We start from the raw sequence: 229,019 nt of genomic DNA, 5'->3' as shown, positions 1-229,019 counted from the left end.
CCTTGCTCGGCCTGGGCGGCGCCGTTGGTAACTTGCTCGGTCATGACGAAGTCTTCTTGTTTACGGGTTTCGGAAAGGGTTCAGGCCTTGAGCAGCGCATCCAGCTTGCCGGCGCGCTCCAGGGCATATAGATCGTCGCAGCCACCGATGTGGGCACTGCCAATCCAGATCTGCGGTACCGAGGTGCGCCCGGCCTTGCGCGTCATTTCGGCGCGCGCCTCGGGCTTGCCATCGACACTGATTTCCTGGAAAGCCACACCCTTGCTGCTCAGCAACTGCTTGGCACGGATGCAGTAAGGGCACCAGGCGCTGGAGTACACGACGATCTCGGGCATATCACTTGACCACTGGCAGGTTGTCGCCGCGCCAGCTGGCGATACCGCCACCCAGTTTGGCGGCGGTGAAGCCAGCTTTCTTCAGCTCGCGGGCAACGCTGCCGGCATGCTGACCCATGGCATCGACCACGATCACGGTCTTGGCCTTGTGCTTGTCCAGCTCGACCATGCGGCTGGCCAGCTTGTCGAAGGGGATGTTGATGGCGCCAACGATATGGCCGCTGGCGAAATCCTTGTTGTTGCGCACATCCAGCACTACACCCTGCTCGCTGTTGACCAGCGCGGTCAGCTCACGGCTGGACAGGCTTTTGCCACCCTTGCGCAGCTCGGTGACGATCAGCAGCACCAGCAGGAAGACGAAGCAGGCGGTCAGTACATAGTGGTTAGTGGCAAATTCAATCAGGTGGGCCAACATTGCGCGGTTCCAGGGCGTTAAAATGCCGGCCAGTATACACAGCATGCCTTATCGGCCAAGCCCCGCCGGGCGGTGACGCGGCGGGCTTATGGCCGTAAAATGCGCGACCTTTTTGCTCACCATGCACAGCGAGCCAGCCCCCATGAGCGCCACGCCCAAACCTCTGGTCCTGATCATCCTCGACGGCTTCGGTCACAGCGACAACCCCGAGTACAACGCCATCCATGCGGCCAACACGCCGGTCTACGACCGTCTGCGCGCCACCCAGCCGCATGGCCTGATCTCGGGCAGCGGCATGGATGTCGGCCTGCCGGACGGGCAGATGGGCAACTCGGAAGTCGGTCACATGAACCTCGGCGCCGGCCGCGTGGTGTACCAGGACTTCACCCGGGTGACCAAGGCGATCCGCGACGGCGAGTTCTTCGAGAACGCCGTGATCAACAGCGCCGTGGATAAGGCCGTAAGTGCCGGCAAGGCCGTGCATATCCTCGGCCTGCTCTCCGATGGCGGTGTACACAGCCACCAGGATCACCTGGTGGCCATGGCCGAGCTGGCCGCCCAACGCGGCGCCGAGAAGATCTACCTGCACGCCTTCCTCGACGGCCGCGACACCCCGCCGAAGAGCGCCCAACCGTCCATCGAGCTGCTCGACGCCACCTTCGCCAAACTCGGTAAGGGCCGCATCGCCAGCCTCACCGGCCGCTACTTCGCCATGGACCGCGACAACCGCTGGGACCGTGTCGAGCAGGCCTATCACCTGATCGTCGAAGGCCGCGGCCAGTTCAACGCCGCCAGCGCCGTGGAAGGCCTGGCCGCCGCCTACGAGCGCGGCGAGAGCGACGAATTCGTCAAGGCCACCACCATCGGTGAGCCGGTAAAAGTGGAAGACGGCGACGCCATCGTCTTCATGAACTTCCGCGCCGACCGCGCTCGCGAGCTGACCCGCGCCTTCGTCGAACCCGGCTTCAACGAGTTCGAGCGCACGCGCGTGCCGCAACTGGCCGGCTTCGTCATGCTCACACAGTACGCGGCGAGCATCCCGGCACCCAGCGCCTACAAACCGGAACCGCTGACCAACGTGCTCGGCGAATACCTGGCGAAAAACGGCAAGACCCAGCTGCGCATCGCCGAGACCGAGAAGTACGCCCACGTCACCTTCTTCTTCTCCGGCGGCCGCGAAGAGCCGTTCGCCGGCGAAGAGCGCATCCTCATCCCCTCGCCGAACGTCGCCACCTATGACCTGCAGCCGCAGATGAGCGCGCCGGAAGTCACCGATCGTATCGTCGAGGCCATCGAGAACCAGCGTTATGACGTGATCATCGTCAACTACGCCAACGGCGACATGGTCGGCCACACCGGCGTCTTCGAAGCCGCCGTGGCCGCCGTGGAATGCCTGGACACCTGCGTCGGCCGCATCGTCGCGGCGCTGGACAAGGTCGGCGGCGAAGCACTGATCACCGCCGACCACGGCAACGTCGAGCAGATGGAAGACGAGTGCACCGGCCAGGCGCACACCGCGCACACCTGCGAGCCGGTGCCGTTCATCTATGTCGGTAAGCGCCCGGCCACCATTCGCGAAGGTGGCGTGCTGGCCGACGTGGCACCGACCCTGCTGACCCTGATGGGCCTGCCGATCCCGGCGGAAATGACCGGTACCAGCATCATCAGCCTGAAATAAAGCGCCCCGCGTCGCGAAACGCCTGCCGGCCAGCACCGGCGGGCGTTTTTTTTGCGCGACGCGACGGGCATACTAGGCCGTCCCCTGTCCCAGGTGCTGCTCAGCCCATGTTTCGCGCCCTCGCCCTGATAGTCCTGACCAGCCTGCTCGCCCCGGCCGCTTTTGCCGACGAGAAAGCCGACGCCCAAAAACAGCTGGAAGCCGCCCGCGCCGATGTCGCCGAGCTGAAGAAGCTGCTGGAAAAACTGCAGAAAGAAAAATCCGGCGTACAGAAGGACCTCAAGCGCACCGAAAGCGAGATGGGCCAGCTGGAGAAACAGGTCAAGGGCCTGCAGCAGGAGATGAACAAGAGCGAGGAGGAGCTGCAGCGCCTCGATCAGGAGAAAAAAAAACTCCAGCAATCGCGCCTTGAACAGCAACGACTGATCGGCATCCAGGCCCGGGCGGCCTACCAGGGTGGCCAGCAGGAGCCGCTGCGCCTGCTGCTAAACCAGCAGCAGCCGGAAAAGTTCTCGCGCACCCTCACCTATTACGACTATCTCGGCAAGGCACGCCTGGAGCAACTGGCCGCCTTCAACGAAACCCTGCGCCAGCTGGCCAATATCGAAACCGATATCACCACCCAGCAGGCCCGCCTGGCCGAACAGCAGAGCGCCCTGGTCAGCCAGCGCGAACAGCTCGCCAGCGTGCGCAAGGAGCGCCAGCTCGCCCTGGCCAAGCTGAACAAGGAATACAGTGCGCGCGACAGCAAGCTCAAGGCGCGACAGCAGGAACAGGCCGAGCTGACCCGCGTCCTCAAGACCATCGAGGAAACCCTGGCCCGTCAAGCGCGCGAGGCCGCCGAGGCTCAGCGCCTGGCCCTGCTCGAACAGCAGCAGGCACGCGACCCAGCTAGCAAACCACTGCCTCTCGGCCCCAGCGTCACCAGCTCCGGCGCCAGCTATGGCGGCCCCTTTGCCAGCGCCAAAGGCAAGCTGCCGTGGCCGGTCAACGGGCGCCTGGTGGCCCGCTACGGCTCGCCGCGCGGCGGTGACTCACGGACCAAGTGGGACGGCGTGCTGATCGGCGCCAGTGCCGGCAGCCAGGTGCATGCCGTGCATGGCGGTCGCGTGGTGTTCGCCGACTGGTTGCGCGGCGCCGGGCTTCTGGTCATTCTCGACCATGGCAATGGTTATCTGAGCCTCTATGGCCATAACCAGAGCCTGCTGAAAGAGGCCGGTGATATCGTCAAGGCTGGCGAGTCGATCGCCACCGTCGGCACCAGTGGCGGGCAGGACACGCCCGCACTGTATTTCGCCATTCGCCAGCAGGGCCGCCCGAGCGACCCGGCGCAATGGTGTCGCGGATGACAGCCCGCGGCTGGCATTGGCAATTATTTCTGGGAGTTCACATGTCGCATTTCCACCGCCTCACCCCTCTCGCCCTGGCCCTTGGCCTGCTGGTCGGCAGCCCTGCCCTGCAGGCCGCCCCCGAGCCGGTGGCGGCGCCCGTGGAAAACGCCAAGGCTCCGTTGCCGCTGGATGAACTGCGCACCTTCGCCGAGGTAATGGACCGCATCAAGTCGGCCTATGTCGAGCCGGTGGACGACAAGACCCTGCTGGAGAATGCGATCAAGGGCATGCTCAGCAACCTGGACCCGCACTCCGCCTACCTGGAGCCGGAAGACTTTGCCGAACTGCAGGAAAGCACCAGCGGCGAGTTTGGCGGCCTAGGTATTGAAGTCGGCATGGAAGACAGCTTCCTCAAAGTGGTCTCGCCGATCGACGACACCCCGGCCTCGCGCGCCGGTATCCAGCCCGGCGACCTGATCGTCAAGATCGACGGCCAGCCGACCAAGGGCCTGTCGCTGATGGAAGCGGTGGACAAGATGCGCGGCAAGGCCGGCAGCAAGATCAACCTGACCCTGCTGCGCGAAGGCGGCCAGCCGTTCGACGTTGAGCTGACCCGCGCGGTGATCAAGGTCAAGAGCGTGAAGAGCCAACTGCTCGACGACGGTTACGGCCTGGTGCGCATCTCGCAGTTCCAGATCAACACCGGCGAAGAAGTCGGCAAGGCCCTGGCCAAGCTGCGCAAGGACAACAACGGCAAGCTGCGCGGCATCGTCCTCGATCTGCGCAACAACCCCGGCGGCGTGCTGCAAGCGGCGGTTGAAGTCACCGACCACTTCCTCAAGAAGGGCCTGATCGTCTACACCGAGGGACGCATCGCCAACTCCGAGCTGCGCTTCAATGCCGACCCGGCCGACGCCAGCGAAGGCGTGCCGCTGGTGGTGCTGATCAACGGTGGCAGCGCCTCGGCCTCGGAGATCGTCGCCGGCGCCCTGCAGGATCACAAGCGCGGCGTGCTGATGGGCACCGACAGCTTCGGCAAGGGCTCGGTGCAGACCGTGCTGCCGTTGAACAACGACCGCGCACTAAAACTGACCACGGCTCTGTACTACACGCCGAAAGGCCGCTCAATCCAGGCCCAGGGCATCGTCCCGGACATCGAAGTGGCGCGCGCCAAACTGACCCGCGAGCAGGATGGCGAGAGCATCAAGGAAGCCGATCTGGCGGGCCACCTGGGTAACGGCAATGGTGGTGCAGACAAGCCCAGCGGCAAGAAGAGCGAGAAACCGGCTCGCCCGCAGGATGACGACTACCAGCTCAGCCAGGCGCTCAACCTGCTCAAGGGCCTGAGCGTGACACGCGGCGACTGAGCAGCACCCGCACAATAAAAAGCCCGGCTCCAGGCCGGGCTTTTTATTGCCTGCGCATGACTTACAGGTAGCTGTTGGTCATATCGTCGACAAAACCTTCCGTACGCAGCTCGTCGAGCGCTTTCTGCAAACGCTCCACCACCTCATCCGGCGTGTCCTTGTTCAGGGCCAGATAGAGCTCCGCCTCATTGAAACGCAGCACGGTGGTCAAGCCACTGACGCCCTGCTGCTTGGCCAGGTAGCGCCCAACCGGGTCCGTGGTCGCCCACAGATCGATCTTGCCCTTGACCAGCTTGTCGACGTTTTCCTGGTCGCGCAGTGCATTGACCGGCTTGAGCCCCTGTCCTTCCAAATGCTGGCTGACCGCATCGTTCTTGTAGGCGCCGACGTTGTACTGCGCGGCATCCTTGAGGGTAGCGACAGTGATCGTACTGCCAGGCGCGGCGAGCAATACCCAGCCACTTTTAGCCAGTGGACCGACCCACTTGAACTGCGGCTTGCGCTCATCCGTGAAAGTGGTCGAAAACAGACCATAGTTGGCCTTGTCCAGCGTCAGCCGGTAGAGGCGATCCCAGGGAAAGCGCAGGCTCATGGTGTAACCGATCCCCGCACGCTTGAACATCTCACGCACGATATCGGCGCTGATGCCGTCGATACCGTCCTCACGGGCAAAGTTCTTGTCATCCACAGCCATGTTGAACGGCGGGAAGTTCTCCGTGAGCAGAACCACCTTGTAATCCTCGGGCAACTCAGCCCGGGCACCAAAGGCAGTCAGTAGCAGCCCACCCAAAAGAACTTTCTGCAAAATCTTCAGCATTCTTCTAACACTCGCCTGGTAGGTGAATAAAAACGCCACCCCGTTGTACAGGGCACGCTCAGTTAGCAAATAGCGGCAGACGCATAACAAATGACCGGCGAGCGCCGGTCATTAAGGGGGTCACAGGTAACTGTTGAGTACCTTGTCGACGAAGCCTTCCTGGCGCATTTTGTCGAGTTCCTGCTGCAATTTTTGCACCACCTCATCCGGGGTCTCCGGGTTAAGGGCCAGGAACAGCTCGGCAGTCTCGAAGCGCAGCACCGTCTTCAGGCCGGTCACCCCTTCCTGCTTGGCCAGATAGCGACCAGCCGGATCGCCAGTGGCCCACAGGTCGATCTTGCCCTCCTGCAGTTTGCGGGCGTTCTCCTGATCGCGGAAGGAGGTCAGCGGCTCGAGCCCCTGGGCCAGCAGATGCTCGGCAATCGCATCGCCTTTATAGGCACCGATGCGGTACTGCTTGGCCTGCTCGAGGCTGTTGATAGTGATCGGGCTATCGGCCTTGGCCAGCATCACCCAGTCATCCGGACCAATCGGACCGACCCACTTGAACAGCTTCTCGCGCTCCGGCAGCCGGGCGGCGACGAACACACCGTGGTTGGGCTTCTCCAGCGCCAGCTTGTAGATCCGCGCCCAAGGGAAGCGCAGGGTCATGTGGTAGTTGATCCCGGCGCGCTTGAACATCTCGCGCACCACTTCCACGGCGATGCCCTTGAGGTTTTCCTCGCGGGCGTAGTTCTTGTCGTTGGTCGCCATGTTGTAAGGCGGGAAGTTCTCGGTCATCAGAATCACCGAGTAGTTCTCGTCCAATTCGGCGCGAGCAGCACCGACGTACAACAGGCTTACCCCTAATAGCGCTACCAGCAGACGCTTCAACGACATAGCCACTTCCTTATAAATATACGAAGCCGGAGTATAACTTAAGCAACATCAGCCCCAGCTGAATGCAGTACATCTTCACCACGAAGACTGTCGAATCGCCAAGTGCAGAATGACCATAGCTCTGACGCAAACCAGCAATAAACGTCACGCAAAGCTAGCATGCCAAGAGCAATCGATAGTGGCATCATGCTGCGATTAGTAGAGAGACCTGTATTCATCCATGCGCCTACGCCTCGACCCTACCCGTGATATCGATGCCGCGTTACTGCGCTACCGCAGCCTGTTCTGGGTCATCGCCCTGTTCAGTGGCGTGATCAACCTGCTGACCATCGTGCCGGCCATCTACATGATGCAGGTGTTCGACCGGGTGATGGCCAGCCGCAACGAAACCACCCTGCTGCTGCTGACCATACTCGCCCTCGGCCTGTTCCTGCTCAGCTCACTGGTGGAGTGGATACGTGGCCAGGTGATGATCAAGATGAGCGCCGGCATCGACCTCGACCTCGGTGAGCGTCTGTTTGGCGTGGCCTTCCAGAAGAGCCTCAAGGAGCACAACGCCAACCCGGCGCAGGTGCTCAGCGATCTCAACGCGCTGCGCCAGTTCCTCACCGGCTCGGCCCTGATCTCGCTGCTCGATCTACCCTGGATGCCGATCTTTCTCATCGTCACCGGCCTGCTGCATCCCTGGCTAGGGCTGTTCACCCTGCTCGGTGCACTGATCCTGTTCGCCCTGGCCATCTGGAACGAGCATGCCACCCGCAAGGGCCTGGACGAAGCCAACCAGATTTCCGTGCACTCGGCAAAGTACGTCAACAGCACCCTGCAAAATGCCGAAGTGATCCAGGCCATGGGTATGCTGAGCAACCTGCAGAAGCGCTGGGCAGCCATGCAGCAACGGCTGATCGGCGCCCAGTCCACCGCCAGCGACAAGGCCGCCGGCATCTCCACCATTACCCGCCTGGTGCGTACCGCCTGGCAGTCGTTGGCCATGGGCCTGGCCATGCTGCTGATTCTCGATGGGCAAATCTCCGGCGGAGTGATGATGGCAGCGGGCTTCCTGATCAGCAAAGCCATGCTGCCGGCCGAACAGGCCATCAGCTCATGGAAGCAACTGGACAACGCCAAAGCCAGCTACAAACGCCTGTGCGACTTACTCGAAGAGTTTCCGCGCAAACTTGAGCGCATGAGCTTGCCGGAACCAACTGGGGCAATCCGTATAGAACGCCTGGTGGTAACGCCGCCGGGCAGCAAGCGCCCGGCCGTCAACGGCATCGACCTGGCCCTGGCCAAGGGCGAGGTACTGGCCATCATCGGCCCGAGCGCCTCTGGCAAGTCGTCCCTGGCGCGCGCCATGGTCGGGGTCTGGCCACCCAGCTACGGCTCGGTGCGCCTGGACGGTGCCGAGATAGGTCAGTGGGCCAGCGAAGCGCTGGGCCCCCATCTGGGCTACCTGCCGCAGGACATCGAGCTGTTTGACGGCACGGTGGCCGAGAACATCGCTCGCTTCGGCGAGACCGACTCCAGCAAGATTATCGAAGCCGCCACCCTGGCAGGCATCCACCAGATGGTGCTGCGCTTCCCGCAGGGCTACGACACCCTGCTCGGGCCTGGCGGTCTCGGCCTGTCCGGTGGGCAGAAGCAGCGCATCGGCCTAGCCCGTGCGCTATACGGTAAACCGGCGCTGGTGGTGCTGGACGAACCCAACTCCAACCTCGACGATGCCGGCGAAGCCGCGCTGGTCGCCGCTATCGATGCCCTGCGCAAACATGGCTCGACCGTGGTACTGGTTACCCACCGCCCCAACGTGCTGGCGGTAGTCGACAAGTTGCTGGTGCTGCAGGAAGGTACACAGAAGATGTTTGGCCCGCGTGACCAGGTGCTCAAGGCCTTGTTTCCGAGCAATGCCCCTGCCAGCACCGACCCCAGCACCCAGACGAGCTGATCATGTCCGCCTCCCTCGCCAAGCCTGCCCTGCCCGCCGATATCAGTGCCGCCGCCAAGACCGCCCGGCTCGGCCTGTGGATTATCGCCCTGGGCCTCGGCGGCTTCATTCTCTGGGCCAGCCTGGCGCCGCTAGCCCAGGGCGTAGCCGGTAACGGCACGGTGGTGGTGGCCGGTGAGCGCAAGACGGTTCAAGCCCTGACCGGCGGTGCGGTGGACGATATCCTGGTGCGCGAAGGTGACCATGTGCAGGCCGGCCAGTTGCTGATCCAGCTCAACACGGTACAGGCCCAGGCGCAGCTGGAGGTTGCCCTCGGCCAGTGGTTCAGCGCACGCAGCAGCGAGGCGCGCCTGAGCTCCGAGCGCCACAGTCTGTCCGCCATCGACTGGCCGCCAGACCTGCTGGCGCGGCAGGATGACCCACGCGCCAAACGCAACATGGAACTGCAGAAGAATCTGTTCGAGACCCGCCGTGACGAGCTGAGCAGCCGCCAGCAGATTCTCGAGAACCAGGCCGCCTCGCTGCAGGAGCAACTGCGCTCCTATGAACAGATCAGAAACCATCTGGAAACCCAGCTGGACTACCAGCGCAAGGAGTTGGCCGGCCTGCGCCAACTGGCGGCCGAAGGTTATGTGCCACGTAACCGCCTGTTCGAGGCCGAGCGCAACTCTGCCCAGCTCAGCGCCCAACTGACCTCCGGCATCGCGGATATCGGCAAGACCCGGCAAAGTATCGCCGAGAGCAAGCTGCAAGCCCTGCAACTGCAACAGAGCTTCCGCATCGAGGCCGAATCCGAGCTGGCCAGTATCGCCGCCGAAGCCTCCAGCCTGGAGGAGCGGATCAAGGCCCTGGAGTTCGAGGTGAGCAACGCCGCCATCCGCGCCCCGGTGGCCGGCCAGGTGATCGGCCTGGCGGTACATACCGAAGGCGGGGTGATACCTGCCGCGCAGAAGCTGATGGACATCGTGCCACGCGGCTCGGCGTGGATCATCAAGGCCAAGTTCGAGCCCCTGGTCGCCGATCGCTTGAAGATCGGCCTGCCGGTGAACCTGCGCTTCTCCTCGCTGAACAGCGCCACGCTGCCCGTGGTGGAAGGTAAGGTGCTGACGGTCTCCGGCGATCAGCTGCTGGATGAGCAGACCGGCTTGCCCTACTTCGCCGTCGAGGTCGAAGTGGGTGCCAAAGCAGTGACCACGCTGCAGACTCACGGCCTGGAGGTGAAACCGGGCATGCAGGCCGAGGTCATGGTGCAGACCGGCGAACGCACTTTCCTTAAGTACCTGCTCAGCCCGCTGGAAAAGCGCATCCGCGGCGCACTCAAGGAAGAATGAGCATGCGCCTGAATCTTGCCCTGCTCACCGCCTTGCTGCTGCCATTCGCCCAGGCGGCAGAGCCGGCGCCTCTGTCACTGCTGGATGCCTACGACAACGCGCTGTACCACGACCCGACATTCCAGGCCGCCACCTTCGACTACCAGGCCAGCCAGCAGGAAGAAGACATCGGTCTGGCGCCACTGCTGCCACAGGTCAACGCCAGCGGCCGCTACGGCAGCACCCGCCAGCTCCGCGGCCGCGATCTCGACGGCAACAACGAAGATCCGCAGTCAATCAGTAGCGGCCTTAACCTGAGCGCCCGCCAGGTACTCTACGACCGCGCCAAAGCCGCCTACTACGCCCAGACCAAGGCGCGCGGCAGACTGGGTGAGTCGATCTATGACGATGCCTTCCAGGAACTCTTCCCGCGCGTGGTCGAGGCCTATTTCGAGGTGGCTCGCCAGGAGAATGAACTGAGCCTGATCGCGCAGCAAAAGATCGCCATCGAAGGCTTGGTCAAACAGACTCGTCGTCTCTATGAAGTGGGCGACGGTACCATTACCGACACCGAAGAGGCCCAGGCCCGCCTCGACCTGGTCATGGCCCAGGAGATCGAGGCCCAGGCCCGCCTGCAGGCCGCCCGCCATGCACTGTCCGGACGCACCGGGGTCGCCATCGACGAGATCGTGAGCATGCGTGATGAGCTGCCGGCAGCGCCGCCGCTGAAGACCGGCGAAGACCTGGTCTTCTGGCAGCAACAGGCGCACCTGGCCGCTCCACGACTGGACGCTCGGCGCGACTCGGTGGCTGTGGCCGAGGCGGAACTGCGCGCACAGAAAGCCGGGCACTACCCGCAGCTGGCGCTGGTCGGTGAACTCAATCACTCGGATCGCGACAACCTGGCCGACGACTTCCGCCGCCAGGCCACCTCCTACCTCGGCCTGTCTCTGGATGTACCGCTGTACGCCGGTGGCGGCGTCAATGCCGCTTCGCGCAAGTCACAGTTCGCCTTGTCCAGCGCCCAGGCCCAACTCGATGACGAGGCGCGTCAGCTGTCCGAGGATATCGAGCGCAACTACCTGGGCGTGGTCAGCGGTTATGCCAAGAGCAAGGCCCTGCAGACCGCCGTGAACTCCAGCCAGCGTGCTCTGGAATCGGCCGAGAAAGGCTACCAGGCCGGGGTACGCTCGACGGTGGACATACTCAACGCCCAACAGACCCTGTTCTTGGCCCGCCGTGACCTGCTCAATAGCAAGCTGCTGATGCTGCAGAGCCTGGTGACCCTGCACGCGCGCAGCGGGCTGATGCACCGCGGCCTGCTGCAGCAGGTCGAAGCGCTGTTCTGAAAGCTAAGGCCTGCTAAAAAACTCAGACGCCCGGTACGTAGCTGCGCTCGCCAGACTTGACCAGCAGGTTGAGCTGGCCGGTATGGCGACTCAGCCAGTCGCCGTTGGCGCTCGGCAGGCTACGCAGCTGGCGTAGCAGGTAGTAGCTGCCCAGACGTTCGGCACAGAAGGCCCAGACCCGTGCCTGCACGTCCGGGCGCTGGGTCGGGTGTAGTTCCACGCAGCGCCGCACCACCGCTTCGATGGCGGTGATATGGCGAACCCAGAACTCCGCCGGCAGCACTCCCAGCTCGATGCCGCCGGGGAAGAAGATCTTCTCGTCGAAGAACGGACAGACCTCCTGACGATCCAGCACACCCAGCTCCACGGCCGCAGCGGTAAAGCGCAGGAAATCCTCGACGTGGTGCACGTCCTTGTACTGATACAGGTAGCCGTGATTGACGCCGTTGAGGGTGAACTGTCCGGGTTTGCCGATCAGAAAGTCCGAATCCTTGGGCAACATCTGCTCGGTGAGTACGTCACGGTCGATCTGCTCGGTCGAGAGCACGTCCATCACCTGGTAATTGTCAGCCTGCACGCCCAGGCGCTCGCGGGTCATGAACTTGCGGTACTGGCAGATGCCCACATGGCTGATACCGGGGCGTTGCAGCAGCAGATTCTTCAGGGCGAACGCCCCGGCGATCGAGCCCAGCACCGGATGGTAGGGCTCCCATTCCGGGGCCAGGTCACGCAGATTGAGACGCCCGTCCCCCTGCGCCTCGCCCATGTAGATGGGCGTGACATAGTGCGGATAGTCCACCTCCAGCGGCACATGGGTCAGGCAGGCGTAGACGAGGTTCTCGGGGGCCATCGGTAGCTTCCGCGGTAAGGGGTCAGTCACGCGCCGCCGAGGCGTTTCGGGCGGCCAGCAGGCCTTCCTCGAAACTGCGTACGAAGCGCGGCATATCGAACAACAGTGAAGTCTCGCGTTCCTCGGCCAGGCGTTGGCGTAGGTCGCGCAGCTGAGCGGGATCACGCGCCAGTTCGATGGCACGCCGTTCGTAGTCGGCCAGATTGTCGGTGATCAGCTCGGGCAGCTCCAGGGCGGTGAGCAGGCTGCCGGCCATACGCGAGGCGAAGGTGCGCCCGGAACGGGTCAGCACCGGCAGGCCCATCCACAGGGCATCGTTGACGGTGGTGCCACCATTGAACGGATAAGCATCGAGGAACAGATCGGCCACCGTGTAGCGCGCCAGGTACAGCTCGGGCGCCACGCGCGGGGCGAAGATCAGCCGCTCGGCCGCTACACCGTGGCGTTCGGCACAGGCCAGCAGGTTGGCCTGCGACCACTGATTGTCGGCCAGCAGCCAGAACACGCTGTCCGGCACAGCGGCGAGGATGCGCATCCAGCAGGAGAAGGTTTCTTCGTTGAACTTGTAGTTGTTGTTGAAACAGCAGAACACCACCTTATCTTCCGGCAGCCCGCAGTCGGCACGGCTGGGCAGCGGGGCCACCGGGCGCCGACGGTCACTGCACTGGAACACCGGCAGGTACAGCGGCTTCTCGCTGTAGAACGGCTTTTCCGCATCGGGAATCAGGTAGCGGTCGGCGATCACGTAATCCACGCAAGGCAGGCCGGTCGGCCCCGGGAAACCCAGGTAGGTAATCTGCAGCGGCGCCGGGCGATAGGCCAGGATATTCGGCCGCGCCCCCGAAGTCAGGCCCTGCAGATCGATCAGGATGTCGATCTCGTGCTGCTGGATCAGTTGCGCTGCGCTGGCGTCATCCATGCCACCAATGAGAATGAAGTGGTCCATGGCCGCCTTCACCCGCGCACGCAGGGCCGAACCATCCTCGCGGCTCCAGCAGAAGCCGTAGACCTCGAAACGCTCGCGATCGAGCAATTCGAACAGCTCCACCGTCAGCAGCGACACCGCATGCAGACAGAAGTCCGACGAGAGAAAGGCAATGCGCACACGCGGATGGTCGTAGCCTTGCGGCGGTGCCAACAGCGCCACACGCTGGTTGACCCGCTCGACCACGAAGCGCATGGCGGTGGCCAACTGCAGGCCCGGATCGTCGCTGGCGGAAAGCATGGCCAGGGGCGAGGTAGCCTTGAGCATATCACCGCAAGACAGGCCATCCAGCGGAGTCAGCACCGGCCACTCGCACTGTTTCTGGCGCAGATGCACCCAGTGCTGGATCACCTTGGGCTGCAGCGGATTGGCCTGCAGGCTGGCCAGCAGCTTCTGTTCGGCCGACTGCAGCTGGCGAGTCTCTTCCATCAACCGGCCCATGCTGTTGAGCACCATGATGTACAGCTCAGGGTTGAGCTCGGGACCCACCAGCGGGTGGTCGAGCATCGACTGCCAGATGATCAGGGCATTCTCCGCACGCCCCTGACGCTCGATCACCGCCCCCAGGTTGAACCAGGCCTGGACGAAATCAGGCTTGCGTTGAATTGCCGCCCGGTAAGCCTGCTCTGCCGCCGGCAATTGTTCCAGCTGCGACAGGGTCACCCCCAGGTTGAACTGCACGATGTAGTCGGCAGTCGAGCTGCAGTGCCCCAGCCAGGTCTGATACAGCCGAACCACATCGGTGGCACGGCGGGCCTGACCCAGCCGCTCGGCTACGGCGATCAGGTGCATGGGTTCAAGAGCAGCCTGTTCGGCCAGCTGCAGGGCGCTCAGCAGGGCAACGTCCAGGTTCGGACTTTCTAGTGGATTGGCGGGCATGCGAACGCCTTGTCAGGGGATGGATTGCACACGTGCCTCCCCGGCAGCGCCAGGCGCCACCGGGGAAGAGTTACCAGCGCCTACTCAGGAGAAGAAGCTGGTGTTCACGTTGCTGGCCACCAGCAGCTGGATTTCGCCATCGTTGTACACGTCGTAGCTGGTGCCGTCGACCTGTACGCTGCCTACCGCTTGCCATTCACCCGCCGGATCAGCGATCTGCACGCTGTCATTGGCATCGCCATTGATCAGCAGCTGCACCGGCTGCGAGGCACCCAGAGCACTGGTATCGACCAGGCCAGCCTGACCGAACAGACTAATGCTCTCGGCATCCAGCTTCAGCGTGCTGGCCACACCGCCGTCGTGACCGAGGTCGATGCGGCTGAGACTGTGCTCACTGATCGACTCGGCGTTCAGCGCGGTCAGGTCGATAGTCTGACCGGCTTCGCCACTACGGAACCAGACGTCGGCCATGCTGTGCACCTGGCCATCGACTGTCTCGTAGCTACCGTTCAGGCCGACCCAGTTGCCGTTGTTCAGCTCGCTGGTCTGCTGCGCCTGCAGGTTGATGCTAGCGATACCCAGGCTCGACAAGCTGTACAGCTCGCCACTCTGGCTGAGGCCATCCTTGTTGCCATCCATCCACACTCGCAGCGAGGCGAAGGCCTCGTCGTTGGCGTCGATGCGGCCATCGCCATTGCTGTCCAGCTCGGCCAGGGCGGCGAAACCGTCCTGGGCCTTGCTGCCGTCTTCCAGGGTGGTGGCGGTGCCGAACAGCTCGCTACCGTCATTGATGCTGCCGTCGCCGTTGCGATCCAGCGCCAGCAGGCCATCGCCTTCGCCAACCCAGCCGGTCTGGTCGACATCGCCGTCGCCGTCGATGTCGAACAGGGTGTTGGCCGCCCAGTGCTGGGTCTGCACGCCATCGCCATTGAGGTCGAGAATCAGCGGCGAGGTGGTCAGTACCGACAGCTGTTCGGTGCTCATGGCCGCCAGCTGGGACGCGGTGAAGGCATCGGCCTGGGTCATGTTCAGCCCGCCCAGCTGATCGGTGGTCAGTGCGGCGATGTCCGCCACATCGATCGCCACCAGTTGAGCCGTGTTGAACGCGGCGAAGTCACCCGCCTCGATGGCAGCGATCTGCGCCGAGGTCAGAGCCACCACATCGACGGTTTCCAGCGCGGCGACCTGATCACTGGTCAACGCGGCGACCTGTGCAACAGTCAGCGCCTTGATCTGCGAGGTGGTCAGCGCCTGAATCTGATCGGTGGTCAGCGCCGGGATCTGATCAGTGGTCAGCGCCGCCAGGTCACTGTTCTGCATGGCCTGGATCTGGGCGGTAGTCAGCGCCGCCAGATCCTCGGTTTCCAGAGCAGCCACCTGGGCGGTGGTCAGGCCATAGATCTGCGAGGCAGTCAGCGCCTGTACCTGAGCGGTGGTCAGTGCCTCGATCTGCGCCGCTGTCAGAGACGCCAGATCGGAGATCTGCATGGCCGCGATCTGCGCCGTGGTCAACCCGGCCACCTGGGCCAGGGTCAGATGCTCCATCTGCGCGGTGGTCAGCGAGACGATCTGCGAGGTCGTCAGCGCCTGCACCTGGGCTACGGTCAGGCCGGCAATCTGATCGGAACTAAGCGCCGCCAGGTCGGAGCCCTGGATAGCCTGGATCTGGGCACTGTCCAGAGCGGCCAGGTCACCAACTTCCATGGCGGCGAACTGGTCGCTGGTCAGCGCAACGATCTGCGCGGTGGTCAACGCCTGCACCTGGGCAACGCTCAGCGCCACGATCTGCGCGGTGGTCAGTACCGCCACGTCGGCGCCCTGCATGGCCGCCACTTGCTCGGTAGTCAGCGCCACCAACTGATCGGTAGTCAGCGCCTGCACCTGCGCAGTAGTCAGCTTGACCACCTGCTCGGTAGTCAACGCCTCAATCTGCGCCACGGTCAGCTCGACCAACTGATCGGTGCTGAGCAGGGCCAGATCGGTGGCGTCCAGCGCACGGATCTGATCGGTGCCCAGCGCAGCCAGGTCCTCGATTTCCAGCGCCTCGACCTGGGCACTGGTCAGCGCCTTGATCTGCGCAGTGGTCAGCGCCTGGAACTGATCGCTGGTGAGATCCTGAATCTGCGCCGTGGTCAGCGCCGCGATGTCGCGGGTTTCCATGGCCGGCAGTTGGTCGCTGGTCAGTGCCTGGATCTGCGCACTGGTCAGTGCCGCGGCCTGGGCCGTGGTCAGACCGACAATCGCGGCGACCGACAGCGCGGCCAAGTCGGCCACTTCCATCTGCACCAGCTGCGCCGTACTCAACGCAGCCAGCTGCGACGAGGTCAGGAAACTGGCCTGTTCAGTGGTCAGGGCGACGATCTGCGCGGTGGTCAGCGCAGCGATATCGGCGGTCTCCATCACCGCAATCTGGTCAGAGGTCAGATTGGCGAAATCGGCCACTTGCATGGCGGCGACTTGCGCGGTGGTCAGCGCCTGGATCTGCGCGGTGGTCAGCACTGCAACCTGATCACTACCCAGCGCGACGATCTGTGCCGTGGTCAGCGCAGCCACATCGTCGGTGCCGAGAGACACCAGCTGCGCGGTGGTCAGCGCGGCAACCTGATCGGTGGTCAGCGCAGCCGCCTGCTCGGCGGAGAGACCTTGCAGGGTAGCCGTGGTCATGACCTCCAGATCCTCGACCTCAATGCGTACTAACTGGGCAGTAGTCAGCGCCGCCAGCTGGGCAGACGTCAGTGCCTCGGCCTGCTCGGTGGTCAGTGCGACGATCTGGTCGGACGTCAGCACCGCCACGTCTCGGGTCTGCAGGGCGACGATCTGCGCCGTGCTGAGCAGGGCGAAGTCGGCGGCCTCCAGTGCCGGTACCTGATCGGTGGTCAACGCAACGATCTGGGCGGTAGTCAACGCCTGCACCTGATCGCTGGTCAGGGCGGCGATCTGGGCCGTGGTCAGCACGGCGATGTCGCGGGTCTCCATGGCCTGGATCTGCGCCGTGGTCAGCGCTGCCAGATCGGCAACCTGCATGGCCTGGAACTGGGCAGTGGTCAGCGCCTGAATCTGCGCAGTGGTCAGAGCAGCCGCCTGCTCGGTGGTCAGGGCGACGATCTGCGCAGTGGTCAGGCCACTGATGTCGGCCGTCTCGATCGCGCGGATCTGCACCGTGTTGAGCAAGGCCAGGTCGGCGGTCTCCAGCTGCGACAGCTGGGTCTTGCTCATGGCCTGGATCTGCTCGACGGTCAGCACCTGCACCTGGTCGCTGGTCAGCGCGACCAGTTGCGCACTGGTCAGCGCGGCAACATCGTTCGCCTCCATACCGGCCACCTGGGCGGTGGTCAGGGCCTGGATCTGTGCCGTGGTCAGCGCAGCGGTCTGGGCCTCGGTCAACGCCTGGATCTGGTCGTTGCTGAGATCCTGGATCTGTGCGGTGGTCAGGGCAGCTACCTGCGCCGTGGTCAGCGCCGATACCTGAGCCAGCTGCAAGCCTTCCAACTGGGCACTGTTGAGCAGCGCCAGGTCAGCGGTTTCCAGGGCACGGATCTGCGCAGTAGTCAGCGAGCCTATCTGATCCTGGGTAATGGCCTGCACCTGCGCCGAGGTCAGCAGCGGAATCACGCTGGTGGACAGCGCCGCGATGTCCTGAGGCTCCAGGGCGGCAATCTGCGCAGTGGTCAGGCCAATGACCTGAGCCGAAGTCAACGCAGCCACCTGTGTAGCGAGCAGCAGCTGGATCTGGTCGGCGGTCAGCGCGGCGATATCCGCGGTCTCCATCAGCACGATCTGATCGGTGGTCAGCGCAGCCAGTTGCTCGAACACCAGAGCCTGCACCTGGGCAGTGGTCAGCGCCACTAGCTGAGCGGCGCTCAGGGCCTGGATGTTGGCAGTGGTGAGAGCAGCAATCTGTTGTGCCGACAGACTGGCGAATTGAGCAGTGCTCAGTGCTGTGGTCTGCAGGGTGGTCAGCGCTCCGACCTGTTCTTCGGTCAGTGCCGCGATATCAGCCGTACCCAGCACCTCGATCTGGGTGGTGGTGAGCTTGCTGACTTGCGCCGTAGTGAACTCGGCATACTGCGCCGGGGTCAGCGCGACGATCTGCGCGGTAGTCAGTGCCTGTACCTGAGCGGTAGTCAGTGCACCGACCTGATCCAGGGTCAGGGCGGCCACGTCCTCGGTGCTCAGCGCCTTGATCTGCGCCGTACTCAACGCAGCGAGCTGAGTGTTGTTCAACGCGGCAACCTGAACGCTGGTGAGCGCCGTGATCTGCTCATTGGTCAGCGCCAACAGATCCTCCGTCTCGATGGCGCCCACCTGATCGGCCGTCAGCGCGGCCAGATCGGCAGTTTCCATGGAGCGAATCTGCGCCGTGCTCAGCACGGCGATCTGCTCACCACTTAGCGCCGCAACCTGGGCCGTGGTCAGGCCCTGGATCTGCGCACCAGTGAGGGCGGCGATCTGATCGGTGCTCAGGTTGGTAATGCGACCCGCACTAAGCGCCGCGAGATCGGCGACCTCAAGCACGCGGATCTGCGCGGTACTCAGGGCATCGAGCTGAGCATCCGTCAGGGCCGCCGCCTGCGCAGTGGTCAACGCCACCAGCTGGGTGTTGCTCAGCGCGGCGACGTCCTGGCTTTCCAGCGCGGCGACCTGGCTGGTGGTCAGCGCCTGAATCTGGGTGGTGGTCAGCGCCTGCATCTGCTCGGTGGTCAGCGCCTGCACCTGGGCGGTAGTCAGCGCAGCAAGGTCTTCGGTTTCCAGAATGCGGATCTGCCGAGTAGTAAAGCCAGCCACCTGTTCGGTAGTCAGCCCCGGCACACTGTCGGTGGTCAACGACTCGATGAACTCGATCTCCGCTGCGGTCAGCGCCTCTGGATCTAGCGCCGCCAACTGGTCGGCGTCGAGGGCTGCCAGTTGCGCACTGCTCAGCGCAGATGCTTGCTCGGTAGTTAGTTCGGCCAACTGCTCCGGCGTCATCGCGGCCAAGTCGGCCACTTCCATGGCACCGATCTGACTGCTGGTCAGCGCAGCGATCTGCGCCAGGGTAAGGTTGGCTACCTGGGCGGTGGTCAGGCCTACGATGGCGGCGGTGGACAGCGCGGCGAAGTCCACAGCTTGCAGGGCGGCGATCTGATCGACGCTAAGCGCGGCAATCTGCGCACCAGTCAGAGCTGCCGCCTGGGCAGTGGTCAGGGCAGCCAGCTGGACATCGGACAGCGCAGCCACATCTGCGGTCTGCAGAGCCGCTACCTGAGCGGTGGTCAACGCAGCCACCTGAGCCACGGAGAGCAGTTCGATCTGCGCCGTGGTCAGCGCCACCACCTGGGCGGTGGTCAAAGCAGCAACCTGAGCGGTGCTCAGGGCAACCACCTGATCCTCACTCAACACGGCGATGTCGGCCGTTTCCAGGGCACGGATCTGGGCCGTGGTCAGCGCGGCCAGATCGGCCGCTTCCAGGGCAGCAACCTGAGCGGTGGTCAGGGCGAGGATCTGGGCCGTGGTCAGAGCAGCCGCCTGAGCAGTAGTCAGGGCGATGATCTGGTCGGTACTCAGGCCGGCGATATCGGCGGTTTCCAGGGCACGCAACTGGGTGGTACTCAGGGCAGCCACCTGCTCGCCACTGAGCGCACGCACCTGGGCGGTGCTCAGCGCGACAATCTGCGCAGTGCTCAAGGCCTGCAGGTCGACGCTTTGCAGCGCCGCCACCTGGGCGGTAGTCAGCGCAGTCACCTGGGCGGTGCTCAGGGCAGCCACCTGGGCGCTGGTCAGACCCGCCACCTGCTGTTGGCTCAGAGCCACCAGATCAGCGGTTTCCAGAGCACGAATCTGCGCAGTGTTCATGGCAGCCAAATCGACGGTCTGCAACGCGGCGACCTGGTCACTGGTCAGGCTGACGACCTGGGCGGTACCCAGCGCGGCGACCTGGTCGCTGGTCAGGGCGACGATCTGCGCACTGCTCAAGGCCTGGATGCTGGCGGTCGACAGCGCGGCAACCTGGGCAACGCTGAGGGCGGCGATCTGCTCGGCATTCAGTGCGCGTACCTGAGCGGTGCTCAACACTTGCAGCTGGGCATTGGTCATGCTCGACAGGTCGGCACTTTCGATGGCCGCCACCTGAGCAGTGGTCAGAGCCTGTACCTGCAGGGTGGTCAGCTTGGACAGCTGGGCAGCACTCATCGCCGCGATCTGCTCGACCGTGAGGGCGGCCAGGTCAGCCGTCTGCAGGGCCACGACCTGAGCGGTGGTCAGAGCCGCCACATCGGCGGTTTCCAGCGCGGCGACCTGGGCCGTGGTCAGCGCCACAATCTGCGTGGTGCTCAGCGCCTGGATCTGCGCCGTGGTCAGGGCCGCCAACTGGTCGCTGGTCAGGACGGCCACATCGGCAGTTTCCAGGGCACGTACCTGAGCGGTGCTCAGGGCAGCGACCTGGGCCTGGGTCAGGGCACGGATCTGCGCGGTGCTCAGGGCGGCGATCTGCGCGGTGCTCAGCACCTGCAGATCAGCCACTTCGAGCGCCTCGATCTGCACGGTGGTCAGGCTGGACAGCTGCGCAGTGGTCAGCGCGGCGACCTGGGCACTGGTCAGGGCAACCACCTGATCGGCGCTCAGAGCGGCCAGATCGGCAGTCTGCAGAGCGGCAATCTGCGCGGTAGTCAGCGCCGCAACCTGAGCCTCGCTGAGCGCGGCAATCTGGCCGACGGTCAGACTGGGGATGATGAGGGTGCCAATCGCCGCCAAATCAGCGGTTTGCAGCGCCGCGATCTGGTCGACGGTCAGTGCCGCCACCTGGGCGCCAGTCAGTGCAGCGGCCTGGGCAGTGGTCAAGGCAACGATCTGCGCTGGCGTCAGAGCCGCCATATCGTCGGTCTGCAGCGCCTGGATTTGCGCCGTAGTCAACGCGGCGACCTGAACAGTGGTCAGCGATTCGACCTGGGCGGTGGTCAGGCCAATCACCTGGGCGCTGGTCAAGGCCTGCACCTGCGCGGTGGTCAGCTTGTTCACCAGGTTGGCGCTTAGTGCAGCCAGATCAGCGACCTCGATGGCCTTGACCTGGGCAACGGTCAGCGCCTGCAGCTGGACGCTGCTCAGCGCAGCCAACTGGGCCGAACTCATAGCCTGAATCTGCGCGGTGCCCAGGGCTGCCAGGTCGGCAGCCTCCAGAACAGCGACCTGGCTCGGCGCCAGAGCAGCCACCTGGGCAGTGGTCAACGCCGCCGCCTGGGCGGTGGTCAGCGCCTGAAGCTGGGCACTGTTGAGCGCTGCCAGATCGGCAGCATCGATGGCACGGATCTGCGCGGTGCTCAGCACGGCCAGGTCGGCCGCTTCCAGAGCACCCACCTGATCACTGGTTAGCGCAGCAATCTGCACGGTGGTCAGCGCAGCTGCCTGGGCGGTGGTCAGCGCAGCAATCTGCGCGCCCTGCAGGGCGGCGATATCGGCGGTTTCCAGTTTGCTGATCTGGCTGGCGCTGAGCGCCACCAGGTCGACGGTTTCGATAGCCGCAATCTGCTCGGTGGTCAGGGCCAGCAGTTGGCTGCTGGTCAGTGCCACGAACTGCGCGGTGGTCAGGGCCTCGATTTGATCAGTACGCAGAGCTGCCAGGTCGGCGGTTTGCATGGCCACCAACTGGGCGGTAGTCAGGGCCTGCAGGTCTGCCTGCTCCAGCGCCTGGATCTGCTCGGTGGTCAGGGCAACAATCTGCGCAGTGCTCAACGCCTGGATCTGCACGGTGGTGAAGGCCGCAATCTGCTCGGCAGTCAACACCGCCACATCGGCGGTTTCCAGCGCACGCACCTGGGCGGTGGTCAGCGCGGCAATCTGCGCAGCGCCGAGGGCCTGGATCTGTGCGCTGGTCAGCGCGACGATCTGCGCGGTACTCAGCGCGGCCAGATCGGCGGTCTCCAGCGCAGCGATCTGACCGGCGGTCAGCTTGTTGATCTGCGCCGTGGTCAATGCCGCCACTTGGGCGGTGGTCAGCGCGGCGATCTGGGTATCGGTAAGAGCAGCCAGATCGGCGCTCTCCAGAGCGCGAATCTGCGCAGTACCGAGCGCGCGCAGGTCGGCAGTCTCCAGCGCCGCCACCTGAGCGGTGGTCAACGCCTGGATTTGCTCAGTGGTCAGCGCAGCCACCTGTAGGGTTGTCAGATTGACCACCTGCTCGGCGGTCAGCGCAGCCAAGTCGGCAGTTTCCAGCGCACGGATCTGCAGAGTGGTCAGGGCCGGAACCTGCTCCAGGGTCAGGGCCTGCATCTGGGCAGTGGTCAGCGCCTGAATCTGCTCAGTCGTGAGGTTGGCCAGGTCAGCAGTCTGCCAAGCAGCAATCTGCGCGGTCGGCAGGCTGGCGATCTGGGCAGTGGTCAGCGCGGTAGGTTGCGAGCCGCTGAGGGCAAATACCTGCTCTTGACTGAGGGCCGCCAGGTCAGCGGTTTCCAGCGCGGCGATCTGGGTACTGGTCAGCTGAGTAATCTGAGTCGTGGTCAGCGCCTGAATCTGCGCAGTAGTTAGGGCAACTATCTGCGCCGTGGTCAGGGCACGCAGGTCGCTGCTTTCCAGCACGGCAACCTGGGTCTGGGTCAGGCTGGCCACCTGAGCGGTGCTCAGTGCTACTACTTGGGCGGTGGTCAGCGCCTGTACCTGAGCAGTCGTCAGTGCAGCCAGGTCGGCGGTTTCCAGTGCACGCACCTGGGCAGTAGACAGGGCAGCGACCTGGCTATTGGTCAGGGCAGCCACTTGAGCGCTGGTCAGTGCGACGATCTGTGCCGTGCTCAGGGCGGCCAGTTGCGCATTGCTCAGACCGGCGATCTGCGCGGTGGTCAGCGCGGCCAGATCATCGGTCTGCAGGGCCTGTACTTGGCCCGTGGTCAGGCCAGCCAGATCTGCCACTTCGATGGCGGCAGCCTGAGCGGTGGTCAGCGCGACCACCTGGGCATTGCTCAGCGCGGTGATCTGATCGGAGGTCAGCGCAGCGATCTGATCGCTGGTCAACACGGCCAGATCATCGGTAGCCAGTGCACGCACCTGTGTGGTGGTCAACGCGGCAACCTGATCAGCCGTCAGAGCACGCGCCTGGTCGGTGGTCAGGGCAACCACCTGCGCGGTGGTCAGGGCCTCCAGCTGCACGGTACTCAGGGCAGCGATGCGATCGGTCGGCAAGACCGCCAGGTCGGCGGTTTCCAGTGCGCGAACCTGTGCTGTGCTCAGCGCGGCGATCTGCTCGACAGTCAGCACGGCGGCCTGCGCGGTAGTCAGTGCCACCAGCTGGGCGGCGCTCAAGCCAGAGATATCACCGGCTTCCAGGGCCACGACCTGCGCCGTGGTAAGGGCAGCGATTTGTGCGGTCTTCAGTGCAGCAATCTGCTCGGTGGAGAGCGCCTGCAGTTGATCGGTGGTCAGGGCGACCAGGTCTTCGGTTTCCAGGGCGGCAACCTGCGTACCGCTGAGCGCTTCAAGCTGCTCGATGGTCAGCGCGCGCACCTGGGCCGTGGTCAGCGCGGCGATCTGCGCGGTAGTCAGTGCAGCAACCTGAGCGACATCGAGGCTGGCGACTTGCTCAGTGGTCAGCGCAGCAACATCTTCAGTTTCCAGAGCACGCACCTGAGAGGTACTCAAGGCCTCGAGCTGACCAAGGGTCAGGGCAGCCACCTGGGCGGTGGTCAGGGCAACGATGCGGGTATTGCTCAGCGCAGCGACATCAACGGCATCCAAAGCGGCGATCTGGGCAGTACTGAGCACGGCCACCTGTTCGACGCCCAGAGCAGCCACCTGAGTGGACGACAGCGCAGCTACCTGGGCGGTGCTGAGACCGGCCAGGCTGGCGGTAGCCAGATTGCCCATTTGCGAGGCAGTCAGCGCCGCAACCTGATCCAGGGTCAGGGCTGCCAACTGCGCCGAAGACAGGGCGCCAACGGCAGCGGTGGTGAGCTTGGCCAGATCGGCCGTTTCCAGAGCAGCCAGCTGCTCGGTGCTGAAGGCGGCGACCTGCGCGGAAGTCAGGCCACGCGCCTGATTCTCGGTCAGCGCGACGATCTGTTCGGTGGTCAGTGCGGACAGGTCGGAGGCATCCAGCGCGGCGATCTGATCGGAGGTCAGTGCCGCAATCTGCGCCGTGCTGAGAGCGGCCATCTGCGCGGAGCTGAAGCCGGAGATGGTGCTCGGCGCCAGGGCGGCCAGATCGAAGGGTTCGAACGCGGCGACCTGTTCGGTGCTGAGCACCGCCATCTGCGCGCTGGTCAGCGCCGGAACCTGATCCTCGGTCAGCGCGGCGATCTGCGCGGTGGTCAGCGCGGCAGCCTGGGCCGTGCTCAGGCCGGCAATCGCCGTGCTGCTCAGCGCGGCCAGATCCTGCACTTCCAAGGCGCGGATCTGATCGGTGGTGAGTGCGGCAAATTGCGCAGAAGTCAGAACAACCACTTGCTCCTCAGTCAGCGCGACGATCTGCGCCGTGCCGAGGGCACGGATGTCCGCCGTATCGAAGGCACCCAGTTGCAGCGAGCCAAGGTTGGCAATCTGTTCTACGGTCAGAGCGGCCACCTGGGCGGTGGTCAGGGCGGCAACTTGCGCCGTGCTCAGCAGCGAGAGGTCCTCGGCATCCAGGGCAACAATCTGCTCGGTGCTCAACTTGCTCAGTTGCGCAGTCGTCAGGGCCACCACCTGCGAACCAGTGAGGGCTTGTACCTGATCGGTGCTCAGGGCCTGCACCTGGTCAGTGCTCAGGTTGCGAATGACGGCAGTGGACAGTTGCTGCAGGTCATCGATTTCGATGGCAGCAATCTGATCGCTGCCGAGTGCGGCAAACTGGCTGGAACTCAGGGCCGCCATCTGCTCGTTGGTCAGCGCGACGATCTGCGCGGTGCCGAGCGCGGCGACATCCTGGCTGTCCAGCGCCGCCACCTGGGCGGTACTCAGGGCAGCAACCTGATCGGTGCTCAGGGCCGCGACCTGGTCGCTACCAAGCGCCTTGATGCTGGCCGTGGACAGGACATTGAGGTCGTCGATTTCCAGCGCCGCCACCTGATCGGAGGTCAGGGATGCCACTTGGACAGTGGTCAATGCGGCGACCTGGGCGGTGGTCAGGGTTTGGATCTGTTCAACACTTAGGGCTTGCAGATCAGCGGTTTGCAGGGCACGTACCTGAGCGGTGGTCAGTGCCTCGATTTGATCGGTGCTCAGTGCGGCGACCTGATCGGAACCCAGGGCGACAATCTGCGCCGTGCTCAGCGCCTGCAACTGGGCGCTGCTCAGGACGACCAGCTGCTCCGGCACCAAGGCCGCCACATCCGCCGTATCCAGGGCGCGGATCTGCGCGGTACTGAGAATCGCGACCTGATCACTGGTCAGCGCCGCAACCTGAGCCGAACTCAGAGCCTGGATGGCGGAGCTGGTCAATTGCTGCAGGTCTTCGGTTTCGATGGCCGCGACCTGCTCCTCGCTCAGCAAGGCAATCTGGGTGGTGGTCAGGGCCTTGATTTGGGCCGTCGTGAGCGCGGCGACCTGCTCGCTGGTCAGCCCCTGCACTTGGGCACTGAGCAGCGCAGCAATGTTGGCAGTGGCCAGCGCGGCCAGATCGGCGGTTTCCAGGGCGGCCAGCTGGCCGACTGTCAGTGCGCGAATCTGCACGGTGGTCAGTGCCGCCGCCTGAGCGGTAGTCAGCGCCGCCAGTTGTTCCTCGCCCAGGGCACGCAGCTGGGCAGTGGTCAGCGCTCTGAATGCCGGCAGCCCCAGTGCCGCAATGTCCTCGGTGGACAGTACGGAAACCTGGGCAGTGGTCAGCGCGGCAATCTGAGCGGTGGTCAGCGCAGCCACCTGGACGCTGGTCAGCGCGGTGATCTGCTCATTGCTGAGCACGCGAATATCGGCTGTTTCCAAGGCCGCCAACTGGGCGGTCGACAGCCCTGCCAGTTGTTCGGTGGTGAGTTCCGCTACCTGAGTAGTGGTCAGCGCCTTGATCACTGCGGTCGACAGCACAGCAAGGTCTTCAGCCTGCAGGGCAGCGAGCTGCTCCGGGGTCATGGCGGCGATTTGCGCACTGGTCAGCGCAGCAACCTGGGCCGTGGTCAGAGCTTCGATTTGTTCGTCGTCGAGGACGGCAAGATCGTTGGTCTCTATGGCGCGAATCTGTGCAGTAGTCAGTGCCGCGACCTGCGCGGTACTCAACGCAGCTACCTGGTTGTTGGTCAGGCTGACAATGGCAGCCGTGCTGAGAGCGACCAGATCCTGGGTCTCCAGGGCGGCCACCTGTGCGGTCAGTAGCTTGGCGATTTGCGCGGTGGTCAGCGCAGCTACCTGGCTGGAGCTGAGGCTGGCGATCTGCAGGGTACTCAGCTGACGCAGATCAGCCGTCTCGATGGCGCGGATCTGCGCCGTGGTCAGGGCGGCCAGCTGGGCGGTACTCAACGCGGCGAATTGTGCGGTGGTCAGGGCAACAATATCCGCCGTCTGCAGGGCACGGATCTGCGCACTATCGAGTGCGGCGATCTGCTCGATGCTCAGCGCCTTGAAGTCTTCGGTATCCATGGCGACGATCTGCGCCGTCTTCAGCGCGGCAATCTGATCGGTTTCCAGCGCCATGATCTGCTTGCTGGTCAGCGCGGTGATCTGCGCAGAACTCAACTGACCAATCTGCTGGGTACTCAGCGCGACCAACTGATCGGTAGTCAGCGCTAGGATATCCGCGGTTTCCAGTGCGGAAAGCTGGGCGGAACTCAGCACAGCGATCTGTTCGGTGTCCAGTGCCTTGACCTGGGCAGTACCCAGCGCCTTGATCTGAGCAACGCTGAGGGCCTCAACCTGATCGGAGGTGAGCGCGGCAACCTGGGCGGTAGTCAGTGCTGCGATCTGTGCCGCGGTTAGCTTGCTCACCGCAAACGTGCTGAGCGCAGCCAGATCGGCAGTCTGCAGCGCACGCAGCTGGGCGGTGCTCAGGCCAACGGCCTGCGCAGTACTCAGAGCAGCGGCCTGGGCAGTAGTCAGAGCCACGATCTGCGAAGTGCTGAGAGCACCCAGATCGATTACTTCCAAAGCGGTGATCTGCTCGGTGGTCAGCGCCGCGACCTGGGCATTGGTCAGCTTGGCGACCTGGGCCGTACTCAAGCCCTGGATCACACTGGCAGACAGCGCCTGGAAGTCCACGGTTTCGAATGCGCGCACCTGTGCCGTGCTCATCGCCGCGACCTGCGTCGAGACCAAGGCTGCCGCGTGGGCGGTAGTCCAGGCAGCAATCTGCGCGGTGGTCAGCGCACCGATATTGGCTGTGGTCAAGGCACCGATCTCACGGGCTACCAGTTGCTCGGCAGTGAGCGGCGTGTTCAGTGCATCAATCTGCGCAGTGGTCATGGCCACCAGCTGCGGGATGGTCAGGGACGACACCTGAGGTGCGGTGAGCGCAGCCATCTGGTCGGTGGTCATGGCCTTGATGTCGACCGTCTGTATGGCCTGGATCTGCAGCGTGGTCAGGTCATCGACCTGGGTAGCCTGCAAGCTGGCGATCTGCGCCGTGCTCATGCCGGCAATGGCCGCAGTGGACAGTGCCGCCAGGTCCGTTTCTTCAAGTGCGGCAATCTGCGAGGTTTTCAGGCCGACGATCTGCGCCGAGCTGAGGGCCGCAGCCTGGGCAGTGGTCAGGGCAACGATCTGATCGGTGGTCAACGCGCCGATCTGAGCGCTGGTCAGCCCCCTCACGGCCAGTGTGCTCAGAGCAGCCAGATCGGTTTCTTCCAGCGCTGCCAGTTTGGCAGGCGAAAGTGCAGCGATCTGCGCCGAAGTCAGCGCGGCGGCTTGGGCCTGGCTGAGGGCAACCAGCTGAGCGGTTCCCAACGCAGCAAAATCAGCCGGATCGAGGCCGGCGACCTGAGCAGAAGTCAAAGCAACTATCTGATCGGTGGTCAAGGCAGCAACCTGCGCCGTGGACAGCGCCTTGATAGCGGCGATCGACAGCGAGGGGATATCCCCCACCTCAATGGCGCGCACCTGTGCGGTGCTTAGCGCAACCACCTGAGTGGCGGTCAGAGCGCCAATCTGCCCAGCACTCAGCAGCCCGATATCGGCGGTACTCAGGCCGGCGAGATCAGCTGCATCAATCTTGGATATCTGCGCGGTAGTCAGCGCCTGCAACTGAGCATCGGTCAGCGCGCTCACTTGTGCACTGCTCAGCCCGACAATAGCGGACGTGGAGAGCTTGGCGACATCCGCCACTTCCAGAGCAGCGACCTGCGCGGTGCTCAAAGCAGCAACCTGGGTGATGGTCAGCGCAGCAGCCTGCGCCGTAGTCAGCGCCACCAACTGATCGCTGGTCAGGGCGCGAATCTGCGCAGTGGTCAAGCCCGCAATGGTCGCCGGGGACAATACCGCCAGGCTGGCGTCATCAATGGCGGCAATCTGCACGGTGGTCAGCGCGGCAATCTGCCCAGCGGTCAGGGCGCTGATCTGCAAAGTGCTCAGGGCGGCAATGCTGTCGGAGCTAAGAGCAGCTACGTCGACGGCATCCATGGAGCGAATCTGTGCGGAGGTCAGGGCGGCGACCTGATCGCTGGTAAGGGCGCGCACCTGCGCAGTGGTCAGCCCCTTGATCGCAGCGGTACTGATGACGGCCAGGTCCGCGACCTCGATGGCCTCGATGCTGGTGGTGCTCAGAGCAGCTACTTGAGTGGCAGTAAGTGCAGCAGCCTGGGCGGTAGTCAGCGCTTCGATCTGAGCGATATCTAGCGCACGGATCTGTGCCGTGTTCATGGCCGCCAGGGTAGCGGGGGAAATGCCGACAATATCCAAATCAATGGCGGCGACCTGGGCGGTGGTCAACGCGCTGATCTGGACACTGGTCAAGCCAGCAATCTGCACCGAGTCCAGTGCATCAATCTGCGCCGTGGTCAGCGCCTTGACGTCGGCGGTATCCAGCTGGGCGATCTGAGCACTGGTCAGTGCTTCGATCTGATCGGTGGTCATAGCCGCGATCTGCACAGTGCTCAGACCGGCGATGCTGGCAGTGGAGATCGCCGCTACATCTTCAGCCTCCAGAGCACGTACCTGGGCAGTGGTCATGGCAGCCAGCTGGGTCGATTTCAGAGAGCGAACCTGCAGGGTGGTCAGCGCTTCGATCTGCTCGGTGGTCAGCTTGTTGATCTGGGTCGTGGTCAAAGCACCAATGGCAGCCGTACTCATTGCCGCAAGATCAGCCGCTTCGATGGCCTGCAGCTGGGTAGTGGTCAGGGCCAGCACCTGGGTTGCCGTGAGTGCGCCAATCTGCGCGCTCTCCATGGCTTCCAGCTGAGCAGCAGTCAGCGCGCGCACATCGGCAGTGTCCAGCCTTGCGACCTGGGCACTGGTCAGCGCCTGTATCTGGTCAGTGGTCAGTGCGACGACCTGCGCAGTGGTAAGCCCCGGTATGGCAGCCGTGGAGAGCACGGCGATATCCGCCACCTCCATAGCCTGAATCTGTGCGGTGGTGAGCGCAGCCAGCTGCGCGGAGGACAGCTTGCTGACCTGCAAGGTGGTCAGCGCTTCTACCTGATCGGTCGTCAGCCCGGCAATCTGATTGGTCTTCAGCGCTGCGACCACGGCAGTGGTCAGGTAAGCGATATCGGCCGCTTCCAGGGCCGCCAGCTTGGTCGGCGACAGCGCGCCAACCTGCACGGAGTTCAGCGCGGCAACCTGATGCGACTCAAGGGCCACAATCTGGGCGTTGGTCAAAGAGCCGACATCGGTATCCAGGGCAGCAATCTGCAGGGTACTGAGCGACTGGATCTGGTCAGTGGTCAGAGCAGCCACCTGACCGGCGGTCATGGCCTTGATCGCCGCAGCGTTCATCACTGCCAGATCCTGAATTTCCAGAGCCGCCACCTGGGCATTGGTCAGGCTGGCCACCTGCGCGGTGGTGAGATTGAACACCTGAGCGGTGGAAAGTGCCTCGATCGCATCGGTGCCCAGGGCCGCCAGGTCGGCGTTTTCCATTTTCTGCAACTGAGCGGTGGTCAGGGCGGCGGCCTGGGTGGCAGTCAGCGCGGCGGCCTGGGCGGTGGTCAGGGCAACAATCTGGGCAGTGGTAAGCGCTGCGGTCTGGGTGGCATCGAGCGCGGGGACCTGATCACTGGTCAGGGCAGCAAAATCCACTGTCTGCATGGCCCGAAGCTGGGCGGTAGACAGCGCCTGAACGCTCTCGGTAGACAGCACCTGGATCTGTGCAGTGGTAAAGGCCACCATCTGCGCCGTACTCATGCCAGCAATGTCTTCGGTGGTCAAAGCGGCGATTTGGTCGGTGGTCAACGCGGCTACTTGGGCGGTAGTCAGGCCAGTAAAGATGCTGCTCATTATTTTTGTACCTGCACAGAGTAAACCGCCTTAGCTCTGCCACCCAGGCATGCCACCGCGGAGAGGGAATCCCGTTTGCGAATTGACGGCAGAAGTCTTGGAACCTTTAGCGAGCGTCAGAAAATAATTTTCTACGCCACACTGACAAGCGCCGACAATTTATTGACAACTGTTTTCTGCCATTAAGCCTAGCATGCTGGCAGAAAGCCATTTTGCCTAGAGCCGTTTAGCCGACAGAATGCTTAGCGCGGGGGATGAAATACGGAAATCAGGAAAAGGCTGAGGCAGCACTAAGTAATAGCACCGAGCGAGCCTGCCGGGGAGGTGACGGAGCGCCTTGCACGCTCCGCCCGACAGCAGGTCAGCGAACGACGATACCGCGACTGGCCAGGTAGGCCTTAGCCTCAGGCACGGTGTATTCGCCGAAGTGGAAGATGCTCGCCGCCAGCACCGCGTCGGCCTTGCCTTCGAGGATGCCAGCGGCCAGATGTTCGAGGTTGCCGACACCGCCGGAGGCGATCACCGGGATGCCCACGCTCTCGCTGATGGCGCGGGTGACGCCGAGGTCGTAGCCGCTTTTCACGCCGTCCTGATCCATGCTGGTCAGGAGGATTTCACCGGCACCGAGGTCTTCCATCTTCTTCGCCCACAACACGGCGTCCAGGCCGGTCGGCTTGCGCCCGCCGTGGGTGAAGATCTCCCAGCGCGGGGTTTCGCCGGGCAGCGAGACTTTCTTGGCATCGATCGCCACAACAATGCACTGCGAACCGAAGCGCGCCGCCGCCTCGCCAACAAATTCGGGCGTAAAGACCGCAGCAGTGTTGATCGACACTTTATCGGCGCCAGCATTGAGCAGATTGCGGATGTCCTGCACGGTACGCACACCGCCGCCCACGGTCAGCGGGATAAACACCTGGCTGGCCATGCGCTCGACCGTATGCAGGGTGGTGTCGCGGCCATCGACGCTGGCGGTAATGTCGAGAAAGGTGATCTCGTCGGCGCCCTGCTCATCGTAGCGGCGGGCGATTTCCACCGGGTCGCCGGCGTCGCGGATGTTCTCGAACTGCACGCCCTTGACCACACGGCCGTTATCCACGTCCAGGCAAGGGATGATGCGTTTAGCCAGCGCCATGTCGGAATCCTCAGCCTTTATAGGCGTCGCAGAAGGCTTGCGCCTCGGCGACATCCAGGGTGCCTTCGTAGATCGCCCGGCCGGTGATGGCGCCGATGATGCCCGGCGAGCGGGCCAGCAGCAGCTTCTCGATATCACCGAGGTTGTGAATGCCGCCGGAGGCGATCACCGGGATCTTGCTGGCCGCCGCCAGGGCCGCGGTGGCCTCGACGTTGCAACCCTGCATCATGCCGTCTTTGGCGATGTCGGTATAAACGATGGCGGACACGCCATCCGCCTCGAAACGCTTGGCCAGGTCAGTGGCCTGCACGGTCGACACTTCGGCCCAGCCGTCGGTGGCGACGAAGCCGTCTTTCGCATCCAGACCAACGATGACCTTGCCCGGGAAGGCCTTGCAAGCATCGGTGACGAACTGCGGATCTTTCACCGCCTTGGTGCCGATGATCACGTAGCTGACACCGGCCTTGACGTAGTGCTCGATGGTTTCCAGCGAGCGAATACCGCCGCCGATTTGGATCGGCAAATTCGGGTAGCGCTTGGCGATGGCGGTGACCACCTCGCCGTTGACCGGCCGGCCTTCGAAGGCACCGTTCAGGTCGACCAGGTGCAGTCGGCGGCAGCCGCCCTCGACCCATTTGGCGGCCATGCTCACCGGGTCATCGGAGAACACCGTGGAGTCTTCCATGCGGCCCTGGCGCAGACGCACGCAGGCGCCGTCCTTGAGATCGATAGCGGGGATAATCAGCATCGGTTGAACCTGCTCAAGTCATGAATTCGGTGAAAGGTCAGCTCTTCTCGAGCGCCCACAAGTCGCTCTCCAGGCTGGCGAAGCGGTCGGATAGGACCGCCTGCACATCGGAGATCGCCTTGTTGTAATAATGCGGAGCAATGTCGCGGCTGATCAGGTCGAGCACTTCCTGCACCTCGAACGAGCCCAGCTCGAGCTCGAAGCGATCCTCCAGAAAACGCCCCAGTACCTGCAACGCGGTCTGCTGCTGGGGCCCTTCGAGCTCCAGCTGCGGGATTTTCTTGCCCCGGCTCATTTAAGCGCGGCCATTCCAGCCAACGAAGTTCTGCAACAGCTGCAGGCCATGGGTATGGCTCTTCTCCGGGTGGAACTGCACGGCGAACTTCGAACCCTCGGCCAATGCCGCGGCGAAGTCCTTGCCGTAGTGGCCACCACCGACCACCTGGGCCGGGTTGCCAGCCTCGATGTAGTAGCTGTGCACGAAGTAGAAGCGCGCCTGGTCGGGAATCTCGTGCCACAGCGGGTGTTCGACCACCTGTTGCACCTGATTCCAGCCCATGTGCGGCACCTTCAGGTGCTCGCCGCCTTCATACAGATCCTTGCCGAAAAAACGCACCTGGCCGGGGAACAGGCCGATGCAGTCGACCCCGTCGTTCTCCTCGCTACGCTCCAGCAAGGCCTGCATGCCGACGCAGATACCGAGGAACGGCCGGTCCTGGCTGACCTCGCGCACCAGGCTGTCGAAACCCAGACGCTTGATCTCGGCCATGCAGTCGCGGATCGCACCGACGCCGGGGAACACCACGCGGTCGGCTTCGCGAATCACCGCGGCATCGCTGGTCACCAGCACCTTGCCGGCGCCAACGTGCTCGAGGGCCTTGGCCACCGAGTGCAGGTTGCCCATGCCGTAGTCGATTACTGCAACCGTCTGCATTTACAGGCAGCCCTTGGTCGACGGCATCTGCCCGGCCATGCGCGGGTCCAGCTCGACGGCCATGCGCAGGGCGCGGCCGAAGGCCTTGAACACCGTCTCGATCTGGTGGTGGGTGTTGGTGCCGCGCAGGTTGTCGATATGCAGGGACACCAAGGCATGATTGACGAAGCCCTGGAAGAACTCCTGGAACAGGTCCACGTCGAAGCCGCCGACCACCGCGCGGGTGAACGGCACGTGCATCTGCAGGCCCGGGCGACCGGAGAAGTCGATCACCACACGCGACAGCGCCTCGTCCAGCGGCACATAGGAATGGCCGTAACGGGTCATGCCCTTCTTGTCGCCAATGGCCTTGGTGAAGGCCTGGCCGAGGGTGATACCGACGTCTTCCACGGTGTGGTGGTCGTCGATATGCAGGTCGCCCTTGCACTGGATGTCCAGGTCGATCAGCCCGTGGCGGGCGATCTGATCGAGCATGTGCTCGAGGAACGGCACGCCAATATCGAACTTGGCCTTGCCAGTACCATCCAGGTTGATCGAGACCTTGATCTGAGTCTCCAGGGTGTTGCGCTCGACGGATGCCGTACGTTCGGCCATCACCAGCTCCCGAAAATGCTTGCGGAAAAGGCGGGCATTATAGGCGGGGCGCGGCCTGCACGGCTACCGCGTTGCTATCGCGCCAGGGCTATCGGCGCGATAGCGCTGACTTTACACTGCGCCACCTGCCTGCGAGGAAGCCGCGATGCCCGTGTTTGTCGAGATAGTCACCCGTCCATCGGCTCAGGATCACACTGACCTGACCAAGGTCTATGCCGACGCCCCGGACTGGCTGCTGACGCCCTACGCCAGCGCCGACGCGCTGATCGCTGGCGGGATTGGCGAGGGCCGACTGATCGCCGGGCGCTTCAACGACCGCCTGCTCGGCGCCGCCCTGCTGAGCCGCGGCGACGACTGCTGGCGCCTCTCGCACCTCTGCGTGCGCAAGGTCACACGCAAGCGCGGCGTGGCCCGGCGCATCCTCGACGAAGCCCAGCGCATGGCCCGCGAAGCCGGCAAGCCGCTGCGCCTGGCCGCACCGAAGGATCACCTGGAAAGCCAGGCTCTGGCCGCCCGCACCAGCCTGCCACTGGATAGCCTGTAGGCTGGGTGAGGCACGAAGCCCGTAGCCCGGATGTAATCCGGGAAAGCCCCGCCCCGGATTGCATCCGGGCTACGACGACGCCACCACCTGCGGCCGCGCCGCCAGCCACATCAGCCATAGCAGGCTGGCAAGACACAACCCCGCCAGCAGCACGCCGAGCCGCCACTGCGCCGGCACCAGCCACAAGCCCCAGCCCAGCGCCAAACCGGCCAGTGCCAACAGCCGCACAACCTCCAGCGACCACAGCCGGCGCTTGCCCTCGAATAGCAGGCCGAGGCTGATGCAACCACCGAGGATCGCCAGCACCAGCAGCCAGGGCTCCCACACGGCGGCGCGCTTGACGCTGGCCAGGAAGCACAGGGCCATGGCATTGATCGCCACGAACTGCAGAAAGGCATACCACTTCAGGCTGGCCGGATAGGGCCGCTCGAACTTGTCCGCCCCCATCTTCGGCCAAGGCCGCGCCTGTACATCCGCCGGGCGCCAGCCGGTGGGCATCCACCACAGGCGCAGCTTGTCCCACCACGAGCGGGTCGCGCGGGCATCGGCCCAGAGCAGGCGCCACCAGGAGAACTGCAGGCGGATCGGGTCGAAGGTACGCACCGGAGTGGTCACCCCGTAGCGCACTGGCTCGCGCTCGTCGGCGAAGGTGCCGAACAGGCGATCCCAAATGATGAACACGCCGCCATGGTTCCTGTCGATGTAGCAGTCGTTCTGCCCGTGGTGCACGCGGTGGTTGCTCGGCGTGACCATGAACCACTCCAGCACGCCGAGCCGGCCGACATGCTGGCTATGAATCCAGAACTGGTAGACCAGCTGCGCGCCGAGCAGGACCAGGAACAGCGGCAACGGAATCCCCAACAACGCCAGCGGCAGGTAGAACGGCCAGTCGAAAGCCGTCTGGAAGGCGCCCTTGCGCAGCGCGGTGGACAGATTGAAGTCTTCGCTGGAGTGATGCGGCTGGTGCGCACCCCACAGCAGGTTGTAACGGTGCAGGCTGCGATGCGCCCAATAGAAGCAGAAGTCCACGGCGATAAAGCCGAGCAACCAGGTCCAGGGCGAGCTCGCGTCCAGCTCCAGCAGCCGCGCATGTTCGTACAACCAGGCGTAGGGAATGATCAGCAGCAGGCGCAGCGGCCCTTCGAGCAATACGCGCAGCACGGCGGTATTGATGCTGGTGGTCGCATCCGCCAGGCGATAGGTGTGGCGCCCGCTGTAACGCTCATAGGCCAGTTCCAGCAGGATCAGGGCGATATACAGCGGCACGGCCATCACGACGACATTCATGGGCGCCTCCGGGTTGTTGTTATGCTGCCAGCCTAACCGTACCTGCCGGGGACGACACCACCCAAGCCGCCAATTGCATCCACCATTGGCGCCAGCACCCGCCCCCTGCGGGGAACCGCATGGCCCGAGCGCCCTCCAAGCACTCACAGCGCACTATTGCCTTATAAGCTGGCGCTATACTCGCCACCCAGAAAAGTCATCCAAACAAGGACGCGTTCATGAAATCTATCGGCAAAATCCTGGGCCTGGTCTTCCTCGGACTGTTGCTGATCATCGTCGGCCTCGGTTTCGCCCTGACCCACCTGTTCGACCCCAACGACTACAAGGACGAAATCCAGCAACTGGCCCGCGACAAGGCCAACCTGGAACTCAAGCTCAATGGCGATATCGGCTGGAGCCTGTTCCCCTGGCTCGGCCTGGAACTGACCGACGCCACCCTGGCCAGCGCCGAGACCCCGGACAAACCCTTCGCCGACCTGCGCCTGCTCGGCCTCTCCGTGCGCGTGCTGCCGCTGCTGCGCAAGGAAGTGCAGATGAGCGACATCCGCGTCGACGGCCTCAACCTGACCCTGCAACGCGACGCCAAGGGCCGCGGCAACTGGGAAGGCGTGGGCAAGCCGGCGCAGGCCGCCGCCACCCCGCCAACCACCGCCAGCGATAACACAGCGCCCACAGGCAGCGAAGCGGCACCCGCAGAAGCAACAGAGAGCCAACCGATCAAGCTGGATATCGACAGCCTGACCATCAGCAGCTCGCGCATCGATTACCAGGACGCAGCCAGCGGCCGCCAGTTCAGCGCCGAAGGCATCGAGCTGAGCACCGGGGCGATCCGCGAAGGCGCCAGCATCCCGCTCAAACTGACCGCCTTCTTCGGCACCAATAAGCCAGTGCTACGCGCCAAGACCGAGCTGCAGACCGCACTGCGCTTCGACCGCGCCCTCAAGCGCTACCAGCTGGAAGACTTCAAACTGGCCGGCGAGGCCTCCGGCGAACCGTTCAAGGGCAAGACCCTGACCTTCGCCACCCAGGGCCAGCTGCTTCTCGACCAGGCCGCCCAGGTCGCCGAGTGGAACAGCCTCAAACTCACCGCCAACCAGCTGCGCGCCATCGGCGAGCTGAAACTGCGTGACCTGGACAAGACCGTCCAGCTGCAAGGTGGCCTGTCCATCGCCCAGGTCAACCTGCGCGAATTCCTCAGCGGCCTCGGCGTCGAGCTGCCGGCCATGCGTGACGCCAACACCCTGCAGCAGTTCGAACTGTCGACCCGCCTGGCCGGCACGCCGACCAGCATCAACCTCAACGAACTGAGCCTGAAACTGGACGACAGCAGCTTCAACGGCAACCTGGCCGTCAGCGACTTAGCCAAGCAGGCCCTGCGCCTGCAGCTCAAGGGCGACAAGCTCGACCTCGACCGCTACCTGCCGCCCAAGGATCAGGACGCCAGCGCCGGTGTCGCGCGTAAGAACGAGATCAAGGGCGCCGTGGCCGCTGCCGGCAAGAGCGGCACCACACCGCTGCCAAACTCGCCGACCCAGCAGGCCTGGAGCAACGAACAGCTGCTGCCCCTCGAACAACTGCGCAAGCTCGATCTGCAGGCCGACATCAGCCTCGGCCAGCTGACCCTGAACAAGCTGCCGATCGAAAGCGTCCTGCTCAAGGCCAAGGCCCAGGGCGGCGTGCTCAATTTGCAAGAAATGCGTGGCGACCTGTATGGCGGCAACTTCGCGGTCACCTCGCAACTCGACGTGCGCCCGGCCGTGCCGCTGCTCACCGCACAGAAACAGTTGACGCGCATCCCGGTGGAAAAACTCATCGAAGCCCAGGGCGAGAAGGCCCCGATCAAGGGCCTGCTCGACCTGAATGCCGATGTGCGCACCCAGGGCAATAGCCAGAAGGCCTGGATCGACGCGCTAAACGGCAAGGCCGGCTTCAGCCTCAGCGACGGCGTGCTGATCGAAGCTAACCTGGAGCAGCAGCTGTGCCAGGGCATCGCCACCCTCAATCGCAAGTCGCTCTCCGGTGAGCCGCGCGGCAAGGACACCCCTTTCGAAGAGCTCGACGGCAACCTGACCTTCCGCAATGGCGTGGCCAGCAATCCCGATCTCAAAGCCCGCCTGCCCGGCCTCACGGTCAAAGGCAAAGGCGATGTCGACCTGCGCGTACTCGGCCTCGACTACCGCATTGGCATCGTCATCGAAGGCGACAAGAGCGCCATGCCGGACCCGGCCTGCCAGGTCAATCAGCGTTACGCCGACATCGAATGGCCCCTGCTCTGCCGCGGCCCGCTGGAACTGGGCGCCAAGGCCTGCCGCCTGGACAAGGACGGCATGGGCAAGGTCGCCGCCAAGCTGGCTGGCAACAAGCTCGAAGAGAAGATCGAAGAAAAGCTCGGCGACAAGGTCAGCCCGGAACTCAAGGACGCGCTCAAAGGCCTGTTCAACCGATGACGCCTGCGCAATTCAACGGCGCCGTGCTGGCCTGGTATGACCAGCACGGGCGCAAGGACCTGCCCTGGCAGCAAGACATCAACCCGTACCGGGTGTGGGTCTCGGAAATCATGCTGCAGCAGACCCAGGTCAGCACCGTACTCGGCTACTTCGACCGCTTCATGCACGCCCTGCCGACCGTGCAAGCCCTGGCCGAAGCGGCGGAAGACGAAGTGCTGCACCTGTGGACCGGCCTCGGCTACTACACCCGCGCGCGCAATCTGCAGAAGACCGCGCAGATCGTCATGCGCGAGCACGGCGGTGAATTCCCCCGCGACGTCGAGGCGCTCACCGAACTGCCCGGCATCGGCCGCTCCACCGCCGGCGCCATCGCCAGCCTGAGCATGGGCCTGCGCGCACCGATCCTCGACGGCAACGTCAAGCGCGTGCTGGCCCGCTACGTCGCCCAGGAAGGCTATCCGGGCGAACCCAAGGTGGCCAAACAGCTGTGGGAAGTAGCCGAGCGCTTCCTGCCTGACGAACGGGTCAACCACTACACCCAGGCGATGATGGACCTGGGCGCCACGCTCTGCACCCGGAGCAAGCCCAGCTGCCTGATCTGCCCGCTGCAGAGCGGCTGCCAGGCGCACCTGCTGGGCCTGGAGATCCGCTACCCGATCGCCAAGCCGCGCAAGGAGCTGCCGCAGAAGCGCACGTTGATGCCGCTCCTGGCCAATCGCGACGGCGCCATCCTGCTCTATCGCCGCCCGTCGACCGGCCTGTGGGGCGGCCTGTGGAGTCTGCCCGAGCTGGACGACCTGAACGCCCTCGAACCACTCGCCAGCCAGCACGCCCTGCAGCTGGGCGAGCGCCACGAACTGGCCGGCCTGACCCATACTTTCAGTCACTTCCAGCTGAGCATCGAACCCTGGCTGATCCAGGTCGAGGCCGCCACCCCTGGCGTGGCCGAGGGCGACTGGCTCTGGTATAACCTCGCCACCCCGCCACGCCTGGGCCTGGCCGCACCGGTGAAGAAGCTCCTCAAGCGAGCCGCGCAAGAACTGAATGCAGGAGAAAAGTCATGAGCCGCACCGTCCACTGCCGCAAGCACAAGCAAGACCTCCCCGGCCTCGACCGCCAGCCCTACCCAGGTCCGAAAGGCGAAGACATCTTCAACAACGTGTCCAAGCAGGCCTGGGACGAATGGCAGGCGCACCAGACCATGCTGATCAACGAACGCCGCCTGAACATGATGAACGCCGAAGACCGCAAGTTCCTCCAGGCCGAGATGGACAAGTTCCTCTCCGGCGAGGAATACGCCCAGGCCGAAGGCTACGTACCACCGAGCGCATAAACCCTGTAGCCCGGATGCAATCCGGGAACCTCACTCACCGAGGAATACCCCAGATTGCATCCGGGCTACAGAAGCAAGCGCAGCACGCAGCGCCCCCCCGCAAGACCCGTAAATTTCGTAAGCGCCCGTCTTTACTGAAATTTTTTCTTTCTCTGGCTTGACACTGCAACGCCAAATCCGTTTAATAGCGCCCCGTTGCCCAGGTAGCTCAGTCGGTAGAGCAGGGGATTGAAAATCCCCGTGTCGGCGGTTCGATTCCGTCCCTGGGCACCAAGATACCGAGACCCCTGATCCCGTAAGGCTTCAGGGGTTTTTTGTTTATGGCCCTCCTAGCTGCGCCCCCGGATTCGTACAAAGGAGGCGTACAAAGTGGGTGCCATGCCGCAGCCGTTCCAGTGCCCGAAGACCGGGACTTACTACTATCGAAAGGTCATCCCGAAGGAGCTTCGCTCCCTGGTAGGACGTGGCTCGGAGTGGAAGGTGTCCCTGGGCACCAAGAGTCTGACCGAGGCCCGCATCCCGTTCGCGGAGGAGTCCGCCCGCTGCGAAGCGGCTATCAAGCTGGCCCGCGCCTCCCTGCGGAGTGAGTCGTCCCTTCTACCCGCCGACGCCCCTAAGCTGGCCGACCGCTGGGTAGCTGCCGAGCTGGCTGCTTGGGAGCGCGAGAACGACCTGATTCACCAGTTCCTGGCCCGCTCCGGCGGCGACGTCGTGACACCCCTGGAAGTGATGGACGAAGAGTGCCCTTCCCTTCAGGTCCTCTTGGCTGATGCCACGCGAAAGACCCTAGCCGCAGCCGGGCATCCAGTGCCCCCGCCGACCTCCCCGACCCATTCCGCACTCCATCGGGAGTTCTTCCTGGCCTGGCAAACCTTGTGCAAAACCGCCCTGCAACGCCACCACGGCGACTGGCGCACGACACCCGCCCTCCCCGCAGCCTCGCTTCCGCTGACGCAGGAAGCCCCCTCCCTCGGGCGTACAGGCAAGGGGCTCAGGTTGTCCGAAGTGGCGTCCAAGTGGGTCGAGTCGAAACGCCAGGACAGCGCCGGCCTGGGCGACCTATCGAAGACCATCGCCGAATACACGGACTGCATGCAGCGCCTGATCTTCGTGGTCGGTGACATTCCCGCATCGCAGGTAACCAAGGCCACCATCCACCACTTCCGCGTCACCCTGGGCCAACTCCCCAAAGGCCGTTGGAAGCCCGGCCTGACCTTGGACGCATTGCGCGCTCAAGTTGACCAGGGCGCCGCTACCATGGAGCTGGCGACGATACGCAAGAAGCTGGCCGCACTGGCGACCATCTTCAAGTTCGCCTGTGAGCGCCTGGAGGCCATGAAGGAGGAGCCAGTGGCCACTTCTGGAGTGCTGCGCGACCTTCGTAACGCAATCAACAAAGCCGCCCTTCACAATGAATCCCCTGACAAGGGATACAGCCGCAAGGAACTGGCAGCCATCTTCTGCAGCCCGTTATTTCATGGCCAGTGGAAGCCTCAGATTGCCGACTATGGTCAGGCGCTTTACTGGCTCCCGCTACTCATGGCCTACACAGGCGCACGTCGCGAGGAGGTCGCACAGCTCTTGGTATCCGACGTGGAGCAAGAGGCAGAGTCAGGCATCTGGTGCCTCGCCATACGCCCCGGCGACGGGAAGTCGCTGAAGACAGCCAGCAGTCGTCGCAAGGTACCGCTGCACGCCGACCTCCTGGCCCTGGGCTTCCTCGCCTACAAGGACAGCGTCCCGGCTGACGGGCGCCTATTCCCGAAGCTGAAGCCCCACAAGGACGGCCTCGGCCATGCCGTGGGCAAGGCCTGGAGTGACTATCTCGATGACATTGTGAAGCTTCAAAGTGCGGCCAAGCCCGCCCATGGGTTCCGCCACGCCTTCAAGACGCTCTGCCGCGAAGCGGGCATTCCCAAGGAAGTGCATGACTGGTTGACTGGCCACGCAGCATCCAACGTGGGGGACAGCTATGGCAGCGCCCCGATTTGTCGCATGGCGGAGGAGCTGAAGAAGTACCCGAGCATCGCCCGCATAGCTGGACTGCTGCCCAGTTAAAACGCCAGGGGCGCGGACACGCGGGCGCCCATTAGCCCCACTGGGAGCGTGATAGGCACCTCGAAGAACGCAGCCGCAGCCATCCATGGCCTATTGGCGTCATCCCTGCCGCAATCAACCCACTGACTTACGACTCAGTCGTCCTACAGCGGTCGTAAGTGGAGCCCCATCAGAAATCGGATTCCTCGTCGATGGGGTCAAGCACGTTGTGCAGCATCGACTCCACCTCCTGGCTCCTGATGTAGCGCTCCAGGTTGCTGCTGGAGCTGTCCAGGAAGCGGACGTCGGCCAGGTCGCAGGCTTCGTAGTAGGTCTTGGCCTTGGCCAGTATCGCGTCAGCGGCACGCAATGCCGAACGCATGGACTCGATTTTCTCCAGACCAAAGCTGTTCAGTCCTTGGACGATGGCGGGGACGGTACGTGCAATCAACTGACGCTCCTCCATAGCAGCCTCCGTGGTGCCCCGACCCAGCTCTCGCTTTAGGCCGCCGTAGTCGCACGAGAACAACCCCATGGCATTCTGGCTGCAGTAATCGTCCAGGGACTGATTGAAGGCCCGGATACCCCGCTGTCCGTCCTCCTTGGCCTTGCTGCGCTCTGCTTCGTAGTCAATGTCCTGCTCCCGTGCGGCCCAGCGCCTACGCAGCTCACGCAGGCGGTCGACCGTCCGTGAATTGATGTTGAAGGTTTCGGCCAGCTCCTTGTTTGTCTTGTCCCTGAAGGTGCTGAAGCTGGGGTCGTTGATAGCCCGCCAGGCGTTGTCGATGCGCTGGTCGTCTTCCAACTGGCGAAACAGCTCGGCGTTCTGTCGATAGCTGTGCTGCCTGGCGGCGTGGAGTCCCCGACCCTCCAGGAGCGTGATAGCGACCTCATGATGCCCCAGGAGCTTGATGGCCTCCAGACGGTGATGGCCACCGACCAGCCAAAAGCGTCTCCCGGTATGGGCCGCCTCATGGTCCGCCATGGCAACTACTTCCAAGGGGTTCTCCAGGCCGTTGGCGGCGATGCTCTGTTGCAGCCTGGCGATGTGGTCAACCCGCTGCTCGGCCTCACGACGCTGGCGCCGCATGGAAGCTGTAGTGTTCCGATTCTGCAGTGTTGTGTGAGTGTGGATGGCGTCCAGAGGAACAGATCGAAGTCCTTCCATCATGGTTACCTCAACGTGGCCGAACGATGGGGCCGAGGGCGAGCCAGCGGGGCTCCTCCCGGTCGCTTCGAGTCAGGCTCAGGAGGTCGTCATCCTCCCAGGACAGCCCAGCCGTCAGAGCCAGCTCCATGGCTTCAGCCAGGCGCGTCTCGCGGCATTTCTTCCTGCCCAGCGCGCAGGCCAGTGTTGTCAGGCGGTCAAGGTGGTCAGGGCGTAGGTGCAGGTTCAAGCGCACCAACTTGCGGGGGTGGTTCATTGGATTGAAGTCCTTCTTGTTAGGCGAGCGCCGGCGCCCCGCCAGGAGGACTCCGGGCAGGGGCAAGTAGAGATTTGGGAAAGTCTTAGGTTACGCGGCAGCCTGCGAGCTTGCAGTGATGCGCCGCGACTTGAGAATCGAGATGTAGGGCAGACGGAGAGAGTGCAGTAAACGTAGCGCATCAATCATGGCGCCTTGAACATCCGGCGAAGTGTCCGGGCTCAGCACAGGCCAATCATGAATCAAGCAGTCGCACAGCGCGTCGAGTTCGGGAGTAGGTACGCCTACATCAGCAGCCAGATCGCTGGCTATCTGAGCGGCGTCTAACACCGCATTCTGGAGCGCATTGGGCAAGACGCTTCCATAGACCTCGGCGACCATGAGGGGGCGGGATACGCCATTCTCGTCAGTGGTAATTTCGCATTGGCGGATTGGGTGCTTCGTCATAAACGGGGTTCCTTGAGTACAGCCATCGCCGCGCGCCGGATTCGCGGACTGCACGGGTGGCCTAGAGAAGTAGAGGGAGACCAGCCAAACAAAACGGTGGATGACTAATCTCAGAATGGCCGTAAAGTTTCAGTGATTATTCGCCAGCCACTTAATCACTCGGGTGAATAGCCATCCCGCCTCTTGTCGCCTTCTCCTTACTCAAGGATGGGCCCTATTGCGCCCTGCGCCGCCTCTACTCCGCGAGGTACTTGTAGAGGGTCGATAGCCCCATATTTAACTGCTTCGCCACAGCCGGCTTCGCCATGCCCTCGGCGACCAACTTTTTCGCCGTACTGACCAGCGCCGGGTTCAGCGCTTTGCGCCCGGTATATTTGCCTTCTCGTTTGGCCTTCTCGATGCCGATGCGCTGACGCTCCAGCATCAACTCCCGCTCCATCTTGGCCATGCCTGCCATCATCGTGAAGACCATCTCCCCGGCTGGGGTGGTTACATCGATGCCCAGGTTGTCGATCTGCAGGCGAACCTTTCGCTTCTTCAAATCCTCAGCCAAGGACAAGACCTCCACGCTGCTTCGCCCAAGGCGGGAGACTTCCCGAACAATCAGCGTGTCGCCCTCCTTCAGCTCCGCAAGCAGCTTCTTGAACCTGGGGCGGTCGGTGGTCGTCCCGCTGAAGACGTCCTCCACAACATGGTCGTAGGCGTACTTAGCCTTGAGAAAGGCTGCCTGCGCCTCAGGGTCCTGGTCGTTGGTGGAGACGCGGGCGTAGATGTAGGTCGCCATACCTGAATTTCCATTTGGAATCTTAGATGGAAATAGACTTCCATTTTTCTACGCCAAAAACAATCCCAAATAGAAAACTCTTAACGTCTCGTTAGGGGGTGGTTCAAATAGAAAATTGGGGGGGGGAGAGGAGAAGGTCGCAGTTGGCCATTAGGGCACCGCTGCGGGGGTGAAGCGCTGTTGCGTACTACATGAAGTGGATCATCGCCTGGGTAATGGTAACCCCATGCTCCTTGGCGTATGCCTCAATCAGGGCCATCTTCTTGCCCCTCTCCATAGCCGCCATAGAAGCATTCGACTCCGCTACCTTCAGGCGTAGACCTGCCTTCTTATCGGCGGACTTCCTGACTCCCTTGACCGCGTAGATACTGCTTTTGAACATCGCTTTGTCAGGGTTGTACTTCGCTTTCTTCTTTCTCTTGGCCATCGGCGTCTCCTTGAGCCGCTGGTTCCAGTGCCGCCCGATGCAAGCACCGGCCCCCGGCGGAGGGGGGAAAGTCAGCAAAGCACATTCACTAAAAGCCGAACAGATTTTTGCTCCGGTTTGAGGCCCATGACGCAGACACATGGGCATCACATACAGAACCATCCAGCCTGCGGAACAAAATATCAAATTGAGGTTGCACAATTAACCAAACACGGTTAACTTATAGATAGAGATTGGTCATAGAGCCATCTAGAGGGGACGCACAGCATGTTTACTGAATTTGGAAAGCTCCTCAGAAAAGCCCGCATCGACCACGGGCTGCTTCTGAAGGACATGGCTGAAGGATTAGGTGTCAGCTCCGCTTACCTATCGGCAGTAGAGACAGGGAAAAAGACTGTATCGGATGAGCTGATTCGTAAGGTGGCTGCATACCTCGGAATCCTTCCTAACACCCCGGAGTATAGGGAAATAGAGGACGCGGCACAGATAAGCAAGGGCCAAATCTCCCTTGAGGTTAGAGGACTCTCGCAACGGCACCAAGAGACCGCTCTGGCGTTCGCACGTCAGTTTGGCGAAATGCAGCCCAATGAACTGGACAGGCTTCTTGCCCTGCTGCAGAAGCCCAAGAAATAGGAGGTTGAGCGGATGAGCGGCCCTTCATGTGAAGTGCCACCTCGTAAGCAGAGCGAAATTTTCGAGGTGGCAATGGAAGTCCGGCGCGGACTCGGCATCCGAGTAGACGCCTTTCCAATTGCAGAAGTATTGGAGTTTGTAATGCCTGCAGCGTTTCCAGGGTTCGCACTGGAAGTCGCTGAGCTACATGAGATGGGCCCCAACCATGGCCTGACAATCCCTGCAGATAACATCATTAGGCTTCGCCAAGATGTCTATGACGGGATGGTAGACGGCCGAGGTAGAGATCGGTTCACCGCCGCTCACGAACTCGGTCACTACCTGATTCACCGTAATGTGCCCATTCGGTTCCACAGGGCAGAGAACGGGCGCCTACCGGCTTACCGGGACAGTGAATGGCAGGCGAACACTTTTGCCGGGGCTCTCTTGATGCCACCTGACCTGGTCAGGCACTGCGAGAGCCTTGGAGAAATTGTGGAGCGTTTTCAGGTGTCTAGGGACGCTGCCCAAGTACACAACAAGATCCTTGCGAAGAAGGGTCTCATGAGAATTTTGAGCTGAGTCTGGAGCGCCAACTCCAGCCAGCCCTGCGAGTTGAAGGGGAGGAACTCGCACTTGCGGACGTCAATCTGCGAACGGAAGGTTAGTCATTTCGAAGCAGAATGCAAGAAAAAAATCCCCTCCCTTAAGGAGGTGAAGATGGCCAATGCCCAAAAAACCGGCCCCTAAAGGCTTTCGCTGGGTGTGCTGCCGCTACCGTCGAGTGAAGAACTCCGACCGGATGCTGGACGCCCACGAGTACGGTCATGAAGCATGGTGCTTCTTGGTCCGGGCCTGACCTGCAGTACCCCCACTTACGGACTAACCGTGGGTGGGTTCTACCTAGCGTGATAGTCCATCAATCCTTCCAGGAGAAGAGATATGAGCAATAAGCGCGGTCGTGACTCGGGTAGTGGGCGCTTCATCCCCGTTGAGGAGGCGAAACGCCGCCCGAAGACCACCACAGTAGAAACCATCCCGAAGCCATCTCCGAAAAAGAAATGACTTTGTGATGTGGACGGGCCTGGCATCCGCCGGGCCTTTCCTTTTCTGCACGACGCATCTGAGAGCCCCCTCGGGTGCTTTCATTTTTAGGGGCATTTATTGGGGCATTTCGTACAAGAAGGTCGTACAATACTGGCCCTCACGCGCAGCTAGAGCCTTGATGGCGCGGGGGCTGTGGTTTTAATGGGTGTCTCGGCGGTTCGATTCCGTCCCTGGCACCACTAATACCGAGAAACCCCAAGCGAAGTTAAATTCCTTGGGGTTTTTTATTGCCTGTGAATCCTGCAACGACCGCCCCTCATCAACAGCCATTCCCAGCACGCAATTTCCCTTGAACCGATCCACCAGCGCATCTGCCCAGGCAATCTGGAAGGGACACGGAGCAGGTGCAATACTCAAGCGTGCGCAACTCCCGTCCGAGTCGGCACACCGCCGAGGGTAATCAGTGATGACAGCCAGCTTCACGGTTGGGCACAGCCCACTCCTTGTCGACTCCAGCCTGCTCAGCCGCCTGGCTAGCGAGGGCGTCGCGCTGCGCAGCGTGGAGCAGCCGGGCGATTTCGCCGCAAACAGCCTGGAAGTGTTGCTGCTCGACAGCCTGTTGCTGGCCAGCCAGCCGCTGCCGGCCTGGTTGGGCACGGGCGCCAGCTTGGTAGCCTTCGATGCCCCCTCTGGAGTCCTGCCGCTGCCCGCTGGTGCCAGCGAAGACGAACTGCTGGCCCTGCTCGGCTTCGCCGCCGAGCAGTTCCGCCTGAAGCAGAAAACCACGCAACTGGCCAACGCCCTGCAGAGCAAGGATGGCGATCTACAGAAGCTCGTCGATGTCGGCCTGGCGCTGTCTGCCGAGAAGGACCTGGAGCGCCTGCTGAGCAAGATCCTCACCGAGGGCCGGCGGCTGTCCAACAGCGACGCGGCCTCGCTGTTTCTGGTCGACAAGAAGGGCGAACAGCCCCAGCTGATTTTCAAGCTGACGCAGAACAGCTCGATGCCAACGCGCTTCCAGGAACAACGCATGCCGCTGACCAAGGCCTCGATTGCCGGCTACGTGGCGCTGACCAGTACCGAGCTGGATATTGCCGACGCCTACGCCATCCCCGCCGAGGCGCCGTACCGCTTCAACCGCTCGTTCGACATGCAGGTGGGCTACCGCACCATGTCGCTGCTGGCGATCCCCATGCTCAACCACCGTCATGAGGTGGTTGGCGTGCTGGAGTTTATCAATTGCCAGAACGCCGCCGGCGAGGCGATTCCCTTCGATGCGGTGATGGCTACCTCGTTGCGCGCCCTGGCCAGCCAGGCGGCGGTGGCGATCGAGAACCGTCAGTTGCTGGACGACATCAGCCAGCTGTTCGACGGCTTCGTGCAGGCCTCGGTGTTTGCCATCGAGCAGCGCGACCCCACCTCTAGCGGCCACTCGTTCCGCGTCGCCGACCTGTGCATCGCCCTCGCCCGCCAGCTGCCGCAGGCGCCGCAAGCGCATATCCGCCAGCAGGCATTCAACGACGAGGGCCTGCGCGAGCTGCGCTACGCCGCGCTGCTGCATGACTTTGGCAAGGTTGGCGTGCGCGAGCATGTGCTGACCAAGGCCAAGAAACTGCCCGAGTCGGCAGTCGACAACCTGCGCTACCGGGTGGCGCTGGCCAAGGAGAGCCTGCAGAACCAGATGCTCAAGCGCATGCTGCACGCCTACCGTAACCACGGCGGCCTGGCCGAGGAGCAGCGCTTGCAGTGGGAAAGCGAGCTGGCCTTGGAGTGCGAGCGCCTCGATCATTACCTGCGCGACATTCTCAAGGCCAACGAGCCGAGCGTGCTGACCGAGGGCGACTTCCAGCACCTGCAGGAGATCCAGGGCCAGGTGGTGAAGAACCACGACGACAGCCTGATCGGCCTACTCTCGGACAGCGAATTCTGCGCGCTGGCCATCCGCCGCGGCAGTCTGACCCAGGAGGAACGCGCCGAGATCGAACGCCACGTGGTGCACACCCGCGACTTCCTCCAACTGATTCCCTGGACCCCCGCCCTGCAGCGCATCCCGGAAATCGCCGCAGCGCACCACGAAAAGCTCGACGGCAGCGGCTACCCCAAAGGTCTGGCCGGTGATGCCATCCCCTGTGCCTCGCGGATCATGACCATCTGCGACATTTACGACGCGCTGACCGCCGCCGACCGCCCGTACAAGCCGGCGGTACCCACCGACCACGCCCTCGATATCCTCCAGTCGGAGGTCAAGAGTGGCCTACTGGATGGCGACCTGGTACGGGTATTCATCGAGTCGCGCTGCTACATCAACCCAGGCCAGAGCATGCCGCTACCGGCACCAAGCACGGCCCTGACCACGCCGGGCGCGCCACCCTACGCCCACCATGTCTGCGACTTCGAGCCGGGCAGCAAGCACAGCCATTGAACGGGTTTGCTCTAGCTCCCCTCTCCCACTTGTGGGAGAGGGGCTGGGGAAGAGGGAACTGGCACACTCAACCTCCCCCGTGCTTCAACGCCTGCCGACGTGTCCGTCAACACCTCGCCGTAGCCCGGATTCAACCCGGGAAACAGGCAGCTCCGCTCCCGGATTGCATCCGGGCTACCACGCTGCACTGGGCAACTCCCCCTCTCCCGTAAACAGGAGAGGGGGCAAAAGCAGTTTGTGCCTGCCCATCACCCAAACAAAACCCGCCGACTTGGCGGGTTTTGTTGTTACAGGCTCGTCCTTATCTACCGGATAGCACCTGCTGATAGCGCTGCTCCAGGGTCAGCTGACTGCCATTGCCGCTGAAGCGCTCCAGGTACAGGTAGGTCGGCTCCAGGCGGGTCAAGCGGTCGCCGATATTCGGGTGCACCTTGAGGAAGGTCACCAGGGCGGCATCATCCTGCCTCATGGTCGCCATGCCTTGCAGCACAGTGGCCAGGCCGTAGGGGTCATATCCGGCGCGGGCGGCGATCACCGCGCCCATGGCATCGGCCTCGTACTCGTCACCGCGATCGAGGCCACGGGTATAGAGGTTAGTCACCACCTGATCGAACTTGGTGTTGGCCAGCGCATCGCCGCCACTGGAGCCACCCGAACTGGCCTGGTGTGCCTGCACCGCAAGGCGCGTGACATTGGCCAGCAAGCCGGCGCCGGCCTGCTGCTTGATTGCATCGAGGTGATGCTGGCGCACCACGTGGGCAACTTCATGGGCCAGTACGCCGGCTAACTCGGCCTCGCTGTCCATCCGCGCGAGCAGGCCACTGGTGATGAATACATAGCCGCCAGGCGCGGCGTAGGCGCCCACCGCCGAGTTGTTCAATACGCCGAAGCGCCAGGGCAGATCGGGACGCTCGCTGTTCAGCGCCACCCAGCGACCCACCCGGTTGACGTAGGCCTGCAGCGCCGGGTTATCCAGCAGCGCTGCCTGCTGGAGCAACAGGGCAGCGGTATTGCTGCCGATAACCTGTTCTTCGTCATCGGTCTTATCGGCCATGGCGCTGATATTTTTGCTGGCGCTGGACAGCACGCCCAGGTCAACACCCTGGATATTCACGCCCTCGAGAGACTCCAGGCCCTGACAGGCCGTGAGGCTGGCGAACAGGGCGAGTAGTACGGCACGGCATAGAAGGGCTTTCATGCTCTCGGCTCCTGCTCAGTTGGGGTAGGCGATGGTCTGGCTACGCAGCCCGCCGGATTGGGCGAAGGCGCGAGCGCTGCCGGGGGTCACCGCGTAGCGATCAAGCTCTTGCAGCGACTGGCTGCCCGCACCGCCCGCCTCCAGCTGGTCATCGCTGACCCCACGCACACCGGTGGCCACGCCGGTCGCCGGCGCCACGGCCGTACTGCTTTCCAGCAGCGCGCCAAGGTTGCCGCCCTTGGCTGCAGCACTTTTGTCGAAGCGCACCGCCAGCAACGCCACCCAACCCTGCTGGCCGGCACTGGTCTGCACCTGATACCAGCCGCCCTGGCGCGTGAGAATGCTCAACCGGCTCTGTGCAGGCAGTTGCTGCAGCACCGGCGCCGCGGCACCGGCCGCTTCACGCAGGGCGGTGGCCGCCACAGTAATACCGCTGCGCACTTCGGCCTGCACGACGGTACTGATTAGCCAGCCCGTCAGCAGCAGAACAGCAGTAAACGCTCTGATCATGATGGTTTTCTCCTAGGTTCGAAGAGGGTCACCGGCTCGTTACGGCCCTTGACCTGGAAATCGCCGTGAGGCAAGAAATCGAATGCATCGCCACAGGCCTGCATGGTCGCGGCCGATACCAGCAGGCGCGCGCGGCCCTTGGTCAGGCCCTCGATGCGGCTGGCCAGGTTCACCGTGTCACCAATGGCAGTGTAGTCATAGCGCTTGCTGGTACCGACCATGCCGACCACCGCCGGACCGGTGTGCAGGCCGATGCCGATGTCGAAATCCGGGTGATTGAAGTCGCGGCGGTAACGCTCGACGTTGTCGATCATCTCCAGCGCCGCATTCACCGCATCCACGGCCTGATTGGGGTTGTCTTGCGGGGCACCCCAGAAGGCCATGATCGCGTCGCCGATGAACTTGTCGAGGGTCGCGCGGTGCTTGAACAGCACATCCACCTGGCCGGCAAAATAGTTCTCCAGGATCTGCATGATTTCCTGGGCACTGTGCCGCTCGGACATGGTGGTGAAGTTACGGATATCGGAAAACAGCACGGTCAGCTGGCAGTCGCGACTGGCCAGCAGGGCCTGTGGGTCTTCGCGCGCCACCAACTGGGCCACCACCTGCGGGTCGAGGAAGCGGCTGAACATGCTGATGGTGGTATTCAACTGCTGCCGGCGGCGCCGGTAGAACACCGCCAGGGCCAGGGCCAGCAGCAACCACAGCGCCAGCAGGCTGGGTAGCACACTGACCAGCAGGCCGTTGCGTGCCAGCAAATAGGCGCCGCCGAACAGGCCCAGGCTCAGCCCGACGGTCAGCAGGCTGACCAGCAGCAGTCGCTCACGCAGCAGCAACAACTGGAGCAGCAGCACTAGTGCCACACAGAGCAGCGGCATCAGCCAGCCGGGGGCAGCGTGCAACTGTTCGCCGTTGAGCAGGTTGTCGATGGCGGTGGCGAGGATGAACACCGCCGGGTACAGGTCATCCAGCGGTGTGCGGCGCAGGTCGTAGAGCCCGGCCGCGGTGGTGCCGATGACGATGATCTTGCCGCTGAAGTAGTCGGCCGGCAGCTTGCCCGCCTCACCACGGGCCTGGGCCAGGGCCTCGGCAAAAGGAATGCGCGGATAGGGCACGCGACTGGCGCCCTGCCAATCGAGCAGGAAGCTGTCCTGCGCCGGCAACTGCACGGACCGATCCTGCGCCAGGCGCGCCGGCAGCGAGGGCATGCGCCAGTCGCCGAAACGCCGGTAGAGGTCATAGCGGCGACCGACGCCGTCGCCATCGGGGGTGAAATTGATGGTGCCGGTCTTCCACAGCGTCGCCGGCAACGCCTGCGGCAACAGCAGCAGGCCGCGCTGCTGTGGATCGCCGACGCGCAGACCGGCCTGCGGCGGGTAACTGCTTAATAGCGGAGCTTTGCCGGGGTCGACCGCCTGCTGCTGCAAGGCGGCCAGATAGACCCTGTCGGTTTGCGCCAGGACTTCGGCGAAATAGGCATCGGCGTCCGGATGGAAGCGATCCGCTTCGCTGAACAGCACATCGAACACCACCGCCTCGGCCTGTTGCGCCAGCAGGTGTTCGAGCAGTTCGGCATGCAGCGAGCGCGGCCAGGGCCACTTGCCCGCCTCGCCGGCCAGCACCTGCAAACTGGTGTCGTCGATATCGATCACCACCAGGCGCGGGTCCGGCACCTGCTGGGCGGCACGCTGGCGAATCAGCCAGTCGCCGTGGCTGTTGCTCCAGCGCTGCAGCGGTGCCCACAGGTGCAGCACGGGCACCAGCAGCACCACCAGGGCGCACACCAGCCACAAAGCCGAACGAAAGGATCGTGATGACTGCTGCGCCTGCTGCATGACTTCCCCCGGCAGTTACGCGCCAATGCCCGCTTCTCTGGACGGGCTGGACACACTTTAGCAGAGCGCCAAGCCCCGTGACCCGCGGGTTCCCGACTTCACCCTGGCGAGCGCCTGCCGTAAACTGCGCGACCTTTGCGCAAGCTGCAGGCAGTGCGCTGCACGCGCCGCGCCCGCCAGCGAAATCGCGCAATAGCAGACCTTCGCAGCGGCCTCTTTTGTTCCTGCGCGACAAGCAACTGCGGCGATGCGACACCAATGCCAATCCGCGCGGCACTAGCCGCCTCTACCCGCTTGGCGCCCCAGTTGGCGCTATGCTAGCTTGGCGCCACGCCAGGATGGCGGCCAGCCGCCGGAGCGCACTCCGTACCCAAGAGGACCCCCCATGGCCGAGGCAACGCCCGCGCTGGAAATTCGCAATCTGCACAAACGCTACGGCGACCTTGAAGTACTCAAGGGCATCTCGCTGACGGCCCGCGACGGCGATGTGATCTCCATCCTCGGCTCATCCGGCTCAGGCAAGTCGACCTTCCTGCGCTGCATCAACCTGCTGGAAAACCCGCATCAGGGCCAGATTCTGGTCGCCGGCGAAGAGCTCAAGCTCAAGCCTGCGAAGAACGGCGATCTGGTCGCCGCCGACAGCAAGCAGATCAACCGCCTGCGCAGCGAGATCGGCTTCGTCTTCCAGAACTTCAACCTGTGGCCGCACATGAGCGTGCTCGACAACATCATCGAGGCGCCGCGCCGCGTGCTGGGCAAAAGCCGCGCCGAAGCCACCGAGATTGCCGAAGCCCTGCTGGCCAAGGTTGGTATCGCCGACAAGCGCCACGCCTACCCCAACCAGTTGTCCGGTGGTCAGCAGCAACGTGCCGCGATTGCACGCACCCTGGCCATGCAGCCTAAAGTGATACTGTTCGACGAGCCGACTTCGGCCCTCGACCCGGAAATGGTACAGGAAGTGCTTAACGTCATCCGCGCGCTGGCCGATGAAGGTCGCACCATGCTGCTGGTGACCCACGAGATGAACTTCGCCCGCCAGGTTTCCAGTGAAGTGGTATTCCTCCACCAGGGCCTGGTAGAAGAACAGGGGCCGCCCGACCAGGTGTTTGACAACCCGCAATCGGCACGCTGTAAACAATTCATGTCCAGCAATCGCTAACACGGAGCAATACGATGCAGAACTATAAGAAGATCCTGTTTGCCGCAGTCGCCACCCTGGCCTTCGGCACCAGTGCAATCGCCGCGGACAAACTGAAAATCGGCACCGAAGGCGCCTACCCACCCTTCAACCTGATCGACGCCAGCGGCCAAGTCGGCGGCTTCGACGTGGAAATCGCCAAGGCTCTGTGCGCCAAGATGGCGGCCGAGTGCGAAGTGGTCACCTCCGACTGGGACGGCATCATCCCGGCCCTGAACGCGAAGAAGTTCGACTTCCTCGCCGCCTCCATGTCGATCACCGAAGAGCGCAAAGCCGCGGTCGACTTCACCGACGCCTACTACACCAACAAACTGCAATTCATCGCCCCGAAGGCTTCCGACCTGAAAGCTGACAAAGTCAGCCTGAAAGGCAAGGTCATCGGTGCCCAGCGCGCCACCATTGCCGGCACCTGGCTGGAAGACAACCTGGACGGCGTGGTCGAGATCAAACTCTACGACACCCAGGAAAACGCCTACCTCGACCTGTCCTCGGGCCGCCTCGACGGCGTGCTGGCTGACAAGTTCGTCAACTGGGAATGGCTGAAGAGCGACGCCGGCAAGGACTTCGAGTTCAAGGGCGAGCCGGTCTTCGACAACGACAAGATCGCCATTGCCGTACGCAAGGGTGACCCGCTGCGTGAGAAGCTGAACGCTGCCCTGAAGGAAATCGTCGCCGACGGTACCTACAAGCAGATCAACGACAAGTACTTCCCGTTCAGCATCTATTGATGCCGCCTGACCGCCGCCCTAGCGGGCGGCGGTCATTCCTCGCAGTAGTCCTCAGATGATCTTCGACCTCCACGGATTCGGCCCGGCCCTGCTGGCTGGCGCGCTGATGACCATCCAGTTGGCGCTTTCCGCATTGTGCCTGGGCCTTGTGCTCGGCCTGCTCGGCGCCCTGGCCAAGACTTCGCCGCACAAGCCGCTGCAATGGCTTGGTGGCAGCTACTCGACCATCGTTCGCGGCGTGCCCGAACTGCTCTGGGTCCTGCTGATCTACTTCGGCACGGTCAACCTGATGCGCAGCATCGGTGAAGCACTGGGCAAACCCGACCTCGAACTGAACGCCTTCGCGGCCGGCACCATCGCCCTCGGTCTGTGTTTCGGCGCTTACGCCACCGAAGTGTTCCGCGGCGCCATCCTGGCCATCCCCAAGGGCCACCGCGAAGCCGGCCAGGCCCTTGGCCTGTCCAGCCCGCGCATCTTCTGGCGGCTGATCCTGCCGCAGATGTGGCGCATCGCCCTGCCGGGCCTGGGCAACCTGTTCATGATCCTGATGAAGGACACCGCCCTGGTCTCGGTCATCGGCCTGGAAGAAATCATGCGCCGCGCGCAGATCGCCGTGACCGCCAGCAAGGAACCCTTCACCTTCTTCTTGGTCGCCGCCTTCATCTATCTGGGGCTGACCGTCCTCGCCATGATCGGCATGCATTTCCTCGAGAAACGCTCCAGTCGTGGTTTTGTCAGGAGCGCGTCGTGAACTGGGAAGTCATCGTCAAATACCTGCCCAAACTGCTCGAAGGCGCCTGGCTGACCCTCGAACTGGTCGGCATCGCCGTTATCGCCGGACTGATCCTCGCCCTGCCCATGGGCATCGCCCGCGCCTCACGGCACTGGTACGTGCGCGCCCTGCCCTACGGCTACATCTTCTTCTTCCGCGGCACGCCGTTGCTGGTGCAGCTGTTCCTCGTCTACTACGGCGTGGCGCAGTTCGACATCGTGCGTAACGGCCCACTCTGGCCCTATCTGCGCGATCCGTACTGGTGCGCGATCCTGACCATGACCATGCACACCGCCGCCTATATCGCCGAGATCCTGCGCGGCGCAATCCAGGCCGTGCCACCGGGCGAGATCGAAGCAGCACGCGCCCTGGGCATGTCACGGGCGCAGGCGATGGTCTACATCATCCTGCCGCGTGCGGCGCGTATCGGTCTGCCGGCGTACAGCAACGAAGTGATACTGATGCTCAAGGCCAGCGCCCTGGCCAGCACCGTGACCCTGCTCGAGCTGACCGGCATGGCGCGCACCATCATCGCCCGCACCTACCTGCCGGTGGAGATATTCTTCGCCGCTGGGCTGTTCTACCTGGTCATCGCCTACGTCCTGGTGCGCGGCTTCAAGCTGCTGGAGCGCTGGCTACGGGTAGATGCCTGCCAGGGCCGCTGACCCCTCCTGCGGGCAGGGGTTGGCCGCGACAGAGCTGAACCGCAGATGATTCTCAGCGGTCCCGCCTTGCTCGAACGCTTCCTGGCCCTGGACGATTTTCTAGTCGCCCACCAAGCGCTGTGGCGGCCGAAACCCTTCACCGAGCTGCAGCTGGCCTGGGAAACTCAGCACCCACAGCTGGCACACTGGCTGCGCGCGCGCAGCCTGGAGCAGGCCGAAGCCAGCCACAATCAGCCACACCTGCTCGACGCCCCCGCGCCCTTCCCACAACTGGCGCGCACAGCACAGCAGTTGAGCGAACTCGGCGAATTACCGGGCACAACCCTGGCAAGCCTGCCGGCGCGCTACTCGGTGGATGTGCCGGGACGCAAATGGCTGCAGATCGAAGCCTTCGCCAGCCGCCTGCAATTTCGCCAAGCGCCCAGCCACTGGCTCGACTGGTGCGCCGGCAAAGGCCACCTCGGTCGCCTGCTGGCCCACGACGGCAGCGCACTGACCTGCCTGGAATACGACCCGCAACTGGTCGCCGCCGGCCAGCAACTGAGCGCACGCCTGCACCTGCCAGCCCTGCACCAGCAGCAGGATGTGCTGGCCGCCGATGCCACAGACAAACTGCTCAGCGAACACACCCCAGTGGCCCTGCACGCCTGCGGCGACCTCCATGTGCGCCTGCTGCAACTGGCCAGCGCCAAGGGCTGCAAGCAACTGGCGGTAGCCCCTTGCTGCTACAACCGTATCCAGGCCGCGCACTACCAGCCGCTTTCCAGCCCGGCGCAAAGCTCGACCTTGCAGCTGTCGCGTGACGACCTGGGCCTGCCACTCAGCGAAACCGTCACGGCCGGCCAACGCGTCCGTCGCCAACGCGACCAGTCGATGGCCTGGCGCCTGGCATTCGACCTGCTGCAGCGACAACTGCGCGGCAGCGACCAGTACCTGCCAACCCCCTCTCTGCCGGTCAGCTGGCTGGCCAAGGACTTCGCCAACTACTGCCGCGACCTGTCCGCGCTCAAGGAGTTGCCAGCACCCACGCCGCGTGACTGGCAGCATCTCGAAGCCCAGGGCTGGCAACGCCTGGCCCAGGTTCGCAACCTCGAACTGCTGCGCAACCTGTTCCGCCGCCCCCTGGAACTCTGGCTGCTGCTCGATCTTGCCCTGTATCTGGAAGCACAGGGCTACCGCGTCAAGCTGGGCAGCTTCTGTAGCTACCAGCTCAGCCCACGCAATCTGCTGCTGCTCGCCGAACACGCCTGACAAGCTACCCACAAAAGCTGTGGATAACTCTGTGAGTAGATTCTGCAGAACTCGCCCCAGAGCCCACGCTCCCAGCCCCTCAGGAAGCTGTCGCTTTCTTGATCAAAATTAAAAGTCGATAAAAAACAGCGCGTTATAGCCATCTGCGATCTGCCGCACAAAATTCGCCCAAACGCAGCAAGCACGCCTCGTCATTGTGCATAAGCAAATTGCTGCTGATACCCAGCCCCATTTCTTCTGCATCGCAACGGGTTTACTCCGCGCCACCAATGGCTATAATGGCCGCCCTTGCCGGTATAGCTCAGCTGGTAGAGCAACTGACTTGTAATCAGTAGGTCCCGGGTTCGATTCCTGGTGCCGGCACCACACAAACGAAAAAGGCTCACCTTACGGTGGGCCTTTTTCGTTTGTGTCCAGCATCACGTTGAGCAATAGCGCGAAGGGGAGGCTAGATGAGTAAGGGCTCAGTCAAACGCACAGAAACCGTCGGCCTGACCTGCTTCCAGTCACACGCTCTCGGGGGCAGATAGCGCCAGCACATCTTTAGCCATCGCCTGCATGATGCGCTGCCTAGAGAAGCGCTGAACAAACTCATCGCGCAAAGTAGGCTGCAAGCTAAGTTGCTTAAAAGCGCCCAACGCCGACTCTATGTCACAGGGAGCAAAAACCGCTGCGTTCGGCACCTCTTGACGAATAAAGTCCGCAGCATAACCTGCGACTCCAGCCCAAATAGGCTTGCTTGATGCAGCATACTCAAAGAGTTTAGAGGGCAGGACTCGACGGAAAGCTTTGAAATCATTCAAGTGCAGGAAAAGAATATCCGCATCACGATAAATATTCAGTAAGACACTTCGCTTGACCGGCTTAAGTAACTCAACATTATCAACGCCCGCCGAAGAGAGCGCCATTTCCAGCTCGGCGATTCGACCGCCGTCGCCGACCACCAAAAAATGAGCCTGCTCCCGCAGTCGGGCTGCCAGCGCGGGGATGACATAGTGCAGGCCCTGCCCATCGCCTATATTCCCTGCATAGACAATACGCAACGGACGCGGCGGACTCTCATTGATTCCTGCGAGTGGCTTGTTGAACTCAGCATCTACGCCATTAGGGAACAGACTGAATACCTTGTCTGGGTATCGCGGCTGAAAGTAAGGCAAGAATCCTGGAGAGACCAGATTCACTTTATTTGCCCGGCGCAGACAGAACTTCTCCAGCCCAGAAAATACCCAATGCAGCGGCCTGAACAGACGAGAGGGAAATGCCTCCGCCAGTGTCTCGACAAAAATGTCGCGGATATCCACATAAAACTGGGCACGCTTGTCCAGCGCAAGTAATGCCCCTAGAACCGCCGTCATAAGGCGGGATGAGGTAGCCACCACCACGTCGTACTGCTGGCCACGAGAGAGCCGCCAAGCCCCCCACGCAAAATGAATGAACAGCAAGACCTGCCCCAGAATCCCCCGCCGAACCTTAGGTAGGATCACCCTCCTGATAGTCAGCCCCTCTCGAGCCTCGGCGCCCAGAGCTGCAGGTGAGTAGGTGCCATAGCGAGAAGGCTGGGTGGTGATCACATCGATCCTCAGCCTGCCAACTCGCTCTGCGAGTAGAGCATCAACTAGCGCCGAGGCCCGGAAAGATCCGGCACTAAGATCTGGTGGATAATAAAAACTGAGCAGCAGGATTTTCGGAGTTTTCAACTAGATGTCTCTCTTACGGGAGTCATCGACCTGCCCCCTTTTCAGTACTCGACTTCAAATACGCTTCAATTTTAGCTCCAAGGCCGGACAAATCGAAGGCCAAGGCTTTTCCTTTAGCGACAGAGAGATACCCAGCTATATTTTCCTGGTTAAGCACATGACGGCCGACACGCATGTCTTCGAGAAACATGCGATTAAATTTCTCATGGTAATGCCGGGGATCTTTGTAATTCGATATGTCGTCAAGAAAGTCTTGATCCTCATAGCCCAAGACACGTACGTTATGCATATTCTTCGACTGACTAACGATGTACTGAACGACATCCTCATGCAGGCGCGCACGCTCTGGCTGAGTCTGATACAAAATAGAAAAGTGTATCCTCGAGTACGGAGGAAACACATAGTAAAAGTTAGTCTTTGGATTACCCCTTGCATGCGCAAGCACATGATCATCGACGTATGCAAGAATCTCAGATTTACGAGACAAATACCTTGACTCATCGACAAGTACCGGCACTCCTACCCTTTTTGCGGAGTCGGCAATAGTTTTAAACGCACTCTTAATTTGCCCATTATTTACCGCCGACAACCACTTATCTAACCCTCCGAACCGACTGGCATGGTCCGGATGCATAAACCAGGCATTGGGACGATCCAGCGACTTTGCCTTACCAACGCAACGTGGATCCACAGACCAACGCAGCAGGCACAGAAAATACTTATCGTTGTAATACGCCTTGAAATCATTCAGACGATTATTATCATACAGATAACTCCAAGTTTCCTTGGGGTAATTCGGATGATCGTACCCAGGTGAAAGATACGTATAATCCAATGAATAGACCACATTGCGCAGGGATTTCTTGCCAAGCACATAGGACAAAACCAGAGAACGCTCATAATGCAACGAGCTAGACATAGAAATGTTTACAAACTCTCCTCCCAGCACTCGCCCCGCCTCAGCAGCTGACGAATTCTCCAGCATGCTTGTACCTAGAATTATCGAATCAAAATCGTAATTACGGACAATCCCTGCAACCTGTTGCCGCATGTCCTTATCAAAAGTCGGCGACCGCCCCCATGCCGCATGAAACAACTGCAGCGGATCATAAAAATAAAGCGCGACGGGCAAGACAGAAAAAAGACCCGCGGCGAAAAAAAAGAACAGATAGATCGCTAATTTATAATTAATTTTATTCATGGTTAGAAATTAAAATATATAAATTCTGAGTAGGTCGAAAACAGCGAAGCGGTTAACGCGAATGCCGCCAGAAACGAATAAGCAAGCGGCTGGAAAAGAGCCACCCCTCTCGCCGGAGCCGTATACTGACTCGTATTCCGGAAGAATAAAACCAGCGCAAAAGCCCCTAGCAACCATAGATAAACCGTGAGCTGCCCCGCTGCCAAACCCGGGATAAGCAGGCTGGCCAACGAATCAAATTTATAGTTCTGAAGACTTGCAGCGGCCCTGACCAGAGCGTCTGAATCGAAGAGGAACATGCCTTCGAGCACCTTGAAGGCGGACTCAAGATCCTTGGCCCGAAAGAAGACCCAGGCAAAATTTACGAAGTTGAACGTGAGAAACCATCCTAGCAAGGCAGGCATGCGCAGACCGAACTGCTGCCATGCTCGATGAATCACCAAAGCCCCACCATGCAGCGCCCCCCAAATGACAAACATCCAGCTCGCACCATGCCACAAGCCCCCCAGCAAAAAGGTAGTGAACAGGTTGAGGTAGGTGAGTGCCGCGCCATTTCTATTACCGCCCATCGGTATATACAGATAATCCCGCAGGAAATTGCTAAGGGTAATGTGCCAACGTCGCCAAAAGTCTTGAATACTGAGTGCCTTGTAGGGCGAGTTGAAATTTATCGGCAGGCGAATATTGAAGAGTAGCGATGCACCTATTGCCATATCGGTATAGCCGCTAAAGTCAAAATACAGCTGGAAAGTATAGGACAAACTGGTTACCCAGGCCTCAGTAAAGTCGAGCACTTCCTTTTCGTCGAATCCTGGGGTTGCCCAGCCGGCAAAGGTATCCGCCAAGACAACTTTCTTGAAAAAACCGACACTGAATATGAAGAGCCCCAGGCAGATATTCCGATAGCGTCTGAGCATATTCCAGCGAGACGCAAACTGCGGCATCAACTGGTAATGATGGACAATCGGCCCGGCAATCAGGTGCGGAAAGAATGTCACGAACAGCGCATAGTTCAGGAAGTCATACTCACCGGTTTTCCCCCGGTAGCTATCAACTAAATACGTAATCTGGGTAAATGTGAAGAAGCTTATCGCCAACGGTAGGACGACCTTGGGCAAGGTCAAATCTTCATCGAGCACCCAGTTAAGGTTCTCAATGAAGAAGTCCACATATTTAAAGTAACCTAGCAGTACTAAGTTAAGAGTGATGCCGAAAGTCAGAATAGTTTTCTTAGAAAACCCAACACGTAAGTCGCCTTGACGTGCTAGCCCGCTACCCACGGCAAAGTTGAAGAGCATGGATATGACGATCAACGGCAGATAGGCCACATCCCACCAACCGTAGAAGAACAGGCTGGCAAGAACCAACCAGCACTTCCCTGCCACGACCAAACGCCGGTGGTTCAGGAAGAAATAGACCAGCACCGTGACTGGCAAAAAGAAGAAAATAAATTCATACGAACTGAACAGCATGTGGCGATCCTTTTATATCTTCAGCCCTAGAGGCTCAACCCACGATAAAGGGCCAACAATTCACTTTCTTGCGCTTCCCAGCTCAGATCAGCAGCGGCTGCCAAACAGTTCTGCGAATATTTCTGGCGGGCGGACGCATCCGCAACGAGAGACCTTAGAGCATGTGCCATGGACGCCCAATCGCTCGGAGCAACAAGAACCCCCACTTGCCAAGTGCGTACAACCCGGCGGATCTCCGGAAGATCCGAGGTGACAATCGGCAACCCCGCCTGAACATACTCAAACAGCTTGTTGGAGTCGGTTGTGTAATGGTTCAGGCAAGTATTCTCGATCGGCTGAACACCTATGTCAGCGGAAGCGGTATAGCTTGGGAGATCAGCCAGGGATACAGTCGGGATAAAACGAACCCTGTCACTCACACCGAGGCTTTCCGCCAGCTCTCTTAAAGAGTCGGCCAGGCTCCCGCCGCCGATGAAGACGAAGTAAGCATCCGGTACATCCCCAGCAAGCCGCACCAGCTCGGCCAAACCTCTACCAGGCTGTAGTCCGCCCTGATACAGAATCACAGGCCAGCTCTCGACCAGCTGCAACTCATCTCGGATACGCTGGCTGCGCTCGACGCGCTGCAAGCGTGGACGATTCTGCAGCACCAGCGGCCGGGCCACACCATAAGCCCGGGCAAAAAACTTGGCGCGCAGAGTAGTGGTGGTAATAGTAGCTTCAGCGCGGGGCATCAAGCTGCGCTCAACCAACGCGACTATTTTCCTGAAGCTCGAGTAACCCTCACGGCTGGTGCTGATCTCATGGGCATCATAAACAAGGCGGGCACGGCAGAGACGAGCAGCCAGCCAAGCCGTAGGCAGGGTGTTGACATCATGAGCATGAACCACATCGGGCCGCTGCAATAGAACATTACGTAACAGAAGGAAATGCCCCCAAGCACGCCCCATGATTTTCCAGAGTGCCGCCAAAGCACCAGCCTTCGCCTGATTGGCGGGCCTTGGCGCAGCGGTAAAGACGCCCAGCAAGGAATAGATCACCGAAGTAGATACCCGGCGAACCCATATGTCATTACCAAGCGGTTCTTCCACCATGGTTTTGCCTGGTACATGAAGCGCATTCACAACAACGCAATATCCAGCCATAGCCAGACTTTCCGCTTCTTTAAGCACACGAGCATCATTAAGGAAGTCGTTCCAGACAATCATTGCAATACGTGCCACAAGCCCCCCCCCCTTTATGCCATGTCCACTGACCACAGCCGAAACCCACAAAATAAAACCGCTCGGTTAGCACTCCAACGCATCGAGGGTGTCACGGAGCTCCCCGAGCAAAGCGAATGCACTGAGGTAGGCCCACTGAGCGCAGCGCTCTTCAAAGGCGAAAGCCAGCGCCGCCAGCCGTACCTGCAATGCAGATAAAGCGTGCAGTTCCTCGCTGCTCTCGCGAGCATGGGCAAAGACCTGATCTAGTCGCTCCAGCCCGAGCTCAAGAGGCCAGCCGCTGCCGATTGGCTCGAGTGTCCAACTCTCCCACCTGAGTGCCTTCAGGGAGTCTTTCAGTACATATGTGTTACCAAGCGTGATGTCCGGGTTATACAGCCGCAGGGGGAGCTCTCCGAGCGCACTCTGCAGGCGGAAAGGCACCGCCGCAAAGGCATCCACTGATTCTCGGATGTCGGCATCCAGCCAGCGCGAAAAAACCTGACAACGCGCCCACAACGCAGGACTGCAGCGCTCGACCAGGCTCCCCGGCTGACATGTGACAACAAGTGCTTCGGGAACCTGCCAGGCGCAGGACTCGATAAATGCCTGCTCCCTGCATGCGTAAACGACTTGAACATTGTCCAACGGACTCGCCTGCTCTGCCCAATCGTATAGGTGTGCCGCGAAGCCATCGCGCTCGATAACCGCCCGCAGTCTTACCGCTGCCTGCCCCGGATACAGAGTCAGCAAAGTCGCAGCGCGGTTCACCCGTTTCGTTTCCTGTCGGTTAAATGCCTTGAACAGAAAATGTTCGGCGCTCTGCCCTGCTCCAGCGCATGCCAAGTGCAGCGTCAGTTCGCCTTTGCGCCCCCCATCCAACTGTTCGATGTGCATCTCGCGGGTAGTCACGCCTGCCGCACTCAGGACCTCCCTTACCCAGGTCACACAGTGCTCGGGGGCAACCACGCCCCAGAAGTCAGGCTGCCCCTGCTCACGTCGACGAAGAAGCGCCTCACCTCCGCCACCATCGAGAAGCCCTACCGGCCCAGCAGCAAATTCGTCAGTTCGCTCAAGCGGATCACGGAAGGACTCGTCCCCATCCTCCTCCTCATCGAATACCCCTATCTGTTGCCCACCGAGAACCAGTAGAGCCCGCTCACGCTGACCATACAGGCGTTCGATGCTCTTCAGCGCCATCGCCAGACGGCTGAACATCTGTCTGCACAGCAACAGGATCAGGATACCCATCAGCAGCCCTTTGGCTTCGCCATAGAGAAAACTCCTGACCAGAAAACCGAATACCAGCAAAAAGCCGCAGGCAGACAGCACATCGATCAAACGGGGGAACTGGGCAATAGCCTTTTCGAGCAGGGCTGGCCTCCATGTAAACACCAGCTCAGCTAGCAAGAAACATGAAGCGAAATAGCCCAGCACCACGGCCAGCAACTGGCCGTTGCTCCAGCCCAGAAAGCTCAACACGCCGAGAGCAAATATCGAGCCGCCAGCTATCGTGATAACCCCTCGATAACAGCTCAGGGCGATCTTCTGCTGTTTTGTAAGTGCCTCACCCTCTTGGCGCTGCACGATAAGCCGGTCGCTCCCCGCTCGAGCGAAAGTAGCCCCGATGAAGTCCATCAGCAGATGCATCATGTACAACAGCGCTGCAGCTACTGACAGCAGTAGAATCAGCCGCTCTCGCTCGATACCCTCCAGGAATCGGGGAAAGTAGCCCGGTACGCCATGTGAGCCAAGCAGGATCATTACCTTTAGCGGCAATAGAAAAGCCACGATCTGAAAGACCTGCGAACACAGCGAAGCCAGAATCGAAGCAGGCACCTGCAGGGGAGCTACCCGTACAAGGCGGCCGATAAAGCTCGACAGCCAAGCCAGAACGGCAGAGCAGTTCGCGATCAAGACGGCCACCGCGAGGGGAAAACCTTGCTGAGCAACTGCGCCACAAGCGCGTCGACGTCATGGGCTGCAGTATCCAGCCTCACCTCCGGGCTTACAGGCTCTTCATAAGGGCTGTCGATACCTGTGAAGTCGACGATCTTGCCGCTACGCGCCATGTGGTACAGGCCCTTCGGGTCGCGCGCCTCACAAACCGCCAGCGATGTCTGTAGATGGACTTCAAAAAACTGCCCAGGCTCAAGCAGCTCGCGAGCCCTGGCTCGATCTTCGCGAAAGGGCGATATGAACGCAGCGATCACCACCAGGCCGGCATCAACCATGAGCTTGGCCGTCTCGGCTACCCGGCGGATGTTCTCGTGACGATCAACGGCGCTCATTCCAAGATCCTTGCACAGACCATGGCGCACATTGTCGCCATCCAGCAGCATGGTATGCAGCCCCGCACGTTGCAATGCCACCTCTAGCGCATTGGCCAGAGTCGACTTGCCTGAACCTGATAAGCCGGTAAACCAAATACAGACAGGTTGTTGCCCCAAACTCTGAGCCCGTACTGCAGGCGTAACACTACTGTGACTCCAAACTACAAACGACGCATTGTCGCTCTGCTTCTCGTACGGTGTATCAGCCATGCTCAGACCCAAGAAAAAATCGATACATAAATTTTAAGTGCAAGAAACCAGAAAGCCCTAAGCCTGCTGGCACTGCGCCCTGAAGGCGCATATCTTAAAAACTTACGAAACGCCCAAAAACACGAGCACAGCCTGTGTAGAAATTAATAAGCCGCCCATAGTGCATAAATCAAAATTAAACTGAAATTTCATTAACCAGCAAACAAACAGGATCACAAGTGGCCAGATAACAACACAACAGTCAAATCAAAAACCCAAGCAAAAAAACCTACTGTGCTTAAAATTTCTTCGGACAGTTATAGAGAAACTCATGAATGCTGATTAAAAATCACATTGCCACATGAAAATATCCCTCACAACTCAATAGCCAGAAAAATATTGAGCCAACTATTGAAAGCCTCATTAATTGCACACACCGCTATCTCATCTCCCAAAGCAATCGAGCTGCGTCTTCAGCGCCATTACGCCCTTGATAGCATGGCCGAACACACTCACCGAGAAAGGAGTCTATCGCCGAATCCAACTGCCTCTCACTGATATCGGTAAGCACCTTATAGGGACCAAAGTGAGCCGCCATCTCGACACGACGTAACTGATCATCGGCACCAGTCGACATATTGGGGACGAATAAGGTAGGCAACCCAAGCATAACGGCCTCACAGACCGAGTTATAACCACCTGCCAGAATGGAGAAATCAAATGCAGAGAAGTACCGGCTATTTGGGTAGTCCACTATCACACTATCAGCATCTAGATTAGGCTCTGGCTTCAACGCGATAGGCGACTGTCCCAATACAACCTCAATACCTCGCCGCTGCAAATGCTTGATCACGCGATCCTGTAGGTCGGCAATGCCGTTGATATTACCGGCACCTAGCTGCACATAAGCACAGGTGCAGTCTTCGGAAAGACGCAGCATCTTCCGGGCAGTTGCTCGGTCCAAGAGATCAGCTCGGTCGAGCAGGGCAATTGGGTCTACCCGACAAACCTTCTTATCAGCTTCTTCATTGACAGACCCCAACTCGGAGAGCTCACCTGGCGCGATGATGTTATCGAAGAGCTCGATATAGCCCTTAATCTTCTCCTGATCGACACCCGCCTTATACAGGCCACGTTTAACCCAGACATAGCGGATGCGGGTGTACAAACGCATGATCCGCTGCAACCCCAGATAGGGTGCCGTACCGTCAAACACCAGCGTACCGGGCCGATGAAGCGCCAGAACAGCCTCGATACTCTTAAAAAACAATTGGTTCCAGGCAGCTGGACTTTCATTAAGAAGTGCTGCCGGTGTTACATGGTGGCAAACGAAGCCAGCACGGTGCACCAAGGTAACGCCTATACTTGTGGTAAGAAACACAATCTTTGCATCCGGCTTCTGCTGCTGAAGACGGCGAGCGACCGCCAGAGTGCGGGTCAGATGCCCTAGCCCTGCACCATTGATAGGAAGAAAAAGATAAGTATTAGAGCACCCGATATATTTGAGTGAGCGCCAAGATGGAACCCTCAACCAAGCTGACTTTATTAAGCCTCGCGCTAAACCCCTAACATTAATCACGAAGCAAAGCTCCTATTTTATCTTGCGCCTCAAGCAACACCGCGCGCCACTCTTCGTCAACTGCCGGCGAATAAACTTTAAATTTAGACAGCCAGTCTTTGCTGTAAAAATCATCATTCCAAAAGCTAGTACACAAGTCACCTGCCGTTAGCTCACGAGTAATGCCATCTCTTACAAACCCATAGTAATCAGGCGACACACTATCAAGGGCAAAGTACTGATAGACCCTCACACCTGCCTCTAACAACTCAACAGCCACTGAGGAGTTAGGAACCACCGCAACATGCTCATGACCCGGAACAACATCAAAAACCTCGACACCCACCACCGAATGGATCTTTTCGACAGGCACGCGAGGGTGACGTTTAATGGAAACAGAGATAATATTTGGGTTATTTTTTAACGCTTCAATGCATATACGAACCTGCACCGCATCAAACACCGAACTCAGATACACCACAACATGAATGTTAGCAGGAAGCGAATTTGATAGATTAGCGATGCCCGGCAACTCAAAAACTCTAGGGATAACAAATACAGAGCCTTTTACAGGAGCAATCCCTTCATAAACTCTACGCGAGCGTACGTTCCTCAATATCGAATAATCGAAATCCAAAGCAGGGAATTTCTCAGTCACCTCTGCATGCTGAAGATAGAGCATCCGAACACCAAAAAGCTGCATGACCATGCTGAACGCGACTGGAAGGTCCGTATGATCGTTAGCAACCACCGCCAACTTAGTGGCATCAACACGATCAATCGCGCTCAGATAGACCCACCCAAACAACCGAGCGTAAGAAACCAGGTACTTATACGACGTAGGGCATATTTTAATTCGCACGGTATAAATCAGCGAAAGAATAAATATCAATATAAAAACAGACCGCGTTTTTGGGCTGTGCCTCGAGCGGGTCTGCTCGAAAAATGAAACATTATTAACTCTCGAGTACTTGACACTCTCCCCCAAAGAAGAGAAAGCCTCTGCAAAATACCGAAACTCTCGCTCATTATTTTCCGAGGCACCACAAAAAAGCACTTGAGCATCAGGAAAGTCAAAATTTCTTACCGCACCCGCGAAAAGCTCGCGCTTTAAATTCTTCACGACAGCGCCAATGCTGCGAAAGCCTTTAGCAAAGGCATATTTCTCCGTGACCTTCTCCGTAATATAAATCTCAGGAACTCGCCCATAACCTATAATCTTGAAATTTCGCTCCAAACCCTTATAGAATAAAAAGACAAACTTGATCGCTGCTAGGACTTTCACGATGTAACCTCAGAGCCCGACACATACGAAACCAAATACTGCCCAACGTCCAATGCCACAGCACCATTCTTTGCCGCTTGAGCTATAAATATCTTACCAATAAAGCCAGCAGAAATTAAAAATACAACTCCTGGGCCGGCAAGGGCCGCTATCTCTTGCTCATACCGACGATACACAAAGGGCAAAGCCCCCTCTTTCGAGCTAGCAAAATCTTCACCACGAAGCAGTCGATGAGTTGGAATATCGATAAATGAGTACTTGGCACAAGAAAAATAGTCTGCCATTTTATCCGAACTCAACCCCGAGACGACAACGACTTTATCGGCCTGCTCACAGATTTTATCCAAAAATTCTGCATTAAAAATAAAGAGATTACTTTGATCCTCAACAACCAATCGCGAACTTAGCAATGGCGCACTTCCTTTCATCACCGCCAAAATTCGGCACATCAGAGAGTTCACTGGATAGGCATCAGCCTTTATCAAGTTAAAATCTCTAATCAGTCGACTTACCGTCGGCACCCCAAGGATAGAGGCAACGCCAATACTGTCTCTGAAGCGCGAGACAAGTTCGGCTCTCAACGCATCATCAAGACCGCTCCCCCACCAGTGCAGCTCTTGGCGAAGCAAACCCTCCTCAGTTACAAACTCTCCATCGCTGTCAAAACCATAACACTCGCCATCGCCAAGCCTGATATATGCACATGCCTCACGCGATCGGATCCTCTCTAAAATATATGAACGGATTTCTTCCTGCCTACTTGGAGCATAACGCGCATCGGTATAGTTTTGTGCCGCAGGAACCCCATCAAAAATCGGCTTTAAAAACTGAGAGTAATAGCGAGAGATATAAAATGGAAGCGCGCAAAATGCACGCTCAAGTGAAAGGATGTCGCCTTGGCCGCCCAACTCACGCTCATACATATTGAGCTTCACAAGCGCTGGAGCCGAAAATTCAGCGAAGTATATATCTCGCCACTTCAGAAGTAAGTCTTCTCGCGAATCCCGGACAATCCGAGCAATCATCTTCAACTTCAAATGCTCAGATATATCCCCACTTCTCACGTTTGCGGACTCCAAGACCCCAAAAGTATCAGCAGCGCTATATCTCCCCACAACAAATTTGATCAGCAGCCCCTTAAGCTTACGCACCTGACGTTCAGGCCCGCCATACGTACAAATTTTATTGATCACGCCTGAAATATCCTCCCTCGCCAAATCCCTAAAGTCTTGAGCAAAGTAGGATCTAATTCGAATGTAAGAACGCAGCTCCTCACAAACAATGCCACTGCACTCTTCAAGAAGTAGCCGCCCAACTACACTAGCACTGTCAATCTCTCGATCAAAAAACCTATAGCAATATACCGGCACATGATCTTTCTTACTCAGCCATACATTTACCTCTTTCACAGGCTCAGTACTAGAAAGAAGCTTCCTTTCTCGATGCTTACTCAACAGTAAGAGGTAGGCATTAATAATCGCGTGTTTTGAAAGACGATAAAGGCGCCGGACCTGCCCATACCCAAGGCGATAAAGGCGCCGACTCAGTCCATACCACTGCTTAGCAAGCGAATAGAGAAAACCTTCCTTAGAGTCAAATTTATATTTCACGCCTCTATCCCTACTTTCGCTAAGTCTCAAGCAGCCCCGCTGACACAGCAGGTAAGCCCCTAAACTGACGGCACAAGAATTATGCTATCTAATATTCAGCTCATTCATTTACCGAGAGAGGCCCACGTGACCGGAGTCCCACGAGAAATATCTCTGACAACTTTTACACCCACCAATTGGTCAAAATACTTCGGCTCCAAACCCAACCCCGGCCTAATGCGTCGGATATCCTTCTCGGTAATCACATCACCGGCCTTGAGGTCCCGAACATAATAGATAGACCGGCGGAACTGCTTGTTACCGCTCTCCGCCTGCTGTCGCTCAAAGCCGGGCTTGCCCAATGCCAACCAAGCGTCCTGGGTATCCTGACAGAGGCGCTGTAACTCGTGCGGCTCTAGCGAAAATTCGCTGTCCGGCCCCTTGTCTTCCCGGCTGATGGTGAAGTGCTTTTCGATCACGCAGGCTCCCAGCGCAACCGCAGCCACCGAGACGGTAGTGCCGAGGGTGTGGTCAGACAGGCCGGGGATGGTGCCGAAGCGCTCAGCCAATACCGGCATCTGCATGAGATTGGCCTGGTCGACCGGTGCCGGGTAACTGCTGATGCAGTGCAGCAGCACTAACTGCTGACAACCTGCTTCGCGCGCAGTGGCTACAGCCTCTGCGATCTCCTCTTCGGAGCACATACCCGTGGACATGATCATTGGCTTGCCCGTACGTGCCACATACCGAATCAATGGTAGGTCAGTCGCCTCGAACGAGGCGATCTTGTAAGCGGGCGCCCCAAGCTCTTCCAGCAGGTCAACGGCGCTCTCATCGAATGGGGTGGAGAAGATGGTGATACCCAAGCGCCCAGCATAATCGAATATCTGTTTATGCCACTCGAAAGGTGTTTCCGCCCACTTGTACAGGTCATACAACTTGTAGCCGTCCCACAATCCACCGCGGATCATGAAGTCTTCACGGTCGCAATCGATGGTCATGGTGTCCGCGGTATAGGTCTGCATCTTAATGGCATGAGCGCCACTCTCATATGCGGACTTTATTGTCTCGAGTGCTCGCTCCAGAGAACCATTATGGTTCGCAGACAGCTCCGCAATCACGTAGGGAGGAAAGCCTTTGCCGATCTTTCTACCGTTGATTTCACAGATCATGGGATACACCAGTATTGATTATATGAGGCCCAAAAAAACATTAATATAAAAATTTACGAAGACTTTACCACTCCCAATTCGCCAGCCAATAATCCGGCGAATCAGGAATCTATTCAGGCGCTCGACTCCACAGCCACTCGCCCCTAAAAACTACAAACATCCGCCTGACCGCAAAATAAGCAAAAAACTCAAAGAATAATAAACTGATATATCAAATATAAAAAATCAGAGCCAGTAAGCTTTTAAAGTATCAGACTCCATTCCCGCAGATGAAATAAATTCAGAAAAATACCTTATATAAAGCTCACGATTACCTTCTGCATTTGCTTTCTTTATCAACGCTCTTGTGAAACCATCGAAAAACGATGCCTTTCCAAGCTTGGAGCTATTAAACTCAGCAAAAATTAATTTCTTCATAGCCCTTAGGTTTTTTTCACTTATATAAGGCAAGATCTCTCTAGAAATGTCCACTCCGCGAGCAGACAACCCACTATTGGCATTTTCTATTAGGGCGACCTCCTCCATGTCTATTTTTTCCCCCATAAGAAAATTAAAAAATGAGCCTAGAAACAACTTAGCCCCAAGAATAGTAATGGACTCAAACGGAACGACTCCGAAGTCTTCGCCAAAATCCGACTCCAACGTGTCGGCTATATTGCACCAAGAGATTCTATGTATATCGATACTCTCGATAAACTCTTGGAATGACAATGTTCTGCCTTCCTTGATTTGCTGCAAATAGCAAGACTCTATAAAGCTATCTTGCTTTCTAACAATTAAGACTACACGGCAATCTTGATTTTTAAAAATAGCCTTGAGCGATTCAGAAACGGCCTTCACATGAGTATATATTCCTTGGTAGCGATCAAGTGCTGAGTGCCCCAGAATACCCTCCCATGAGATAAGAATTTTTCCGCATGGCGAAAGCCTTATAGCTTCATCTATGTATTCTCTCGTTTTCTCTACACTGTCAAAAAAGCTATGTTCGCTCATCGCCTTTTCAGTATTTGCAATTGCTCTGAAATGCCTGATGAAAGGTGTATCAACTAGATCCTCCACCAGCAAATAATCTAAATCATATCTCTCTCTAAAAAGCGCTCTATTTTCCCTCATGTTTTGTTGTATCAGCGTTGATGCTGACTTATGGGCACCAATATGGATATATACTTTTTTTTTCATGGCTGCCACATCAAAGTATTCATTATATTATCTGGAATAAACGCCTATAAGCGCTCTATATTAAATAATCTTCTACAGCAACTTTGGAAGTTTGCCATTCTCGCTGCAGTAGACCAAAACAGTAAACCGACTGATAGCCAGAGCCATCGCTGTGTTGCTCACGAAGACAACCTTCCTCCATGAAGCCCAGCTTACGATGCAGCGCCAGCGAGCGGGGATTGCCCTGCAGCACCTGCGCGGAGACCTTGTGTAACCCCAAATGGGTGAACCCATAGCTCAAGGCCAAGCCGAGCATGTGCTTACCCGTGCCCTTGGGAGCATCCGGAGTTGCGTGAAAGCCCCACTCGGCAATGCCACCAACGGCTGACTCGCTAAAGTTGATGAAGCCCAGTAACGCTCCGCCCGACTCGAACACCAGTAGATGCTTGCGCGGATTGGTAGACGCAGCAGCAAACCATGCCACATGCTCACTCCAGGAAATCTCTCCGGAGTTGAACATGTAGCGACGCACCTCAGGATGGTTTCGCCATGAGAGAACGGACTGGAGATCCCTTTCCTCCATGACCCGCAAAAGTCCTTCGCTGCCTTTGCTCATGCTGACTCCAACATGTATGAAGCGACTCGACCTGCACCGTCTCCATCACAAACGGCCGCGGCACTTAGATTGAACGCTCCCAGGGTCGTAGAAACCTCGGTAAGTGCCGGGGCAAGCTTCTGCGAAATATCCGCAACGCCGCCAAGCCAGCGAGCAGCCTTGGCCTCATGCAGGGCTTGCGCTCCCGGCAGCTGATTGTCCGCGAGGGTCACTAGCAGCGTGGGGAGCCCGAGACTGCAGCGCTCCCATGACGAGCCACCGGCGGCACCGATGGCAAGGTCACTATTAGCCATCAGCTGCGCCATGTCTCGGACGTTGACCAGAACCTCGCCGGAAAAAGGCAGCTCTTGCAGCAACGCCTTCACCCGCTCAATCCACGGTGCGGTCGAACCCATGATCACGCTAACATGACTATCCGCTGACAGGCCGCAGTCGCGAAGGGCCCTAAGTACCTGAGCCGTGGCATTCGGTAGATCCACGCCGCCCATGCTGACGAGTATCTGCCGGACGCCAGCAAGCCGGCTACGGCGCTGCAGGCTGTAGCTGCGCAGCTGCGCAAACTCAGGACGCAACAGGGCGTACTGAGCCCCCGCCAGGACCACGCAGTGGTCAGGAACCAAGCCCTGATAAGCCTGGGCTGTACGGCCAAGATTCTGGTCGAGAAGGAGGTCGCTCAGATGCGTGCGGTCAGCCAGATCATCGATCACCAGCAGGTTGCCGCAATGTGCCCGCAGGACACCCTCCCAGTGGGCATCCAGCGCATAGTGATCCACCACCAGCCAGTCGGGGCAAAGTTGCTGCACAAGCGGCGCACAGTCCCTGGCGTCTTGCTCCTGGGTAACCCCTAGCCATTGGGCGTGAGCCAAAACGTCGCCAACAGGTGCGTCCGCTGGCACTGCGAACGAATGCACGGGATAGCCGCGCTCTCTTATCAGCGTCAGTAGGTTGCCTGGATGCTCACGGCAGATGAAATGACACTCGCCGCCCCGGCTACGCAAGGTGTCGGCAAGCGTCAGACAGCGGTAAATATGCCCAGTACCGATAGCGAGGGAGGCATCGGCTCGGAAGACAACCTTCATCACCGTCAACCCAGCTGCGCTTGCATGGCCTTGAACAGCCATTCCGCCCGCACCCAGTCTTCCTGGGTGTCGATATCCTGGACACGATGACGGGGCAGCATAATAGGGGCGGAGCCCGACCCAAAGATCGGATCACCGCGCAACCAGGCAGAGGCACACCCCCAGTAGAACTGGCCGGCATCGTGAAATGCCTCCTCCAAGTCCTGGGAGCGCGTGTTGAAATGCTCGGGATTGAACATGGCGACCCGCCCAGCCTCTGTCAGGCGAATGGCCCGCTGGATGGGGAAGGCATAACTGGTGACCGTAAAGGCGTAGTCGCTGCCCGTCTGTAGCAAGACCTCCAAGCCACGCCGAATATCCTCAGCCTGCACGAAAGGGGCCGTCGCGTAGAGGCAGCAGGCCAGTTCAACAGCATGCCCTTCATCGTTGAACCACTCGATGGCGTGCTGGATGACCGGGATGGTTCCGGTGTGGTCGTCCGCCAGCTGTTGTGGCCTGATAAAAGGCACTGTGGCACCGTACTGCCGGGCCACTGCGGCGATTTCCTGGTCGTCGGTGGAGACAATCACTTGATCGAAAGAGCCGCTCTGCAGAGCGGCTTCGATCGACCAGGCCAGCATCGGCTTGCCGCAGAACAGTTTGATGTTCTTGCGCGGAATACGCTTGCTGCCGCCCCGCGCCGGGATGACTGCCAGTCTCATGGTTGCAGCGCTTTCTTCAGCGCCGAAACCACCACATCCTGCTGTTCCTCACTCATGGTCTGGAACATTGGCAGGCTGATGGCCTCTGCGTAGTAGCGTTCAGCCTCAGGGAAATCGCCAGCCTGGAAGCCCATGCGCTGGTAGTGCGGCTGGGTATGCACGGGGATGTAATGGAGATTCACACCAATGCCCTGCTCGCGTAGCGCGGCGAAGACCTGGGCATGGGTTGTACGCAGCTCATCCAACTGCAAACGCACCACATACAAGTGCAGGCCGGAGTATGAGTCCGGGTGCTGCCAGGGCGTGACCACAGGCAGATCTGCAAGCAGCTTGTCATAACGCTCGGCCAACTGATGCCGGCGCGCAACATACTGATCAAGCCGCTCCATCTGGCTTACGCCCAGCGCAGCCTGCAGCTCGGTCATGCGGTAGTTGAAGCCCAGCCCTATCTGTTGGTAGTACCAAGGGCCATCAGCCTCGTGGGTCATCTGCTGCGGGTCGCGGGTAATGCCATGACTACGCAACAGCGCCATGCTCTCAGCCAGCGCGGAATCGTTGGTCAAGGCCATCCCACCTTCCGCCGTGGTGATGATCTTCACCGGGTGGAAGCTGAATACCGTTATATCGCTGTAGCGACAATTGCCGATGAACTCGCCCTGATACTTGCCGCCGATGGCATGTGAAGCATCCTCGATGACCTTGAAGCCATAGCGCCGAGCCAGCTCGTCGATGGCCTGCATGTCACACGGCTGCCCACAGAGGTGAACGGCAACGACAACTTTCGGCAGTTTACCTTCGCGCTCTGCCACCTCGAGCTTGGCGGCAAGGGCTGCCGGGCTGAGGTTGTAGGTGTGCGGATCGATGTCGACAAAATCCACCTGAGCGCCGCAGTAAAGCGCGCAGTTGGCGGACGCCACGAAGGTTATCGGACTGGTCCACAGCCAATCTCCCTGCCCCAGCCCCAGTGCCAGGCAGGCAATATGCAAGGCTGAGGTGGCGCTGTTGACCGCCAGGGCATGCCCGGCGCCCACATGCCTAGCCACGGACTGCTCGAAACGCGGCACCATCGGTCCCTGCGTGAGGAAGTCCGAGCGCAGCACTTCGATCACCGCATCGATATCAGCCTGAGTGATGTCTTGCCGGCCATAGGGGATCATGACTTAGATGCTCCCGATCTTTTCGCGGTTCACATCAATCCATGCCTGCAGATCAGCATCGCTCATCCACTCCGAGTTGTTATCACTCGCGTAGACGAAGCCTTCTGGCACTTTGCTGCCGTCCTTGATGCGCTTCTCACAGGTAGCCCAGTTGTTGATGGTGGGCAGAATCTTGAAGTGCTCCGGATACTCATAGGTGTAGTAAGCGTCTTCGGCACTGATCATCTGCTCATGCAGCTTCTCGCCAGGGCGAATACCGATGATCTCCTGACGTGCCTCGGGGGAAACAACGCGGGCCAGATCGGTCACCTTCATCGAAGGGATCTTCTTGACGTAGATCTCGCCGCCTTCCATATCCTCGAAGGCATGCCAGACCAGCTCGACGCCCTCTTCGAGGGAGATCATGAAACGCGTCATGCGGGCATCGGTGATGGGCAGAACCCCCTGGTCCTTGATCGACATGAAGAACGGAATGACCGAGCCACGCGAGCCCATGACATTGCCGTAACGAACCACGGCAAAACGGGTGTCGTGTCCGCCAGAGTACGAGTTGCCGGCGACGAACAGTTTGTCGGACGCCAGCTTGGTGGCGCCATACAGGTTTATCGGGCTGCTGGCCTTGTCGGTGGAGAGCGCCACAACGCGCTTGACCCCTTTATCGATGCACGCATCGATCAGGTTCATGGCGCCGTTGATGTTGGTCTTGACGCACTCGAAGGGGTTGTATTCGGCGGTCGGCACGATCTTGGTGGCGGCGGCATGTACCACATAGTCCACGCCATCCAGAGCGCGGTAGAGGCGGTCCTTGTCACGCACATCGCCGATGAAAAAACGTACGCGTGGGTCGCCCTGGAACTTCTTGGCCATGTCCCACTGCTTCATCTCATCACGCGAGAAGATGATGATTTTCTTGGGGTTGTACTTGGCCAGTGTCATCGGCACGAAGGTGTTGCCGAATGACCCGGTACCGCCGGTAACCAGAATTGTTTGGTTGGTAAGCATCAGATAATCCTCTGGTCGCACTCAGGCTTTGACGATGTTGTCAGCAGGACTGAGATACCTGCCACGGGAGTCGACAATCAGGCTGGCGCAGCGGCGGATCATGTCGAAATCAAATTTGTCGTGGTCGGTCGCAACCAGGATGCAGTCATAGCTGCGAACGACCTCCTCACTGAGTGCCACGCTGGACAGGTCGAAGTGGTGCTCGCGCATCTTCGGGAACACCGGGACATGGGGGTCGCTGTAATGAACCTCGGCGCCCAGGTCACGCAGTTTCTCCATCATGAATACGGAGGGCGACTCGCGCATGTCGTCCACATTCTTCTTGTAGGCGATACCCAGCACCAGAACCCGACTGCCATTGACCGACTTCTTGCGCTCGTTCAGCGCACCGCTGACCTTGGCAATCACATAGTCCGGCATGGCCGAGTTGACCTCGCCCGCCAGCTCGATGAAGCGCGTATGCAGACCATATTCGCGCGCTTTCCAGGTCAGGTAGAACGGGTCGATCGGAATGCAGTGGCCACCAAGTCCAGGCCCCGGGTAGTAGGGCACGAAACCAAAAGGCTTGGTAGCCGCAGCACGGATCACTTCATGAATATCGATGCCCATTTTGTCAGCGACGATCTTCATCTCGTTGACCAGGCCAATATTCACGGCACGGTGGATGTTTTCCAGCAGCTTGGTCATTTCTGCGGCACGCGTGCTGGAAACCGGAACAACGCGGTCAATCACCTGGCCATACAGCGCCATACCGATTTCCTGACAGGCCGGGGTGTGACCGCCACAAACCTTGGGAATGGTACGCGTCGTGAAATTAGGGTTGCCCGGGTCTTCACGCTCTGGCGAATACACGAGGAAGATCTCGTTACCCACTGCCAGGCCACGCGACTCGATACGCGGCAGCAGCTCTTCATCCGTGGTGCCAGGGTAGGTGGTGCTCTCCAGCGAAACCACCTGCCCAGGGCGCAGATAGGGCACCAGCGAGTCCGTGGTGTCGAGTACGAAGCTCAGGTCAGGCTCACGATACTTGTTCAGCGGAGTCGGCACGCAAAGGATCAGCGCATCAACCTCGCTGGCCCGCGAGAAGTCGGTTGTTGCCTCGAACCCACGTTCCACGGCCTGGGTAATGGCGGCACCCGGAATATGCTCAATGTAGCTCTTGCCCTGGGCAATGCAGTCGATCTTGGATTGGTCGATATCGAAGCCAACTACTTTGTAGCCCACTTCTGCATAGCGCAAAACCAATGGCAGGCCAACATATCCCAGACCAACAATACCAATACTGGCAGAACGATCACTCAACCGATCAAGAAGCTGCTGCTTCATCTCAAAACTCCTATCTAAAACAAATATGCAGGGGCGCGCCTCTTAGCGAGAGGCAACCGCCATACTTCCGCGCGTATCCAGGAGCCGTTGACGCCCCTGTAGCAGCAGTGACTCTTCGTTGAAAATCCGGTGGTCGACCAGGAAAACCAGAACGTCAGCGGTCGCCGCAATGGAGAAGTCGACCAGTTCCACCCCGGCATCCTGCAAGGACTGCGGAGGCTCCTGGATATGGGGTTCGACGGCAACTACTTGAGCCGGGTAACGCCTGGCGATATCGAGCGTAATCGCCAGCGCCGGGCTTTCCCGCAAGTCATCGATATTGGCCTTGAAGGCCAGGCCGAAGCAGGCAATCTTGAGCTCGCGCCGCGACTTTCCGGAAGCCAGCACGACATCCTCAACCAGTTGGTCGACTTTATTGCACACCCACTGCGGCTTGCTGTCATTCACCTCTCTGGCCGTGCGGATCAAACGCGCTTCCTGCGGAGCCTGGCTGACGATGAACCATGGGTCCACAGCAATGCAGTGCCCACCGACGCCGGGACCTGGCTGCAGGATGTCGACACGCGGATGGCGGTTGGCCAGACGAATGAGCTCCCAGACATCCACTCCCAAGGTGTCGCAGATCACCGAAAGCTCATTGGCGAAAGCAATGTTCACATCCCGGAAGCTATTTTCTGTCAGCTTGCAAAGCTCCGCCGTACGTACGTCGGTAGTGATGCAATCACCCTCCACAAACGCTTTGTAGAGCTGAACCGCCCGCTCGGCGCACTTGCCGGTCATGCCACCGATCACGCGATCGTTCTGCACCAGCTCGCGGAGCACATGTCCCGGCAACACCCGCTCCGGGCAATGTGCAATACGGATGTCAGAGTCCTCGCCCACCTGCTGCGGGAAGCTCAAGTCAGGGCGCTCTTGCGCAAGCCAAGCCGCCATGCTTTCCGTCGCACCAACCGGAGAAGTGGACTCGAGAATGACTAGGTCACCCTTTTTGAGCACAGGAGCAATAGAGCGAGATGCCGCTTCTATATAGGACAGGTCAGGCTGGTGTCCGTCCTTGAATGGGGTAGGAACCGCAATCAGAAAAGCATCAGCCGGCTCAGGAGTGGTCACAGCCCGCAAATACCCCTCGGTTACTGCAGCATGAACCAGCATATCCAGATCCGGCTCGACAATATGGACGCCCCCTCGATTGATGGTTTCAACCGCAGAAGGGCTAACGTCAACACCAATGACCTGGATCTTGCGCGATGCAAATACGGCGGCTGTTGGCAGACCGATATAGCCCAGTCCAATCACGGATACAGCTTTGAACTTCATGTATTTTTCTCTGCCCATGTCGCAAGGGCCGTGAGTATTCGCATACAGGCCTGGCCGTCACCGTAGGGGTTATGCGCCTTGCTCATGGCTTCATAGGCTTGTTGGTTGCCGATTAACTGATCAATGTTCGTGCAGATGCCATCCACCGAGGTACCAACAAGTCGCACGGTACCCTCATCGACAGCCTCTGGCCGCTCGGTGTTTTCCCGCATCACCAGTACCGGCTTACCCAAGGAAGGCGCCTCCTCCTGGATGCCACCGGAGTCGGTGAGAATCAGATACGCCCGGCTCATCAGGAAAACGAATGGGAGGTAGTCCAACGGCTCCAGCAAGTGGATGTTGTCAACACCACTCAGCAGTTGCTGAACAGGCTCGCGCACCTGCGGATTTAGATGCACAGGATAGACCAGGTCTATATCCGGATAGCGCTCGGCGGTACGCCGCAGCGCAGCACATATTCTTTCGAAGCCGCCACCAAAGCTTTCCCGGCGATGCCCGGTGACCAGAATCAACCTGCGCTTTTCTTTCAGAAAGTCAAACTGACTCGACAGTTCCTGATGCAGCGCCTGGTCTGCTTGCGACTTGCCGACGGCCAACTGCAGCGCATCGATCACGGTATTACCGGTGACCTGAATACGCTCAGGTGCGACGCCTTCTCGCAGCAGATTCTCGCGTGACGCCACGGTGGGCGCGAAGTGCAGCTCAGCAAGCCCTCCGACCAGTCGTCGGTTCGCTTCTTCTGGCCATGGCGAGTAAAGATCACCCGTGCGCAACCCGGCCTCGACGTGACCAATGGGAATCTGCTGATAGTAGGCGGCCAGGCTGGCGGCCAGCGCCGTGGAAGTATCGCCATGCACCAGCACGATATCCGGACTGAACTCCGAGAGTACACGGCGCATACCCTGCATCACGGCGGTAGTGATGTCGGTAAGGTCCTGGCCAGGCTTCATTATTTGCAGGTCAAAGTGCGGCTGGATATCGAACAGCTCCAGCACCTGATCCAGCATCTGACGATGCTGGCCGGTCACGCAGACTCCGACCTCGAAGCGCACATCGCCCCTCAGCGCCAGCACGAGGGGCGCCATCTTTATGGCCTCCGGCCTCGTACCGAAGACACACAACACTCTGAGAGACATCAAAAAATCCTTTTCGCGGTCACACCGAAACCAGTCGGGACCACACGGCTGCCATCGCTCAGCCCTAGATAAAATAAAAAATGAGAAGAACTCGCTCTGACGCGAGTCACTGGGCAGTGGGCTTAGCCACCCCACAGGAAGCGCGAGCACGTCACTGAAACGGATGGCAAATCGCCATTATACGCCCAGAAACTGGCGCCACAAAACCACCAGCCATCGCGAAGACCAATCGAACGCCTGTTCGCTAAAGGCCACACATTGTACAAAATTTGGAGCAAAACCCATACTTACCCCAAGGGAAAGTGCGGAGTCAGCTCCCCCTCCCATATCCCATTGCCATCAGTCGTGGATACAGCCAATCTAGCGGGCCTTTTTACCGCCGGAGCTGTGACTTCTTCTATGCGAATTCTGATCACTGGCGGTGCCGGCTTTATCGGCTCCGCATTGGTTCGTCACCTACTGGTCGGCACGGATCACGAAGTACTCAACCTCGACAAACTCACCTATGCCGGCAACCTTGAGTCACTCGCCTCCGTCGAGAACCACCCGCACTACCAGTTCGTCCAGGCCGACATCGGCGACCGCGAGACCGTCGGTCGGGCACTGCGCGAGTTCCAGCCAGACGCCATCATGCACCTGGCTGCCGAATCCCACGTCGACCGTTCCATCGACGGACCTGGTGAGTTCATCCAGACCAACATCGTCGGTACCTATCAGTTGCTGGAAGCCACTCGCACCTATTGGTCGAGCCTGCCGGATGAGCGCAAACAGGCGTTCCGCTTCCACCATATTTCCACCGACGAGGTTTACGGCGATCTGCATGGCGCGGACGACCTGTTCACTGAAACCACGCCCTACGCCCCCAGCTCGCCCTACTCGGCCAGCAAGGCAGCCTCCGACCACTTGGTACGTGCCTGGCAGCGCACATACGGCCTGCCGGTATTGCTGACCAACTGCTCAAACAACTACGGGCCGTTCCACTTCCCGGAAAAGCTGATCCCGCTGGTGATTCTCAACGCCCTGGATGGCAAGCCACTGCCCGTCTACGGCGACGGTTTGCAGGTGCGCGACTGGCTGTTCGTCGAAGACCATGCCCGCGCGCTGATCAAGGTGGTCAGCGAAGGCCAGGTTGGCGAGACCTATAACATCGGCGGGCATAACGAGCAAAAGAACATCGACGTGGTGCGCGCCATCTGCGCCCTGCTGGAAGAGCTGGCGCCGGGCAAACCAGCAGGCCTGGGCCGTTACGAAGACCTGATTACTTTCGTCAAGGATCGCCCTGGCCACGACCAGCGCTACGCCATTGATGCCGGCAAGATCGAGCGCGAGCTCGGCTGGGTGCCGCAGGAAACCTTTGCCAGCGGCCTGCGCAAGACCGTGCAGTGGTACCTGGATAATCTCGAATGGTGCCGCCACGTACAGGACGGCAGCTATCAACGTGAACGCCTTGGAGCCTCAGCATGAAAGGAATCATCCTCGCCGGTGGTTCCGGCACTCGCCTACACCCCATCACTCTGGGCGTGTCCAAGCAACTGCTGCCGATCTACGATAAACCGATGATCTATTACCCGATCTCGGTGCTGATGCTGGCCGGTATCCGCGAAATCCTGATCATCTCCACCCCGCACGATCTGCCGCAGTTCGAGAAGATGCTCGGCGACGGCAGCCAGTTCGGCGTGCGTTTCAGCTACGCCGCGCAGCCCTCACCAGATGGCCTGGCCCAGGCTTTCCTGATCGGTGAAGAATTCATTGGCAAGGATCCGGTGTGCCTGATCCTGGGTGACAACATCTTCCACGGCCAGCACTTCAGCGAAATGCTCCTGCGTGCAGCAGCCGAGCCCAGTGGCGCTTCCGTGTTCGGCTACTGGGTCAGCGACCCGGAGCGCTTCGGCGTGGTCGAGTTCGACGCCCAGGGCAGAGCCATCTCCATCGAGGAGAAGCCCAAGCAGCCCAAGTCCAGCTATGCGGTGACCGGCCTGTATTTCTACGACAACGACGTCATCGAGATTGCCAAGGCGGTCAAGCCGTCGCCACGCGGCGAGCTGGAAATCACCGACGTAAACAACGCCTACCTGCAGCGCGGTGACTTGCGCGTGGAGCGCTTTGGTCGCGGCTTCGCCTGGCTCGACACCGGCACCCATGACAGCCTGTTGGAAGCCTCGCAATATGTGCAGACCATCGAGCACCGCCAGGGCCTGAAAGTCGCCTGCCTGGAAGAGATCGCCTTCCAGCATGGCTGGATCGACCGTGAGCAGCTGCTCAGCCAGGCCAAGGCCTTCGGCAAGACCGGCTATGGCCAGTACCTCTACCAACTGGCCGGAGAGCATCCATGAAGGTGATAGCGACCGAACTGCCGGAAGTGCTGATCCTTGAGCCCAAGGTGTTCGGCGACGAGCGTGGCTTCTTCTACGAAAGCTTCAACGCCAAGGCCTTTGCCGAAGCCACCGGCCTGCAGCGCGAGTTCGTTCAGGACAACCACTCGCGCTCGCAGCGCGGCGTGTTGCGCGGCCTGCACTATCAAGTCGAGCAGTCCCAAGGCAAGCTGGTGCGCGTCACCGTCGGTGAAGTGCTGGATGTGGCGGTGGATATCCGCCGCAGCTCGGCCAACTTCGGCAAGTGGGTTGGCGTGCGCCTATCGGCAGAGAACAAGCGCCAGCTCTGGGTGCCGGAAGGCTTTGCCCACGGTTTCGTGGTACTCAGCGAGCATGCCGAATTTCTCTACAAGACCACCGACTACTACGCCCCGGCCCACGAACGCTCGATTCGCTGGGACGATCCGACCCTGGCCATCGACTGGCAGCTCGACGGCACACCACAACTGTCGGCCAAGGACCTGGCCGGCAAGAGCCTGCAAGACGCCGAGCTATTTCCATGAAAGTGCTGATCACCGGCCGCCACGGCCAGGTTTCCCGCGAGCTGCAGCTGAGCCTGGCCGATAAAGCCGAGCTGCTGGTACTCGGCCAGGAACAGCTGAACCTGGCCGACAGCGAGGCGATCCGCCGTCAGGTGCGCGCACTGCGCCCGGACCTGATCATCAACGCTGCAGCGCACACCGCGGTGGATCAGGCCGAGAGCGAGCCGGACCTGGCCTTCGCCATCAACGCCCAGGCGCCCGGCGTGCTGGCCGAGGAAGCAGCAGCGCTGGATGTGCCACTGATCCACTACTCCACCGACTATGTGTTCGATGGCAGCAAGGATGGAGCCTACCGCGAAGACGATGTCACCGGCCCGCTGGGCGTCTACGGACGCAGCAAGCTGGCGGGCGAAGAAGCTATCCGCAAGGTCGGCGGCCAGCACCTGATCCTGCGCACCAGCTGGGTCTACTCGCTGCATGGCAAGAACTTCCTGCTGACCATGCAGCGCCTGCTGCAGGAGCGCGAGGAGCTGCGCGTGGTTGCCGACCAGATCGGCGCACCGACCTGGGCCGGCAGCATTGCCCGCGCCACTGGCGAGCTGATCCAGCACTGGCAGAACGGTCAGGCCGGCCCCTGGGGCACCTATCACCTCAGCGGCCTGGGCGAAACTTCCTGGTTCGCTTTTGCCAGTGCCATCGGCGAGCAACTGCGCCTGCAGGGCAAACCCTGCGCACGCCTGCAACCGATCCCCTCGAGCGCTTACCCGACGCCAGCGCAGCGCCCGCTCAATTCGCGCCTGGACTGTTCGCGACTGCAACGCGAATGGCACATCCGCCTACCCAACTGGCATGACGCACTGCTGGAGTGCCTGGCCAATCCGCGCTGAGATTCTGCAGTGCATAATGCGTCTGTCCCTCAAGCGCAGTGCGACATGACCCCGACTCCGACACCCCGCCGCCCCCGTTGGCGCAGCCTGGCCCTGCTGGCGTTGCTGCTCGCGCCATTACTGTGGCCGCTGCAGCAACTGGCCGAGCGCTACTACCGCGACGAGCTGATCGAGCAGAACCGCCAGACCCTCGATCTGTATGTCGCCAACCTGCTCGGCACGCTACGGCGCTTCGAGGTCCTGCCGAATATCCTCGCCGACCTGCCACCCCTGCGCGCGCTGCTCGCCACGCCAGACGACCGTGCCCAGCAGGACCGGGCCAACCGCCTGCTGACCCGGGTACGCGAGGAAACCGGCGCGGATGTGATCTACCTGATGAGCCCTCAGGGCATAACCCTGACCTCGTCCAACTGGGACCAGCAGGACAGCTTCGTCGGCCGCGACTTCACCTATCGCCCGTATTTCCGCGAGGCGCTGGCCGGCAAGCAGGGCCGCTTCTTCGGCCTCGGCACCACCTCGCGCAAGCGTGGCTACTTCTTCTCCAGTCCCGTGCGCGACGGCGAGCGGGTAATTGGCATCCTGGTGGTCAAGGTCGACCTGGACGACGCCGAGTCGCTGTGGGGCAATACCCCGGAACAGCTGATGGTCACCGACAGCAACGGCGTCGTGATCATCTCCTCGCACCGCGACTGGCGCTTCCGTGCCACCCGGCCGCTGGATAACGCCGAGCGCGCCGCCATCGCCGCCAACCAACCCTACCCGACCCAGGCGCCTACGCCACTGCAACTGGACGACAGTGCCTGGCTGATCCAGAGCCGCGCGCTGCAAGAGACCGGGCTGACCGCCAGCATCCTTGCCCCGCGCCAGCTGGTCGAGCGCCCGGTGCGCACCGCCGTGGCCATTGGCGCCGCCAGCCTACTGGCGCTGCTCGCCTTGCTCGGTCTGCTGCTGCAACGCCGCCGTCACTATATAGAGCGCATCGCTCTGGATGCGCGGGCCAAGCGCGAACTGGAGATCCGCGTGCTGGAGCGCACCCACGATCTGGAAACCCTGAACGACCGCCTCAAGGATGAAGTGCTGGAGCGCGAACAGGCTCAACAGGAGCTGCTACGCACCCAGGACGAGCTGGTCCAGGCCGGCAAGCTGAGCGCGCTGGGCACCATGAGCGCGAGCATCAGCCACGAGCTCAACCAGCCGCTAGCGGCGATCCGCAGTTATGCCGACAACGCCGGCGTGCTGCTCGACCACCAGCGCACTGATGAGGCGCGCGGTAACCTCAAGCAGATCAGTGAGCTGACCGGGCGCATGGCCTCGATCATCGCCCATCTGCGCGCTTTCGCCCGGCGCGACCGCCATGCGCCGGAAAGCGTGGCCCTGCAACCAGCGCTGGATGATGCCCTGGCCCTGCTGGCCAAGCGTCGCCGGGCGCTGGACGTGGAGCTGATCCGCGACCTGCCTGAGGCCACCCTGTGGGTCCAGGCCGGCGAAACGCGACTGCGCCAGGTACTCGGCAATCTGCTGGCCAATGCCTGCGATGCGCTCAGCGAGAAGGCGCCACCGCGACGCATGTGGCTGAGTGCCGAAAGCACGCCGACTGGCGTCAACCTGATCCTGCGTGACAATGGCCCGGGGTTCTCCGCCCAGGCTCTGGAGCATGCGCGCGAGCCGTTCTTCACCACCAAGACTAGCACCCAGGGCCTCGGCCTCGGCCTGGCCATCTGCGAGACACTGATGCGCGCCCTGGGCGGCGAGTTACTGCTGGCCAACCACCCCGACGGCGGCGCGCAGATCACCCTGCAGCTGCGCCATGCCACTCCGGGCGCCAACCTGGCTGCAACCGAGGAGTTTTCATGAGCAGTGTCATCGACAGCCGCATCCAGATCCTGCTGATCGACGACGATGCCCACCTGCGTCAGGCGCTGGCGCAGACCCTCGACCTCGCCGGCTTCCGCGTCGAGGCCCTGGCCGATGCCCAGGGCGTGGCCCAGCGCATCCCGGCCGACTGGCCGGGCGTGGTGGTCAGCGATATCCGCATGCCCGGCATCGACGGCCTGCAATTGCTGCAGCAGCTGCACGAACAGGACAGCGAGCTGCCGGTGCTGCTGATCACCGGCCACGGCGACGTGCCGCTGGCGGTGCAGGCCATGCGCGCCGGTGCCTACGACTTTCTGGAGAAGCCCTTCGCCAGCGACGCGCTGCTCGACAGCGTGCGCCGCGCCCTGGAACTGCGCCGCCTGGTGCTGGACAACCGCAGCCTGCGCCTGGCCCTAGCCGACCGTAACCAGCTCGCTACGCGCCTGCTCGGCCAGTCGCCGGCCATGCAGCGCCTGCGCGAACAGGTTGGCGCCCTGGCGGCGATCAACAGCGATGTGCTGATACTCGGCGAGACCGGCGCCGGCAAGGAAGTGGTGGCGCGCGCCCTGCACGACCTCTCCGCGCGCAAGAATGGGCCGTTCGTTGCCATCAACGCCGGCGCCCTCGCCGAGTCGGTGGTCGAGAGCGAATTGTTCGGTCATGAGCCAGGCGCCTTCACCGGCGCACAAAAACGGCGCATCGGTAAGTTCGAATTCGCCAATGGCGGCACCCTGTTCCTCGACGAGATCGAGAGCATGAGCGCCGATGTACAGGTCAAACTGCTGCGCCTGCTGCAGGAGCGGGTGGTCGAACGCCTCGGTGGCAACCAGCTGATCCCCCTGGATATCCGCGTGATTGCCGCGACCAAGGAAGACCTGCGCCAGGCGGCCGACCAGGGCCGCTTCCGCGCCGACCTGTATTACCGCCTGAACGTCGCACCACTGCGCATCCCGCCGCTGCGCGAGCGCGGCGAGGACATCCTGCAGCTGTTCCAGCACTATGCCGACAGCGCCAGCAGCCGCCACGGCCTGCCCAGCCGCAGCCTGCCGGTCGCCCAGCGCGCCCAGTTGCTGGGCCATGCCTGGCCGGGCAATGTGCGCGAGCTGCAGAACGCTGCCGAGCGCTTCGCCATCGGCCTGGAGCTGGGCCTCGACCGGCCGTCGGGCATGCAGGCCAGTGCCGCCAGCGGACAGAACCTCGGCGAACAGGTGGAGGCCTACGAGCGCGCGCTGATCAGTGCCGAGATGGCCAATGCGCATACCTCCCTGCGTAGCCTGGCCGAAGCCCTGGGCATCGCGCGCAAGACCCTGCACGACAAGTTGCGCAAGCATGGCCTGGATTTCGCAGGCAATAGTCCTGACGACGGGGACTGAATACCTGCAAGACCGCGAGTGACTCATCAGTCATAAACCTCGTCACCCTGGTATCCCGATTCATTTGAGTCGCCACCCGGCATTGCCGTATGGCTTGTGGAGCCTGTTGCTGTCGGATATCTCCCGACACCCCCTGCGCCCACCAGCCCTGCGTGCTACAGGTCGATTGCAGGAGTTCCATGTAATGTCCCGACTACCCGTCATCGTGGGTTTCGGCGGTTATAACGCCGCAGGCCGCAGTTCCTTCCACCACGGCTTCCGCCGCACCGTGCTGGAAACCCTGGACAACGCCGCACGCCAGCAGACCCTGGCCGGTCTGGCCGTGATGATGCAGCTGGTGCAGGTCATCGATGGCCGCTACCACAGCCTGGCCGGCGCCCCCCTGAGCCTGGCCGAGATCGAGGCGCAGCACGCCGAGGCGATCCTCGCCGGCACCCTGGTACGGCGCATCGAGAAGCGCTACCTGGATGTGGATGCCGCCCACTGGCAGAAGAGCCTGACCACCAGCAATGCCCAGTTCACCACCACGCGCAAGCAACTGCCCGAACCACTGCCGGCCAACTGGAGCGTCGAGTCCATCGACGAGCAACTGGTGCGGGTTACCCTGCATGACAGCTGCGAATTCAAGGTCGACAGCTATCGCGCCCTGCCGGTGAAGTCGGCCGGCCAGCTGCCCAGCGGCTTCGATCCCGCCGCGCTGTACCACTCGCACTTCCACCCGCGCGGCCTGCAGATGGCCGTGGTCGGCGCCACCGACGCCCTGCGCTCCATCGGCCTGCCGTGGAGCGACATCATGGCCCAGGTGCAACCGGATGAAGTGGCGGTGTTCGCTGGCAGCGGCATGAGCCAGATGGACGACAACGGTTTCGGCGGCATGCTGCAGGCGCGCCTCAAGGGCGGCCGGGTTACCGCCAAGCAGTGCCCGCTGGGCCTCAACAGCATGCCGGCGGACTTCATCAACGCCTATGTGCTGGGCAGTGTCGGCACCACCGGTAGCGTCACCGGCGCCTGCGCAACCTTCCTCTACAACCTGCAGAAAGGCATCGAACAGATCGCCAGCGGCCAGGCACGCGTGGTGCTGGTGGGCAACAGCGAGGCACCGATCACCCAGGAGTTCATCGACGGCTACGGCGCCATGGGCGCGCTGGCCACCGAGGAAGGCCTGCGCAAGATCGAGGGACGCGATGACGTCGACTTCCGCCGCGCCAGCCGCCCGTTCGGCGACAACTGCGGCTTCACCCTGTCCGAATCGGCGCAGTTCATCGTGCTGATGGACGATGAGCTGGCCCTGCAGCTGGGCGCCGATATCCACGGTGCGGTGACCGACGTGTTCATCAATGCCGATGGCTTCAAGAAGTCGATTTCCGCCCCCGGCCCCGGCAACTACCTGACCCTGGCCAAGGCTGTGGCCAGCGCCACCCAACTGCTCGGCAGCGAAGCCGTGCGCCAACGCAGCTTCGTCCACGCCCACGGCTCGAGCACCCCGGCCAACCGGGTCAGCGAATCGGAACTGCTCGACCGCGTGGCCGCCGCCTTCGGCATTGAGGCCTGGCCGGTGACCGCGGTGAAGGCCTTCGTCGGTCATTCCCTGGCACCGGCCAGCGGCGACCAGCTGATCTCGGCTCTCGGCACCTTTCACCACGGCCTGCTGCCAGGGCTGAAAACCATCGACAAGGTCGCCGACGACGTCCATCGCCAGCACATCAGCCTGGACGTGCGCGACCGCCGCATGGACGGCATGGAAGTGTGCTTCCTCAACTCCAAGGGCTTCGGTGGCAACAACGCCACCGGCGTCCTGCTGGCACCGCAGGTGGCCGAGCGCATGCTGCGCAAACGCCATGGCGAGGCAGCCTTCGCCGCCTGGCAGACCAAGCGCGAACACACCCGCGCCGCCGCCAGCCAGTATGACCAGCAGGCCCTGCTCGGCCAGTTCGACATCCTCTACAACTTCGGCCATGACCTGATCGATGACCAGCAGCTGCAGTTCAGCGCCGAAGGCATTCAGGTGCCGGGCTTTGCCCAGCCGCTGCGGTACAAGAAGGATGAGCGCTACGCCGATATGCTGTGAGTGAACATCGGCAGGCGCTAGGAGTTCTCGGTGCAGCTCCCTCTCCCTCCGGGAGAGGGGTGATTCAGCGGTGCAGCACGTACTGACCACTGAAACGCACTGCCTCGGCCTCGTCGGCCAGAATGCGACTATGTAGGCTGATGCGCGCCAGGCCACGGCGCCGGTAGAGGGCGAGGAACTTGTCCCACTGCGCAGCGGGCGGGGCGGTGCAGACTGCTAGGGCATCGCCGAGTACCGGTTGCAGGTAGTCGATCTGCCCTTGCTGGATGACGATATGGCCATCCGTCACACCTGCCTCGCGCAAGCGCAGGTGCAACCAGCCCCAGCCGGCCAGCACGGCACCGCAATACAGGCTGCCGCCGAACATGCTGCTCTTGTGATTGAGGTTGGCCGCCAGCGGCAGGCTCAGGTGCAGCTCGCTACCATCCCAACTGGACACCCCCAGACCGAGGGCCTGGGTCAGCGGAATGTCCTGGTGCAGCAGCTGCTCCAGGTAGCGGCAGGTGCCGTCCATCTCAGTCCAGCGCGCGGGCCAGCTGGACCAGCTCGGCACGCCAGGCGGCCGCCTGCGGTAGGCCGAGGAAGGACGGGTTGAGGTAGGACTCGCGCGCCTCGTAGGTCAGCGCCTCGCCCTTGAGGTCGAGCACTTCGCCACCGGCGCCTTCCAGCACGCCCTGGGCAGCCGCGGTGTCCCACTGCGAGGTCGGCGCCAGGCGCGGATAGCAGTCGGCATTGCCTTCGGCGAGCAGGCAGAACTTCAGCGAGCTGCCGACACTGGCCAACTGCAGATCGCCGAAACGCTCGGACAGGCCTTCGAGCAGACGCTCCTGGGCCGGACTGGAGTGGCGCTTGCTGGCCACCAGGGTGAAGGCCTCGGCCGGAGCCAGGCGCACGCTGATCGCCTGCGGCTCGCCGCCGGCTTCCATGCGCCAGGCACCCAGCCCGGTACCACCGTAGTAGCAGCGGCCATTGGCCGGGATGCCGACCACGCCGAACACCACCTGGCCGCGCTCGATCAGCGCCACGTTTACGGTGAATTCCTCGCTGCCGGATATGAATTCCTTGGTGCCATCCAGCGGGTCGACCAACCACCAGCGCTGCCAGGTCGCACGCTCGCTTAACGGAATCTCGCTGTCTTCTTCGGACAGCACCGGCACATCCGGCGCCAGCGCCAGCAAGCCGGCTTCGAGGATGTGGTGGGCGGCCAGGTCGGCAGCTGTCACCGGCGAGGCATCGGCCTTCTCGTTGACTACCACATCGTTGCGCCAATGCGGCAGGGTAGCCTGGCCGGCACGTTGCACCAGGGCGATGACCGCCGACAGATAGGGATGACTCACAGGTGAAACTCTCCGCGTTGGCTTAACAGGTCTCGGACCAGATAGAGGGCGGCCAGGGCGCGCCCCTCGGTGAATTGGGGGTGCTGCACCAGGCTGCTCAGCTCGCGCAGACTGACCTGATCAACCCGCAGCGGCTCGGGTTCGTCACCCGGCAGGCTTTCTTCATAGAGTTCACGGGCCAGGACCACCTGGATCTTCTGGCTCATGTAGCCGGGCGACAGACTCAGCTCGGCGATCCACTCCAGCTGACGGGCGCCGAAACCGGCCTCCTCCTTGAGTTCGCGATTGGCCGCATCGAGCACATCCTCGCCGGGCTCGACCAGGCCCTTGGGCAGCGACAGCTGGTAGTCGTCGGTACCGCCGCAGTATTCCTCGACCAGTACCGCATGCTCGGCATCGAGCATCGCCACCACCATCACCGCGCCATAACCGGAACCCTTGCCGACCAGACGTTCGTAGGTGCGTTCGACGCCGTTGGCGAAGCGCAGCTGCAGTTCCTCGACGCGGAACAGGCGGCTGCTCGCAACGATCTCGCGGGCCAGCACGACAGGTTTCTCACGCATGGGATCACTCCTTGAAACGAACGAGTATCATACCCTGCTGATCCGGATTGTCCGTGGCGGATATTGCATCCGTACACCTCTGTTAACCATTTCACGCAAGAACTCATCATGCCACTGCTGCCTTGGGCCGATATCGATACCGTCCTGCTGGATATGGACGGCACCCTGCTCGACCTGCACTTCGACAACCACTTCTGGCTGGAACACCTGCCGCAGCGCTATGCCGAATTGCATGGCACCAGCCGCGCCGCCGCCGAGGCCGAACTGCTGCCGTTGTTCCGTGAGCATGCCGGCCAGCTGTCCTGGTACTGCACCGATTTCTGGAGTCGCGAACTGAACCTCTCGGTACGCGAGCTGAAGCGTGAAGTGGCCCACCTGATCGCCCTGCGCCCGGATGCCGACACCTTTCTCAAGACCCTGCGCGACGCCGGCAAGCGTGTGGCACTGATCACCAACGCCCACCGCGACTCGCTGTCGCTGAAGCTGGAGCGGGTCGAGCTGGCGCCCTACTTCGACCGCCTGATCAGCTCCCACGACTATGGCTTTCCCAAGGAAGACCAGCAGTTCTGGTTCGCCCTGCAACAGGACTTCCCCTTCGATCCGGCGCGCAGCCTGTTCATCGACGACAGCCTGCCGATCCTGCGCAGCGCCGGGCGCTTCGGCGTTGCCCAGCTGCTGGCCGTGCGCCAACCGGACAGCCGCAAGGACGCCAAGGACACCGAGGAATTCGCCGCAGTGGAGGACTACCGGCTGCTCTGCGCGGATCTGCAGGCGTCCGGCTAACTTGGCCTGACTCGCTGACGGGCCGCGAGTTCGCCAAGCCGCAGCAATTTTTCCGAGGCCGTGAAGTGCCTCGCAAGCCCCGCACTTAGCACTTGTCTGCCCGCCGCGCGCTGGCAGGATGCGCGCGTTACCCACCCAGAGGTTTTGTATCCATGAAGTATTCCTCTCTGCTCCTGCTTTCCCTGAGCCTGGCCAGCGCCGGCGCATTGGCCGGCAACACCGAAGCCGGCGTCGGTGGCGCCCTCGGTGGCGTACTGGGCTCGGTGGTCGGCCAACAAGTCGGCGGCGATACCGGCGCCGCGATTGGTGCCGGGCTCGGCGGCGCAGCCGGCAGCGCGGTCGGCGCGGACAAGCGCAACCGTACCGAAGCAGCCATCGGCGGCGGCCTGGGCGCAGCGGGCGGCAATGTGATCGGGCAGAAGGTCGGCGGTGATACTGGCGGCCTGATCGGCGCCGCCGTCGGCGGTGGCGCTGGCGGCGCGCTGGGCAACGCCTATGGCGACAGCGACGACGGGCACGACAGTGATCGCCGCCGCTATTACAGCGACGACCATCACGACCACCACTACGGCAAGAAACACAAGAAGCACAAGAAACATCACCGTCACGATCACGACGACTGATCGGCAGACACAAAAAAGCCCGCGATTGCGGGCTTTTTCTTGGGCGTTGGAATCAGATCCCTTCGCGGCGCAGGGCCGACGCAGTGAAGTCGCCCTTGTTCAGCTTGACGTTGAAGTCATACATCGGCTCGTTGTTGTCGAGACCGTCGACGAAATAACGGTCACCCTTGAAGTCATAGATGGTTTCCAGGGTGCTACCGAACATCGGTACGTCGTAGTAGCTGATCGGATGGGCTTCTTGCAGGCCAACCAGGGCGCCGGTCTTGTCGTAAAGGTCGACGGCGAGGATCTGCCAGCTGTCTTCATCCAAGTAGAAACGACGCTTGGCATAAGGGTGGCTGTGGCCCTTGCGCAAGTCGGCCTCGACCACCCAGACGCGGTGCAGCTCGTAGCGCAGCAGCTCGGGGTTGACGCTCTTGGCCTGGAGAATCTTCTCGTAGGGGATGCCTTTCTGGTGTACGGCGTAGCTGTTGTACGGCATCAGCATTTCCTGCTTGCCGACCAGCTTCCACTCGTAACGATCCGGGGCGCCGTTATAGGCGTCGACCACGTCGGCAGTGGCCATGCCGTTGGTGTCTGGCTGCATGGCCTCATAGGCCAGCATCGGCAGACGACGTACGCGCCGCTCGCCACGGCTGAAGCGCCAGGCCTTGCGGATCGCCAGAACCTGGTCGAGGGTTTCCTGGACCACCAGCGAAGAGCCGGACAACTTGCTCGGTGCGGTCACCACGTACTTGTAGAAGAACAGGGTGTTGTCCAGATCGGCCGGGGTCACCCCTTCACGGCCATAGACGAAGAGAATGTCACGGTCGCGCTTGAGCAGGGTGTAGTCGCCGTTGGCCAGCACCGCTGCCTGATTGGTGATCATGCGGATCTGGTCACCGCGGTAACGCATGATGTGGTTCCAGATCGCCTCGGTGCCATTCTGCGGGAACGGGAACGGGATGCCGGCCGCGGTGCCCTCGACCCCGTTGCCACCGGAAATCATGCTGGCATTGCTGGCGTTGTAGCGCGTGGCGTCATAGATACGCTGGGGCGCGGCAGCACTGCGGTGCGTCGGGTAGATGCTGAGGAAGTAGTCCGGATGCTTTTCCAGCAGTTTTTGAAAGCCCGGAGCCAACTGGGCCTTGTACTGCGCCTGGTTGCTGGCGTCGACACGATAGAGGGGCTTATCGGCCGCATACGGATCGGGGTGGTGCATGCCCGGCTGAAAACTGGCCGGCGGCGTACTCAGGCCACCTTCCCAGGACGGGATGGTGCCGGCAGCGTTACCGGCACGCTCGCCGCCCAACGGCATCAGGTCTTGTCCCAGGCGGGCAGCCTGGGCGGCATCAACGCGCGCCTGGACAGGCAGCGCGGCGGCTGCCAACAGCAGAATTGCAATGGTTCTCAACACAGCGATCTCCTCGCAGCACGTCGTACGTGCCGCTGTTCTTTTTCTATAGCCAGTGTAGGCCGCACTTGCAGATAGCTATCGGGGTGAGGTGCAACGCCATCCTGGCGCCGGGTGGACCCGGTCGGTTCTACCCTGCTCCGCAGGGGCTGTTGATTCAGTCTATACGCTGGAACTTGAGATCCCAGACACCGTGACCGAGACGTTCGCCACGGCGCTCGAACTTGGTCACCGGGCGTTCGCTCGGGCGCTCCACGCAGCGCCCACCGGCCGCCAGGTTGCGGTAGCCGGGAGCCACGTTCATCACTTCGAGCATGTGCTCGGCATACTGCTCCCAATCAGTCGCCATGTGCAGCACGCCACCGATCTTCAGTTTCTGCCGCACCAGTTCGGCGAAAGCCGGTTGGACGATACGGCGCTTGTGATGACGCGATTTGTGCCAGGGATCTGGAAAGAACAGTAGCAGGCGATCGAGGCTGGCATCGGCCACGCAATCGCGCAGCACTTCCAGAGCATCGCAGCTGTACACGCGAATGTTGCTCAGATTCTGCGTGAGCATGCCGTTGAGCAGCGCGCCGACGCCCGGCTTGTGCACTTCCACGCCGATGAAGTCCTGCTCCGGCGCGGCAGCGGCCATCTCCAGGGTCGCATGGCCCATGCCGAAACCGATCTCGAAGGTGCGTGGCGCACTGCGGCCGAATACCTGGTCGAAATCGCGCAGGCCATCTTCCAGCTGCAGGCCGAATTTCGGCCAGCCCAGATCGAGGCTACGTTGCTGGCCTTCGGTCATGCGCCCGGAGCGCATGACGAAACTCTTGATCGCGCGGTGTGGGCGCTCGGCAGCGCCGTCTTCGCACGGCTCGACTACTTCACTCATGGGGCTCTCTTAGCCTGTTTAGGGGGCTTACTTGATCAGGCCATCCAGCGGCGACGACGCGCTGGCGTACAACTTCTTCGGCATACGCCCGGCCAGATAGGCCATGCGCCCAGCGATGATCGCGTGCCTCATTGCCTCGCCCATCAGGATCGGGTTCTGCGCATGGGCGATGGCGCTGTTCATCAGCACCGCCTCGCAACCCAGTTCCATGGCGATGGTGGCGTCGGAAGCAGTGCCTACACCGGCATCCACCAGCACCGGCACCTTGGCCTCTTCGAGGATGATGCGCAGGTTGTAGGGGTTGCAGATGCCCAGACCGGTGCCGATCAGGCCGGCCAGCGGCATCACCGCGATGCAGCCCATGTCGGCCAGCTGACGGGCAATGATCGGGTCGTCACTGGTGTACACCATCACGTCAAAACCTTCCTTGACCAGCACTTCGACGGCCTTGAGGGTTTCGATCACATTGGGGAACAGGGTCTTCTGGTCGGCCAGCACTTCCAGCTTGACCAGTTTGTGGCCGTCGAGCAGTTCACGGGCCAGGCGGCAGGTGCGCACCGCTTCGGTTGCGTCATAGCAACCGGCGGTATTCGGCAGGATGGTGTACTTGTCCGGCGAGATCACATCGAGCAGGTTCGGCTCGCCTGGGTTCTGTCCGATATTGGTCCGGCGCACGGCCACGGTGACGATCTCGGCACCCGACGCCTCGATGGCCAGACGGGTTTCCTCGAGGTCCTTGTACTTGCCGGTGCCCACCAGCAGGCGCGACGCATAGGTGCGACCGGCCAGGGTAAAAGGCTTATCGATGATGGCGCTCATGGCAACTCCTCGCGGGCGGACTAGCCGCCGCCGATGGCGTGGACGACTTCCAGCTGGTCGCCGTCGCGCAGAACCGTGGTGGCGTGCTGGCTGCGCGGCACGATATCCAGATTGAGTTCGACCGCCACCCGCTTGCCGAGCGCATCCAGGCGTTCGAGCAGGTCTGCGACGGTGACGCCGTCCGGCAGCTCGAAGGATTCGCCGTTCAGTTGGATGTGCATGGCTGGGCAGTCAGAACATGAAAGGGTCGGCATTCTAGCCCGATCATGGGCAGCGACCAAGGTATATGGCCACCATTCATCTGCATGATAGTGACCCTGAGTCGTAACTGTTCCATCGCAACTCAGGCAGCGCGCCAGGCCGCCAATCCCAGACATAGCCAGCCACCGAGAAAGGCCAACCCGCCCAGCGGCGTGATCATGCCGAGCTTGCCGATGCCGCTGAGGGTCAAGGCATACAGGCTGCCGGAGAACAACAGAATGCCCAGGACGAACAGGCTGCCTGCCGCCGCCAGCAGGCGGCCCGGCAGATGCGCGGCCAGCAAGGCCACGCCGAATAGCGCCAGGGCATGCACCAGCTGGTACTGCACGCCCGTCTGGAACACCGCCAAGTACTCGGCACTCAGGCGCGCCTTGAGTCCGTGGGCAGCAAAAGCGCCCAGGGCCACCCCGGTGAAACCGGCACAGGCCGCCAGCAACAGAAAGATGCGAAGCATGAATCACTCCCGGACAGAGCCAATGTGGCCGCTATAATGGCCTGCCCCCAGCCTTCGGCCAAGCCAGTCCATGCTCCGTCGCCTATTTCGTCGCCTGTTCAAACTGCTGCTTTGGTTCGTCGTTGGCTCGGCGCTGTTGGTGCTCGCCTTGCGCTGGATAGACCCGCCAGGCACGGCATTGATGGTCGAGCGCAAGATCGAGTCCTGGCTGGATAGCAAACCCATCGACCTGCAGCGCAGCTGGCGCCCCTGGCAGGAGCTGCCGGACGACCTGAAGATCGCGGTGATCGCCGCCGAAGACCAGAAGTTCGCCGAGCACTGGGGCTTCGACCTCGCGGCCATTCAGCAAGCCCTGGCGCACAACGGCAAAGGCGGCAATCTGCGCGGCGCCAGCACCATCAGCCAGCAGGTGGCGAAGAACCTGTTCCTCTGGTCTGGCCGCAGTTGGCCACGCAAAGCCCTAGAAGCCTGGTTCACCGGTCTGATCGAGCTGTTCTGGCCGAAACAGCGGATTCTCGAGGTGTACCTCAACAGCGTCGAGTGGGGCGACGGCGTGTTCGGCGCCGAAGCTGCCGGGCGCCATCACTTTGGTGTCGGCGCGCCCTACCTGTCGCGCCAGCAGGCCAGCCTGCTGGCCGCCGTCCTACCCAACCCGCGTGCCTGGAACCCTCGCCGACCGGGGCCGCATGTGAGCCGGCGGGCCAACTGGATTCGCCAGCAGAGCTATCAGCTGGGCGGCAGCCACTACCTCAAGCAGCTGGCCCGGCCGCTGCCGGACTGGTGGCCGCAGTGGCTGCCGCGCCCCTGAGCTTTAACAGACCCCAGGCGATCAACGCCTGGCCGGTGAAGTAGCAGCTGACAATCACCAGCACTGCATGGGGAAACGGCTGGATGAACTTGTTCACCCCGATCAGCGAATCGGCGATGACGAACAGCATGGCGCCCAGCCACAGCGGCCCCGGCCGTTCCTCGACGCGCGCCGCGCTCAGCGCCATGGCCAGCAGACAGGCGAAGTAGAACGCCACCGGCACCTGCAGCGCACCGGTGCTCGGCAGCATCCATAGGGTCATACCGACGGCATAGGCGATCGCCGGCAGGCTCCACAACCAGCGCCTGGAGCGCCCGCGCCCCAGCAGTAAAAAGCCGGCGACGAAAGCCACTTGGTTGACCAGGAAGGCCAGCAGCGCCTGGATGAACAGGCCATCCCGGTTGCCGTAGTCGAGGAAGAAATCACCCGCAGCGGCCGCCACGAAGCCCAACCCCAGCCAGCGCCCGGCAGCCCCCGGATGAGCCCGCCAGACCAGCCAGGCGAACAGCAGCATCGGCAGCGGCTTGAGCAGCCAGCTCAGCGGGTAGGGTTGCAGCGGAATCAGGGCGGTGTACAGATAGCCGAGCAGCAGGGCGAGGAAATACGGCCAGCGGGACGTGATGGGCATGTCAGGCTCCGGTTCTTGTTATCTGCCGCGATCCTGCACCGACACGCCCGCGATCTCCAACCGCGACGCGCCAATCACCCCTGCCGCAGGCGTCAGAAAACCCAGGCAGAAAAAAGCCGCACCTGGGTGCGGCTTTCTCGAAGCGTGGCGCTTACGCCTGGATCGAGCCTTTCAGCTTATTCATGGCGTTCTTCTCCAGCTGGCGGATACGCTCGGCGGAGACGTTGTACTTAGCCGCCAGGTCATGCAGCGTGGACTTCTCCTCGGCCAGCCAGCGCTGGTAGAGGATGTCGCGACTGCGCTCATCCAGGCCTTCCAGAGCTTCGTGCAGGCCGGCAGTGGAACTGTCACTCCAGTCCGCCTCTTCCAGCTGACGGGCCGGGTCGTAGCGATGGTCTTCCAAGTAATGCGCCGGCGAGTGGAAGGCGCTGTCGTCATCGTCATCGGCGGCCGGATCGAAAGCCATGTCATGGCCTGACAGGCGGCTTTCCATCTCGCGCACTTCACGGACTTCGACACCCAGGCTGTCGGCCACGGCGTGCACTTCATCGTTGCTCAGCCAGGCCAGACGCTTCTTCTGGCTGCGCAGGTTGAAGAACAGCTTGCGCTGCGCCTTGGTGGTGGCGACCTTGACGATGCGCCAGTTGCGCAGGATGAACTCGTGAATCTCGGCCTTGATCCAGTGCACCGCGAAGGACACCAGACGTACGCCCATCTCCGGATTGAAGCGTTTGACCGCCTTCATCAGACCGACGTTGCCTTCCTGGATCAGGTCGGCCTGGGCCAGGCCGTAACCGGAGTAACTGCGAGCGATATGCACGACGAAGCGCAGGTGCGCCAACACCATCTGCCGGGCAGCCTCGAGATCCTGATGATAGAAGAGGCTGCCGGCCAGCTCGCGCTCCTGCTCGGGGGTCAGCAAGGGAATGCTGTTCACCGCGTGCACGTAGGCCTCCAGGTTTGCACCGGGGACTAGGGCATGGACAGGTTGCAGGGCTGTGGTCATGAAAAACCTCCAACTTTCAAAGCGGCCAGCAGTTTAGCACTGCGACCTACGACTGCAAGGGCCAGGAAAAGTTCCCTTACAGTCTAAAAAATACAAGTAAAACAGGCACTTACTATCTTGGCGCGAGTTCACTCAAGTGTCGAGCCACTGCCAGCCAGGCGCCAATATAGCCCAACAGCACCGCGCCGAGCAGCAGCGACAGCGCGTCATCGGTCGGCACACCGGCCAGGGCGAAGTCGCTGCCATACAGGCCAGCCAGGCGCACCACCGCGTCATTCAACCAGTCCAGGCCAAAGGCCAGCACGGCCCAGGCCAGCAGGCCGGCGCCGACACCATACAGCGCACCCATATAGAGGAAGGGCCGGCGTACGTAACCATCGGTGCCGCCGACCAGCTTGATCACTTCGATCTCGCTGCGGCGGTTCTCGATATGCAGACGAATGGTATTGCCGATCACCAGCAGCAGGGCCAGCACCAGCAGCAGGGTCAGGCCGAAGACGAAGTGCTCGCCGAGTTTGAGGATCGCCGACAGGCGCTCGACCCACAGCAGATCGAGCTGCGCCTGCTCCACTCCGGGCATTTCCGAAAGGTTCTGGCGTAGCGCTTCCAGGGTCGGCTTGTCGACTTCCTTGGGCGTCACCACCACTACGCCGGGCAGCGGATTGTCCGGCAGCTCGCGCAGGGCCTCGCCGAGGCCGGACTGTTGCTGGAAGTCGGCCAGGGCCTGTTCGCGGCTGATCCACTCGGCGCTGGCCACATCGCCCATACCGGCGATCTCGTCGCGCAGCTGCTGGCCGGCGGCATCGCTGGTTTCCAGCTTGAGGTACAGGGAAATCTGCGCCGCACGCTGCCAGGAGCCGCCGAGGCGCTCGACGTTGTCCAGCAGCAGCGACAGGCCCATCGGCAGGGACAGGGCAATCGCCATCACCAGACAGGTAAAGAAGCTGCCGATCGGCTGGCGGGCCAGGCGGCGCAGGCTGTCGAGCAGGCTGCTGCGGTGACTTTCCAGCCAGGCGTGCAGCAGGGTGGCGAAGTCCGGACCGTGATCGACCGGCTTGTCGGCCTTGGCCTTGACCACGCCGACCCGTTCGGCGGCCTTGGGGTTGCGTTGTTCGCTCATCAGCTGGCCTCTCCGTCGCCGATCAGGCGGCCGCGTTGCAGGGTCAGCATACGGTGGCGCATGCGCGCGATCAGCGACAGGTCGTGACTGGCGATCAGCACCGTGGTGCCCAGGCGGTTGATGTCTTCGAACACGCCCATGATCTCGGCCGCCAAGCGCGGGTCGAGGTTACCGGTGGGTTCGTCTGCCAGCAGCAGGGCCGGGCGATGCACCACGGCGCGGGCGATGCCGACACGCTGCTGCTGACCAGTGGACAGGTCGGCCGGCGACTGCTCGGCCTTGTCGCTCAGGCTGACGCGCTCCAGCGCCGCACCGACACGCTTGCTGATCTCTTCCTTGGACAGGCCGAGGATCTGCAGCGGCAGGGCGACGTTGTTGAACACGCTGCGGTCGAACAGCAGCTGGTGGTTCTGGAACACCACGCCGATCTGCCGACGCAGGAAGGGGATCTGCGCATTGGTGATGCTCGACAGATCCTGCCCGGCCAGCAGCAGCTTGCCGGTGGTCGGCCGTTCCATCGCCAGCAGCAGACGCAGCAGGGTCGACTTGCCGGCGCCGGAGTGGCCGGTGACGAAGAGAAACTCGCCGCGACGCACACGGAAACTCAGTTCGTGCAACCCGACATGGCCATTGGCATAGCGCTTGCCGACCTGTTCAAAGCGAATCATGCGCGCTCCTTCTCCGCAAACAGGGCCTGGACGAAGTCCTGCGCGACGAAGGTGCGCAGATCGTCGATGCCCTCACCGACGCCGATGTAGCGGATCGGCAGGCCGAATTGCTTGGCCAGGGCGAAGATCACCCCGCCCTTGGCGGTGCCGTCCAGCTTGGTCAGGGCCAGGCCGGTAAGTGGCACGGTCTGGTGAAACTGCTTGGTCTGGTTGATGGCGTTCTGTCCGGTGCCGGCGTCCAGCACCAGCAGCACTTCGTGCGGCGCCGTGTCGTCGAGCTTGCCGATCACCCGGCCGACCTTCTTCAGTTCTTCCATCAGGTTGTCTTTGGTGTGCAGGCGACCGGCCGTGTCGGCGATCAGTACGTCAATGTTGCGGGCCTTGGCCGCCTGCACTGCGTCGAAGATCACCGAGGCGGAGTCGGCGCCGGTGTGCTGGGCGATCACCGCAATCTGGTTGCGCTCACCCCACACCTGCAGCTGCTCGACGGCGGCGGCACGGAAGGTGTCGCCGGCGGCGAGCATGACCTTCTTGCCCTCGCCCTGCAGCTTCTTGGCCAGCTTGCCGATGGTGGTGGTCTTGCCCACGCCGTTCACGCCGACCACCAGGATCACATAGGGCTGCTTGCTGCTATCGACCTGCAGCGGCTGCTCCACCGGTGCCAGCAGAGTGGCCAGTTCTTCCTGCAGCGCCTTGTACAGCGCATCGCTGTCGGCAAGTTCCTTGCGCGCCACGCGTTTGGTCAGGCTCTGCACGATGGCGGTGGTCGCCTCGACGCCGACGTCGGCCATCAGCAGACGGGTTTCCAACTCGTCGAGCAGATCGTCGTCGATCGCCTTCTTGCCGAGGAACAGGCTGGCCATGCCCTCGCCGAGGCTGGCACTGGTCTTCGACAGGCCTTGCTTGAGCCGGGCAAACCAGCCGCCCTGGTTGTCACCGGGTTTGTTCTGCTCCAGCTGCGGCGCCGGCTCGGGCTCGACCGGCACAACGATGACTTCGGCCACCGGCTCGTGCACGGCATGGGTCACTTCGGCGCCGGCATTGATACGGAAACGCGAGAAGGCTGGTTTGGCCGGCTCACCTGCAGACGAAGCAGCGGCTGGCGCAGAGGCCGGCGCACTAGATGCGACTGCGACATCTGATTCAACTGCCACGCTGGCCGACACGTCGACAATCGGCGCGGGCGCGGCTTCGACCGGACTCGACGCGGCAACAGGCTCAACCAGAGGGGGCGCCGCCGGCAATTCGACTGGCGCCACAGGCGAGGTGGCGACCACCGCTTCCGGTGCAGCCACAGGCTCAATCGGCACGGCGCTAACCGATGGTTCGACGGGCGCAACGGAGACGGGCGCAGCGACGGCCTCGGCCGACACAGCCGGAGCCAAAGGCTCGACGACAGGCCCCGCAACAGCCGGCGACTCGGCGGGCGCCGACGTTTCCGCTGCAGTCGCGGTGGGCGCCGCCGGCGTCAGCTCGTCCTGCGGCTTCTTGCGCAGCCAGCCGAACAGCGATTTCTTTTCCCCGGCCTCGGCCGGCGCCTTACCAGCCGCAGCTGGCGACTGTTTGTCGTCGTTGGAACCAAACATGGGTCATCTCAAAGGGGGCCGCAGGTAGCGCAGAAGGTCGAATGCTCGCCCCGCAGCAGCTAGCCACGAGCCTTACCAGGCTCATTCTTGGGCACCGTGCCTGGCGCACCCGCTCATTCCGAGCAAACACCCGTACCAGCGCAAAGATAGAGCCGGCACGACACGAATTTGTGCGCGTGACTTTATCACTTTAGGCAGCACCCGCGCAGCGTTGACTGAGCCGACGCCCAACCAGTCAGTGACAAGGCATTTAAAGGGCTGCACAAACAACAGGGATCTGGGCGACGGGAAAACCCATCCGTGATATTTGCACGATAAAGCTGTACAAAACCTATACAATAAAATCTTGGATATCACACCCTTCACACTGCGAGGTCATCCCATGCTCGTCCGCCTTACTTATGCCAGCCGCGCCTTAAATGGCGTTTCCTCGCAGCTTATTCGCGAAATCCTTGAGGCTTCGCAGCGTAACAACCCGCGTAAAGGCCTGACCGGAATCCTCTGCTGCAATGCCGATATCTTCCTGCAGGTATTGGAAGGACCGCGAGCAGCGGTGAACGAGCTGTACAACTTTCTAGCCGACGACCAACGCCACAAAGGCCTCACCGTACTCGACTACGAAGAGATCAGCGTGCGTCGCTATGCCAACTGGAGCATGGGCTGGGCCGGCGCAAAACAAGCCAACCGCGAGCTTTTCCTCAAATACTCCTGCAGCGACCGCTTCGATCCGTTCAGCATGAGCGCCGCACAAATCAGCGGCATGCTGCAGGAACTGGAAGCGAGCATCAGCCCCCTCACGACTCCGGTGATCAGCTAACAGCATGGTGCGCAGGCTGCGATGACGGTCGCGGCCTTGGTGCGAGGATGGGGTATCCTGACGCCCCATCGTCAACGGGCGAACGTGTCGCCTGGGCTATCCAACAGGACTTATCGTCAATGAATGTCACTGTCCGCCGCGTCCTCGGCGTATTTCTGGGCATGCTTTGCGTGCCCCTTACGGCCATCGCCGCCGAAAGCCAACCGACCCACGAATTCAAACTGGCCAACGGTCTCAAGGTCATCGTCCGCGAGGATCACCGTGCCCCCGTGGTGGTCTCCCAGCTCTGGTACAAGGTCGGCTCCAGCTACGAAACGCCCGGCCAGACCGGTCTTTCCCATGCCCTCGAACACATGATGTTCAAGGGCAGCCGCAAGCTCGGCCCCGGCGAGGCCTCTCGTATCCTGCGTGAGCTCGGCGCAGAGGAAAACGCCTTCACCAGTGACGACTACACCGCCTACTACCAGGTGCTGTCGCGTGATCGCCTGGCCGTGGCCTTCGAGCTGGAGGCCGACCGCCTGGCCAGCCTCAAGCTGCCGGCTGACGAGTTCGCCCGCGAGATCGAGGTGATCAAGGAAGAGCGCCGCCTGCGCACAGACGACAAGCCCAGCGCTCTGGCCTACGAGCGCTTCAAGGCCATGGCCTACCCCGCCAGCGGCTACCACACGCCGACCATCGGCTGGATGGCCGACCTCGAGCGCATGAGCGTCGAGGAGCTGCGCGCCTGGTACCAGACCTGGTACGTGCCGAACAACGCCACCCTGGTGGTGGTCGGTGATGTCGGCAAGGAAGAAGTACAACAGTTGGCCGAACGCTATTTCGGCGCCATCCCGCAGCGCCCCGTGCCGGCAGCCAAGCCCCCGCGCGAGCTGGCCGAACCCGGCGAGCGCCGCATCAAGCTGCACGTGAAGACCCAGCTGCCGAGCCTGCTCTACGGCTTCAACGTGCCCGGCCTGGCCACCGCCAAGGACGTGCGCGAGGTGCACGCCCTGCGCATGATCAGCGCCCTGCTCGACGGCGGCTACAGCGGCCGCCTGCCGACCCGACTGGAGCGCGGCGAGGAACTGGTGTCCGGTGCATCGTCCTGGTACGACGCCTTCGTCCGTGGCGACAGCCTGTTCATCCTCAGCGCCACCCCCAACGTGCAGAAGGGCAAGACCCTGGAGCAGGTGGAAGCCGGCCTGTGGCGCCAGCTCGACGACCTCAAGCACAACCCGCCGAGCGCCGAGGAACTGCAACGGGTGCGCGCCCAGGTAATCGCCGGACTGGTCTACGAGCGCGACTCGATCACCAGCCAGGCCACCACCATCGGCGAACTGGAAACCGTCGGCCTGTCCTGGACCCTGATGGACCAGGACCTCGCCGCCCTGGAGGCAGTGACCGCCGCCGATATCCAGAAAGCCGCGCAGACCTACTTCACCCGCAGCCGCCTGAGCGTGGCCCATGTACTGCCCGAGGAAACCACCCGTGAAGGAGCCCAGCCATGAGTGAGCGCAACGGTATGCGTTATGCCATCGTCGGCCTCATCACCCTGCTGCTGGTCGGTCTGCTGACTTTTATTGCCAGCCGCAGCGCCCCGGCACCGACCACGACAGCCGAGAGCACTCAGCTGGAATCCCTCGCCAGCCTCAACGGTCAGGCCCTCAGCCGTCGCCAACTGGATATCCAGGCCTGGCAGACCGCCGAAGGCGCCAAGGTGCTGTTCGTCGAGGCGCGCCAGCTGCCGATGTTCGACCTGCGCCTGACCTTCGCCGCTGGCAGCAGCCAGGACAACGGCGTACCCGGCCTGGCCGCGCTGACCAACGGCATGCTCAACGAGGGCATACCGGGCCAGGACGTCACCGCCATCGCCGAAGGCTTCGAGAGCCTGGGCGCCCAGTTCGGCAACGGCGCCTTCCGCGACATGGCCATCGCCAGCCTGCGCAGCCTGAGCGCCAAAGAACAACGCGAGCCCGCGCTCAAACTGTTCGAACAGGTGATCGGCCAGCCGACCTTCCCCGAAGACTCGCTGGCGCGGATCAAGAACCAGCTGCTGGCCGGCTTCGAGTACCAGAAGCAGAACCCGGGCAAGCTCGCCGGCCTGCAACTGTTCGAGCGCCTGTATGGCAACCACCCCTACGCCCACCCGAGCGAAGGCACCGAGCAGTCCGTCCCGGCCATCAGCACCGCCCAGCTGCGCGCCTTCCACCAGCAGGCCTACGCTGCCGGCAACGTGGTGATTGCCCTGGTCGGCGACCTCTCCCGCAGCGAAGCCGAGGCCATCGCCGGCGAAGTCTCCGCCGCCCTGCCGAAAGGCCCGGCGCTGGCCAAGATCGCCCAGCCCGAGACACCCAAGCCCGGCCTCAGCCATATCGAGTTCCCGTCGCAGCAGACCCACCTGATGATCGCCCAGCTCGGCATCGACCGCCGCGAGCCGGACTACGCCGCGCTGACCCTGGGCAACCAGATCCTCGGCGGCGGTGGCTTCGGCACCCGCCTGATGGAAGAGGTGCGCGAGAAACGCGGGCTGACCTACGGCGTGTATTCCGGTTTCAGCGCCATGCAGGCGCGCGGGCCGTTCATGATCAACCTGCAGACCCGCGCCGAACTCAGCGCCGGCACCCTCAAGCTGGTGCAGGACCTGATCGCCGACTACCTGGCCAGCGGCCCGACGCAAAAGGAACTGGACGACGCCAAACGCGAAATGGCCGGCAGCTTCCCGCTGTCCACCGCGAGCAACGCCGATATCGTCGGCCAGCTCGGCGCCATGGGTTTCTACGACCTGCCGCTGACCTACCTAGAAGACTTCATGGCCCAGGTGCAGAGCCTCAGCGTCGAGCAGGTGAAAACCGCCATGGCCAAGCACCTCGACCCGCAGGCCCTGGTGATCGTCACCGCCGGCCCGACCGTGGCGCAGCAAGACCTGCCGCCGCCCACCGACAAACCTGCCGCGCCAGCCGCCGGCATTCCGGAGCACTGATGCGCAAGCCCAGCCCCAAACCCGAAGAAGCCGGCAGCGGCCAACTGCGCATCATTGGCGGTGAGTGGCGCAGCCGCCAGTTCAGCTTCCCCATGGCCCACGGCCTGCGCCCGACGCCGAACCGGGTACGCGAAACGCTGTTCAACTGGCTGGCGCCCTATGTCGCCGGCGCCCATGTGCTGGACTGCTTCACCGGCAGCGGCGCGCTGTACCTGGAAGCACTGTCACGCGGGGCCAGCAGCGCCCTGGCTCTGGACAGCAACCACAGCGCCATCGCCAGCCTGCGCCAGACCCTGGCCACTCTGAAATGCACGAACGGCCAACTGCTGCAGACCAACGCCCTGCTGCACCTGGAGAACCAGGCAGCCACGCCCTACGACCTGGTCTTCCTCGACCCGCCGTTCGGCCAGAACCTGCTGGAACCGGCCTGCACACTGCTGGAAGAGAAAGGCTGGCTGGCCAAGGACGCCTGGGTCTACACCGAAAGCGAAGCAGCGCCCTCGACCCTGGCCCTGCCCGGCAACTGGCGTCTGCACCGCGAACAGAAGGCCGGCCAGGTGTATTACGCGCTGTGGCAGCGCCAGGCCAACGACTGAGCCCTGTAGGAGCCAGCTTGCTGGCGATCAATGTGCCGATCACGGATCGCCAGCAAGCTGGCTCCTACAGAAGCTACCCCATCGTCCATCGACGCCAGCCCACAAACCGAGAAGCAAGATGCGGAGCAAGGCATGAAGTCTTTTATTTACGACAACCTGCCCTACCTGCTGTTGGCGCCTCTGGCTCTGGCCCTGCTGCTGGCCGAGCAGGAAATCGGCTTTGCCGTCTCCCGCAGATTCTGGGAGCCATCAGAAGGCCTGACTCTGGGTCTGACGGCGCAGCGGATGATCGCCGCCCTGCTCCTCGTCTTCGCCATCCGCAAGATATGGCGCAATACCCGCTGCTGAGTCAGCAGGGTGGATGACGCCTTTTTCATCCACCAAGGCGCCACTCGGTGGATCGATGGAGCGCGATCCACCCACGGGTGCCCTGCCCCATTCGCCCGGCCAATGGTGCTTCTGTTTTACCCTGCCACGCTCTAGCCTGAAGCTTTAAGCCCGTATAACCGCCGATGAACAACGACTTCCAACCCGCCTGGTGGCTAGGCAACCCGCACCTGCAGACCCTCTGGGGCTCGCTGTGCCGTCACGCGCCGCAGCTGCAGCGCCAGCGCGAACGGCTGTGGCTGGACGATGGCGACTTTCTTGACCTCGACTGGCATGGCCCGCATGAGGCCAGTGCGCCGCTGGTACTGGTTCTACACGGCCTGACCGGCTCCTCCAGTTCGCACTACGTGCTCGGCCTGCAACAGCAGCTGGCGGCCCAGGGCTGGGCCAGCGCGGCGCTGAACTGGCGTGGCTGCTCTGGCGAACCGAATCTGCTGCCACGCGGCTACCACTCCGGCGTCAGCGAAGACGTGGCGCGGGTGATTCAGCACCTGCAGGCCCAGCGCCCATTGGCGCCGCTGTATGCGGTGGGCTATTCGCTGGGCGGCAATGTGCTGCTCAAGTACCTCGGCGAAAGCGGCGAAGACTCCGGTCTGCAGGCCGCCGTGGCGGTCTCCGTGCCATTTCGCCTGGACCACTGCGCCGAGCGCATCGACCGCGGCTTTTCCAAGGTCTACCAGGCGCACTTCATGCGCGCCCTGGTCGCCTATGTGCGCGACAAGCAGCAACGCTTCGTCGATGAAGGCCACCACGAGCGCCTGGCCGCGCTGGAGGCCCTCGGCCCGCTGGATGGCATGCGCACCTTCTGGGACTTCGACGGCCGCTTCACCGCACCACTGCACGGTTACGCCGATGCCGACGACTACTACCTGCGCGCCTCCAGCCGCTACTACCTGGACCGGATTCGTACGCGCGCGCTGATCATCCAATCCAGCGATGACCCCTTCGTCTTCCCTCACAGCGTGCCGCAGGCCCACGAACTGTCAGCCAGCACCCAGCTGGAACTGCATGCGCGCGGCGGTCATGTCGGCTTTATCGGCGGCTCATTGCGCCAGCCTGACTACTACCTGGAGCGGCGCATTCCCCGCTGGCTAACCGGCCGCACCTGACTCCCCGCCAACCGCCAGAACGCAGAAGGATGCACCCCTAACCGCGCGCCAGCACCTGCTGGAAATAGCGGATGGTTTCCTGCAGTCCCTCCTCGAGGGCCACGCTGGGCTGCCAGTTCAAGCGCTCTCGCGCCAGACTGATATCGGGCTGACGCTGGCGCGGATCATCCTCGGGCAGGGGCATGTACGACAACCGCGACGCGGAGCCACACAGGCTGATTATGGTCTCGGCTATCTCGGCAATGCTGTATTCGACCGGATTACCCAGGTTCACCGGGCCGGTGAAATCGGCCGGACTGTCCATCATTGCAACCACGCCGTCGACCAAGTCCGAAACAAAGCAGAACGAGCGGGTCTGGGCGCCGTCACCATAAATCGTTATATCTTCACCGCGCAGAGCCTGAACAATGAAGTTACTCACCACGCGGCCATCCTGCAGCTGCATACCCGGCCCATAAGTATTGAATATGCGCACCACTTTTATATCCAGTGCGTGCTGCCGGTAATAATCGAAGAATAAAGTCTCCGCACAACGCTTGCCTTCGTCATAGCAACTTCGGATACCAATCGGATTAACCCTTCCCCAATAACTTTCCGTTTGTGGGTGACACTCCGGATCGCCATACACTTCCGATGTCGAGGCCTGCAGAATTCTCGCCCCCGTGCGCTTGGCCAGGCCCAGCATGTTTATCGCCCCGTGCACACTGGTCTTGGTTGTTTGCACCGGATCGCGCTGATAGTGTATCGGCGAAGCCGGGCAGGCAAAGTTGAAGATGCGGTCCACCTCCACATACAGCGGGAAGGTCACATCATGGCGCATTGCTTCAAATCGGGGATTGGCCAGCAAGTCTTGAATATTCTGCCGACTGCCGGTGAAGTAGTTGTCCACCGAAAGCACTTCATGGCCATCCGCCAGCAAACGCCGGCACAAATGCGAGCCGATGAATCCCGCACCACCTGTCACCAGAACTCGCATATTCATTCCTGAGAAATTTATGTATCCGATCGCCTTCGTGACCACCTGCAAAGGCCGCTTGCATCATATAAAGCAGACATTGCCGAGTCTTGTTGCACAATCGCCGGCGGAAATAATTCTGGTTGATTATGGCTGCCCTGACAATACAGGGGACTGGGTCGAAGAAAACTTCCCCAACGTTAAAGTTATCCGCGTCAATGACGATCCCGGCTTTTGCCTGCCGCGTGCGCGCAATATAGGCGCAGCCAATACTTCATCGCCCTGGCTGTGTTTTATCGATGCCGATATAAAAATAAAAGAAGACTGGCTGGTCTGGATGCAGGAAAACCTGCAAAACCATCATTTCTATCGCGCCAGCCGCGAGAACGGCAAACAACTACAGGAAATAGCCGGCACCTTCATCTGCACACGCGAAGACTTCAATACCATTGGCGGCTATGACGAAGCGTTCCGCGGCTGGGGTGGTGAAGACATTGACCTCTACGCCAGGCTGCCCCTGCAAAGCCAGGCACAAGCCGACTATTACCCGCACGCGTTTGTTGAGCCGATCAATCACGCCGACACCGAGCGCACCACCTTTCACGCCATCAAGAACATCCAGATCCAGAGTCTGATCAACAGCTGCTATGTGAAAGCCAAGACCCACCTGCTGCGCAATGGCGTGCGCGATATCCCGTTTGCCACCCGCCAGTTCATGCTGAGCACCATCAGCGAACAGCTGAAACAGCACAAGGCGCGCCCCCAGACCTTTGTCATCCGCTTGCAAACAAATGACCTCAGCATGCTCGACGGACAACGGCGCAACCTGTCGATCGAGATCGCCAAGCGCCGCCGATACGCCCTGTTCGGCGCCAGGAAGACCTGCGTACGGGTTCTGCCTGAAACGCCGAGGGGCTTGCTGACCGGTCTGTTCGGACGGTTGCGTGACTGAGGTGCGTGCCTGATGAAGATTGCGATTGCCGGTCTCGGCTACGTCGGCCTGTCCAACGCCGTATTGCTCGCCCAGCAGCATGAAGTGGTCGCCCTGGATATCGACGCACGCAAGGTCGCGATGCTCAATCGCCGGGAGTCACCGATTGCCGACGCCGAGCTGGAACGCTACCTGCGCGACAAACCGCTCAACTTCCGCGCCACCCTGGACAAGCAGGACGCCTATGCCGGGGCAGATTACGTGGTCATCGCCACGCCATCGGACTATGACCCGCAGACCGGCTGTTTCAACACCCAGTCCATCGAAACGGTGATCGACGATGTCATGGCCATCAACCCGGACGCGGTGATGGTCATCAAGTCGACGGTGCCGGTGGGCTACACCCTGAAAACCAGCCAGCGCCTGGGCTGTGACCAGCTCATTTTCTCACCGGAGTTTCTCCGTGAAGGACGCGCCCTGCATGACACCCTGCACCCGTCACGCATCGTGGTCGGCGAGCGCTCCAACCGCGCCCAGCTATTCGCCGAGCTGCTGCAACAGGGCGCAATCACCCAGAACGTACCGGTTCTGTTGACCGACGCCACGGAAGCCGAGGCTATCAAGCTGTTCGCCAATGCCTACCTGGCCATGCGCGTTTCCTACTTCAACGAGCTGGACACCTATGCCGCCACCCATGGCCTGGACAGCCGGCAGATCATCGAGGGCGTCGGCCTCGACCCGCGCATCGGCAATCACTACAACAACCCTTCCTTTGGCTATGGCGGCTACTGCCTACCGAAGGACACCAAGCAGCTGCTGGCCAACTACTGCGACATCCCGCAGAACCTGATCCACGCGATTGTCGAGTCGAACAGCACGCGCAAGGCGTTCATCACCGAGGACATCCTCAGGCGCCAGCCACGTACCGTCGGCGTCTTCCGCCTGATCATGAAAAGTGGCTCGGACAACTTCCGCGACTCCAGCATCCAATGCGTCATGCAACGCTTGAAGAGCCGCGGCATCGAGATCCTTATCTACGAACCGACGCTGGAGCAGGCCGAGTACGACGGCTCGCTGGTCATCCACGATCTCGAGCAGTTCAAGCGCCAGGCCGATGTGATTCTCAGCAATCGCATGAGCGCGGCCCTGCAGGATGTTGCCGAGAAGATCTATAGCCGCGACCTGTTTGGCTGCGACTAGCAGGCCTTAGCCACCCAACACCTGCTCCAGCGGCACATGCAGGCGCTGCAGCAGGGCCGTCACCGCCGGGCGCGCGGCCGGGCTGACGTGGCCGCTTTCCAGCGCCAGCACCTGATAGATACCGCGCCGCATCAGCTCTTCGCTGAGGTCGCCAGGGTTGCTGCGGATCGAGCAGAGAAAGCGCACCCAGGAGGTGAGGATGATCCAGCTGTTGAAGGTCAGCGCCTCGACCTGCTCGTCATTCATGTCCAGGATGCCGCTTTCGACGAAGCCCTGGTAAACCGAGGTGGCGCTGGCCATGCAGCGGCGGGCGAACTCCCGATAGCGTGCGGCCAGCTCGGGGTCGGTTTCCAGCAGGTGTTCCAGGTCGCGGTGGAGGAAGCGGTAGTGCCACATCGCCGCCAGCAGCGCCTCCAGGTAGAAGGTTTTGTCCTCCACCGTCAATGCGCGCCCGTCGGGGCGGCGCAGGAACATGTCGACGCGGCTTTCGTACTGGGCGAACAGCTCAGCGATGATCGCCTGTTTGTTGCGGAAGTGGTAATACAGGTTGCCCGGCGAAATCCCCAGGTGCGCGGCGAGGTGATTGGTGGTCACGCTGCGCTCACCCTGGGCGTTGAACAGCTCCAGGCTGGCTTCGATGATGCGCTCGCGGGTTTTGTTCTTCGGGGCCATGGTTCGGTTCGACAGGCGGAAAGAAACTAAAAGTACAGAACTGTGGGTCATCTGACGACCGGACAGCAGACTATTTGACACTTTAGAGCAATTACTCTAAAAATGGCATCTGTCTTTTCACTCCACCTCGTGAGGATGCCGTCATGGTTGCCGATATCGCCTACCTTCAGCAGAGCCAGCAACAGATCAACCAGCTGGAACCCCTGCTGGGTGCCCAGCGCGCCGCCTATCGCAGCAACCCGATGCCCGCCGCCGAGCAGCGCCGTGCCTGGCTTAAGGCCCTGCGGGCGATGATCCTCGACGAGAAACAGGCGCTGATCGATGCCGTCTCCAGTGATTTCAGCAACCGCGCAGCCAACGAAACCCTGCTGGCCGAGATCATGCCCAGCCTGCACGGCATCGACTACGCCAGCAAACGCCTGGGCAAATGGATGAAACCCTCGCGGCGCAGCGTCGGCGTGGCCTTCCAGCCGGCCAGCGCCAAGGTGGTCTACCAGCCGCTGGGCGTGGTCGGCGTGATCGTGCCGTGGAACTACCCGCTGTACCTGGCCTTCGGCCCGCTGATCGGCGCCCTCGCCGCCGGCAACCGGGTGATGATCAAGATGAGCGAGTCGACCCCGGCCACCTCGCAGCTGGTCAAGGATCTGTTGGCCAAGGTCTTCCCCGCCGACCTGGTCAGTGTCGTACTGGGTGAGGCCGACGTCGGCCAGGCGTTCTCCCGCCTGCCCTTCGACCACTTGGTATTCACTGGCGCCACCAGCATCGGCAAGCACGTGATGCGCGCCGCCGCCGACAACCTGGTGCCGGTGACCCTGGAACTGGGCGGCAAGTCGCCGGCCATCGTCAGTGCCGACGTGCCGCTGCAGGACGCAGCCGAACGCATCGCCTTCGGCAAGACCATGAACGCCGGGCAGACCTGCGTGGCGCCCGACTACGTGCTGGTGCCGCAGGAGCGCGTGGAAGGCTTTATCGCCGCCTACCGCAGCGTGGTGCAGCGTTTCTACCCGCAACTGGCGAACAATCCGGACTACACCGCGATCATCAACGAGCGCCAACTGAGCCGCCTCAAGGGCTATATCAGCGACGCTCAAAGCAAGGGCGCGCAGGTCATCCCGCTGCTCGGCGACGATCAGGGCCGGCGTATGAGCCACAGCCTGGTGCTGAATGTCAGCGACGACATGAAGCTGATGCAGGACGAGATCTTCGGCCCGCTGCTGCCTATCGTGCCGTACCAACGCATCGAGGATGCCTTCGCCTACGTCAACGACCGCCCGCGCCCGCTGGCGCTGTACTACTTCGGGTATGACAAGGCCGAGCAGCAGCGCGTGTTGCACGAGACTCACTCCGGCGGTGTGTGCCTCAACGACACCCTGCTGCACGTTGCCCAGGACGACATGCCGTTCGGCGGCATCGGCCCCTCCGGTATGGGTCACTACCACGGCCACGAAGGCTTCCTGACCTTCAGCAAGGCCAAGGGCGTGTTCATCAAGCAGCGCTTCAACGCCGCCAAATTCATCTACCCGCCCTATGGCACCGGCATCCAGAAGCTGATCAACAAGCTGTTCGTGCGCTAAGCCAGCGAGGTGAAAACAACAATGAACGACACCTCCCTCGCCGCGCCACAGTTGTCGCGCCGCGGCCTGCTCAAGATCGGCCTGTTCGGCACGGCCGTCCTCGCCACGACCGGCGTCACAGCCACCCTTAGCGGTTGCTCGGCCAGCGTGCCGGCCACTGGCTTTCAGGTACTGCGCGCGAGCGACATGCCATTCCTGCGCGCGCTGATTCCGGTGGTGCTGGAGGGCGCGGTGCCCGCTGAAGGCATGCCGGCCGCCATCGAAGGCACCCTGAAAAGCATCGACCTGAGCCTCAGCTACCTGTCGCCGGAGCTGCTCAAGCTGACCGTGCAGCTGTTCGACGTGCAGGCCATGGCGGTGACCCGCGGCCCGCTGACCGGCATCTGGGGCAGTTGGGAAAATGCCAGCGCGGCCGATATCCGCACCTTCCTCGAGCGCTGGCAGAACAGCTCGCTGGACCTGCTGCGCATGGGCCACGCCTCGCTGCTGCAACTGGTGCAGATGGCCTGGTACTCGCGCGCCGAGTCCTGGGGCCATTGCGGCTATCCCGGCCCGCCGCCGTATGCCCTGTAAGCCTGCGCACGCCCTAATAAGAAGAGAATCGACATGCCCGTACCTGACATCTTCCGTGAAGGCCTGGCCAAAGGCTGGATCACCTACGACGGCTCGCGCCTGGAAAAAGACCTGCTGCTGGAAGCCGACGTGGCCATCGTCGGCAGCGGCGCGGGCGGCGGCACCACCGCCGAAATCCTCAGCGCCGCCGGACTCAAGGTGCTGCTGATCGAGGAAGGCCCGCTGAAGACCAGCAGCGACTTCAAGATGCAGGAAGCCGACGCCTACCCGCAGCTGTACCAGGAAGGCATCGGCCGCATGAGCAAGGACGGCGCCATCACCATCATGCAGGGTCGCGCGGTGGGCGGCACCACATTGGTCAACTGGACCTCCAGCTTCCGTACTCCGGAACCGACCCTGCAGCACTGGGCCGAGGCACACAACGTCAAGGGCCATAGCGCCGAAGAGATGGCACCCTGGTTCGCGCAGATGGAGCAGCGCCTGGGTGTCGCGCCCTGGGCGATGCCACCGAACGCCAACAACGCGGTGATCAGCGCCGGTTGCGACAAACTCGGCTACAGCTGGAAGATCATCCCGCGCAATGTGCGCGGCTGCTGGAACCTCGGCTATTGCGGCATGGGCTGCCCGACCAACGCCAAGCAATCGATGCTGGTCACCACTATCCCGGCAGCCCTGGAGAAGGGCGGCAGCCTGCTCTACCTGGCGCGCGCCGAACGCCTGCTGCTGGACGGCGATCACGTCGCCGGCCTGGAGTGCCTGGGCATGGATGCACGCAGCGTGGCGCCCAATGGCCGGCGTATCATGATCAAGGCACGCCACTACGTGCTGGCCGGCGGCGGCATCAACACCCCAGCCCTGCTGCTGCGCTCGCAGGCGCCGGACCCGCATGAGCGTGCGGGCAAGCGCACCTTCCTGCACGTGGTGAACTTCTCCGCGGCGCAGTTCGAACAGGTCATCAATCCCTTCTACGGCGCCCCGCAATCGGTGTACTCCGACCACTTCCAGTGGACAGACGGCGCCACCGGGCAGATGTCCTACAAGCTCGAAGTACCACCGCTGCAACCGGCGATTACCGCCACCATGCTCGGCCGCTTCGGCGTCGACAACGCTCTGCGCATGGAGCAGCTGCCGCACACCAACGTGATGCTGGCGCTTATGCGCGACGGCTTCCATCCGGACAGCGCCGAGGGCACGGTGGAACTGCGCGGCGACGGCACGCCGGTGCTCGACTACCGCATGACCAACTACACCTGGGACGGCATCCGCCGGGCCTTCCACAGCATGGCCGAAATCCAGTTCGCCGCCGGCGCCAAGGCCGTGCTGCCGCTGCATGCCGATGCCGACTACGTGAACAGTCTGGGCGAAGCCAAGGCCCTGATCGACCGCCTGGACCTGGCACTGTTCCGCACCCGCCTGGGCAGTGCCCACGTGATGGGCGGCTGCGCCATGGGTGAAGACCCGCGCATGGCCGTCACCGACAGCCTGGGCCGGCATCACCAGCTGGAGAACCTGTCGATCCACGACGGCTCGCTGTTCCCCACCAGCATCGGCGCCAACCCGCAGCTGTCGATTTACGGCCTCACCGCCAAGCTCGCCACATTGCTGGCTGAACGCCTCAAGGCATGAGGCACGTCCATGAACAAGCTGATCGCCGCCCTGCTGCTGGTCGCAGCCGTCATCCACCTGCTGCCGCTGGCCGGCGTGCTGGGTGGCGAGCGGCTCAACAGCCTGTATGGCCTGACACTGAATGAGCCCAACCTGCAACTGCTGATGCGCCACCGCGCCGTGCTGTTCGGCCTTCTCGGCGCTCTGCTGGCGGCCGCCGCGCTCCTGCCGGGGCTGCGGTCAGTGGCCCTGGGTGCAGGTCTGATCAGCGTACTGAGCTTTATCCTGCTGGCATGGGGCGAGCCGGGCTACAACGCAGCCGTGCGCCGCGTGCTGCTGGCCGACTGGATCGCTCTGGCCTGCCTGTTGCCGGCACTCGCCCTGCACCTCTGGCAAGGCCGCGGCATGCCGGGCTGAGCCCGCCGGCTTGGCCCTGAGGACCTGCTGCGCTACCATCCGCGACTCCTACCGCTCCGAACAGGACGATGCGATGAATCGAGTGTTGTACCCGGGCACCTTCGACCCCATCACCAAGGGCCATGGCGACCTGGTGGAGCGAGCCTCGCGCCTGTTCGACCAAGTGGTCATCGCCGTTGCCGCCAGCCCGAAAAAGAGCCCACTGTTCCCCCTGGAGCAACGCGTCGAACTGGCCCACGAAGTCACCAAGCACCTGCCCAACGTCGAAGTCGTAGGGTTTTCCACCCTCCTCGCACACTTCGTTAAAGAGCAGAATGCCAATGTGCTGTTGCGCGGCCTGCGTGCGGTTTCCGACTTCGAGTACGAGTTCCAGCTGGCCAACATGAACCGTCAGCTGGCGCCGGACGTAGAAAGCATGTTCCTCACGCCTTCGGAAAAATACTCTTTCATCTCTTCGACCCTGGTGCGCGAAATCGCCGCACTCGGTGGCGACATCAGCAAGTTCGTCCACCCGGCCGTGGCCGAGGCACTGGCTCAGCGCTTCCCGCGCTGATTCCAGCACGGCGTGGGGCGGCCACAGGTCGCTCCGCGCATGGCGTACAACCCGCCAATCCGGCACAATTCCCCATCATTTGTTAAGCATGTCGCGGCCATGGCCACGGCAGGAGTTGTTCCATGTCCCTGAAGATCACCGACGACTGCATCAACTGCGATGTCTGCGAACCCGAGTGCCCCAACGCCGCCATTTCCCAGGGTGAGGAGATCTACGTGATCGACCCCAACCTGTGCACCGAGTGCGTTGGCCACTACGACGAACCGCAATGCCAGCAGGTCTGCCCGGTGGACTGCATCCCCCTCGACGAAGCCCATGTCGAGAGCAAGGACGAGCTGATGCAGAAGTACCTGATCATTACCGGCAAGGCCTAAACCCGGTTTGAGCGTCCATACTGAGTGACCGAGGGCCCGCGTGATGCGGGCAGACTGCAATCCCACTCAAGACTTGCCTGCCATGACTCTGCCGATCCGCCTGCTGGCTAGCCTGCTGCTGGTCTGTGCGCTGGGCGCCCAGGCCACCACTGCACCGCAACAAGCCGCCGTCGCTACTGCCCACCCGTCTGCCACCGTCGCCGGCCTGGAAACCCTGGCCCTGGGTGGCAATGCCTTCGATGCAGCCGTAGCCATCAGTGCCGCACTAGCGGTGGTCGAACCCTATGGATCAGGTCTGGGCGGTGGGGGCTTCTTCCTCTTGCGCCAGGCCGGCGAGCAGCCAACCTACCGCTTCCTCGATGCCCGTGAGCGCGCCCCACTGGCGGCCCACCCCGATCTCTACCGACGCGATGGCCAGGTGCAGCGCGAACTGTCGCTGAACGGCGCGCTGGCCGCTGCCATTCCGGGGCTACCCGCCGCGCTGGTGGTGCTGGCGGAGCGCTACGGCAAGTTGCCCCTGCGCGACTCGTTGGCACCGGCCATTCGCCTGGCCCGTGATGGGGTCGGCATCGACCGGGTCTATCGCGAGCGCGCCGAGTGGCGTTTGCAAGCTCTACAGGCTGACGCAGAGAGCGCGCGGATATTCCTTGAGCAAGGGCGTATTCCCGCCGAGTTCGGTCTGCTGCGCCAGGCCGATCTGGTGCGCACCCTGGAGCGTCTGGCTCGTGATGGACATGCCGGTTTCTACGGCGGAGAAACCGCAGAGAAACTGGTCACCGCAGTCCGCGCTGCCGGCGGCATCTGGAGCGCCCGCGACCTGGCCAAGTACCAGGTCGTCGAGCGCCTGCCACTGCGCTATCCGCTGGCTGATGGCCGCGAGCTGATCAGCGCACCGCCACCTTCCGCCGGTGGCGTGGCCCTGGCGCAGAGTTTGGTCATGCTGCAGCAACTGCCGTGGCGCAAGGCCGGCGAGATCCAGCGCAGCCACTACGTGGTCGAGGTATTGCGCCGCGCCTATCGCGATCGCAGCCAGCTCGGCGACCCCGATTTCGTGCACAACCCACTGCCCCAGTTGCTGGCTCCCGACTACCTGCAGCGTCTGGCCAAAGGCATCGAACTGCAGAACGCCACGCCCAGCAGCAACCTGCCAGCGACGCCAAGCTGGCGCGAAGGCGACCACACCACCCACTTCAACGTACTGGATCGCGACGGCAATGCGGTGACCGCCACCCTGTCGATCAACCTGCCATTCGGCGCGGCCTTCACCGTGCCCGGCACCGGCATCCTGCTCAACAACGAGATGGACGACTTCGCCGCCGACCCGCAAGGCAGCAACACCTACGGCCTCAGCGGCAGCCAGGCGAACGTCGTGGCCGCCGGCAAGCGTCCGCTGTCGAGCATGAGCCCGACCTTTATCGAGAGTTCAGACGAACTGGCAGCCTTCGGTACGCCAGGCGGTAGCCGCATCCCCAGCATGGTGCTGCTGGCCATCCTCGATTATCTGGACGAGCGCCCGGTGAGCGAGTGGCCGGCCAGCCCGCGCTACCACCACCAGTTCCAGCCGGATGTCATCGAGCATGAGCCGGACACCTTCAGCGCCAGCCAGATACGCACCTTGGAAATGCGCGGCTACCAGCTGAAGAAGCTGGAGCGCCGCTACGGCAACCAGCAGGTGCTGCTCTGGCACAAGACCGACGGCAAGGTCGAAGCGGCGAGCGACCCGCGCGGCATCGGCCAGGCACAGTTGTGGGAATAAGCGGGCAGACACAAAAAAGCCGGTCGAATGACCGGCTTTTTTCTGCTGCGAAGAAGGATCAGTCCTTCTTGTAGCCGCTCTCGGTGCAGCCCAGGCAACGCACGAAAGCCGCCATGCCCGGTTCGACCACCAGCGCCTGGCCGGCTTCGCCGATATTGCCACCAGCCGCGGTGAACGGCAGGCTGACCAGGAACAGGCCAGCACCGATCACGGTGGCGCCGATCAGCAGCGGACGTGCGACGAGCAGGTCACCGGCCATGGCATAGCCTTTGGGTGCTTCGAGGGTGTAGGTAGGGTCACCGCTGGTATTCTGCTGGACCACTTCCGCCTGGGCCGGCAGTGCCAGCAGGCCAGTGGTCAAAGCCAACACAGCGGCGGAGGTGCGAAACAGATTCATGATTGCGGTCCTTCATTATGTAGTTATGCAGAACGATGCTGGTAACTATAACAGCGCTTGCGCAAATGTCAGCGTGAACGCCGTCAATCGCCGTGGAATGCGTATTCCGGCTTTTTCGGCTCATAGGGGCGGAAAAAGGCTAACAAGGCCTTGATATCCGCCTCGGCATCGCCGGTCGGCTGAAACGGCGCGCCGATCACCACCCGCCGATTACGGTAGTCCAGCGCACCAGGAATGATGGGGACGCCGGCCCCGCAGGCAATATGGTAGAAGCCCATGCGCCAGCGCTCCACTTTCTTGCGCGTACCCTCCGGCGACAGTACCAGGATGAACTCGCGGTGGTCGCGGAAGTTCTGGATCGCCTGCTCGACCATGTTCAGGCGCAGATGGCGGAGGATCGGGATGCCGCCCCAGGCTTTCAGCAGCCCGGTAAAAGGCCAGATAAAGATGCTGTGCTTGCCGAACCAGCGCGCATTCAGGCGCAGGACGAACTTCACGGCGATGAAAATCACGAAATCCCAGTTCGAGGTGTGATGCGCACCAATCACCACGAACTTGTCCAACGCTGGCATCTGCCCTTCGATCCGCCAGCCCATCAGCTTCAACACACTACGCCCCAGCCACTCCGCGAACGGATTGGCCGGCAGATAATTGCCGTCCATCATGTTTCCTACTGCTTGTTCTTATTCTGAATATGGCGCCTGCCAAGAGAGGGGAGAGCCATCTAGCGCTGGCATTTCGGGCAATAGACGCTGGCCCGCTGACCCAGCTTGACCTCGCGCAACGTGCTGCCGCAGGCCTTGCAGAACTCGCCGCCACGGCCGTAGACGAACAGCTCCTGCTGGAAATAGCCCGGCTGGCCATCGCCACCGACGAAGTCGCGCAGAGTCGTACCTCCACGCTCGATGGCATAGGCGAGGATGCGTTTGATCTCTTCGGCCAACTTCACATAACGCGCTCGGGAAAGCGTCCCGGCCTCGCGGCGCGGGTCGATGCCGGCGGCGAACAGCGCCTCGGAGGCGTAGATGTTGCCGACGCCTACCACCACCGCGTTATCCATGATGAACGGCTTGACCGCCATCGAACGACCGCGTGACAGCTGGTACAGACGTTCACCATCGAACAAACCGGTCAGCGGCTCCGGCCCCAGCTTGCGCAGCAGCTCATGATTCAGCGGATCACTGCTCCACAGCAGCGCACCGAAGCGCCGCGGGTCGGTGTAGCGCAGTGCCAGGCCCGACTCCAGCTCGATATCAACATGCTCGTGCTTGGCCGCCGGGGTGCCCACCGGTACCAGACGCAGGTTGCCGGACATGCCCAGGTGACCGATCAGGGTGCCGCTCTCGGCCTGGATCAGCAGGTACTTGGCGCGCCGTTCGACGCACTCGATGCGCTGGCCGGACAGGCGCACATCGAGGTCTTCGGGGATCGGCCAGCGCAGACGGCGCTCGCGCACGACCACACGGCTGACGCGCTGCCCCTCGAGAAAGGGCGCGATACCGCGGCGGGTGGTTTCGACTTCAGGGAGTTCAGGCATGACGAACGACGGATACTGCAGAGAGAAGCAGCCACCTTAGCAGGAAGCTGCCGACGAACGAACCGACTCAGCAGGCGCCCAGGTCGTGGATGCTTTCCTTGAGGGTCTGGAAGTCGTACTCGGTGAGGCCGACATACTCCAGCACCTGTTGCTGGATACTGTTCCACTCGTGGTCTTCTTCCTGATTGCCCAGCACCCGGTAGCTGCCACAGATGTGCTCGGCCATCTTCAGAATGGCCATCAGGGTCTTCAGCTGCGCGTCGCGACCGGTGTCGTCCTCGAAGAACGACAGCGCGTTGTGGTGGTTGGCAATCGCCTCGCACAGGTGCAGCGGCAGGTTCCACGACTTGGCGGTGAAGTAGCCAACCACCGCGTGGTTGGTGTTGAGCAGGCGGTTCTCAGTATCGACCACACGCCGCTCACTGCTGGCATTGAAGTACGCCTCCTCCAGCACCGTCATGTAATCAGGGAATCGCTTGAGCATCAGCGGAATGCCGCAATTGTGGAACAGACCGAGGGTATAGGCCTCGTCCGGCGCCTGGTAGCCGATGCGCTTGGCCAGGGTCAGGCAGGTCATCGCCACATCCTGGGCGGTGTCCCAGAAGCGGTTGAGGGTGACGATAGTCTCGTCGCTCATCTCGCCCTTGATCGACTGGGCGTTGATCAGGTTGATCACCGAGTTGCAGCCAAGCAGGTTGACCGCCTGCTGGATCGAGGCAATGCGGTTGGCCAGGCCGAAGAACGGCGAATTGACGATTTTCAGCAGCGCGCCGGACAGGCCCGGGTCCTGGCTGATCAATCGGGCGATCGTCTTCAGATCCGGATTGGGCAGAAACTGCTCCATCTGCAGATCGACCATGATCTGCGGCTGCGGCGGCACGCTGATGCCCTGCAGCACTTGCTGGATCTGTTCGGCGGAAAGGTCTTGGGCCATGAGCGCGGCAACTGAAATGAGAAAGTCGCCACAGTTTAGTCAAAGCGTTCCCGACTCCGCAGCCAACTTTTGTATGAGTTTTGCTGCCGGGCCGCAAACGGCTGGCGCCAGTGGGTTTTGCCCATACGAGCGCCGACCAGTGGTCGTACATGCACTCTTTTTCATGGCCCGCGACTGCCATCACTGCAGCCGCCAGGAACCCTCTGCAGCTATAATTCCGCTCTTTTTCGTGGAGTACCCCCCGATGTCCCTGCCCAGCCTGCGCCTCAAAGCCAATGCCGATCGCCGCCTGCGCGCCGGCCATCTGTGGGTCTACAGCAACGAGATCGACGTCACCGCCACCCCGCTGAACGGCTTCCAGGCCGGTGACCAGGCCATCCTCGAAGCCGCCGGCGGCAAGGCCCTGGGCATCGTGGCGATGAGCCCGAACAACCTGATCTGCGCGCGCCTGCTGTCGCGCGACGTCAAGCACATCCTCGACAAGTCGCTGCTGGTGCACCGCCTCAACGTCTGCCTGTCGCTGCGCGATCGCCTGTTCGACCAGCCGTTCTACCGCCTGGTGTACGGCGACTCCGACCTGCTGCCGGGCCTGGTGGTCGACCGTTTCGGCGACTACCTGGTGGTGCAGCTGGCTTCCGCCACCATGGAACACCACAAGCACGACCTGATCGAAGCCCTGGTACAGGTACTCAAGCCGCGCGGCATCCTGTTCAAGAACGACTCCAAGGCGCGCGATGCCGAAGGCCTGCCGCGCTACGTCGACGCCGTGTTCGGCCAGGTGCCGGAATGGGTCGCCCTGGAAGAGAACGGCGTGAAGTTCGAAGCCCCGGTGATCGCCGGGCAGAAGACCGGTTGGTTCTACGACCACCGCATGAACCGCGCGCGCCTGGCGCCCTACGTCAAGGGCAAGCGGGTGCTCGACCTGTTCAGCTACATCGGCGGCTGGGGCGTGCAGGCCGCGGCGTTCGGCGCCAGCGAAGTGTTCTGCGTGGACGCCTCGGCCTTCGCCCTCGACGGTGTCGAGCGCAACGCCGCGCTGAACGGCGTGGCCGAGAAGCTCACCTGTGTCGAAGGCGATGTGTTCGAGGCGCTCAAGGAGCTGAAAGCCGCCGAAGAGCGCTTCGACGTGGTGATCTGCGACCCGCCCGCCTTCATCAAGCGCAAGAAAGACATCAAGAACGGCGAGGCCGCCTACCGCCGCCTCAACGAAACCACCATGCGCCTGCTCGGCAAGGACGGCATCCTGGTCAGCGCCAGCTGCTCCATGCACCTGGAGGAGGATCACCTGCAGAACATCCTGCTGACCAGCGCGCGCCACCTGGACCGCAATATCCAGCTGCTCGAACGCGGCAGCCAGGGCCCGGATCACCCGGTGCACCCGGCCATCGCCGAAACCCGCTACATCAAGAGCCTGACCTGCCGCCTGTTGCCCAACAGCTGATCGCGACACGCTCCACTACCCGCCCGACCGTCAGCCTTTCCCCGGCAGGCACGGGCGGCGTAGAATCGGTTCATCTCTCGCCAACCATCCCCGGCGGGCCAGTGAGCCCAGGCCCTGCAAGCGGCGACCCCGCTTCACCAGACGGCCCCTCCGAACGCACGGCCACCTGCCGTTTGCATCCGGTTCAGCGCACGCTCACCCTACGAAGATAACCCTGACCAGCCCCAGGAACCGTCATGCCTGACTATCGTTCGAAGACCTCCACCCACGGCCGCAACATGGCCGGCGCCCGCGCCCTGTGGCGCGCCACCGGGATGAAGGACGAAGACTTCAAGAAACCGATCATCGCCATCGCCAACTCCTTCACCCAGTTCGTGCCCGGCCACGTGCACCTGAAGGACCTCGGCCAGCTGGTCGCCCGCGAGATCGAAAAAGCCGGCGGCGTGGCTAAAGAGTTCAACACCATCGCCGTCGACGACGGCATCGCCATGGGCCACGACGGCATGCTCTATTCGCTGCCGAGCCGCGAGATCATCGCCGACGCCGTCGAGTACATGGTCAACGCCCACTGCGCCGACGCCATCGTCTGCATATCCAACTGCGACAAGATCACCCCCGGCATGCTGATGGCTGCCCTGCGCCTGAACATCCCGGTGATCTTCGTTTCCGGCGGGCCGATGGAAGCCGGCAAGACCAAACTGGCCAGCCACGGCCTGGATCTGGTCGACGCCATGGTCATCGCCGCCGACAGCACGGCCTCCGACGAGAAAGTCGCCGAGTACGAGCGCAGCGCCTGCCCGACCTGCGGCAGCTGCTCCGGCATGTTCACCGCCAACTCGATGAACTGCCTGACCGAAGCCCTGGGCCTGGCCCTGCCGGGCAACGGTTCGACCCTGGCCACTCACAGCGACCGCGAGCAGCTGTTCCTGCAGGCCGGGCGCACCATCGTCGAGCTGTGCAAGCGCTACTACGGCGACAACGACGCGTCGGTGCTGCCGCGCAACATCGCCAACTTCAAGGCGTTCGAGAACGCCATGATGCTCGACATCGCCATGGGCGGTTCGACCAACACCATCCTGCACCTGCTGGCCGCTGCCCAGGAAGCCGAGATCGATTTCGACCTGCGCGACATCGACCGCCTGTCCCGCGTCGTGCCGCAGCTGTGCAAAGTGGCGCCGAACATCCAGAAGTACCACATGGAAGACGTGCACCGCGCTGGCGGGGTCTTTGGCATCCTCGGCTCACTGGCCCGTGGCGGCCTGCTGCACACCGATCTGCCGACCGTGCACAGCAAATCCATGGCCGAAGCCATCGCCAAATGGGATATCACCCAGACTAACGACGAAGCCGTGCACACCTTCTTCAAGGCCGGCCCGGCCGGTATTCCAACCCAGACCGCGTTCAGCCAGTCGACCCGTTGGGACACCCTGGATGACGACCGCGAGAACGGCTGCATCCGCAGCGTCGAGCACGCCTACTCGAAAGAAGGCGGCCTGGCCGTGCTGTACGGCAACATCGCCCTCGACGGCTGCGTGGTGAAAACCGCCGGCGTGGATGAGTCCATCCATATCTTCGAAGGCAGCGCGAAGATCTACGAAAGCCAGGACAGCGCCGTGCGCGGCATCCTCGCCGACGAAGTGAAGGAAGGCGATATCGTCATCATTCGCTACGAAGGCCCGAAAGGCGGCCCGGGCATGCAGGAAATGCTTTATCCGACTTCTTACCTGAAGTCCAAGGGCCTCGGCAAAGCCTGCGCCCTGCTCACCGACGGTCGCTTCTCCGGCGGCACCTCGGGCCTGTCGATCGGTCACGCGTCCCCGGAAGCGGCTGCCGGCGGCGCCATCGGCCTGGTGCGCGAAGGCGACAAGATCCTGATCAACATCCACGAGCGCACCATCAACCTGCTGGTCAGCGACGAGGAAATTTCCCATCGCCGCCATGAGCAGGACAAGAAGGGCTGGAAGCCGGTGGAAGTGCGTCCGCGCAAAGTCACCACCGCACTGAAGGCCTATGCCCTGCTCGCCACCAGCGCCGACAAGGGCGCGGTACGCGACAAGGCGCTGCTGGAAAAGCTGGTGCAGTAAGCCGCATCCGGCACCATGAAAAAGCCCGGCAAACGCCGGGCTTTTTCTTTGCTAGAACCTGTAGATCCCCGTAGCGGAGAAATCCATGAAGATCGGCCTGATCTCCGACACCCACGGCCTGTTGCGCCCAGAGGCACTGGCCGCTTTGCAGGGCTGCGAGCAGCTGATCCATGCCGGCGATATCGGCAAGCCGGAGATCCTCGCCGCCCTGCGCACGCTGGCGCCGCTCACCGTGGTGCGCGGCAACAACGACGAGGACGACAGCTGGGCCACCACTCTTCCCACCCATGCCGTGCTGCGCATCGAGGAAGTAGGCATCTACGTCAGCCATACGCTGGCCGATGTGCCGGAACCATTGCCCACTGATATCCAGGTGGTGGTCACCGGCCACTCGCACAGGCCGCTGCAGCAGTGGCGCGACGGCGTGCTCTACATCAACCCAGGCAGTGCCGGGCCACGACGCTTCAAGCTGCCGATCAGCGTCGGCCTGCTGCATGTCGAGACGGGCACAGTGCGCGGCGAGCTGATCGAGCTGAGCTGATCAGCTCACGCCCATATAGCGGTCGGCGCGGTGATTGATCGCCAGCACCATGTTCAGCGCCACCGCACCGAGCACCGAGAGGGCGACCTTGTCTGGCGCCACGACGAAGATCGAGGCCAGCACGATGGCCGCATCGACGCCCATCTGCACGGCGCCGGCGCGCAGGCCGAAGCGCTCCTGCAGGTACAGCGCGAGGATATTCACCCCACCCAGGCTGGCGCGGTGGCGAAACAGCATGAGCAGGCCAAGGCCCATGGCGAAACCGCCGAATACCGCAGCGTAGAGCTGGTTCAGCTCGGCAAACACCACCCAGCGCGGGGTCAGCTCGGCGAGCAGCGAAACCAGCGCCACGGCGCAGGCGGTGCGCAGGGTGAACTGCCAGCCCATGCGCCACAGCGCCAGGGCATAGAACGGCAGGTTGAGCAGGAAGAACACCAGGCCAAACGGCCAGCCGGCCAGGTACTTGAGCAGGAAGGCCAGACCCACCGTGCCACCGGTGAGCAGCCCGGCATGACTGTAGAAGGCGATGCCCAGGGCGACCATGGCGGTGCCGAACAGCAGCGCCAGGGCATCTTCCCAGAGCGGATGGCGAACGAAGATCTCGGCGACCGCCTCGGCGTCCGCGCGATCCGGGATGTGTTCAGTCATGGCTAACCTCGGCGCCCAGCGTACCGGCACCAGCATAGGACGGCGCTCCCGCGCGGGAGCGACGCAGATCAGTAAACGGGTGGATTCAGCGGCGCTGCCAGGTCTCGAAGCAGTGCGCCGGCGCCGGCTCGACGGCAGCCTGCGGCTCACGCTCGACGCAGTCCCAGGCCGCTTCGTCGAATGCCGGGAACCAGGCATCGCCGTCCGGCTGCAGCGCCACGCGAGTCAGGTACAGGCGCTCGGCCTGCGCCAGGCCCTGCTCGTAGAGCTGCGCGCCGCCAATCAGCATCAGCTCGTCGACACCCTGTTCGCGCGCCCACTGATCGGCACGCACGATGGCAGCGCCCAGCGAGGGGAAGACTTCCGCGCCCTCCAGCACCAGCCCGGCCTGCCGGCTAACCACCAGGTTGAGCCGACCGGGCAGCGGGCGACCCAGCGAGTCCCAGGTCTTGCGGCCCATGATGATCGGCTTGCCGAGGGTCTTGGCCTTGAAATGCTTGAGGTCCGCTGGCAGGTGCCAGGGCAGTTGGTTGTCGCGGCCGATCACGCGGTTGGCGGCGAGGGCGGCGATCAGGCAGAGGGGCAGAGTCGTTTTCATCCGCGCAGGATAACGGCTCGCCCGGCGCGAATGAAGCGCCGCCTCACGCCGGACCGCCCGGCCGCTTGCTCACCACCCGGTTACGGCCCTGCTCCTTGGCCAGGTACAGCGCCACATCGGCCAGGCGCAGGGCATCTTCCAAGCTCTGGTGCGGTTGCGGTCGCAGATAGGCCAGACCAATACTCAGGGTCACCACCTCGGCCGCCTCTGATTGCATATGGGGCAGGCCCAGCGCCTCGATCTCGCTGCGGATGCCTTCAAGGATCGGCAAGATCTGTGCTTCTTCGATGCCGTACCAGAGGCCGACGAATTCCTCGCCGCCGTAACGCGCCGTCATCTCGAGCGGGCGCCGCGCCTGCCGGCCGATCACCTGAGCCACCGCACGCAAGGCCTCGTCACCAGCGGCATGGCCATAGTGATCGTTGTAGCGCTTGAAGTAGTCGACATCCATCATCACCAGGGCCAGCGACTGCCGCTCACGCTGAGCCTGACGCCAGCTGCGCTCGGCGCGCTCGCTGAAGGCGCGGCGATTGAGCAGGCCGGTGAGAAAATCCTTCTCCGCCAGGTCCTGCAGCAGGCCCTGGGCGAGGAAATTCTGCCGGCTGGCGTATTCAAGGAAGTAGCAACCGAAGCAGCCGATCAGGTTGGCGCTGGCGAGGAATACCGCGTTGTAGAGCAATTGTTCACCGGGTAGCTCGCTGATGACCTCGACCAGCAGGTAAGCGCAGAAGGTCAGCCAGCCGCATAACGCGGCGGTAACGAAGCGCAACCCGGTGAGGAAGTAGAAGAACACCGTGACCAGGATGATGCCCTCATAGGGCAAGGGGAAATCATGGACGCGGGCGACCCAGATGATGCCGGCCACACCCAGGCCACCGGCCAGCGCCGCAATGGCAGCGATTATCTGCAGATAGGGACGCAAGCGCCGCTGGTAGGTGGCCAGCCAGGCCAGCAGCAGTGTCGGCACAATCACGCCAAGGCGTATGGCCAGGGTCCGGTTGCGCACGCTCTCGGGCAGGCTGACGGCATCTACTACCACGAACAGCGCCATCATCAGCATGGCCACCAGCAGCGCCCAGCGCATACGCACGAGAAACACGGTGATGTGGTAACGGCTGAAGGCCTGCTCCAACTCATCGTCAAAACTGAGCAAGCGGAAACCGGCACGGTGCTGGCGCAGGTAGGGGGAATCCTGGTTGACCAAATCCAGGTTGGGCAACTTCATGGGCGCATGCTCTTCTAGTTCTTTTGCCCTCAGCCTAGTCTGCCCGTTGCGCATGCCACAAGCCCGGCTTGCCCAGCTGTGGCGCGCAGGGGTTATCCTTGGCCTTCGACTCGTCAACGGAATGCCGCGTGACAGATACCCCACTCAAGCGCCTGCAACACCTCTGGCTGTGCGAAACCCTGCGCCTGCGCGAAGAGCATGCCGGCCCACTGGAAGATGGCGAAGCTAACCGCCTGGCCCGCCTGACCGGTGGCGACCTGGCCAGCCGCATCGAGGCCCGCGCACTGTTCCTCGCCCAGCGTGACGGCCAGCTACAGGCCCAGCAGCACTGGCTACAAGGCGCGCGCCTGGCCCTTGGCCTGCTGCTGGGGCTGGCCTTGCTCAGCGGGGCCGGCCTGGCCCTGGCCGCACTGGGCGATGGCAGCCGCCCGGTGAATGTGTTCTGGGCCCTGGGCAGCCTGCTCGGTTTACACCTGCTTCTGCTACTCGGCTGGGCCATCGGCCTACTGCTGGCCGGCGACCACAGCGCCAGCCTCGGCCGCTTGTGGCTGTGGCTCAGCGAAAAGCTGGCGCGCGATGCCAACGCCGCCCAGCTCGGCCCGGCGCTGGTGTTGCTGCTGCAACGCCGACGTCTCAACCGCTGGCTGCTCGGCCTGCTGGTGCATGGTCTGTGGCTGGTCGCGCTGCTCAGTGCCGGGCTGATGCTGCTGATCCTGCTCAGCACCCGCCGTTACGGCTTCGTCTGGGAAACCACCCTGCTCGGCAGCGATACCTTCGTCGCCCTGACTCAGTTGCTCGGCAGCCTGCCGGCGCTGCTCGGCTTGCCCATCCCGGATGCCGAGACCATCCGCGCCAGTGGCGACAGCGCCCTGACCAGCGAGGCCGCACGACATGCCTGGGCCGGCTGGTTGCTTGGTGTGCTGCTGGCGTTCGGCCTGCTGCCACGCGCCCTGCTCCTGCTGCTGTGCCTGTGGCGCTGGCAACACGGCAGCGCGCGCCTCGCACTCGATCTCAACCTACCCGGCTACCGCCTGCTCGGCGAACGCCTGCAACCAACCAGCGAACGCCTCGGCGTGCTGGATGCCGCACCAGCCACACTAGATGAGGCCCGCGCCGGCAACACGCGCCTGGACAGCAGCGGTGCGGTGCTGGTGGCCGTCGAGCTGGACCCGCAACGCGCCTGGCCGCCGGCCCTGCCCAAGAGCGTCGCCGATGCCGGCGTGCTGGACAGTCGTGAACAGCGCCAGCAGCTGCTCGACCAGCTCGGCCGCTTCCCGCCGGCGCGCCTGGCCATCGCCCTCGACCCGCGTCGCTCGCCTGACCGCGGCACCCTGGCGCTGCTCGGCGAGCTGGCACGCACAGCGGCGGCCACCCGCATCTGGCTGCTGCAGCCGCCCCCTGGCGAAGCCCTCGACAGCCAGCGCCTGGGTGACTGGCACGGCGCGCTGCAACGCCTGCAACTGCCGTTCGCCGATAGCGCACCGATGGTCTGGCTGGAGACGGGACATGATTGATCGCGTAGCCCGGATGCAATCCGGGAAGCAGGCAGCTCCGTCCCGGATTGCATCCGGGCTACGAACTGACAGCACCCTCTCCCCAGCCCTCTCCCATAAATGGGAGAGAGGGCAGTCCGTGCACGCGGCGACTGGCGCGAGTCACCCCACGCCCGTTTACGGGAGAGGGGCCGGGGGAGAGGGTCGAGCATGACCAAGCCACTCAAACTGGCCGTGGTCGGCCACACCAATGTCGGCAAGACCTCGCTGCTGCGCACCCTGACCCGCGACGTCGGCTTCGGCGAGGTGTCCCATCGCCCCAGCACCACCCGCCATGTCGAAGGTGCGCGCCTGTCAGTGGCCGGCGAGGCGCTGCTGGAGCTGTACGACACCCCTGGCCTGGAAGACGCCATCGCCCTGCTCGACTACCTGGAACGCCTGCAGCGCCCCGGTGAGCGCCTGGATGGCCCGGCGCGGCTGGCGCGCTTTCTCGACAGCAGCGAGGCGCGCCAACGTTTCGAGCAGGAGGCCAAGGTGCTGCGCCAGCTGCTGGCCAGCGATGCCGGGCTGTACGTGATCGACGTCCGCGAGCCGGTGCTGGCCAAGTACAAGGACGAGCTGGCCGTATTGGCCGGCGCCGGCAAGCCGCTACTGCCGGTGCTCAACTTCAGCGCCAGCACCCAGCAGCGCGAGCCGCAGTGGCGCGAAGCCCTGGCTCGCCTCGGCCTGCATGCGCTGGTGTGTTTCGACACGGTGGCGCCGCCACTGGATGGCGAACGGCGCCTGTACGAGAGTCTGGCCCTGCTGCTGGAGCGCTCGCGCCCACAACTGCAGCGGCTGATCGACGATCACCAGGCACAAGCCACGGCGCGCCACAAGGCCGGTGCGCAGCTGATCGCCGAACTGCTGCTGGATTGCGCCGCCTGCCGGCGTAGCGTGGCCAACCAGACGACCATCGAACAGGGCGAGATCCGCGCCCTGCACCAGGCCATCCGTCAGCGCGAGCAGGCCTGTGTCGACGCACTGCTGCGTCTGTATGCCTTCCGCGCCGAGGATGCCCGCGCCGGCGACCTGCCGCTGCTGGAGGGGCGCTGGGGCGACGATCTGTTCAACCCGGAAACCCTGCGCCAACTCGGCGTTAATATCGGTGGCGGCATGGCCGCCGGTGCAGCCGCAGGGGCCGGTATCGACCTGCTGGTCGGCGGCCTCACCCTCGGCGCCGCGGCGCTGGTCGGCGCACTGGCCGGCGGCGGCCTGCAGACCGCACGCAACTACGGCAAACGCCTGCTCGGCAAACTCAAGGGCCAGCGTGAACTGACAGTGGATGACAACGTGCTGCGCCTGCTCGCCCTGCGCCAGCGTCAACTGCTGGCCGCTCTAGATGCCCGCGGCCATGCGGCGACCACGGCGATCCAGCTGGATCAGCCGCAGGACAAGGGCTGGCGCGAAGGCCCGTTACCCGAGGCCCTGCGCAAGGCGCGCGCCCATCCCGAATGGTCGTCGCTGAATCCCGGTGCGCATCTGGAGCAGGCCGAACGCCAGGCCCAGGTCATGCAACTGGCAGCGGAGCTGACGTAGCCCGGATGCAATCCGGGAGGCCCGCCGCCGAACTGACCCGGATTGCATCCGGGCTACGCATCCACGCACCGGGCCTTAAACGGCGACCGGCGCGGCGATATGCGGATGGGCCTGGTAGTTCTGCAGCTCGAAGTCCTCGAACTTGAAGGCGAAGATATCCTTCACCGCCGGGTTGAGCTTCATCACCGGCAGCGGCAGCGGCTCACGGGTCAGCTGCAGGTCGGTCTGCTCGATATGGTTGGCGTACAGGTGGCAGTCGCCGCCGGTCCAGATGAAGTCGCCGAGCTGCAGGTCGCAGACCTGGGCGATCATCATTGTCAGCAGGGCGTAGCTGGCGATATTGAAGGGCACGCCGAGGAAGATATCCGCCGAGCGCTGGTACAGCTGGCAGCTCAGCTTGCCGTCGGCCACGTAGAACTGGAACAGTGCGTGGCACGGCGGCAGGGCCATCTGCTCGACCAGGGCCGGGTTCCAGGCCGAAACGATCAGGCGGCGCGAGTCCGGGTTCTTTTTGATCATCTCGATCAGCTTGCTGATCTGGTCGATCGACTCGCCGTTCGGCGCCGGCCAGCTGCGCCACTGGTAGCCGTAGACCGGGCCGAGGTCGCCGTTCTCGTCGGCCCACTCGTCCCAGATACGCACGCCGTTGTCCTTCAGGTACTTGATGTTGGTGTCGCCCTGGAGGAACCACAGCAGCTCGTGGATGATCGATTTCAGGTGGCACTTCTTGGTGGTCACCAGCGGGAAGCCATCGGCCAGGTTGAAGCGCATCTGGTGGGCAAAGATGCTGTAGGTGCCGGTGCCGGTGCGATCCTGCTTGAAGGTGCCGGTCTCGCGCACCAGACGCATCAGGTCGAGGTATTGTTTCATTGCGCGGCTCCCAGGACGGCTTGGCGTTTGTAGGCGTAGGCGATCAGACCGAGGCCGCCGAGGATCATCGGCAGGCAGAGGATCTGACCCATGGTCAGCCAGCCACCAGCCAGGTAACCGAGCTGGACATCCGGCACGCGGACGAACTCGACGATAAAGCGGAAGATGCCGTAGCACAGTGCGAACATCCCGGACACGGCCATGGTCGGGCGCGGCTTGCGCGAGTAGAACCAGAGGATGGCGAACAGCGCGAGGCCTTCCAGGGCGAACTGGTACAGCTGCGACGGGTGACGCGCCAGCTGCTGCGGGTCGGTGGGGAAGACCATCGCCCAGGGCAGGTCGGTGGCCTTGCCCCACAGCTCGGCGTTGATGAAGTTGCCGATGCGCCCCGCGCCCAGGCCGATCGGCACCAGCGGGGCGATAAAGTCCATCAGTTGGAAGAAACTCTTGTTGTTGCGCCGGCCGAACCACCAGGTGGCCAGCATCACGCCGAGCAGGCCGCCGTGGAACGACATGCCGCCCTCCCACACGCGCATAATCTTCAGCGGCTCGGCGATATAGGCGGCGAAGTCGTAGAACAGTACATAGCCCAGGCGCCCGCCGAGGATCACACCCATGGCTACCCAGAACACCAGGTCGGAGAGTTTCTCCTTGCTCCAGGTGGCGTCGAAGCCGGCCAGCCGGCGCGAGGCCAGCAACCAGGCGCCACCGATGCCGACCAGGTACATCAGGCCGTACCAGTGGATCTTGATCAGGCCCAGATCGAGGGCAACCGGGTCTATCTGCGGGTAAGGCAGCATTTAAAACTCCTTAGATCAGGAAATTCACGCCCACTACCAGGAGCAGTACGGCGAACAGACGTTTGAGCAGGCGCGGCGACAGTTTATGCGCCAGGCGCGCGCCGAAGCGGGCGAAAAACATGCTGGTGATGGCGATACCGGCCATGGCCGGCAGGTAGACAAACCCCAGGCTCCACTGCGGCAAGCCCGGCTCGCTCCAGCCGATGAGCATGAAGCTCAGGGCACTGGCCGCCGCAATCGGCAGGCCGCAGGCCGACGAGGTGGCCACCGCCTGCTGCATCGGCACGCTGCGCCAGGTGAGGAACGGCACGGTCAGCGAACCACCACCGATACCGAAAATCGCCGAAGCCCAGCCGATCACCCCGCCGGCAGCCGTCAATCCAGCCTTGCCTGGGACCGTGCGACTGGCCTTGGGTTTCAGCTCCAGGCCCATCTGGATGGCGATGACGATGGCGAATACGCCGATGATCTTCTGCAGCAGCGGACCCTGGATGGCCGCCGCGGTGAGGCTGCCGAGGCCGGCGCCAAGCAGGATGCCGAGGGTCATCCAGGTGAACACCGGCCACAGCACCGCGCCTTTACGCTGGTGCTCGAGCACCGAATTGATCGAGGTGAAGATGATGGTGGCCAGCGAGGTGCCAACGGCCAGGTGGGTCAGCACGCTCGGGTCGATGCCCTGGGCGGTGAAACTGAATACCAGCACCGGCACGATGATGATGCCGCCACCGACGCCGAACAGCCCGGCCAGCACGCCGGCCGCCGCGCCCAGCAGCATATAGAGCAGGAATTCCATCGATACCCCCGAAAACCAAGCGGCATGGTAACGGATGCGCCCCGCCCCCTCCAGCCGAGGCGATGGATGCCCGTCGCTACACTGATAGACTCCGGGCACAAGGAGAAGCCCATGTGCCTGATCGTTTTCGCCTGGCGTCCCGGCCATGCCCAGCCGCTGGTGCTGGCGGCCAACCGCGACGAATTCTACAACCGCACCAGCCTGGCCCTGGGCGAATGGCCGGATGCGCCGGGCCTGTATGCCGGGCGCGACCTGCAGGCCGGCGGCACCTGGCTGGGCGTGAGCGCCGACGGCCGCTTCGCCGCCCTGACCAATATCCGCGACCCACGCCAGGCCAAGGGCCCGCGCTCGCGCGGCGAGCTAGTGGTGGATTTCCTGCGCGGCACGCTGGACGCCGAGCACTACCTGGCCGAGCTGAGCGAGCGCCTGGAGCAGTACAGCGGCTTCAACCTGCTGCTGGGCAACCGCGACGCGCTGTACTACTTCAACTCCGAGCAAGGCCAGCCGCGGCGCCTGCAAGCCGGTCTCTACGGTCTGTCCAATGCCGAGCTGGATACGCCCTGGCCGAAGCTGGTGCGGGCCAGCGCCGGCCTGGCCGGCTGCCTGGATGATCCGCAACCGCAGCGCCTGCTGGAACTGCTCAGCGACCCGCGCCAGCCGCCGCGCGTGCTGCTGCCGGACACCGGTATCGGCTTGGACTGGGAGCTGCTGCTGTCGAGCATCTTCATCGTCGGTCCCGGCTACGGCACCTGCGCCAGCAGCGCGCTGCTGTTGAATGCCGATGGCAGCCTGCAACTGGTCGAGCGGCGCTTCGATAGCAACGGCCAGGCCTGCGGCGATGCCGAGGTGCGCCTGCCGGGCACTACTTATTCGTAGGAGCGGATGTATCCGCACCCACAAAAGCTGGGCGGCCTGCCGCGCACAAACCTGGGCATGCCCCTCTCAGCGGCTGGCTAGTCGCTTACGGCAAAGCGCGCACTCAGGCCACCCAGGCGCTGGGCCAGCTCGCGCAGGCGGCTGCTCTCGCCATCCAGCACGCCGGCATCGGCGGCGTTCTGCTGGGCAACCTGCTGCACACTGCCCAGATGCTGGCTGACCTCGCTGCTGACCGCCGCCTGCTCATGGGTGGCCGAGGCGATCAGTTCATTCATCTGGCTGATCGAGTCGATCTCGGCGGCCACCGCCACCAGCAGGTCGGCGGTGCGCTGGCTGTCTTCGACACAGCGCGCCACGCTCTGCCGGCTGTCCTGCATGGCGCTGGCGGCCTGCCGACTGCCCTGCTGCAGACGACTGATGATGTCCTGGATTTCCGCAGTGGAAGCGGCGGTCTTCTGCGCCAGGTTGCGTACTTCGTCGGCAACCACGGCAAAGCCGCGCCCCTGTTCGCCGGCGCGAGCGGCCTCGATGGCGGCGTTGAGCGCCAGCAGGTTGGTCTGTTCGGCAATCGCGCGGATCACCTCCAGCACCCGGCCGATCTGCTCGGACTGCACGGCCAACGCCTGTACCTGCTGGTCGGTGCCATCGATATGTTCGGCCAGACGGGCGATCTCGTTGCGCGTACCGGTTACCGCCGCGCTGCCCTCGGCCGCCTGGCTGTTGGCACCCTGAGCCGCCTGCGCGGCCCGGTCGGCATGCCCGGCCACATCGTCGATGGCACTGCTCATCTGCTGCATGGCGCTGGCCATATAAGCGGTTTCGTCGAGCTGGCGCGTGGCGCCATCGCGCAGCTGGTGCGTGGCACGGGCCAGGCTTTCGCCCGTGGTGGACAACCCCTGGGTATCACTGACCACTTCGCTGACCAGTTCATCGAGCTGATCGAGGAAATGGTTGAAGCGCTTGGCCACACGCCCGCTAGCCTGGCTGCGATGACGCAGATCGATACGCTCGTCCTGTTCGGTCATGGCCGCCACGGCCTGGGTCAACGCGACACTTTCCAGGGCCTCGGCGCGTGTCTGGTTGGCCAGGTAGATGAGGATCGCGCTCTCCACCACCACATACATGGCATGCAGGAAGATGATCGACCAGTTGCCCTCCTGCACCACAAACACCCCGACACCTTGCTGCTGCAGGGCAAAGAAACTCAGGTGGTGAACCGCAATCACCGCAGCGCCGACCACGATGGGCAACCAGTCGCGGTAATACACCAGGAAGGCCAGCAGAACGAAGATGCCGAAGTGGATTTCCACCACGCCGTGGGCCTGGTTGATCTGCAGTGCGACCAGCAGCATGAAGGCCGCCGCCATGCAGCAACGCATCAGTCGGCTGCCCGGCACCAGGCTGTTGAGCAGGCTCAGTACCAGCACACTGCCGCCGCCGACCAGCAGCGCCTGCAGCCAGCTGTCATGCCAGGCGGCGAGCCCCAGGGAATAGAGAAACATCAGCCACAACACGCCGAGCATGATGCGATCGGCCTTGCGGTAATGGGCGTCGAGGGTAAAGGCAGAAGAGCGCATGGCGATGGTCCCGGCAGGGCTCATCCTGAGCGCTTGGCTTGATAAAGTTGTACAAACATTAAGCTTGTACAACAGTATAGCCGGACAACCCGCCTAAACCCAACCCACCGTAATCACTCGCCTTCAGTCCAGTCGCAGAAACAGCCTACCGCCAGGTTGCTGTCGGCGCGCACCGGACGACCGGCACTGAGGGCCTCGAGGATCGGCTCGATAAAGCTGTTGCTCGAGGTGCATTGCGCCCCTTCGCTGTAGGGGCCGAAATAGGCCAGCTGGCCCTGCTGGTCCCAGATCGCCACCGCCGGGCTAGCCGGCAACTGCTCGCTGCCGGCCAGGGCCGCGAGCGGCTGCAGGGCGCGCAGGTTCTCCGGCAGCTGACCTTGGCTGCCGGCCTTCTGCAGCCCATAGAACTGCACACCGCGCGGCACATAGGTCTGCAGCAGCTCGGCGAGGTGCTGCTGGTTGCCGACATTGCACGGGCAGGCCGGGTCCCAGAAATGCACCACGCGGATCGCTCCGGGCCCAGCCAGCTCGGCGGGCAGACGCAGGGCCGCGCCGGAAAACAGCTCGGTGCGCTCATCGAACGGGCGGATATAGCGCGCCTCGAACCACCAGAACGCGGCCAGCATGGCGCCCAGCCAGACGATGGCGAGCAGGCTGGCAAGCAGGACTTTCAGGCGTGAGGCAGGCATGGGCGAACTTCGCAGGTGGGGCGCATAGCTTGCCACGCCACGCCGTACAGCTGAATATCAACGACCACTCTGCCGAACCCACACAGAATCGATGACCAGCATGCCAAGCCCCACCTCAGAGCACTTCCAGGCCGAACGCCTGCGCAGCCACCTGCGACCCATGGCCGCAGCAACGCAGCCCCTGAGTGCCGAGGAACAGGCCTACCAGCGCTACTACGGCCTCGATCTGGCCAGCAGCCGCGCGGGGGTGCGCAGCCAGCTGGGCTGCTTCGAACTGGATGGCCTGCGCATCGTCACCCAGCTCTGGCTACCCACCGAACCGCAGGCCACGCTGGTGCTGCTGCATGGCTACTACGACCACATGGGCCTGTACCGGCATGTGATCGACTGGGCGCTGAGCCTGAACCTCGCGGTACTGGCCTGCGACCTGCCCGGGCATGGACTCTCTGCAGGCGCGCGCGCCAGCATCGATGACTTCGCCACCTACCAGCACACCCTGCTCGGCCTGCTCGACCAGGCTGCCAGCCTCGGCCTACCGCAACCCTGGCACCTCTGCGGACAGAGCACCGGCGGCGGCATCCTGCTCGACTACCTGCTCAACGGCACACCGCGGCCACAGCCCGGCGCCACCATTCTCCTGGCGCCATTGGTGCGGCCGCGCGCCTGGGGCCTGTCCAAGCTCAGCTACCACCTGCTCAGCCCGTTCAAATCGGCCATCCCGCGGCGCTTCTCGGACAACTCCAGCGACAGCGACTTCCTGCACTTCGTCCAGCACCGCGATCCGCTGCAACCTCGCGACCTGCCGACGGCCTGGGTCGGCGCCCTGGCCAAGTGGATTCCGCGCATCGAGTCGGCACCGCGCAGCAGGCAGCGCCCGCTGATCGTGCAGGGCGAGAGCGACATGACAGTGGACTGGCAGCACAACCTGGAAGTGCTGCAGGACAAGTTCGACCAGCCGGAGATCCTGCGCCTGCCTGGTGCGCGGCATCACCTGGTCAACGAAAGCGAAGCGCTACGCCGGCAGTACTTTGCCTTTCTAAGCGAGCATCTCAGGTAGCTGCAAAGCAGCATCAGCTTTTGTAGGAGCCAGCTTGCTGGCGATTCCGGGCTTGATGCGTATCGCCAGCAAGCTGGCTCCTACCACAAATGCGTTCAGATGCCCTGCTGCGCCGGCTGCAGCTCAGAACCGCTCTGCCCCACCGCCAGTCCGGCCCGCAGGGCAGCCAGGGCCGCCTGGTAATAGGCCTGGCCTTCTGTGGACTGGGCAAAACTGACGAACTCATCCAGCTCCGGATCGGACAGCTCGCGGTAGACATGCAGCAGGGTGTTATCCAGATCGGCGCCGATCTGCTGCATCAGCTGTTCGCGCTGACTGCTGACCAGCGCCTCGGCCTGGCCGCCACCGAACAGGCCGGGCAGCATCTGGCTGAGGCTGTCGGCCGCCACACCGGCCAGGGCCAGGCTGACTTCGGCCCCAGCCTCCTTGGCGGGCAGGGCCTGGGCAAGATGGCGGATCAGCAGGCGGCGAGTGGCGCTCGCCTCGCTCTGCGGCAGACCGTTGGCGTGGGCAGCCAGCTGGTCGCGGCGGGTCGCCAGGGTTTCGGCGGCGATTACCTTGCGCCCCAGCGGCGACTCGAAGAACTGCAACGCCGGCAGCGGATTGGCCAGCTGCAGGCGCAGGGCGGCCTGGGCGCGCTGATCCATGGCCTGCGGCTCGAAGCGCCGGTTGCTGTTGTCGACCAGTGCCTGGTACACCGCCGGCGGCAGGGTATCGCGGTAACGCAGTTGTGCCGCCGCCAAGGCATCGCTGAAATGCGCGCGCTGCTCCGGCCAGCCGCCGGCCTGGTACAGGCGGGCATGCTCATCGGCAAGGGAAGTCAGGCTGCACAGCAGCAATACGAAGGCGAACACGAAACGCATGGAAAGCTCCTTTCTGGCCCCGTCATTTTCCGGGGCGACGGCAAGCTTGTCGAGGCGCGACAGCCGCGCTGATAGAATCGCCGGCATGCCTACCGACCTCGATTTACAGCTACTGCCCTCGATCATCGACGACCTAGCCCGCCAGGGCTGGTCGCGGCAGACAGCCGTCCTGCCAGACTCTCTGACCCATGAACTGGCCTGCGAGTGCCGTAGCCGTGGACAAAACGGCGCACTGAACCCGGCGGGCGTCGGCCGCGGTAGCGCGCTGGCGGTGCGCGAGGGCATCCGCGGTGACCAGATCCAGTGGCTGGAAGCCGGTCAGCAGCCGGCCTGTGACCGCTACCTGGCGGCCATGGACGAGCTGCGCCAGGCGCTCAACCAGGCCTTCTTTCTCGGCCTGGCCGATTACGAGAGCCACTTCGCTCTGTACCCGCCGGGCGCCTTCTATCAGAAGCACCTGGATCGCTTCCGTGATGACGACCGCCGTACGGTATCGGCAGTGTTCTACCTGAATGACAACTGGCAGCCTGAGCAGGGTGGCGCCCTGCGCATCTATCCGGCGGACGGCGCCTTGCTCGACCTGCTGCCCGAAGCCGGCAGCCTGGTGCTGTTCATGTCTGCCGAGCTGCCCCACGAAGTCCTGCCCGCCAGCCGCGAGCGCCTGTCGCTGACCGGCTGGTTCCGCCGCCGATAACGCGTTTCCCAGGGTGCATCCGGGCTACCTGAACCAGAGGAGTTGCCTGTGGAGAAATTGCTGGTCAGCCGCTGCCTGCTCGGCCACAAGGTGCGCTACGACGGCGGCGCCCATGGTCCGTTCGACCTGCTGCAGCGCTGGCAGGAAGAAGGCCGCATCGTCGCCCTGTGCCCGGAAGTGGCCGGCGGCCTGCCCACTCCACGGCCACCGGCGGAAATTCCCGGCGGCCAGGGCGCCCAGGTGCTCGACGGCAGCCAACCGGTGCTGACCAACCGGGGCGAAGACGTTACCGCAGCCTTCGTCGCTGGTGCCGAGATCGCCCTACAGCTGGTTCGCCAGCATGGCTTGAGGGTGGCCGTGCTCAAGGCGCGCAGCCCATCCTGCGGCAACACGCACAACTACGACGGCAGCTTCAGCGGCACGCTGATCGAGGGCGAAGGCGTCACCGCCGCCCTGCTGCGCCGCGCCGGGGTCAGGGTGTTCAATGAGAGCCAACTGGCTGAGGCGGCTGCCGAGCTGGCGCGCCTGGAGCAGTGCAGCTGATCGGCTCGCGCCACGGAACCCATCGCCTCACCTAAGGTCAGTGCTGGACACCCCCGAAAGGAACCTGCCATGACCGCTCTCCACCCGCTCGCCCTCGCCACCCTGTTCTGCATCAGCCCACTCGCCGCCCTGGCGGAAATGCCGCGCACAGCAGCCCCGGCTGGCGCCGAGGTGTACTTCATCGAGCCGGCCGACGGCGCCACGGTCGGCCAGACCTTCACCGTCAAGTTCGGCCTCAAGGGCATGGGCGTCGCCCCGGCCGGGGTCGACCTGCCAGCCACCGGCCATCACCACCTGCTGGTGGACGGCACGCAGCTGCCGGCGATGGACATGCCATTGCCGACCACCGACCAGGTCCGCCACTTCGGCAAGGGCCAGACCGAAACCGAGGTGACCCTGCCGCCGGGCAAGCACAGCCTGCAGCTGCTGGTCGGCGACAAGAACCATGTGCCGCTCGATCCGCCGGTGATCTCCAAGAAGATCGAGATCACGGTGGAATAAACGGACGGAAACGAAAAAGGGAGGCCGAAGCCTCCCTTTTTCTTGCAACGCGCGACTCTTAGAACAGAACGCGGCTGCGGATGGTACCTGTGACGTGCTGCAGCTTTTCCAGGGCCAGGTCGGAGTACTCGGCGTCGACGTCGATCACCACGTAGCCGACCTTCTCGTTGGTCTGCAGGAACTGGCCGGAGATGTTGATGCCGTTGTCGGCGAACACCTTGTTGATCTCGCTCATCACGCCCGGCACGTTCTCGTGGATGTGCAGCAGACGGTGCTTGCCCGGGTGCGCCGGCAGGGCCACTTCGGGGAAGTTGACCGACGAAACCGAGGTACCGTTGTCGCTGTACTTGACCAGTTTCTCGGCCACTTCCAGACCGATGTTGGCCTGGGCTTCGGCAGTGGAACCACCGATGTGCGGGGTCAGGATCACGCGATCCAGGCCACGCAGCGGGCTCTCGAACTCTTCGTCGTTGGACTTCGGCTCGACCGGGAACACGTCGATGGCGGCGCCGATCAGGTGCTCGTCCTTGATCGCTTCAGCCAGCGCTTCCAGCACCACCACGGTGCCACGGGCAGCATTGATCAGGATGCCGCCCTTCTTCATGGCGCGGATTTCCTTCTCGCCGATCATCCACTGGGTGGACGGCAGCTCCGGCACATGCAGGGAAACGATGTCGGCCATGCCCAGCAGCTCGTGCAGGTTGCCGACCTGGGTGGCGTTGCCCAGCGGCAGCTTGGTCACGGTGTCATAGAAGAACACCTGCATGCCCAGCGCTTCGGCCAGCACGGAAAGCTGGGTGCCGATCGAACCGTAACCGACGATACCCAGCTTCTTGCCACGGATTTCGAAGGAGTTGGCCGCCGACTTGATCCAGCCACCGCGGTGGCAGGAGGCGTTCTTCTCCGGAATGCCGCGCAGCAGCAGGATGGCCTGGGCCAGTACCAGCTCGGCCACCGAGCGGGTGTTGGAGAACGGCGCGTTGAATACGGCGATGCCGCGCTCGCGGGCCGCGTTCAGGTCGACCTGGTTGGTGCCGATGCAGAAGCAACCCACAGCGACCAGGCGCTTGGCGCAGTCGAAGACCTCGGCGGTCAGCTGGGTACGCGAGCGGATGCCGATGAAATGGGCGTCGGCGATCTTTTCTTTCAGCTCGTCGTCGGACAACGCGCCTTTGAGGTACTCGATGTTGCTGTAGCCGGCGGCCTTCAGGGTGTCGACGGCATTCTGGTGCACGCCTTCCAGCAGAAGGAACTTGATCTTGCTCTTGTCGAGAGAGGTCTTGCTCATCGGAGTACCTGTTGTCCCACGAATAGTGTCAGGAGAAGCGTCAGCAGCGTTGCTGACCGGGCCCGCAGATCGGCGCGGGGGCACGATTCACGGGGGGCGTATGCTAGCATACGAGCCCCGCGAAAGACCCACCCCTGGCCGATGAAGCGTGCTCAGGGTGACCATGAATTGTTTGAGAGTTCCCCAGATGACCAATCCTGCCCTGATTGAAGCGCTGAAGACCCTGGTCGAGCCCGGCAAGGTGCTCACCGACGCCGACTCCCTCAATGCCTACGGCAAGGACTGGACCAAACATTTCGCCCCGGCGCCCTGCGCCATTGTCTTCCCCAAGACCACCGAGCAGGTACAGGCCATCGTCCGCTGGGCCAATGAGCACAAGGTCGCCCTGGTCCCGTCGGGCGGCCGTACTGGCCTGTCCGCTGCCGCCGTCGCAGCCAATGGCGAAGTGGTGGTGGCCTTCGACTACATGAACCAGATCGTCGAGTTCAACGAATTCGACCGCACCGTGGTCTGCCAGCCGGGCGTGGTGACCAAGCAGCTGCAGATGTTCGCCGAAGACAAGGGCCTGTACTACCCGGTGGACTTCGCCTCCGCCGGTTCCAGCCAGCTTGGCGGCAATATCGGCACCAATGCCGGCGGGATCAAGGTCATTCGCTACGGCATGACCCGTAACTGGGTAGCCGGCCTGAAAGTCGTCACCGGCACCGGCGAGCTGCTGGAGCTGAACAAGGACCTGATCAAGAACGCTACCGGCTACGACATGCGCCAGCTGTTCATCGGCGCCGAAGGCACCCTGGGTTTCGTGGTGGAAGCCACCATGCGCCTGGAACGTGCGCCGAAGAACCTCACCGCGATGGTCCTCGGCACCCCGGACTTCGACTCGATCATGCCGGTGCTGCATGCCTTCCAGAACAAGCTCGACCTGACCGCCTTCGAGTTCTTCTCGGACAAGGCCCTGGCCAAGATCATGGCCCGCGGCGACGTGCCGCCGGCGTTCGACACCGACTGCCCGTTCTATGCCCTGCTGGAATTCGAGGCCAGCACCGAGGAAGTCGCCGAGCAGGCCCTGGCCACCTTCGAGCATTGCGTCGAGCAGGGTTGGGTGCTGGACGGCGTGATGAGCCAGAGCGAGCAGCAACTGCAGAACCTGTGGAAGCTGCGCGAGTACATCTCCGAGACCATCAGCCACTGGACGCCGTACAAGAACGACATCTCGGTCACTGTCGGCAAGGTCCCGGCCTTCCTGCACGATATCGACCGTATCGTCGGGGAAAACTACCCGGACTTCGAAGTCATCTGGTTCGGCCACATCGGCGACGGCAATCTGCACCTGAACATCCTCAAGCCGGAGAACCTGTCCAAGGACGAGTTCTTCGCCAAGTGCGCCATCGTCAACAAGTGGGTGTTCGAGACCGTGCAGAAGTACAACGGCTCGATCAGCGCCGAGCACGGCGTCGGCATGACCAAGCGCGATTACCTGCATTACAGCCGCTCGGAAGCCGAGATCGGCTACATGAAGGCGATCAAGGCGGTGTTTGATCCCAACGGAATCATGAACCCCGGCAAAATCTTCCCGGTTTAAAGCTGCTGCGGGTTTCGCGCGCCATGCTTCGTTGGTGCTCGAAACCCTCGTTCGTGACGCTTCACAGGCATCTATTCGGAGAAAAGCGGATGAGCTACCAGCACCAGTACACCGACGGCACGCCGATTCACTTCCCGCTGGGCAAGGTGGTCTGCGTCGGGCGCAACTACGCCGAGCATGCTGCCGAACTGAACAACCCGATCCCCAGCGAGCCGCTGCTGTTCATCAAGCCAGGCAGCTGCACCGTGGCGCTCAACGACAGCTTCGCCATTCCTCAGGATCGCGGCGTGGTGCACTACGAGGCGGAAATCGCCGTGCTGATCGGCAAGCCGCTGTCGAAGAAACCCTCGGTAGAAGAAGTGCGCGACGCCATTTCCGGCTTCGCCCCGGCGCTCGACCTGACCCTGCGCGACGTGCAGGCCAAGCTCAAGGAGAAGGGCCTGCCGTGGGAGCTGGCCAAGGCCTTCGATGGCGCCTATGTGCTGGCGCCGTTCGTCGCCGGGGATGCCTACCCGGATCTGGCCGATATCGGCATCCGCCTGTCGATCAATGGCGAGCTGCGCCAGGACGGCAACAGTAACGCCATGCTCAACCCGATCATCGGCCTGATCCAGCACATCGCAGGGCACTTCAGCCTGCAACCGGGCGACGTGATCTCCACCGGCACCCCGGCCGGCGTCGGCCCGCTGGCCAGTGGCGACCAGCTGGAAATCGCCCTGAGCGGGCACGCCGCCTTCACCACACGCGTGCTTTGAAACCCCGCACCGGCCCTGCCGGTGCAGCCAGGTGAAAGCGCACGGACAGGGTTTTCACCTGTGTTTCACAGAACTTTCACCGCCGCCGCGTAGTCTCAGGGACTCGATCCAGCCGAGCAGTCCCCGATGCAGTTCCTCGCCCTTCCCCGCCGCCCCTGGCTGTCACTGGCCCTAGCCGGCAGCCTGGCCGCCGCCGTGGCCGCCATCAACTTCCTGCACTGGGATGACCGCACCCTGCTCTGGTTCAAGGAGCACAACCTGCCCAGCGCCGAGCGCGCCGCCAGCATCTGGCTGCCCGGCTACCGCGCCACCCTGCAGGGCAAGGCACTGGCCGGCCTGGAAGCCGGCGAAACCTCGGACCTGGCCTACAACCCGGTCACCGGCACCCTGTTCACCGTCACCGGTAAGCAACCCACGCTGGTGGAAATCAGCCGCGAGGGCGAGGTGCTGCGACGCATCACCCTCAAGGGCTTCTCCAACCCGGAAGGTGTCGCCGTGCTGGAAAACGGCAACGTCGCGGTGATCGACGAGCGTCGGCGCAACCTGTCGATCTTCGAACTGAACCCGCTGACCCGCGAACTCGACCTGGCCGACGGCAAGCCGTTCGACCTCGGCTACCCGGACGCCGGCAACAAGGGTTTCGAAGGCATCGCCTGGGACCCGACCCAGCAGCGCTTGCTGCTGGGTAAGGAACGCAACCCGATTGCCATGTTCAGCCTGGCCAGCAATGGCGAACAGCTGCTGTCCTCGGCCCTGCGCCCGCTGCCCGACTACGGTCTGGGCATGCGCAACCTCTCCGCCCTCAGCGTCGATCCGCAGACCGGGCACATACTGGCGCTGTCGGCGCAGTCCAACCTGCTGCTGGAATTGGACGAACACGGCCAGGCGCTCAGCTTCATCAGCCTGCTGGGCGGCATGAACGGTCTGGACAAACGCATCCCGCGCGCCGAGGGGGTGGCCATGGACGAGGACGGCACCATCTATATGGTCAGCGAGCCCAACCTGTTCTACGTGTTCAACAAGAATGGCGAAGCCAAGGCCGACAAAGGCTGAGCCGCATCCAGAAAAACGACGCCCCGCAATTTGCGGGGCGTCGTCGTTTCCGGGGGCGCGTAGTTTTACCGATCAGTTTGCAGTCACGCTGTCGAAGCCCTGCAGCACGTTGATCGCATTGATGCCGATCTCTTCCACCGCATAGCCGCCTTCCATGACGAACAGGGCCTGCACGCCGAGCTTGCCGATCACCTCGCCCATGCGCAGGTAGTCCGGGCTGTCGAGTTTGAACTGCGAGATCGGGTCTTCCTTGAAGGTGTCCACGCCCAGCGACACGATCAGCACATCCGGCGCGTAGGCGGCGATCTGCCGGCAGGCGGCGGCGAGCGCCAGGCTCCACACGGCCCAGTCGCTGCCGGCGGCAAGCGGGTAGTTGCAGTTGAAGCCCTGGCCAACCCCCACACCCTTCTCGTCGGCATAACCGAGGAAGAACGGGTATTCGAAGCGCGGGTCGCCGTGGATTGAGGCGAACAGCACATCGGCGCGGTCGTAGAAGATGTCCTGGGTGCCGTTACCGTGGTGGTAGTCCACGTCGAGGATGGCCACCCGCGCGGCGCCCTGGTCCAGGCAGGCCTGGGCGGCGATGGCGGCGTTGTTCAGGTAGCAGTAGCCGCCCATGTAGTCGGCAGCGGCGTGGTGACCCGGCGGCCGGCACAGCGAAAACACTCCGCGCGCGCCCTTGGCCAGCTCGGCCTGGCCGGTCAGCGCGACGTTGGCCGAGGTGCTGATGGCCTGCCAGCTGCCGGCGGTGATCGGCACACCGGCGTCGAAGCTGTAGTAGCCGAGCTTGCCGTCGATGCAGTCCGGAATGGTCTGGCGCAGGCGTCGATTGGGCCAGGTGAAGGGCAGCATGTCGTGGCTGCGACCGAGGGCCGACCACTCGCTCCAGGCATTGCGCAAAAAGTGCACGAAACCTTCGTCATGCACCCGCAGCACCGGCTCCAGGCCAAACTCGCGTGGCGTGGCCACGTCACCCAGCTGCACCGCCTGGGCACGCGCCAGGACCATGTCGGCACGGCTGGGCTTCTCGAAACAGGGGGTAAGCTGGCCATCGATCAGCTCGTATTTGCCGTGGTGCAGATGATGGTCGTCGCTGTAGATCGTCAGCATGCGGGGCTCCCCGGACTCCGGCGGAGCCCGTCATAGGCAGAAAGTCAGGGAGAGCGGCAGATACGCCCCCCTCCCCGGTCAAGTCGGTCACGGTGCGAGCAAGGAGACCTCGTAAAGCGCCTGCATAGCGCAGCCCCCAGAGCGCCGAACGCGATACTCAGGGCTGCGATAGACATCGCTCAAATCACCCAAAAAACTCACAACCAATTGTTTTTATTGATCTTTATAAGAAAACCAAAGCCGCCAGCGGCTTTCGACTGATTCTCTCAGCGGCCAGGGACAGGCAGAACGATAGTTCCGGTCAGAAGGGGATAATTGCGGCCAAGTTGCCCCGCAGGCGTTCGAGCAGACGGCATTCCCGGATTACATCCGGGCTATGCAGGCGTCGATTTCAGCGGCGGAAGTCGCTCGGCGCCAGGCCGCTCCAACGCTGGAAGGCGTGGCGGAAGCTGGCCGCTTCGCTATAGCCGAGCTGTTCGGCGATCAGGTAGATCGGCAGGTCGGTCTGCTGCAGCAGCTGACGCGCCTTGTCGTAGCGCACCTCGTCGAGCAGGTGCTGGAAGCTGGTGTTGAGCTGCTGCAAGTGTCGGCGCAGGGTACGCGCGGAACGATGCAGGCGGCCCGCCACCTGCTCCAGGCTGGCGCAACCGGCCAGGTCGCCATTGAGTTGCTGGCGGATCAGCTCGCACAGATCCTGGCGGCTATGGAACTGGGTTTCCAGCTGCAGACACTGCTGCAGGCCGTGCTGATGGCTGACCGGATCGGCCAGCGGCAAGGGTCGTTCGAGCAGCGCCGGGTTGAAGCACAGGGCATTGCTGCCGGCGCCGAATTCCACCGGGCAACCCAGCTTCTCGCCATAGCTGGCGCCATGTGGCGGGCTGCGATAGGCCAGCAGCAGCCGGCGCGGGCGCACCGACTCGCCGAGCAGATCCTGCACCACGGTGAGCAGCGAGGCCAGGCACAGTTCGGTGTTGAACAGCGCCATTTCCGGGGCATAGCGGTAGCCGGCTGCAGTCAGCCGGACTTCATCATCGGTCGCCAGCAGATTGAGCTGGAAGTAGGTGCCGAGCAGCGCCGGGTGGGCGATGGCCAGGCGCAACGCCTCGCCCAGGGTACGGCTGGCGAGCATGGTGTAGCCGAGGATGCCGTAGGCCGACACATGCATGCGCTTGCCCAGGCTCAGGCCCAGCGCCGGGTCACGGTTGTAGGCACAGGCATTGGCCAGCACTCGCAGTTCCTGGGCATGGCTGATCAGGCGCGCCGGGTTGTCCAGCTCGCTGGCGCTGATGCCACTGCCGTCCAGCACCTGTTCGGCCGCGACGCCGTTATGGCCGAGGGTCTGCACCGCCAGCGCCACGGTGTGCAGGGTGGTGAGCACGCGTTGTTCGGGTAACACTGACATGCCTGCGGGTTCCATGCCGGTAGACTTCGGTAACTCTCTTTAAGCTTGGCTTCAGCTCCACTGTGGTATTCATGCTGGCCCCTGATCAACAAGGTGACCCCATGCGACGCCTGACCCAAGCCCGCTTCTTCGTGCCGGCGCTACTGCTGGCCGCTCTGCTGCTCGCTGCAGTGGCCGCCCAGCAATTTCGCCTGTTCGAAAGAGGCTGGTTTGTGGTGCAAGAATGGCGCCATACCGCCGAGTGGCGCGACAAGTCGATCTGGTTGCCGGACTATGTCGCCACCCTGCAGGCACAACCGATCGCCGGCCTGGACGACGATGTCTCGGCACTGACCTACGATCCGGATCGCCACAGCCTGTTCACCGTCACCAATCAGAAGCCGCGCATCGTCGAGCTGTCGCTGGATGGAAAAATCCTGCGCCAGGTGCCACTGGTTGGCTTCGGCGACCCGGAGGCCATCGAGTACATCAGCCCCGGCCTGTATGTGATCACCGATGAGCGCCTGCAGCGCCTGGTCAAGGTGCGCCTGACCGAGGCCACGCTCTTTATCGATGCCGCCGATGCCCAACAGCTGTCCCTCGGCATCGGCCTCAATGGCAACAAGGGTTTCGAGGGGCTGGCCTACGACAGCCGGGGCCAGCGCCTGTTCGTCGCCAAGGAGCGCGACCCGGTGAGCATCTACGAGATCCATGGTTTCCCCCACACCAACCCGGACAAGCCGTTTGCCGTGCATGTGGTGGATGACCCGAAGCGCGATGCACGGCTGTTCGTGCGTGACCTGTCCAGCCTGCAATACGACGAGCGCACTAACCATTTGCTGGCGCTTTCCGACGAGTCGCGCCTGGTGCTGGAGCTGAATGCCGACGGCAAGCCAATCAGCGGCCTGTCCCTGCTCGGTGGCCAGCAGGGTCTGGACAAAGGCGTGCCGCAGGCCGAGGGGCTGGCAATGGACAACGAGGGCACTCTGTACCTGGTTAGCGAGCCGAACCTGTTCTACGTGTTCAAGAAAAAGGCCGGGGAATAACCCCGGCCTGGTTCATTGCGTCAAAGCAATCAACTCTCGTCCTGCAGCGTCGCTCCCGACGCATTGTTCTTCACCGAATCGGTGCCGGCCTTGGCACTGGCCTCGCTGGCGTACATCTGGCTCTGGCCGACTACCTGGCCATTGCTGGCCTTGAGCACGAAGTGGAACTTGCCGCCGGTGGCGGCCTTGACCTCGAAGGCGCCTTCGCGCTGGGCGTTCTTGCGCACCGACTCGATGCCGTCAAGGGCCGACTGCTTGGCCTTGTACTGCTCGCTGCTGAGGATGATCTCGCCGTTGCCGGCGTGCAGATTGAAGTGGAACTGACCATTGCTGGCGGTCTTCAGAACGAACTTGCTAGCCATACGCTGACTCCTGTCGTGGGGAAGTCCGCTAAGCCTAGACGTTGTTGCGCAAGGTGCGCCGTGCGCACCGCCGGCACGTGGCTGGACCGTAACGTCTCCTTGAAAAACAGCGACCTACATCCACAGCTACCACGGCCATGACGATAAAAAACCGGCCTGGGCCGGTTTCTTCTACGCAGGCATTGAGCCGGGCGTCAGGCGTTTTTCAGCGTCTTCACACCTTCGGCAGTACCAAGTAGCAGCAGATCGGCCGGGCGCGCGGCGAACAGCCCGTTGGTGACCACGCCGACGATGGCGTTGATCTCGCGTTCGAGGGTCACCGGGTCGGTGATGCTCATGTTGAACACGTCAAGGATGATATTGCCGTTATCGGTGACCACGCCCTCGCGGTACACCGGGTCGCCGCCCAGTTTGACCAGCTGGCGCGCCACATGGCTGCGGGCCATGGGAATCACTTCCACCGGCAGCGGGAAATTGCCCAGTACCGGCACCAGCTTGCTGGCGTCGGCGATGCAGATGAAGGTCTTAGCCACCGCCGCGACAATCTTCTCGCGGGTCAGCGCGGCGCCGCCGCCCTTGATCAGGTTGAGGTGCTCGTCGCTCTCGTCGGCGCCGTCGATGTAGAACTCCAGCTCGCTGACGCTGTTCAGGTCGTACACCGGGATGCCATGGCCCTTGAGGCGCGCGGCGGTGGCTTCGGAGCTGGCCACGGCGCCGTCGAAGGCCATCTTGTGCTGGGCCAGGGCGTCGATGAAGCAGTTGGCGGTGGAGCCGGTGCCGACGCCGATCACGCTCTTGCTGTCGAGAAAGGGAAGGATATGGTCGACGGCGGCCTGGGCCACGGCCTGCTTGAGCTGATCCTGGGTCATCACGGGGTCTGCGCCTGGGGAATACGGGAAGGGTCGAATTATAGCCTCGTCACTCCTGCCGGCGGCTGCGTTTTATCGCCACGCCCTACTGTTCTGGGCTTTTCGCCGGTGGCCGCCGGTCTGAGCGCTGGGGTAGACTCCGGAATCCGTGAAAAGCCCGCCAGTGAAGCCGTGATGCTCGAACAGTACGTCAAGAAGATCCTCACCTCGCGCGTCTATGACGTCGCCGTGGAAACCCCGCTGCAACCTGCCCGCCAGCTTTCCGAGCGCACCGGCAACCAGATTCTGCTCAAGCGCGAAGACCTGCAGCCGGTGTACTCGTTCAAGATTCGCGGCGCCTACAACAAGCTGGCGCACCTCACGGCCGAGCAGCTGGCCTGTGGCGTGGTCACCGCCTCGGCCGGCAACCACGCCCAGGGCCTGGCTCTGGCTGCCAAGCACATGGGGGTCAAGGCCACCATCGTGATGCCCAAGACCACCCCGGAGATCAAGGTCAATGGCGTGCGCTCGCGCGGCGGCAAGGTGGTGCTGCACGGCGACAGCTTTCCCGAGGCCCTGGCCTATTCGCTGAAACTGGTGGAAGAAAAGGGCTACGTCTATGTGCACCCCTACGACGACCCGGACACCATCGCCGGACAGGGCACCGTGGCCATGGAGATCCTACGTCAGCAGCCGGGCCAGCTGGACGCCATCTTCGTGCCCTGCGGTGGCGGCGGACTGATCGCCGGCATCGCCGCCTACGTCAAATACCTGCGCCCGGAGATCAAGATCATCGGCGTCGAGCCGGACGACTCCAACTGCCTGCAGGCCGCCATGGCGGCTGGCGAGCGCGTGGTGCTGCCGAGCGTCGGGCTGTTCGCCGATGGCGTGGCGGTGGCGCAGATCGGCCAGCACACCTTCGAGGTCTGCAAGGACTATGTCGACGAGGTGATCACCGTCAGCACCGACGAGATCTGCGCGGCGATCAAGGACATCTACGACGACACCCGCTCGATCACCGAACCGGCCGGCGCCCTCAGCGTCGCCGGGATCAAGAAGTACGTCGAACGCGAAGGCTGCACGAATCAGGTGCTGGTCGGCATCGATTCGGGTGCCAACGTCAACTTCGACCGACTGCGCCATGTCGCCGAACGCGCCGAGCTGGGCGAGAAGCGCGAAGCGATCATCGCGGTGACCATCCCCGAGCAGCCGGGCAGCTTCAAGACCTTCTGCGAGGCGATCGGCAAACGCCAGATCACCGAGTTCAACTACCGCTACCACAGCGACGGCGAGGCGCACATCTTCGTCGGCGTGCAGACCCACCCGGAGAGCGACCCGCGCGCAGCCCTGGTGCAGGGCCTGCGCGACCAGGGCTTCCCGGTGCTGGACCTGACCGACAACGAACTGGCCAAGCTGCATATCCGCCACATGGTCGGCGGTCATGCGGCGGCGGTGCCGGACGAATGCGTGTTCCGCTTCGAGTTCCCGGAGCGCCCGGGCGCGCTGTTCAACTTCCTCAACAAGCTCGGCGGGCGCTGGAACATCAGCATGTTCCACTACCGCAACCACGGCGCCGCCGACGGCCGCGTGCTGGCCGCCCTGCAAGTGCCGGTGAGCGAACGCCCGTTGATCCCGGCCACCCTGGACGCCATCGGCTACCCCTACTGGGACGAGAGCGACAACCCAGCCTACAAGCTGTTCCTCGGCAAATAACTCGAATACAGGACATCCGTGATGGAACACTACCAACTGCTGAAATACGCCCACCTGATTCCGGCCGTGCTGATCCTGGCTGGCTTCATTGCCCACTGCTTCATGCTGTGGAAAGCCAACAAGGGCGGCGATGCCGCCGTGCTGACGCGCAAGCTGCGCGTCACTCGCCTCTACAGCCTGCCGGCCCTCGGCGTGCTGGCTCTGAGCCTGCCGATCAGCGGCTGGTGGTTGGTGCACACGGTCGGCCTGCCACTGGGCGCCAGCTGGCTGCTGTACAGCGCCATCCTGTTCGCCCTGCTGATGCTCTTCGGCCTGCTCCTGCACGGCCGCCTGGGCGCTTGGCAGGCCGCCGTCGGCGGCGCAGTGCCGGTCAAGCTGCTGCGCTTCGTCATTGCCTATGGCGTGCTGGTGCTGGTTCTGCTGCTGGCGATCTTCGCCCTGATGGGGGCCAAGCCGGCCTGATGCGCATTCTGCTGGTAGGCGCCACCGGCTTTATCGGGCGCCATCTGCTCGACGCCCTGACTCAAGCCGGGCACCAGATCGTGGCGACCAGCCGACAGGTTGTCGAGCGACCGCTACCCGGCGTCGAGTGGCAACGCCTGGATCTGCGCGAGCTAGCTGACGAACCAACAAGCTTCACCTGGCCAGCCGCTATCGACTTGCTGATCAATGCCGCCGGCGAACTGTCCAGCGACGTGGCTGGCATGTGTCGGTTGCAGACCGCAGGCACGTGCGCCCTGTTCGATCTGGCCAGCCAGCATGGCGCGCGCGTGCTGCAGATTTCTGCCCTCGGTGCAGGCGCGCAGGCCGATGTACCTTTCCTCGCCAGCAAGGCACGAGCCGACGACTATCTGCTGCAACTCGGTCAATCCTCCGTGGTGCTGCGCCCGTCGCTGGTTCTGGGCCCAGGTGGAACCAGCAGTGCCTGGTGGCAACGCCTGTCACCCTGGCCAGTGATACCTCTGCTGGACAACCGCGCGCAGCTGCAGCCGTTACATGTCGATGACCTCTGCAGCGCCGTGCTGGCACTGCTGCGTAACTGGCCCGTGCAGTCGAGCGTGCTACCGCTGGTTGGCCCGCAGGCCATGACCCAGGGACAATTGCTCGACCAGTTAAGGCACGCCCAGGGTTGGCCAGCCGCACGTTACTGGGTACTGCCGGCAGCAGTGTCCCGACTGGGCGCCGCTCTCGGCGAGCGCATGGGCTGGGCAGCACTGAACCCACAGACCTGGCGCCTGGCGCAACGCGACAATTTGGCCAATGCCGATACCCTGGCCAGCACCTGTGGCTTCCGCTGCGCGCCTCTGAGCAGTCGCCTGCACGCCTGGCCACAAGCAGCACAGAGCTGCGCCATGGCCTTGCACCCCCTGGTGCTGGCGGTGTTGTTGCTGATCTGGCTTGGTACTGCGTTGGTGTGCCTGGGCCCCGGTTTCGACTGGGGTCTGCGCATCATGGCCGAAGCGGGCATCACCGGCTGGCCAGGCAAGCTGGCCGTCATCAGCGGAGCCCTGCTCGACGCCTTCCTGGGTTTCGGCCTACTGCTGCGGCGCTGGCGGCAGCCCATACTGCGCGCCCAGATCGGGCTGATGCTGGCCTACAGCCTGATCATCAGCCTGTGGTTACCACACTACTGGTTTGATCCTTATATGGCCGTCGGCAAGAATTTCGCCGTGCTACTGCTCAGCCTCTGGCTGCTGTGGCTGTCCCCTTCACCTGACAAGAGACACGGATGAGCCTGTACCTGCTGCTCAAGACCCTGCATATCCTCTCCGCCACCCTGCTGTTTGGTACCGGCCTGGGCTCTGCCTATTACGCCCTGCGCGCCTGGCGCAGCGGTGAGCTGCAGGTGATCGCCACGACCTTCCGCCACCTGGTCACCGCCGACTGGCTGTTCATTGCTACCAGTGCGGTATTCCAGCCACTCAGCGGCCTGGCCCTGGCGAAGATCGCGGGCTGGCCGCTGAGCCAGTTCTGGCTGTTGTGGAGCGCGGGCTTGTTCGTCTTTGCCGGGCTGTGCTGGCTGCCGGTGCTGTGGCTGCAGATCCGTGTGCGCAATATGGCCGTCCAAGCCCTGCGCGATGGTACGCCGCTGCCGGAACTGGCTAACCGCTATATGCGCACCTGGTTCGTGCTGGGCTGGCCGGCGTTCCTGGCGTTTATCGCGATTTTCTGGCTGATGGTGGCCAAGCCGCTGTAAACGCCAAAACGCAGAACCTGTTTACGATCTTCTGGATTAGAGTCAGACAAGGCGCAACGACCAACGAGAGTAACAGCCGCAGGCTAGCCCGAAGGGTGAACGCCAGCGAATCAAACGGCCGAGGAAGCGGAGTTTACGAGCTGTAAATGAGCATTCCGAGGCCGCTTTTAACGCAGTCTGGCCGACAGCCAGGAGATCGTAGGCAGGTTCTCAGCGCAAGCTGAGCACCGGCCAACCCCGCTCGCTGGCGATGGCGCGCAGGGTGTCGTCCGGATCCACCGCTACCGGGTGGGCCACCTGCTCCAGCAGCGGCAGGTCGTTGCGCGAGTCGCTGTAGAAGTAGCTGTCGTCGAGACTATGGCCGGTCTCTTTTAGCCATTCGCCGAGACGCACCACCTTGCCGCCCTGGTAGCACGGAACCCCGGTGATCTGCCCGGTGTAGCGGCCATCCTGCATGCCGCATTCGGTGGCCAGCAGGGTGTCGACGCCCAGGCGCGCAGCGATCGGCGCGGTGACGAAACGGTTGGTCGCAGTGATGATCACCAGCTTGTCGCCGACCGCGCGGTGCTGCGCCAGCAGCGCCTCACCCTTGGCCAGGATGATCGGCTCGATCACCTCGCGCATGAATTCGGCGTGCCACTGCGCCAGTTGTGCCATCTCGGTACGGCCGAGAATCGCCTGGCTGAAGTTCTGATAGGCCACCACATCCAGCTTGCCGGCGCAGTAGTCGGCATAGAAGGCATCGTTGCGCGCCTGGTACGCCACGGCGTCGACCAGGCCGCGCTGGCAGAGGAATTCACCCCAACTGTGGTCGCTGTCGCCGGCGAGCAGGGTGTTGTCGAGGTCGAAAAGGGCAAGGCGCACGTCGTTTCACCTGAATCTGGATAGCCGAAAAGGGCGCCAGAATAGCCGCTTTTGCCTCCAGTGCCCATTCGCCGAGCCCCGCGTTTGCTGCGCCCGCGGCCTTTGTGGAACAATGCGGACATATGCGTTTTTAAGGTGTTATGTCGTGATCGATTCCGATGGTTTTCGCCCCAATGTCGGCATCATCCTGACCAATGATGTTGGCCAGGTGCTCTGGGCACGGCGGATCAACCAGGATGCCTGGCAGTTCCCGCAAGGCGGGATCAATCCGCAGGAGTCGCCGGAGCAGGCGCTGTACCGGGAACTGAATGAAGAAGTCGGTCTCGAAGAGCAGGATGTGAAGATTCTCGCCTGCACCCGGGGCTGGTTGCGTTATCGTCTGCCGCAGCGCCTGGTGCGCACGCACAGCCAGCCGCTGTGCATCGGCCAGAAGCAAAAGTGGTTTCTCCTGCGCCTGACCGGCGACGAGAACCGGGTACGCATGGATCTGACCGGCAAGCCGGAGTTCGACGGCTGGCGCTGGGTCAGCTACTGGTACCCGCTGGGTCAGGTCGTCACGTTCAAGCGCGAAGTCTATCGGCGCGCCCTCAAGGAATTAGCCCCGCGCCTGCTGGCGCGCGACTGACGGAAAGCAAGCATGCTCAACACGCTGCGCAAGATCGTCCAGGAAGTGAACGCCGCCAAGGATCTCAAGGCGGCGCTGACGATTATTGTGCAGCGGGTGAAAGAGGCCATGGGCAGCCAGGTCTGCTCGGTTTACCTGCTTGACCCGGAGTCAAACCGCTTCGTGCTGATGGCCACCGACGGCCTCAACAAGCGCTCCATCGGCAAGGTCAGCATGGCGCCCAACGAGGGCCTGGTCGGCCTGGTGGGGACCCGCGAGGAGCCGCTCAACCTCGAAAACGCCGCCGATCACCCGCGCTACCGCTACTTCGCCGAGACCGGTGAGGAGCGCTACGCCTCCTTCCTCGGCGCACCGATCATTCACCACCGCCGGGTAATGGGCGTTTTGGTGGTGCAGCAAAAGGAGCGCCGCCAGTTCGACGAGGGCGAAGAAGCCTTCCTGGTCACCATGAGCGCCCAGCTCGCCGGGGTTATCGCCCATGCCGAAGCCACCGGTTCGATCCGCGGCCTGGGCAAGCAGGGCAAAGGCATCCAGGAAGCCCGCTTCGTTGGTGTACCGGGAGCGCCGGGGGCCGCCGTGGGTACCGCGGTGGTGGTGCTGCCACCAGCCGACCTGGACGTGGTGCCGGACAAGGCCGTCGCTGATATCGAGGCCGAGCTCAAGCTGTTCAACAATGCCCTGGTCGGCGTGCGTGCCGACATGCACTCCCTGTCGGCCAAGCTCGCCACCCAGCTGCGCAAGGAAGAACGCGCGCTGTTCGACGTCTACCTGATGATGCTCGAAGACGCCGCCCTCGGCAGCGAAGTGACCACCATCATCAAGACCGGCCAGTGGGCCCAGGGCGCCCTGCGCCAGGTGGTCAACGAGCACGTCAACCGCTTCGAACTGATGGACGATGCCTACCTGCGCGAGCGCGCTGCGGATGTGCGCGACCTCGGCCGCCGCCTGCTCGCCTACCTGCAGGAAGAGCGCAAGCAGAGCCTGGTGTACCAGGACAACACCATTCTGGTCAGCGAGGAGCTGTCGCCAGCGATGCTCGGCGAAGTGCCGGAAGGCAAGCTGGTCGGCCTGATCTCGGTACAGGGCTCGGGCAACTCGCATGTGGCCATTCTTGCCCGTGCCATGGGTATTCCCACGGTCATGGGCGTGGTCGACCTGCCCTACTCCAAGGTCGACGGCATCCAGCTGATCGTCGACGGTTACCACGGTGAAGTCTTCACCAACCCCAGCGAGCTGCTGCGCAAGCAATATGCCGAAGTGGTCGAGGAGGAGCGCCAGCTGGCCCAGGGCCTCGATGCCCTGCGTGAACTACCGTGCGAAACCCTCGACGGCCAGCGCATGCCGCTGTGGGTCAACACCGGCCTGCTGGCCGATGTAAAACGCGCCCAGGAGCGCGGCGCCGAAGGCGTCGGCCTGTACCGCACGGAAGTGCCGTTCATGAATGGCGAGCGTTTCCCCAGCGAGAAGGAACAACTGGCCACCTACCGCGAGCAGTTGGCCGCCTTCCATCCGTTGCCGGTGACCATGCGCACCCTGGATATCGGCGGCGACAAGGCGCTGAGCTACTTCCCGATCAAGGAAGACAACCCCTTCCTTGGCTGGCGCGGCATCCGCATCACCCTCGACCACCCGGAAATCTTCCTGGTTCAGATTCGCGCCATGCTCAAGGCCAGCGAAGGGCTGAACAACCTGCGCATCCTGCTGCCGATGATTTCCGGCATTCAGGAGCTGGAAGAGGCCCTGCACCTGATCCACCGCGCCTGGGGCGAAGTGCGCGACGAAGGCGTCGATGTCCCGCTGCCGCCGGTCGGCGTGATGATCGAAATTCCCGCCGCGGTCTATCAGGTACGCGACCTGGCGCGTCAGGTCGACTTCCTCTCGGTCGGCTCGAATGACCTGACCCAGTATCTGCTGGCCGTCGACCGCAACAACCCGCGGGTCGCCGATCTCTACGACTTCCTCCACCCGGCGGTGCTGCACGCGCTGACCCTGGTGATCGCCGGAGCCCATGCCGAAGGCAAGCCGGTGAGCATCTGCGGCGAGATGGCTGGCGACCCGGCGGCAGCTGTATTGCTGCTGGCGATGGGCTTCGACAGCCTGTCGATGAACGCCACCAACCTGCCGAAAGTGAAATGGCTGCTGCGCCAGATCAGCATGAGCAAGGCCAGCGAGATCCTCGACCAGCTGCTGCGCATGGACAACCCGCAGGTGATCCACAGTACCCTGCACCTGGCCTTGCGCAACCTCGGCCTGGGCCGGGTGATCAATCCGGCGGCGACCATCCAAAGCTGATCCGCCGCGCTCCGAACAAGGACAGTTCATGCGCCCCTTCCTGTTTCTCCTGGCACTCGCTGCACTGCCAGCCAGCGCTAGCGAAATCGTCAATGACGTCACCGGCCTCAATCCGATCGAGGTCGAGCGCGTGCTCGCCCCCATCGAGCTACAACAGATCATCGACGCGGTGCGCCAGCATGACGGGCCGATCAGCATCGCTGGCGGGCGCTACAGCATGGGCGGACAGACCGCCAGCGCCGGCGCGCTGCAGCTGGACATGCGCGACTTCGACGAAGTGCTGGGGTTCTCCGCCGAGCGCCGGGAGATCCGCGTGCAGACCGGTATCAGCTGGCGCGAGATCCTCGAGTACATCGACCCTTACGACCTGTCGCCGCAGATCATGCAGTCCTACGCCAACTTCAGCGTCGGCGGCTCGCTGTCGGTCAACGTGCATGGCCGCTATGTCGGCGAAGGACCGCTGGTGGGCTCGGTGCGCGCCCTGCGCCTGGTACTGGCCGATGGCAGCCTGGTCGAGGCCAGCCCGAGCCATAACCACGAGCTGTTCTACGGCGCCATCGGCGGCTATGGCGGCCTCGGCGTGATAGTCGAGGCTACCCTCGGCCTGGCCGAAAACAGCCGCATCGCCCGCGAGAGCCGGGTCATGCCGCTGGCCGAGTACCGTCCCTGGTTCCAGCGCGAAGTGCAGGGCCAGGCGGATCTGGTGCTGCACAACGGCATCCTCTATCCGGACGATTTCGACACGGTGCGCGCGGTGTCCTACCGGCGCAGCGAGCAGCCGCTGAGCGAGACTGCGCGCCTGACGCCAAGCGACCGCAGTTACCGCCTGCAGCAGACGGGTATCCGCCTGAGCGGCAGCGGCGAGGCCGGGATCAAGCTGCGCGAGGCCGCCATCGACCCGCTGCTATTCCGTGGCGCCAAGGTGCAGTGGCGCAACCACGAGGCCAGCCTGGATGTACGCGAGCTGCAGCCGCTTTCCGGACCTGACTTCAGCTATGTGCTGCAGGAGTACTTCGTGCCGCCGGCGCAGTTGGAGCGCTTCGTTGGCGAGCTGGCGCGACTGACCGACGAGCACCAGGCCAACCTGCTCAATGTCTCGATCCGCCACGCCAAGGCCGATCCCGGCACCCTGCTGGCCTGGGCTCCGGAGGAAGTTTTCGCCCTGGTGCTGTACTACCGCCAGGGCACCTCCACTGCAGAACGCGAACGCGCCGCCGCCTGGACCCGCGCCCTGATCGATGCCGCCCTGGCCTGCGGCGGGCGCTACTACCTGCCCTACCAGATCCACGCCAGCCGCGAGCAGTTCCTTGCCGCCTACCCACGCGCGCCCGAGCTTTTCGCCCTCAAGCAGCGGTTTGACCCCGGCTACAAGTTCCGCAATGCACTGTGGGATGCCTACTACCCAGCCACCAGCCCCTGAACAACGCATGCAGAAAAGCAAAAGGGCCACCGAAGTGACCCTTTTGCACTGTTACCGCTAGCGGTTACTGACGCATTGATACAGCTGAGCACGCGCCGCCAAGCCATCGGTCCAATCGATATCTGCAACAGCACGCGCCCCCATCTCAACGATGAAATGCTCAACATCCAGCATCGTGTTCAGCGCTGCGTCAATGTTCGGTACTGTCAGGCCAATCGCACCGGCCGGAATATTCGGTACCGAAAAATTCAACGCGTTCACCGACTGCGCTTGATACTTCGACTGTTTAAGCGTCACCGCTACAGTTTGCGTGTTCGATGGTCTAGGAATATCCGCGCTCCAGAAGATCAGCATACCGCCCTGATAGGCCTTTCCAGGACCGACAATACTGACCGCGCCCCCCTCTTTGCTCCACATGGCAACGCAATTTTCTCCGGGTGCCGAATCCTTCTTACCCTGAAATATTTTCCATTCCCCCTGCTTGTAGCGTTGGTAATCCGGATCCGCTTCCAGCTTTTGCAGGTTTGCTTCGGCTTCCAGCATTTGCTTCTGGATTTCTGCGTTTTTGGCCGCCTGCTCATTGATGGCGATGCTCATGGCGTCGTAACTGGGCGGGGCGGGGTCGGCAAAAATATTGCAGCCATCACATCTATAGCCAGCATACCCACCGCCACCGCCAGCGCTATCACCACCCCCACCGGTTGCCACACACAGAGGAACAGCGGCAATTCCATGGGAGCCACCGCCAACGCCGATTTGCTGTTCACCAGGCCCGGGGCCACCCGGGCACGGATAGTTCGCCAATGCTGGTTGCGCGATCAAACCAAGCGCGGCAAGCACAAAAAATATAAAGAATTTCATCGTGTATTTAAGATTCCATTCATTTTGAGGGACTGTTACAGGAGCTGAGTGCAACAGGGTTATTGAATTGAAGCGGGTGCAGCATGCTGCCAGGGCCTCCTGCATCACTTGAAGAATAATCAAAGGGGACTGATTTATTTATCAGAAAGCCATCAACTGAAAAATAAATCAGTCCCATTTTCCCGCTGAACAGCTAAACGCAGAAAAGCAAAAGGGCCACCGAAGTGACCCTTTTGCCGTGTTGCCTGCGAGACTCAGGCGGCCTTGGCCGACCAGGTTTCGCTGGTGGTTTCTTCCATGGCCTGCTGGATCGCACGCTTGCGCTTTTCCTCGGCGCGGCGGGCGAAGTACCAGGCGAAGAAGGTGAAGATCGACACGGTCAGCAGGATCAGGCTGGCCACCGCGTTGATTTCCGGCTTCACGCCCAGGCGCACGGCGGAGAACACTTCCATCGGCAGGGTGGTCGAGCCCGGACCGGAGACGAAGCTAGCCAGCACCAGGTCGTCCAGCGACAGGGCGAAGGACATCATGCCGCCCGCCGCCAGCGATGGCGCGATCATCGGGATGGTGATCAGGAAGAACACCTTCCACGGCTTGGCACCCAGGTCCATCGCCGCTTCTTCGATGGACAGATCCAGCTCACGCAGACGCGCCGACACCACCACCGCCACATAGGCCGAGCAGAAGGTGGTGTGGGCGATCCAGATGGTCAGCACGCCACGCTCGGCCGGCCAGCCGATCAGCTGGGCCATCGCCACGAACAACAGCAGCAGCGACAGACCAGTGATCACTTCCGGCATCACCAGCGGTGCGGTGACCAGGCCACCGAACAGCGTGCGACCCTTGAAGCGGGTAACCCGAGTCAGCACGAAGGCAGCCACGGTACCCAGTGCCACCGCGGCGATCGCCGTGTAGCAGGCGATCTCCAGGGAACGCAGCACCGAGCCCATCAGCTGGTTGTTGTCGAGCAGGCCGGCATACCACTTCAGCGACCAGCCACCCCACACCGTCACCAGCTTGGAGGCGTTGAAGGAGTAGATGACCATGATCAGCATGGGCAGGTAGATAAAGGCCAGGCCGGCCCAGAGCATGAAGTTGGAGAAGCTGAAGCGTTTCATGCGCGGCCCTCCATCTCTTTAGCCTGGTTACGGTTGAACAGAATGATGGGCACGATAAGGATCGCCAGCATGACCACTGCCAGGGCGGATGCCACCGGCCAGTCGCGGTTGTTGAAGAACTCCTGCCACAACACCTTGCCGATCATCAGGGTCTCCGGACCGCCGAGCAGCTCGGGAATCACGAACTCGCCGACCACCGGAATGAACACCAGCATGCTGCCGGCGACGATGCCGTTCTTCGACAGCGGCACGGTGATCTTCCAGAAGCTGTTGAAGGTGCTCGACCCCAGATCCGAGGCGGCCTCCAGCAGGCTATGGTCGTGCTTCACCAGGTTGGCGTAGAGCGGCAGGATCATGAACGGCAGGTACGAATAGACCACGCCGATATACACCGCCAGGTTGGTGTTGAGGATCTGCAGCGGCTCGTCGATGAAGCCGAGCATTTGCAGGAAGCCATTGAGCAGGCCGTTGTTGCTGAGGATACCCATCCAGGCATAGACGCGGATCAGGATCGCGGTCCAGGTCGGCATCATGATCAGCAGCAGCAGGGTGGTCTGCATTTCCTTGCTGGCGCGCGCGATGGCATAGGCCATCGGATAGCCGATCAGCAGGCACAGCAGCGTGCTGATGGTGGCCATCTTCAGCGAGCCCAGGTAGGCCGCCAGGTACAGCTCGTCCTCGCTGAGGAAGATGTAGTTGCCCAGGTTGAGCACGATCTGCAGCTGGTTTTCCGCCCAGCTGTAGATTTCCGTGTAGGGCGGAATGGCCACGTCGGCTTCGGCGAAGCTGATCTTCAGGACGATGAAGAACGGCAGCAGGAAGAACAGGAACAGCCAGAGGAACGGCACGCCGATCACGACATGCCGCCCGGTGGGCAGGTAGCGTTTCAGTTTGCCGATTTTCATGATTGCAGTACCACGCCGCTATCGTCTTCCCAGTACACCACCACGGCGTCGTCCCAGGTCGGGCGCTTGCCACGGCGTTCGGCGTTGGCAATGAAGCACTGCACGATCTGCCCGGAAGTCAGTTTGACGTGGTACACCGAGTGGCCGCCGAGGTAAGCGATGTCATGCACGGTACCGTTGCACCAGTTGTATTCCGGGTGCTCGTGGTCGGCCGGCAGGGTGGTCGCCATCAGCAGTTTTTCTGGACGCAGGGCGTAGCTGACCTTCTTGTCTTCGGCGCGGGTGGTCACGCCGTGGCCGATGTAGATCGGCTTGTCCAGCTGCGGGCAGCTGATGATGGCGTGGTCGGTTTCGTCGGTGGTGATCACCCCGTCGAACAGGTTGACGTTGCCAATGAACTCGCAGACCAGCCGGCTGGCCGGGGTTTCATAGATGTCGATCGGGCTGCCGGTTTGGGCGATCCAGCCGAGGTGCATGATGGAAATGCGCTGGGCCATTGTCATGGCCTCTTCCTGGTCGTGGGTCACCATGACGCAGGTTACGCCGACCCGCTCGATGATCTCGACAAGCTCAAGCTGCATCTGCGAACGCAGCTTCTTGTCCAAAGCACCCATCGGTTCGTCGAGCAGCAGCAGCTTGGGACGCTTGGCCAGCGAACGGGCCAGGGCCACGCGCTGACGCTGGCCACCGGACAGCTGGTGCGGCTTGCGGCGAGCGTACTGGGTCATGTGCACCAGCTTGAGCATCTCGGCCACACGCTCGTCGATCTCGGCCTTGGGCAGGCCATCCTGCTTGAGGCCGAAGGCGATGTTCTGCGCCACAGTCATGTGCGGGAACAGTGCATAGGACTGGAACATCATGTTGATCGGCCGCTCGTAGGGCGGCATGTCGGTGATGTCCACACCATCGAGCAGGATGCGCCCTTCGGTCGGCCGCTCGAAGCCGGCGAGCATGCGCAGCAGGGTCGACTTGCCGGAGCCGGAGCCGCCGAGCAGGGCGAAGATCTCGCCTTTGTTGATGGTCAGCGAAACGTCATCGACGGCGATGGTCTCGTCGAACTTCTTCGTTACGCGATCGATTTTAACCAGCACTTCTTTCGGTTGCTGGTTGCCCTCGAGGGCTTTCTTGTAGGCGCTGGAGGCAACGGCCATTTGCAAAACTCCTGGAACATTGGAACCCGGCCACGCGGGCCGGGCAAAAGACTCACTTACCAGATTTGACCTTGGTCCAGCTGCGGGTCATCAGGCGCTGTACTTTCGGTGGCAACTCGGCCTGGATGAACAAATTATCCAGAACGGCCTGCGGCGGGTAAACGGACTCGTCGTTGCGTACTTCCTGATCCATCAGCGCACCGGCCTTGGGGTTCGGGTTGGCATAGCCGACATAGTCGCTGACCTTGGCGATCACCGCCGGGTCGAGCATGTAGTTGATGAAGGCGTGGGCTTCCTTGACGTTCTTCGCGTCAGCCGGGATGGCCATCATGTCGAACCACAGGTTGGAGCCTTCCTTGGGAATGCTGTAGGCGATCTGCACGCCCTTGCCGGCTTCGTCGGCACGGTCGGCGGCTTGCATGATGTCGCCCGAGTAGCCGACGGCTACGCAGATGTCACCGTTGGCCAGGTCACCGATGTACTTGGAGGAGTGGAAGTAGGTCACGTACGGGCGTACGGCCATCAGCTTCGCTTCTGCCTGCTTGTAGTCATCGGGGTTGGTGCTGCTGGCGGGCAGGCCCATGTACTTGAGCACGGCCGGGATCATTTCATCGCCGGAGTCGAGGAAGGCGACGCCACAGGCGCTGAGTTTCTTGATGTTTTCCGGCTCGAAGACGGTGGCCCAGGAGTCGATTTTGTCGACGCCCAGCACAGCCTTGATCTTCTCGACGTTGTAGCCGATGCCGTTGGTGCCCCACAGGTAGGGGACGGAATACTGATTGCCTGGATCGTTGGTTTCCAGCTGCTTGAGCAGCAGGGGATCGAGGTTCTGCCAGTTCGGCAGCAGCGAGCGGTCAAGCTTCTGGAATGCGCCAGCCTTGATCTGCTTGCCGAGGAAATGGTTGGACGGCACCACCAGGTCGTAACCGGAACGGCCTGCGAGCAACTTGCCTTCCAGGGTTTCGTTGGAGTCGAACACGTCGTAGCCCGGCTCGATACCCGTGGCGGCCTTGAAGTCGGCCAGGGTGGTCTCGCCGATGTAGTCACTCCAGTTGTAGATATGCACGGTCGGTGCAGCCTGTGCGGCGCCGGCGATGCCCAGGGTAACCGCTGTGGTGATCAGGGTTTTGCGGATGGATACTCGCACACGTCAGTCCTCTTTATTGTTGCTATTCAGGCCGTTACGCACGACCAGGGGCTTGAAAACGGGTTCTGCCAGTCCCTGACAATGGCTCCCTGAAACTCCGACCAATCGCCCAGCCGCCCGCGCACGGAGCTGTGTGGGGCTCGTGTGGAACGGTAGACGGAAATGGCACATGAGCCTCCTGGCGGGTCTCCGGCGGGAGCACCCGCCGGAGGGTGTCGCTGTTGTTGCTTACTTGCCGGACTTGATGGTGGTCCAGCTACGAGTCATGTTGCGTTGTACCTTGGCCGGCAGATCCGGGAAGGTGTAGATCTTGGCCATGGTCGCGGCATCCGGGTAGATGCCTGGGTCGTTGCGGATCGCCTCGTCAACCAGCGGGGTAGCCGCCGCGTTGCCATTGGGGAACTGCACGAAGTTGGTGATCTCGGCCATGATTTCCGGCTTCATCAGGAAGTTCAGGAAGGCATGGGCACCCTCGACGTTCTTCGCGTCAGCCGGTACGGCGAGCATGTCGAAGAAGCTGCCAGCACCTTCTTTCGGGATGCTGTAGAGGATGTTCACGCCGTTCTTGGCTTCTTCGGCGCGCGACTTGGACTGGTACAGGTCACCCGAGTAGCCGATGGCCACGCAGATGTTGCCGTTGGCCAGGTCGCCGATGTACTTGGAGCTGTGGAAGTAGCCGGTGGAAGAACGCACCGACATGAACAGTTCTTCGGCTTTCTTCAGCTCGCCCGCATCGGTGCTATCCGGCTTGAAGCCCAGGTAGTTGAGGGCGGCCGGGAGAATTTCGGTCGGCGAATCGAGGAAGGACACGCCACAGCCTTTGAGCTTTTCCATGTTCTCTGGCTTGAACACCAGGTCCCAGGAATCCACCGGCGGGTTGTCACCCAGGGCCGCTTTGACCTTGTCGACGTTGTAACCGATGCCGATGGTGCCCCACATATAGGGAATCGAGTACTGGTTGCCCGGATCGCTCGGATCCAGTGCGGTCAGCAGGTTGGTATCGAGGTTTTTCCAGTTGGGCAGCTTGGACCTGTCCAGTTTCTGGAACACGCCCGCCTTGATCTGTTTGGCCAGGAACGGGTTGGACGGTACGACGATGTCGTAACCGGAACTGCCAGCCAGCAGCTTGGCTTCCAGCACTTCGTTACTGTCGAACACGTCGTAGACGACCTTGATGCCGGTTTCCTTGGTGAACTTGTCCAGGGTTTCCGGGGCGATGTAGTCCGACCAGTTGTAAACGTGCAATACCTTGTCGTCAGCCTGCGCCATGCCGGCCACGGCGCCTGCCAGGGTCATGGCAAGCAAAGTTTTACCGAAGGTCTTGATCATGCGGGTTAGCTCCATTGTCGTTTGAAGTATCCGGGGCTGCGTCACCTTAGCGACGCACCCTCCGGTGAGCCTGGCCTACGCACCATGCAGTCTGGCAAGGTCTGGCGTGTCGCTCAAGCCTCAGACCAATACTGCACGTGCGGTGAGATCGAGGCACTTGCGTGCTTTTTCGATCAGCTCATCGATCTCACTTTTGCTGATTACCAGTGGCGGCGCGATGATCATGGTGTCGCCAACGGCGCGCATGATCAGTCCATTCTCGAAGCAATGGGTACGGCAGATCATGCCGACACCGGTCTCGCTCGGGAAACGTTCACGGGTCTGCTTGTTCTTTGCCAATTCGATGGCGCCGAGCATGCCCACACCGCGGACTTCGCCCACCAGCGGATGATCCGCCAGTTCACGTAGACGCTTTTGCAAGTATGGTGCCGTTTCTGCCTTTACCCGCTCGATGATCTTTTCTTCGCGCAGGATGCGGATGTTTTCCAGGCCGACGGCTGCCGCCACCGGGTGCCCGGAATAGGTGAAACCGTGGTTGAAGTCACCGCCGGCATTGATCGTCTGAAACACCTTGTCACCGACAATCAGGCCGCCCATGGGCACGTAGCCGCTGGTCAGGCCCTTGGCGATGGTCATCAGGTCCGGCTTGTTACCGTAGTAATCGCTACCGAACCACTCGCCGGTGCGGCCGAAGCCACAGATCACTTCGTCGGCCACAAACAAAATGTCGTACTTGGCGAGGATCTCGCGGATACGCGGCCAGTAGGTATCCGGCGGAATGATCACGCCACCCGCGCCCTGGATCGGCTCGGCGAGGAAGGCGGCGACATTGTCTTCGCCGACTTCGAGAATTTTCTTTTCCAGCTGATCGGCGGCCCAGATACCGAACTCGTCCGGGCTCATGTCGCCACCCTCGCCAAACCAGTACGGTTGCGGGATGTGCACGATGCCGGGGATCGGAAGGTCGCCCTGCTCATGCATGTACTTCATGCCGCCCAGGCTGGCGCCGGCCACGGTGGAGCCGTGGTAGCCATTGTGGCGACTGATGATGACTTTCTTGTTCGGCTGGCCCTTGCACGCCCAGTAGTGACGGACCATGCGCAGCATGGTGTCGTTGCCTTCGGAGCCGGAGCCGGTGAAGAACACATGGTTCATGCCTTCCGGCGCGATCGCGGCGATCGCCTTGGCCAGTTCCAGCACCGGCGGGTGCGCCGTCATAAAGAAGGTGTTGTAGAACGGCAGCTCACGCATCTGCTTGGCTGCCGCCTCGACCAGCTCTTCGCGGCCGTAACCGACGGCGACGCACCAGAGACCGGCCATGCCGTCGAGAATCTTGTTGCCTTCGCTGTCCCAGAGGTAGACACCGTCGGCCTTGGTCACAATGCGCGGGCCCTTTTCGTGCAGCTGCTGGTAGTCGCTGAACGGCGCAAGGTGGTGCTCACGGCTCATGGCCTGCCACTCGCGGGTTTTCGGGTTGTTCACTTGGTTCGTCATCATTCACCTCAGGATTGCGCAATCGGCAGGGTGCCGGCGACTAAGCCGCCGGCACCCGACCCGATCAGACGGAGAGCAGCAGGAACTCGCGTTCCCAGGAGCTGATCACCCGCTTAAAGTTTTCATGCTCGGCACGCTTGACCGCGACATAGCCGCGGACGAATTTCGCACCCAGGTATTTCTCGGCGTCCTTGCAGGCTTCCATGCGCTCCAGGGCGCTTTCGATGGTCACCGGCAGGGCCAGGTTGCGCCGCTCGTAGCCACGGCCTTTGACCGGCGCGCTCGGCTGGATGCCTTCGACCATGCCGATGTAGCCGCACAGCAAGGAAGCTGCCAGCACCAGGTACGGGTTGGCGTCGGCACCGGCCAGGCGGTTTTCCACGCGGCGGTTCTGCGGCGTGGCTTCCGGCACGCGCAGGCCCACGGTACGGTTCTCTTCGCCCCACTCGACGTTCACCGGCGCCGAGGTGTCCGGCAGGAAGCGGCGGAACGAGTTGACGTTCGGCGCGAACAGCGGCAACAGCTCGGGGATGTACTTCTGCAGGCCACCGATGTGGTGCATGAACAGTTCGCTCATGCTGCCGTCATCGTTGGAGAACAGGTTCTTGCCAGTATTCACGTCCACCACACTCTGGTGGATGTGCATGGCGCTGCCCGGCTGATCGGTGATCGGCTTGGCCATAAAGGTGGCCGCGACATCGTGCTTGAGCGCGGCTTCGCGCATGGTGCGCTTGAACACGGTGATCTGGTCGGCCAGGTGCAGGGCATCGCCGTGACGGAAGTTGATTTCCATCTGCGCCGGGCCGTCTTCGTGGATCAGCGTATCGAGGTCCAGGTCCTGCAGCTCGCACCAGTCGTAGACGTCTTCGAACAGCGGATCGAATTCGTTGGCCGCGTCGATGGAGAACGACTGACGACCAACTTCCGGGCGACCGGAGCGACCCATTGGCGCCACCAGCGGGAAGTCCGGGTCGCTGTTGCGCTTGGTCAGATAAAACTCCATCTCCGGCGCGACGATCGGCTTCCAGCCCTTGGCTGCGTACAGCTTGAGGATGTTCTTGAGGATGTTGCGCGGCGACAGCTCGATCGGGTTGCCCTGCTTGTCGAAGGTGTCGTGAATCACCATCGCAGTCGGCTCGATGGCCCAGGGCACGAGGAACACGGCGTTCTCGTCCGGGCGGCAGAACATGTCGATGTCCGCCTCGTCGAGCAGCTCGTAATAGATGTCGTCCTCGACGTAGTCGCCGGTAACGGTCTGCAGCAGCACACTCTCGGGGAGGCGCATGCCCTTCTCGTCGAGGAACTTGTTGGTCGGCGAAATCTTGCCACGGGCAATCCCGGTAAGATCGCTGATCAGACATTCAACTTCGGTGATTTTGCGTTCTTTCAACCAGCTTGTGAGCTGGTCCAGCTTGGTAGTCATAAAGACCTCAGGGTTGTAGAGCGGCTTCTGCGGACCGGTAAAGCCTAGCGAAACCTCCCAGTTTCGCCTGCCGGTTGCCTCACCTACTCAGCGTTGCCCCGCCCTCTTCCTGCAAGCCTCACCAAAGGCCTGGAAGATGGCGAGATAATTCGGGTTGGATCGTACCTGCCACTCCGGGTGGAATTGCACCCCGAGCGCAAAGCTTGGCGCACCTTCGACGGAGAAGGCTTCGATCAACCCGTCAGGCGCCAGTGCTTCTACGCGAAGGCCCGGCGCCAGACGCTGAACGCCCTGGCCATGAATGGAATTGACTTGAATCTCGTCCGGCAAGCCGAGGCCGGCGAGAAGGCCACCCGGCTGCACCTGCAGCGAGTGGCGTGGAGCGTATTGCACCTCAACCGGCTGCTCGGCCGGCTCACGGTGATCCATCATCCCGGCAACCTCGTGCACCTTCTGGTGCAGGGTGCCGCCAAAGGCCACGTTCATTTCCTGGAAGCCGCGGCAAATGCCGAGCACCGGGATACCGGCCGCCACTGCATCACGAATCAGGGGCAGTGTGGTCTGGTCGCGATAGGGATCATGGGGCGTGCCGGGCTCACTGGCCGGGCCGCTATAGTGATGCGGTTCGACGTTCGACGGCGAGCCGGTAAACAGCAGGCCGTCTAGACTGGCTAGCAGGGTCGGCTGATCAATCAGCTCACCGAGCGATGGGATCACCAGCGGTAAACCGCCGGCGCCAACAGCGACTGCGCGGACATATTTGTCGCCAGCGATGTGGTTGAGGTGCAGGCCTACCTGCTTGGTGCAGGCGGTTACGCCGATTAACGGCAGGCGCGACATGGGACACCTGTTTTATTGCTGTTATTAGGTTGAGGCCGAGATTAGCCTTGTTCGATTTTTAACACAATAGGGCTGTAAAAAATTGAACACAGGCCACTGAGCGCCGCGCCAGGCAAGGCCAAAAACAACCTACACCAGCCCTGAAACGCCCCAAAACTGGCCATCGAGCCCCATTTCAGGGCAGAATGGTCAACTATTGACAGCACAGGGTGTTTAAGATTGACTCACACCTGTGCGAACGCATGATTGAAATTTTTAACAAAAAAGGTGTTGCATCATGTCGGTACCCCCGCGTGCCGTTCAGCTCAACGAAGCGAACGCGTTCCTTAAGGAACATCCTGAGGTCCTGTTCGTCGACCTTCTTATTGCAGACATGAACGGCGTGGTACGCGGCAAGCGCATCGACCGTAACAGCCTGCATAAAGTGTACGAAAAGGGCATCAACCTGCCCGCTTCTCTATTTGCCCTCGATATCAACGGTTCCACTGTCGAAAGCTCCGGCCTTGGCCTGGACATCGGCGACGCCGACCGCATCTGCTTCCCGATCCCCAATACCCTGTGCAACGAGCCCTGGCAGAAGCGCCCCACCGCGCAGCTGCTGATGACCATGCACGAGCTCGATGGCCGTCCATTCTTCGCTGACCCGCGCGAAGTGCTGCGCCAGGTGGTGGCCAAGTTCGACGAGATGAACCTGACCATCTGTGCCGCCTTCGAGCTGGAGTTCTACCTGATCGACCAGGAGAACGTGAACGGCCGCCCGCAGCCGCCGCGCTCGCCGCTGTCCGGCAAGCGCCCGATCTCCACCCAGGTGTACCTGATCGACGACCTCGACGAATACGTCGACTGCCTGCAAGACATGCTGGAAGCGGCCAAGGAACAAGACATTCCAGCCGATGCCATCGTCAAGGAAAGCGCCCCGGCACAGTTCGAAGTCAACCTGCATCACACCAACGATGCGATCAAGGCCTGCGACTACGCCCTGCTGCTCAAGCGCCTGATCAAGAACATTGCCTACGACCATGAAATGGACACCACCTTCATGGCCAAGCCCTACCCGGGCCAGGCAGGCAACGGTCTGCACGTACACATCTCGCTGCTCGACAAGACCACCGGCAAGAACATCTTCACCACCGACGACCCGCTGCAGAGTGATCTGCTGCGTCACGCCATCGGCGGCGTTCTGGAAACCATGCCGGCATCGATGGCCTTCCTCTGCCCCAACGTCAACTCTTACCGCCGCTTCGGTGCACAGTTCTATGTGCCCAACGCGCCGAGCTGGGGTATCGACAACCGCACCGTGGCCGTCCGCGTGCCCAACGGCAGCCCGGACTCGGTACGCATCGAACACCGCGTCGCCGGTGCCGACGCCAACCCGTACCTGATGATGGCGTCGATCCTCGCCGGTATTCACCACGGCCTGACCAACAAGATCGAGCCGGGCGAGCCGATCGAAGGTAACTCCTACGAGCAGCTGGAACAGAGCCTGCCGAACAACCTGCGCGATGCCCTGCGCGAGCTGGACGACAGTGAAGTGCTGAACAAGTACATCAGCCCGGATTACATCGACATCTTCGTTGCCTGTAAGGAAGCCGAGCTGGAAGAGTTCGAGACCACCATCTCCGACCTCGAATACAACTGGTACCTGCACACCGTATAAGAACCACCCCCGACGCCGGCTTTAGCCGGCGTCTTTTTATCTGCTGCCCGTGTTGCCCTGATTACGCCACTCCCCGTACGTGGTCTGGCGAAGCTTTGCTTGCTGCATTGCCCCCATCACACCAAGGAGGTCGTCATGTTTCGCGTTCTTGCTCCGCTGTTGCTGGCGTTATCTCCCGGACTGGCGGTCGCCGCCGACAGCATCCGGGTCTACAACTGGAACGACTACATCGCGCCCCAGGTGCTGGCCGACTTCACTAAGGAAACCGGGATCGAAGTCGAGTACCACACCTTCAGCACTGACGAAGAACTGGACCAGGCACTGGCCAGCGATCTCGCCATCGATGTTGCCGTCCCCTCCCACGACGAGCTACCCGCGCTGATCCGCGCCGGCAAGCTGCAGCCGCTGGATTTCAGCCGCCTGCCCAACCGCAAGCACCTCGACAAGCAACTGCTCAACAAGTTGGCCGCCGTTGACCCCAACAACCGCTATGCCGCACCTTACCTGTGGGGTGCAGTCGGTCTGGCCATCAACACCCCGCAAGCTACCGCCGCCCTTGGCGGCACGCTGCCGCACAGCTGGAGCCTGCTGTTCGATCCGGCCCAGAGCAGCCTTCTGAGCACCTGCGGCATCAGCGTGCTGGATGCTCCTGACGAATTGCTCTATGGCCTGATGAACTATCAGGGGCGCAGCCTCAGCAACAGCTCGCCGGGGCGCATCCGCAAGGCCGGCGCGATCCTCGACGGCCTGCGTCCGAACCTGCGCTACGTCGACAGCGAGCGCTATATCGACGACCTCAACCAGGGCAAGCTGTGCGTCGCCGTGGCCTGGGTCGGCGACGCCCTGGCCGCCGCCGATGCCGGCCAGCCGGTGCAGTTCGTGGTGCCGGAAGAAGGCTCTTCGCTGTTTATCGACAATCTGGTGATCCCCAGCAGCGCCCGCCGCGCCGACCTCGCGCACAAGTTCATCGACTACCTGATGCAACCGCAGGTGGCGGCGAAGATCACCGAGGAAACCCTCTACCCGAGCGCCAACGCCGATGCCCGCGAGTTCCTCGACCCGGCCTTGCGCGACCAGCCCGGCCTGTATCCGGACCGCGATACCAAGCGCCGCCTGTTCGCCCTGGTGCCGCTGCCGGACAAGCTGAAAAGTACCCGCGACGAGGTCTGGACACGCTTCCGCGATGGCACCAGGGCCGCGGCCCCGCTGTAATCCGCTGAGCTGCCGGGGCACTGTCGCCCCGGTCGCCCCACCCGCGACTTGCCTCCCCTGTCTGTCTGGCGTCCAATAGCGCCTCCTCAGGACAGGAGTCCGGCATGACCCGCACCGCCAGCCCCCGTAAACCCCGCGCCAGCAGCCAGGCGCGCATCGCCCTGATCCTCGACGCGGCCCGCGCGCTGCTCCGCGAACAGGGTTTCAACGGCCTGTCGATCTACAGCGTGGCCGAGCGCGCGGAGATTCCGCCGTCCTCCGTCTACCACTTCTTCGCCAGCGTACCGGCGCTGCTCGAAGCGTTGACCGCCGACATCCACGCCGCCTTCCGCGACTGCCTGCTGCAACCGGTGGCGCATGCCGAGCTGCAGGATTGGCGCGACCTGTCGCGTGTCGTCGAACAACGCATGCTGGCCATCTACGCCCGCGACAGCGCCGCGCGCCAGCTGATCCTCGCCCAGCATGGCCTGGCCGAAGTAGTGCAGGCCGACCGCCAGCATGACCTGGAACTGGGTCGCCTGATGCAGGCCCTGTTCGAGCGGCATTTCCCGCTGCCACAGCTGCCGGAGGACATCGACGTGTTTGCCCTGGCCATGGAGCTGGGTGATCGCGTCTACGCCCGCTCGGTGCAACTGCACGGCGTGATCACCCCGCGCCTGGCCGAAGAAGGCATGCGCGTGTTCGACGCCTACCTCGGCCTCTACCTGCCGCCCGCCCTGCCCAAGCGCCGCCTGCCGCTAAGCTGAAGCGCCACCACCCGCACCTCCGCCATCCACCGCCCAGCCCGCAGCCCAGTGTCTCGGCCTGGTTTTGCTCGGCCATAAATCCGGATTTAATTCGATATAAATCGGCTATTTTTGCCTACAAAGGCTAAAAACAACTTCCTAAGCCGATTTTTATCGGATATAAATTGATCATCCACTGCCGGATGGTGATGCACACCACGGCACAGTCACAGGTCGCTGCCGATTGCAGACGACCTTCTCAACGCTGCTACGAGGTGTTTCATGTCGCGTATCGTTACCGTCGCCGCCACCCAGATGGCCTGTTCCTGGGACAGCGCCGCGAATATCGCCAATGCCGAGAAACTGGTGCGCCAAGCTGCTGCCGAAGGTGCGCAGATCATCCTGATCCAGGAGCTGTTCGAGACCCCCTACTTCTGCCAGAAGCCCAACCCGGACTACCTGCAGCTGGCCACCGCGACGGAAGAAAACCCGGCCATCCGGCACTTCCAGCAAGTCGCCAAGGAACTGCAGGTGGTGCTGCCGATCAGCTTCTACGAACTGGCCGGGCGCGCCCGTTTCAACAGCATCGCGATCATCGATGCCGACGGCAGCAACCTCGGTATTTATCGGAAAAGCCACATCCCGGACGGCCCCGGCTACCATGAGAAGTACTACTTCAACCCGGGCGACACCGGCTTCAAGGTGTGGAACACCCGCTACGCCAAGATCGGCGTGGGCATCTGCTGGGACCAGTGGTTCCCCGAGGCCGCGCGCAGCATGGCCCTGCTCGGTGCGGAGATCCTGTTCTACCCGACCGCCATCGGCAGCGAGCCGCATGACCCTAGCATCAGCTCGCGCGATCACTGGCAGCGCGTGCAACAAGGTCACGCTGGCGCCAACCTGATGCCGCTGGTAGCGTCCAACCGTATCGGCCGCGAAGACCAGGACGGTTACCACATCAACTTCTACGGTTCCTCCTTCATCGCCGACCAGTTCGGCAAGAAAGTCGAGGAACTGGGTGAGACGGAGGAAGGTATCCTGGTGCACCGCTTCGATCTGGACCAGCTGGAACATATCCGCAGCGCCTGGGGCAGCTTCCGTGACCGCCGGCCGAACCTGTACGGCCCGTTGAAAACTCTCGACGGCAGCCTAGAGTCCTAACGTTCCCCCCAGGAGCCAGCCGACTGGCTCCTGCAACAGCTCATACATAGGTAGACCCGATGACCACTCTCACCAGCACCCCACGCGCCGATGGCTTCCGCATGCCAGCCGAGTGGGAAACCCAGCGCCAGGCCTGGATGGTCTGGCCCGAGCGTCCGGACAACTGGCGCCTCGGCGGCAAGCCGGCGCAAGCCGCCTTCACTGCAGTGGCCAAGGCCATCGCCGAATTCGAACCGGTGACCGTCTGTGTCTCCGCCGGCCAGTACGAGAACGCCCGCGCGCGCCTCGACCACGGCAATATCCGCCTGGTGGAAATCACTACCGACGACGCCTGGGTGCGCGACACCGGGCCAACCTTCGTGATCAACGACCAGGGCGGCGTGCGCGGTGTGGACTGGGGCTTCAACGCTTGGGGTGGCTTCGACGGCGGCCTCTATGCGCCGTGGCAGCGTGACGACCAGGTGGCCAGCAAGATCCTCGAGATCGAGCGCGTCGACCGCTACCGCACCGAAGGCTTCGTGCTGGAAGGCGGCTCGATCCATGTCGACGGCGAAGGCACCCTGATCACCACCGAAGAATGCCTGCTCAACCGCAACCGTAATCCGCACCTGAGCCGCGAGCAGATCGAAGACATGCTGCGCACGCACCTGGCCATCGATACGGTGATCTGGCTACCAGACGGCCTGTACAACGACGAGACCAATGGCCACGTCGACAATTTCTGCTGCTACGTGCGCCCGGGCGAAGTACTGCTGGCCTGGACCGACGATGTCAACGACCCCAACTACCCACGCTGCCAGGCCGCTATGCGCGTGCTGGAAAACGCCCGGGACGCCAAGGGCCGCGCCTTCGTCGTGCACAAGATGCCGATTCCCGGCCCGCTGTACGCCACCGCGGAAGAGTGCGCTGGCGTCGACCTGGTCGCCGGTACCCAGGAACGCAGCCCCGCGGTGCGCCTGGCCGGCTCCTACGTCAACTTCCTGATCGTCAACGGCGGCATCATCGCGCCGAGCTTTGACGACCCCAAGGACGAGGAAGCGCGCACCATCCTGCAACGCCTGTTCCCCGAGCACCGTGTGGTGATGGTGCCGGGCCGCGAGATCCTCCTCGGCGGCGGCAATATCCACTGCATCACCCAGCAGCAGCCGGCTGGCTGATATTGTGCCGTCACCGTACCCGCCAAGCGTCCTGCCTGGCGGGTACGGCCCAGCCAGTTGCAGCGACTTGATCTAGGCTTGCCGGTTCAACCACCGAGCAAGGATGCTCAAGATGCCACGCTGGATCGCGTTATCCCTCTATTGCCTCGCCTGCCCGCTGCTCGCCACCCCCTGCCCCGACTGGTCCGCCAGCCGTGCCAGCGCCGAGCTGACCACCCTGCAGCAGCAACTCAAAACCTGGGATCTGGCCTACCACCAACAGGGCCATTCGCCGGTCAGCGACGAACTCTACGACCAGGCTCGCGAGCGTCTGCAGGACTGGCAACAGTGCTTCCCGCAGCAGGCACCGCTCGACCTGCGCGCCAACCTCGGCCCGCCCGGCACCCAACCTCACCCCATCGCCCACACCGGCCTGCACAAACTGCGCGACGAGCAGGCCGTGCAGCAGTGGCTACAAGGCCGTAGCGAGCTGTGGGTCCAGCCCAAGGTAGATGGCGTGGCCGTGACCCTGCACTACCGCGACGGCCTCCTGCAACAGGCCATCAGCCGTGGCGACGGACAACGCGGCCAGGACTGGACCGCCCAGGCGCGGCTGATCGCCGCCATCCCGCAACAGCTGCCACGCAAGGATGAACTGATCCTGCAGGGCGAGCTGTACTGGCGCCTGCCCAGCCATGTGCAGGCTCAGGTCGGCACCGGCACGGCGCGCAACCAGGTGGCGGGGGCGCTGCAGCGCCACCAGCTGGACGCCGCCACCACCGCGCAGATCAGCCTATTCGTCTGGGACTGGGCCAATGGCCCGAGCAGCATGGGCGAACGCCTGCAGGGCTTGCGCGCCCTTGGCTTCGCCGACAGCGCCGAGCTGACCCTGCCCATCACTAATCTGCAGCAGGCCAGTCACTGGCGCGCGCACTGGTACCGCAGCCCACTGCCGTTCGCCAGCGACGGCGTGGTGCTGCGCCAGGGCCGGCGGCCACCCGGCAGCAGTTGGGCCGCCGAACCGCCGCAGTGGGCCGCGGCCTGGAAATATCCACTCAGCCAGGCCCTGGCCCAGGTGCGCGACGTGCACTTCCAGATCGGCCGTAGTGGGCGCATCACCCCGGTGCTGCAACTGCAGCCGGTGCGCCTGGAGCAACGCAGCATCCAGCGCGTCAGCCTGGGTTCGCTGCAGCGCTGGCAGGCCCTGGATATCCGCCCCGGCGATCAGGTGGCGATCACCCTCGCCGGCCTGACCATCCCGCGCCTGGACGGCGTGGTCTGGCGCAGCGCCGAGCGACCAGTGCTGGCTAGCCCCGATCCCGCCGCCTATCACGCCCTGAGTTGCTGGCAGCCCAGCCCTTACTGCACCAGCCAGTTCAGCGCCCGCCTGGCCTGGCTCAGCGGCAAGCAAGGGCTGCAGCTGGCGGGCGTCGGCCCAGGAACCTGGGCCAAGCTGCAGCAGGCGGAAAAGCTGCCCAACCTGCTCGCCTGGCTCGATCTGGACGAAACCGAACTGGCCCGCACGCCAGGCTTCGGCGCACGCAGCGCGAGCCAGCTGCAGCAAAGCTTCGCCAGCGCCCGGCACCGCCCCTTCGCCCAGTGGCTCAAAGCCCTCGGCTTACCCACCAGCGGCGCAGCACCATTGGGTGCTGACTGGGACACGCTGGCCGCGCGCGATGCGCAAGCCTGGGACACGTTCAATGGTATTGGCCCGCAGCGTGCGGCACAGCTGGTGGCGTTCTTCCAGCACCCGGACGTGCAGGCTCTGCGTCAGCGTCTGCACGCGGCCGGGGTGAAAGGGTTTTAGATCAATACGCGCGAAACGCCTTGTGGCAGGTTTCGCAGCTGTCCTCCACACGCTGCACCAGCGGCGCCACGGTCTGCGCCGTCAGCGGCTGTTGCGTGCTGGCCGTGCGCAATGCCGCCGTAGCCGCTTCCAGCTCACGGGCCAGTTGCTGGAAGCGTTGCTGCTCCTGCCACACTTCGGGCTTGGCACTGCTGCGCTCGCTTTCGGCAATCTGCGGGAAATGCTGCCAGGGCTGGCGCGACAGTTCATCGAGCTGCTGGGCGCCCTGGGCAAAGCGCGGCGCGTCGAACGCCAGGCGCCCACGCAACATGCCGCCGAGGTCTTCGCTGGTCTTCAGCATCTGCTTGAACAGGGTCTGGCGCTTGCCCTGCGGCGAATCGGGATCGACACCACCACAGGCAACGAGCAGGGCACACACACACAGCAGCAACAGACTTTGGGCTTTCATGGTGAACGCGGACAAACTGAAAAAGGGCCGCCAGTATCGCCACACAACGGGCCACGGCCAAGTAGGGCAATTGCCGCAGGTCGCCACAGACTGCGGATAAGCGACGGAAAGCCTTGGGCTTGCCTGCGCAGCTGGCTATAATCGCCAAGCTTCACGTGGCCGGCACAGCTCCGGTCGCTCCCGCCACCTGTCTGAGGGGCGCTGCAGCATGCTCTCAACCATAGAGAACATGTCAGGCTCGGACAGGGCGTTAACCATACGCATCAACGGCGCCCATTCGCAGACAACGAATGGAGAGCTTTTGCATGAGCGCTGCTTTTAATGATTTCAAAGTCGCCGACATTTCCCTGGCTGCCTGGGGCCGTCGTGAACTGATCATCGCCGAATCGGAAATGCCTGCCCTGATGGGCCTGCGCAGCAAATACGCCGGCGAACAGCCGCTGAAAGGCGCGAAGATCATCGGCTGCATCCACATGACCATCCAGACCGGCGTGCTGATCGAAACCCTGATCGCCCTCGGTGCCGAAGTGCGCTGGTCGTCCTGCAACATCTTCTCGACTCAGGATCAGGCCGCTGCCGCCATCGCCGCCGCCGGCATCCCGGTCTACGCCTGGAAAGGCGAGACCGAAGAAGAGTACGAGTGGTGCATCGAGCAGACCATCCTCAAGGATGGCCAGCCGTGGGATGCCAACATGATCCTCGACGACGGCGGCGACCTGACCCAGATCATCCACGAGCGCTACCCGGCCATGCTGGACAAGATCCACGGCGTGACCGAGGAAACCACCACCGGCGTGCACCGCCTGCTTGACATGCTGAAAGCCGGCACCCTGAAAATCCCGGCGATCAACGTCAACGACTCGGTGACCAAGAGCAAGAACGACAACAAGTACGGCTGCCGTCACAGCCTCAACGACGCCATCAAGCGCGGCGTCGACCACCTGTTGTCGGGCAAGCAGGCCCTGGTCATCGGCTACGGCGACGTGGGCAAGGGCTCCGCGCAGTCGCTGCGTCAGGAAGGCATGATCGTCAAAGTGACCGAGATCGACCCGATCTGCGCCATGCAGGCCTGCATGGACGGTTTCGAAGTGGTTTCGCCGTACAAGAACGGTATCAACGATGGCACTGAAGCCAGCGTCGACCGCGACCTGCTGGGCAAGATCGACCTGATCGTCACCACCACCGGTAACGTCAACGTCTGCGACGCCGGCATGCTCAAGGCCCTGAAGAAGCGCGCCGTGGTGTGCAACATCGGTCACTTCGACAACGAGATCGACACCGCCTTCATGCGCAAGACCTGGGCCTGGGAAGAGGTCAAACCGCAGGTGCACAAGATCCACCGCACCGGCGCTGGTGACTTCGATCCGCGCAACGACGACTACCTGATCCTGCTGGCCGAAGGCCGCCTGGTCAACCTGGGCAACGCCACCGGCCACCCGAGCCGGATCATGGACGGCTCCTTCGCCAACCAGGTGCTGGCGCAGATCTTCCTCTACGGTCAGAAGTTCGCCGACCTGCCAGCCGCGCAGAAAGCCGAGCGTCTGACCGTGGAAGTGCTGCCGAAGAAGCTCGACGAAGAAGTGGCCCTGGAAATGGTCCGCGGTTTCGGCGGCGTGGTCACCCAGCTGACCGCCAAGCAGGCCGAGTACATCGGCGTGACCGTGGAAGGCCCGTTCAAGCCGGAAGCCTACCGCTACTAAGCAGCCGCATGCTGTGAGCCTCAGGCCGCCAGTGACTCGCGCACTGGCGGCCTGCCGCTAAAGGGAATCTGCAATGAGTCAAGAACGCCGTTACAGCTTCGAGTTCTTCCCCACCAAGACCGAAGCCGGGCATGAAAAGCTGATGACGGTCGCCCGTCAGTTGGCGACCTACAACCCCGATTTCTTCTCCTGCACCTACGGTGCCGGTGGCTCCACCCGCGATCGCACCCTCAACACCGTGCTGCAACTGGACGGCGATGTGAAAGTGCCGACCGCGCCGCACCTGTCCTGCGTCGGTGACAGCAAGGAGGAGCTGCGCAGCCTGCTGCAGCAGTACAAGAACTCCGGCATCCGCCGCATCGTCGCCCTGCGTGGCGATCTGCCGTCGGGCATGGGCATGGCCAGTGGCGAACTGCGCTACGCCAACGAGCTGGTCGAGTTCATCCGCACGGAAACCGGTGATCACTTCCATATCGAAGTCGCCGCCTACCCGGAAGTACACCCGCAGGCGCGCAGCTTCGAAGACGACCTGGCCAACTTCGTGCGCAAGGCCAAGGCCGGTGCCAACAGTGCGATCACCCAGTACTTCTTCAGCGCCGACTGCTACTTCTACTTCGTCGAGCGCGTGCGCAAGCTGGGTGTCGACCTGCCGATCGTGCCGGGCATCATGCCGATCACCAACTACAGCAAGCTCGCGCGCTTCTCCGACGCCTGCGGTGCGGAAATCCCACGCTGGATTCGCAAGCAGCTGGAAGCCTACGGCGACGACCTGCAAAGCATCCAGGGCTTCGGCGAGCAGGTGGTCAGCGAGATGTGCGAACGCCTGCTAGAGGGCGGCGCACCCGGCCTGCACTTCTACACCCTGAACCAGGCCGAGCCGAGCCTGGCGATTTGGAACAACCTCAAGCTGCCCCGCTGAAGGTTGCGCTGCATTGAACGAGCCGGGCACTTGCCCGGCTTTTTCTTGCCCATTCACCCGACCAATAGACCGCATGGTCACTTTTCAATCAGGCAAAAGCTGATTACTCTGGCGAAATGCCATTATTCCAGCGCCATTTAATTGCCACGCTATTACTGAGCGGCCTTGCCTTCGGCGCACAGGCCGAGCCGTTGCGCGTGGTCACCGAAGCCTGGGCACCCTACGTCTACGAGGACAACGGCAAGCCGGCCGGCCTCGACTACGAGATCACCGCCGAAGTGCTGCGCCGCCTGGACATCGAAGTACAGTGGCAGTTCCTACCCTGGAAGCGCTGCCTGCTGGCACTGGAACAGGGCCAGGCCGATGCCATCCTCGATATCTTCCGCCTGGCCGAGCGCGAGCAGCAGATGCTGTTCGTCGAGGAGCCGCTGTCCGAAGTGCAGTTCGTGCTGTTCTTCTCCCGTAACCGGCCCTACCCCTATCGCCAGCTGGAAGACCTGCGCGATCTACTGATCGGCACTTCGCCCGGCTATTGGTACAACGACAGCGCCTTCCGCCGCTCCAAGCTATTCAGCCGCGAGGAGGCGCCGAGCCACGAAGCCAACCTCGGCAAACTGGTGCGCAATCGGGTCGACCTGGTGGTTAACGATCGCCGCGCCGGATTGTTCCTCGCCGCGCAGCTCGGCCTCGGCCAGCAGCTCGGCTACAACACCCAAGAGCTTGGCCGCGACCGCCTGTACCTGGCCCTGCGCCGCGATCCCGCGCTGCAAACGCTGGCCGCGGACTTTGCCCGTGAACTACGTCGTTTCAAGCACGAAGCCGCTTACGCCAAGCTGCAAAGACGTTACGCCGAGCCAACCCATGCTCCTTTTGCTGCCGTGCAACGCCCGTGAATCGGCCGACGGGCAGGTAGCTGCGCAAGGGCCTGGCTCTGTTATACTCGGGACTCCCGCCAGGCTTGCGCCCGGATGCTTGCCCCCGAGGCCAGCAGTACCGGTCGGGATTGCGCGCCCCAGTGCCGTGATTCAAGCCAGGCAATACACCCCCATAGGGCTTCGCCCTCACTAGACAGGATTTCACATGTCCTTTGCCTCCCTCGGTCTCTCCGAGGCTTTAGTCCGTGCGGTCGAAGCCGCCGGCTACACCCAACCCACACCGGTGCAACAGCGGGCCATTCCCGCCGCGTTGCAAGGTCGCGACCTGATGGTGGCGGCTCAGACGGGTACGGGTAAAACCGGCGGGTTCGCCCTGCCGATCCTCGAGCGCCTGTTCCCCAACGGTCACCCGGACCGCGAACAGCGCCACGGCCCCAAACAACCGCGCGTGCTGGTACTGACCCCCACCCGCGAACTGGCCGCCCAGGTGCACGACAGCTTCAAGCTGTATGCCCGTGATTTGCATTTCGTCAGCGCCTGCATCTTCGGCGGCGTTGGCATGAACCCGCAGGTGCAGGCCCTGGCCAAGGGCGTTGACGTCCTGGTTGCCTGCCCTGGTCGCCTGCTCGACCTGGCCAACCAGCGCGCCATCGACCTGTCCCACGTGGAAATCCTCGTCCTCGACGAAGCCGACCGCATGCTCGACATGGGCTTCATCCATGACGTGAAGAAGGTCCTCGCCAAGCTGCCCGCGCAGCGGCAGAACCTGCTGTTCTCGGCGACCTTCTCCAAGGACATCACCGACCTCGCCGGCAAGCTGCTGCACAACCCGGAACGCATCGAAGTCACCCCGCCGAACACCACGGTAGAGCGCATCGAACAGCGCATCTTCCGCCTGCCGGCCAGCCACAAGCGCGCCCTGCTCGCCCACCTGATCACCCAGGGCGCATGGGAGCAGGTGCTGGTGTTCACCCGCACCAAGCACGGCGCCAACCGCCTGGCCGAGTACCTCGACAAGCACGGCCTGCCGGCTGTGGCGATCCACGGCAACAAGAGCCAGAACGCCCGCACCAAGGCCCTGGCCGACTTCAAGGCCGGCGAAGTACGCATCCTGGTCGCCACCGATATCGCCGCCCGCGGCCTGGATATCGACCAGCTGCCGCACGTGGTCAACTTCGAGCTGCCCAACGTCGAGGAAGACTACGTGCACCGCATCGGCCGTACCGGCCGTGCCGGGCGTAGCGGCGAGGCGATCTCGCTGGTGGCGCCGGACGAGGAGAAGCTGCTCAAGGGCATCGAGCGGATGACCAAGCAGCGCATCCCCGACGGCAACACCATGGGCTTCGATCCGTCCACCGTCGAAGTGGAAAAACCCGAAGTGCGCGGCCCGCGCCCGGAGCGCCAGCCGCGCGCCGATCGCCCGCGCCACGAGGCGAAGAAGCCGGAAGGCGCCGCCGTGGAAAAGGAAAAGCGCTCGAACAACCGCCGCGACCGCCTCAAGCCGCAAGGCCAGGCCAGCGGCGGCGAGCAGCAACCGCGCCAGGGCCGCGAGCCGCGTGCTCCGCGTGAGCAGCGCGAACCGCGCGCCACCCGCGAGCCGAAAGCGCCGCTGACGCCGCCGCCGAATCGTGATCCGGAAGAATTCCTCGACGACGAGTTCGACAACTTTGGCAACCGCGCGGACTACGTACCCGTGCCGGCCAAACCGCAAGGGCGCGCCAACCCGCGTCGCGGTGGCCAGCCGGGCCAACCCGCGCAGGGCCGTGGCCAGGGCAAACCGCAAGGTCAGGGCCAGGGACAACGCCAGGGTGGCGCTGGTGGCCAAGGCAGCGGCAAGCCGAAGAGCGGCCAACGCCCGCAAGGCCAGGGCCGTAACGGCTCCGGCCAGGGCCGCGGTGCTGGTGGTCCACGTCGCGATGACGTGCGCCAGGAGCGCCAGGAGCCTGCCGTGCAGACCAAGCAGCCACTGATCATCCGCAAGGGTGAGCGCCTGCCGACGCCGGAGCAGCTGGACAGCCTGGCTGCCAGCCGTCCGCGCGGCGAGAAGCCGGCATTGCTTACGCGCAAATCCGAGCAGGAATAAAGAACCTGCCTAGGATCTCTTGATCGTCGGCCATGCTGCGTTGCAATTGGGCTCGGGCTGCTCATTTACAGCTCGTAAACTCCGCGTCCTCGCCCAATTGCGCCTTGCCTGGCTCTAGCTCAAAAGATCCTAAAAAGGCTCTGATGCGTTTCACCTGCCCATGAAAAAGCCGGCGCTAAGCCGGCTTTTTCGTTTCTGCAAACTCACAACTGATCACGGGTTTCGCGAGCTAGAGCCAGGCAAGGCGCAATTGGGCGAGGACGCGGAGTTTACGTGGTGTAAATGAGCAGTCCGAACGCACGTTCAACACAGCCTGGCCGACGCGCAGCAAATCCGCGGCGGATTACTCGCGTACGCCTTCGACGGACAGGATCAGCTCGACTTCCTGGGAAGCCGGGCCGAGGTCCTTCTGGATGTCGAAGTCCTTCAGCTTGAGCGTGGTGCTGCCTTCGAAGCCGGCACGGTAGCCGCCCCATGGGTCGCTGCCTTCGCCGAGGAACTTGGCCTTGATCACCACCGGTTTGGTCACGCCGTTGAGGGTCAGGTTGCCGGTGATGTCGGCCGTGCCTTCGCCGGTCGATTTGACCGAAGTGGAGGCGAAGGTCGCGGTGGGGTTTTTCTCGACGTTGAGGAAGTCGCCGCTGCGCAGGTGCTTGTCACGCTCGGCGTGGTTGGAGTCGATGCTGGCGGTGTTGATGCTGACATTGACCTTGCTCGCTTCCGGCGCCTTGGCGTCGAAGCTGAAGCTGCCGTCGAAGTCCTTGAAGGTGCCGTACAGCCAGCTGTAGCCCAGGTGGCTGATCTTGAAGTTGATGAAGGCGTGCTGACCTTGCTTGTCGATGGCGTAGTCGGCGGCCATGGCCTGGCCGGCGAACAGGGCGGCGCCCAGGGTGAGGGCGGCGAGGGATTGCTTGAGCATTGTTCAGTCTCCTTGTGGGTTAGGTTACTTGCTGGCACGACCGAGCATGCGCATGAGCGTCGCATCACGGTCGATGAAGTGGTGTTTGAGGGCCGCCAGGGCGTGCAGGCCGGCGAAGATCACCAGCCCCCAGGCGAGGTATTCATGCACCAGGCCGGCGATATCGGCCTGGTCGGGAATGCTGGTCAAGGTCGCCGGAATCTCGAACAGGCCGAACACGCTGATGCCACGGCCATCGGCAGTGGAGATCAGGTAGCCGGAGAGCATCAGCACGAACAGACCAAGGTACAGCGCGGCATGGCCGAGCTTGGATGCCAGGCGGGTCAGCTTGCCGTGGTTGCTCGGCGCCGCCGGTGGCGGGCTGAGCAAACGCCACAGCAGGCGGGCCAGCATCAGGGCGAAGAGGGTCAGGCCGATGCTCTTATGCAGGTCGGGAGCGGTGCGATACCAGCTGCTGTAGTAGTCCAGGCCGACCATCCACAGGCCCAGGCCGAACAGGCCGAACACCACGAGGGCAACGACCCAGTGCAGCAGGATGCTGACCAGGCCATAGCGGGAACTCGAATTGCGCCATTGCATTGCGAAACGTCCGTGAAAAGCGATTGAGCAAGCCTAGCGGCAAATCCATCGATTTAAAGCGGAAAATTTCGCTTCGAAATATCGAGTAAATAGATAGTTAATACGGATGCGGCCAGGCTCGAATTAGTCCGCCGCGAGGCCGCAACGTTCAGCGGGCAGCGCCTGAACGGCGCTACACCATAGACAGGCGGCATAGCCCGGATGCAATCCGGGCTATGCGTTTACCCACCAAACAGGCGTGCAAAGAAGCCGGGCTTCTTGTCCTGCTTGGCCGCAGGCGTGCTTGGCGCAGCAGGCTTGGTGGCCTGCCCTGGCACGGTAATGGTCTTGCCGGCCTGCAGCTCGACCGCCTGGCTGGCGGCGCGCTGGCCACTGCGCAGGGCACCTTCGAGGGTGCCCGGATAGAGCGCATCGCTGTGCTCGCCAGCGAACAGCACGCGGCCCAGCGGCTGTTCCCACAGGCGCCAGTACTGGCTGATCTCGCCAGGGCCGTAAGCCAGGTAGGCACCGCCAATCAGTGAGTCCTTGCCGTAGCGGCGCAGCTCGTAGCCGCTGAACTGCTCGCGCGCGCCGGGGTAGTGTTCGTCGAAGCGAATCAGCACCTGGTCAACCATCTGCCGGTCGCCAAAGGCATTGAGCAGGCGGGCGTTGTCACCGGACAGGTTGATCAGCAGGTTGGCCCCGCCTTTCGCCGCCGGCTCGACCCACAGCATGCCCAGGCCCTTGTCGCTGAAGATCTCGCCGGACAGGCGCGCCTTGCCCCACACCGGTTTCTTGAACTTGAGCAGCATCTGGTCGCGCCAACCGTAGTTGATGTCTTTCAGCGCCTTGTGCTGCAGCGCGGTCAGCGTCGGCGTCAGGCTGATCTTGGCGAGCGCCGGCAGCGGCACGGCGAGCACCACGTAGTCGGCGCTGTAACCGGTGGCGCCGACCTTGACGGTGACCTTGCCCTGCTCCTGGACGATGGCCGAAACCCGCGCATTGGTCTTCACCTGCTTGAGCTGCTTGGCCAGGGCCAGCGCCAGCACCTGGCTACCGCCGGGCAGACGCGCGGCGCGCAGCTCGGCATCCGGCAGGCCGCGATAGACCCGCGCCTGCTGGGCCAGGTAGAGCAGCGACAGCCGCGACGGCTCGTCGTAGCGCGAGCGAATGCGTTGGTCGACCAGGGCCCGCGCGGTCGGCGGCAGCGCCAGCTTGTCCAGCCAGCGCGCGGCGGTCATTGCGTCCAGGCTTTTCAGGGTGTGGCTGGCCAGCGGGTTGAGCGGGTCTTCGATGGAGGCGGCCAGGTCATCCAGGCTCTGGTCGAAACGTGCCAGGGCTTCGCCGGTGCTCGGCGAGCTCTTGGCCAGGTCGGCGGCAGACTGGTAATGGCCATTGATCAGGTAGCCCGGCGCACGCACGTAGTCCGGTGCCGGCACGGCCTTGATCTTGAAGCGTTCGAGATAGGCATGCAGCGCCGGCTGCAGCTTGGCGCTGCCCAGCCACTCGCTGCTGGCCAGGCCGGAGCGCCCGCCGATGCTCGGCTTGGCCTCCAGTACGGTGACCTGCCAGCCCTTGTCCTGCAGCTCAACGGCGGCGGTCAGGCCGGCCAGGCCGCCACCGACCACGATGGCCGTGGGCTGCTTGTCCTTGCCCAGCGCCAGACTGCTGAAGACGGCTAAAACTATGAGTGCGGAAGCGCGCAACCAGACTGCGGACATGCGGAAAATCCCTGGGGCCAGAACGAGGGCGCGCAGGATACGTCAGGCCCCAGCGGCGGGCCAGACGTATCCGCTGAAGGGTGCTTGCACTTCCAGCAACAGTGCGCAAACAGCATCTGCTAGGCTTGCCGTCCCGAAGAAGGAGACCCCGCAATGAGCCTGAATGCCGAGTGGATGCAGCGCGACCTGGCCGTGCTCTGGCACCCCTGCACGCAGATGAAGGATCACGAGCGCCTGCCGCTGATTCCGATCAAACGCGGCGATGGCGTGTGGCTGGAGGACTTCGACGGCAAGCGCTACCTCGACGCGGTCAGCTCCTGGTGGGTCAACGTGTTCGGCCACGGCAACCCGCGGATCAACCAGCGCATCCGCGACCAGCTGGATAACCTCGAACACGTGATGCTCGCCGGTTTCAGCCATGCGCCGGTGATCGAGCTGTCCGAGCGCCTGGTGCAGATCACCCCGGCCGGGCTGAACAAAGTGTTCTACGCCGACAACGGCTCCTCCGGCATCGAAGTGGCGCTGAAGATGAGCCACCACTACTGGCTCAACAGCGGCCAGCCCGGCAAGAAACGCTTCGTCACCCTGAGCAACAGCTACCACGGCGAAACCGTGGCGGCCATGTCGGTGGGCGACGTGGCGCTGTTCACCGACACCTACAAGGCGCTGCTGCTCGACACCATCAAGGTGCCGAGCCCGGACTGCTACCTGCGCCCCGAGGGCATGGGCTGGGAAGAACACTCGCGCAACATGTTCGCCGCCATGGAGCAGACCCTGGCCGAGCATGCCCACGAAGTCGCCGCGGTGATCGTCGAGCCGCTGATCCAGGGCGCCGGCGGCATGCGCATGTATCACCCGATCTACCTCAGCCTGCTGCGCGAAGCCTGCGACCGCTATGGCGTGCACCTGATCCACGACGAGATCGCCGTCGGCTTCGGCCGCACCGGGACGATGTTCGCCTGCGAGCAGGCCGGCATTACCCCGGACTTCCTGGTGCTGTCCAAGGCGCTGACCGGCGGCTACCTGCCGATGGCCGCGGTGCTGACCACCGACAAGGTCTACGCCGCCTTCTACGACGACTACGCCACCCTGCGCGCCTTCCTCCACTCGCATACCTACACCGGCAACCCGCTGGCCTGCGCCGCCGCCCTGGCAACCCTGGATATCTTCGAGAGCGACAACGTGATCGAGACCAACAAGGCATTGAGCGCACGCATGGCCAGCGCCACCGCGCATCTGGTCGAGCATCCGCATGTGGCCGAAGTACGCCAGACCGGCATGGCCCTGGCCATCGAGATGGTCCAGGACAAGGCGAGCAAGACCGCCTACCCCTGGCAGGAGCGCCGCGGCATGCAGGTCTACCAGCACGCCCTCGGCCGCGGCGCCCTGCTGCGCCCGCTCGGCAGCGTGGTGTACTTCCTGCCGCCTTATGTGATCACCCCGGAGCAGATCGACTTCCTGGCCGAGGTTGCTACGGAAGGCATCGATATCGCTACTCGCCAGTCGACGCGCGTCAGCGTGGCCAGCGACCGCTACCCCAACCACCGCGATCCGGGCTGAGCCTGGGGTGGATGACGCGCAGCTCATCCACCGAGCTGCCAGATGGGTGAACGGATAAAGCGCCGTCCACTCTACCCCTACCCAGACCGCGCCGCTAAAATTCGCGCCTCTGTCCCAGGTTCTCGCCCATGCGCCTATCCCGCTTCTTTATCGACGCCCCGCTCTCCCTCGGCCAGCACGAGCTGCCGGAAACCCAGGCGCATTACATCGGTCGCGTCTTGCGCCACGCCGTGGGCGATGCCGTGCAGCTGTTCGACGGCAGCGGCCAGGAGTACCTCGGCGAGCTGATCGAAGTGGGCAAGAAGAACGTGCGGGTCGAGCTGCGCGAACAGTTCGCCGGGCAGCCGGAGTCCGCGCTACGCGTGCATCTGGGCCAGGGCCTGTCACGTGGTGAACGCATGGACTGGGCGATCCAGAAGGCCACCGAGCTGGGCGCGGCGGTGATCACCCCGATCGTCTCCGAACGCTGCGAAGTACGCCTGAAAGACGAGCGCGCCGACAAGCGCCTGGCCCACTGGCGCCAGGTGGCAATCAGCGCCTGCGAGCAATGTGGCCGCTCGGTCGTACCGCTGATCCACTCACCGGTGCTCCTCGCCGACTGGCTGCAACAGAGCGACGCCGACCTCAAGCTGGTGCTGCATCCGGTCGCCGAACCACTGGCCAGCCATGCCAAACCGACGACCCTGGCCTTTCTGATCGGCCCGGAAGGCGGCCTCAGCGACGCCGAAGTGGAACAGGCCAAGGCCGCCGGCTTCCACGCCGCCCGCCTCGGTCCACGGGTGCTACGTACCGAGACCGCGCCGGTGGTGGCACTGAGCGTGGCGCAGCAGCTGTGGGGCGATTTCTAAGGCGGATAGCACGGCCCCCGCCGGGCGCACGGCCTCAACTACCACGCCACAAAAAAGCCCGCCGAAGCGGGCTTTTTCGATAGCGGCACAGCTCAGATCAATCCGGCATCTGCCAACTTCTGCTCCAGGCCGATCAGGTCGGGGATCTTCACCACCGCCTCGCCGAGCTGCACCGCATCCAGCTCCAGCGGCGCCAGCGTTTCATTGGCCCGGGCCAGGTGGCCATCAACCTTCAGCGAGCGCGGGATCCCCTGCACCAGCAGGGCGATGAACTTGACCTGATCACGCCCACCAAGGGCGTTGAGCACTGCCACCCGCACACCGGGGCCGATCTGCGGTTGGCCATTGGAGGCGGCCTCGAACGACAGCAGTGGCAATTGCAGGTCGCGCCAGGCGATCTGACCGAGGAACCAAGCCGGCAGGCCCGGCGTGATCTGCGGCGCCCGGTAGGGAATCAGCTCCGCCAGCGCCACGTTGGGCAGCATCAGGGTGCGATCGGCCAGGGGCACCAGCAGGGCGGTTAGGTTGCTGGTGCTATTGGCGGTAGTAACGGCTTGGCTCATCGATCAATCCTTACAAAGGCGCAGCATGCGTCAGGCGCACTGTTTGGCCAGGTGGTTCACCAGCGCTTCGGCCAGCTCGCGCGGATCGCCGCTGTGTACGCTGTAGCCACCCTCGCGCAGGCTGTCTGGCATGCTCGGGCAGGCACAGCTGTCGGCGCGCTGGGTCCAGATTGCACCACCCTGGCGGCGGACATAGGCCGCGGCGGCACTGCCGTCGCTACCCATGCCGCTGAAGGCGATCACGCCGCAGTTACCGGCGAAGTGCTGGGCCAGGTTGAGCATCATCTGGTCGATGGAGGGGCTGTAGGGTTCCGGCCAGGCGCGGTCAGTGACCTGCATGGCGCCGTTGTCGGCAAAGCCCAGCTCGTGGGATACCGGCGCCACGACCACCTCGCCGCAGCGGATCGGGTCGCCGTGGCGTACCGGATTGACGTGCCACTGGCTGTGGCGGCCAACGGCCTGCGGCAGCGCGGTTTCGAAACTGGCACCGATGTGCTGGGCATAGACGAAGCCGATCGGCAAGCCGCCGGGCAAGGCGTCGAGGAAGGCCTTGACCGCTTCGGGACCACCCAGCGAGGCCGCCAGCAACCAGACCTGGCGGGCCGGTTCACCGGCCACCAGCGGGGTATCGGCCAGGGCGGCGGGCAGCTCCAGGCGACCGGGACGCTGCGCCTCAGCAAGCAGGGCTTCGAGGCCCGGGCCAATAGCCTGAGCTGGGTCACCGACCAGGCGCTTGAGCTTGCCGAACAGGCTGCGCTCCCAGCGCGGGTAGTTCTCCGAATGACGCTCAGGGGCATGCCCTTCGCCAAACAGCACCGGCGCATTGGAGCGCTCGAGCAGGTTATCGACCAGCGGCGAGTCCTCCGACTGCGCCAGGTCGACCAGCCAAAGGTCCGGCTCGCAAGCCGCCAGGGCCTCCTCGTCCAGACGGGCCGGGTCGCTGTTGAGCACCACGTGGTATCCATTGCCGGACAACGCCTGCTGCAGCACATGGCGCTGCAGCGAGGTATCGGCAATCACGGCAATCCTTGCAGCTGTGCGAGTCTCACTCATGGCGCTTGACCAACTTCTGGATGTTTTCGAGCAGATCGGATTCCTGGTACGGCTTGCCCAGGTATTCGTTGACACCAATCGCCATGGCCCGCTCACGGTGTTTTTCACCGGTACGCGAGGTGATCATGATGATCGGCAGGTCCTTGAGGCGTTCGTCGTGGCGCACCAGGGTGGCGACTTCGAAACCGTCCATGCGCGGCATTTCGATGTCCAGCAGCATGATTTCCGGCTTGTGTTCCTGCAGCTGGGCGATGGCGTCAACGCCGTCCTTGGCCGTCAGTACGTTCATGCCGTTACGTTCGAGCAGGCGGCTGGTGACCTTGCGCACGGTGACCGAGTCGTCGACCACCATGACCAGGGTCGGCCGTTCGGCTTCGATTTCCGCGGCGGTCTGCGGCACATGGCTGGCCAGACGCGGTTGCTGCAGCTGACCGAGCAAGTGCGCATGACGCACGCGGATGGTCGCCAGCAGGTCGAGAATCACCACCACGCGGCCGTCACCGAGGATGGTCGCACCGGAGATGCCGTGCACCGCGGCGAACTGCACGCCGAGGCTCTTCACCACGATTTCGCGCGAGCCGGCCAGGCTGTCAACCTGCACCGCCACGGCGTGTTCGCTGGAGCGCACCAGGATCACCGGCAGCGGCAGGCTCTGGCCGATCAGCTTGGGCTGCTGGCCGTTGTTCAGCAGGTCGCCGAGGTACTTCAGTTCGTAGGCCTGACCGGCGTACTCGAAGCGCGGCGCATCCGGCGCGTAGTAGGCCTCCAGCTCGTACGGCGAGACGCGCACGATACCTTCGATGGTGTTCAGCGGGATGGCGTACAGGTCTTCGCCGGAGAGCACCATCAGCGCGCGGTTGACCGACACGGTGAACGGCAGGCGGATCAGGAACCGGGTGCCCTCGCCCACGGTCGACTCGATGCTCATCGAGCCGCCGAGCTGCTTGACCTCGGAGTGCACCACGTCCATGCCGACGCCACGCCCGGAAATCTGCGTGACCTTCTCGGCCGTGGAGAAACCGGCCTCGAGGATGAACTGCAGGATCTCGTGGTCGCTGAGGTCGGAGTCGGCGTCCATCAGGCCGCGTTCGATGGCCTTGCGGCGTACCGCTTCGAGGCGGATGCCACCACCGTCGTCGGCCAGGGTCAGGAGGATGTCGCCACCCTCGCGGCCCAGGCTCAGACGAATGTTGCCGACCTCCGGCTTGCCATTGGCACGACGCTTGTCGGCCGGCTCGATACCGTGGTCGACGGCGTTGCGCAGCATGTGTTCCAGCGGCGCGACGATGCGTTCCAGAACGGTACGGTCCATCTCGCCTTCGGCGTTGCCGACATGGAATTCGACCTGCTTGCCCAGTTCGGACGCCACCTGGCGGACGATGCGGCGCAGGCGCGGCACCAGGCGGTCGAACGGCACCATGCGGGTGCGCATCAGGCCTTCCTGCAGTTCGGTGTTGACCCGCGCCTGCTGCAGCAGCAGGGTCTCGGCATCGCGGTTACGCGTGGCCAGGGTTTCCTTCAGGTCAAGCAAGTCGGAGGCCGACTCGAACAGCGCCCGCGACAGCTGCTGCAGCTGCGAGTGGCGGTCCATTTCCAGCGGGTCGAAATCTTCGTAGCCGGCACGCTCAGCCTCGGCCTGGTAGCGGCTGAGGATCTGTGCCTGGGTTTCGATATCGAGGCGGCGCAACTGGTCGCGCACCCGCTCGATGGTGGCTTCCATCTCGCCGAGGGTGAAACCGAAGTCGCTGACCTGCTGTTCGACCCGACCGCGGAAGATCGAGGTCTCACCGGCCAGGTTGACCAGGCCTTCGAGCAACTCAGCCGGCACCTTGACCAGCTCCTGCGGCGCGCGCTGGGCGGCGACGCGAGCGGCAGCTTCGGCGGCGCGCTCGACGAACGGCAGCACCTTGACCTGCTGCTGCGCCTGCGGCTTGCTGCTGGCGGCCACCAGCGGTGTGCTCAAGGCCACCGGGGTCGGCGCCAGGGTGCTCGGCTCAGGGGCGGTGAGCGGCGCGGCCGGCACTTCGGCGGTTTGGCTGTCGTCCAAGCGCTTGCGCAATTGGTCGAGTGCCGCCTGCAGCCCCTCGAAGCCGGACTGCACATCGAGGAACAAGCTTTCCGGCCAGGGCGCGCCCTGCTTCTGCGCCTCGGTCAGGTGCTGTTCGAGGTCGTGGCTGAGGTCACCGAGGACCTTCTGCCCGGCCAGCCGCGCACCGCCCTTGAGGGTGTGCAGAATGCGCAGCAGCTCATCGATGGCGCTGCCGTCTTCGCGATTGCTTTCCCAGCGGCCGAGGGCGGCTTCCATGGCCTCCAGCAGGTCGTCACCTTCCTCGAGGAAGATATCGAGAATCTCGGCTTCGGCGGCGGAGTCTTCTTCCACCACCGGTTGCAGGTGCACGCTGGAGGGAATATTCAGCTGCTCGGCGGGGTTGGCGCGAAACTGCTTGATGGTGGCGATCAGCGCCTCGCCATCCGGCACCGCGCGGTGGTCACGTACCGCTTCGAGCATTTCTGCCAGGCGATCGTGGCAGGCCTGGAGCAGGCCGAACAGATCAGTGCCGGCGCGCAGGCGACCATCGCCGACGCCTTCGTAGAGGAACTCCAGCTCGTGGGCTAGGTCGCCGATTTCACGAATCTCGGCCATCCGCGCACCGCCCTTGAGGGTGTGCAGGTCGCGTTGCAGGGCCTCGACTTCGAGGGTGTTGTCGACATCTTCCATCCAGCGCTGCAGCGCACCGCCGGCACTCTCGATGATATCGAAACCTTCCTCGAGGAAGATTTCCACCAGCTCCGGATCGCGCTCATCCTCCACCACACTCGGTGGGGCAACGACCGCCGGCGGCTCGACGGGTAGCTCAGTGCTTTCGAACGCAGGCAATTCGGCCATGGCCCAATCATCGACTGGCGCCACTTCGACGTCGGCCGGCAGATCCAGAATTTCTTCGCTGGCTGACGGCTCGCTGAGCATGGCGCTGTCATCCGGCGCCCAGGCATCGACCGGCAGTTCGGTCGCGGCGAGGTCTTCGACAGGCGCGGACTCAGCCGGCAACGGCTCGCTGCCCAGTTCTGGCAGGGCACCCTCCAGCGACCATTCGCTGTTGCTGAGATTGGGCAGGTCTTCCAGATGCGGCTCTTCGACCACAAAGGGAGCGGTCTCGACAGCGGTATTCACCCACTCGTCATTGGCCGGCGCGGACGAATCGTCCAGCTGAGGCGCGGTGAACTGCACATCGGCCAGTTCGGCCAGGTCCATTTCCGCAGACTCGGCCAGCTTACTGACCTGCGGGCTATCGACCTGACTCAGCTCGACCGCTTGCTCTTCCACTTGCAGCTCAGGCAGGGCTTCGGCTTCGGCTTCGGCTTCGGCTTCGGCTTCGAAATCAGGCTGCACGGCCACCGCAGCAGCGGACAAGCTCGGCGCAACACCACCCTGGCGGAAACTGCGGATCGCTTCGATCAACGCAGTGGAATCGGCCAGCGGACGGTTGCCCTGCAGCTGTTCGAGCAATACGGCCAGGCGGTCGTGGCTCTGCTGCAGCAGGCTGGCCAGGTAGGGCGAGTAGCTGAAGCGCCGGTCAACCAGGCCTTCGTAGAGCGATTCCAGCTCATGAGCCAGGTCACCGATGGCGCGAATCTCGGCCATCCGCGCGCCGCCCTTGAGGGTGTGCAGGTCGCGCTGCAGGGAAGACAGCGCCAGGCTATTGTCCGGCTCGCCCAACCAGCGATCCAAGGCCTGGCCGGCACTTTCCAGAATATCCACGGCTTCTTCGAGGAAGATTTCGACCATTTCTTCGTCGATATCTTCCGGCATGCCGCTGCTGACTGGCACGGGCTCATCGAACAGCGGTGCCGGCTCGCTGAACGCAACCGGCGGCTCGAGCTCTGCGCTGTCTACTACCGGCGCGACTTCATCTATTAGCGGTGTATCCAGCTCGGTACTTTCAAGTTCGGTAATCTCCAGGCTGGCAGCGGCCTCAGGCTCCAGCAGCGCCAGGGCAGCCGGGTCGATGTACTCAGCGAGCAACGCTTGCAGCGCCTCGACCCGTTCGGGCTGGGTGCTGACCTGCAGGCCGGCAGCCACCTGATCCATCATGCCGATCAGCACTTCATGGGCAGCCTCGGCTTCACTGAAGAAGCGCTCGCTGATCGCCAGACGACCTTCCTGGGCGGCCTGGTAGAGGGCCAGAAGGGCCTGGCACAGCTCGTCGATCTGCGGCAGCTCAGCCATTTCGGCGCCACGACCGAGGGTGGTCAACTCTTCCAGCAAGGCGCTGAGCTCTTGCTGCTCACTCGGATGTTCGCGCCATTTGCGCAACAGATCCTCGGCATCCAGCAGGATATCCATGCCTTCGGCGAGGAAGATGGAGATCAGCTGTGGATCGCGGGTCTCACCCTGTTCGTCGTGGCGCGCTTGATCGGCCGTATCCAGGCGTTCCTGATGCAGCTTGTGTACATCCGCCAGCAGCTCTGCAGCACCAGGGATCGGCGCCAACGGGTGGCTTTCCAGCTGCTCCAGGCCAGCACGGAACAGTTGTTCGGCCCGGTGCAGCAATTCGGCTTCGGCCAGATCCATGGGGATCAGGTTGGCCTTGAATTCCTTGGCCAGTTTTTCCAGCGGCGTGGCGATCTCGGCGATCGGCAGGATGCCGGCCATGTACGCACTGCCCTTGAGGGTGTGCAGGGCACGCTGCAGATCGTCGGTGACCGGCTGCGGCAGTTCCTGGGCGCAGTCGGCAAGAAAGCCGACCAGGGCATCCAGGTGGGTCTCCGCTTCATTGCGGAAAATATCCAGCAGCTGCGGGTCCAGGGCCTCGTCCAGCTCAACGAGAGCCGTCTGGATAGGCGGCACCACAGGATCCGGCTCGACCTCGCTTTCCACCACCTCGACAGCCGGCAACTCGCTCTCGACGCTGGGCGCCGAACCAGGGCCGCTTGGTGGCGGCTGCTGACCGCGCGCCAGGGCGTGGGCGGTAGCGGCTAGCAGGTCGACATCGTCGCGCTGACGTTGGGCGTGAGCAGCGAATTCTTCGACCAGGGCCGGCATCAGTGCGACCACATCCTTGACCACCTGCTGCACCGGCGCATTGGCCTCGATACTGCGGTCAAGCACGCGGTTGAGCAGGTTTTCGATCGACCAGCCCAGTTCACCGATGACCAGGGCACGCACCATGCGGCCGCTGCCCTTGAGGGTGTGAAAGGCCCGGCGAATTTCCGTCAGGGCATCCTTGTCGGTGGTGTCGGCACACCACTGCGGCAAGTACTCGCCAATGGTTTCCAGCACTTCGCCGACTTCCTCGACGAAGACTTCCAGCAGTTCCTCATCCACCGGCTCTTCGTCAGCGGGCGGCGGCAACAGGCTGGGTGGCACGTCCTGGGCGGGCGGGTTGATCGCCTGCACCGGAGCAGCCATCACATCGGCCATCGACATTGGCTTGTCGACCAGCGGAGCAGGGACTTCGACGGCGAACGGTTCGTTCGACAGCTCGACTTCCGGCAGGTCCAGTTCGGCGATTTCCGCCGTGTCCCAGCTGAGCGGCTCGTCACCGATTTCGTCGAGGTTCAATTCTTCCAGTTGCAGATCGCTGTCCGCGGCAACCGGCTCACTGGCCTCGGGCTGCAGCTCGGCAAGCTCCAGACTGGGCAATTCAGCGAGCACGTCCGGCTCGGTCAGCTCCAGCGGCGCATCCAGGCTGAGGTCGATGCCGGCGCCCAGATCGGCGCTGTCGGCTTCACCCAGACTCCAGTTGTCGTCGGTTACCAGCAACTCGGTATCGCTAGCCGGTTGTTCGAGCGCGGCGAACTCGCTGCTCAGTTCGTCCAGGTTGAAGGACGCGGCATCGCTAAGCGGCTCGAGATCGAGCGACTCCACCTCGGCCAACTGCAACACCGGCTCGGGCGCGACAACAGCCTGTGGTTCTTCGGCGGACAGCACATCGATGTCGTGCAGCGGATCGGCCAGGGGAGCAAAGGTTTCTGCCACCGGCTCGACACGATCGAGGATCGACGGTTTTTCCTTGAGCGGGTAGCCGAGGCTGTCGAGACTTTCTTCGGCCACATCGAGGATCAGGTCACCCTGGGTCGCGTGGTCTTCGGCCAGGCGCTCGAGGTAGTACTCGACGCTGGTGATGGCGTCGGCCAGGGTATCGAGGTTCTGCCAGTTGGGCACGGCCTTGCGCGCCAGCAACTGTTCCTGGATATAGCGGTTGCAGGCTTGCAGCAGCGCGGCGGCGCGGGTCAGCGGAATCATCGCCAGGCCACCACGAACCTGGGTCAGCAGTTCCGGCACACGGGCCAGGTGCTCATGGTTCCACTGCGAGGCGATGAACTCGATGATGGCGTCCTTGGCCTGTTCCAGCCCGGTACGCGCTTCCTTGATCACCAACTGGTGGATCTGCGCCACATCGGTGGTCGGCAGATGGCTCTGCTCGCCCTGACGATCATCGGACGGACCGACCATGCCAGCCAGGGTCGCTTCGACATACAGCAGGGCACCGGCGACATCCATCAGCACGGCATCGCTGGGTTCGCGCTGGCCGACGGAAAGACCATGTACCACGTCGAGCTGGTCGACGATCACCTTGCGCGGCTGGCCAAAGCCGAGCACCGCCAGGGTGTCAGCGATCTGCTTGAGCGGCGCCAGCAGGCCATCGAGCTCGGCCACCTGCTTGCGATCACTGCGCACGAACAGGTCGAGGCTGTCCTTGACCCGTACAAGCTCTTCGCACAGGGCGGCAACCACCGAACGCATGGCGTCACGGTCGGGGCCGGCCAGACGGGCGCGCTCCTCGTCGACCACTTCGCTGTCCGGCAGCGCGTCGTCAAGGCGGTATTGATCTTTCAGGGCCCGAATGCGCGGCGATTGCGCGGGAGCCTTGGCCACATAGAACAGCAGGTTCTTGGCCAGGTCATCCGGCGCGGCCTGGTTGATACCATCGGCACCCTGTTCGAGCAGGCGCTTGAGCTCCTTGTCGACCTGGCGCAGCAGAGTGCGCACCGAGGCGCCATTGGCCACGCTGCCATTGGCCAGGCCTTCGACCATGCCGGAAGCGATCTGCCACAACGGGCCGAGCGGGGCATCCTTGCACAGGCTTTCCAGGCGCGCGAAAACCCGCGCCATGTAGCCCAGGTTAGTGGCCAGATCCTGGTTGCGGATGACCCCGACCAGGGCCATCTGCAGCATCTGCCGCAGTTTGCGCAGCAGAACCGGCAACTCGGCGGTGCGCAGTTTGTCGAGAGAGTCGTGGGACAGGGCTGGCTGGCGACCGGACAGGTCCGGGGAAAACAGGCTGGTTTCCGACAGCAGCTTCTCGCCGCGCGCGGCGCGCAGGTCGTTGAGCAGCGGTAGCACCACCATCGGCAGATCGCGGCGCGCACTCTGGATCCGCTCCAGGTACACCGGCAACTGCAGGATGGCCTGCATCAGCACTTCCAGAGCCTCGCCCTGGTTGCTCACGCGGCCTTCCATCAAGGCCTGGGCGAGCTGCTCCATCTCCTCGGCGAGCAGGGCTGCGCCGTAGAACTCGACCATCTGCAGGGTGCCATGCACCTGGTGCACATAGGTCAGGCAGAAACGCATGCGCGTCGGGTCCTGCGGGTTCTCGACGAACGCCTCCAGGGCCTGGCGGGCCTGCTTCAGCGTTTCCGCGATTTCGCCTTTGACCCACTCCAGGGCGACATAGTCGTGCCGATCACCCATACCGACTCCACTCATATTCTTGTCTTAGCCCTTGCGGGTAAACGCCAGCACACGCTCGTCGGCCACCGGCACCAGATCCGGATGTTGCCAACCAACCACTTCCCCCACCCCGACAACCAGCAAGCCCCCCGGCGCCAGGCGTTCGGCCAGGCGGTTGAGGATTTCGCGGCGCCGCCAGCGGCGGAAATAGATCAGCATGTTCTGACAGAAGATAACGTCCATGCCGGTCAGGGGCGCCTTGCCCAGTTCCAGCACATTCAATCTGGCGAAACAGATACGTGCCGCCAGATCCGGCACTACCTTGAAACGTCCATCAACCTCGGTGGCGAAGTAGCGCTCACAGAGGTCTGCATCCATTTGTTCCAGCTTGCGCGCGCCGTACAGCGCTTCGCGAGCCTTGCTCAGCGCATTCAGGCTGATATCCGTGCCAGTCACGCCGAACTGCTGCGCACTCTCGGTTTCACGCAGCACTTCTGCTGCGCAGATGGCCATCGAGTAAGGCTCTTCGCCACTCGAACAACCTACGCTCCAGAGTGCCCAGGGCTGTTGCTGTTGATCAGTGGCCAAACGGCCGCGCAAATAACTGTCGAGTACATCGAAGGAGGGGCGGTGCCTGAAGAAGCGCGTCTCCTGCACGGTCAGACGATCCAGCAGGGTCGACCACTCCACCGCACCCCGCGGGCCATCGGTGACCATGCGGAAGTAACTGGCGTAGTCGGCAACCTCCAGCTCACGCATGCGTGCGCTCAGGTTGGTCTGCAGAAATGCCCGCCGCTGTTCGTTGATCACCACACCCGTGCGCTCTTCGAGCAGGGCCTGCCAGTCACGAAACTCCGCCTGTGACATATCGGCCAGGGGTTTCAAGGCCCAGACGCCGCTTGGCTGCATGCCGTGCCCCTCGCTCATGGCCGGGAACCCTGGGCAGCGACCTTCTCAGGCCGCTGCGCCTCCGATGATCAGACCTGACCGTCCGGCAGGGTGAAGCCGGACACCGACTTGCGCATCTCGCTGGCCATCTTGGCCAGGTTACCAATGCTCTTGGCGGTGGCAGTGGTACCGGCGGAGGTCTGCGAGGTGATCTCCTGGATCACGTTCATGGTGTTGGAGATATGACCGGCCGAAGAAGCCTGCTGACGAGCGGCGTTGGAGATGTTCTGGATCAGGGCTGCGAGGGTCTTGGATACCTTCTCGATCTCTTCCAGGGCCACCCCGGCGTCCTGCGCCAGACGGGCACCGCGTACCACTTCGGAAGTCGTCTGCTCCATGGAGATAACGGCTTCGTTGGTGTCGGTCTGAATCGTTTTAACCAGCGCCTCGATCTGCTTGGTCGCCGCCGAGGAGCGTTCTGCAAGGCGCTGTACTTCGTCCGCTACCACGGCGAAGCCGCGACCCGCGTCACCGGCCATGGAGGCCTGGATCGCGGCGTTCAGGGCGAGGATGTTGGTCTGGTCAGCAATGTCGTTAATCAGGCTAACGATGTCACCGATCTCCTGGGACGATTCACCGAGGCGCTTGATCCGCTTCGAGGTGTCCTGGATCTGCTCACGGATGTTATCCATGCCGGTGATGGTGTTGTGTACGACTTCGTTGCCCTTGTTGGCGATGGCTACGGAACGTTCCGCTACCGCGGAGGATTCCGAGGCGTTCGCCGATACCTGGTCAATCGACACGGCCATTTCGTTGATCGCCGCGGAAGCACCGGCGATCTCCTGGGCCTGGTGTTCGGAAGCCTCGGCCAGGTGCATTGCCGTGGCCTGGGTTTCCTGGGCGGCGGCGGCCACCTGAACAGCAGTCGAGTTGATCGTCACTACCAGATCACGCAGCTGGTCGATCGAGTAGTTGATGGAGTCAGCGATGGCACCGGTGAAGTCCTCGGTTACCGTTGCCGCTACCGTCAGGTCACCGTCGGCGAGGTCGGCGATTTCGTCGAGCAGACGCAGAATGGCGGACTGGTTACGTTCGTTCTTCTCGGCGGTCGAAGCCAGGCGGCGGTTGGTTTCACGCACCATCACCAGGCCGATCAGGATGATCGAGGCCAATGCCAGAGCGCCCAGCACATAACCGGCCAGGGTGTTGAAGTAACGTCCGCTGGCCAGGTTCTCGAAACCGCTGGTCAGGCCGGAAGCTTTATCCAGCAGGGTCTGAGATTCGCTGAAGATGGTGCTGGCGGATTCACGGACCTGGAACAGTTCCGGCGAAGTTTCCAGAATCTCGTCCACCGAACCGGAAACGAACTGGAACAGCTCGGAAATCTCGGCCAGACGCTCGAGAGCATCCGGGTCGGTGACCTGGGAGATTTCCATGGCGGCGTTGCCTTCGGTCATCGCCTTGAGTACGCGACCGAACAGGCTGGCGTCACGACCGAACATGTCGGCGGCCTGCACCGAGTCATCGTCACCGGCCAGCACCTTGTTAACCGAACCGAGGATACGTTCGGCGAGCAGCGACTGACGCTGGGCCACAGACACCTGGGCTGCCGGCGCACCGCTCTGCAGCAGGATGTCGACAACTTCTTCGTACTCGACCTGCAGCTGCGGAATGGTTTCCGCCAGGGTCGCGGCTACCTGGTGCAGCGAGAGTACGGTCTGTTCGCTAGCCAGAATGGCGTCGGCGTTCTTGCGCAGGCTGTCCCAGTCTTTCTGTACCGCATCCATATCCGCCTGCATCGAGGCCGGAGCGGGAGGCAGGCCAGTCGCTTCGCTACCCTCGGTGAGGAAGCTCCAGCGTTCCTGGAAGCCGTTGCGCGCCTCTTTCAGCAGCGGGAAGGCTTCGGCCTTGCCGGTTGCCGCTTCGGTGGCGTTCTTCGCAATACGCTGGGACAGAACACGCAGCTCACCGGCGTGGCTGATGTATTCCTTGTCGTAGTTCGACTGGGTGTTGAGATAGGCGAAGTTGGCGAACAACAACACGATGGAAATGATCAGGACGATGAACAGTCCGGCGATCAGCGTGTTACTGCGCACACCTGCCAAAAGATTGCCTGCATTGATTTTTTTCATTATCTGGCCCCCGCCTGGACCGACCGCACTACGGTTCCCATGTAACGCCAAAAGGCCGGCAAATGCCGACCCAACCGAAAAACTTTAGATCGCCACGTCGAGGAAATCGTGGTGCTGAGCCAGCGCATGCGGGCTAAACACCAACCAGGGCTGTTCGCGCTGGAAGACGCCGTGGATAAAAGGCTGAATCACCGCTTCGAGCGGTGGCAACTGCTCGGAGAAGGTATCCACCGGAAAGTGCTGCATGCCGAACACTTCGTCGACTGTCAGCCCGGCGAACACTTCCTGGTGGTCTACCACCAGGACACGCCGCTGCTTGCGCAGCGGCGACAGTTCGGAACCAAAGAAACCGCACAGATCCATGACCGGCAACAACCGGCCACGTACGTTGGCAACGCCTTTGACCCAATGCTTCACGCCCGGCAACAAAGTGTGCCGCGGCTCATGCAGGACTTCACCGATTTCGCCCATGGGCGCCACGAAGTAGCGCTCGCCCATGCGAAAACCAATGCCGCTCCAGGTCTGCACTGCCTGCTGCTGGGACGGCAAGCCAGCCGCCAGCAACCGACAACGCTGATCGATTTGCACGAGGAGCTGGAAGGGGGATTGTGCGTCCGACATGCCGGCCTTGGCCTTTTCTTGTTATTGGGCGCTACGCACTGTCACGGCCTCAGCCGGCCAGTACCGCATTCAGAGTTTTCATCAGCGTGTCTTCGTCCACCGGCTTGGTCAGGTAGTCACGCGCACCCTGGCGCTTACCCCAGACCTTGTCGGTCTCCTGATCCTTGGTGGTCACGATGATCACCGGGATGTGGCTGGTATCCGCATCCTTGGTCAGCTGACGAGTGGCCTGGAAGCCATTGAGCCCCGGCATGACGATGTCCATCAGCACGGCATCGGGTTTTTCCTGACGGGCCAAGGCAACGCCATCGGCACCGTTTTCCGCCTTGAGTACCTGATGACCATGCTTTTCCAGCATGGCAGTCAGTTTGTACATTTCAGTCGGAGAGTCATCAACAATCAAAATACGAGCCATGGAGTTCCCCATACGGAATAGGCTTCACCGGCTTGTGGCCGGAAATCAGGAGGCTTGCTCCACCGGAACGAAGTCGGGGACATGCGTCTTGATGGCACCGAGCAGCTCTTCCTTGCTGAAGGGCTTGGTCAGGTACTGGTCGGAGCCAACGATTCGGCCCTTGGCCTTGTCGAACAGACCGTCCTTGGAGGACAGCATGATCACCGGGGTGGATTTGAAAGCACTGTTGTTCTTGATCAGGGCGCAGGTCTGATAGCCATCGAGCCGCGGCATCATAATGTCGACGAAAATGATGCTCGGGTGAGTATCGGCGATCTTGGCCAGCGCATCAAAGCCATCAACAGCCGTGATGACTTCGCATCCGACTTTTTTCAGTAGAGTTTCAGCGGTGCGACGAATCGTCTTCGAATCGTCGATCACCATGACCTTCAAACCCTCGGAATGCTGTTCCATGTCTGCCCTACCATCGCCTCGGTGAGTCATTATTCTTGCGTTATACAGTGTGCCTGAGGCCCTGCCACCGACGGGCTGCGACCCAATCGTCGGGCCTTTTTAGCACACTCTCCAGATGCAATCTATAAGCCCCGTCTTTACGGGGTTTCCCTTGACCGGCAGGGCCACCAGCGCCACCCTTGCGCATCGCAGTATGGCCGCCCTGGCCTATTTGCCGGATTAATTTGTGGAGGTTTGCCCCGATGAGCGTGCGCCTGGGGATCGTCATGGATCCTATCGACCAGATCAGCTTCAAGAAGGACAGCTCGCTGGCCATGCTTCTGGCCGCCCAGGCCCGCGGCTGGTCGCTGTTCTACATGGAGCAGAAAGATCTCTATCAGAACGCTGGCGAAGCCCGCGGTCGAATGTCCCCGCTGCGCGTCTTCGACAATCCACAAAAATGGTTCGAGCTGGATGCCGAGCAGGATAGCCCGCTACGCGATCTGGACGTGATCCTGATGCGCAAGGATCCCCCCTTCGACAACGAATTCGTCTATTCCACTTACCTGCTGGAACAAGCCGAACGCGCCGGCGTGCTGATCGTCAATCGCCCGCAGAGCCTGCGTGACTGCAACGAAAAGCTGTTCGCCACCCAGTTCCCCCACTGCATGCCGCCGACCCTGGTCAGCCGCAGGTCGGACATTCTGCGCGAGTTTGCCGAAGCGCAGCGTGACATCATTCTCAAACCCCTGGATGGCATGGGCGGCGCCTCGATCTTTCGCCACCGCGCCGGTGACCCCAACCTTTCGGTCATCCTGGAAACCCTCACCGCCCACGGCACCCAACAGTGCATGGCGCAGGGTTACCTGCCTGGGATCAAGGATGGCGACAAGCGCATCCTGATGATCGACGGCGAGCCAATCCCCTATTGCCTGGCGCGTATCCCGGCGCAGGGCGAGACCCGTGGCAACCTGGCTGCCGGCGGCACCGGCGAAGCCCGTCCGCTGACCGAACGCGACCGCTGGATCGCCGCCCAGGTGGGCCCGGTGCTGCGTGAGAAGGGCCTGCTGTTCGTCGGCCTGGACGTGATCGGCGAACACCTCACCGAGATCAACGTGACCAGCCCGACCTGCATCCGCGAGATCGACAAGGCCTTTGACACCCGCATCGGCGAGCGCCTGATGGAGGCCATCGAAAACAAACTGCAAGCTGCCAAGCTCAAGCCACAAGCTTGATCCAGCTAACAGCTTTGGATGCAAGACTTGCAGCGTGAAGCGCGAAGTCGGCAGACTGCGCGGCAATCCGCTGCCCGCCGAAAGTCGATGAACGCTGCCACGCTCCCGCCCCAATTGCCCAGCACCGGCGTCCGCCCCGCGGACCGCCTGGGCTTTACCCTGCTCATCGCGACCATCCTGCACCTGGCGGTGATCCTCGGCGTCAGCTTCACCCTGGCCAAGCCCGGCACGCTGAGCAAGAGCCTGGAAATCACCCTGTCCACCTTCAAGAGCGAAGAGAAACCCAAGGACGCCGATTACCTGGCGCAGAACAACCAGCAGGGCAGCGGCACCCTGGAGCACAAGGCCGCGCCGAAAACCACCGAACAGGCTGTCTTCCAGGACACCCAGGTCAAGCGCGTCACCCCGCCCAGCGCACCGCCACAGGCGCAACGCCAGGAAGCCGCGCCCAAGGCCGCCGTCGCCACTCGCAGCCCGCAGCAACAGAAGACCCCGAGCAAGACCGAGCGCACCCAGCCCGAGCCTGACGCCCGCCCGGCCCCAGTGTTCGACAGCTCGCAACTGTCCGCCGAGATCGCCAGCCTGGAAGCCGAATTGGCCCAGGACATCCAGCAATACGCCAAACGCCCGAAGATCCATCGCCTGAATGCCGCCTCGACCATGCGCGACAAGGGGGCCTGGTACAAGGACGAGTGGCGCAAGAAGGTCGAACGGGTCGGCAACCTCAACTACCCGGAAGAGGCCCGCCGCCAGCGGATCTACGGCAGCCTGCGCCTGCTGGTGTCGATCAACCGCGACGGCACCCTGTATGAAGTGCAGGTACTCGAACCCTCCGGCCAGCCCCTACTGGATCAAGCCGCACTGCGCATCGTGCGCCTGGCCGCCCCCTATGCGCCGTTCACCGGCGACATGGCCGAGTTCGACCGCCTGGAGATCATTCGCACCTGGCGCTTCGAGCGCGGTGACCGCCTGTCGAGCAACTGAGCCACTACAGCCTGAGAGCGCAGCAGACTTGAAGCCAGCGGCGCGAAGCTTGAAACTAGGCCCATGAAGAATTCCGCGCCCAGCTACCTCAAGCACCACTTCCTGATCGCCATGCCGCACATGGCCGATCCGAACTTCGCGCAGACAGTCACCTACCTGGTCGAACACAACGAACAGGGCGCCATGGGCCTGGTGATCAACCGGCCGAATGACCTCAGCCTGGCCGACGTACTCGAGCAGCTGCGCCCCGAAGCAACCCCGCCTGCCATCTGCCAGAGCCTGCCGATTTTCGCCGGCGGCCCGGTGCAGACCGACCGCGGCTTTGTCCTGCACCCAAGCGGGCAGACCTTCCAGGCCACCCTGGAGCTGGGCGAGCTGGCGCTATCGACCTCGCAGGATGTGCTGTTCGCCATCGCCGATGGCAGCGGCCCGCAGCAGCACCTGATCACCCTCGGCTACGCCGGCTGGGAAGCCGGCCAGCTCGAAGCCGAGCTGGTCGACAATGCCTGGCTGACCTGCCCGGCCGCTGCCGACATCCTCTTCGACCTGCCTTTCGACCAGCGCCTGGCCGCCGCTGCCGCCCGCCTCGGGGTCAACCTGAGCCTGCTCAGCGCCCAGGCCGGTCACGCATGAGCAATCCGGACAAACCCCTGCGCCTGCTGCTCGGTTTCGATTACGGCAGCAAGCAGATCGGCGTCGCCGTCGGCCAGGTGATCACCGGCCAGGCCCGTGAGCTATGCGTGCTCAAGGCGCAGAACGGCGTCCCCGACTGGCAGAAAGTCGAAGCGTTGATCAAGGAGTGGCAGCCGGACGCCATAGTCGTCGGCCTGCCGCTGAACATGGACGGCAGCCCGAGCGAGATGAGCGAGCGCGCGGAAAAGTTCGCCCGTCGCCTCAACGGCCGTTTCAACCTACCGGTCCATACCCACGACGAACGCCTGACCACCTACGAGGCAAAGGGCGAACGCATGGCCCAAGGCCAGCGTGGCGGCAGCTACCGGGACAACCCGGTCGACGCCCTGGCCGCCGCTCTGTTGCTGGAAGGCTGGCTGGCCGAGCACCCGTGACACCCTGCATTTAAACGGCTTCGCGCGCATTTGGCGCAGTAAACGCCGCGCGCTCGGCTATGTTGTGCCAACAGCTTTCATTTGCATGAGGATCGCCCATGACCCTGCCCAACCCCGCCGACCTGTTGCCGCGCATGGCCGCCGAGCTGAAACAGCTGTTGGCCGAGCGCGGCATCGAGCAGGCCCACTTCATCGGCATCCGCACCGGCGGCGTGTGGGTCGCCGAAGCCCTGTTGGCCGAACTGGGCGTGGATCAACCGCTCGGCACCCTCGACGTGTCCTTCTACCGCGATGACTTTACCCGCAGCGGCCTGCACCCGCAGGTACGCCCGTCCGCGCTGCCGTTCGATATCGAAGACCAGCATCTGGTACTGATCGACGACGTACTGATGAGCGGCCGCACCATCCGCGCCGCGCTCAACGAGCTGTTCGACTACGGCCGTCCGGCCAGCGTGACCCTGGTCAGCCTGCTCGACCTGAATGCCCGCGAGCTACCGATCCATGCCGACGTGCTCGGCGCAACGCTCGCCCTGGCGGCCAACGAGCGGGTAAAATTGCTCGGCCCCGCGCCGCTCGCCCTCGAGCTGCAAAGCCTTTCCGCCTAGGAATCCTCCATGCCTATCGACGCCAAGCGCTCGCTGCAGCTCAACGACCAGGGCCAGCTGCGCCACTTCCTCTCGCTCGACGGCCTGCCCCGCGAGCTGCTGACGGAAATCCTCGACACCGCCGACTCCTTCCTCGAAGTCGGTGCCCGCGCGGTGAAGAAAGTCCCGCTGTTGCGTGGCAAGACCGTGTGCAACGTGTTCTTCGAGAACTCCACACGCACCCGCACCACTTTTGAGCTGGCCGCCCAGCGCCTGTCCGCCGACGTCATCAGCCTCAACGTGTCGACCAGCTCGACCAGCAAGGGCGAAACCCTGTTCGACACCCTGCGCAACCTGGAAGCCATGGCCGCCGACATCTTCGTCGTGCGCCATGCCGACTCCGGCGCCGCACACTTCATCGCCGAGCACGTCTGCCCGAACCTGGCGATCATCAATGGTGGCGACGGCCGCCACGCGCACCCGACCCAGGGCATGCTCGACATGCTGACAATCCGCCGGCACAAAGGCGGCTTCGAGAACCTGTCCGTCGCCATAGTCGGCGACATCCTGCACTCGCGGGTGGCGCGCTCCAACATGCTCGCGCTGAAGACCCTGGGTTGCCCGGATATCCGCGTGATCGGGCCGAAGACCCTGCTGCCAATCGGCATCGAACAGTACGGGGTGAAGGTCTACAGCGACCTCGCCAGCGGCCTCAAGGATGTCGACGTGGTGATCATGCTGCGCCTGCAGCGTGAGCGCATGCAGGGCGGCCTGCTGCCCAGCGAAGGCGAGTTCTACAAGCTGTTCGGTCTCACCGAGCAGCGCCTCAAGCTGGCCAAGCCGGATGCCCTGGTGATGCACCCGGGGCCGATCAACCGCGGCGTGGAAATCGAGTCGGCGGTGGCCGACGGCCCGCAGTCGGTGATTCTCAACCAAGTGACCTACGGCATCGCCATTCGCATGGCCGTGCTGTCCATGGCCATGAGCGGGCAGAGTGCCCAGCGCCAACTGCAAGCCGAGGAGCAGAACTGATGCGCACCCGTATCTTCGGCGCCCGCGTGATCGACCCGGCCAGCGGCCTCGACCAGGTCAGCGACCTCTACCTCGACGGCGGCAAGATCGTTGCCATCGACCAGGCGCCGGCCGGCTTCATCGCCGACAAGACTATCGACGCCAGCGGCCTGATCGCCAGCCCCGGCCTGGTCGACCTGTCCGTGGCCCTGCGCGAGCCCGGCTACAGCCGCAAGGGCAGCATCGCCAGCGAAACCCTGGCTGCCGCCGCCGGCGGTGTCACCAGCCTGTGCTGCCCGCCGCTGACCAAACCGGTGCTGGACACCTCGGCGGTGGCCGAGCTAATTCTCGACCGCGCTCAGGAGGCCGGCCACGCCAAGGTCTTTCCCATCGGCGCGCTGAGCAAGAGTCTCGCCGGCGAACAGCTGGCCGAGCTGGTGGCCCTGCGCGACGCCGGCTGTGTGGCCTTCGGCAACGGCCTGGCGCCGATGGCCAACAACCGCACCCTGCGCCGCGCCCTGGAATACGCGGCGACCTTCGACCTGACCGTGGTGTTCCACGCCCAGGACGCCGACCTGGCCGAAGGCGGTCTGGCCCACGAGGGCCCCACCGCCAGCTTCCTCGGCCTGGCCGGCATTCCGGAAACCGCCGAGACCGTGGCCCTGGCCCGCGACCTGCTGCTGGTCGAGCAGAGCGGCGTGCGCGCCCACTTCAGCCAGCTGACCAGCGCCCGCGGTGCCGAAATGATCGCCGCCGCCCAGGCCCGAGGCCTGCCGGTCACGGCAGATGTGGCGATGTACCAGCTGATACTCACCGACGAGGCGCTGCAGGGCTTCTCCAGCCTCTACCACGTGCAGCCGCCGCTACGCGCCGCACGTGACCGCGACGGCCTGCGCGAGGCAGTCAAGAATGGTGTGATCGGCGCCATCGCCAGCCACCACCAGCCCCACGAAGCGGATGCCAAGCTGGCCCCGTTCGGCGCCACCGAGCCCGGAATTAGCAGCGTCGAGCTGTTGCTGCCACTGGCCCTGACCCTGGTGCAGGACGGTCTGCTCGACCTGCCGACCCTGCTCGCCCGCCTGACCGCCGGTCCGGCCAAGGCCCTGCGCCTGCCCGCCGGGCGCCTGGCTGTGGGCGCCCCCGCCGACCTGCTGCTGTTCGATGCCGAGGCGCAGACCCTGGCCGGTGAAACCTGGTACTCGAAGGGTGGAAACAGTCCGTTCATCGGTCACTGCCTGCCGGGCAAGGTGCGCTACACCCTGGTCGACGGACGCATCAGCTACCAAGGCTGAGCCGTCCGCCCATGAAAAAGCCCGCCAATTGGCGGGCTTTTTCATGAAAGCAGCATTCAGCCACGCTGGGCGTTGCGCAGCGACACCTGGTCGTTCAGGGTCCAGAAGTCGTACAACACGCCCAGGCCGAGGAAGCCAAAGGTCAGCAGGTAGAGGATGCCGCTGATCCACTTGCCCTGATACATGCGATGCACGCCGAAGAAGCCGAGGAAGGTCAGCAGAATCCAAGCCACGTTGTAATCAGTATCGCCGGCGTTGAAGCGCAGATCGGCTTCGCGGTCCATCGCTGGAATCAGGAACAGGTCAATGATCCAGCCGATAAACAACAGGCCAAGCGTCAGAAACCAGATGGTCCCGGTCACCGGCTTGCCATAGTAAAAGCGGTGCGCCCCGAGAAAACCGAAGATCCACAATAGATAACCGATCAGCTTGCTGTGGGTGTCCTGTCGCTGCATGTCTGCCTCCTGCGTAATGTGAGTCTGTCTGACGCCACACTCTACCCAAGGTTTCCCTGCCAAGAGAAATTCATTGGGTTACAACTTCTGCCTTGCCGGATCATGAGCAATCGAACTACTGTATATTTGAACAGTTAATGGATTGTGCCATGCAGTTGATCGACAAGCTCACCGTTCTCGCCGATGCCGCCAAGTACGACGTCTCCTGCGCCAGCAGTGGCGCGCCGAAGCGCAGCTCGAAGGGCAAGAGTGGACTCGGCGCCACCAATGGCATGGGTATCTGTCACAGCTTCACCCCGGACGGGCGTTGTGTCGCGCTGCTGAAGATCCTGCTGACCAACTTCTGCCTGTACGACTGCCAATACTGCGTCAACCGCCGTTCCAGTGATGTACCACGGGCGCGCTTCACCCCCGAGGAGGTGGTGACCCTGACCCTGGACTTCTACCGGCGCAATTGCATCAGCGGGCTGTTTCTCAGCTCGGGGATCATCCGCTCGGCCGACTACACCATGGAGCAGTTGATCCGCGTCGCCAAACTGCTGCGTGAAGAACATCAGTTCCGCGGCTACATCCACCTGAAGACCATTCCCGATGCCGATCCCCTGCTGATCGCCGAGGCCGGGCGCTATGCTGATCGCCTCAGCGTCAACATCGAACTGCCCACCGAAACCAGCCTGATCCGCCTGGCGCCGGAAAAGCAGGTGGGCACCATCAAACAGGCCATGCACTCGATCCACCAGGGCGAGAGCGAGGCCCGCGCGGAAAAACGCGCACCACGCTTCGCCCCCGCTGGCCAGAGCACGCAGATGATCGTCGGTGCCGATGCCACTGACGACAGCACCATCCTGCACACCGCGCAGTCGCTGTATGGCGCCTACCGCCTGCGCAGGGTCTATTACTCGGCATTCAGCCCAATCCCGCACAGCCCCAAGACCGTGCCCTTCGAGGCGCCACCGCTGCTGCGCGAACATCGTCTGTACCAGGCCGACTTCCTCCTGCGTGGTTATGGCTTCCAGGCCGGCGAGCTGCTCAGCGGCCCCGGCAACCTGGCCCTGGATATCGACCCCAAGCTGGCCTGGGCGCTGGCCAATCGCGAGCACTTTCCGGTCGACCTTAACCGCGCCGAGCCCAGCCTGATCGCCCGTGTCCCCGGCATCGGCGTACTCAGCGCCAAACGCCTGGTGGCACTGCGCCGGCACAAGCGCATCCGCTTCGAGGACGTCAGCCGCCTGCGCTGCGCCCTGGAAAAAGCCAAGCCCTTTATCGTCACCCACGACTATCGGCCCCTGCAGGCCGGCAGCGAGTCGCAGGTGCTGCGCCAGCAGTTGAGCGAAACTCCGGCGCAGATGGCGCTCTGGTGATGCACAGCGCCCGCTTCGACGGCAGCTTTGCCGGCTGGCGCCAGGCCGCACGCGAGCTGCTGCAGCAGGGCGTGAGCGCCGACCAGGTCACTTGGTACAGCCACGACGGCGAAACCGACCTGTTCGCGGCCGGCACGCCCTGCGCAACGCCGCACCCGGCGACAACCACCATCAAGGTGCCGCGCCAGCTGCTCGACCTGCTCGAAAGTGCCGCCCGCTATCGCTGTGCAGACCGCTGGAGTCTGCTCTACCGGGTGCTCTGGCGGGTCAGCCACGGCGACCGCAGCGCCATGCTGGCGGGCGATGCCGACGGCAGCGAGCTGCACAAACGACTCAAGGCCGTGCGCCGCGAAGCGCATCACCTGCATGCCTTTCTGCGCTTTCAGCCCTGCGCCGTCGAGAACGGGCCGGATTTCGTCGCCTGGCACGAACCGGCCCATGACATTCTGCACAGCGCCAGCGGCCATTTTGCCGAACGCATGGGCCAGCACAGCTGGCTGATCGCTACGCCGCAAGACGGGGTGTATTGGGATGGCCAGCGCTTGCACCACCAGCAGCACTGCCCACAGGAGTGGCAGCAGCTGGCGCAGGCACCTGGGGATGAAGGCCAGCAGCTATGGCTGGCCTACTATGGCAGCACCTTCAACCCGGCGCGGCTGAATCGCAGCGTGCTGGAAAACAACATGCCGGTACGCTTCTGGAAAAACCTGCCGGAAGGGCCACTGATTCCGCAACTGATGAGCCAGGCGCGGGCCGGAGCGCAGCGCGATGGCCAGGCCCAGGCAGTCGCCCAACGATCAGGGAAAAGCATTCGCTACCGGACAGGCAGCGATGAGGTGCTTAGCGGAAGCGCCGCCCCGGATCTTCCTCGCTGACCTCCAGGGACAAGCCCTGACTCATGCTGGTCAGATGGTCGCCGTCGGTTTCCGAACCAAGCTTGATCATCAGGCGCAGGTCGTTCGCCGAGTCAGCGTAGAGCAGCGCATCTTCATAGGTGATCTCGCCCTGGGTGTAGAGGTTGTACAGGGCCTGGTCGAAGGTCTGCATGCCCTGCTCGGTGGAGCGCTTCATCAGCGCCTTGAGCTCATGCACTTCGCCCTTGCGAATCAGGTCGGCGGCCAGCGGGGTGTTGATCAGCACCTCGATCACCGCGCGGCGGCCCTTGCCGTCCGGGGTCGGCACCAGTTGCTGGGCGACGATGGCCTTGAGGTTGAGCGACAAGTCCATCCACACCTGATTCTGCCGGTCGGCCGGGAAGAAGTTGATGATCCGATCCAGCGCCTGGTTGGCGTTGTTGGCGTGCAGGGTGGCCAGGCACAGGTGACCGGTTTCGGCGAAGGCCACGGCGTGGTCCATGGTTTCGCGGGTACGTACCTCACCGATCAGGATCACGTCCGGCGCCTGGCGCAGGGTGTTCTTCAGCGCCACCTCGAAGGATTCGGTATCGATGCCCACTTCGCGCTGGGTGACGATGCAGCTCTGGTGCTGGTGGATGTATTCGATCGGGTCTTCGATGGAGATGATGTGGCCGCTGCTGTTCTTGTTGCGGTAGCCGATCATAGCCGCCAGCGAGGTGGACTTACCGGTACCGGTAGCACCGACGAACAGCACCAGGCCACGCTTGGTCAGGGCCAGCTTCTTGAGAATTTCCGGCAGTTTGAGGTCATCCAGGGTCGGGATGTTGGTCTCGATGCGGCGCAGCACCATGCCTGCCAGGTTGCGCTGGTAGAAAGCGCTGACACGGAAACGGCCGACGCCACGGGCGCTGATGGCGAAGTTGCATTCGTGGTTCTCGGCGAAGTCGCGGCGCTGCTGCTCGTTCATCACCGAGTGCACGGTTTCCCGCGTCTGTTCCGGCGACATCGGGTTCTTGGTCACCGGCATGATCTTGCCGTTGACCTTCATCGACGGCGGTACACCGGCGGTAATGAACAGGTCGGAACCACCTTTTTCCACCATCAAACGCAGCAGCTTTTCGAATTCCATCTTTCTCGCCCGTGTGTCCTGTGCTCTGTTGCCGGAAGGCCGACAGCAGCCTGTTACCGATGATCCAGAAGCTTAGAAGTTTTCCGGTGACTTGGCTTTTTCGCGGGCCGCCTCGCGGCTGACCAGACCCTTGGCCACCAGCCCCTTGAGGCACATGTCGAGGGTCTGCATGCCCAGCGAGCCGCCGGTCTGGATCGCCGAATACATCTGCGCCACCTTATCCTCGCGGATCAGGTTACGGATCGCCGGGGTACCGATCATGATCTCGTGGGCCGCCACGCGACCGCCGCCGATTTTCTTCAGCAGGGTCTGCGAGATCACCGACTGCAGCGATTCGGAGAGCATGGAGCGAACCATGGACTTCTCTTCGGCAGGGAACACGTCGACCACGCGGTCGATGGTCTTGGCCGCCGAGGTGGTGTGCAGGGTGCCGAATACCAGGTGGCCGGTTTCCGCGGCGGTCAGCGCCAGGCGGATGGTTTCCAGGTCGCGCATCTCGCCAACCAGGATGATGTCCGGGTCCTCACGCAGGGCCGAGCGCAGGGCTTCGGAGAAACCGTGGGTGTCGCGGTGCACTTCCCGCTGGTTGACCAGGCACTTCTTGGACTCGTGCACGAATTCGATCGGGTCTTCGATGGTCAGGATGTGGTGGTACTTGTTGCTATTGAGGTGGTCGATCATCGCCGCCAGGGTGGTCGACTTGCCCGAGCCGGTCGGCCCGGTGACCAGTACCAGCCCGCGCGGGACGTCGGTGATCTTCTTGAACACCTCGCCCATACCGAGGTCTTCCATGGTCAGCACTTTCGACGGAATGGTCCGGAATACCGCACCGGCACCGCGGTTCTGGTTGAAGGCGTTAACCCGGAAACGCGCTACGCCAGGCACTTCGAAAGAGAAGTCGGTCTCGAGGAATTCCTCGTAATCCTTGCGCTGCTTGTCGTTCATGATGTCGTAGATCAGCGCATGGACCTGTTTGTGGTCCAGTGCCGGCAGGTTGATCCGCCGTACGTCGCCGTCGACCCGAATCATCGGCGGCAGTCCCGCCGAGAGGTGCAGGTCCGACGCGCCTTGTTTGGCACTGAAGGCCAACAGCTCGGTAATATCCATGGGACTCCCCAATCACATGCAAGCAGGTAGAATGCCGCAAACCCATGACGGGCGGGCTATAGAGCGCGAGTAATGTCCACGATAGCAGAGAATATTGCAAAGGTTCGCGCGCGTATCCGTGAGGCGGCGCAAGCCTCGCAGCGCGATTTGCCAGCTATCGGCCTGCTCGCGGTAAGCAAGACCAAGCCAGCGCAGGCCGTGCGCGAGGCGTATGCAGCCGGCATCCGGGATTTTGGCGAGAACTACCTGCAGGAAGCCTTGGGCAAGCAGCAAGAGTTGACCGATCTGGACTTGATCTGGCACTTCATCGGCCCCATTCAATCGAACAAGACCAAGCAGATTGCCGAGCATTTCGATTGGGTGCATTCGGTAGACCGCCTGAAGATTGCCGAACGCCTGGCTGCGCAACGGCCGGCGCACCTACCGCCGCTGAACATCTGCCTGCAGGTGAATGTCAGCGGCGAGGTCAGCAAATCTGGCTGCACAGCCGACGAACTGCCGGCACTGGCACAGGCCGTTACACAACTGCCGCAACTGAAATTGCGTGGATTGATGACAATTCCCGAACCGACTGATGATGCTGGCGAACAACATCGTGCCTTTGCCCGCCTTCGCGAGCTGCGCGACAACCTGAATCTGGGCCTCGACAGCCTGTCCATGGGCATGAGTCATGACCTCGAAGCCGCCATCGCCGAAGGTGCCACCTGGGTACGTATCGGTACCGCCCTGTTTGGCGCACGCGACTACGGCCAAACGCAGAATTGATGTGAAGGAAGCTTGCAGATGAATCACCCACGTATCGCCTTTATCGGCGCCGGCAACATGGCCGCCAGCCTGATCGGCGGCCTGCTCGCCCAGGGCACCCCGGCCAGCCATATCCGCGCCAGCGACCCGGGCGCCGAGCAGCGGGCGAAGGTTGCGGCCGAGTTCGGCATCGAGCTGTTCGAAAGCAATGCCGAAGCCATCGCCGGAGCCGATGTGGTGGTCCTGGCGACCAAGCCGCAGGTGCTCAAGGGCGTGTGCCAGTCCCTGGCACCGAACCTGACGACCGGCCAGTTGATCGTCTCCATTGCCGCAGGCATCGGCTGCGCAAGCCTGGCCAACTGGTTGGGCCCGCGGCCGATCGTGCGCTGCATGCCGAATACTCCAGCGCTGCTGCGTCAGGGCGCCAGCGGCCTGTACGCCAACACCGAGGTCTCCGCCGCGCAGCGCCAACTGGCCGAGCAACTGCTCAGCGCCGTGGGCCTGGCCCTATGGCTCGACGAGGAACAGCAGATCGACGCGGTCACCGCCGTATCCGGCAGTGGCCCGGCTTATTTCTTCCTGCTGATCGAAGCCATGACCGCGGCCGGCGAACAGCTCGGCCTGCCCCGCGCCATCGCCGAACAACTGACCGTACAGACCGCCCTCGGCGCCGCCCGCATGGCCAGTGAAAGCGATGTGCAGGCTGCCGAACTGCGCCGTCGGGTGACCTCACCCAACGGCACCACCGAAGCGGCGATCAAATCCTTCCAGGCCGGTGGCTTCGAAGCCCTGGTGCAGAAGGCCCTGGAGGCCGCCGCCACGCGCTCGGCTGAACTCGCCGAACAACTGGGACAATAAGGAGCCTGTATGTCCGGATTCGCAGAAGCCCTCATCTATATCCTGCAGACACTCGGCGGCCTGTACCTGCTGATCGTGCTGCTGCGCTTCATCCTGCAGCTGGTGCGCGCCGACTTCTACAACCCGCTCAGCCAGTTCGCCCTGAAAGCCACCCAGCCACTGCTCAAGCCGCTGCGTCGGATCATTCCGGGGCTGGGCGGGCTGGATATGGCCTCTCTGGTGCTCGCCCTGCTGGTGCAGCTACTGCTGATGGTGCTGGTAATCCTGATTGCCGGCGCAAACCCGCTGAGCGCCGGGCCGCAGCTGCTGGTATGGGCAATCATCGCGGTGACCTCGCTATTCCTGAAGATCTTCTTCTTCGCCATGATCATCAGCGTGATCCTCTCCTGGGTCGCTCCCGGCAGCTACAACCCGGGCGCACAGCTGGTCAACCAAATCTGCGAACCGCTGCTGGCACCGTTCCGCAAGCTGATCCCGAACCTGGGTGGCCTGGATATCTCGCCGATCTTCGCCTTCATGGCCCTGCACCTGCTGGATCGTTTCGTGATCGGCAATCTCGCCGCCATGAGCGGCATGCCGGCCATCCTCAGCCCGTTCATCTGAATGGGCTGGTTCCGCTGGGACGGCGACGACCTTCTGCTCGACTGCCATCTGCAGCCCAAGGCCAGCAAGGACGAATTCGCCGGCCTGCACGGTGAGCGGTTGAAAATCCGCCTCACCGCGCCACCGGTGGAAGGCAAGGCCAATGCCCAACTACTAGCCTTTCTCGGCAAGGCCTTCGGCGTGGCCAAGAGCCAGGTCAGCCTGGAAAGCGGTGAACTGAATCGGCAGAAACGCGTGCGCATTCACGCCCCGCAGCGCCTGCCAGAGCTGCCCGGCTTGACCGCTCGGTCACCTTGAGCAACCACCAAGCCGAAGTTGTGCAGTTGAACAATTGACGGCGCCCAACCGCTCCGCATAATGCAGCTATCTCCGGCAAAGCCTCAGGCATTGTGGCGGAGCAGCTCTTTATCGCTTTATTGCCCTATCGAACCGCCCGACCACCGCAGGATGCGCAACCCGAGAGGAGTTACCGGATGAGCATGGAACGTCTCAGTCAGCAGGTCGACGCTTACGTCACCTGGAAGCGCGAGTTGATGCGCGAAATCACCCGCTACCGCAGCTGGCTGGTGCATAACCGTCTCGGTTCGGAAGCAGTGGACACTCGCCTAGAGCGCGCCCTGCGCCTGTTGCGCACCGATCACATCACCCTGGCCTTCGTCGGTGAGTTCTCCCGCGGCAAGACCGAGCTGATCAACAGCCTGTTCTTCTCCGAGTACGGTCAGCGCATGCTGCCATCGCACGCCGGGCGCACCACCATGTGCCCCACCGAGCTGTTCTTCGACCCGCGCTCGGAACGCTCCTACATCCGCCTGCTGCCAATCGAGACACGCACCGCCGCGGCCAGCGTGGCGCAGTTCAAGCGCATCCCCGGCAACTGGGTGAACATTCCGCTGGATACCAGCGACCCGGACAACATGGTGCAGGCCTTCGCCCAGGTGGCGAAAACCAAACCGATGCCGGTGGAGCAGGCGATCCAGCTGGGCTTCCACCCGGACATGCTGGAAAGCGCCGGCAAACCCGGCCTGGTGCTGGTGCCGGCGTGGCGCCATGCCATGGTCAACTTCGACCACCCGCTGCTGCGCCAGGGCCTGCGCATCCTTGACACTCCTGGCCTGAATGCCCTCGGCAGCGAACCGGAACTGACCCTGTCGATGCTGCCCAGCGCCCAGGCGATTATCTTCCTGCTGGCTGCCGACACCGGCGTCACCGCCAGCGACATGGCCATCTGGCAGCAGCATATTCGCCAGCTCGACGAAGAAACCCAGGCCAGCCTGTTCGCCGTGCTGAACAAGATCGACGTGCTGTGGGACGACCTCGCTGGCGAGGAGTTCGTGCAGCATGCCATCGGCCAGATCCAGCAGGCCACCGCGCGCCAGCTGGGGATTTCCGCCGACAACGTACTGCCACTCTCGGCCAAGCAGGCGATGCTGGCCAAGGTGCGCAAAGACGAGGCACTGCTCGAACGCAGCCAGCTCGGTGACCTGGAAAACCTGCTCTGCGAGCGCATCGTCGCGCAGAAGGAACGCCTGCTCGAGGAGCGCGTGGTCAATCAGGTGCTGGCCCTGCTCAACAACAGCCAGCACGTGCTCAACTTGCGCCTGGAGAAGGTACGCGAACAGCAGGAGCTGCTCTCCACGCACCAGCAGGACAACGGCCAGATGCTCTTCGAGCTGACCGCCAAGACCAAGGAAGACCACAGCCAGCACCACAAACGTCTGCTCGGCCTGAAGACCAACCAGCGCCTGCTCCGCCGCCAGGGTGATCTGCTGCGCAGCGCGGTGCGCCCGGACAAGCTCGACGAGCACCTGGCCACGGTTCGCCAAGGCCTCAGTGGCAGCTGGACCACCTTCGGCATCAACCAGTCGATCCTGCAGTTCTTCCAGGCGGTGGAAACTGACCTGGGCAACCTGGCCCAGGAAGCCGAGATGGCCAACAAGATGGTCGCTGCCATCTATCGCCGGCACAACGAGGAAAACCCGCTGCACGGGGTCGACGCGCCGCAGTTCAACAGCCAGCGCTACCTGCGCGAGCTGAAACAGCTGCAAGGCAAGGCAGACCAGTTCCGCCTGCACCTGAAAACTCTGCTCAGCGAGCAGAAAGTCCTGACCCGGCGCTTCTTCGCCACCCTGGTGCAGGAAGTCATCGGCCTGCACCAGCGCCTGCGCAACGAGGCCGAGCAATGGGCCAACGATGCGTTGATGCCGCTGATGCAGCACACGCTGGAGCACAAGCAGCTACTGGAAACCCACATGTTGCGCCTCAAGGCCCTGGCCCAGGACACCCAGCAGGCCCGCCAGCGCGGTCAGCAACTGGCGCGCTATATCGGTGAGCTGGAAACTCAGTTGGCCCAGGCCAACGAGATGCTTCGCGCGTTACGCCGCCCGGCACCGATCCAGCGACAGGGCAAGGTTGTCACCCTGCCTGGGGTAGCCCGTCAGCAGAGTGCCAGCGAACACTCTTGAATCGCAGCCAAACCAATTAATTCAAGACCTTAGCCCCTGCCCCCGGCGCTTGCTGCCGGGGGCCACGGTCTTTAGACTGCTGCACTTCCTTGATCGAGAGCAGGGTCGATGCCGACAGCCTTCCCCAAAGATTCCGTCGGTCTGGTCACACCGCAGACTGCCCATTTCGCCGATCCGCTCGCGCTGGTCTGCGGGCGCAGCCTGGCCGACTACCAACTGGTCTACGAGACCTACGGCACGCTGAACGCCACGGCAAGCAACGCCGTGCTGATCTGCCACGCGCTGTCCGGCCATCACCACGCCGCCGGTTACCACAGCATGGACGAGCGCAAACCGGGCTGGTGGGATAGCTGCATCGGCCCGGGCAAACCGATCGATACCGACAAGTTCTTCGTCGTCAGCCTGAACAACCTCGGCGGCTGCAACGGCTCCACCGGGCCGGCCAGCCTCAACCCGGCCACCGGCAAGGTATTCGGCGCCGACTTCCCGGTACTCACCGTGGAAGACTGGGTACACAGCCAGGCGCGCCTGGCCGACCTGCTCGGCATTCAGCAGTGGGCCGCGGTGGTCGGCGGCAGCCTCGGTGGCATGCAGGCCCTGCAGTGGGCCATCAGCTACCCCGAGCGCATCCGTCACTGCCTGTGCATCGCCTCGGCACCCAAGCTGTCGGCGCAGAACATCGCCTTCAACGAAGTGGCGCGCCAGGCGATCCTCACCGATCCGGAATTCCACGGCGGGCACTTCCAGGAACAAGGCGTGATCCCCAAGCGCGGCCTGATGCTGGCGCGCATGGTCGGCCATATCACCTACCTGTCGGACGACGCCATGGGCGAGAAATTCGGCCGCGGCCTGAAGAGCGAGAAGCTCAACTACGACTTTCACAGTGTCGAGTTCCAGGTGGAGAGCTACCTGCGCTATCAGGGCGAGGAGTTCTCCGGGCGCTTCGACGCCAACACCTACCTGCTGATGACCAAGGCGCTGGACTACTTCGACCCGGCTGCCGCTCACGGCGACGACCTGGCCAAGACCCTGAGCGGGGTCAAGGCGGACTTCTGCGTGATGTCCTTCACCACCGACTGGCGCTTCTCGCCGGCGCGTTCGCGGGAAATCGTCGATGCTCTGCTGGCTGCCAAGAAGAACGTCAGCTACCTGGAAATCGACGCGCCGCAGGGCCACGATGCCTTTCTCATTCCGATCCCGCGCTACCTGCAGGCCTTCGGCGGTTACATGAAGCGGATCGAGGTATAAGCATGCGCGCTGATCTGGAAATCATTCAGGAGTGGATTCCCGCCGGTAGTCGCGTGCTCGACCTCGGCTGTGGCGACGGCGAACTGCTGGCCTGGCTGCACGCCAACAAGCAGGTCAGCGGCTATGGCCTGGAAATCGACGGAGACAAGATTGCCACCTGCATCGAGCGCGGGGTCAACGTGATCGAGCAGGACCTCGACCAGGGCCTGGGCAACTTTGCCAGCAACAGCTTCGACGTGGTGGTGATGACCCAGTCGCTGCAGGCCCTGCGCTACCCCGACAAGGTCCTGGCGGAGATGCTGCGGGTTGGCAAGACCTGCATCATCACCTTCCCCAACTTCGGCCACTGGCACTGCCGCTGGTACCTGACCACCAAGGGCCGCATGCCGGTGTCGGAATTCCTGCCGTACACCTGGTACAACACGCCGAACATCCACTTCTGCACATTCGCCGACTTCGAGCGTCTGTGCCTGGAGCTCGGCGCCCGCGTCGAAGAGCGCCTGGCGGTGGACCATGAACATCGCCACAGCCTGGGCAGCAAGCTATGGCCTAATCTGATGGGTGAGATCGGCATCTATCGCGTCAGCGGGCCCGGCCTGGCCGATCACCGTGTAGCCGTCTAACCGCCTGACGCCTGGAGAATTACCATGCATCGCCTTGCTTCCCTGCTGCTCTGCCTGCTCGTCGCCCTGCCCGCCTTTGCCGAACGCAAACAGACCTTTGGCGAGCTAGACGTGCACTACAGTGTGTTCAATTCCAGCTTCCTGCAGCCGGATATCGCCGCCGCAGCAGGCCTGACCCGCAGCAAGACCGGCGGCGTACTGAATGTCGCCGTGCTCAAGGCCGGCAAGGGTGTTCCAGCCCAGGTCAGTGGCCAGATCAAGAACCTGCTGGGTCAGACCAGCACCCTGAGCTTCAAGCAGGTGCTGGAAAGCGGCGCGGTCTACTACCTGGCCGAATTCCCGCTGCGCGAGCGGGAAATCCTCACTTTCAGCCTCAGCGTGCAGGTCGGCGACAGCGCACCGCACAGCTTTACCTTCAACCAGGAAGTGTTTCCGGACGAATGATGCCCTTTAGCGAGCTCGTACTGGCCAGCCATAACGCCGGCAAACTCAAGGAACTCCAGGCCATGCTCGGTGACGCCGTGCGTGTGCGCTCGATTGGCGAGTTCTCCAGCATTGAACCGGAAGAGACCGGCCTGTCGTTCGTCGAAAACGCCATCCTCAAGGCGCGCAACGCCGCCCGCCTGTCCGGCCTGCCGGCGCTGGCCGACGACTCTGGCCTGGCCGTGGACTTCCTCGGCGGCGCTCCCGGCATCTACTCGGCGCGCTATGCCGATGGCCAGGGCGATGCGGCCAATAATGCCAAGCTGCTGCAGGTGCTGAAGGACGTCCCGGATGCCCAGCGCGGCGCGCAATTCGTCTGCGCCCTGGCTCTGGTGCGACATGCCGACGATCCGCTGCCGATCCTCTGCGAAGGCCTCTGGCACGGCAGCATCCTGCACGCGCCACGCGGCGAGCAGGGCTTCGGCTACGACCCGCTGTTCTGGGTCGCCGAGCGCAACTGCTCCAGCGCCGAGCTGCCAGCCGCCGAGAAGAACCAGCTCAGCCACCGTGCACGCGCCATGGCCCAGCTCAAGCAACGTCTGGGCATATGAAAGCCACAAGCCACAAGCCGCAAGCTTCAAGCAACAGCGAAACCGGCTTGCAGCTTGAGGCTTGCAGCTTCGAGCTGCCGCCACTGGCGCTGTACATCCATATCCCTTGGTGCGTGCGTAAATGCCCGTACTGCGACTTCAACTCCCACGCCGCCGGCCCGACCCTGCCGGAGCAGGAATACGTCGACGCCCTGCTCGTCGACCTCGACGCTGACCTGCGCCACGTTCACGGTCGCGAGTTGACCTCGATCTTCTTCGGCGGCGGCACCCCCAGCCTGTTCAGCGCCAACGCCCTGGGCCGCCTGCTGGATGGCGTCGAGCAGCGCGTGCGTTTTGCCCGCGACATCGAGATCACCCTGGAAGCCAACCCCGGCACTTTCGAGCAAGCCAAGTTCCGCGACTACCGCGGCCTGGGCATCAACCGCCTGTCGATCGGCGTGCAAAGCTTCCAGGAAGCCAAACTCAAGGCCCTCGGCCGCATCCACGACGGCGGCGAGGCGATCCGCGCCGCGGACATGGCCCGCGCGGCCGGCTTCGACAACTTCAACCTCGACCTGATGCACGGCCTGCCCGAGCAGAGTATCGAGGACGCCCTGTTCGACCTGCGCACCGCCATCGCTCAGGGGCCGACACACCTGTCCTGGTACCAGCTGACCATGGAGCCCAATACAGTGTTCTGGAGCCAGCCGCCCACGCTGCCCGAAGACGACCTGCTGTGGGACATCCAGGAAGCCGGCCAGGCCCTGCTGGCCGAGCAGGGTTATGCGCAATACGAAGTGTCGGCCTATGCCCAAACCGGCAAGGCGGCCCGACACAACCTCAACTACTGGACCTTCGGTGACTTCCTCGGCATCGGCGCCGGCGCCCATGCCAAGCTGAGCAGCCCGAACGGGCAGATCATGCGCACCTGGAAGACTCGCCTGCCCAAGGACTACCTCGATGCAAGCAAGCCCTTCCAGGCCGGCGAGCGCCTGCTAACAGCGGACGAGCTGCCCTTCGAATTCCTGATGAACGTGCTGCGCCTCAGCGAAGGCGTGCCTGCCGCGCTGTTCAGCGAGCGCACCGGCCTGCCACTTGCGCAGCTGGATGGCGCGCGGCGTGAAGCCGAGGCACGCAAGCTACTGCTCGCCGATCCGCAGCGCCTGACCGCCAGCCGCGAAGGCCAGCTGTTCCTCAACGATCTGCTGCAACACTTCCTGCCCTGAATAGCGGATGTAGGAGCGAGCCCCTACGCCAGATGCGCAGCAAAATGGCAGGCTCGGCAGCATGGGCGACAGACGGTAAACTGCCAGGCACGCTCGCCCACCGCCCAGAATAAGGACAACCGATGGATCTGCTGCTCGACCTGATCGTCACGCTCTCGCGCTGGTGCCGTGGCAACCTGTACGACATCTCCCTGGCCATCATGGCCACCCTGTTCGTGCTGTTCGGGCCGGGCATCAATGCCTGGGTACAGCGCTCCATCGGCGGCTTCAACTTCTTCCTGCGCACGCTGATCTTCGTTCTGGTCTGTGCGGTCGGCTATGGTTTGGCCATCGTCTTCCTGACGCCCTGGCTGGCCCAGGGCCTGGGTTACTTCAACAACTTCACCCTGGCGCCGGTGTTGTTGCTGGTGTTCTTCCTGATCGGCGTACTGGCTGATCGCAGCTGAGTCTGCACACCGTGCGTCAGTCTTATTCGCCTACGGCCTTGCACAAAGGCTGCTGATCGCCTTTTCTCTGTAACCAGGCGATGCGCCCTGCCACGCAGGCCCCATCGCCCATGGCCCTGCCCGTGGCAACCCAAGCTGCGGACAGGCGGTCGACTAGAACAACAATAAGCAGTCCTCCCCACCGGCCAACCCCGGAGGCACCATGAAGCGTATCGCCCCGTTGCTGCTGATCCTCGCCAGCCTGCTCAGCCCAGGCGCCCTGGCGGAAAACGTTGCCCGCGAAGTGCACAAGAGCATGCTCCCGCAAGCCGCTTAGCCAACCGGGACTGCTCAATGCCGCGCTGGCCAGATGCGGTTTCAGCAACGTGCGCGGCGAAGAAAGCCGAGCTGGCCACTCAATCCAGAGCACTATCGCCAATCCGTCTAACAGACCCACTGCCGCCGAGGTAGATTGAAATCAGTGGAGTCATATAGGAGAACGGCATGCAGGTAACCGGCTACAGCAGTAACCTGCCCCTCTCGACCCAGATCATCAAGAAAGCCGGCCAAGCCGCACAAGCACCCGACGCCCGGGCCAACCCGGAACAGGTGAACAAGGCAGTCGACCGCGCCGCTGATCGAGTCGTCGAACAGCAGGAAAGCAAGGAACTGAGCCAAGCCAACCGGCGTAGCGCCGCCACTCAGTTGTACAGCGCCACCAGCCAGCAAAGGCAAATCGATACGTATCTGGCTGTAGCCAGCGAAGGTGAGATCGACAGCCAGCCGAGCACGGTGGAAACAGCACTGGAACTGCGTGACGATGTGCGCCGCAACGAAGTGGCCCAGAACATCGCTAGCAACAACGACCGCCCAGAGCGGCCCGAAGCACAACCGGTCAAACCGGAACCGTACGTTGACACCCGTGCCTGATTTGCACCGACAGCAGCGCACAAAAAAGCCGCCCGAGGGCGGCTTTTTCTATGGCGCTACAGCTTACAGCTGCGGGCCGGCGCTGCGGATGGCGTCGGACACGTCGAACTTCTTGAAGTTCTCGATGAACAGGCCAGCCAGGCCTTTGGCCGCTTCGTCGTAGGCATTCTGGTCAGCCCAGGTGTTGCGCGGGTTGAGCAGGTTGGTCTCGACGCCCGGAACGGCCTTCGGCACGCTCAGGTTGATGATCGGCAGGTGCTCGGTCTCGGTACCGATCAGCGCGCCGCTCTGGATGGCAGCGATCACACCACGGGTGGTCGGAATGTTGAAGCGCTTGCCGACGCCATAGCCGCCACCGGTCCAGCCGGTGTTGACCAGGTAGACCTTGGAGCCGAAACCACGGATGCGCTTGATCAGCAGCTCAGCGTACTCGCCAGCCGGGCGCGGGAAGAACGGTGCGCCGAAGCAGGTGGAGAAGGTCGACTTGATGCCGCCGCCGCTGCCCATTTCGGTGGAACCAACCAGCGCGGTGTAGCCGGACAGGAAGTGGTAGGCCGCCTGCTCTTCGCTGAGGATCGATACCGGCGGCAGTACGCCAGTCAGGTCGCAGGTCAGGAAGATCACCGCGTTCGGCTCGCCGCCGAGGTTCTTCTCGCTGCGTTTCTCGACCAGCTCCAGCGGGTAGGCCGCACGGCTGTTCTGGGTCAGGCTGTCGTCGGTGTAATCCGGCAGGCGGTTTTCGTCGAGGACGACGTTTTCCAGCACGGCGCCGAACTGGATGGCTTTCCAGATCACTGGCTCGTTCTTCTCGGACAGGTCGATGCACTTGGCATAGCAACCGCCTTCGATGTTGAACACCACGCCCACACCCCAGCCGTGTTCGTCGTCACCGATCAGGTAACGGCTTTCGTCAGCCGACAGGGTGGTCTTGCCAGTGCCGGACAGGCCGAAGAACAGGGTCACGTCGCCGTCTTCGCCGATGTTGGCAGCGCAGTGCATCGGCAGCACATCGGCTTCCGGCAGCAGGAAATTCTGCACGGAGAACATGGCTTTCTTCATTTCACCGGCGTAGCGCATGCCGGCGAGCAGGACCTTCTTGGCGGCGAAGTTGATGATCACGCAGCCATCAGAATTGGTGCCGTCACGCTCCGGTACGCACTCGAAGTTGGCGACGTTGAGGATCTGCCACTCGTCCTTGCCGGCCGGGTTGTACTGCTCCGGATTGATGAACAGGCAACGGCCGAACAGGTTCTGCCAGGCGGTCTGGGTGGTCATCTTGACCGGCAGGTAGTGGGCATCTGCCGAACCGACATGGACGTAGGACACGAAGTGGTCCTGGGCGTTGTTGAACGCCTCGACGCGGTCCCACAGGGCATCGAACTTGTCGGCCGGGAACGGGCGGTTGATCGAGCCCCAGGCGATTTTCGCCTCGGTGCTCGGCTCCTGCACGATGAAACGGTCAGCCGGGGAACGACCGGTGCGATGGCCGGTGCGTACCACCAGCGAGCCGTTGGCGGCCAGCTCGCCTTCGCCACGGCGAATGGCCTCTTCGACCAGTTGGGCAGCGCTGATATCGGTGTAAACGGCGGTATTGGCTTGCGTCATGAGTGTCCCCGTCGGCGGCTGGCCGAGTCTTCCAAACTTGTGTAGCGCGCATACAGCCGCACTACAGCGATAAAAAAGTCGCGGGAGTATGCCAGAAAAGCCGGCTTCTTGGCAGCCTCTTGTCTACCTAAGCGACCGATAGACGCACGCTATCGTTTCAGTGCCTGGTGGCCGAGGGCTCCTGGCTGTCACCACTGGTGAACAGCTGCGCCACGTCGGCCGCATCGAAGGCATAGCGCTGGTTGCAGAACTGGCAATCGATTTCCACCTGCCCGCCATGTTCGGCCAGCAACAATTCGGCATCGCCCTGGCCCAGGCTGATCAGCGCCCGTGCCGAACGTTCACGCGAGCAGCTGCAGCGGAACTGCAGGCCGTTCGGCTCGAACAGGCGCACCGCCTCCTCGTGGTACAGGCGGTGCAGCACGGTCTCGTTGTCGAGGCCGAGCAGCTCTTCGGCGGTCAGGGTGTTGGCCAGGGTCAGCAGGTGCTGCCAACTGGCTTCACGCTCGTCGGCATCGGGCAGGCGATCCACCGGCAGCTGCTGCAGCAGCAGACCACGGGCGCGCTGGCCGTCGGCGTGCAGCCAGAAACGGGTGGACAGCTGCTCGGAGGTGGCGAAGTAGGCGGACAGGCAGTCGGCCAGGGTGTCGCCTTCCAGGTCGACGATGCCCTGGTAGCGCTGGCCCTGCTTCGGGTCGACGGTCAAGGCCAGCACGCCGTCCGGCATCAGCTCGCGCAGGCCGGCATCGGCGCCGATCTGCTCGGCGTGGTAGCGGGCGATGCCGCGCACTTCGCGCTCGCTGGAGCATTCGATCATCAGCAGCGGCACTGGCCCGGAAGAGCGAACCTGCAGGATCAGAAGGCCGTCGAACTTCAAGGTACCGACCAGCAGCGCGGCGGCAGCGAGCATCTCGCCGAGCAGCTGGGCCACCGGTTGCGGGTAGGGGTGCTTGGCCAGCACATGCTGGTAGCTCGCGCCGAGGCTGACCAGCTCGCCACGCACGTCGGCGTCGTCGAAGAGAAAACGTTGGGTAAAGTCGGCCATGGGCGAATGCTGCTTGAATACTGGGGCGGCGATTTTAGGCGCAAAGCCCGGCGCGACCAAGGGCCGGTTGTCTAGCGAACCCCCTCACTCCTGGCCGCCGCGAAAATTCTGGAGCTGGCGGCGCTGCTTCTTGCTCGGCCGGCCATCGGTCTGCAGGCCCAGGGCGCCGGCCTTGCGCAGTTCGGCGTTGGCCTCGCGACGATCGACGCTGTCGGCGGTCTCTTCATATAACAGTTGCGCCTCGGGGGCACCGCGGCGCACCACGGACAGCGCGCGCACCGTCACCGTGCGCTCCTCGAAGCCGGTGCGGATCACGAACTGGTCACCAATCTTCGGCTCCTTGCCGGGCTTGCAGCGCTCGCCGCGGCAATGCACCTTGCCGCCTTCGATGGCCTCCTTGGCCAGGGCACGGGTCTTGTAAAACCGTGCGGCCCACAGCCACTTGTCCAGGCGTACCTTGTCGTCGTCTTTGTCGCTCATCGTGCTCTCGTGAAAGGATCGGCTATGGGACTGAATCTTGCCTGATGCAGTTGTCACATGGGCCTACTAGAATGCCCGGAACTTTCGGGGAAAGCCTGCATTGAAGACGTTCGACCAACTGGCCGTGATCGGCCTGCGTGAATGGATCAACCTGCCCAAGCTGGGCATGGTTGGCCTGCGCGGCAAGATCGACACCGGCGCCAGCACCTCGACCCTGCATGCCAGCGATATCCAGCCGTTCGACCGTGACGGTGAACCCTGGGTGCGCTTCACCGCCCACTTCGGCACCCAGGTGCAGCGCCGCCATCCGTGCGAGGCGCCGCTGGTGACAGTGAAGTCGATCAAGAGCTCCAATGGCCATATCCAGACCCGCTACGTGATCCGCACCCTGCTCGCCCTTGGCGATCGGGCCTGGCCAGTGGAGTTCACCCTGGCCTGCCGCAAGACCATGCGCTACCGCGTGCTGCTCGGCTCCAAGGCGCTGGTCGACGGCCAACTGGTGGTCAACCCGGCGCTGACCTACGTGCAAGACAAACCTCAGCTTTCCCTGCCTTCCGGTGCCCAATGAAGATTGCCATCCTGTCGCGCAACCCGCGCTTGTATTCGACTCGCCGTCTGGTGGAAGCCGGTACCGCGCGCGGCCATGAGGTGGTGGTGATCGACACCCTGCGCGCCTACATGAACATCGCCAGCCACAAGCCGCAGATTCACTACCGCGGCCGGCCGCTGGAAAACTTCGATGCGGTGATCCCGCGCATCGGCGCCTCGGTGACTTTCTACGGCTGCGCCGTGCTGCGCCAGTTCGAAATGATGGGCGTGTTCCCGCTCAACGAGTCGGTAGCCATCAGCCGCTCGCGCGACAAGCTGCGCTCGCTGCAGCTGCTCTCGCGGCGTGGCGTCGGCCTGCCGGTGACCGGCTTCGCCCACTCGCCGGACGATATCCCCGACCTGATCCAGATGGTCAACGGCGCGCCGCTGGTGATCAAGGTGCTGGAAGGCACCCAGGGCATCGGCGTGGTGCTGTGCGAAACCGAGAAGGCCGCCGAGTCGGTGATCGAGGCCTTCATGGGCCTCAAGCAGAACATCATGGTCCAGGAATACATCAAGGAAGCAGGCGGCGCCGACATCCGCTGCTTCGTGGTCGGCGACAAGGTCATCGCGGCGATGAAGCGCCAGGCCAAGCCCGGCGAGTTCCGCTCCAACCTACACCGCGGCGGCGTGGCCAGCCTGATCAAGATAACTCCGGAAGAACGCATGACCGCCATCCGCGCGGCCAAGGTCATGGGCCTGTCGGTGGCCGGGGTGGATATCCTGCGCTCCAATCACGGCCCGCTGGTGATGGAAGTGAACTCCTCACCCGGTCTGGAAGGCATCGAGACCACCACCGGCAAGGACGTGGCCAGCATGATCATCCAGTACATCGAGAAGAACGGCGGCCCGCATCTGACCCGTACCAAGGGCAAGGGCTAAGCCACGTACGCGGCCCCCAGAAGCACCCTCTCCCGTGGCAAAAGCGCATCGCGCCTGTCCTGCATGCGGCTATGGCGATGCAGAAAAGATCCGCACAGGCTCCGAGCCCCATACGCACACAACATGTAGCCCGGATGCAATCCGGGGCAAGCCTTCAGGCTTCAGCGGCACTCCCGGATTACATCCGGGCTACCACTCCCCTGCGCCGTGCTGCTGCAACCAGGCAAGGAACTCCGCCTCGCCGAGCGGACGGCTGAAGTGATAGCCCTGGCCCAGCGAACAACCGTGCTGGCGTAGCCACTCCAGCTGGACGGCGGTCTCGACGCCCTCGGCTACGCACTCCAGGCCCAGGTTGCGAGCGATCAGCAGAATCGTGTCGACCAGCATCTGCCCGCTGGCCTCGCCTTCCAGATCGTTGATGAAACTGCGATCGATTTTCAGCCGGTCCAGCGGCAAGCGCTTGAGGTAGGTCAGCGACGAATAGCCGGTGCCGAAATCATCGATGGCGAAGCGGACCCCCAGGCGCTTGAGGGCATGCATGGCCTCGATGCACTGCTCGACATCCTGCAGCAGTACGCCTTCGGTGATTTCCAGTTCCAGGGCGTTGGGCGGCAGACCATGGAGTTGCAGACAGCTGCTGATGCGCTCGGCACAGCCGTTCTGGCGCAGTTCGCGCGGACTGAGGTTGACCGCCAGGACCAGCTGCGGCCAGTCGTCCTGCCAGCGCGCCAGGCTGGCGCAGGCATGTTCCAGCACCCAGTGGCCGAGTTCCTGGATCAGCCCGGTCTCCTCGGCCAGCGGAATGAACTGGCCGGGCGGGATATCGCCGCGCTCGGGATGCTGCCAGCGCAGCAGCACCTCGGCCCCGGCAACCCGCCCCGTGGCCAGCGCCAGTTGCGGCTGGAACACCAGGTACAGCTGATCGCGCGCCATGGCCTGGCGCAGCTCGCTCTGCAACTGCAGGCGCTGGTCGATCACCGCCTGCATTTCCGGGGCGAAGAAATGCAGGGCGTTACGTCCACCCTGCTTGGCCTGGTACATGGCGGTGTCCGATTGCTTCAGCGCATCGGCGGCATCCTGCCCCGGCAGCGGGTGCAGGGTAATGCCGATGCTGCCGCTGA

The 229,019-nt window shown here is 62.8% G+C and carries 203 protein-coding genes, 2 tRNA genes and 1 riboswitch (2 of these 206 cut by a window edge); of the genes, 103 read left to right on the top strand and 102 right to left on the bottom strand.

Features of this window, described 5'->3' with window-relative positions:
• The 3 genes in view from secB to H3H45_RS06920 are tightly spaced (at most 36 nt apart) and all read right to left on the bottom strand, a layout consistent with a single transcriptional unit that may run on beyond the window.
• Window positions 1–44: the 5' portion of a protein-export chaperone SecB gene (gene secB, locus H3H45_RS06930; protein ID WP_182832967.1), read on the bottom strand. 442 nt of this gene lie to the left of the window's left edge; only the first 44 of its 486 coding nucleotides appear in the window; its start codon is at window positions 42–44; its stop codon lies off the left edge, out of view.
• A gap of 36 nt (window positions 45–80) precedes the next feature.
• A complete protein-coding gene (grxC, locus tag H3H45_RS06925) occupies window positions 81–335 on the bottom strand; it encodes a glutaredoxin 3 (RefSeq protein WP_182832966.1) in 255 nt (84 codons plus the stop codon).
• Window position 336: 1 nt separating this feature from the next.
• Window positions 337–750, bottom strand: a complete 414-nt coding sequence (locus tag H3H45_RS06920; protein WP_182832965.1) for a rhodanese-like domain-containing protein — start codon at window positions 748–750, stop codon at window positions 337–339.
• Window positions 751–892: 142 nt separating this feature from the next.
• Between H3H45_RS06920 and gpmI the strand changes: the two genes are divergently transcribed.
• From gpmI to H3H45_RS06905, 3 genes are all read left to right on the top strand, one after another.
• Entirely contained in the window at window positions 893–2,428 is a 1,536-nt protein-coding gene (gene gpmI / locus H3H45_RS06915) for a 2,3-bisphosphoglycerate-independent phosphoglycerate mutase (protein WP_182832964.1), read from the top strand.
• Window positions 2,429–2,535: 107 nt separating this feature from the next.
• A complete protein-coding gene (locus H3H45_RS06910; RefSeq protein WP_182832963.1) occupies window positions 2,536–3,777 on the top strand; it encodes a murein hydrolase activator EnvC family protein in 1,242 nt (413 codons plus the stop codon).
• 41 nt (window positions 3,778–3,818) lie between these two features.
• The gene (locus H3H45_RS06905; protein WP_182832962.1) at window positions 3,819–5,126 is read left to right on the top strand and encodes a S41 family peptidase; all 1,308 of its coding nucleotides are present in this window, start codon (window positions 3,819–3,821) and stop codon (window positions 5,124–5,126) included.
• A 61-nt stretch (window positions 5,127–5,187) separates the two neighbouring features.
• On the opposite strand, the gene H3H45_RS06900 is transcribed toward H3H45_RS06905, so the two are convergent.
• Together H3H45_RS06900 and H3H45_RS06895 are read right to left on the bottom strand one after the other, a co-directional pair.
• Complete coding sequence (locus H3H45_RS06900; RefSeq protein WP_182832961.1) at window positions 5,188–5,943, bottom strand: substrate-binding periplasmic protein; 756 nt, start codon at window positions 5,941–5,943, stop codon at window positions 5,188–5,190.
• A 120-nt stretch (window positions 5,944–6,063) separates the two neighbouring features.
• Window positions 6,064–6,822, bottom strand: a complete 759-nt coding sequence (locus tag H3H45_RS06895) for a substrate-binding periplasmic protein (RefSeq protein ID WP_182832960.1) — start codon at window positions 6,820–6,822, stop codon at window positions 6,064–6,066.
• A 220-nt stretch (window positions 6,823–7,042) separates the two neighbouring features.
• Here H3H45_RS06895 and H3H45_RS06890 point away from each other — a divergent pair, with 220 nt between their 5' ends.
• Genes H3H45_RS06890 through H3H45_RS06880 form a run of 3 tightly spaced genes read left to right on the top strand, consistent with a single transcriptional unit; the run spans window position 7,043 to window position 11,423 of the window.
• Complete coding sequence (locus tag H3H45_RS06890) at window positions 7,043–8,764, top strand: type I secretion system permease/ATPase (RefSeq protein ID WP_182832959.1); 1,722 nt, start codon at window positions 7,043–7,045, stop codon at window positions 8,762–8,764.
• Window positions 8,765–8,766: 2 nt separating this feature from the next.
• Window positions 8,767–10,095, top strand: coding sequence for an HlyD family type I secretion periplasmic adaptor subunit (locus tag H3H45_RS06885; RefSeq protein ID WP_182832958.1), 1,329 nt, complete (start codon window positions 8,767–8,769; stop codon window positions 10,093–10,095).
• Window positions 10,096–10,097: 2 nt separating this feature from the next.
• Window positions 10,098–11,423 carry a TolC family outer membrane protein gene (locus H3H45_RS06880; RefSeq protein ID WP_235983379.1) on the top strand — a complete coding sequence of 442 codons (1,326 nt, stop codon included), beginning with the start codon at window positions 10,098–10,100 and terminating at the stop codon, window positions 11,421–11,423.
• Between the two features lie 22 nt (window positions 11,424–11,445).
• Here the strand turns inward: H3H45_RS06880 and H3H45_RS06875 are convergent, their stop codons facing one another.
• The 8 genes from H3H45_RS06875 to hisB all read right to left on the bottom strand — a co-directional run bounded on the left by H3H45_RS06875 (window position 11,446) and on the right by hisB (window position 33,835).
• The gene (locus H3H45_RS06875) at window positions 11,446–12,273 is read right to left on the bottom strand and encodes a hypothetical protein (protein WP_182832956.1); all 828 of its coding nucleotides are present in this window, start codon (window positions 12,271–12,273) and stop codon (window positions 11,446–11,448) included.
• A gap of 22 nt (window positions 12,274–12,295) precedes the next feature.
• Window positions 12,296–14,137, bottom strand: a complete 1,842-nt coding sequence (locus tag H3H45_RS06870) for an O-linked N-acetylglucosamine transferase, SPINDLY family protein (RefSeq protein ID WP_182832955.1) — start codon at window positions 14,135–14,137, stop codon at window positions 12,296–12,298.
• A gap of 84 nt (window positions 14,138–14,221) precedes the next feature.
• Complete coding sequence (locus tag H3H45_RS06865; protein WP_182832954.1) at window positions 14,222–30,427, bottom strand: beta strand repeat-containing protein; 16,206 nt, start codon at window positions 30,425–30,427, stop codon at window positions 14,222–14,224.
• Window positions 30,428–30,788: 361 nt separating this feature from the next.
• A complete protein-coding gene (hisF, locus tag H3H45_RS06860) occupies window positions 30,789–31,559 on the bottom strand; it encodes an imidazole glycerol phosphate synthase subunit HisF (RefSeq protein ID WP_173211434.1) in 771 nt (256 codons plus the stop codon).
• Window positions 31,560–31,569: 10 nt separating this feature from the next.
• A complete protein-coding gene (gene hisA / locus H3H45_RS06855) occupies window positions 31,570–32,307 on the bottom strand; it encodes a 1-(5-phosphoribosyl)-5-[(5-phosphoribosylamino)methylideneamino]imidazole-4-carboxamide isomerase (protein ID WP_182832953.1) in 738 nt (245 codons plus the stop codon).
• A gap of 37 nt (window positions 32,308–32,344) precedes the next feature.
• Window positions 32,345–32,602: a DUF2164 domain-containing protein gene (locus tag H3H45_RS06850; RefSeq protein ID WP_182832952.1), complete on the bottom strand. Its 258-nt coding sequence runs from the start codon at window positions 32,600–32,602 to the stop codon at window positions 32,345–32,347.
• Window positions 32,603–33,241 (bottom strand): imidazole glycerol phosphate synthase subunit HisH, encoded by a 639-nt coding sequence (gene hisH, locus H3H45_RS06845; RefSeq protein WP_182832951.1) that lies wholly within the window; start codon window positions 33,239–33,241, stop codon window positions 32,603–32,605.
• Window positions 33,242–33,835 carry an imidazoleglycerol-phosphate dehydratase HisB gene (gene hisB, locus H3H45_RS06840; RefSeq protein ID WP_173211426.1) on the bottom strand — a complete coding sequence of 198 codons (594 nt, stop codon included), beginning with the start codon at window positions 33,833–33,835 and terminating at the stop codon, window positions 33,242–33,244.
• 145 nt (window positions 33,836–33,980) lie between these two features.
• Between hisB and H3H45_RS06835 the strand changes: the two genes are divergently transcribed.
• Window positions 33,981–34,379: an acetyl-CoA sensor PanZ family protein gene (locus tag H3H45_RS06835; RefSeq protein WP_182832950.1), complete on the top strand. Its 399-nt coding sequence runs from the start codon at window positions 33,981–33,983 to the stop codon at window positions 34,377–34,379.
• 69 nt (window positions 34,380–34,448) lie between these two features.
• Here the strand turns inward: H3H45_RS06835 and H3H45_RS06830 are convergent, their stop codons facing one another.
• Window positions 34,449–35,666 (bottom strand): sterol desaturase family protein, encoded by a 1,218-nt coding sequence (locus H3H45_RS06830; protein WP_182832949.1) that lies wholly within the window; start codon window positions 35,664–35,666, stop codon window positions 34,449–34,451.
• Between the two features lie 218 nt (window positions 35,667–35,884).
• On the opposite strand from H3H45_RS06830, the gene H3H45_RS06825 reads away from it, so the two are divergent.
• From H3H45_RS06825 to H3H45_RS06805, 5 genes are all read left to right on the top strand, one after another.
• The gene (locus H3H45_RS06825; protein ID WP_182832948.1) at window positions 35,885–38,113 is read left to right on the top strand and encodes an AsmA family protein; all 2,229 of its coding nucleotides are present in this window, start codon (window positions 35,885–35,887) and stop codon (window positions 38,111–38,113) included.
• Entirely contained in the window at window positions 38,110–39,177 is a 1,068-nt protein-coding gene (mutY, locus tag H3H45_RS06820) for an A/G-specific adenine glycosylase (protein ID WP_182832947.1), read from the top strand. The genes H3H45_RS06825 and mutY overlap by 4 nt, the downstream gene beginning before the upstream one ends.
• The gene (locus H3H45_RS06815; RefSeq protein WP_182832946.1) at window positions 39,174–39,446 is read left to right on the top strand and encodes an oxidative damage protection protein; all 273 of its coding nucleotides are present in this window, start codon (window positions 39,174–39,176) and stop codon (window positions 39,444–39,446) included. Before mutY ends, H3H45_RS06815 begins: the two co-directional genes overlap by 4 nt.
• A gap of 197 nt (window positions 39,447–39,643) precedes the next feature.
• A tRNA-Phe gene (locus H3H45_RS06810) sits at window positions 39,644–39,719 on the top strand.
• Between the two features lie 105 nt (window positions 39,720–39,824).
• Window positions 39,825–41,504, top strand: a complete 1,680-nt coding sequence (locus tag H3H45_RS06805; RefSeq protein ID WP_182832945.1) for a site-specific integrase — start codon at window positions 39,825–39,827, stop codon at window positions 41,502–41,504.
• Window positions 41,505–41,673: 169 nt separating this feature from the next.
• Here H3H45_RS06805 and H3H45_RS06800 read toward each other — a convergent pair whose 3' ends face one another.
• The 4 genes from H3H45_RS06800 to H3H45_RS06785 all read right to left on the bottom strand — a co-directional run bounded on the left by H3H45_RS06800 (window position 41,674) and on the right by H3H45_RS06785 (window position 44,565).
• Complete coding sequence (locus H3H45_RS06800; protein WP_182832944.1) at window positions 41,674–42,654, bottom strand: ParB N-terminal domain-containing protein; 981 nt, start codon at window positions 42,652–42,654, stop codon at window positions 41,674–41,676.
• A gap of 343 nt (window positions 42,655–42,997) precedes the next feature.
• Window positions 42,998–43,354, bottom strand: coding sequence for a hypothetical protein (locus tag H3H45_RS06795; RefSeq protein ID WP_182832943.1), 357 nt, complete (start codon window positions 43,352–43,354; stop codon window positions 42,998–43,000).
• 235 nt (window positions 43,355–43,589) lie between these two features.
• Complete coding sequence (locus H3H45_RS06790; protein ID WP_182832942.1) at window positions 43,590–44,138, bottom strand: recombinase family protein; 549 nt, start codon at window positions 44,136–44,138, stop codon at window positions 43,590–43,592.
• A gap of 187 nt (window positions 44,139–44,325) precedes the next feature.
• A complete protein-coding gene (locus H3H45_RS06785; RefSeq protein ID WP_182832941.1) occupies window positions 44,326–44,565 on the bottom strand; it encodes a hypothetical protein in 240 nt (79 codons plus the stop codon).
• Between the two features lie 267 nt (window positions 44,566–44,832).
• On the opposite strand from H3H45_RS06785, the gene H3H45_RS06780 reads away from it, so the two are divergent.
• From H3H45_RS06780 to H3H45_RS06770, 4 genes are all read left to right on the top strand, one after another.
• On the top strand, window positions 44,833–45,198 hold the full coding sequence (locus tag H3H45_RS06780; RefSeq protein ID WP_182832940.1) for a helix-turn-helix domain-containing protein: 366 nt from the start codon (window positions 44,833–44,835) through the stop codon (window positions 45,196–45,198).
• Window positions 45,199–45,210: 12 nt separating this feature from the next.
• A complete protein-coding gene (locus H3H45_RS20325) occupies window positions 45,211–45,759 on the top strand; it encodes an ImmA/IrrE family metallo-endopeptidase (protein WP_182832939.1) in 549 nt (182 codons plus the stop codon).
• Window positions 45,760–46,119: 360 nt separating this feature from the next.
• Window positions 46,120–46,242: a hypothetical protein gene (locus H3H45_RS20275; protein WP_257722342.1), complete on the top strand. Its 123-nt coding sequence runs from the start codon at window positions 46,120–46,122 to the stop codon at window positions 46,240–46,242.
• 448 nt (window positions 46,243–46,690) lie between these two features.
• Window positions 46,691–48,646 carry an HD domain-containing phosphohydrolase gene (locus tag H3H45_RS06770; RefSeq protein ID WP_182832938.1) on the top strand — a complete coding sequence of 652 codons (1,956 nt, stop codon included), beginning with the start codon at window positions 46,691–46,693 and terminating at the stop codon, window positions 48,644–48,646.
• A gap of 301 nt (window positions 48,647–48,947) precedes the next feature.
• Here the strand turns inward: H3H45_RS06770 and H3H45_RS06765 are convergent, their stop codons facing one another.
• From H3H45_RS06765 to H3H45_RS06755, 3 genes are read right to left on the bottom strand one after another with little or no spacing between them, the layout of a single operon-like run.
• Window positions 48,948–49,844 carry a M48 family metalloprotease gene (locus H3H45_RS06765; RefSeq protein ID WP_182832937.1) on the bottom strand — a complete coding sequence of 299 codons (897 nt, stop codon included), beginning with the start codon at window positions 49,842–49,844 and terminating at the stop codon, window positions 48,948–48,950.
• 15 nt (window positions 49,845–49,859) lie between these two features.
• Window positions 49,860–50,354 carry an SH3 domain-containing protein gene (locus tag H3H45_RS06760; RefSeq protein WP_182832936.1) on the bottom strand — a complete coding sequence of 165 codons (495 nt, stop codon included), beginning with the start codon at window positions 50,352–50,354 and terminating at the stop codon, window positions 49,860–49,862.
• On the bottom strand, window positions 50,351–52,189 hold the full coding sequence (locus H3H45_RS06755) for an adenylate/guanylate cyclase domain-containing protein (protein WP_182832935.1): 1,839 nt from the start codon (window positions 52,187–52,189) through the stop codon (window positions 50,351–50,353). The genes H3H45_RS06760 and H3H45_RS06755 overlap by 4 nt, the downstream gene beginning before the upstream one ends.
• A 385-nt stretch (window positions 52,190–52,574) precedes the next feature.
• Between H3H45_RS06755 and H3H45_RS06750 the strand changes: the two genes are divergently transcribed.
• The 6 genes from H3H45_RS06750 (at window position 52,575) to H3H45_RS06725 (ending at window position 57,169) form a co-directional block, all read left to right on the top strand.
• A complete protein-coding gene (locus H3H45_RS06750; protein ID WP_182832934.1) occupies window positions 52,575–53,348 on the top strand; it encodes an ABC transporter ATP-binding protein in 774 nt (257 codons plus the stop codon).
• 14 nt (window positions 53,349–53,362) lie between these two features.
• Window positions 53,363–54,115, top strand: a complete 753-nt coding sequence (locus H3H45_RS06745; protein ID WP_182832933.1) for an ABC transporter substrate-binding protein — start codon at window positions 53,363–53,365, stop codon at window positions 54,113–54,115.
• Between the two features lie 55 nt (window positions 54,116–54,170).
• On the top strand, window positions 54,171–54,866 hold the full coding sequence (locus tag H3H45_RS06740) for an ABC transporter permease (protein ID WP_173211390.1): 696 nt from the start codon (window positions 54,171–54,173) through the stop codon (window positions 54,864–54,866).
• Window positions 54,863–55,552, top strand: coding sequence for an ABC transporter permease (locus H3H45_RS06735; RefSeq protein WP_182832932.1), 690 nt, complete (start codon window positions 54,863–54,865; stop codon window positions 55,550–55,552). The genes H3H45_RS06740 and H3H45_RS06735 overlap by 4 nt, the downstream gene beginning before the upstream one ends.
• A gap of 45 nt (window positions 55,553–55,597) precedes the next feature.
• Entirely contained in the window at window positions 55,598–56,803 is a 1,206-nt protein-coding gene (locus tag H3H45_RS06730; RefSeq protein ID WP_182832931.1) for a methyltransferase, read from the top strand.
• 290 nt (window positions 56,804–57,093) lie between these two features.
• A tRNA-Thr gene (locus H3H45_RS06725) sits at window positions 57,094–57,169 on the top strand.
• Between the two features lie 140 nt (window positions 57,170–57,309).
• Here H3H45_RS06725 and H3H45_RS06720 read toward each other — a convergent pair.
• The 19 genes from H3H45_RS06720 to wecB all read right to left on the bottom strand — a co-directional run bounded on the left by H3H45_RS06720 (window position 57,310) and on the right by wecB (window position 79,993).
• Window positions 57,310–58,500 carry a glycosyltransferase family 4 protein gene (locus tag H3H45_RS06720; RefSeq protein WP_182832930.1) on the bottom strand — a complete coding sequence of 397 codons (1,191 nt, stop codon included), beginning with the start codon at window positions 58,498–58,500 and terminating at the stop codon, window positions 57,310–57,312.
• Window positions 58,501–58,522: 22 nt separating this feature from the next.
• The gene (locus tag H3H45_RS06715; protein ID WP_182832929.1) at window positions 58,523–59,701 is read right to left on the bottom strand and encodes a hypothetical protein; all 1,179 of its coding nucleotides are present in this window, start codon (window positions 59,699–59,701) and stop codon (window positions 58,523–58,525) included.
• A 2-nt stretch (window positions 59,702–59,703) separates the two neighbouring features.
• Window positions 59,704–61,173 (bottom strand): MBOAT family O-acyltransferase, encoded by a 1,470-nt coding sequence (locus tag H3H45_RS06710; RefSeq protein ID WP_182832928.1) that lies wholly within the window; start codon window positions 61,171–61,173, stop codon window positions 59,704–59,706.
• A gap of 26 nt (window positions 61,174–61,199) precedes the next feature.
• On the bottom strand, window positions 61,200–62,381 hold the full coding sequence (locus H3H45_RS06705) for a glycosyltransferase (RefSeq protein WP_182832927.1): 1,182 nt from the start codon (window positions 62,379–62,381) through the stop codon (window positions 61,200–61,202).
• 81 nt (window positions 62,382–62,462) lie between these two features.
• Window positions 62,463–64,301: a hypothetical protein gene (locus tag H3H45_RS06700; protein ID WP_182832926.1), complete on the bottom strand. Its 1,839-nt coding sequence runs from the start codon at window positions 64,299–64,301 to the stop codon at window positions 62,463–62,465.
• Window positions 64,289–64,918, bottom strand: coding sequence for an adenylyl-sulfate kinase (gene cysC / locus H3H45_RS06695; protein WP_182832925.1), 630 nt, complete (start codon window positions 64,916–64,918; stop codon window positions 64,289–64,291). The genes H3H45_RS06700 and cysC overlap by 13 nt, the downstream gene beginning before the upstream one ends.
• Before the next feature lie 418 nt (window positions 64,919–65,336).
• Complete coding sequence (locus H3H45_RS06690) at window positions 65,337–66,476, bottom strand: glycosyltransferase family protein (RefSeq protein WP_182832924.1); 1,140 nt, start codon at window positions 66,474–66,476, stop codon at window positions 65,337–65,339.
• Complete coding sequence (locus H3H45_RS06685) at window positions 66,469–67,740, bottom strand: hypothetical protein (RefSeq protein ID WP_182832923.1); 1,272 nt, start codon at window positions 67,738–67,740, stop codon at window positions 66,469–66,471. The genes H3H45_RS06690 and H3H45_RS06685 overlap by 8 nt, the downstream gene beginning before the upstream one ends.
• Window positions 67,737–69,350: a hypothetical protein gene (locus H3H45_RS06680; protein ID WP_182832922.1), complete on the bottom strand. Its 1,614-nt coding sequence runs from the start codon at window positions 69,348–69,350 to the stop codon at window positions 67,737–67,739. Before H3H45_RS06680 ends, H3H45_RS06685 begins: the two co-directional genes overlap by 4 nt.
• A gap of 104 nt (window positions 69,351–69,454) precedes the next feature.
• Complete coding sequence (gene pseI, locus H3H45_RS06675) at window positions 69,455–70,501, bottom strand: pseudaminic acid synthase (protein WP_182832921.1); 1,047 nt, start codon at window positions 70,499–70,501, stop codon at window positions 69,455–69,457.
• Between the two features lie 225 nt (window positions 70,502–70,726).
• Window positions 70,727–71,680 (bottom strand): hypothetical protein, encoded by a 954-nt coding sequence (locus H3H45_RS06670; RefSeq protein WP_182832920.1) that lies wholly within the window; start codon window positions 71,678–71,680, stop codon window positions 70,727–70,729.
• A 55-nt stretch (window positions 71,681–71,735) separates the two neighbouring features.
• A complete protein-coding gene (gene pseH / locus H3H45_RS06665; RefSeq protein WP_235983377.1) occupies window positions 71,736–72,275 on the bottom strand; it encodes a UDP-4-amino-4,6-dideoxy-N-acetyl-beta-L-altrosamine N-acetyltransferase in 540 nt (179 codons plus the stop codon).
• A complete protein-coding gene (gene pseG, locus H3H45_RS06660) occupies window positions 72,272–73,396 on the bottom strand; it encodes a UDP-2,4-diacetamido-2,4,6-trideoxy-beta-L-altropyranose hydrolase (protein WP_235983370.1) in 1,125 nt (374 codons plus the stop codon). Before pseG ends, pseH begins: the two co-directional genes overlap by 4 nt.
• Window positions 73,360–74,055 (bottom strand): pseudaminic acid cytidylyltransferase, encoded by a 696-nt coding sequence (gene pseF, locus H3H45_RS06655; RefSeq protein WP_182832919.1) that lies wholly within the window; start codon window positions 74,053–74,055, stop codon window positions 73,360–73,362. Before pseF ends, pseG begins: the two co-directional genes overlap by 37 nt.
• Window positions 74,052–75,212, bottom strand: a complete 1,161-nt coding sequence (gene pseC, locus H3H45_RS06650; RefSeq protein ID WP_182832918.1) for a UDP-4-amino-4,6-dideoxy-N-acetyl-beta-L-altrosamine transaminase — start codon at window positions 75,210–75,212, stop codon at window positions 74,052–74,054. The genes pseF and pseC overlap by 4 nt, the downstream gene beginning before the upstream one ends.
• Window positions 75,213–75,215: 3 nt before the next feature.
• A complete protein-coding gene (gene pseB, locus H3H45_RS06645) occupies window positions 75,216–76,214 on the bottom strand; it encodes a UDP-N-acetylglucosamine 4,6-dehydratase (inverting) (protein ID WP_182832917.1) in 999 nt (332 codons plus the stop codon).
• Between the two features lie 21 nt (window positions 76,215–76,235).
• Window positions 76,236–77,540: a nucleotide sugar dehydrogenase gene (locus H3H45_RS06640; protein WP_182832916.1), complete on the bottom strand. Its 1,305-nt coding sequence runs from the start codon at window positions 77,538–77,540 to the stop codon at window positions 76,236–76,238.
• A gap of 42 nt (window positions 77,541–77,582) precedes the next feature.
• Window positions 77,583–78,857, bottom strand: coding sequence for a UDP-N-acetyl-D-mannosamine dehydrogenase (gene wecC / locus H3H45_RS06635; RefSeq protein WP_182832915.1), 1,275 nt, complete (start codon window positions 78,855–78,857; stop codon window positions 77,583–77,585).
• The gene (gene wecB / locus H3H45_RS06630) at window positions 78,854–79,993 is read right to left on the bottom strand and encodes a non-hydrolyzing UDP-N-acetylglucosamine 2-epimerase (RefSeq protein ID WP_182832914.1); all 1,140 of its coding nucleotides are present in this window, start codon (window positions 79,991–79,993) and stop codon (window positions 78,854–78,856) included. The genes wecC and wecB overlap by 4 nt, the downstream gene beginning before the upstream one ends.
• A gap of 399 nt (window positions 79,994–80,392) precedes the next feature.
• Between wecB and rfbB the strand changes: the two genes are divergently transcribed.
• From rfbB to H3H45_RS06595, 7 genes are all read left to right on the top strand, one after another.
• Window positions 80,393–81,457 (top strand): dTDP-glucose 4,6-dehydratase, encoded by a 1,065-nt coding sequence (gene rfbB, locus H3H45_RS06625; RefSeq protein ID WP_182832913.1) that lies wholly within the window; start codon window positions 80,393–80,395, stop codon window positions 81,455–81,457.
• Window positions 81,454–82,326, top strand: a complete 873-nt coding sequence (rfbA, locus tag H3H45_RS06620; RefSeq protein ID WP_182832912.1) for a glucose-1-phosphate thymidylyltransferase RfbA — start codon at window positions 81,454–81,456, stop codon at window positions 82,324–82,326. Before rfbB ends, rfbA begins: the two co-directional genes overlap by 4 nt.
• Window positions 82,323–82,868, top strand: a complete 546-nt coding sequence (gene rfbC / locus H3H45_RS06615; RefSeq protein ID WP_182832911.1) for a dTDP-4-dehydrorhamnose 3,5-epimerase — start codon at window positions 82,323–82,325, stop codon at window positions 82,866–82,868. The genes rfbA and rfbC overlap by 4 nt, the downstream gene beginning before the upstream one ends.
• Window positions 82,865–83,734, top strand: a complete 870-nt coding sequence (gene rfbD / locus H3H45_RS06610; protein WP_182832910.1) for a dTDP-4-dehydrorhamnose reductase — start codon at window positions 82,865–82,867, stop codon at window positions 83,732–83,734. Before rfbC ends, rfbD begins: the two co-directional genes overlap by 4 nt.
• A gap of 45 nt (window positions 83,735–83,779) precedes the next feature.
• Window positions 83,780–85,588 (top strand): sensor histidine kinase, encoded by a 1,809-nt coding sequence (locus H3H45_RS06605; RefSeq protein ID WP_182832909.1) that lies wholly within the window; start codon window positions 83,780–83,782, stop codon window positions 85,586–85,588.
• Window positions 85,585–86,961 (top strand): sigma-54-dependent transcriptional regulator, encoded by a 1,377-nt coding sequence (locus H3H45_RS06600; protein ID WP_182832908.1) that lies wholly within the window; start codon window positions 85,585–85,587, stop codon window positions 86,959–86,961. The genes H3H45_RS06605 and H3H45_RS06600 overlap by 4 nt, the downstream gene beginning before the upstream one ends.
• A gap of 184 nt (window positions 86,962–87,145) precedes the next feature.
• On the top strand, window positions 87,146–89,029 hold the full coding sequence (locus H3H45_RS06595) for a beta-ketoacyl synthase (RefSeq protein ID WP_182832907.1): 1,884 nt from the start codon (window positions 87,146–87,148) through the stop codon (window positions 89,027–89,029).
• Window positions 89,030–89,093: 64 nt separating this feature from the next.
• Here H3H45_RS06595 and H3H45_RS06590 read toward each other — a convergent pair whose 3' ends face one another.
• The 3 genes from H3H45_RS06590 to nudE are packed head-to-tail and all read right to left on the bottom strand — an operon-like array spanning window position 89,094 to window position 90,929.
• A complete protein-coding gene (locus H3H45_RS06590; RefSeq protein ID WP_182832906.1) occupies window positions 89,094–89,543 on the bottom strand; it encodes a thioesterase domain-containing protein in 450 nt (149 codons plus the stop codon).
• 1 nt (window position 89,544) lies between these two features.
• Window positions 89,545–90,366 carry a 3'(2'),5'-bisphosphate nucleotidase CysQ gene (cysQ, locus tag H3H45_RS06585; RefSeq protein WP_182832905.1) on the bottom strand — a complete coding sequence of 274 codons (822 nt, stop codon included), beginning with the start codon at window positions 90,364–90,366 and terminating at the stop codon, window positions 89,545–89,547.
• On the bottom strand, window positions 90,363–90,929 hold the full coding sequence (nudE, locus tag H3H45_RS06580; RefSeq protein ID WP_182832904.1) for an ADP compounds hydrolase NudE: 567 nt from the start codon (window positions 90,927–90,929) through the stop codon (window positions 90,363–90,365). Before nudE ends, cysQ begins: the two co-directional genes overlap by 4 nt.
• 108 nt (window positions 90,930–91,037) lie before the next feature.
• Here nudE and yrfG point away from each other — a divergent pair, with 108 nt between their 5' ends.
• Both yrfG and H3H45_RS06570 read left to right on the top strand, forming a co-directional pair.
• Window positions 91,038–91,712: a GMP/IMP nucleotidase gene (gene yrfG, locus H3H45_RS06575; protein ID WP_182832903.1), complete on the top strand. Its 675-nt coding sequence runs from the start codon at window positions 91,038–91,040 to the stop codon at window positions 91,710–91,712.
• A 152-nt stretch (window positions 91,713–91,864) separates the two neighbouring features.
• Window positions 91,865–92,335, top strand: a complete 471-nt coding sequence (locus H3H45_RS06570; RefSeq protein WP_182832902.1) for a hypothetical protein — start codon at window positions 91,865–91,867, stop codon at window positions 92,333–92,335.
• 52 nt (window positions 92,336–92,387) lie between these two features.
• On the opposite strand, the gene H3H45_RS06565 is transcribed toward H3H45_RS06570, so the two are convergent.
• The 5 genes from H3H45_RS06565 to H3H45_RS06545 form a co-directional block, all read right to left on the bottom strand.
• A complete protein-coding gene (locus H3H45_RS06565) occupies window positions 92,388–93,731 on the bottom strand; it encodes a DUF1329 domain-containing protein (protein WP_182832901.1) in 1,344 nt (447 codons plus the stop codon).
• A 154-nt stretch (window positions 93,732–93,885) separates the two neighbouring features.
• Window positions 93,886–94,605: a tRNA (guanosine(46)-N7)-methyltransferase TrmB gene (trmB, locus tag H3H45_RS06560; RefSeq protein WP_182832900.1), complete on the bottom strand. Its 720-nt coding sequence runs from the start codon at window positions 94,603–94,605 to the stop codon at window positions 93,886–93,888.
• Between the two features lie 27 nt (window positions 94,606–94,632).
• The gene (locus H3H45_RS06555; protein ID WP_182832899.1) at window positions 94,633–95,424 is read right to left on the bottom strand and encodes a thiazole synthase; all 792 of its coding nucleotides are present in this window, start codon (window positions 95,422–95,424) and stop codon (window positions 94,633–94,635) included.
• 20 nt (window positions 95,425–95,444) lie between these two features.
• Complete coding sequence (gene thiS, locus H3H45_RS06550; protein ID WP_182832898.1) at window positions 95,445–95,645, bottom strand: sulfur carrier protein ThiS; 201 nt, start codon at window positions 95,643–95,645, stop codon at window positions 95,445–95,447.
• Between the two features lie 122 nt (window positions 95,646–95,767).
• Window positions 95,768–96,139 (bottom strand): DUF423 domain-containing protein, encoded by a 372-nt coding sequence (locus H3H45_RS06545; RefSeq protein WP_182832897.1) that lies wholly within the window; start codon window positions 96,137–96,139, stop codon window positions 95,768–95,770.
• 70 nt (window positions 96,140–96,209) lie between these two features.
• Here H3H45_RS06545 and mtgA point away from each other — a divergent pair, with 70 nt between their 5' ends.
• Window positions 96,210–96,947 (top strand): monofunctional biosynthetic peptidoglycan transglycosylase, encoded by a 738-nt coding sequence (mtgA, locus tag H3H45_RS06540; protein ID WP_182832896.1) that lies wholly within the window; start codon window positions 96,210–96,212, stop codon window positions 96,945–96,947.
• On the opposite strand, the gene H3H45_RS06535 is transcribed toward mtgA, so the two are convergent.
• The 5 genes from H3H45_RS06535 to ftsY all read right to left on the bottom strand — a co-directional run bounded on the left by H3H45_RS06535 (window position 96,889) and on the right by ftsY (window position 101,955).
• Window positions 96,889–97,575 (bottom strand): lysoplasmalogenase, encoded by a 687-nt coding sequence (locus H3H45_RS06535; RefSeq protein ID WP_182832895.1) that lies wholly within the window; start codon window positions 97,573–97,575, stop codon window positions 96,889–96,891. The two genes, mtgA and H3H45_RS06535, sit on opposite strands and share 59 nt — an antisense overlap.
• Before the next feature lie 151 nt (window positions 97,576–97,726).
• Complete coding sequence (gene rpoH / locus H3H45_RS06530) at window positions 97,727–98,581, bottom strand: RNA polymerase sigma factor RpoH (protein ID WP_182832894.1); 855 nt, start codon at window positions 98,579–98,581, stop codon at window positions 97,727–97,729.
• A 112-nt stretch (window positions 98,582–98,693) separates the two neighbouring features.
• Entirely contained in the window at window positions 98,694–99,701 is a 1,008-nt protein-coding gene (ftsX, locus tag H3H45_RS06525; RefSeq protein ID WP_182832893.1) for a permease-like cell division protein FtsX, read from the bottom strand.
• Window positions 99,701–100,369, bottom strand: a complete 669-nt coding sequence (gene ftsE, locus H3H45_RS06520; protein ID WP_182832892.1) for a cell division ATP-binding protein FtsE — start codon at window positions 100,367–100,369, stop codon at window positions 99,701–99,703. The genes ftsX and ftsE overlap by 1 nt, the downstream gene beginning before the upstream one ends.
• Window positions 100,366–101,955, bottom strand: coding sequence for a signal recognition particle-docking protein FtsY (ftsY, locus tag H3H45_RS06515; RefSeq protein WP_182832891.1), 1,590 nt, complete (start codon window positions 101,953–101,955; stop codon window positions 100,366–100,368). The genes ftsE and ftsY overlap by 4 nt, the downstream gene beginning before the upstream one ends.
• Window positions 101,956–102,301: 346 nt before the next feature.
• On the opposite strand from ftsY, the gene H3H45_RS06510 reads away from it, so the two are divergent.
• The 6 genes from H3H45_RS06510 (at window position 102,302) to H3H45_RS06485 (ending at window position 107,823) form a co-directional block, all read left to right on the top strand.
• Complete coding sequence (locus H3H45_RS06510) at window positions 102,302–102,772, top strand: BLUF domain-containing protein (protein WP_235983362.1); 471 nt, start codon at window positions 102,302–102,304, stop codon at window positions 102,770–102,772.
• A 119-nt stretch (window positions 102,773–102,891) separates the two neighbouring features.
• On the top strand, window positions 102,892–104,259 hold the full coding sequence (locus H3H45_RS06505) for a M16 family metallopeptidase (protein WP_182832890.1): 1,368 nt from the start codon (window positions 102,892–102,894) through the stop codon (window positions 104,257–104,259).
• Window positions 104,256–105,731 carry a M16 family metallopeptidase gene (locus H3H45_RS06500; RefSeq protein ID WP_182832889.1) on the top strand — a complete coding sequence of 492 codons (1,476 nt, stop codon included), beginning with the start codon at window positions 104,256–104,258 and terminating at the stop codon, window positions 105,729–105,731. Before H3H45_RS06505 ends, H3H45_RS06500 begins: the two co-directional genes overlap by 4 nt.
• A complete protein-coding gene (gene rsmD, locus H3H45_RS06495; RefSeq protein WP_182832888.1) occupies window positions 105,731–106,327 on the top strand; it encodes a 16S rRNA (guanine(966)-N(2))-methyltransferase RsmD in 597 nt (198 codons plus the stop codon). Before H3H45_RS06500 ends, rsmD begins: the two co-directional genes overlap by 1 nt.
• A 132-nt stretch (window positions 106,328–106,459) precedes the next feature.
• Complete coding sequence (locus tag H3H45_RS06490) at window positions 106,460–106,675, top strand: hypothetical protein (protein ID WP_182832887.1); 216 nt, start codon at window positions 106,460–106,462, stop codon at window positions 106,673–106,675.
• A gap of 164 nt (window positions 106,676–106,839) precedes the next feature.
• Complete coding sequence (locus H3H45_RS06485) at window positions 106,840–107,823, top strand: hydrolase (protein ID WP_182832886.1); 984 nt, start codon at window positions 106,840–106,842, stop codon at window positions 107,821–107,823.
• Between the two features lie 37 nt (window positions 107,824–107,860).
• On the opposite strand, the gene H3H45_RS06480 is transcribed toward H3H45_RS06485, so the two are convergent.
• Window positions 107,861–108,799 (bottom strand): UDP-glucuronic acid decarboxylase family protein, encoded by a 939-nt coding sequence (locus H3H45_RS06480; protein WP_220494136.1) that lies wholly within the window; start codon window positions 108,797–108,799, stop codon window positions 107,861–107,863.
• A gap of 19 nt (window positions 108,800–108,818) precedes the next feature.
• Between H3H45_RS06480 and H3H45_RS06475 the strand changes: the two genes are divergently transcribed.
• Together H3H45_RS06475 and H3H45_RS06470 are read left to right on the top strand one after the other, a co-directional pair.
• A complete protein-coding gene (locus H3H45_RS06475) occupies window positions 108,819–109,730 on the top strand; it encodes a glycosyltransferase family 2 protein (protein ID WP_182832884.1) in 912 nt (303 codons plus the stop codon).
• Window positions 109,731–109,742: 12 nt separating this feature from the next.
• On the top strand, window positions 109,743–110,909 hold the full coding sequence (locus H3H45_RS06470; RefSeq protein ID WP_182832883.1) for a nucleotide sugar dehydrogenase: 1,167 nt from the start codon (window positions 109,743–109,745) through the stop codon (window positions 110,907–110,909).
• Window positions 110,910–110,915: 6 nt separating this feature from the next.
• Here H3H45_RS06470 and H3H45_RS06465 read toward each other — a convergent pair whose 3' ends face one another.
• Window positions 110,916–111,581 carry a TetR/AcrR family transcriptional regulator gene (locus H3H45_RS06465; RefSeq protein ID WP_182832882.1) on the bottom strand — a complete coding sequence of 222 codons (666 nt, stop codon included), beginning with the start codon at window positions 111,579–111,581 and terminating at the stop codon, window positions 110,916–110,918.
• A 143-nt stretch (window positions 111,582–111,724) separates the two neighbouring features.
• Here H3H45_RS06465 and H3H45_RS06460 point away from each other — a divergent pair, with 143 nt between their 5' ends.
• The 7 genes from H3H45_RS06460 to ggt all read left to right on the top strand — a co-directional run bounded on the left by H3H45_RS06460 (window position 111,725) and on the right by ggt (window position 118,433).
• Window positions 111,725–113,155 carry a coniferyl aldehyde dehydrogenase gene (locus tag H3H45_RS06460; protein ID WP_182832881.1) on the top strand — a complete coding sequence of 477 codons (1,431 nt, stop codon included), beginning with the start codon at window positions 111,725–111,727 and terminating at the stop codon, window positions 113,153–113,155.
• A 21-nt stretch (window positions 113,156–113,176) separates the two neighbouring features.
• A complete protein-coding gene (locus H3H45_RS06455) occupies window positions 113,177–113,728 on the top strand; it encodes a twin-arginine translocation pathway signal protein (RefSeq protein WP_182832880.1) in 552 nt (183 codons plus the stop codon).
• Between the two features lie 33 nt (window positions 113,729–113,761).
• Complete coding sequence (locus H3H45_RS06450; protein ID WP_182832879.1) at window positions 113,762–115,354, top strand: GMC family oxidoreductase; 1,593 nt, start codon at window positions 113,762–113,764, stop codon at window positions 115,352–115,354.
• A 9-nt stretch (window positions 115,355–115,363) separates the two neighbouring features.
• Window positions 115,364–115,750: a phosphopantetheine adenylyltransferase gene (locus H3H45_RS06445; protein ID WP_182832878.1), complete on the top strand. Its 387-nt coding sequence runs from the start codon at window positions 115,364–115,366 to the stop codon at window positions 115,748–115,750.
• A gap of 73 nt (window positions 115,751–115,823) precedes the next feature.
• Window positions 115,824–116,303, top strand: coding sequence for a pantetheine-phosphate adenylyltransferase (gene coaD, locus H3H45_RS06440; protein WP_182832877.1), 480 nt, complete (start codon window positions 115,824–115,826; stop codon window positions 116,301–116,303).
• A gap of 122 nt (window positions 116,304–116,425) precedes the next feature.
• On the top strand, window positions 116,426–116,677 hold the full coding sequence (locus tag H3H45_RS06435) for a YfhL family 4Fe-4S dicluster ferredoxin (RefSeq protein ID WP_173211276.1): 252 nt from the start codon (window positions 116,426–116,428) through the stop codon (window positions 116,675–116,677).
• An 82-nt stretch (window positions 116,678–116,759) separates the two neighbouring features.
• The gene (gene ggt, locus H3H45_RS06430; RefSeq protein ID WP_182832876.1) at window positions 116,760–118,433 is read left to right on the top strand and encodes a gamma-glutamyltransferase; all 1,674 of its coding nucleotides are present in this window, start codon (window positions 116,760–116,762) and stop codon (window positions 118,431–118,433) included.
• Window positions 118,434–118,491: 58 nt separating this feature from the next.
• Here the strand turns inward: ggt and H3H45_RS06425 are convergent, their stop codons facing one another.
• The 4 genes from H3H45_RS06425 to H3H45_RS06410 all read right to left on the bottom strand — a co-directional run bounded on the left by H3H45_RS06425 (window position 118,492) and on the right by H3H45_RS06410 (window position 121,301).
• On the bottom strand, window positions 118,492–118,830 hold the full coding sequence (locus H3H45_RS06425) for a multidrug transporter (RefSeq protein WP_173211272.1): 339 nt from the start codon (window positions 118,828–118,830) through the stop codon (window positions 118,492–118,494).
• An 83-nt stretch (window positions 118,831–118,913) separates the two neighbouring features.
• A complete protein-coding gene (locus H3H45_RS06420) occupies window positions 118,914–119,492 on the bottom strand; it encodes a lysophospholipid acyltransferase family protein (protein WP_182833141.1) in 579 nt (192 codons plus the stop codon).
• A 62-nt stretch (window positions 119,493–119,554) separates the two neighbouring features.
• A complete protein-coding gene (mutM, locus tag H3H45_RS06415) occupies window positions 119,555–120,367 on the bottom strand; it encodes a bifunctional DNA-formamidopyrimidine glycosylase/DNA-(apurinic or apyrimidinic site) lyase (protein WP_182832875.1) in 813 nt (270 codons plus the stop codon).
• A 67-nt stretch (window positions 120,368–120,434) separates the two neighbouring features.
• Window positions 120,435–121,301 carry an HDOD domain-containing protein gene (locus H3H45_RS06410; RefSeq protein WP_220494135.1) on the bottom strand — a complete coding sequence of 289 codons (867 nt, stop codon included), beginning with the start codon at window positions 121,299–121,301 and terminating at the stop codon, window positions 120,435–120,437.
• Window positions 121,302–121,545: 244 nt separating this feature from the next.
• On the opposite strand from H3H45_RS06410, the gene H3H45_RS06405 reads away from it, so the two are divergent.
• The 3 genes from H3H45_RS06405 to H3H45_RS06395 all read left to right on the top strand — a co-directional run bounded on the left by H3H45_RS06405 (window position 121,546) and on the right by H3H45_RS06395 (window position 125,367).
• A complete protein-coding gene (locus H3H45_RS06405; RefSeq protein WP_182832874.1) occupies window positions 121,546–122,742 on the top strand; it encodes a class I SAM-dependent rRNA methyltransferase in 1,197 nt (398 codons plus the stop codon).
• A gap of 236 nt (window positions 122,743–122,978) precedes the next feature.
• On the top strand, window positions 122,979–124,826 hold the full coding sequence (gene ilvD, locus H3H45_RS06400; RefSeq protein WP_182832873.1) for a dihydroxy-acid dehydratase: 1,848 nt from the start codon (window positions 122,979–122,981) through the stop codon (window positions 124,824–124,826).
• Between the two features lie 85 nt (window positions 124,827–124,911).
• Entirely contained in the window at window positions 124,912–125,367 is a 456-nt protein-coding gene (locus tag H3H45_RS06395; RefSeq protein ID WP_182832872.1) for a metallophosphoesterase family protein, read from the top strand.
• Here H3H45_RS06395 and H3H45_RS06390 read toward each other — a convergent pair whose 3' ends face one another.
• The 3 genes from H3H45_RS06390 to H3H45_RS06380 form a co-directional block, all read right to left on the bottom strand.
• Window positions 125,368–126,015, bottom strand: a complete 648-nt coding sequence (locus H3H45_RS06390) for a YitT family protein (RefSeq protein WP_182832871.1) — start codon at window positions 126,013–126,015, stop codon at window positions 125,368–125,370.
• 85 nt (window positions 126,016–126,100) lie between these two features.
• Window positions 126,101–126,613, bottom strand: a complete 513-nt coding sequence (locus H3H45_RS06385; protein ID WP_182832870.1) for a dihydrofolate reductase — start codon at window positions 126,611–126,613, stop codon at window positions 126,101–126,103.
• 43 nt (window positions 126,614–126,656) lie between these two features.
• Entirely contained in the window at window positions 126,657–127,838 is a 1,182-nt protein-coding gene (locus H3H45_RS06380; RefSeq protein ID WP_182832869.1) for a GGDEF domain-containing protein, read from the bottom strand.
• 128 nt (window positions 127,839–127,966) lie between these two features.
• Here H3H45_RS06380 and H3H45_RS06375 point away from each other — a divergent pair, with 128 nt between their 5' ends.
• Both H3H45_RS06375 and H3H45_RS06370 read left to right on the top strand, forming a co-directional pair.
• Window positions 127,967–129,352, top strand: a complete 1,386-nt coding sequence (locus tag H3H45_RS06375; protein WP_182832868.1) for a DUF2868 domain-containing protein — start codon at window positions 127,967–127,969, stop codon at window positions 129,350–129,352.
• Between the two features lie 189 nt (window positions 129,353–129,541).
• Window positions 129,542–130,909, top strand: a complete 1,368-nt coding sequence (locus H3H45_RS06370) for a DUF3482 domain-containing protein (protein WP_182832867.1) — start codon at window positions 129,542–129,544, stop codon at window positions 130,907–130,909.
• Window positions 130,910–130,984: 75 nt separating this feature from the next.
• On the opposite strand, the gene H3H45_RS06365 is transcribed toward H3H45_RS06370, so the two are convergent.
• Genes H3H45_RS06365 through H3H45_RS06355 form a run of 3 tightly spaced genes read right to left on the bottom strand, consistent with a single transcriptional unit; the run spans window position 130,985 to window position 133,372 of the window.
• Window positions 130,985–131,779, bottom strand: a complete 795-nt coding sequence (locus H3H45_RS06365) for a thymidylate synthase (protein ID WP_182832866.1) — start codon at window positions 131,777–131,779, stop codon at window positions 130,985–130,987.
• Window positions 131,776–132,579, bottom strand: coding sequence for a prolipoprotein diacylglyceryl transferase (lgt, locus tag H3H45_RS06360; RefSeq protein ID WP_182832865.1), 804 nt, complete (start codon window positions 132,577–132,579; stop codon window positions 131,776–131,778). The genes H3H45_RS06365 and lgt overlap by 4 nt, the downstream gene beginning before the upstream one ends.
• Window positions 132,580–132,589: 10 nt before the next feature.
• Window positions 132,590–133,372: a sulfite exporter TauE/SafE family protein gene (locus tag H3H45_RS06355; RefSeq protein ID WP_182832864.1), complete on the bottom strand. Its 783-nt coding sequence runs from the start codon at window positions 133,370–133,372 to the stop codon at window positions 132,590–132,592.
• Window positions 133,373–133,483: 111 nt separating this feature from the next.
• Between H3H45_RS06355 and H3H45_RS06350 the strand changes: the two genes are divergently transcribed.
• Window positions 133,484–134,248 (top strand): NRDE family protein, encoded by a 765-nt coding sequence (locus H3H45_RS06350; RefSeq protein ID WP_182832863.1) that lies wholly within the window; start codon window positions 133,484–133,486, stop codon window positions 134,246–134,248.
• 77 nt (window positions 134,249–134,325) lie between these two features.
• Here H3H45_RS06350 and H3H45_RS06345 read toward each other — a convergent pair whose 3' ends face one another.
• Window positions 134,326–135,825 (bottom strand): methyl-accepting chemotaxis protein, encoded by a 1,500-nt coding sequence (locus H3H45_RS06345; protein ID WP_182832862.1) that lies wholly within the window; start codon window positions 135,823–135,825, stop codon window positions 134,326–134,328.
• A 113-nt stretch (window positions 135,826–135,938) separates the two neighbouring features.
• Complete coding sequence (locus tag H3H45_RS06340; RefSeq protein ID WP_182832861.1) at window positions 135,939–136,514, bottom strand: DUF6436 domain-containing protein; 576 nt, start codon at window positions 136,512–136,514, stop codon at window positions 135,939–135,941.
• Window positions 136,515–136,614: 100 nt separating this feature from the next.
• Here H3H45_RS06340 and H3H45_RS06335 point away from each other — a divergent pair, with 100 nt between their 5' ends.
• Window positions 136,615–137,571: a phospholipase BipL gene (locus H3H45_RS06335; RefSeq protein ID WP_182832860.1), complete on the top strand. Its 957-nt coding sequence runs from the start codon at window positions 136,615–136,617 to the stop codon at window positions 137,569–137,571.
• 95 nt (window positions 137,572–137,666) lie between these two features.
• Here H3H45_RS06335 and H3H45_RS06330 read toward each other — a convergent pair whose 3' ends face one another.
• The gene (locus H3H45_RS06330) at window positions 137,667–138,434 is read right to left on the bottom strand and encodes a DUF2059 domain-containing protein (protein ID WP_182832859.1); all 768 of its coding nucleotides are present in this window, start codon (window positions 138,432–138,434) and stop codon (window positions 137,667–137,669) included.
• Between the two features lie 85 nt (window positions 138,435–138,519).
• Between H3H45_RS06330 and H3H45_RS06325 the strand changes: the two genes are divergently transcribed.
• The 3 genes from H3H45_RS06325 (at window position 138,520) to H3H45_RS06315 (ending at window position 140,172) form a co-directional block, all read left to right on the top strand.
• The gene (locus tag H3H45_RS06325; RefSeq protein WP_182832858.1) at window positions 138,520–139,128 is read left to right on the top strand and encodes a 2OG-Fe(II) oxygenase; all 609 of its coding nucleotides are present in this window, start codon (window positions 138,520–138,522) and stop codon (window positions 139,126–139,128) included.
• Window positions 139,129–139,176: 48 nt separating this feature from the next.
• A complete protein-coding gene (locus tag H3H45_RS06320; protein WP_182832857.1) occupies window positions 139,177–139,671 on the top strand; it encodes a DUF523 domain-containing protein in 495 nt (164 codons plus the stop codon).
• A gap of 69 nt (window positions 139,672–139,740) precedes the next feature.
• Complete coding sequence (locus H3H45_RS06315) at window positions 139,741–140,172, top strand: DUF4399 domain-containing protein (RefSeq protein WP_182832856.1); 432 nt, start codon at window positions 139,741–139,743, stop codon at window positions 140,170–140,172.
• Between the two features lie 58 nt (window positions 140,173–140,230).
• On the opposite strand, the gene serA is transcribed toward H3H45_RS06315, so the two are convergent.
• Window positions 140,231–141,460, bottom strand: coding sequence for a phosphoglycerate dehydrogenase (serA, locus tag H3H45_RS06310; protein WP_182832855.1), 1,230 nt, complete (start codon window positions 141,458–141,460; stop codon window positions 140,231–140,233).
• Between the two features lie 187 nt (window positions 141,461–141,647).
• Here serA and H3H45_RS06305 point away from each other — a divergent pair, with 187 nt between their 5' ends.
• From H3H45_RS06305 to H3H45_RS06295, 3 genes are all read left to right on the top strand, one after another.
• The gene (locus H3H45_RS06305) at window positions 141,648–143,042 is read left to right on the top strand and encodes an FAD-binding oxidoreductase (RefSeq protein ID WP_182832854.1); all 1,395 of its coding nucleotides are present in this window, start codon (window positions 141,648–141,650) and stop codon (window positions 143,040–143,042) included.
• A gap of 89 nt (window positions 143,043–143,131) precedes the next feature.
• The gene (locus H3H45_RS06300) at window positions 143,132–143,797 is read left to right on the top strand and encodes a fumarylacetoacetate hydrolase family protein (RefSeq protein ID WP_182832853.1); all 666 of its coding nucleotides are present in this window, start codon (window positions 143,132–143,134) and stop codon (window positions 143,795–143,797) included.
• Window positions 143,798–143,923: 126 nt separating this feature from the next.
• Window positions 143,924–144,850, top strand: coding sequence for an SdiA-regulated domain-containing protein (locus tag H3H45_RS06295; RefSeq protein ID WP_182832852.1), 927 nt, complete (start codon window positions 143,924–143,926; stop codon window positions 144,848–144,850).
• 72 nt (window positions 144,851–144,922) lie between these two features.
• Here H3H45_RS06295 and H3H45_RS06290 read toward each other — a convergent pair whose 3' ends face one another.
• Both H3H45_RS06290 and H3H45_RS06285 read right to left on the bottom strand, forming a co-directional pair.
• Entirely contained in the window at window positions 144,923–145,960 is a 1,038-nt protein-coding gene (locus H3H45_RS06290; RefSeq protein WP_182832851.1) for a histone deacetylase family protein, read from the bottom strand.
• Between the two features lie 391 nt (window positions 145,961–146,351).
• Window positions 146,352–147,362 (bottom strand): AraC family transcriptional regulator, encoded by a 1,011-nt coding sequence (locus tag H3H45_RS06285; protein WP_182832850.1) that lies wholly within the window; start codon window positions 147,360–147,362, stop codon window positions 146,352–146,354.
• 101 nt (window positions 147,363–147,463) lie between these two features.
• Here H3H45_RS06285 and H3H45_RS06280 point away from each other — a divergent pair, with 101 nt between their 5' ends.
• Window positions 147,464–148,387: an SdiA-regulated domain-containing protein gene (locus H3H45_RS06280; RefSeq protein ID WP_182832849.1), complete on the top strand. Its 924-nt coding sequence runs from the start codon at window positions 147,464–147,466 to the stop codon at window positions 148,385–148,387.
• 29 nt (window positions 148,388–148,416) lie between these two features.
• Here the strand turns inward: H3H45_RS06280 and H3H45_RS06275 are convergent, their stop codons facing one another.
• Both H3H45_RS06275 and rpiA read right to left on the bottom strand, forming a co-directional pair.
• Complete coding sequence (locus H3H45_RS06275; protein WP_182832848.1) at window positions 148,417–148,749, bottom strand: YegP family protein; 333 nt, start codon at window positions 148,747–148,749, stop codon at window positions 148,417–148,419.
• 194 nt (window positions 148,750–148,943) lie between these two features.
• Window positions 148,944–149,618 (bottom strand): ribose-5-phosphate isomerase RpiA, encoded by a 675-nt coding sequence (rpiA, locus tag H3H45_RS06270; RefSeq protein WP_182833139.1) that lies wholly within the window; start codon window positions 149,616–149,618, stop codon window positions 148,944–148,946.
• Between the two features lie 144 nt (window positions 149,619–149,762).
• On the opposite strand from rpiA, the gene ilvA reads away from it, so the two are divergent.
• From ilvA to H3H45_RS06250, 4 genes are read left to right on the top strand one after another with little or no spacing between them, the layout of a single operon-like run.
• Window positions 149,763–151,310, top strand: coding sequence for a threonine ammonia-lyase, biosynthetic (ilvA, locus tag H3H45_RS06265; RefSeq protein WP_328822276.1), 1,548 nt, complete (start codon window positions 149,763–149,765; stop codon window positions 151,308–151,310).
• 21 nt (window positions 151,311–151,331) lie between these two features.
• Window positions 151,332–151,772, top strand: coding sequence for a DUF2269 family protein (locus H3H45_RS06260; RefSeq protein WP_182832846.1), 441 nt, complete (start codon window positions 151,332–151,334; stop codon window positions 151,770–151,772).
• Window positions 151,772–153,043, top strand: coding sequence for an SDR family oxidoreductase (locus tag H3H45_RS06255; protein ID WP_182832845.1), 1,272 nt, complete (start codon window positions 151,772–151,774; stop codon window positions 153,041–153,043). The genes H3H45_RS06260 and H3H45_RS06255 overlap by 1 nt, the downstream gene beginning before the upstream one ends.
• Window positions 153,040–153,507: a DUF2269 family protein gene (locus H3H45_RS06250; RefSeq protein WP_182832844.1), complete on the top strand. Its 468-nt coding sequence runs from the start codon at window positions 153,040–153,042 to the stop codon at window positions 153,505–153,507. The genes H3H45_RS06255 and H3H45_RS06250 overlap by 4 nt, the downstream gene beginning before the upstream one ends.
• 210 nt (window positions 153,508–153,717) lie before the next feature.
• Here the strand turns inward: H3H45_RS06250 and H3H45_RS06245 are convergent, their stop codons facing one another.
• On the bottom strand, window positions 153,718–154,371 hold the full coding sequence (locus H3H45_RS06245; RefSeq protein ID WP_182832843.1) for a histidinol-phosphatase: 654 nt from the start codon (window positions 154,369–154,371) through the stop codon (window positions 153,718–153,720).
• A 145-nt stretch (window positions 154,372–154,516) separates the two neighbouring features.
• On the opposite strand from H3H45_RS06245, the gene H3H45_RS06240 reads away from it, so the two are divergent.
• The 3 genes from H3H45_RS06240 to H3H45_RS06230 are packed head-to-tail and all read left to right on the top strand — an operon-like array spanning window position 154,517 to window position 158,708.
• Window positions 154,517–154,996, top strand: a complete 480-nt coding sequence (locus tag H3H45_RS06240; protein ID WP_173211207.1) for an RNA pyrophosphohydrolase — start codon at window positions 154,517–154,519, stop codon at window positions 154,994–154,996.
• Window positions 154,997–155,008: 12 nt separating this feature from the next.
• A complete protein-coding gene (ptsP, locus tag H3H45_RS06235; protein WP_182832842.1) occupies window positions 155,009–157,288 on the top strand; it encodes a phosphoenolpyruvate--protein phosphotransferase in 2,280 nt (759 codons plus the stop codon).
• 28 nt (window positions 157,289–157,316) lie between these two features.
• Window positions 157,317–158,708: an FAD-binding protein gene (locus H3H45_RS06230; RefSeq protein ID WP_182832841.1), complete on the top strand. Its 1,392-nt coding sequence runs from the start codon at window positions 157,317–157,319 to the stop codon at window positions 158,706–158,708.
• Between the two features lie 57 nt (window positions 158,709–158,765).
• Here H3H45_RS06230 and H3H45_RS06225 read toward each other — a convergent pair whose 3' ends face one another.
• From H3H45_RS06225 to H3H45_RS06185, 9 genes are all read right to left on the bottom strand, one after another.
• On the bottom strand, window positions 158,766–159,692 hold the full coding sequence (locus H3H45_RS06225) for a hypothetical protein (RefSeq protein ID WP_182832840.1): 927 nt from the start codon (window positions 159,690–159,692) through the stop codon (window positions 158,766–158,768).
• Between the two features lie 131 nt (window positions 159,693–159,823).
• A complete protein-coding gene (locus H3H45_RS06220; RefSeq protein ID WP_173211203.1) occupies window positions 159,824–160,687 on the bottom strand; it encodes an ABC transporter permease subunit in 864 nt (287 codons plus the stop codon).
• Window positions 160,684–161,592, bottom strand: a complete 909-nt coding sequence (locus H3H45_RS06215; RefSeq protein WP_407926674.1) for an ABC transporter permease subunit — start codon at window positions 161,590–161,592, stop codon at window positions 160,684–160,686. The genes H3H45_RS06220 and H3H45_RS06215 overlap by 4 nt, the downstream gene beginning before the upstream one ends.
• A complete protein-coding gene (gene potA / locus H3H45_RS06210) occupies window positions 161,589–162,743 on the bottom strand; it encodes a polyamine ABC transporter ATP-binding protein (protein ID WP_182832839.1) in 1,155 nt (384 codons plus the stop codon). Before potA ends, H3H45_RS06215 begins: the two co-directional genes overlap by 4 nt.
• A 52-nt stretch (window positions 162,744–162,795) precedes the next feature.
• Window positions 162,796–163,890, bottom strand: a complete 1,095-nt coding sequence (locus H3H45_RS06205; protein WP_182832838.1) for a polyamine ABC transporter substrate-binding protein — start codon at window positions 163,888–163,890, stop codon at window positions 162,796–162,798.
• A gap of 228 nt (window positions 163,891–164,118) precedes the next feature.
• Window positions 164,119–165,219 carry an extracellular solute-binding protein gene (locus H3H45_RS06200; RefSeq protein WP_182832837.1) on the bottom strand — a complete coding sequence of 367 codons (1,101 nt, stop codon included), beginning with the start codon at window positions 165,217–165,219 and terminating at the stop codon, window positions 164,119–164,121.
• Between the two features lie 120 nt (window positions 165,220–165,339).
• Complete coding sequence (locus tag H3H45_RS06195; RefSeq protein WP_182832836.1) at window positions 165,340–166,713, bottom strand: aspartate aminotransferase family protein; 1,374 nt, start codon at window positions 166,711–166,713, stop codon at window positions 165,340–165,342.
• A 64-nt stretch (window positions 166,714–166,777) separates the two neighbouring features.
• On the bottom strand, window positions 166,778–168,136 hold the full coding sequence (locus H3H45_RS06190) for a glutamine synthetase family protein (protein ID WP_182832835.1): 1,359 nt from the start codon (window positions 168,134–168,136) through the stop codon (window positions 166,778–166,780).
• An 87-nt stretch (window positions 168,137–168,223) separates the two neighbouring features.
• The gene (locus H3H45_RS06185; RefSeq protein ID WP_182832834.1) at window positions 168,224–168,976 is read right to left on the bottom strand and encodes a gamma-glutamyl-gamma-aminobutyrate hydrolase family protein; all 753 of its coding nucleotides are present in this window, start codon (window positions 168,974–168,976) and stop codon (window positions 168,224–168,226) included.
• Between the two features lie 277 nt (window positions 168,977–169,253).
• Between H3H45_RS06185 and H3H45_RS06180 the strand changes: the two genes are divergently transcribed.
• The 6 genes from H3H45_RS06180 to ligB all read left to right on the top strand — a co-directional run bounded on the left by H3H45_RS06180 (window position 169,254) and on the right by ligB (window position 176,674).
• The gene (locus H3H45_RS06180; RefSeq protein ID WP_182832833.1) at window positions 169,254–170,633 is read left to right on the top strand and encodes a glutamine synthetase family protein; all 1,380 of its coding nucleotides are present in this window, start codon (window positions 169,254–169,256) and stop codon (window positions 170,631–170,633) included.
• A 135-nt stretch (window positions 170,634–170,768) separates the two neighbouring features.
• Entirely contained in the window at window positions 170,769–171,845 is a 1,077-nt protein-coding gene (locus tag H3H45_RS06175; protein ID WP_182832832.1) for an extracellular solute-binding protein, read from the top strand.
• A gap of 104 nt (window positions 171,846–171,949) precedes the next feature.
• Window positions 171,950–172,591, top strand: a complete 642-nt coding sequence (locus H3H45_RS06170) for a TetR/AcrR family transcriptional regulator (protein WP_182832831.1) — start codon at window positions 171,950–171,952, stop codon at window positions 172,589–172,591.
• A 261-nt stretch (window positions 172,592–172,852) separates the two neighbouring features.
• On the top strand, window positions 172,853–173,731 hold the full coding sequence (aguB, locus tag H3H45_RS06165) for an N-carbamoylputrescine amidase (protein ID WP_182832830.1): 879 nt from the start codon (window positions 172,853–172,855) through the stop codon (window positions 173,729–173,731).
• Window positions 173,732–173,790: 59 nt separating this feature from the next.
• Entirely contained in the window at window positions 173,791–174,888 is a 1,098-nt protein-coding gene (aguA, locus tag H3H45_RS06160; protein ID WP_182832829.1) for an agmatine deiminase, read from the top strand.
• Window positions 174,889–175,000: 112 nt separating this feature from the next.
• Window positions 175,001–176,674, top strand: coding sequence for an NAD-dependent DNA ligase LigB (gene ligB / locus H3H45_RS06155; RefSeq protein WP_182832828.1), 1,674 nt, complete (start codon window positions 175,001–175,003; stop codon window positions 176,672–176,674).
• 1 nt (window position 176,675) lies between these two features.
• Here ligB and H3H45_RS06150 read toward each other — a convergent pair whose 3' ends face one another.
• A complete protein-coding gene (locus H3H45_RS06150; protein ID WP_182832827.1) occupies window positions 176,676–177,122 on the bottom strand; it encodes a c-type cytochrome in 447 nt (148 codons plus the stop codon).
• Window positions 177,123–177,309: 187 nt separating this feature from the next.
• Window positions 177,310–177,404, top strand: a riboswitch (S-adenosyl-L-homocysteine riboswitch).
• A 23-nt stretch (window positions 177,405–177,427) separates the two neighbouring features.
• Here H3H45_RS06150 and ahcY point away from each other — a divergent pair.
• From ahcY to H3H45_RS06130, 4 genes are all read left to right on the top strand, one after another.
• Complete coding sequence (gene ahcY / locus H3H45_RS06145) at window positions 177,428–178,822, top strand: adenosylhomocysteinase (RefSeq protein ID WP_235983357.1); 1,395 nt, start codon at window positions 177,428–177,430, stop codon at window positions 178,820–178,822.
• A gap of 73 nt (window positions 178,823–178,895) precedes the next feature.
• Window positions 178,896–179,741, top strand: coding sequence for a methylenetetrahydrofolate reductase [NAD(P)H] (gene metF / locus H3H45_RS06140; RefSeq protein WP_182832825.1), 846 nt, complete (start codon window positions 178,896–178,898; stop codon window positions 179,739–179,741).
• Window positions 179,742–179,857: 116 nt separating this feature from the next.
• Window positions 179,858–180,634 (top strand): substrate-binding periplasmic protein, encoded by a 777-nt coding sequence (locus tag H3H45_RS06135; protein WP_182832824.1) that lies wholly within the window; start codon window positions 179,858–179,860, stop codon window positions 180,632–180,634.
• 187 nt (window positions 180,635–180,821) lie between these two features.
• Window positions 180,822–182,699: a DEAD/DEAH box helicase gene (locus tag H3H45_RS06130; protein WP_182832823.1), complete on the top strand. Its 1,878-nt coding sequence runs from the start codon at window positions 180,822–180,824 to the stop codon at window positions 182,697–182,699.
• A gap of 343 nt (window positions 182,700–183,042) precedes the next feature.
• On the opposite strand, the gene H3H45_RS06125 is transcribed toward H3H45_RS06130, so the two are convergent.
• The 3 genes from H3H45_RS06125 to H3H45_RS06115 form a co-directional block, all read right to left on the bottom strand.
• Window positions 183,043–183,618 (bottom strand): YceI family protein, encoded by a 576-nt coding sequence (locus H3H45_RS06125; protein ID WP_182832822.1) that lies wholly within the window; start codon window positions 183,616–183,618, stop codon window positions 183,043–183,045.
• 24 nt (window positions 183,619–183,642) lie between these two features.
• Window positions 183,643–184,197 carry a cytochrome b gene (locus tag H3H45_RS06120; protein ID WP_182832821.1) on the bottom strand — a complete coding sequence of 185 codons (555 nt, stop codon included), beginning with the start codon at window positions 184,195–184,197 and terminating at the stop codon, window positions 183,643–183,645.
• A 221-nt stretch (window positions 184,198–184,418) separates the two neighbouring features.
• A complete protein-coding gene (locus tag H3H45_RS06115; protein ID WP_182832820.1) occupies window positions 184,419–185,897 on the bottom strand; it encodes a flavin monoamine oxidase family protein in 1,479 nt (492 codons plus the stop codon).
• Window positions 185,898–186,050: 153 nt separating this feature from the next.
• On the opposite strand from H3H45_RS06115, the gene H3H45_RS06110 reads away from it, so the two are divergent.
• Window positions 186,051–187,457, top strand: a complete 1,407-nt coding sequence (locus H3H45_RS06110) for an adenosylmethionine--8-amino-7-oxononanoate transaminase (RefSeq protein WP_182832819.1) — start codon at window positions 186,051–186,053, stop codon at window positions 187,455–187,457.
• A gap of 128 nt (window positions 187,458–187,585) precedes the next feature.
• On the top strand, window positions 187,586–188,305 hold the full coding sequence (locus H3H45_RS06105) for a 16S rRNA (uracil(1498)-N(3))-methyltransferase (RefSeq protein WP_182832818.1): 720 nt from the start codon (window positions 187,586–187,588) through the stop codon (window positions 188,303–188,305).
• 92 nt (window positions 188,306–188,397) lie between these two features.
• Here H3H45_RS06105 and H3H45_RS06100 read toward each other — a convergent pair whose 3' ends face one another.
• The 8 genes from H3H45_RS06100 to pilG all read right to left on the bottom strand — a co-directional run bounded on the left by H3H45_RS06100 (window position 188,398) and on the right by pilG (window position 202,105).
• Window positions 188,398–188,868 carry a chemotaxis protein CheW gene (locus tag H3H45_RS06100; RefSeq protein WP_182832817.1) on the bottom strand — a complete coding sequence of 157 codons (471 nt, stop codon included), beginning with the start codon at window positions 188,866–188,868 and terminating at the stop codon, window positions 188,398–188,400.
• Between the two features lie 30 nt (window positions 188,869–188,898).
• Window positions 188,899–189,921 carry a chemotaxis protein CheB gene (locus H3H45_RS06095; protein ID WP_182832816.1) on the bottom strand — a complete coding sequence of 341 codons (1,023 nt, stop codon included), beginning with the start codon at window positions 189,919–189,921 and terminating at the stop codon, window positions 188,899–188,901.
• Window positions 189,914–197,617, bottom strand: coding sequence for an Hpt domain-containing protein (locus H3H45_RS06090; RefSeq protein WP_182833137.1), 7,704 nt, complete (start codon window positions 197,615–197,617; stop codon window positions 189,914–189,916). Before H3H45_RS06090 ends, H3H45_RS06095 begins: the two co-directional genes overlap by 8 nt.
• A 24-nt stretch (window positions 197,618–197,641) precedes the next feature.
• The gene (locus H3H45_RS06085) at window positions 197,642–198,505 is read right to left on the bottom strand and encodes a CheR family methyltransferase (protein WP_182833136.1); all 864 of its coding nucleotides are present in this window, start codon (window positions 198,503–198,505) and stop codon (window positions 197,642–197,644) included.
• Window positions 198,506–198,573: 68 nt separating this feature from the next.
• On the bottom strand, window positions 198,574–200,616 hold the full coding sequence (locus tag H3H45_RS06080; RefSeq protein ID WP_182832815.1) for a methyl-accepting chemotaxis protein: 2,043 nt from the start codon (window positions 200,614–200,616) through the stop codon (window positions 198,574–198,576).
• An 84-nt stretch (window positions 200,617–200,700) separates the two neighbouring features.
• A complete protein-coding gene (locus H3H45_RS06075; RefSeq protein WP_182832814.1) occupies window positions 200,701–201,237 on the bottom strand; it encodes a chemotaxis protein CheW in 537 nt (178 codons plus the stop codon).
• A 49-nt stretch (window positions 201,238–201,286) separates the two neighbouring features.
• A complete protein-coding gene (pilH, locus tag H3H45_RS06070; protein WP_068824882.1) occupies window positions 201,287–201,652 on the bottom strand; it encodes a twitching motility response regulator PilH in 366 nt (121 codons plus the stop codon).
• 45 nt (window positions 201,653–201,697) lie between these two features.
• Window positions 201,698–202,105 (bottom strand): twitching motility response regulator PilG, encoded by a 408-nt coding sequence (gene pilG / locus H3H45_RS06065; protein WP_160077107.1) that lies wholly within the window; start codon window positions 202,103–202,105, stop codon window positions 201,698–201,700.
• Between the two features lie 242 nt (window positions 202,106–202,347).
• Between pilG and gshB the strand changes: the two genes are divergently transcribed.
• From gshB to H3H45_RS06030, 7 genes are all read left to right on the top strand, one after another.
• Entirely contained in the window at window positions 202,348–203,319 is a 972-nt protein-coding gene (gene gshB / locus H3H45_RS06060) for a glutathione synthase (protein WP_182832813.1), read from the top strand.
• An 87-nt stretch (window positions 203,320–203,406) separates the two neighbouring features.
• Complete coding sequence (locus H3H45_RS06055; protein ID WP_182832812.1) at window positions 203,407–204,303, top strand: energy transducer TonB; 897 nt, start codon at window positions 203,407–203,409, stop codon at window positions 204,301–204,303.
• Window positions 204,304–204,366: 63 nt separating this feature from the next.
• Window positions 204,367–204,936, top strand: coding sequence for a YqgE/AlgH family protein (locus H3H45_RS06050; RefSeq protein WP_182832811.1), 570 nt, complete (start codon window positions 204,367–204,369; stop codon window positions 204,934–204,936).
• Window positions 204,933–205,370: a Holliday junction resolvase RuvX gene (ruvX, locus tag H3H45_RS06045; RefSeq protein WP_182832810.1), complete on the top strand. Its 438-nt coding sequence runs from the start codon at window positions 204,933–204,935 to the stop codon at window positions 205,368–205,370. Before H3H45_RS06050 ends, ruvX begins: the two co-directional genes overlap by 4 nt.
• A gap of 98 nt (window positions 205,371–205,468) precedes the next feature.
• Window positions 205,469–205,975 (top strand): bifunctional pyr operon transcriptional regulator/uracil phosphoribosyltransferase PyrR, encoded by a 507-nt coding sequence (gene pyrR, locus H3H45_RS06040; protein ID WP_182832809.1) that lies wholly within the window; start codon window positions 205,469–205,471, stop codon window positions 205,973–205,975.
• A gap of 9 nt (window positions 205,976–205,984) precedes the next feature.
• A complete protein-coding gene (locus tag H3H45_RS06035) occupies window positions 205,985–206,986 on the top strand; it encodes an aspartate carbamoyltransferase catalytic subunit (RefSeq protein WP_182832808.1) in 1,002 nt (333 codons plus the stop codon).
• A complete protein-coding gene (locus H3H45_RS06030; protein WP_182832807.1) occupies window positions 206,986–208,257 on the top strand; it encodes a dihydroorotase in 1,272 nt (423 codons plus the stop codon). The genes H3H45_RS06035 and H3H45_RS06030 overlap by 1 nt, the downstream gene beginning before the upstream one ends.
• A 56-nt stretch (window positions 208,258–208,313) precedes the next feature.
• Here the strand turns inward: H3H45_RS06030 and H3H45_RS06025 are convergent, their stop codons facing one another.
• The gene (locus H3H45_RS06025) at window positions 208,314–208,712 is read right to left on the bottom strand and encodes an NINE protein (RefSeq protein ID WP_182832806.1); all 399 of its coding nucleotides are present in this window, start codon (window positions 208,710–208,712) and stop codon (window positions 208,314–208,316) included.
• A 149-nt stretch (window positions 208,713–208,861) separates the two neighbouring features.
• Between H3H45_RS06025 and H3H45_RS06020 the strand changes: the two genes are divergently transcribed.
• Entirely contained in the window at window positions 208,862–210,073 is a 1,212-nt protein-coding gene (locus H3H45_RS06020; protein WP_182832805.1) for a putative DNA modification/repair radical SAM protein, read from the top strand.
• Complete coding sequence (locus tag H3H45_RS06015; protein WP_182832804.1) at window positions 210,073–210,948, top strand: TIGR03915 family putative DNA repair protein; 876 nt, start codon at window positions 210,073–210,075, stop codon at window positions 210,946–210,948. The genes H3H45_RS06020 and H3H45_RS06015 overlap by 1 nt, the downstream gene beginning before the upstream one ends.
• On the opposite strand, the gene H3H45_RS06010 is transcribed toward H3H45_RS06015, so the two are convergent.
• Both H3H45_RS06010 and pilT read right to left on the bottom strand, forming a co-directional pair.
• Window positions 210,914–212,059, bottom strand: coding sequence for a PilT/PilU family type 4a pilus ATPase (locus H3H45_RS06010; protein ID WP_182832803.1), 1,146 nt, complete (start codon window positions 212,057–212,059; stop codon window positions 210,914–210,916). The genes H3H45_RS06015 and H3H45_RS06010 overlap by 35 nt on opposite strands.
• Window positions 212,060–212,131: 72 nt before the next feature.
• Window positions 212,132–213,166, bottom strand: a complete 1,035-nt coding sequence (gene pilT, locus H3H45_RS06005; protein ID WP_182832802.1) for a type IV pilus twitching motility protein PilT — start codon at window positions 213,164–213,166, stop codon at window positions 212,132–212,134.
• Between the two features lie 72 nt (window positions 213,167–213,238).
• Here pilT and H3H45_RS06000 point away from each other — a divergent pair, with 72 nt between their 5' ends.
• The 12 genes from H3H45_RS06000 to H3H45_RS05945 all read left to right on the top strand — a co-directional run bounded on the left by H3H45_RS06000 (window position 213,239) and on the right by H3H45_RS05945 (window position 223,298).
• Complete coding sequence (locus H3H45_RS06000) at window positions 213,239–213,931, top strand: YggS family pyridoxal phosphate-dependent enzyme (RefSeq protein WP_182832801.1); 693 nt, start codon at window positions 213,239–213,241, stop codon at window positions 213,929–213,931.
• A gap of 18 nt (window positions 213,932–213,949) precedes the next feature.
• Window positions 213,950–214,768, top strand: coding sequence for a pyrroline-5-carboxylate reductase (gene proC / locus H3H45_RS05995; protein ID WP_182832800.1), 819 nt, complete (start codon window positions 213,950–213,952; stop codon window positions 214,766–214,768).
• A 9-nt stretch (window positions 214,769–214,777) separates the two neighbouring features.
• Window positions 214,778–215,371, top strand: a complete 594-nt coding sequence (locus tag H3H45_RS05990) for a YggT family protein (protein ID WP_182832799.1) — start codon at window positions 214,778–214,780, stop codon at window positions 215,369–215,371.
• Entirely contained in the window at window positions 215,372–215,668 is a 297-nt protein-coding gene (locus H3H45_RS05985; RefSeq protein ID WP_182832798.1) for a DUF167 domain-containing protein, read from the top strand.
• A 176-nt stretch (window positions 215,669–215,844) separates the two neighbouring features.
• A complete protein-coding gene (locus tag H3H45_RS05980) occupies window positions 215,845–217,833 on the top strand; it encodes a dynamin-like GTPase family protein (RefSeq protein WP_182832797.1) in 1,989 nt (662 codons plus the stop codon).
• 108 nt (window positions 217,834–217,941) lie between these two features.
• Complete coding sequence (gene metX, locus H3H45_RS05975; RefSeq protein ID WP_182832796.1) at window positions 217,942–219,081, top strand: homoserine O-succinyltransferase MetX; 1,140 nt, start codon at window positions 217,942–217,944, stop codon at window positions 219,079–219,081.
• A gap of 2 nt (window positions 219,082–219,083) precedes the next feature.
• Window positions 219,084–219,704: a methionine biosynthesis protein MetW gene (gene metW / locus H3H45_RS05970; RefSeq protein ID WP_182832795.1), complete on the top strand. Its 621-nt coding sequence runs from the start codon at window positions 219,084–219,086 to the stop codon at window positions 219,702–219,704.
• Between the two features lie 24 nt (window positions 219,705–219,728).
• Window positions 219,729–220,148 carry a DUF4426 domain-containing protein gene (locus H3H45_RS05965; protein WP_182832794.1) on the top strand — a complete coding sequence of 140 codons (420 nt, stop codon included), beginning with the start codon at window positions 219,729–219,731 and terminating at the stop codon, window positions 220,146–220,148.
• Window positions 220,145–220,738 carry an RdgB/HAM1 family non-canonical purine NTP pyrophosphatase gene (gene rdgB, locus H3H45_RS05960; RefSeq protein WP_182832793.1) on the top strand — a complete coding sequence of 198 codons (594 nt, stop codon included), beginning with the start codon at window positions 220,145–220,147 and terminating at the stop codon, window positions 220,736–220,738. Before H3H45_RS05965 ends, rdgB begins: the two co-directional genes overlap by 4 nt.
• Complete coding sequence (gene hemW / locus H3H45_RS05955; protein WP_182832792.1) at window positions 220,735–221,943, top strand: radical SAM family heme chaperone HemW; 1,209 nt, start codon at window positions 220,735–220,737, stop codon at window positions 221,941–221,943. The genes rdgB and hemW overlap by 4 nt, the downstream gene beginning before the upstream one ends.
• A gap of 122 nt (window positions 221,944–222,065) precedes the next feature.
• Window positions 222,066–222,389 (top strand): DUF3392 domain-containing protein, encoded by a 324-nt coding sequence (locus H3H45_RS05950; protein WP_182832791.1) that lies wholly within the window; start codon window positions 222,066–222,068, stop codon window positions 222,387–222,389.
• A 483-nt stretch (window positions 222,390–222,872) separates the two neighbouring features.
• On the top strand, window positions 222,873–223,298 hold the full coding sequence (locus H3H45_RS05945; RefSeq protein WP_182832790.1) for a hypothetical protein: 426 nt from the start codon (window positions 222,873–222,875) through the stop codon (window positions 223,296–223,298).
• 63 nt (window positions 223,299–223,361) lie between these two features.
• Here H3H45_RS05945 and H3H45_RS05940 read toward each other — a convergent pair whose 3' ends face one another.
• The 3 genes from H3H45_RS05940 to H3H45_RS05930 form a co-directional block, all read right to left on the bottom strand.
• The gene (locus H3H45_RS05940; RefSeq protein ID WP_182832789.1) at window positions 223,362–224,903 is read right to left on the bottom strand and encodes a phosphoenolpyruvate carboxykinase; all 1,542 of its coding nucleotides are present in this window, start codon (window positions 224,901–224,903) and stop codon (window positions 223,362–223,364) included.
• A gap of 157 nt (window positions 224,904–225,060) precedes the next feature.
• Complete coding sequence (gene hslO / locus H3H45_RS05935) at window positions 225,061–225,948, bottom strand: Hsp33 family molecular chaperone HslO (protein ID WP_182832788.1); 888 nt, start codon at window positions 225,946–225,948, stop codon at window positions 225,061–225,063.
• Between the two features lie 84 nt (window positions 225,949–226,032).
• Complete coding sequence (locus tag H3H45_RS05930; RefSeq protein WP_182832787.1) at window positions 226,033–226,428, bottom strand: RNA-binding S4 domain-containing protein; 396 nt, start codon at window positions 226,426–226,428, stop codon at window positions 226,033–226,035.
• 100 nt (window positions 226,429–226,528) lie between these two features.
• Between H3H45_RS05930 and rimB the strand changes: the two genes are divergently transcribed.
• Together rimB and rimK are read left to right on the top strand one after the other, a co-directional pair.
• Window positions 226,529–226,996, top strand: coding sequence for a retropepsin-like aspartic endopeptidase RimB (gene rimB, locus H3H45_RS05925; protein WP_182832786.1), 468 nt, complete (start codon window positions 226,529–226,531; stop codon window positions 226,994–226,996).
• A complete protein-coding gene (rimK, locus tag H3H45_RS05920) occupies window positions 226,993–227,898 on the top strand; it encodes a 30S ribosomal protein S6--L-glutamate ligase (protein ID WP_182832785.1) in 906 nt (301 codons plus the stop codon). The genes rimB and rimK overlap by 4 nt, the downstream gene beginning before the upstream one ends.
• A gap of 189 nt (window positions 227,899–228,087) precedes the next feature.
• On the opposite strand, the gene H3H45_RS05915 is transcribed toward rimK, so the two are convergent.
• Window positions 228,088–229,019, bottom strand: the end of a protein-coding gene (locus H3H45_RS05915) for a sensor domain-containing protein (RefSeq protein ID WP_182832784.1). 2,845 nt of this gene lie beyond the right edge of the window; the window shows 932 of its 3,777 coding nt (coding positions 2,846–3,777); its start codon lies beyond the right edge, outside the window; it ends in the stop codon at window positions 228,088–228,090.

This window comes from Aquipseudomonas guryensis (assembly GCF_014164785.1).
GTDB classification, from domain to species: Bacteria; Pseudomonadota; Gammaproteobacteria; order Pseudomonadales; family Pseudomonadaceae; genus Aquipseudomonas; species Aquipseudomonas guryensis.
Note: the sequence above shows the minus strand (reverse complement) of the source record. Positions and strands in the feature narration are given on the sequence as shown.

Bases quoted from the DNA above. Each gene is read 5' to 3' on its own strand.
- H3H45_RS06120 (WP_182832821.1), bottom strand. From the start codon at position 184,197: ATGCAATGGCGCAATTCGAGTTCCCGCTATGGCCTGGTCAGCATCCTG.
- rfbB (WP_182832913.1), top strand. From the start codon at position 80,393: ATGCGAATTCTGATCACTGGCGGTGCCGGCTTTATCGGCTCCGCATTG.
- H3H45_RS06030 (WP_182832807.1), top strand. From the start codon at position 206,986: ATGCGCACCCGTATCTTCGGCGCCCGCGTGATCGACCCGGCCAGCGGC.
- metW (WP_182832795.1), top strand. From the start codon at position 219,084: ATGCGCGCTGATCTGGAAATCATTCAGGAGTGGATTCCCGCCGGTAGT.
- H3H45_RS06865 (WP_182832954.1), bottom strand. From the start codon at position 30,427: ATGAGCAGCATCTTTACTGGCCTGACTACCGCCCAAGTAGCCGCGTTG.
- H3H45_RS06465 (WP_182832882.1), bottom strand. From the start codon at position 111,581: ATGGCCCCGAAGAACAAAACCCGCGAGCGCATCATCGAAGCCAGCCTG.
- H3H45_RS06335 (WP_182832860.1), top strand. From the start codon at position 136,615: ATGCCAAGCCCCACCTCAGAGCACTTCCAGGCCGAACGCCTGCGCAGC.
- pilG (WP_160077107.1), bottom strand. From the start codon at position 202,105: ATGGAACAGCATTCCGAGGGTTTGAAGGTCATGGTGATCGACGATTCG.
- H3H45_RS06025 (WP_182832806.1), bottom strand. From the start codon at position 208,712: ATGCAGCGACAGGACACCCACAGCAAGCTGATCGGTTATCTATTGTGG.
- H3H45_RS06895 (WP_182832960.1), bottom strand. From the start codon at position 6,822: ATGTCGTTGAAGCGTCTGCTGGTAGCGCTATTAGGGGTAAGCCTGTTG.
- yrfG (WP_182832903.1), top strand. From the start codon at position 91,038: ATGCCACTGCTGCCTTGGGCCGATATCGATACCGTCCTGCTGGATATG.
- grxC (WP_182832966.1), bottom strand. From the start codon at position 335: ATGCCCGAGATCGTCGTGTACTCCAGCGCCTGGTGCCCTTACTGCATC.
- H3H45_RS06805 (WP_182832945.1), top strand. From the start codon at position 39,825: ATGCCGCAGCCGTTCCAGTGCCCGAAGACCGGGACTTACTACTATCGA.
- H3H45_RS06175 (WP_182832832.1), top strand. From the start codon at position 170,769: ATGTTTCGCGTTCTTGCTCCGCTGTTGCTGGCGTTATCTCCCGGACTG.
- ligB (WP_182832828.1), top strand. From the start codon at position 175,001: ATGCCACGCTGGATCGCGTTATCCCTCTATTGCCTCGCCTGCCCGCTG.
- H3H45_RS06460 (WP_182832881.1), top strand. From the start codon at position 111,725: ATGGTTGCCGATATCGCCTACCTTCAGCAGAGCCAGCAACAGATCAAC.
- H3H45_RS06490 (WP_182832887.1), top strand. From the start codon at position 106,460: ATGAAGTCTTTTATTTACGACAACCTGCCCTACCTGCTGTTGGCGCCT.
- H3H45_RS05980 (WP_182832797.1), top strand. From the start codon at position 215,845: ATGAGCATGGAACGTCTCAGTCAGCAGGTCGACGCTTACGTCACCTGG.
- proC (WP_182832800.1), top strand. From the start codon at position 213,950: ATGAATCACCCACGTATCGCCTTTATCGGCGCCGGCAACATGGCCGCC.
- H3H45_RS06570 (WP_182832902.1), top strand. From the start codon at position 91,865: ATGAAGTATTCCTCTCTGCTCCTGCTTTCCCTGAGCCTGGCCAGCGCC.
- H3H45_RS06885 (WP_182832958.1), top strand. From the start codon at position 8,767: ATGTCCGCCTCCCTCGCCAAGCCTGCCCTGCCCGCCGATATCAGTGCC.
- H3H45_RS06170 (WP_182832831.1), top strand. From the start codon at position 171,950: ATGACCCGCACCGCCAGCCCCCGTAAACCCCGCGCCAGCAGCCAGGCG.
- H3H45_RS06715 (WP_182832929.1), bottom strand. From the start codon at position 59,701: ATGAATAAAATTAATTATAAATTAGCGATCTATCTGTTCTTTTTTTTC.
- hemW (WP_182832792.1), top strand. From the start codon at position 220,735: ATGAAAGCCACAAGCCACAAGCCGCAAGCTTCAAGCAACAGCGAAACC.
- H3H45_RS06920 (WP_182832965.1), bottom strand. From the start codon at position 750: ATGTTGGCCCACCTGATTGAATTTGCCACTAACCACTATGTACTGACC.
- H3H45_RS06790 (WP_182832942.1), bottom strand. From the start codon at position 44,138: ATGGCGACCTACATCTACGCCCGCGTCTCCACCAACGACCAGGACCCT.
- H3H45_RS06150 (WP_182832827.1), bottom strand. From the start codon at position 177,122: ATGAAAGCCCAAAGTCTGTTGCTGCTGTGTGTGTGTGCCCTGCTCGTT.
- H3H45_RS06390 (WP_182832871.1), bottom strand. From the start codon at position 126,015: ATGACTGAACACATCCCGGATCGCGCGGACGCCGAGGCGGTCGCCGAG.
- H3H45_RS06385 (WP_182832870.1), bottom strand. From the start codon at position 126,613: ATGAAAACGACTCTGCCCCTCTGCCTGATCGCCGCCCTCGCCGCCAAC.
- ruvX (WP_182832810.1), top strand. From the start codon at position 204,933: ATGAGCAATCCGGACAAACCCCTGCGCCTGCTGCTCGGTTTCGATTAC.
- H3H45_RS06545 (WP_182832897.1), bottom strand. From the start codon at position 96,139: ATGCTTCGCATCTTTCTGTTGCTGGCGGCCTGTGCCGGTTTCACCGGG.
- H3H45_RS05940 (WP_182832789.1), bottom strand. From the start codon at position 224,903: ATGACGCAAGCCAATACCGCCGTTTACACCGATATCAGCGCTGCCCAA.
- H3H45_RS06800 (WP_182832944.1), bottom strand. From the start codon at position 42,654: ATGATGGAAGGACTTCGATCTGTTCCTCTGGACGCCATCCACACTCAC.
- pilH (WP_068824882.1), bottom strand. From the start codon at position 201,652: ATGGCTCGTATTTTGATTGTTGATGACTCTCCGACTGAAATGTACAAA.
- rfbD (WP_182832910.1), top strand. From the start codon at position 82,865: ATGAAAGTGCTGATCACCGGCCGCCACGGCCAGGTTTCCCGCGAGCTG.
- H3H45_RS06765 (WP_182832937.1), bottom strand. From the start codon at position 49,844: ATGAAAGCCCTTCTATGCCGTGCCGTACTACTCGCCCTGTTCGCCAGC.
- H3H45_RS06000 (WP_182832801.1), top strand. From the start codon at position 213,239: ATGTCCACGATAGCAGAGAATATTGCAAAGGTTCGCGCGCGTATCCGT.
- mtgA (WP_182832896.1), top strand. From the start codon at position 96,210: ATGCTCCGTCGCCTATTTCGTCGCCTGTTCAAACTGCTGCTTTGGTTC.
- aguA (WP_182832829.1), top strand. From the start codon at position 173,791: ATGACCACTCTCACCAGCACCCCACGCGCCGATGGCTTCCGCATGCCA.
- H3H45_RS06275 (WP_182832848.1), bottom strand. From the start codon at position 148,749: ATGGCTAGCAAGTTCGTTCTGAAGACCGCCAGCAATGGTCAGTTCCAC.
- hisF (WP_173211434.1), bottom strand. From the start codon at position 31,559: ATGGCGCTGGCTAAACGCATCATCCCTTGCCTGGACGTGGATAACGGC.
- H3H45_RS06500 (WP_182832889.1), top strand. From the start codon at position 104,256: ATGAGTGAGCGCAACGGTATGCGTTATGCCATCGTCGGCCTCATCACC.
- H3H45_RS06190 (WP_182832835.1), bottom strand. From the start codon at position 168,136: ATGACTACCAAGCTGGACCAGCTCACAAGCTGGTTGAAAGAACGCAAA.
- thiS (WP_182832898.1), bottom strand. From the start codon at position 95,645: ATGCACATCCAACTGAACGGCGAATCCTTCGAGCTGCCGGACGGCGTC.
- H3H45_RS06480 (WP_220494136.1), bottom strand. From the start codon at position 108,799: ATGCGAGTTCTGGTGACAGGTGGTGCGGGATTCATCGGCTCGCATTTG.
- H3H45_RS06870 (WP_182832955.1), bottom strand. From the start codon at position 14,137: ATGCCCGCCAATCCACTAGAAAGTCCGAACCTGGACGTTGCCCTGCTG.
- pseI (WP_182832921.1), bottom strand. From the start codon at position 70,501: ATGATCTGTGAAATCAACGGTAGAAAGATCGGCAAAGGCTTTCCTCCC.
- H3H45_RS06105 (WP_182832818.1), top strand. From the start codon at position 187,586: ATGCGCCTATCCCGCTTCTTTATCGACGCCCCGCTCTCCCTCGGCCAG.
- rdgB (WP_182832793.1), top strand. From the start codon at position 220,145: ATGATGCCCTTTAGCGAGCTCGTACTGGCCAGCCATAACGCCGGCAAA.
- pseB (WP_182832917.1), bottom strand. From the start codon at position 76,214: ATGCTTACCAACCAAACAATTCTGGTTACCGGCGGTACCGGGTCATTC.
- H3H45_RS06370 (WP_182832867.1), top strand. From the start codon at position 129,542: ATGACCAAGCCACTCAAACTGGCCGTGGTCGGCCACACCAATGTCGGC.
- gpmI (WP_182832964.1), top strand. From the start codon at position 893: ATGAGCGCCACGCCCAAACCTCTGGTCCTGATCATCCTCGACGGCTTC.
- H3H45_RS06595 (WP_182832907.1), top strand. From the start codon at position 87,146: ATGTCCCGACTACCCGTCATCGTGGGTTTCGGCGGTTATAACGCCGCA.
- H3H45_RS06330 (WP_182832859.1), bottom strand. From the start codon at position 138,434: ATGCGTTTCGTGTTCGCCTTCGTATTGCTGCTGTGCAGCCTGACTTCC.
- H3H45_RS06340 (WP_182832861.1), bottom strand. From the start codon at position 136,514: ATGCCTGCCTCACGCCTGAAAGTCCTGCTTGCCAGCCTGCTCGCCATC.
- H3H45_RS06420 (WP_182833141.1), bottom strand. From the start codon at position 119,492: ATGGACGGCAATTATCTGCCGGCCAATCCGTTCGCGGAGTGGCTGGGG.
- H3H45_RS06050 (WP_182832811.1), top strand. From the start codon at position 204,367: ATGAAGAATTCCGCGCCCAGCTACCTCAAGCACCACTTCCTGATCGCC.
- H3H45_RS06880 (WP_235983379.1), top strand. From the start codon at position 10,098: ATGCGCCTGAATCTTGCCCTGCTCACCGCCTTGCTGCTGCCATTCGCC.
- H3H45_RS06475 (WP_182832884.1), top strand. From the start codon at position 108,819: ATGTATCCGATCGCCTTCGTGACCACCTGCAAAGGCCGCTTGCATCAT.
- ilvD (WP_182832873.1), top strand. From the start codon at position 122,979: ATGCCTGACTATCGTTCGAAGACCTCCACCCACGGCCGCAACATGGCC.
- H3H45_RS06760 (WP_182832936.1), bottom strand. From the start codon at position 50,354: ATGATCAGAGCGTTTACTGCTGTTCTGCTGCTGACGGGCTGGCTAATC.
- H3H45_RS06255 (WP_182832845.1), top strand. From the start codon at position 151,772: ATGCGCATTCTGCTGGTAGGCGCCACCGGCTTTATCGGGCGCCATCTG.
- H3H45_RS06215 (WP_407926674.1), bottom strand. From the start codon at position 161,592: ATGAAAATCGGCAAACTGAAACGCTACCTGCCCACCGGGCGGCATGTC.
- hisB (WP_173211426.1), bottom strand. From the start codon at position 33,835: ATGGCCGAACGTACGGCATCCGTCGAGCGCAACACCCTGGAGACTCAG.
- H3H45_RS06295 (WP_182832852.1), top strand. From the start codon at position 143,924: ATGCAGTTCCTCGCCCTTCCCCGCCGCCCCTGGCTGTCACTGGCCCTA.
- H3H45_RS06590 (WP_182832906.1), bottom strand. From the start codon at position 89,543: ATGGACGGCACCTGCCGCTACCTGGAGCAGCTGCTGCACCAGGACATT.
- H3H45_RS06185 (WP_182832834.1), bottom strand. From the start codon at position 168,976: ATGTCGCGCCTGCCGTTAATCGGCGTAACCGCCTGCACCAAGCAGGTA.
- H3H45_RS06850 (WP_182832952.1), bottom strand. From the start codon at position 32,602: ATGAGCCGGGGCAAGAAAATCCCGCAGCTGGAGCTCGAAGGGCCCCAG.
- H3H45_RS06795 (WP_182832943.1), bottom strand. From the start codon at position 43,354: ATGACGAAGCACCCAATCCGCCAATGCGAAATTACCACTGACGAGAAT.
- ftsX (WP_182832893.1), bottom strand. From the start codon at position 99,701: ATGAGCGAACAACGCAACCCCAAGGCCGCCGAACGGGTCGGCGTGGTC.
- H3H45_RS06455 (WP_182832880.1), top strand. From the start codon at position 113,177: ATGAACGACACCTCCCTCGCCGCGCCACAGTTGTCGCGCCGCGGCCTG.
- H3H45_RS06535 (WP_182832895.1), bottom strand. From the start codon at position 97,575: ATGCCCATCACGTCCCGCTGGCCGTATTTCCTCGCCCTGCTGCTCGGC.
- H3H45_RS20275 (WP_257722342.1), top strand. From the start codon at position 46,120: ATGAGCAATAAGCGCGGTCGTGACTCGGGTAGTGGGCGCTTCATCCCC.
- rimK (WP_182832785.1), top strand. From the start codon at position 226,993: ATGAAGATTGCCATCCTGTCGCGCAACCCGCGCTTGTATTCGACTCGC.
- H3H45_RS06280 (WP_182832849.1), top strand. From the start codon at position 147,464: ATGCGACGCCTGACCCAAGCCCGCTTCTTCGTGCCGGCGCTACTGCTG.
- H3H45_RS06075 (WP_182832814.1), bottom strand. From the start codon at position 201,237: ATGTCGGACGCACAATCCCCCTTCCAGCTCCTCGTGCAAATCGATCAG.
- H3H45_RS05965 (WP_182832794.1), top strand. From the start codon at position 219,729: ATGCATCGCCTTGCTTCCCTGCTGCTCTGCCTGCTCGTCGCCCTGCCC.
- H3H45_RS06485 (WP_182832886.1), top strand. From the start codon at position 106,840: ATGAACAACGACTTCCAACCCGCCTGGTGGCTAGGCAACCCGCACCTG.
- H3H45_RS06835 (WP_182832950.1), top strand. From the start codon at position 33,981: ATGCCCGTGTTTGTCGAGATAGTCACCCGTCCATCGGCTCAGGATCAC.
- hslO (WP_182832788.1), bottom strand. From the start codon at position 225,948: ATGGCCGACTTTACCCAACGTTTTCTCTTCGACGACGCCGACGTGCGT.
- H3H45_RS06900 (WP_182832961.1), bottom strand. From the start codon at position 5,943: ATGCTGAAGATTTTGCAGAAAGTTCTTTTGGGTGGGCTGCTACTGACT.
- ftsE (WP_182832892.1), bottom strand. From the start codon at position 100,369: ATGATTCGCTTTGAACAGGTCGGCAAGCGCTATGCCAATGGCCATGTC.
- metF (WP_182832825.1), top strand. From the start codon at position 178,896: ATGAGTCAAGAACGCCGTTACAGCTTCGAGTTCTTCCCCACCAAGACC.
- H3H45_RS06705 (WP_182832927.1), bottom strand. From the start codon at position 62,381: ATGATTGTCTGGAACGACTTCCTTAATGATGCTCGTGTGCTTAAAGAA.
- H3H45_RS20325 (WP_182832939.1), top strand. From the start codon at position 45,211: ATGAGCGGCCCTTCATGTGAAGTGCCACCTCGTAAGCAGAGCGAAATT.
- mutY (WP_182832947.1), top strand. From the start codon at position 38,110: ATGACGCCTGCGCAATTCAACGGCGCCGTGCTGGCCTGGTATGACCAG.
- H3H45_RS06640 (WP_182832916.1), bottom strand. From the start codon at position 77,540: ATGAAGCAGCAGCTTCTTGATCGGTTGAGTGATCGTTCTGCCAGTATT.
- H3H45_RS06110 (WP_182832819.1), top strand. From the start codon at position 186,051: ATGAGCCTGAATGCCGAGTGGATGCAGCGCGACCTGGCCGTGCTCTGG.
- H3H45_RS06085 (WP_182833136.1), bottom strand. From the start codon at position 198,505: ATGCAGCCAAGCGGCGTCTGGGCCTTGAAACCCCTGGCCGATATGTCA.
- H3H45_RS06905 (WP_182832962.1), top strand. From the start codon at position 3,819: ATGTCGCATTTCCACCGCCTCACCCCTCTCGCCCTGGCCCTTGGCCTG.
- pseG (WP_235983370.1), bottom strand. From the start codon at position 73,396: ATGGCTGTTCAAGGCCATGCAAGCGCAGCTGGGTTGACGGTGATGAAG.
- rsmD (WP_182832888.1), top strand. From the start codon at position 105,731: ATGCGCAAGCCCAGCCCCAAACCCGAAGAAGCCGGCAGCGGCCAACTG.
- wecC (WP_182832915.1), bottom strand. From the start codon at position 78,857: ATGAAGTTCAAAGCTGTATCCGTGATTGGACTGGGCTATATCGGTCTG.
- H3H45_RS06780 (WP_182832940.1), top strand. From the start codon at position 44,833: ATGTTTACTGAATTTGGAAAGCTCCTCAGAAAAGCCCGCATCGACCAC.
- metX (WP_182832796.1), top strand. From the start codon at position 217,942: ATGCCGACAGCCTTCCCCAAAGATTCCGTCGGTCTGGTCACACCGCAG.
- rpoH (WP_182832894.1), bottom strand. From the start codon at position 98,581: ATGACCACAGCCCTGCAACCTGTCCATGCCCTAGTCCCCGGTGCAAAC.
- H3H45_RS06405 (WP_182832874.1), top strand. From the start codon at position 121,546: ATGTCCCTGCCCAGCCTGCGCCTCAAAGCCAATGCCGATCGCCGCCTG.
- H3H45_RS06260 (WP_182832846.1), top strand. From the start codon at position 151,332: ATGGAACACTACCAACTGCTGAAATACGCCCACCTGATTCCGGCCGTG.
- gshB (WP_182832813.1), top strand. From the start codon at position 202,348: ATGAGCGTGCGCCTGGGGATCGTCATGGATCCTATCGACCAGATCAGC.
- mutM (WP_182832875.1), bottom strand. From the start codon at position 120,367: ATGCCTGAACTCCCTGAAGTCGAAACCACCCGCCGCGGTATCGCGCCC.
- H3H45_RS06020 (WP_182832805.1), top strand. From the start codon at position 208,862: ATGCAGTTGATCGACAAGCTCACCGTTCTCGCCGATGCCGCCAAGTAC.
- H3H45_RS06345 (WP_182832862.1), bottom strand. From the start codon at position 135,825: ATGCGCTCTTCTGCCTTTACCCTCGACGCCCATTACCGCAAGGCCGAT.
- H3H45_RS06785 (WP_182832941.1), bottom strand. From the start codon at position 44,565: ATGGCCAAGAGAAAGAAGAAAGCGAAGTACAACCCTGACAAAGCGATG.
- H3H45_RS05985 (WP_182832798.1), top strand. From the start codon at position 215,372: ATGGGCTGGTTCCGCTGGGACGGCGACGACCTTCTGCTCGACTGCCAT.
- H3H45_RS06115 (WP_182832820.1), bottom strand. From the start codon at position 185,897: ATGTCCGCAGTCTGGTTGCGCGCTTCCGCACTCATAGTTTTAGCCGTC.
- H3H45_RS06015 (WP_182832804.1), top strand. From the start codon at position 210,073: ATGCACAGCGCCCGCTTCGACGGCAGCTTTGCCGGCTGGCGCCAGGCC.
- H3H45_RS06180 (WP_182832833.1), top strand. From the start codon at position 169,254: ATGTCGGTACCCCCGCGTGCCGTTCAGCTCAACGAAGCGAACGCGTTC.
- H3H45_RS06505 (WP_182832890.1), top strand. From the start codon at position 102,892: ATGAATGTCACTGTCCGCCGCGTCCTCGGCGTATTTCTGGGCATGCTT.
- H3H45_RS06740 (WP_173211390.1), top strand. From the start codon at position 54,171: ATGATCTTCGACCTCCACGGATTCGGCCCGGCCCTGCTGGCTGGCGCG.
- H3H45_RS06600 (WP_182832908.1), top strand. From the start codon at position 85,585: ATGAGCAGTGTCATCGACAGCCGCATCCAGATCCTGCTGATCGACGAC.
- H3H45_RS06090 (WP_182833137.1), bottom strand. From the start codon at position 197,617: ATGGGTGATCGGCACGACTATGTCGCCCTGGAGTGGGTCAAAGGCGAA.
- H3H45_RS06080 (WP_182832815.1), bottom strand. From the start codon at position 200,616: ATGAAAAAAATCAATGCAGGCAATCTTTTGGCAGGTGTGCGCAGTAAC.
- H3H45_RS06450 (WP_182832879.1), top strand. From the start codon at position 113,762: ATGCCCGTACCTGACATCTTCCGTGAAGGCCTGGCCAAAGGCTGGATC.
- H3H45_RS06890 (WP_182832959.1), top strand. From the start codon at position 7,043: ATGCGCCTACGCCTCGACCCTACCCGTGATATCGATGCCGCGTTACTG.
- H3H45_RS06910 (WP_182832963.1), top strand. From the start codon at position 2,536: ATGTTTCGCGCCCTCGCCCTGATAGTCCTGACCAGCCTGCTCGCCCCG.
- H3H45_RS06445 (WP_182832878.1), top strand. From the start codon at position 115,364: ATGAACAAGCTGATCGCCGCCCTGCTGCTGGTCGCAGCCGTCATCCAC.
- H3H45_RS06195 (WP_182832836.1), bottom strand. From the start codon at position 166,713: ATGACGAACCAAGTGAACAACCCGAAAACCCGCGAGTGGCAGGCCATG.
- H3H45_RS06365 (WP_182832866.1), bottom strand. From the start codon at position 131,779: ATGAAACAATACCTCGACCTGATGCGTCTGGTGCGCGAGACCGGCACC.
- H3H45_RS06010 (WP_182832803.1), bottom strand. From the start codon at position 212,059: ATGGAATTCGAAAAGCTGCTGCGTTTGATGGTGGAAAAAGGTGGTTCC.
- rfbC (WP_182832911.1), top strand. From the start codon at position 82,323: ATGAAGGTGATAGCGACCGAACTGCCGGAAGTGCTGATCCTTGAGCCC.
- H3H45_RS06200 (WP_182832837.1), bottom strand. From the start codon at position 165,219: ATGATCAAGACCTTCGGTAAAACTTTGCTTGCCATGACCCTGGCAGGC.
- pseF (WP_182832919.1), bottom strand. From the start codon at position 74,055: ATGAGACTGGCAGTCATCCCGGCGCGGGGCGGCAGCAAGCGTATTCCG.
- serA (WP_182832855.1), bottom strand. From the start codon at position 141,460: ATGAGCAAGACCTCTCTCGACAAGAGCAAGATCAAGTTCCTTCTGCTG.
- H3H45_RS06730 (WP_182832931.1), top strand. From the start codon at position 55,598: ATGATTCTCAGCGGTCCCGCCTTGCTCGAACGCTTCCTGGCCCTGGAC.
- H3H45_RS06230 (WP_182832841.1), top strand. From the start codon at position 157,317: ATGCGCCCCTTCCTGTTTCTCCTGGCACTCGCTGCACTGCCAGCCAGC.
- H3H45_RS06605 (WP_182832909.1), top strand. From the start codon at position 83,780: ATGACCCCGACTCCGACACCCCGCCGCCCCCGTTGGCGCAGCCTGGCC.
- H3H45_RS06300 (WP_182832853.1), top strand. From the start codon at position 143,132: ATGAGCTACCAGCACCAGTACACCGACGGCACGCCGATTCACTTCCCG.
- H3H45_RS06250 (WP_182832844.1), top strand. From the start codon at position 153,040: ATGAGCCTGTACCTGCTGCTCAAGACCCTGCATATCCTCTCCGCCACC.
- H3H45_RS06315 (WP_182832856.1), top strand. From the start codon at position 139,741: ATGACCGCTCTCCACCCGCTCGCCCTCGCCACCCTGTTCTGCATCAGC.
- ahcY (WP_235983357.1), top strand. From the start codon at position 177,428: ATGAGCGCTGCTTTTAATGATTTCAAAGTCGCCGACATTTCCCTGGCT.
- nudE (WP_182832904.1), bottom strand. From the start codon at position 90,929: ATGCGTGAGAAACCTGTCGTGCTGGCCCGCGAGATCGTTGCGAGCAGC.
- pseC (WP_182832918.1), bottom strand. From the start codon at position 75,212: ATGATCCCCTATGGCCGGCAAGACATCACTCAGGCTGATATCGATGCG.
- H3H45_RS06220 (WP_173211203.1), bottom strand. From the start codon at position 160,687: ATGAAACGCTTCAGCTTCTCCAACTTCATGCTCTGGGCCGGCCTGGCC.
- H3H45_RS05950 (WP_182832791.1), top strand. From the start codon at position 222,066: ATGGATCTGCTGCTCGACCTGATCGTCACGCTCTCGCGCTGGTGCCGT.
- potA (WP_182832839.1), bottom strand. From the start codon at position 162,743: ATGGCCGTTGCCTCCAGCGCCTACAAGAAAGCCCTCGAGGGCAACCAG.
- H3H45_RS06670 (WP_182832920.1), bottom strand. From the start codon at position 71,680: ATGAAAAAAAAAGTATATATCCATATTGGTGCCCATAAGTCAGCATCA.
- aguB (WP_182832830.1), top strand. From the start codon at position 172,853: ATGTCGCGTATCGTTACCGTCGCCGCCACCCAGATGGCCTGTTCCTGG.
- rpiA (WP_182833139.1), bottom strand. From the start codon at position 149,618: ATGACCCAGGATCAGCTCAAGCAGGCCGTGGCCCAGGCCGCCGTCGAC.
- ftsY (WP_182832891.1), bottom strand. From the start codon at position 101,955: ATGTTTGGTTCCAACGACGACAAACAGTCGCCAGCTGCGGCTGGTAAG.
- H3H45_RS06750 (WP_182832934.1), top strand. From the start codon at position 52,575: ATGGCCGAGGCAACGCCCGCGCTGGAAATTCGCAATCTGCACAAACGC.
- H3H45_RS06290 (WP_182832851.1), bottom strand. From the start codon at position 145,960: ATGCTGACGATCTACAGCGACGACCATCATCTGCACCACGGCAAATAC.
- H3H45_RS06745 (WP_182832933.1), top strand. From the start codon at position 53,363: ATGCAGAACTATAAGAAGATCCTGTTTGCCGCAGTCGCCACCCTGGCC.
- trmB (WP_182832900.1), bottom strand. From the start codon at position 94,605: ATGAGTGAAGTAGTCGAGCCGTGCGAAGACGGCGCTGCCGAGCGCCCA.
- H3H45_RS06355 (WP_182832864.1), bottom strand. From the start codon at position 133,372: ATGGAATTCCTGCTCTATATGCTGCTGGGCGCGGCGGCCGGCGTGCTG.
- H3H45_RS06425 (WP_173211272.1), bottom strand. From the start codon at position 118,830: ATGAATCTGTTTCGCACCTCCGCCGCTGTGTTGGCTTTGACCACTGGC.
- H3H45_RS06350 (WP_182832863.1), top strand. From the start codon at position 133,484: ATGTGCCTGATCGTTTTCGCCTGGCGTCCCGGCCATGCCCAGCCGCTG.
- H3H45_RS06135 (WP_182832824.1), top strand. From the start codon at position 179,858: ATGCCATTATTCCAGCGCCATTTAATTGCCACGCTATTACTGAGCGGC.
- H3H45_RS06875 (WP_182832956.1), bottom strand. From the start codon at position 12,273: ATGGCCCCCGAGAACCTCGTCTACGCCTGCCTGACCCATGTGCCGCTG.
- H3H45_RS06380 (WP_182832869.1), bottom strand. From the start codon at position 127,838: ATGAAGTTGCCCAACCTGGATTTGGTCAACCAGGATTCCCCCTACCTG.
- hisH (WP_182832951.1), bottom strand. From the start codon at position 33,241: ATGCAGACGGTTGCAGTAATCGACTACGGCATGGGCAACCTGCACTCG.
- H3H45_RS06555 (WP_182832899.1), bottom strand. From the start codon at position 95,424: ATGAGCGCCATCATCGATAAGCCTTTTACCCTGGCCGGTCGCACCTAT.
- H3H45_RS05945 (WP_182832790.1), top strand. From the start codon at position 222,873: ATGCAGGTAACCGGCTACAGCAGTAACCTGCCCCTCTCGACCCAGATC.
- H3H45_RS06125 (WP_182832822.1), bottom strand. From the start codon at position 183,618: ATGCTCAAGCAATCCCTCGCCGCCCTCACCCTGGGCGCCGCCCTGTTC.
- pseH (WP_235983377.1), bottom strand. From the start codon at position 72,275: ATGAGCAAAGGCAGCGAAGGACTTTTGCGGGTCATGGAGGAAAGGGAT.
- H3H45_RS06055 (WP_182832812.1), top strand. From the start codon at position 203,407: ATGAACGCTGCCACGCTCCCGCCCCAATTGCCCAGCACCGGCGTCCGC.
- H3H45_RS05990 (WP_182832799.1), top strand. From the start codon at position 214,778: ATGTCCGGATTCGCAGAAGCCCTCATCTATATCCTGCAGACACTCGGC.
- rfbA (WP_182832912.1), top strand. From the start codon at position 81,454: ATGAAAGGAATCATCCTCGCCGGTGGTTCCGGCACTCGCCTACACCCC.
- H3H45_RS06305 (WP_182832854.1), top strand. From the start codon at position 141,648: ATGACCAATCCTGCCCTGATTGAAGCGCTGAAGACCCTGGTCGAGCCC.
- pilT (WP_182832802.1), bottom strand. From the start codon at position 213,166: ATGGATATTACCGAGCTGTTGGCCTTCAGTGCCAAACAAGGCGCGTCG.
- hisA (WP_182832953.1), bottom strand. From the start codon at position 32,307: ATGCTGATTATCCCCGCTATCGATCTCAAGGACGGCGCCTGCGTGCGT.
- cysC (WP_182832925.1), bottom strand. From the start codon at position 64,918: ATGGCTGATACACCGTACGAGAAGCAGAGCGACAATGCGTCGTTTGTA.
- coaD (WP_182832877.1), top strand. From the start codon at position 115,824: ATGAATCGAGTGTTGTACCCGGGCACCTTCGACCCCATCACCAAGGGC.
- H3H45_RS06325 (WP_182832858.1), top strand. From the start codon at position 138,520: ATGCCTACCGACCTCGATTTACAGCTACTGCCCTCGATCATCGACGAC.
- ggt (WP_182832876.1), top strand. From the start codon at position 116,760: ATGACTCTGCCGATCCGCCTGCTGGCTAGCCTGCTGCTGGTCTGTGCG.
- H3H45_RS06825 (WP_182832948.1), top strand. From the start codon at position 35,885: ATGAAATCTATCGGCAAAATCCTGGGCCTGGTCTTCCTCGGACTGTTG.
- H3H45_RS06100 (WP_182832817.1), bottom strand. From the start codon at position 188,868: ATGAGCCAAGCCGTTACTACCGCCAATAGCACCAGCAACCTAACCGCC.
- H3H45_RS06130 (WP_182832823.1), top strand. From the start codon at position 180,822: ATGTCCTTTGCCTCCCTCGGTCTCTCCGAGGCTTTAGTCCGTGCGGTC.
- H3H45_RS06770 (WP_182832938.1), top strand. From the start codon at position 46,691: ATGACAGCCAGCTTCACGGTTGGGCACAGCCCACTCCTTGTCGACTCC.
- H3H45_RS06755 (WP_182832935.1), bottom strand. From the start codon at position 52,189: ATGCAGCAGGCGCAGCAGTCATCACGATCCTTTCGTTCGGCTTTGTGG.
- H3H45_RS06830 (WP_182832949.1), bottom strand. From the start codon at position 35,666: ATGAATGTCGTCGTGATGGCCGTGCCGCTGTATATCGCCCTGATCCTG.
- H3H45_RS06395 (WP_182832872.1), top strand. From the start codon at position 124,912: ATGAAGATCGGCCTGATCTCCGACACCCACGGCCTGTTGCGCCCAGAG.
- H3H45_RS06035 (WP_182832808.1), top strand. From the start codon at position 205,985: ATGCCTATCGACGCCAAGCGCTCGCTGCAGCTCAACGACCAGGGCCAG.
- H3H45_RS06410 (WP_220494135.1), bottom strand. From the start codon at position 121,301: ATGGCCCAAGACCTTTCCGCCGAACAGATCCAGCAAGTGCTGCAGGGC.
- pyrR (WP_182832809.1), top strand. From the start codon at position 205,469: ATGACCCTGCCCAACCCCGCCGACCTGTTGCCGCGCATGGCCGCCGAG.
- H3H45_RS06435 (WP_173211276.1), top strand. From the start codon at position 116,426: ATGTCCCTGAAGATCACCGACGACTGCATCAACTGCGATGTCTGCGAA.
- H3H45_RS05930 (WP_182832787.1), bottom strand. From the start codon at position 226,428: ATGAGCGACAAAGACGACGACAAGGTACGCCTGGACAAGTGGCTGTGG.
- H3H45_RS06470 (WP_182832883.1), top strand. From the start codon at position 109,743: ATGAAGATTGCGATTGCCGGTCTCGGCTACGTCGGCCTGTCCAACGCC.
- H3H45_RS06285 (WP_182832850.1), bottom strand. From the start codon at position 147,362: ATGTCAGTGTTACCCGAACAACGCGTGCTCACCACCCTGCACACCGTG.
- H3H45_RS06815 (WP_182832946.1), top strand. From the start codon at position 39,174: ATGAGCCGCACCGTCCACTGCCGCAAGCACAAGCAAGACCTCCCCGGC.
- H3H45_RS06095 (WP_182832816.1), bottom strand. From the start codon at position 189,921: ATGAGTGAGACTCGCACAGCTGCAAGGATTGCCGTGATTGCCGATACC.
- ptsP (WP_182832842.1), top strand. From the start codon at position 155,009: ATGCTCAACACGCTGCGCAAGATCGTCCAGGAAGTGAACGCCGCCAAG.
- lgt (WP_182832865.1), bottom strand. From the start codon at position 132,579: ATGCTGCCTTACCCGCAGATAGACCCGGTTGCCCTCGATCTGGGCCTG.
- wecB (WP_182832914.1), bottom strand. From the start codon at position 79,993: ATGTCTCTCAGAGTGTTGTGTGTCTTCGGTACGAGGCCGGAGGCCATA.
- H3H45_RS06710 (WP_182832928.1), bottom strand. From the start codon at position 61,173: ATGCTGTTCAGTTCGTATGAATTTATTTTCTTCTTTTTGCCAGTCACG.